This is a genomic window from Flavisolibacter ginsengisoli DSM 18119 (genome assembly GCF_900129295.1).
Taxonomy (GTDB): Bacteria; Bacteroidota; Bacteroidia; order Chitinophagales; family Chitinophagaceae; genus Flavisolibacter; species Flavisolibacter ginsengisoli.
Map to the genome: position 1 here is coordinate 115,344 of NZ_FQUU01000003.1, position 230,686 is coordinate 346,029.

Annotated in this window: 185 protein-coding genes, 1 tRNA gene and 1 pseudogene (2 of these 187 only partly in view); 101 read left to right on the forward strand and 86 right to left on the reverse strand. The window is 41.0% G+C overall.

What is annotated here, in order from left to right; translation table 11 throughout:
* Positions 1–81: the 5' end (the start) of a KPN_02809 family neutral zinc metallopeptidase gene (gene ypfJ / locus BUA53_RS04405; protein WP_072834044.1), read on the reverse strand. It extends 759 nt beyond the left edge of the window; only the first 81 of its 840 coding nucleotides appear in the window; it begins with the start codon at positions 79–81; its stop codon lies off the left edge, out of view.
* Positions 82–228: 147 nt separating this feature from the next.
* Here ypfJ and BUA53_RS04410 point away from each other — a divergent pair, with 147 nt between their 5' ends.
* Both BUA53_RS04410 and BUA53_RS04415 read left to right on the forward strand, forming a co-directional pair.
* On the forward strand, positions 229–1,764 hold the full coding sequence (locus BUA53_RS04410) for a bifunctional metallophosphatase/5'-nucleotidase (protein ID WP_072834045.1): 1,536 nt from the start codon (positions 229–231) through the stop codon (positions 1,762–1,764).
* A 52-nt stretch (positions 1,765–1,816) separates the two neighbouring features.
* The gene (locus BUA53_RS04415; RefSeq protein WP_072834046.1) at positions 1,817–2,431 is read left to right on the forward strand and encodes a c-type cytochrome; all 615 of its coding nucleotides are present in this window, start codon (positions 1,817–1,819) and stop codon (positions 2,429–2,431) included.
* Between the two features lie 240 nt (positions 2,432–2,671).
* Here the strand turns inward: BUA53_RS04415 and BUA53_RS04420 are convergent, their stop codons facing one another.
* Entirely contained in the window at positions 2,672–3,217 is a 546-nt protein-coding gene (locus tag BUA53_RS04420; protein ID WP_072834047.1) for a hypothetical protein, read from the reverse strand.
* A 178-nt stretch (positions 3,218–3,395) separates the two neighbouring features.
* Between BUA53_RS04420 and BUA53_RS04425 the strand changes: the two genes are divergently transcribed.
* Positions 3,396–4,757: an alpha-amylase family glycosyl hydrolase gene (locus BUA53_RS04425; RefSeq protein ID WP_072834048.1), complete on the forward strand. Its 1,362-nt coding sequence runs from the start codon at positions 3,396–3,398 to the stop codon at positions 4,755–4,757.
* A 29-nt stretch (positions 4,758–4,786) separates the two neighbouring features.
* Positions 4,787–5,914: a formimidoylglutamase gene (locus BUA53_RS04430; RefSeq protein WP_072834049.1), complete on the forward strand. Its 1,128-nt coding sequence runs from the start codon at positions 4,787–4,789 to the stop codon at positions 5,912–5,914.
* A gap of 340 nt (positions 5,915–6,254) precedes the next feature.
* Here BUA53_RS04430 and BUA53_RS04435 read toward each other — a convergent pair whose 3' ends face one another.
* The 6 genes from BUA53_RS04435 to BUA53_RS04460 form a co-directional block, all read right to left on the reverse strand.
* Positions 6,255–7,667 carry a tetratricopeptide repeat protein gene (locus BUA53_RS04435; RefSeq protein ID WP_072834050.1) on the reverse strand — a complete coding sequence of 471 codons (1,413 nt, stop codon included), beginning with the start codon at positions 7,665–7,667 and terminating at the stop codon, positions 6,255–6,257.
* 639 nt (positions 7,668–8,306) lie between these two features.
* A complete protein-coding gene (locus tag BUA53_RS04440; RefSeq protein WP_072834051.1) occupies positions 8,307–9,527 on the reverse strand; it encodes a ScyD/ScyE family protein in 1,221 nt (406 codons plus the stop codon).
* A gap of 656 nt (positions 9,528–10,183) precedes the next feature.
* Complete coding sequence (locus BUA53_RS04445) at positions 10,184–11,536, reverse strand: vanadium-dependent haloperoxidase (protein WP_072834052.1); 1,353 nt, start codon at positions 11,534–11,536, stop codon at positions 10,184–10,186.
* 874 nt (positions 11,537–12,410) lie between these two features.
* The gene (locus tag BUA53_RS04450) at positions 12,411–13,025 is read right to left on the reverse strand and encodes an HD domain-containing protein (RefSeq protein ID WP_072834053.1); all 615 of its coding nucleotides are present in this window, start codon (positions 13,023–13,025) and stop codon (positions 12,411–12,413) included.
* A gap of 142 nt (positions 13,026–13,167) precedes the next feature.
* The gene (locus tag BUA53_RS04455; RefSeq protein ID WP_072834054.1) at positions 13,168–14,025 is read right to left on the reverse strand and encodes a lytic transglycosylase domain-containing protein; all 858 of its coding nucleotides are present in this window, start codon (positions 14,023–14,025) and stop codon (positions 13,168–13,170) included.
* A gap of 485 nt (positions 14,026–14,510) precedes the next feature.
* Positions 14,511–14,981: a dihydrofolate reductase family protein gene (locus BUA53_RS04460; RefSeq protein ID WP_217652926.1), complete on the reverse strand. Its 471-nt coding sequence runs from the start codon at positions 14,979–14,981 to the stop codon at positions 14,511–14,513.
* Positions 14,982–14,995: 14 nt separating this feature from the next.
* Here BUA53_RS04460 and BUA53_RS04465 point away from each other — a divergent pair, with 14 nt between their 5' ends.
* The 3 genes from BUA53_RS04465 (at position 14,996) to BUA53_RS04475 (ending at position 17,083) form a co-directional block, all read left to right on the forward strand.
* Positions 14,996–15,190, forward strand: a complete 195-nt coding sequence (locus tag BUA53_RS04465) for a glycoside hydrolase family 30 beta sandwich domain-containing protein (RefSeq protein WP_072834055.1) — start codon at positions 14,996–14,998, stop codon at positions 15,188–15,190.
* Positions 15,191–15,399: 209 nt separating this feature from the next.
* Positions 15,400–15,774, forward strand: coding sequence for a hypothetical protein (locus BUA53_RS04470; RefSeq protein WP_217652927.1), 375 nt, complete (start codon positions 15,400–15,402; stop codon positions 15,772–15,774).
* Between the two features lie 97 nt (positions 15,775–15,871).
* Positions 15,872–17,083 (forward strand): CehA/McbA family metallohydrolase domain-containing protein, encoded by a 1,212-nt coding sequence (locus BUA53_RS04475; RefSeq protein ID WP_217652928.1) that lies wholly within the window; start codon positions 15,872–15,874, stop codon positions 17,081–17,083.
* A gap of 57 nt (positions 17,084–17,140) precedes the next feature.
* Here BUA53_RS04475 and BUA53_RS04480 read toward each other — a convergent pair whose 3' ends face one another.
* The 4 genes from BUA53_RS04480 to BUA53_RS04495 form a co-directional block, all read right to left on the reverse strand.
* Positions 17,141–17,443, reverse strand: a complete 303-nt coding sequence (locus tag BUA53_RS04480) for a hypothetical protein (protein ID WP_072834058.1) — start codon at positions 17,441–17,443, stop codon at positions 17,141–17,143.
* 78 nt (positions 17,444–17,521) lie between these two features.
* Positions 17,522–18,850: a DEAD/DEAH box helicase gene (locus BUA53_RS04485; RefSeq protein WP_072834059.1), complete on the reverse strand. Its 1,329-nt coding sequence runs from the start codon at positions 18,848–18,850 to the stop codon at positions 17,522–17,524.
* Positions 18,851–18,957: 107 nt separating this feature from the next.
* Positions 18,958–19,359 carry a hypothetical protein gene (locus tag BUA53_RS04490; protein ID WP_072834060.1) on the reverse strand — a complete coding sequence of 134 codons (402 nt, stop codon included), beginning with the start codon at positions 19,357–19,359 and terminating at the stop codon, positions 18,958–18,960.
* A 139-nt stretch (positions 19,360–19,498) separates the two neighbouring features.
* Entirely contained in the window at positions 19,499–21,538 is a 2,040-nt protein-coding gene (locus BUA53_RS04495) for a M13 family metallopeptidase (protein ID WP_072834061.1), read from the reverse strand.
* A gap of 192 nt (positions 21,539–21,730) precedes the next feature.
* On the opposite strand from BUA53_RS04495, the gene BUA53_RS04500 reads away from it, so the two are divergent.
* Complete coding sequence (locus tag BUA53_RS04500) at positions 21,731–23,020, forward strand: D-alanyl-D-alanine carboxypeptidase/D-alanyl-D-alanine-endopeptidase (protein ID WP_072834062.1); 1,290 nt, start codon at positions 21,731–21,733, stop codon at positions 23,018–23,020.
* Positions 23,021–23,115: 95 nt separating this feature from the next.
* Here BUA53_RS04500 and mutL read toward each other — a convergent pair whose 3' ends face one another.
* On the reverse strand, positions 23,116–24,984 hold the full coding sequence (gene mutL, locus BUA53_RS04505; protein ID WP_072834063.1) for a DNA mismatch repair endonuclease MutL: 1,869 nt from the start codon (positions 24,982–24,984) through the stop codon (positions 23,116–23,118).
* Positions 24,985–25,214: 230 nt separating this feature from the next.
* On the opposite strand from mutL, the gene BUA53_RS04510 reads away from it, so the two are divergent.
* Both BUA53_RS04510 and BUA53_RS04515 read left to right on the forward strand, forming a co-directional pair.
* Positions 25,215–25,814, forward strand: a complete 600-nt coding sequence (locus BUA53_RS04510; RefSeq protein WP_072834064.1) for a hypothetical protein — start codon at positions 25,215–25,217, stop codon at positions 25,812–25,814.
* 152 nt (positions 25,815–25,966) lie between these two features.
* Complete coding sequence (locus BUA53_RS04515; protein ID WP_072834065.1) at positions 25,967–28,882, forward strand: serine hydrolase domain-containing protein; 2,916 nt, start codon at positions 25,967–25,969, stop codon at positions 28,880–28,882.
* Here the strand turns inward: BUA53_RS04515 and BUA53_RS04520 are convergent.
* The 6 genes from BUA53_RS04520 to radA form a co-directional block, all read right to left on the reverse strand.
* Positions 28,879–30,273 (reverse strand): PSP1 domain-containing protein, encoded by a 1,395-nt coding sequence (locus BUA53_RS04520; protein ID WP_175546014.1) that lies wholly within the window; start codon positions 30,271–30,273, stop codon positions 28,879–28,881. The genes BUA53_RS04515 and BUA53_RS04520 overlap by 4 nt on opposite strands.
* Positions 30,274–30,592: 319 nt before the next feature.
* Positions 30,593–31,819: a DNA polymerase III subunit gene (locus BUA53_RS04530; RefSeq protein WP_072834067.1), complete on the reverse strand. Its 1,227-nt coding sequence runs from the start codon at positions 31,817–31,819 to the stop codon at positions 30,593–30,595.
* Between the two features lie 98 nt (positions 31,820–31,917).
* Positions 31,918–32,436 carry a glutathione peroxidase gene (locus BUA53_RS04535; RefSeq protein ID WP_072834068.1) on the reverse strand — a complete coding sequence of 173 codons (519 nt, stop codon included), beginning with the start codon at positions 32,434–32,436 and terminating at the stop codon, positions 31,918–31,920.
* 120 nt (positions 32,437–32,556) lie between these two features.
* On the reverse strand, positions 32,557–33,951 hold the full coding sequence (locus tag BUA53_RS04540; protein WP_072834069.1) for a choice-of-anchor Q domain-containing protein: 1,395 nt from the start codon (positions 33,949–33,951) through the stop codon (positions 32,557–32,559).
* Positions 33,952–33,967: 16 nt separating this feature from the next.
* Entirely contained in the window at positions 33,968–34,690 is a 723-nt protein-coding gene (locus BUA53_RS04545; protein WP_084079824.1) for a ComF family protein, read from the reverse strand.
* A gap of 53 nt (positions 34,691–34,743) precedes the next feature.
* The gene (gene radA, locus BUA53_RS04550) at positions 34,744–36,120 is read right to left on the reverse strand and encodes a DNA repair protein RadA (RefSeq protein WP_072834070.1); all 1,377 of its coding nucleotides are present in this window, start codon (positions 36,118–36,120) and stop codon (positions 34,744–34,746) included.
* A gap of 430 nt (positions 36,121–36,550) precedes the next feature.
* On the opposite strand from radA, the gene BUA53_RS04555 reads away from it, so the two are divergent.
* Complete coding sequence (locus BUA53_RS04555) at positions 36,551–37,243, forward strand: zinc metallopeptidase (protein WP_175546015.1); 693 nt, start codon at positions 36,551–36,553, stop codon at positions 37,241–37,243.
* A gap of 48 nt (positions 37,244–37,291) precedes the next feature.
* Here BUA53_RS04555 and BUA53_RS04560 read toward each other — a convergent pair whose 3' ends face one another.
* From BUA53_RS04560 to BUA53_RS04570, 3 genes are all read right to left on the reverse strand, one after another.
* Positions 37,292–38,842, reverse strand: a complete 1,551-nt coding sequence (locus BUA53_RS04560) for an Rne/Rng family ribonuclease (protein WP_072834071.1) — start codon at positions 38,840–38,842, stop codon at positions 37,292–37,294.
* A 313-nt stretch (positions 38,843–39,155) separates the two neighbouring features.
* A complete protein-coding gene (locus BUA53_RS04565) occupies positions 39,156–40,004 on the reverse strand; it encodes a tetratricopeptide repeat protein (RefSeq protein ID WP_072834072.1) in 849 nt (282 codons plus the stop codon).
* A gap of 35 nt (positions 40,005–40,039) precedes the next feature.
* Positions 40,040–40,330: an HU family DNA-binding protein gene (locus BUA53_RS04570; RefSeq protein ID WP_072834073.1), complete on the reverse strand. Its 291-nt coding sequence runs from the start codon at positions 40,328–40,330 to the stop codon at positions 40,040–40,042.
* Between the two features lie 117 nt (positions 40,331–40,447).
* Here BUA53_RS04570 and mutY point away from each other — a divergent pair, with 117 nt between their 5' ends.
* The 7 genes from mutY (at position 40,448) to BUA53_RS04605 (ending at position 47,526) form a co-directional block, all read left to right on the forward strand.
* Positions 40,448–41,536 carry an A/G-specific adenine glycosylase gene (gene mutY / locus BUA53_RS04575; protein WP_245793010.1) on the forward strand — a complete coding sequence of 363 codons (1,089 nt, stop codon included), beginning with the start codon at positions 40,448–40,450 and terminating at the stop codon, positions 41,534–41,536.
* A 90-nt stretch (positions 41,537–41,626) separates the two neighbouring features.
* Positions 41,627–42,061 carry a single-stranded DNA-binding protein gene (locus tag BUA53_RS04580; protein ID WP_072834074.1) on the forward strand — a complete coding sequence of 145 codons (435 nt, stop codon included), beginning with the start codon at positions 41,627–41,629 and terminating at the stop codon, positions 42,059–42,061.
* Positions 42,062–42,143: 82 nt separating this feature from the next.
* Complete coding sequence (gene gldE, locus BUA53_RS04585; RefSeq protein ID WP_072834299.1) at positions 42,144–43,487, forward strand: gliding motility-associated protein GldE; 1,344 nt, start codon at positions 42,144–42,146, stop codon at positions 43,485–43,487.
* On the forward strand, positions 43,477–44,061 hold the full coding sequence (gene gldD, locus BUA53_RS04590; RefSeq protein ID WP_072834075.1) for a gliding motility lipoprotein GldD: 585 nt from the start codon (positions 43,477–43,479) through the stop codon (positions 44,059–44,061). The genes gldE and gldD overlap by 11 nt, the downstream gene beginning before the upstream one ends.
* Positions 44,062–44,213: 152 nt before the next feature.
* A complete protein-coding gene (locus BUA53_RS04595; RefSeq protein WP_072834076.1) occupies positions 44,214–44,798 on the forward strand; it encodes a DUF3109 family protein in 585 nt (194 codons plus the stop codon).
* Between the two features lie 2 nt (positions 44,799–44,800).
* Positions 44,801–46,177, forward strand: coding sequence for a LutB/LldF family L-lactate oxidation iron-sulfur protein (locus tag BUA53_RS04600; protein ID WP_072834077.1), 1,377 nt, complete (start codon positions 44,801–44,803; stop codon positions 46,175–46,177).
* A complete protein-coding gene (locus tag BUA53_RS04605; RefSeq protein ID WP_072834078.1) occupies positions 46,177–47,526 on the forward strand; it encodes a polysaccharide deacetylase family protein in 1,350 nt (449 codons plus the stop codon). Before BUA53_RS04600 ends, BUA53_RS04605 begins: the two co-directional genes overlap by 1 nt.
* Here BUA53_RS04605 and BUA53_RS04610 read toward each other — a convergent pair.
* The 4 genes from BUA53_RS04610 to BUA53_RS04625 form a co-directional block, all read right to left on the reverse strand.
* Positions 47,510–48,499, reverse strand: coding sequence for a DMT family transporter (locus tag BUA53_RS04610; protein ID WP_084079827.1), 990 nt, complete (start codon positions 48,497–48,499; stop codon positions 47,510–47,512). The two genes, BUA53_RS04605 and BUA53_RS04610, sit on opposite strands and share 17 nt — an antisense overlap.
* Before the next feature lie 95 nt (positions 48,500–48,594).
* Positions 48,595–50,103: a bifunctional phosphoribosylaminoimidazolecarboxamide formyltransferase/IMP cyclohydrolase gene (gene purH / locus BUA53_RS04615; protein WP_175546016.1), complete on the reverse strand. Its 1,509-nt coding sequence runs from the start codon at positions 50,101–50,103 to the stop codon at positions 48,595–48,597.
* Between the two features lie 159 nt (positions 50,104–50,262).
* Positions 50,263–52,326 carry a ComEC/Rec2 family competence protein gene (locus BUA53_RS04620; protein ID WP_072834080.1) on the reverse strand — a complete coding sequence of 688 codons (2,064 nt, stop codon included), beginning with the start codon at positions 52,324–52,326 and terminating at the stop codon, positions 50,263–50,265.
* Between the two features lie 23 nt (positions 52,327–52,349).
* On the reverse strand, positions 52,350–53,522 hold the full coding sequence (locus tag BUA53_RS04625; protein ID WP_072834081.1) for an MFS transporter: 1,173 nt from the start codon (positions 53,520–53,522) through the stop codon (positions 52,350–52,352).
* A gap of 536 nt (positions 53,523–54,058) precedes the next feature.
* Between BUA53_RS04625 and BUA53_RS04630 the strand changes: the two genes are divergently transcribed.
* The 6 genes from BUA53_RS04630 to BUA53_RS04655 all read left to right on the forward strand — a co-directional run bounded on the left by BUA53_RS04630 (position 54,059) and on the right by BUA53_RS04655 (position 61,147).
* Positions 54,059–55,084 carry a rod shape-determining protein gene (locus tag BUA53_RS04630; RefSeq protein WP_072834082.1) on the forward strand — a complete coding sequence of 342 codons (1,026 nt, stop codon included), beginning with the start codon at positions 54,059–54,061 and terminating at the stop codon, positions 55,082–55,084.
* A gap of 201 nt (positions 55,085–55,285) precedes the next feature.
* On the forward strand, positions 55,286–56,041 hold the full coding sequence (mreC, locus tag BUA53_RS04635; protein WP_217652929.1) for a rod shape-determining protein MreC: 756 nt from the start codon (positions 55,286–55,288) through the stop codon (positions 56,039–56,041).
* Positions 56,038–56,571: a rod shape-determining protein MreD gene (mreD, locus tag BUA53_RS04640; RefSeq protein WP_072834084.1), complete on the forward strand. Its 534-nt coding sequence runs from the start codon at positions 56,038–56,040 to the stop codon at positions 56,569–56,571. The genes mreC and mreD overlap by 4 nt, the downstream gene beginning before the upstream one ends.
* A 361-nt stretch (positions 56,572–56,932) precedes the next feature.
* Positions 56,933–59,032 carry a penicillin-binding protein 2 gene (gene mrdA, locus BUA53_RS04645; RefSeq protein ID WP_072834085.1) on the forward strand — a complete coding sequence of 700 codons (2,100 nt, stop codon included), beginning with the start codon at positions 56,933–56,935 and terminating at the stop codon, positions 59,030–59,032.
* A complete protein-coding gene (rodA, locus tag BUA53_RS04650; protein WP_072834086.1) occupies positions 59,032–60,369 on the forward strand; it encodes a rod shape-determining protein RodA in 1,338 nt (445 codons plus the stop codon). The genes mrdA and rodA overlap by 1 nt, the downstream gene beginning before the upstream one ends.
* Before the next feature lie 25 nt (positions 60,370–60,394).
* Positions 60,395–61,147 carry an MBL fold metallo-hydrolase gene (locus BUA53_RS04655; RefSeq protein WP_072834301.1) on the forward strand — a complete coding sequence of 251 codons (753 nt, stop codon included), beginning with the start codon at positions 60,395–60,397 and terminating at the stop codon, positions 61,145–61,147.
* Between the two features lie 39 nt (positions 61,148–61,186).
* Here the strand turns inward: BUA53_RS04655 and BUA53_RS04660 are convergent, their stop codons facing one another.
* Together BUA53_RS04660 and purD are read right to left on the reverse strand one after the other, a co-directional pair.
* Positions 61,187–62,218: a tryptophan 2,3-dioxygenase gene (locus tag BUA53_RS04660; RefSeq protein WP_072834087.1), complete on the reverse strand. Its 1,032-nt coding sequence runs from the start codon at positions 62,216–62,218 to the stop codon at positions 61,187–61,189.
* Positions 62,219–62,276: 58 nt separating this feature from the next.
* Positions 62,277–63,581, reverse strand: a complete 1,305-nt coding sequence (gene purD / locus BUA53_RS04665; protein WP_072834088.1) for a phosphoribosylamine--glycine ligase — start codon at positions 63,579–63,581, stop codon at positions 62,277–62,279.
* Between the two features lie 120 nt (positions 63,582–63,701).
* Between purD and BUA53_RS04670 the strand changes: the two genes are divergently transcribed.
* Positions 63,702–65,246 carry a peptide MFS transporter gene (locus tag BUA53_RS04670; protein ID WP_072834089.1) on the forward strand — a complete coding sequence of 515 codons (1,545 nt, stop codon included), beginning with the start codon at positions 63,702–63,704 and terminating at the stop codon, positions 65,244–65,246.
* Positions 65,247–65,336: 90 nt separating this feature from the next.
* Entirely contained in the window at positions 65,337–67,409 is a 2,073-nt protein-coding gene (locus tag BUA53_RS04675; RefSeq protein ID WP_072834090.1) for an OPT family oligopeptide transporter, read from the forward strand.
* A 70-nt stretch (positions 67,410–67,479) separates the two neighbouring features.
* On the opposite strand, the gene BUA53_RS04680 is transcribed toward BUA53_RS04675, so the two are convergent.
* Both BUA53_RS04680 and BUA53_RS04685 read right to left on the reverse strand, forming a co-directional pair.
* Entirely contained in the window at positions 67,480–68,679 is a 1,200-nt protein-coding gene (locus tag BUA53_RS04680) for a DUF1501 domain-containing protein (protein ID WP_072834091.1), read from the reverse strand.
* A gap of 45 nt (positions 68,680–68,724) precedes the next feature.
* Positions 68,725–70,188, reverse strand: coding sequence for a DUF1800 domain-containing protein (locus BUA53_RS04685; protein ID WP_072834092.1), 1,464 nt, complete (start codon positions 70,186–70,188; stop codon positions 68,725–68,727).
* A gap of 92 nt (positions 70,189–70,280) precedes the next feature.
* On the opposite strand from BUA53_RS04685, the gene BUA53_RS04690 reads away from it, so the two are divergent.
* Positions 70,281–71,369: an alkane 1-monooxygenase gene (locus BUA53_RS04690; protein ID WP_072834093.1), complete on the forward strand. Its 1,089-nt coding sequence runs from the start codon at positions 70,281–70,283 to the stop codon at positions 71,367–71,369.
* Between the two features lie 197 nt (positions 71,370–71,566).
* Here the strand turns inward: BUA53_RS04690 and BUA53_RS04695 are convergent, their stop codons facing one another.
* Together BUA53_RS04695 and serS are read right to left on the reverse strand one after the other, a co-directional pair.
* Complete coding sequence (locus BUA53_RS04695; RefSeq protein ID WP_072834094.1) at positions 71,567–71,905, reverse strand: hypothetical protein; 339 nt, start codon at positions 71,903–71,905, stop codon at positions 71,567–71,569.
* Between the two features lie 68 nt (positions 71,906–71,973).
* Positions 71,974–73,242 carry a serine--tRNA ligase gene (gene serS, locus BUA53_RS04700; protein WP_072834095.1) on the reverse strand — a complete coding sequence of 423 codons (1,269 nt, stop codon included), beginning with the start codon at positions 73,240–73,242 and terminating at the stop codon, positions 71,974–71,976.
* Between the two features lie 163 nt (positions 73,243–73,405).
* On the opposite strand from serS, the gene BUA53_RS04705 reads away from it, so the two are divergent.
* From BUA53_RS04705 to BUA53_RS04730, 6 genes are all read left to right on the forward strand, one after another.
* Positions 73,406–73,753, forward strand: a complete 348-nt coding sequence (locus tag BUA53_RS04705) for a hypothetical protein (protein WP_072834096.1) — start codon at positions 73,406–73,408, stop codon at positions 73,751–73,753.
* The gene (locus tag BUA53_RS04710) at positions 73,750–74,460 is read left to right on the forward strand and encodes a peptidylprolyl isomerase (RefSeq protein WP_084079833.1); all 711 of its coding nucleotides are present in this window, start codon (positions 73,750–73,752) and stop codon (positions 74,458–74,460) included. The genes BUA53_RS04705 and BUA53_RS04710 overlap by 4 nt, the downstream gene beginning before the upstream one ends.
* 72 nt (positions 74,461–74,532) lie before the next feature.
* The gene (gene gcvH, locus BUA53_RS04715; RefSeq protein WP_072834097.1) at positions 74,533–74,910 is read left to right on the forward strand and encodes a glycine cleavage system protein GcvH; all 378 of its coding nucleotides are present in this window, start codon (positions 74,533–74,535) and stop codon (positions 74,908–74,910) included.
* 76 nt (positions 74,911–74,986) lie between these two features.
* Positions 74,987–75,511 carry an RNA polymerase sigma factor gene (locus BUA53_RS04720; RefSeq protein WP_072834098.1) on the forward strand — a complete coding sequence of 175 codons (525 nt, stop codon included), beginning with the start codon at positions 74,987–74,989 and terminating at the stop codon, positions 75,509–75,511.
* 1 nt (position 75,512) lies between these two features.
* Positions 75,513–76,292: an anti-sigma factor gene (locus tag BUA53_RS04725; RefSeq protein WP_072834099.1), complete on the forward strand. Its 780-nt coding sequence runs from the start codon at positions 75,513–75,515 to the stop codon at positions 76,290–76,292.
* 149 nt (positions 76,293–76,441) lie between these two features.
* Positions 76,442–76,756: a VanZ family protein gene (locus tag BUA53_RS04730; RefSeq protein WP_217652931.1), complete on the forward strand. Its 315-nt coding sequence runs from the start codon at positions 76,442–76,444 to the stop codon at positions 76,754–76,756.
* A gap of 333 nt (positions 76,757–77,089) precedes the next feature.
* Here BUA53_RS04730 and prfA read toward each other — a convergent pair whose 3' ends face one another.
* Positions 77,090–78,154 (reverse strand): peptide chain release factor 1, encoded by a 1,065-nt coding sequence (gene prfA, locus BUA53_RS04735; protein ID WP_072834101.1) that lies wholly within the window; start codon positions 78,152–78,154, stop codon positions 77,090–77,092.
* A 75-nt stretch (positions 78,155–78,229) separates the two neighbouring features.
* On the opposite strand from prfA, the gene BUA53_RS04740 reads away from it, so the two are divergent.
* On the forward strand, positions 78,230–79,420 hold the full coding sequence (locus BUA53_RS04740) for an amidohydrolase family protein (protein ID WP_072834102.1): 1,191 nt from the start codon (positions 78,230–78,232) through the stop codon (positions 79,418–79,420).
* Between the two features lie 19 nt (positions 79,421–79,439).
* Here the strand turns inward: BUA53_RS04740 and recO are convergent, their stop codons facing one another.
* Both recO and porZ read right to left on the reverse strand, forming a co-directional pair.
* Positions 79,440–80,177 carry a DNA repair protein RecO gene (gene recO, locus BUA53_RS04745; RefSeq protein WP_072834103.1) on the reverse strand — a complete coding sequence of 246 codons (738 nt, stop codon included), beginning with the start codon at positions 80,175–80,177 and terminating at the stop codon, positions 79,440–79,442.
* 39 nt (positions 80,178–80,216) lie between these two features.
* The gene (gene porZ / locus BUA53_RS04750; RefSeq protein WP_139256341.1) at positions 80,217–82,517 is read right to left on the reverse strand and encodes a type IX secretion system anionic LPS delivery protein PorZ; all 2,301 of its coding nucleotides are present in this window, start codon (positions 82,515–82,517) and stop codon (positions 80,217–80,219) included.
* A 150-nt stretch (positions 82,518–82,667) separates the two neighbouring features.
* On the opposite strand from porZ, the gene BUA53_RS04755 reads away from it, so the two are divergent.
* The 4 genes from BUA53_RS04755 to BUA53_RS04770 all read left to right on the forward strand — a co-directional run bounded on the left by BUA53_RS04755 (position 82,668) and on the right by BUA53_RS04770 (position 91,195).
* On the forward strand, positions 82,668–85,001 hold the full coding sequence (locus BUA53_RS04755; protein WP_072834105.1) for an efflux RND transporter permease subunit: 2,334 nt from the start codon (positions 82,668–82,670) through the stop codon (positions 84,999–85,001).
* A gap of 620 nt (positions 85,002–85,621) precedes the next feature.
* Positions 85,622–88,765 carry a SusC/RagA family TonB-linked outer membrane protein gene (locus BUA53_RS04760; protein ID WP_072834106.1) on the forward strand — a complete coding sequence of 1,048 codons (3,144 nt, stop codon included), beginning with the start codon at positions 85,622–85,624 and terminating at the stop codon, positions 88,763–88,765.
* Positions 88,766–88,781: 16 nt separating this feature from the next.
* Positions 88,782–90,290, forward strand: coding sequence for a RagB/SusD family nutrient uptake outer membrane protein (locus tag BUA53_RS04765; RefSeq protein WP_072834107.1), 1,509 nt, complete (start codon positions 88,782–88,784; stop codon positions 90,288–90,290).
* A gap of 32 nt (positions 90,291–90,322) precedes the next feature.
* Entirely contained in the window at positions 90,323–91,195 is an 873-nt protein-coding gene (locus tag BUA53_RS04770; RefSeq protein ID WP_072834108.1) for a hypothetical protein, read from the forward strand.
* A 98-nt stretch (positions 91,196–91,293) separates the two neighbouring features.
* On the opposite strand, the gene BUA53_RS04775 is transcribed toward BUA53_RS04770, so the two are convergent.
* From BUA53_RS04775 to alaS, 4 genes are all read right to left on the reverse strand, one after another.
* Positions 91,294–92,409: a TlpA disulfide reductase family protein gene (locus BUA53_RS04775; protein WP_072834109.1), complete on the reverse strand. Its 1,116-nt coding sequence runs from the start codon at positions 92,407–92,409 to the stop codon at positions 91,294–91,296.
* A 3-nt stretch (positions 92,410–92,412) separates the two neighbouring features.
* Positions 92,413–93,861, reverse strand: coding sequence for an Asp-tRNA(Asn)/Glu-tRNA(Gln) amidotransferase subunit GatB (gene gatB / locus BUA53_RS04780; RefSeq protein WP_072834110.1), 1,449 nt, complete (start codon positions 93,859–93,861; stop codon positions 92,413–92,415).
* Between the two features lie 132 nt (positions 93,862–93,993).
* Positions 93,994–94,989, reverse strand: a complete 996-nt coding sequence (locus tag BUA53_RS04785; RefSeq protein WP_072834111.1) for a PDZ domain-containing protein — start codon at positions 94,987–94,989, stop codon at positions 93,994–93,996.
* Positions 94,990–95,086: 97 nt separating this feature from the next.
* The gene (alaS, locus tag BUA53_RS04790; RefSeq protein ID WP_072834112.1) at positions 95,087–97,699 is read right to left on the reverse strand and encodes an alanine--tRNA ligase; all 2,613 of its coding nucleotides are present in this window, start codon (positions 97,697–97,699) and stop codon (positions 95,087–95,089) included.
* 214 nt (positions 97,700–97,913) lie between these two features.
* Between alaS and BUA53_RS04795 the strand changes: the two genes are divergently transcribed.
* From BUA53_RS04795 to BUA53_RS04820, 6 genes are all read left to right on the forward strand, one after another.
* Positions 97,914–98,885, forward strand: coding sequence for a M23 family metallopeptidase (locus tag BUA53_RS04795; protein ID WP_072834113.1), 972 nt, complete (start codon positions 97,914–97,916; stop codon positions 98,883–98,885).
* 116 nt (positions 98,886–99,001) lie between these two features.
* Positions 99,002–100,336, forward strand: coding sequence for an APC family permease (locus BUA53_RS04800; RefSeq protein WP_072834114.1), 1,335 nt, complete (start codon positions 99,002–99,004; stop codon positions 100,334–100,336).
* Positions 100,323–101,495: a trans-sulfuration enzyme family protein gene (locus tag BUA53_RS04805; protein ID WP_072834115.1), complete on the forward strand. Its 1,173-nt coding sequence runs from the start codon at positions 100,323–100,325 to the stop codon at positions 101,493–101,495. Before BUA53_RS04800 ends, BUA53_RS04805 begins: the two co-directional genes overlap by 14 nt.
* A gap of 30 nt (positions 101,496–101,525) precedes the next feature.
* Entirely contained in the window at positions 101,526–102,968 is a 1,443-nt protein-coding gene (locus BUA53_RS04810; protein ID WP_072834116.1) for a TolC family protein, read from the forward strand.
* A gap of 102 nt (positions 102,969–103,070) precedes the next feature.
* Positions 103,071–104,438, forward strand: coding sequence for an efflux RND transporter periplasmic adaptor subunit (locus BUA53_RS04815; RefSeq protein WP_072834117.1), 1,368 nt, complete (start codon positions 103,071–103,073; stop codon positions 104,436–104,438).
* 133 nt (positions 104,439–104,571) lie between these two features.
* Positions 104,572–105,621 carry an NAD(P)H-dependent glycerol-3-phosphate dehydrogenase gene (locus BUA53_RS04820; protein WP_072834118.1) on the forward strand — a complete coding sequence of 350 codons (1,050 nt, stop codon included), beginning with the start codon at positions 104,572–104,574 and terminating at the stop codon, positions 105,619–105,621.
* Between the two features lie 56 nt (positions 105,622–105,677).
* On the opposite strand, the gene hemW is transcribed toward BUA53_RS04820, so the two are convergent.
* Positions 105,678–106,799 (reverse strand): radical SAM family heme chaperone HemW, encoded by a 1,122-nt coding sequence (gene hemW, locus BUA53_RS04825; RefSeq protein ID WP_072834119.1) that lies wholly within the window; start codon positions 106,797–106,799, stop codon positions 105,678–105,680.
* A 103-nt stretch (positions 106,800–106,902) separates the two neighbouring features.
* On the opposite strand from hemW, the gene BUA53_RS04830 reads away from it, so the two are divergent.
* The 8 genes from BUA53_RS04830 (at position 106,903) to porN (ending at position 118,111) form a co-directional block, all read left to right on the forward strand.
* Positions 106,903–108,693, forward strand: a complete 1,791-nt coding sequence (locus BUA53_RS04830; protein WP_072834120.1) for a BamA/TamA family outer membrane protein — start codon at positions 106,903–106,905, stop codon at positions 108,691–108,693.
* A 127-nt stretch (positions 108,694–108,820) separates the two neighbouring features.
* Complete coding sequence (locus BUA53_RS04835) at positions 108,821–109,786, forward strand: DUF4271 domain-containing protein (protein WP_072834121.1); 966 nt, start codon at positions 108,821–108,823, stop codon at positions 109,784–109,786.
* Positions 109,787–109,823: 37 nt separating this feature from the next.
* On the forward strand, positions 109,824–110,621 hold the full coding sequence (locus BUA53_RS04840) for a uroporphyrinogen-III synthase (protein WP_072834122.1): 798 nt from the start codon (positions 109,824–109,826) through the stop codon (positions 110,619–110,621).
* A 463-nt stretch (positions 110,622–111,084) separates the two neighbouring features.
* Positions 111,085–113,151: a thioredoxin domain-containing protein gene (locus BUA53_RS04845; protein WP_072834123.1), complete on the forward strand. Its 2,067-nt coding sequence runs from the start codon at positions 111,085–111,087 to the stop codon at positions 113,149–113,151.
* A 165-nt stretch (positions 113,152–113,316) separates the two neighbouring features.
* Positions 113,317–114,612 carry a T9SS ring complex lipoprotein PorK/GldK gene (gene porK, locus BUA53_RS04850; protein ID WP_072834305.1) on the forward strand — a complete coding sequence of 432 codons (1,296 nt, stop codon included), beginning with the start codon at positions 113,317–113,319 and terminating at the stop codon, positions 114,610–114,612.
* 105 nt (positions 114,613–114,717) lie between these two features.
* Complete coding sequence (gene porL, locus BUA53_RS04855) at positions 114,718–115,476, forward strand: type IX secretion system motor protein PorL/GldL (RefSeq protein ID WP_072834124.1); 759 nt, start codon at positions 114,718–114,720, stop codon at positions 115,474–115,476.
* A gap of 73 nt (positions 115,477–115,549) precedes the next feature.
* Positions 115,550–117,088: a type IX secretion system motor protein PorM/GldM gene (gene porM, locus BUA53_RS04860; protein ID WP_072834125.1), complete on the forward strand. Its 1,539-nt coding sequence runs from the start codon at positions 115,550–115,552 to the stop codon at positions 117,086–117,088.
* 12 nt (positions 117,089–117,100) lie between these two features.
* Positions 117,101–118,111: a type IX secretion system ring subunit PorN/GldN gene (gene porN / locus BUA53_RS04865; RefSeq protein WP_072834126.1), complete on the forward strand. Its 1,011-nt coding sequence runs from the start codon at positions 117,101–117,103 to the stop codon at positions 118,109–118,111.
* Between the two features lie 208 nt (positions 118,112–118,319).
* Here porN and uvrC read toward each other — a convergent pair whose 3' ends face one another.
* The 5 genes from uvrC to gpmI form a co-directional block, all read right to left on the reverse strand.
* On the reverse strand, positions 118,320–120,140 hold the full coding sequence (gene uvrC / locus BUA53_RS04870; RefSeq protein WP_072834127.1) for an excinuclease ABC subunit UvrC: 1,821 nt from the start codon (positions 120,138–120,140) through the stop codon (positions 118,320–118,322).
* A gap of 12 nt (positions 120,141–120,152) precedes the next feature.
* Entirely contained in the window at positions 120,153–120,743 is a 591-nt protein-coding gene (locus tag BUA53_RS04875) for a hypothetical protein (RefSeq protein ID WP_139256342.1), read from the reverse strand.
* Between the two features lie 78 nt (positions 120,744–120,821).
* On the reverse strand, positions 120,822–122,138 hold the full coding sequence (locus tag BUA53_RS04880; protein WP_072834129.1) for a hypothetical protein: 1,317 nt from the start codon (positions 122,136–122,138) through the stop codon (positions 120,822–120,824).
* A gap of 24 nt (positions 122,139–122,162) precedes the next feature.
* Positions 122,163–122,738, reverse strand: a complete 576-nt coding sequence (locus tag BUA53_RS04885; protein WP_072834130.1) for an RNA polymerase sigma factor — start codon at positions 122,736–122,738, stop codon at positions 122,163–122,165.
* Between the two features lie 176 nt (positions 122,739–122,914).
* Positions 122,915–124,444, reverse strand: coding sequence for a 2,3-bisphosphoglycerate-independent phosphoglycerate mutase (gpmI, locus tag BUA53_RS04890; protein ID WP_072834131.1), 1,530 nt, complete (start codon positions 124,442–124,444; stop codon positions 122,915–122,917).
* A 128-nt stretch (positions 124,445–124,572) separates the two neighbouring features.
* Between gpmI and BUA53_RS04895 the strand changes: the two genes are divergently transcribed.
* From BUA53_RS04895 to BUA53_RS04905, 3 genes are all read left to right on the forward strand, one after another.
* Complete coding sequence (locus BUA53_RS04895) at positions 124,573–124,959, forward strand: DUF4783 domain-containing protein (protein ID WP_072834132.1); 387 nt, start codon at positions 124,573–124,575, stop codon at positions 124,957–124,959.
* A 132-nt stretch (positions 124,960–125,091) separates the two neighbouring features.
* On the forward strand, positions 125,092–125,952 hold the full coding sequence (nadC, locus tag BUA53_RS04900; protein WP_072834133.1) for a carboxylating nicotinate-nucleotide diphosphorylase: 861 nt from the start codon (positions 125,092–125,094) through the stop codon (positions 125,950–125,952).
* 23 nt (positions 125,953–125,975) lie between these two features.
* A complete protein-coding gene (locus BUA53_RS04905) occupies positions 125,976–126,320 on the forward strand; it encodes a translation initiation factor (protein ID WP_072834134.1) in 345 nt (114 codons plus the stop codon).
* A 23-nt stretch (positions 126,321–126,343) separates the two neighbouring features.
* Here the strand turns inward: BUA53_RS04905 and BUA53_RS04910 are convergent, their stop codons facing one another.
* The gene (locus tag BUA53_RS04910; protein WP_072834135.1) at positions 126,344–127,339 is read right to left on the reverse strand and encodes a T9SS type A sorting domain-containing protein; all 996 of its coding nucleotides are present in this window, start codon (positions 127,337–127,339) and stop codon (positions 126,344–126,346) included.
* A 222-nt stretch (positions 127,340–127,561) separates the two neighbouring features.
* Positions 127,562–129,013 carry an NADP-dependent isocitrate dehydrogenase gene (locus tag BUA53_RS04915; RefSeq protein WP_072834136.1) on the reverse strand — a complete coding sequence of 484 codons (1,452 nt, stop codon included), beginning with the start codon at positions 129,011–129,013 and terminating at the stop codon, positions 127,562–127,564.
* 212 nt (positions 129,014–129,225) lie between these two features.
* Between BUA53_RS04915 and apaG the strand changes: the two genes are divergently transcribed.
* A complete protein-coding gene (gene apaG / locus BUA53_RS04920; protein WP_072834137.1) occupies positions 129,226–129,612 on the forward strand; it encodes a Co2+/Mg2+ efflux protein ApaG in 387 nt (128 codons plus the stop codon).
* Positions 129,613–129,735: 123 nt separating this feature from the next.
* Here apaG and gldB read toward each other — a convergent pair whose 3' ends face one another.
* Entirely contained in the window at positions 129,736–130,743 is a 1,008-nt protein-coding gene (gldB, locus tag BUA53_RS04925) for a gliding motility lipoprotein GldB (RefSeq protein ID WP_084079840.1), read from the reverse strand.
* A 76-nt stretch (positions 130,744–130,819) separates the two neighbouring features.
* Between gldB and BUA53_RS04930 the strand changes: the two genes are divergently transcribed.
* Positions 130,820–132,622, forward strand: coding sequence for an NAD+ synthase (locus BUA53_RS04930; RefSeq protein WP_072834138.1), 1,803 nt, complete (start codon positions 130,820–130,822; stop codon positions 132,620–132,622).
* On the opposite strand, the gene BUA53_RS04935 is transcribed toward BUA53_RS04930, so the two are convergent.
* Complete coding sequence (locus BUA53_RS04935; RefSeq protein WP_072834139.1) at positions 132,623–133,078, reverse strand: lipocalin family protein; 456 nt, start codon at positions 133,076–133,078, stop codon at positions 132,623–132,625.
* Positions 133,079–133,261: 183 nt separating this feature from the next.
* Here BUA53_RS04935 and BUA53_RS04940 point away from each other — a divergent pair, with 183 nt between their 5' ends.
* From BUA53_RS04940 to rsgA, 5 genes are read left to right on the forward strand one after another with little or no spacing between them, the layout of a single operon-like run.
* The gene (locus BUA53_RS04940) at positions 133,262–134,263 is read left to right on the forward strand and encodes an AAA family ATPase (RefSeq protein WP_072834140.1); all 1,002 of its coding nucleotides are present in this window, start codon (positions 133,262–133,264) and stop codon (positions 134,261–134,263) included.
* A gap of 23 nt (positions 134,264–134,286) precedes the next feature.
* Complete coding sequence (locus tag BUA53_RS04945) at positions 134,287–135,159, forward strand: DUF58 domain-containing protein (RefSeq protein WP_072834141.1); 873 nt, start codon at positions 134,287–134,289, stop codon at positions 135,157–135,159.
* Positions 135,159–136,019: a hypothetical protein gene (locus BUA53_RS04950; RefSeq protein ID WP_072834142.1), complete on the forward strand. Its 861-nt coding sequence runs from the start codon at positions 135,159–135,161 to the stop codon at positions 136,017–136,019. Before BUA53_RS04945 ends, BUA53_RS04950 begins: the two co-directional genes overlap by 1 nt.
* Positions 136,009–137,010 carry a vWA domain-containing protein gene (locus BUA53_RS04955; protein ID WP_072834143.1) on the forward strand — a complete coding sequence of 334 codons (1,002 nt, stop codon included), beginning with the start codon at positions 136,009–136,011 and terminating at the stop codon, positions 137,008–137,010. Before BUA53_RS04950 ends, BUA53_RS04955 begins: the two co-directional genes overlap by 11 nt.
* A gap of 2 nt (positions 137,011–137,012) precedes the next feature.
* Positions 137,013–137,939 carry a ribosome small subunit-dependent GTPase A gene (rsgA, locus tag BUA53_RS04960; protein WP_072834144.1) on the forward strand — a complete coding sequence of 309 codons (927 nt, stop codon included), beginning with the start codon at positions 137,013–137,015 and terminating at the stop codon, positions 137,937–137,939.
* A gap of 132 nt (positions 137,940–138,071) precedes the next feature.
* Here rsgA and BUA53_RS04965 read toward each other — a convergent pair whose 3' ends face one another.
* The 3 genes from BUA53_RS04965 to BUA53_RS04970 all read right to left on the reverse strand — a co-directional run bounded on the left by BUA53_RS04965 (position 138,072) and on the right by BUA53_RS04970 (position 139,246).
* A complete protein-coding gene (locus BUA53_RS04965) occupies positions 138,072–138,404 on the reverse strand; it encodes a hypothetical protein (RefSeq protein ID WP_072834145.1) in 333 nt (110 codons plus the stop codon).
* Between the two features lie 98 nt (positions 138,405–138,502).
* Complete coding sequence (locus BUA53_RS21160; RefSeq protein WP_175546017.1) at positions 138,503–138,667, reverse strand: hypothetical protein; 165 nt, start codon at positions 138,665–138,667, stop codon at positions 138,503–138,505.
* A gap of 39 nt (positions 138,668–138,706) precedes the next feature.
* Complete coding sequence (locus tag BUA53_RS04970) at positions 138,707–139,246, reverse strand: gamma carbonic anhydrase family protein (protein WP_072834146.1); 540 nt, start codon at positions 139,244–139,246, stop codon at positions 138,707–138,709.
* Between the two features lie 38 nt (positions 139,247–139,284).
* On the opposite strand from BUA53_RS04970, the gene BUA53_RS04975 reads away from it, so the two are divergent.
* The 5 genes from BUA53_RS04975 (at position 139,285) to BUA53_RS04995 (ending at position 143,976) form a co-directional block, all read left to right on the forward strand.
* A complete protein-coding gene (locus tag BUA53_RS04975) occupies positions 139,285–140,493 on the forward strand; it encodes an aspartate aminotransferase family protein (protein WP_245793012.1) in 1,209 nt (402 codons plus the stop codon).
* Between the two features lie 87 nt (positions 140,494–140,580).
* Positions 140,581–141,225 (forward strand): hypothetical protein, encoded by a 645-nt coding sequence (locus BUA53_RS04980; RefSeq protein ID WP_072834147.1) that lies wholly within the window; start codon positions 140,581–140,583, stop codon positions 141,223–141,225.
* Between the two features lie 10 nt (positions 141,226–141,235).
* The gene (locus BUA53_RS04985; protein ID WP_072834148.1) at positions 141,236–141,541 is read left to right on the forward strand and encodes a winged helix-turn-helix domain-containing protein; all 306 of its coding nucleotides are present in this window, start codon (positions 141,236–141,238) and stop codon (positions 141,539–141,541) included.
* A gap of 78 nt (positions 141,542–141,619) precedes the next feature.
* Entirely contained in the window at positions 141,620–143,008 is a 1,389-nt protein-coding gene (creD, locus tag BUA53_RS04990) for a cell envelope integrity protein CreD (RefSeq protein ID WP_072834149.1), read from the forward strand.
* Positions 143,009–143,604: 596 nt separating this feature from the next.
* Positions 143,605–143,976, forward strand: a complete 372-nt coding sequence (locus tag BUA53_RS04995; RefSeq protein ID WP_072834150.1) for a diacylglycerol kinase family protein — start codon at positions 143,605–143,607, stop codon at positions 143,974–143,976.
* Positions 143,977–144,196: 220 nt separating this feature from the next.
* On the opposite strand, the gene BUA53_RS05000 is transcribed toward BUA53_RS04995, so the two are convergent.
* Positions 144,197–147,634 carry a hypothetical protein gene (locus tag BUA53_RS05000; RefSeq protein ID WP_072834151.1) on the reverse strand — a complete coding sequence of 1,146 codons (3,438 nt, stop codon included), beginning with the start codon at positions 147,632–147,634 and terminating at the stop codon, positions 144,197–144,199.
* Between the two features lie 79 nt (positions 147,635–147,713).
* Between BUA53_RS05000 and BUA53_RS05005 the strand changes: the two genes are divergently transcribed.
* Positions 147,714–148,358, forward strand: a complete 645-nt coding sequence (locus BUA53_RS05005) for an MBL fold metallo-hydrolase (RefSeq protein WP_072834152.1) — start codon at positions 147,714–147,716, stop codon at positions 148,356–148,358.
* 57 nt (positions 148,359–148,415) lie between these two features.
* On the opposite strand, the gene BUA53_RS05010 is transcribed toward BUA53_RS05005, so the two are convergent.
* The 3 genes and pseudogenes from BUA53_RS05010 to arfB form a co-directional block, all read right to left on the reverse strand.
* Positions 148,416–149,915, reverse strand: coding sequence for a lipopolysaccharide biosynthesis protein (locus tag BUA53_RS05010; RefSeq protein ID WP_072834153.1), 1,500 nt, complete (start codon positions 149,913–149,915; stop codon positions 148,416–148,418).
* A gap of 110 nt (positions 149,916–150,025) precedes the next feature.
* The gene (locus BUA53_RS05015) at positions 150,026–151,069 is read right to left on the reverse strand and encodes a cytochrome-c peroxidase (RefSeq protein ID WP_072834154.1); all 1,044 of its coding nucleotides are present in this window, start codon (positions 151,067–151,069) and stop codon (positions 150,026–150,028) included.
* Between the two features lie 50 nt (positions 151,070–151,119).
* A pseudogene (gene arfB, locus BUA53_RS05020) lies at positions 151,120–151,512 on the reverse strand (alternative ribosome rescue aminoacyl-tRNA hydrolase ArfB); the annotation flags it as partial.
* A 69-nt stretch (positions 151,513–151,581) separates the two neighbouring features.
* Between arfB and dtd the strand changes: the two are divergent.
* From dtd to BUA53_RS05050, 6 genes are all read left to right on the forward strand, one after another.
* A complete protein-coding gene (gene dtd / locus BUA53_RS05025) occupies positions 151,582–152,034 on the forward strand; it encodes a D-aminoacyl-tRNA deacylase (protein WP_072834156.1) in 453 nt (150 codons plus the stop codon).
* Between the two features lie 7 nt (positions 152,035–152,041).
* Positions 152,042–152,431 carry a group III truncated hemoglobin gene (locus BUA53_RS05030; protein WP_072834157.1) on the forward strand — a complete coding sequence of 130 codons (390 nt, stop codon included), beginning with the start codon at positions 152,042–152,044 and terminating at the stop codon, positions 152,429–152,431.
* Between the two features lie 49 nt (positions 152,432–152,480).
* Entirely contained in the window at positions 152,481–152,822 is a 342-nt protein-coding gene (locus BUA53_RS05035; RefSeq protein WP_072834158.1) for a nucleotide pyrophosphohydrolase, read from the forward strand.
* Positions 152,823–152,917: 95 nt separating this feature from the next.
* Entirely contained in the window at positions 152,918–154,009 is a 1,092-nt protein-coding gene (locus BUA53_RS05040) for a YihY/virulence factor BrkB family protein (protein WP_072834159.1), read from the forward strand.
* A 69-nt stretch (positions 154,010–154,078) separates the two neighbouring features.
* Positions 154,079–155,065, forward strand: a complete 987-nt coding sequence (locus BUA53_RS05045) for a YihY/virulence factor BrkB family protein (RefSeq protein WP_072834160.1) — start codon at positions 154,079–154,081, stop codon at positions 155,063–155,065.
* A 61-nt stretch (positions 155,066–155,126) separates the two neighbouring features.
* Positions 155,127–156,590: a glycine--tRNA ligase gene (locus BUA53_RS05050; RefSeq protein WP_072834310.1), complete on the forward strand. Its 1,464-nt coding sequence runs from the start codon at positions 155,127–155,129 to the stop codon at positions 156,588–156,590.
* A gap of 14 nt (positions 156,591–156,604) precedes the next feature.
* Here the strand turns inward: BUA53_RS05050 and BUA53_RS05055 are convergent, their stop codons facing one another.
* From BUA53_RS05055 to BUA53_RS05075, 5 genes are all read right to left on the reverse strand, one after another.
* The gene (locus BUA53_RS05055) at positions 156,605–157,255 is read right to left on the reverse strand and encodes a YdcF family protein (RefSeq protein WP_175546018.1); all 651 of its coding nucleotides are present in this window, start codon (positions 157,253–157,255) and stop codon (positions 156,605–156,607) included.
* A gap of 203 nt (positions 157,256–157,458) precedes the next feature.
* Entirely contained in the window at positions 157,459–158,196 is a 738-nt protein-coding gene (locus BUA53_RS05060) for a ferredoxin--NADP reductase (protein WP_072834162.1), read from the reverse strand.
* 182 nt (positions 158,197–158,378) lie between these two features.
* Positions 158,379–158,906 (reverse strand): hypothetical protein, encoded by a 528-nt coding sequence (locus tag BUA53_RS05065; RefSeq protein ID WP_072834163.1) that lies wholly within the window; start codon positions 158,904–158,906, stop codon positions 158,379–158,381.
* 82 nt (positions 158,907–158,988) lie between these two features.
* Entirely contained in the window at positions 158,989–161,988 is a 3,000-nt protein-coding gene (locus BUA53_RS05070) for a T9SS type A sorting domain-containing protein (protein ID WP_175546019.1), read from the reverse strand.
* A 707-nt stretch (positions 161,989–162,695) separates the two neighbouring features.
* Positions 162,696–165,632, reverse strand: coding sequence for a T9SS type A sorting domain-containing protein (locus BUA53_RS05075; protein ID WP_072834165.1), 2,937 nt, complete (start codon positions 165,630–165,632; stop codon positions 162,696–162,698).
* A gap of 260 nt (positions 165,633–165,892) precedes the next feature.
* On the opposite strand from BUA53_RS05075, the gene mfd reads away from it, so the two are divergent.
* On the forward strand, positions 165,893–169,318 hold the full coding sequence (gene mfd, locus BUA53_RS05080; protein ID WP_072834166.1) for a transcription-repair coupling factor: 3,426 nt from the start codon (positions 165,893–165,895) through the stop codon (positions 169,316–169,318).
* A gap of 118 nt (positions 169,319–169,436) precedes the next feature.
* Positions 169,437–174,797, forward strand: coding sequence for a S8 family serine peptidase (locus BUA53_RS05085; RefSeq protein ID WP_072834167.1), 5,361 nt, complete (start codon positions 169,437–169,439; stop codon positions 174,795–174,797).
* A 67-nt stretch (positions 174,798–174,864) separates the two neighbouring features.
* Here BUA53_RS05085 and BUA53_RS05090 read toward each other — a convergent pair whose 3' ends face one another.
* The 4 genes from BUA53_RS05090 to gyrB form a co-directional block, all read right to left on the reverse strand.
* The gene (locus BUA53_RS05090) at positions 174,865–175,071 is read right to left on the reverse strand and encodes a hypothetical protein (protein WP_072834168.1); all 207 of its coding nucleotides are present in this window, start codon (positions 175,069–175,071) and stop codon (positions 174,865–174,867) included.
* Between the two features lie 115 nt (positions 175,072–175,186).
* Positions 175,187–175,759 carry an acyloxyacyl hydrolase gene (locus tag BUA53_RS05095; protein ID WP_072834169.1) on the reverse strand — a complete coding sequence of 191 codons (573 nt, stop codon included), beginning with the start codon at positions 175,757–175,759 and terminating at the stop codon, positions 175,187–175,189.
* A 34-nt stretch (positions 175,760–175,793) separates the two neighbouring features.
* On the reverse strand, positions 175,794–176,789 hold the full coding sequence (mgrA, locus tag BUA53_RS05100; protein ID WP_072834170.1) for an L-glyceraldehyde 3-phosphate reductase: 996 nt from the start codon (positions 176,787–176,789) through the stop codon (positions 175,794–175,796).
* A 172-nt stretch (positions 176,790–176,961) separates the two neighbouring features.
* On the reverse strand, positions 176,962–178,956 hold the full coding sequence (gyrB, locus tag BUA53_RS05105) for a DNA topoisomerase (ATP-hydrolyzing) subunit B (protein WP_072834171.1): 1,995 nt from the start codon (positions 178,954–178,956) through the stop codon (positions 176,962–176,964).
* A gap of 341 nt (positions 178,957–179,297) precedes the next feature.
* Here gyrB and BUA53_RS05110 point away from each other — a divergent pair, with 341 nt between their 5' ends.
* Positions 179,298–180,200 carry a carbohydrate kinase family protein gene (locus BUA53_RS05110; RefSeq protein ID WP_072834172.1) on the forward strand — a complete coding sequence of 301 codons (903 nt, stop codon included), beginning with the start codon at positions 179,298–179,300 and terminating at the stop codon, positions 180,198–180,200.
* A gap of 4 nt (positions 180,201–180,204) precedes the next feature.
* Here BUA53_RS05110 and lpxD read toward each other — a convergent pair whose 3' ends face one another.
* Positions 180,205–181,266, reverse strand: a complete 1,062-nt coding sequence (gene lpxD / locus BUA53_RS05115; protein ID WP_072834173.1) for a UDP-3-O-(3-hydroxymyristoyl)glucosamine N-acyltransferase — start codon at positions 181,264–181,266, stop codon at positions 180,205–180,207.
* Positions 181,267–181,385: 119 nt separating this feature from the next.
* The gene (locus tag BUA53_RS05120) at positions 181,386–182,600 is read right to left on the reverse strand and encodes an HD domain-containing protein (protein WP_072834174.1); all 1,215 of its coding nucleotides are present in this window, start codon (positions 182,598–182,600) and stop codon (positions 181,386–181,388) included.
* A gap of 189 nt (positions 182,601–182,789) precedes the next feature.
* Between BUA53_RS05120 and porX the strand changes: the two genes are divergently transcribed.
* Genes porX through BUA53_RS05140 form a run of 4 tightly spaced genes read left to right on the forward strand, consistent with a single transcriptional unit; the run spans position 182,790 to position 186,717 of the window.
* Entirely contained in the window at positions 182,790–184,346 is a 1,557-nt protein-coding gene (gene porX, locus BUA53_RS05125) for a T9SS response regulator signal transducer PorX (protein ID WP_072834175.1), read from the forward strand.
* Positions 184,347–184,399: 53 nt separating this feature from the next.
* Positions 184,400–184,702 (forward strand): hypothetical protein, encoded by a 303-nt coding sequence (locus BUA53_RS05130; RefSeq protein ID WP_072834176.1) that lies wholly within the window; start codon positions 184,400–184,402, stop codon positions 184,700–184,702.
* Between the two features lie 33 nt (positions 184,703–184,735).
* Complete coding sequence (locus BUA53_RS05135; protein WP_245793013.1) at positions 184,736–185,515, forward strand: MBL fold metallo-hydrolase; 780 nt, start codon at positions 184,736–184,738, stop codon at positions 185,513–185,515.
* A 59-nt stretch (positions 185,516–185,574) separates the two neighbouring features.
* Positions 185,575–186,717: an acyl-CoA dehydrogenase family protein gene (locus BUA53_RS05140; protein ID WP_072834177.1), complete on the forward strand. Its 1,143-nt coding sequence runs from the start codon at positions 185,575–185,577 to the stop codon at positions 186,715–186,717.
* Positions 186,718–186,760: 43 nt separating this feature from the next.
* Here the strand turns inward: BUA53_RS05140 and BUA53_RS05145 are convergent, their stop codons facing one another.
* Positions 186,761–188,476, reverse strand: a complete 1,716-nt coding sequence (locus tag BUA53_RS05145; protein ID WP_245793014.1) for an ABC transporter ATP-binding protein — start codon at positions 188,474–188,476, stop codon at positions 186,761–186,763.
* Positions 188,477–188,678: 202 nt separating this feature from the next.
* Here BUA53_RS05145 and BUA53_RS05150 point away from each other — a divergent pair, with 202 nt between their 5' ends.
* Genes BUA53_RS05150 through BUA53_RS05160 form a run of 3 tightly spaced genes read left to right on the forward strand, consistent with a single transcriptional unit; the run spans position 188,679 to position 191,198 of the window.
* The gene (locus tag BUA53_RS05150) at positions 188,679–189,521 is read left to right on the forward strand and encodes a glycosyltransferase family 2 protein (RefSeq protein ID WP_072834179.1); all 843 of its coding nucleotides are present in this window, start codon (positions 188,679–188,681) and stop codon (positions 189,519–189,521) included.
* Positions 189,522–189,524: 3 nt separating this feature from the next.
* Complete coding sequence (gene rbfA, locus BUA53_RS05155) at positions 189,525–189,920, forward strand: 30S ribosome-binding factor RbfA (protein ID WP_072834180.1); 396 nt, start codon at positions 189,525–189,527, stop codon at positions 189,918–189,920.
* 54 nt (positions 189,921–189,974) lie between these two features.
* Positions 189,975–191,198, forward strand: a complete 1,224-nt coding sequence (locus BUA53_RS05160; protein WP_072834181.1) for an FtsX-like permease family protein — start codon at positions 189,975–189,977, stop codon at positions 191,196–191,198.
* A 19-nt stretch (positions 191,199–191,217) separates the two neighbouring features.
* Here the strand turns inward: BUA53_RS05160 and BUA53_RS05165 are convergent, their stop codons facing one another.
* Complete coding sequence (locus BUA53_RS05165; protein WP_072834182.1) at positions 191,218–192,054, reverse strand: transketolase; 837 nt, start codon at positions 192,052–192,054, stop codon at positions 191,218–191,220.
* Between the two features lie 188 nt (positions 192,055–192,242).
* On the opposite strand from BUA53_RS05165, the gene BUA53_RS05170 reads away from it, so the two are divergent.
* Together BUA53_RS05170 and frr are read left to right on the forward strand one after the other, a co-directional pair.
* A complete protein-coding gene (locus BUA53_RS05170; protein WP_072834183.1) occupies positions 192,243–193,373 on the forward strand; it encodes a glycosyltransferase family 4 protein in 1,131 nt (376 codons plus the stop codon).
* 61 nt (positions 193,374–193,434) lie between these two features.
* A complete protein-coding gene (frr, locus tag BUA53_RS05175; protein ID WP_072834184.1) occupies positions 193,435–194,001 on the forward strand; it encodes a ribosome recycling factor in 567 nt (188 codons plus the stop codon).
* Positions 194,002–194,057: 56 nt separating this feature from the next.
* Here the strand turns inward: frr and BUA53_RS05180 are convergent, their stop codons facing one another.
* Positions 194,058–194,924: a DMT family transporter gene (locus BUA53_RS05180; protein ID WP_072834185.1), complete on the reverse strand. Its 867-nt coding sequence runs from the start codon at positions 194,922–194,924 to the stop codon at positions 194,058–194,060.
* A gap of 98 nt (positions 194,925–195,022) precedes the next feature.
* On the opposite strand from BUA53_RS05180, the gene BUA53_RS05185 reads away from it, so the two are divergent.
* From BUA53_RS05185 to BUA53_RS05195, 3 genes are all read left to right on the forward strand, one after another.
* Positions 195,023–195,772 carry a PPK2 family polyphosphate kinase gene (locus tag BUA53_RS05185; protein ID WP_072834186.1) on the forward strand — a complete coding sequence of 250 codons (750 nt, stop codon included), beginning with the start codon at positions 195,023–195,025 and terminating at the stop codon, positions 195,770–195,772.
* A gap of 43 nt (positions 195,773–195,815) precedes the next feature.
* Positions 195,816–196,193 carry a large conductance mechanosensitive channel protein MscL gene (gene mscL, locus BUA53_RS05190; protein WP_072834187.1) on the forward strand — a complete coding sequence of 126 codons (378 nt, stop codon included), beginning with the start codon at positions 195,816–195,818 and terminating at the stop codon, positions 196,191–196,193.
* An 82-nt stretch (positions 196,194–196,275) separates the two neighbouring features.
* A complete protein-coding gene (locus BUA53_RS05195; protein WP_072834188.1) occupies positions 196,276–197,055 on the forward strand; it encodes a segregation and condensation protein A in 780 nt (259 codons plus the stop codon).
* A gap of 237 nt (positions 197,056–197,292) precedes the next feature.
* On the opposite strand, the gene dxs is transcribed toward BUA53_RS05195, so the two are convergent.
* Positions 197,293–199,221, reverse strand: coding sequence for a 1-deoxy-D-xylulose-5-phosphate synthase (gene dxs / locus BUA53_RS05200; RefSeq protein ID WP_072834189.1), 1,929 nt, complete (start codon positions 199,219–199,221; stop codon positions 197,293–197,295).
* A 679-nt stretch (positions 199,222–199,900) separates the two neighbouring features.
* On the opposite strand from dxs, the gene BUA53_RS05205 reads away from it, so the two are divergent.
* From BUA53_RS05205 to BUA53_RS05215, 3 genes are all read left to right on the forward strand, one after another.
* On the forward strand, positions 199,901–200,935 hold the full coding sequence (locus tag BUA53_RS05205) for a sensor histidine kinase (protein WP_072834190.1): 1,035 nt from the start codon (positions 199,901–199,903) through the stop codon (positions 200,933–200,935).
* Between the two features lie 85 nt (positions 200,936–201,020).
* The gene (locus BUA53_RS05210; RefSeq protein WP_072834191.1) at positions 201,021–201,755 is read left to right on the forward strand and encodes a LytR/AlgR family response regulator transcription factor; all 735 of its coding nucleotides are present in this window, start codon (positions 201,021–201,023) and stop codon (positions 201,753–201,755) included.
* Between the two features lie 61 nt (positions 201,756–201,816).
* Positions 201,817–203,106 carry a M20/M25/M40 family metallo-hydrolase gene (locus BUA53_RS05215; protein WP_072834192.1) on the forward strand — a complete coding sequence of 430 codons (1,290 nt, stop codon included), beginning with the start codon at positions 201,817–201,819 and terminating at the stop codon, positions 203,104–203,106.
* 61 nt (positions 203,107–203,167) lie between these two features.
* Here BUA53_RS05215 and BUA53_RS05220 read toward each other — a convergent pair whose 3' ends face one another.
* A complete protein-coding gene (locus BUA53_RS05220; RefSeq protein ID WP_072834193.1) occupies positions 203,168–203,923 on the reverse strand; it encodes a phosphoglycerol geranylgeranyltransferase in 756 nt (251 codons plus the stop codon).
* A gap of 401 nt (positions 203,924–204,324) precedes the next feature.
* On the opposite strand from BUA53_RS05220, the gene BUA53_RS05225 reads away from it, so the two are divergent.
* The gene (locus BUA53_RS05225; RefSeq protein ID WP_072834194.1) at positions 204,325–207,687 is read left to right on the forward strand and encodes a vitamin B12-dependent ribonucleotide reductase; all 3,363 of its coding nucleotides are present in this window, start codon (positions 204,325–204,327) and stop codon (positions 207,685–207,687) included.
* Between the two features lie 120 nt (positions 207,688–207,807).
* Here the strand turns inward: BUA53_RS05225 and BUA53_RS21165 are convergent, their stop codons facing one another.
* The 4 genes from BUA53_RS21165 to BUA53_RS05245 form a co-directional block, all read right to left on the reverse strand.
* Positions 207,808–207,984, reverse strand: coding sequence for a hypothetical protein (locus tag BUA53_RS21165; protein WP_175546020.1), 177 nt, complete (start codon positions 207,982–207,984; stop codon positions 207,808–207,810).
* Between the two features lie 65 nt (positions 207,985–208,049).
* A complete protein-coding gene (gene clpX, locus BUA53_RS05230; protein ID WP_072834195.1) occupies positions 208,050–209,297 on the reverse strand; it encodes an ATP-dependent Clp protease ATP-binding subunit ClpX in 1,248 nt (415 codons plus the stop codon).
* A 304-nt stretch (positions 209,298–209,601) separates the two neighbouring features.
* Entirely contained in the window at positions 209,602–210,276 is a 675-nt protein-coding gene (locus BUA53_RS05240) for a ClpP family protease (protein ID WP_245793015.1), read from the reverse strand.
* A gap of 23 nt (positions 210,277–210,299) precedes the next feature.
* A complete protein-coding gene (locus BUA53_RS05245; RefSeq protein ID WP_072834197.1) occupies positions 210,300–211,001 on the reverse strand; it encodes a ClpP family protease in 702 nt (233 codons plus the stop codon).
* Positions 211,002–211,188: 187 nt separating this feature from the next.
* On the opposite strand from BUA53_RS05245, the gene BUA53_RS05250 reads away from it, so the two are divergent.
* On the forward strand, positions 211,189–211,374 hold the full coding sequence (locus tag BUA53_RS05250) for a hypothetical protein (RefSeq protein ID WP_072834198.1): 186 nt from the start codon (positions 211,189–211,191) through the stop codon (positions 211,372–211,374).
* Between the two features lie 67 nt (positions 211,375–211,441).
* On the opposite strand, the gene tig is transcribed toward BUA53_RS05250, so the two are convergent.
* Both tig and BUA53_RS05260 read right to left on the reverse strand, forming a co-directional pair.
* The gene (tig, locus tag BUA53_RS05255; protein ID WP_072834199.1) at positions 211,442–212,812 is read right to left on the reverse strand and encodes a trigger factor; all 1,371 of its coding nucleotides are present in this window, start codon (positions 212,810–212,812) and stop codon (positions 211,442–211,444) included.
* A 107-nt stretch (positions 212,813–212,919) separates the two neighbouring features.
* Positions 212,920–213,001: transfer RNA gene (locus tag BUA53_RS05260), tRNA-Leu, on the reverse strand.
* A 211-nt stretch (positions 213,002–213,212) separates the two neighbouring features.
* On the opposite strand from BUA53_RS05260, the gene BUA53_RS05265 reads away from it, so the two are divergent.
* From BUA53_RS05265 to BUA53_RS05290, 6 genes are all read left to right on the forward strand, one after another.
* Positions 213,213–215,444 (forward strand): RelA/SpoT family protein, encoded by a 2,232-nt coding sequence (locus tag BUA53_RS05265; protein ID WP_072834200.1) that lies wholly within the window; start codon positions 213,213–213,215, stop codon positions 215,442–215,444.
* A 107-nt stretch (positions 215,445–215,551) separates the two neighbouring features.
* Complete coding sequence (locus tag BUA53_RS05270) at positions 215,552–218,512, forward strand: SusC/RagA family TonB-linked outer membrane protein (RefSeq protein WP_072834201.1); 2,961 nt, start codon at positions 215,552–215,554, stop codon at positions 218,510–218,512.
* Positions 218,513–218,531: 19 nt separating this feature from the next.
* Positions 218,532–219,845, forward strand: coding sequence for a RagB/SusD family nutrient uptake outer membrane protein (locus BUA53_RS05275; RefSeq protein ID WP_072834202.1), 1,314 nt, complete (start codon positions 218,532–218,534; stop codon positions 219,843–219,845).
* Entirely contained in the window at positions 219,838–221,223 is a 1,386-nt protein-coding gene (locus BUA53_RS05280) for an adenylosuccinate synthase (RefSeq protein ID WP_245793016.1), read from the forward strand. The genes BUA53_RS05275 and BUA53_RS05280 overlap by 8 nt, the downstream gene beginning before the upstream one ends.
* Positions 221,224–221,309: 86 nt before the next feature.
* Positions 221,310–221,696 (forward strand): hypothetical protein, encoded by a 387-nt coding sequence (locus BUA53_RS05285; RefSeq protein WP_072834203.1) that lies wholly within the window; start codon positions 221,310–221,312, stop codon positions 221,694–221,696.
* 75 nt (positions 221,697–221,771) lie between these two features.
* Positions 221,772–222,998: an anthranilate synthase component I family protein gene (locus BUA53_RS05290; RefSeq protein ID WP_072834204.1), complete on the forward strand. Its 1,227-nt coding sequence runs from the start codon at positions 221,772–221,774 to the stop codon at positions 222,996–222,998.
* 58 nt (positions 222,999–223,056) lie between these two features.
* Here the strand turns inward: BUA53_RS05290 and BUA53_RS05295 are convergent, their stop codons facing one another.
* The 5 genes from BUA53_RS05295 to rny all read right to left on the reverse strand — a co-directional run bounded on the left by BUA53_RS05295 (position 223,057) and on the right by rny (position 228,002).
* Positions 223,057–224,079, reverse strand: coding sequence for a lytic transglycosylase domain-containing protein (locus BUA53_RS05295; protein WP_072834205.1), 1,023 nt, complete (start codon positions 224,077–224,079; stop codon positions 223,057–223,059).
* A 49-nt stretch (positions 224,080–224,128) separates the two neighbouring features.
* Entirely contained in the window at positions 224,129–225,538 is a 1,410-nt protein-coding gene (gene gatA, locus BUA53_RS05300) for an Asp-tRNA(Asn)/Glu-tRNA(Gln) amidotransferase subunit GatA (RefSeq protein WP_072834206.1), read from the reverse strand.
* Positions 225,539–225,572: 34 nt separating this feature from the next.
* Positions 225,573–225,797: a Sec-independent protein translocase subunit TatA/TatB gene (locus BUA53_RS05305; RefSeq protein WP_072834207.1), complete on the reverse strand. Its 225-nt coding sequence runs from the start codon at positions 225,795–225,797 to the stop codon at positions 225,573–225,575.
* A gap of 133 nt (positions 225,798–225,930) precedes the next feature.
* Entirely contained in the window at positions 225,931–226,296 is a 366-nt protein-coding gene (gene rplS / locus BUA53_RS05310) for a 50S ribosomal protein L19 (protein ID WP_072834208.1), read from the reverse strand.
* Positions 226,297–226,436: 140 nt separating this feature from the next.
* Positions 226,437–228,002: a ribonuclease Y gene (gene rny, locus BUA53_RS05315; RefSeq protein ID WP_072834209.1), complete on the reverse strand. Its 1,566-nt coding sequence runs from the start codon at positions 228,000–228,002 to the stop codon at positions 226,437–226,439.
* A 181-nt stretch (positions 228,003–228,183) separates the two neighbouring features.
* On the opposite strand from rny, the gene BUA53_RS05320 reads away from it, so the two are divergent.
* Positions 228,184–229,308: a TlpA disulfide reductase family protein gene (locus BUA53_RS05320; protein ID WP_072834210.1), complete on the forward strand. Its 1,125-nt coding sequence runs from the start codon at positions 228,184–228,186 to the stop codon at positions 229,306–229,308.
* Between the two features lie 51 nt (positions 229,309–229,359).
* On the opposite strand, the gene BUA53_RS05325 is transcribed toward BUA53_RS05320, so the two are convergent.
* The 3 genes from BUA53_RS05325 to pheT all read right to left on the reverse strand — a co-directional run.
* Complete coding sequence (locus tag BUA53_RS05325) at positions 229,360–229,662, reverse strand: cell division protein ZapA (RefSeq protein WP_072834211.1); 303 nt, start codon at positions 229,660–229,662, stop codon at positions 229,360–229,362.
* Positions 229,663–229,732: 70 nt separating this feature from the next.
* Positions 229,733–230,017 carry a hypothetical protein gene (locus BUA53_RS05330; RefSeq protein ID WP_072834213.1) on the reverse strand — a complete coding sequence of 95 codons (285 nt, stop codon included), beginning with the start codon at positions 230,015–230,017 and terminating at the stop codon, positions 229,733–229,735.
* Between the two features lie 10 nt (positions 230,018–230,027).
* Positions 230,028–230,686, reverse strand: the final stretch of a protein-coding gene (gene pheT / locus BUA53_RS05335) for a phenylalanine--tRNA ligase subunit beta (protein ID WP_072834215.1). 1,762 nt of this gene lie beyond the right edge of the window; the window shows 659 of its 2,421 coding nt (coding positions 1,763–2,421); the start codon falls outside the window, past its right edge; it ends in the stop codon at positions 230,028–230,030.

Consider the following 230,686-nt stretch of genomic DNA (forward strand, 5'->3'; position numbering starts at 1 on the left):
TCCACCAACAGCTACCTGTCCTCCAGATACACCCCTTCTGTCTTCTACATTATCGCTTCCCTTTCTTCCTTGCCAAAGCATAATTGATTCTTTTTGAATTAAGTATAAAAAAACGTGCCCAACAGGCTATTTCATTTCAATTAGCCTAACCTAATTTACCGCTTGTTTATCAATTTCTCTATTCTCCAGGGCTATAGTTTCCTTGAAAAACCATTTATTTGCCTCCCAATGAAATCAATAATAAAGCTGGCGCCACGTATTATTCTTTTTTCTGTATTGCTCATTTCAGCTTCCTGCTCGGTTTTCAAAGGAGGAGGTAATGACAATAAGCTTGAGGTAACGTTCGTCCATATTAATGATGTATATGAAATAGCCCCATTGGCAGGGGGAACACAAGGTGGAATGGCAAGGGTGGCAACGCTTAAAAAAGAGTATAAAGCCAAAAATCCAAATACATTACTGGTCATTGGAGGCGATTTCTTAAGTCCATCTGTTTATAACAGTTTGCAATACCAGGGAAAACCCATCAGGGGACAGCAAATGGTGGAATCCATGAATGCCGCCGGCATGGACCTGGCAGTATTTGGTAACCACGAATTCGATATTAAAGAATCGGAGCTTCAACAACGCATTAATGAATCACATTTCCAGTGGATATCCTCAAATGCTTTTCATAAGGAAGGCGGTATAATAAAACCTTTTACGAAAAATGACTCTGCATTCCCTAAAACCTTTATCATGAATCTACGGGATGCAGATGGAACAACTGCACGTATAGGTTTTATGGGTATCGTACTGCCATTTAATAAGGCAGATTATGTTTCTTATTCAGACCCCCTCAAATCTGCAAAAGAAGCTTATAACTTACTAAAAGATTCTGTAGATGCAGTGATCGCCATAACCCACCAGGCTGTATACGAAGACAGTATTTTGGCTAAGGAGATACCAGGACTGGCATTGATATTAGGTGGCCATGAACACGATATGCGTTTCCTGCACGTAGGGAATATATATATTGCCAAGGCACACGCCAATGCCAAATCAGCTTTCGTAGTGAACCTGACCATTAATAAAAAGAAAAGGTCAACCCTGGTAAAGCCAAAGCTGGTTTACCTGGACCAGAGTATTGCCCTGGATAGTGTCACAAATGCAGTAGTACAAAAGTGGACGTCCATTGCGAATAATAATTATCAATCTCTGGGATTCGACGCTGCAAAAGTGGTCATGGATCATAATGGACCTTTGGATGGAAGGGAAACTGAAATAAGGTCTCATGCTACAAACCTTACCCAACTCATTATGAGTTCCATAAAAGAGGCGGTGCCCACAGCGGAAGTTGTTTTAATGAATTCTGGATCCATACGCGTAGATGATTTCCTGCAAATGCCATTAACTGAATATGATATTATCCGCACCATGCCATTTGGTGGAGGCATCAGGGAAGCAGATTTCAAGGGCAGCCTGTTGATCAAAACACTGGAACAGGGCAGGAAGAACAGGGGGAATGGTGGTTTTCTGCAATATAATAAGGAAGTGACCCGCGAGGACGGCACCTGGAAGATCAACGGTCAACCTATTGTGCCTGAACGAACTTACCATGTGGGTATAACAGACTTTCTATTAACAGGTAAGGAAGCCAACCTTGACTTTTTAAATCCTGCCAATCCGGAGTTAATTAGATTATACAAGGCGGAAACTTCCAGTAAGGATCCCCGTTCAGATGTCAGGTTGGCTGTGGTAAGTTACCTGGAAAAGCACCAATAAAATTTGTTGGGAAATGGTTATCTTTTAGGTTCTAAAATCAAAACCAACTCTCATGCGTACACTCTTTTACCTGCCTGTTATGGCCGTATTGTCTCTTGCATCCTGTAACAGTAGCAATGAACAACCCTCTGATCAAAAAAAAGAAGATATTGTTGAAACAAGGAAACTGGAAGGCGAAGCCCTTATAAAAAAAGGAGATTACATAGTTACAGCTGGTGGATGTAACGACTGCCATACCCCTAAGATCATGACACCGCAAGGGCCGGTGCTTGACACTACCAGGCTTCTTTCGGGACATCCAAATGACTCAAAGCTTCCGCCCATAAACCCTGCATCTTATATTCCCGGGAACTGGGTCAGCATGGCGCCTGATGTCACTGCCTTTGTTGGACCATGGGGAATTTCATACGCAGCTAACCTTACTTCAGACTCTGCCACTGGCATTGGAGCCTGGACGAAAGAAGTGTTTATTCAAACCCTTAGAACAGGTAAACACCTGGGCATGGCTAATGGAAGGCCTATTATGCCGCCAATGCCCTGGAATACTGTGAACAAGTACAACGATGAAGACCTGGGCGCTATCTACGCATACCTGAAATCCTTGCCTGCAGTGCCTAATAGGGTTCCAGAATACACGCCGCCTCCTAAACCCACAGCTTCTAAATGATATATGAAAAAAGCCCCTTTGAACAGGGGCTTTTTAGTTTCTTCTATAGGGCTTAAAATAGAAAAGCCCCGGTCTCTTGCGAGCTAGGGAGCTTCCTACAGTTTGATTTTTATAAGGTAGATAACCTATAAGTTTAAAAAATCATGCCAACTTAATAAGGGATTGCATCTTTCGCGGTTTTACTCCTTGAAAAGTATCTCAGGAAAACAGGGCGAACCTTTCTCCATGCAGCTTCCATCCTTACATCTTCTTATTGGCAAACCTTCTTGTTTTTTCATCTATCAACACCACCTTGCCATTTTGTATACGCAGATCATCCATAACAGAAACTGAATCCCAGGCACCATTTTGACCCTGTAATTTTTGAGTATACCAAAGTGAAACATATTCTTCCTTTCCATCTTTGGATTTTACTGATTCAAAATCATGCATATTGATCTGCATAGCCTTTAATGCACTTCGTTCCTTTTTAAACATGCTGGCAATACTGTCTTTTGAAAACTTGCCTTCCATTTCATTGAACCTTAACTCCACTGAATCAGCAAAGGCCGTTAAGGACTTGTCGATATCACCATTTTCAAAATCCTTCAATGATTGCAACACCATTTTGGTATTTTCTTTAGATCCCGCCACCCAGTTATCCGGATGTTCAATAGTATAGGCATAATCCATTTTGGGTTCTTCAGTAGCCGCAGCCTTTACTTGTGTGTCACTGGTTTTCGATTGGTCGCCGCTGTTGCATGATGCAATGCCGGCAATAATAAAGAGCAATAAAACCTGTTTCATTGTATTTGAAGTTTTGGTAAAAATGACAAGGAGGATTATTGTATTCAAAGGACAAAGATCAACGCATAGCGGGCAGGCATCTTTGAAGTTATGGTTTTCATCTTGTTATTTGATCAAAGCAACCAGCTTTTATGAAGATGCAAAACCAAATGAAGTAATTTTATCATAAATCAAACCTATGCGCAGATATTTTCTACTGCTCTTTCCCGTAAGCTTTTTCTTTCTTTCCTGCTCCGTTTCCCGTCCAACCACTACAGCAATAACTTCTGCCAGTATTGACGGTCACCCGGCCTGGATAGAACAAGGAAATATATATGAAGTCAATACAAGACAATATACCCCCCAGGGTACTTTCAGGGCTTTTGAAGTCAGCCTTCCCAGGTTAAAAGACATGGGTGTTCAAACGCTTTGGTTCATGCCCATTAATCCTATTTCGGTTAAGGACCGCAAAGGACCTCTAGGTAGTTATTATGCTGTTTCCAGCTATACCGCCATCAACCCTGAATATGGAAATATGGATGACTGGAAGCACCTGGTGAGAAAAGCACATGACATGGGTTTTAAGGTCATCATCGATTGGGTACCCAACCACACAGGCGGTGATCATCCATGGCTTATAACCCATCCCGATTTTTTTGTAAGGGATAGTATAACTGGCCAGCCAATCTCTCAATACGACTGGACCGATACCCGAAAGCTTAATTACAAAAACCCTGAATTGGTTGATAGCATGATCGCTTCTATGAAGTTCTGGATCACCCAATCAGACATCGATGGCTTTCGTTGCGATGTGGCCCCTGCAGTGCCAAAAGAATTCTGGACCAGGTGCATTACAGAACTGCACCAGCTGAAGAATGTTTTTATGCTGGCTGAGGGTAACGATGCTTGGCTGCACGAAGCTGGTTTTGATGCTACCTACCCCTGGGATGCCTTTAACATGATGAAGCTGATAGCGAAAGGAGAGCGGCCTGCATTTGGTATAGATAGCATCCTTTCAAAAGTAAACAGCACTTACCCAAAGAATGCCATACGCATGTACTTTACATCCAACCATGACGAGAATAGCTGGAATGGCGCCGACTGGCAAACCATGCCAGGAGCTGTGCATGCCCCATTCGCAGTTCTTACCCAGACCATTGAACGGTCAGTACCCCTGATTTATAGCGGGCAGGAAGAACCTTTCCTAGATAGCATCCGGTTTTTTTATAAGGACACGATCACCTTTGGCCAATTCAGGCGTGCTGGTTTTTACAAAACACTGCTCAACCTGCGCAAGTCTAACCAGGCATTGGCGGCTAACGCTTCATTTAAAAAATTAGCCACCAATAACGATGCGGCTCTTTACGCATTTGAAAGAGAACAAGGTGGAGACAAAGTGCTTGTGATTTTAAACCTTAGTAAAGATCCCCAGCAAATAAGCTGGAAGGACCTACCATCTGAAAAAGAATGGAACAATGTTTTTGCAGGCAATAAGGAACCGGTAGATAAAGGCTTTGGCATCGAACCCTGGGGTTATGCAGTTTATCAACTTCATAAATAAGTTTTCAAGGAACTACCTAAACTTGCAGAATGTTTGAATCAATAGTTGATTTTTTGGAGCCGCTAAACCTTGGAAGGGTTTCTAATGATACAGGATATAAAGAGGGCCAGATAGGAAAGGTGATTAAGGTGTACGAGGATGAATTTCCTGATCTTGACAACGTGGATATTGTGATCGTAGGTTGTGGAGAGCAAAGAGGAGCGGCCCTGCTGCAGCCCGGAACTGCTGCTGATGTCATCAGGAATGAATTTTACAATTTGTATTACTGGCACCAGGACATCAGGCTGGCAGATATAGGCAATGTGAAAATTGGCAAGGCTAACACTGATACCTATGCGGCATTAAAAGTAGTGCTGCACGAGATGATGCTTGAAGGCAAAACAGTCATTGTGCTGGGTGGCTCACACGATCTTACACTTTCCCAGTATTATGCCTTTGCAGATGAGAAAAGACAGGTGGACGCTGTGGGAGTTGATGCAGTTATTGATATCAATATCGATTCTCCTTTCCGGAGCGATAATTATTTAATGGAACTGCTTACTGCCGATCCTAACTACATGCGGCACTACAACCATATAGCCTTCCAAAGTTACTTTGTGCATCCCCGCATGTTGGAGACCATGGATAAATTGCGCTTTGATTGCTTCCGCGTTGGTACCGTAAAGGAGCATATAGATGAAATGGAACCCGTGATACGAAACTGCCAGATCCTTTCTTTTGATATTTCAGCACTGGCACATGCTTTTGCTCCTGCTAATAATATTACACCTAACGGTTTGAATGGTGAGGAAGCCTGCACATTGTTGCAATATGCAGGAATGAGCAGCAATATGCAAAGCGTGGGCATTTATGGCTACCGTCCTGAGAAAGATGTGGAACAGCTTACCGCTAAACAGATCAGCCAGATGCTATGGTATTTTATGGATGGCCGCAGCCGTGGCAGCAGGGAAGCCGTGATTGACGAAAGGGAATCATTCAATGAATTTCATACTGCCTTTGCCGAAGTGGAAACCACCTTCCTGCAAAGCAAAAAAACGGGGCGTTGGTGGATGCAATTGCCGGACAAGCAGTTCATTGCGTGTTCTTACAAAGATTACTTATTAGCAAGTAGCAATGAGATACCAGAGCGATGGTTGCGCTTCCAGGAGAGACCGTGAGAAGGCAAAAGTCGATAGTTATTTAGGTTGATCAATTGTAATCAACCACAATTGTAAAATGCAATTGTTAGAGGCTTCACATAATCCTTAAACGACATTCATAGCTGCAATAAGTTATTCTGATTTACTTCTCCTCGGGACACTTGAAGAGGGTTCGTTGATTCATTGATAATATCTTACAATGAATTGCTTATTATAAATTCATTGTTTGACCATGTCTCTTTTTTTAGGATTGGAAAGACAAGAGGAATAAATATGTGCTGCACGACCTTGGTCAACATCACCAAAACTGCATACGCGAGTCCCTTACAGGAGACTCGCGGGGGAAGAAAATATGTATTTAGCTTACTTTGCCCTCTAGCTTCGCAACGGTTTTCTTAGCTGCAACCAAACGTATCCTATTATTCTTTTCTACCAGTTTGTGTGTTACCCAATATTCTACTTTATGATGTAAAGGAACAAGCAAGGCTGCCACAGAAACCATAACAAGCAACATCCAAACAGGTGAATGGTGGGTCAACTCTCCAAGGTAAGGATGTAGGAGCAAATTTAAAAACTCGAATATTATCAGCAGCGATACAATCCCGAGGAACTTGATCAGCTTCTGGTTGGCAATGACCGAGTGGCTTAACACGAAAAAACCTATGAGCAATGTGACCAACCCTAGAGCAATGGCGGCATATTGCAAGTTGTTTTGTCTTTCTTCCGCCTCTTTTGATTTTTGTTCCTGTATTTCTTTTTGCCTTTCCTGTTCGGCAAATACCATGTTTTGAATCTGCATCGTTTTTTCGCGACTAAACGTACTGTCTCTCGTGTCCATTGCAAGCTTCAGGTAAGTATACGCCTCCTTGTCATTCTTACCGACATACAGTTCAGACACTAGTTTTCCTGCATCAACAATGACGCTTTGTGCTACGCTTTGTTGTCTGTGTGCAAAAACTATTGCTCTTTTCGCGTAGTTGATACAAGAATCTTCCTGCTTCAATTGCTTAAACAATTTAGCGAGGCCTAAGTAACTGGATGCTCTATTAAGTGAGTCGTTGTATTCGACTCCATTTTTAATACCGAGTGAAAAGTAACTCTTGGCCAGTTCGTAATTGCCCAATTTCATTTGAAGGCTGCCAAGCGCATTTAAGGTATTAATGTACTGATATTTAGACATACTCTGGTTGAAGAGTTCGTAGCTCCTTTGCTGGTAATAAAGCGCCGAGTCAAGTTGTTCTCTTTTTTCATAAATAGTACCGACGTTATTTAGTAAACACGCTTTTCCATATACATTACTCGGCTGGGAGAACTGCAAAGATTTAAAATTGTAAGTCAATGCCCGGTCAAGATCGCCCAGTTCAAAATATACGTTGGCAATATTGTTATAACTACCGAAAATGCCATTAATATCATCAGTTTCTTCTCTGATTTTTAAACCTTGAAAGTAAAAATTTAAAGCAGCAGGATAATTACTTGCAGCGAAATACTGATTTCCTATTTGATTAAAACTTGCCCCTTCCCCTTTCCTATAATGAATTTTTTTTGCCAGTGCCAATGCGTCCTCTGCGTAACGAAGTCCACCTTTAAAGCTTTGTTCAAACAGACCTAATTTAACTAATAGATCCACACGGGCGGTGCCTGAGCTGGTACGTGATAGTAGTTGTTTTAAACTGTCCATCTCCCGGTTTTGGGCAAAAGTTGCGCGTGGAAATAGCAAAAATATGATAGCGTAAATTGCGTTTTTATATATTGTCTTGGTCCTGTTCATGTCAGTTTGTATAAATTAAAATAAATGCTTTGGTATCACCGATTAACATGATACACAATCTCCAGTTATTTTTCTTTTTTTATTACAAAGGAATTTAGCGTAACGCACAACGGGGAGGGCTTGCCCAGGTGCCGGGTTACGCTTCCCTGTCGTTTGCCTAAAGATATACAGCCTTATCATAATATAAAAGACTTGCCTATATTCTAAAGCACGCATTTGGGAAGCTGATGTTAGTGGCAGGTGCTTTTTAATCCCGAATCTTAGCATGTTCAACAGAAACTGCTTTTTCTTTGTCAAACCTGATAATAAGGTTTTGAAACAAAAAACCCAGTCCACCACCACCCATTCCCATGTCGTAAGTCCAGCTGCTTAGTGTTTCTGGTTGCCAGGAGCTGTCGCTGCTCCATTAATTGCTCACTAATAATTCATCGTTTGACAATGTGTTTTCATTAGAGTGGAAAGACAAGAAGAATAAATATGCGCTTCGTGCTTCTTGGATATACATCATCACAATGAAATCCGCGAGTCCCTTACAGGAGACTCGCGGAGGAAGAAACCCGCGTGTTACTTTTCAAGGACACGCGGGGGAAGAAAATGAATCAGCTAAAAAATAAACAATCTATTTTGAACGCCTGGTGTTTAGCTATGACGGTGAAGCAAACGTTTTATATTATTACTGCCATATGGTGGAACGGCGATGTTATCAAGAGTCCAGACATCACCACCGAGTGTAACTATGTATGCGGTGTTCCCGATGATCTCCAATGAAGTGGGGCGATCAAATTGGTCAGCGATTACGGTGACAGTTCCGTCTGCGTTCACTCTTACCAATGAGCCGGAATTAGGCACCGCCGGCGAACCTTCAGGATCGCCACTACCGGGTCCTTGCGAAAGTGCAAAGAGCGTTTCTCCACGACCGAACTCCACATCAACAAGAAGCGGGGCACCTGAGGCGACAGTGGTAACCGTTGGCGAATTAAGGCTGAATGCCAACACCTTCCCGTTTTCAGGAAGATGAGGAACCGGGCCAGCCTGTGACATGTATATCTGGTTACCTTTTACAGCCAGGCCAGTTGGTACAATATCACCAAAGCTCTTAACTATTTCAATATTACCATCAAGTGTTACATACAACACCCGGTTCAGGTGACCGTCAGTGACAAGAAAGCCGCCGCGATAGGTTTGAATGGAATATAGAACGCCAGTTGAAACATCAAATTCAAAGCCGCTTGGAGGATGGTTTACGTTGAAAGCGCCAATATCCGCTATTACTGTAAAACTATTCGGGCCATCGATCCTGTAGATGCCGTTGACCTGCCCGGTCGGAAAGAGAGTAGGATCATCTACCAGTGTTACAAGTGCATAAGCTTTCCCGCCAAAGAATGCTACATCTGATATCCCGCCAATGCCAACATCCGGTATCAATTGGGGTAATCCACTGGCAAATGTTGTATACAGGCCTGTTTTGGGGTCAACGCGTAAGATGGCACCCGCCTGGCCGTCAGGAATAAAAAGGTCACCAGCTGGTCCGACCGTGCTGCCCCAACCACCTCCAAGGCCGGTTACCAGTTGCGCTTTCATGCTGGCCTGAACCGATTTTGCTCTTGCCTTAGCCATAGCATTACTATTATCATTAGCTACAGATTTATTTACAACCTGTTCCCGTTTGCATCCAGGCATTACTGTAGCAAAAAATAATAAATAGAAGCAGAAATGAATAAGTTTTTTAAAGGAGAGTGGGGGATTTTCAGCCGCAGGTTTGATACGGTTCAGGCTATCCTTCTTTATAAAAGAAAGGGAGCCCTTTGATACAACAGCATTGAAAACCGTGTCGGTAGTTACCTTTTGGAATGTACGCATGGTGTATTATTTAAGGTTAAAAAATACTTGCTGATAAAGAAGCGGATTTACGTACAAGAAAAGTATAGTCAAAAAGTACTGGAGGATCAGTTTGGAGGGAGCGGAGTATTAAGGTACTAATTTTTGCATACTTATACAAAATTATTTGAATGCATCGTAGTTAAAATAGAAAATCCATTAGGGTCTTAATGGAAAATCATGATTACCAGGGTTATAGTAAACATGGAATTCCGGGCAGCCGACAAACCTTCTTTGGTAATATTTGTTTGCTGGGCAAATGAGCTGTTTAAAATAGTAAAAGTGGTAGGATAAAAAAGGGACTATAAACTTGCTTTTTCATGATACCATAGTGGTGAATATAAAGCATATGTTTACTTATCATAAAATCAGCAAAGGATTATAAATGGATCTATTAGGAGTTTTATATTAAGGGTGTTGCTTACAAACAGACGGGTCTGAGTGCTGATTTTTTTATAAAAAGCGCCACAACATAATAGCGTCCCGCAGTTAAATAGGAAATCCGTGTTCCAGAGCGAGTAAGTAATGCATGTGAGAGACGCACCTTATCGCTTACAAGCAATAAGGCCGTCTACTCGATTGTGTGGTTAACTATAATAAATGTCGTAATTGTTTTGGGCAAAAGTCTTTACAAATTATTATTTCATAAACTTCACCTTACTCAATATATTCTCTGCCACTTTTTTGCCCTGTTCGGTACTTTTAACTAAGGTGGCCCTGTAATGCAAGCCACTATAAAAACGGCTGTCGGATATATCGTTACTCATTTGAGTAAAGCTGGTATAACTGCGGGAGGGGTAGTTAAGATAATCGTACGTATGCAGCGTGATATGGAAATCCTCACCAAAGATTTTGCTCATCATGGTGAGAATAGCGCCCCCTGACGTCGAATGGCCGGAAGGAAATTCCGGATGATTTGGTGTAGGAATATAGCTCGACCAACTAGGATCAATATACGCACGGATATAAGTGACCGGACGAATCAGGTTGAAGCGGTATTTATTGGTAAAGAGCACAATACTGGCATCACGTGTTGCTAATCCAATTTTCACATAATCAAGAGCTGCCATATCCAGTGTGGGTTTTGTGATGTCCAGTAACTGCGTCATTAGGGCAAGATAAGTACCTCCTGGCGTATAGCCTGGTACATCTTTAAAGTAATCGGCCAGCGCTTTTTGTTCGGGTGTTATATTAACACGTGCGTCATACACTTCTTTTACCATATTATAAAAAGGCGAACCTGGAACTGTTGAAAAAGCAGGAGGCGGTTCCAGTGTAGTGTTGTCTGCAGAGCCCGGAACTAATAACCGGAGTTGATATGCATAAGGGTTAACAATTGGGGAAGTCGATGTTGGTATCCAAAGACCCGGACCTACAGGAGGCACATATGGGGGATTGATATTGGTTGTACCATCAGTAGCGGCCCAATTATAAACTCTTGTCGCTACTTCTTTTCCAAATGCAATTGAACGTTGTAATGTTGCGTCATCAGTTTCTGTACTATAAGTTGCCTGAAATGAATTTTCAAGATTAGTCATGGCTGTTTTATTAGCAATGGCAGTTGCTGGGAAAAGCCTCCGGTTCATTTCTGCAAGTGCAGCATTTGCACTAGCTGCCCAATGGTAGGCTTTACCCGGCTCGGTTGAAGGCATTTCTGGAAAATCGGTTAGCTGACCAGAGAGTGATTGATAAGCGGGCATGCCCGGAACTACTGATTCGTAAAGTGCAATACCGCAGTATGCCTGGCATCTGTCTGTAGCTTGACCAGCAGTACCAGCCGGCATTGGCACTTTTACCATTTGGAGTTGCATATTAAGCCAACTTACTACGACCTCTGATGAAAAAGTTTTTGATTGTTTTAAATGGCCATGATCCTTGTTTTGTTTGGCGGCTAATGTCATCTGTTCCTGTGATGCCGGCTTATCTATATTCTTTTCACAAGAAAACAGAAAGACTACTAATACAACAGTGATAAAAGAAATCCTTTTCATAATCTAGTTGTTTTGGTTAATTAATAAATGCTTTGTGTCTTGATTTCAATGATGAATAATTCTTATTACTGAAAAATGCTTCATTTCATTGTTAGGCATTCAAAACCTTATGCGTATGACTGGATTTGCATGCCTTATAAGATCATGTAGTTCTGAGTTACGGAAAAAAGCTTAAACAGGTGCAGGACTGGCCTAAGAAGATATGTAGGTAACTAGCAAAAAGTAAGAAGCATCTATACAGTTGTAACAGAAAAAAATATACTGTTTTGCATAAAGAACTCCTTTACAGTGAGTAAATCAAATACTCATTCAGAAATTGGAGATAAACAACCTTTCTATAAAATAGTTTGGATTTCTGGATCTATGCATATTGAAGTTAAAGTTTTTATCAACAAACAACTAATTTATTGATAGCTCTTGCATGGGCTCTACCGTAGAAAGCTGAACAGTGAAAAGGAAGCCCAAAGGAAACCAAAATAGACAAAACCAGGGCAGACACCTGGTGGCTAAAATTTGTTGTAGATCAGGAAATTATCGTACCTCAGTCAATGTTTAACCCCCAAAAGGCATACCTGCTAAAATGACAACTTTTACTGGAATAAGATTAAAAGTGACAACCTATTTTTGAATTACACATACACAAAGCAATTTATGCAACGCCTATGTGCCGCCTATGTACCGCCTTTGTGCCGCCTATGTAACGGCCCTTTAAAGAGGCGGTACATAGCCATTACAAACATGCTACTATGACATTTAAAAGGCTTTTGAAATTGTGGTTTACCTAATGCAGGAAAAAGGATTAATCTTTTGGGAAGGCAAATGCCACCATTATGTTCAACAACGAAATTGAATGGGTTTTAAGAATAGAAATAAATCAAAGACTCAATAGCTCCCTTTGAAGATTCTCTTTGGCCATGCTTTCGTACTTCTTAAAGAAATAGTCTGTTTTAAAAATACGGTCCTGGGAAAGGAAGTGTTGCACCACCGCTTTGCGGCCAGGCTTGTACAGCATGTCAGAATAGAGTATGTATTCTTTGCGGATACCCGTGGTATAATCATCATAAACAGCCGCTGGCTGCCCCAGGATGGAGAGGTCCGCATCAGTGAAAATATTGGTATCGCCATTTTCAGACAAATTATGCGACTTTGTGGCCATGATCAGTTCCATGGAGGTTTTGATCAATGCCAGGGGAACATCAAGGGTAGTCATTCGGTGCTCGGCAATGATAGTACTTCTTTCTTCATTATCTCTGCGAAGCGGATTGTAAACCAGGTCGTGGAAAAAAAGGCTGAAAAGGAGCGCATCCCGGTTTTGAATAAGTTCTTTGGCTGCTTCCAGTTCATAATAGAATTGCTGCAAATGAGAGAGCGTATGATAGTATCGTTTGGGGTTGGAGTAGCTTTTTTCTATCTCAGCCCAAACATGTTCGATAAGTCTTTTATTGCTGCAATAGCGGTTTGAAATGTCAGTAAAGACGTCTTTCATCATAGGGAATCATTCTTCTTACTGTCGCTCCGAAATGCCTTACTCACGAAATAAGCTACCAGTATCACAATAATAAAAAAATTAAGCATCAATAAAAATAAGAACAAAGGGTTATGTAAAAACACAACCCTTTGTTAGTTAGCCGTTATCGCACTGCAATTATGGTGTTTTCATCCATCTGCAGGTTTTGTTTCACTTTATAATCTGATATCTCCTTTAAATATTTTTTGGTCTCTGACTTGGTGAGCATGGTCAGGCTGCCTTCCTGCTGAAAATAATAATGCGTGGCAATAAACCTTTTTACATGTCCCCTGGTCTCGGCCGGGAGAAATGCCTGTAAACTCCAGAAATTGTGACTGCCAGAGCGTTTGATGGCTTTTAAAACAGGTCCTGAACCACTGTTATAGGCAGCGATCACCAGCAACCAGTCGCCAAATTCATTGTATAGGTCTCTTAGATGCTTGGCAGCTGCCTCTGTGCTTTTATAGTAATGGGTACGCTCATCACGTTTGCCATTGACCTTCAGACCCAGGTCGCGTGCAGTGGAGGCCATTAACTGCCAGGGACCCCGGGCGCCGACATGAGAAAGGGCAGAAGCCTTTAACTGTGATTCCACAACTGCCAGGTATTTTAATTCCACCGGCAGGTCATACTTTTTAAAGATAGGTTCGATGATGTTGAAATAAACACCGCTTCTTTTTTCTACGATCTCAAGAGCTTCAGTGTTCTTTTTAATGAACTGGCTTGCATATTTAGCTGCCATAGCGTTCATTGTAATTTTCGGAGCTTCTGGTTTCGCTTCAGTAGCAGCCAGCACTACAGTATCTGCAGGCAATTGCACTGAAGTGTCTTTGCATAGGGTTTGATGAACGATTGGATTGCCGGAAAGAGCTGAGTCATTACCGAGGGTTTGAGCTTTAGGACTAACGCTAAATGGGGATACCATAATAAAAAAAGCGCCATGACCAAAGAACCCTGCTTTAACTAATTTTCTTTTCAACATTGTTTTCTTTTAAGGGTTAAACAATGCCGACCCTAAGAACTTGGATTACAGATAGGGTTATATCAGTAGGATGATTGATCGGGTTAGCTCAGAGAATATTGGCGGGGGTTATTCAGGGAAAGTGGATTCATTAGCACTCAGATCTTCCGGGGGACGGACATAATTGGGTTTTTCGCGTCCGGAGAACTGGGTTGATGTTACCTAAAGCATCAAATGTAGTCTCCGGCTTTCGTAAGTCATAGCTTTTGGAGATATGAAAATTTACGATTGATATATAAATGGCTGAAGATGAATGGTATTATCTTATGTAATAGAAAGGGTAAACTTATTCACATAGGAAGAAGGTATGGTAATAAATTATTATTCAAGGCTTAAAAAGGCGAATTTTGATCCCTTATCAAAACTTTAGAAAGTAAATAATTCATTGCTGGGGTTTTTATTTCTTTAGGTCATACTTCAGTGAGACAAGGCCTGTGTTGTATGTTTTAGCTTCTATAAGTTGTAGTTGGGTGCGGTGCTCGCTTTCGGGAAACAATCGCTTTCCAGTGCCCAATAGGATGGGGTGCACTCAGCCAGAGATGATCGATCAATCCATGTTCAAGAAAATAGGCTGTTAGGCTTGCACCTCCGAAAAGCCAGATGTCTTTTCCTGGTTCCTGCCGGATCTTTCTGGCTGCTTCCGCGGCATCACTATTAACCAGTATAGCCCCTGGCTTAACTTCCTTTAGGCTATTGGAGAAAATATATTCTTTCATCTTAGGAAAACCTGGGCTGGCATTTTCACCCATGGCCTGCATCAGTTCATAGGTTTTGCGCCCAATAAAAAGACTGTCTACATGGGTAAAGAATTCTGACATGCCATAATCCTGGTCGGTAAAGCACCAATCAAATTCACCGTTTGGGCCTTCGATAAATCCATCAAGGGTAATGGCCAGTCCAAGGATAATCTTTCTCATGTTGAAGCATTTGAATGTGCAAATTAAAAAAGGGTACTTCCAGCGGTGAATTCAGTAACCTATTTGCTTTTGTAAAACCCGATAAATCATTAGTAGTAGTGGTGCATAATGAAACTGGCACCGACAAATTATTGCAAATAAAATTAAGTAAGCGAAGCATACGCCCCCTGCTAAAGGCTCATACTTTTAATACATTTTTGATCCGGTAATATTTGAATGTAATGTGGATAGTGTATAACAAAATCCCGTCCATGCTTAAGCCAAATGGGAAACGAAATTATCTTTACTACTTAATCAATCATTGATGACAGTTATGAGCCAGGAAAGAATTCCAGTAATGGTGAATATAAACAACAGGGAAGAACTTAACACCTTTTTGAATAAATTGACAGAAGATACTTAAGCCAGGTGGGGATTGATGAAACCGCAACATATGATAGAGCACCTGGTTAAGACACTTCAGCATTCGAATGGCAAAAAAGAGATTGCTCAAAAGTCAACGGATGAAGAAGCCAAACAAGCAAAAGCAGGATTTATATATACAGATGTAGAAATGCCCATTGGGCTTAAAAGTTCTCTTGCCGGTGAAACGCCCGATCCGCTTCAGTATGCAGATCTGGATGCAGCAAAACAGCAATTGAGCCTGGAGCTGGATGATTTTGAAAGTTTTTTTGCCAATAATCCTGAGGCTGAATTTGTGCAACCAAGGTTGGGAAAGCTGAATCACCAGGAATGGATCATTTTGCACAATAAACATTTTACGCATCATTTTAAGCAGTTTGGATTAGTATAATTTATAGCACAGGTTTTACCAGGTTAGGTTACCTCATTGCTGTATTCATTATTATTTATATTTTCTTATAAGAACGATTTAATTTGCCTACCTATTTATGATGACTATTCGCGGTTTCTTATTCATTCTTTTCTTACAGTTTTCATTGCTGGCTGTAAATGCTCAGAAAGTTGCAGCTAAATGGTACAAAGGCAATACCCACACCCATTCATTGTGGAGTGATGGGGATGATTTTCCTGAGATGATCATGGATTACTATAAATCGCATGGTTATGATTTTATCGCCCTTTCCGATCATAATATACTAGCAACAGGCGATAACTGGGTGGAGATACCGACACATCCTTTTCGGCAGCACCGCTACAAGGAATACCTGGAAAAGTACGGAAAGGATTGGGTGGTTTCTAAAACTGATAGTGCAGGGAAGATAAGAGTCAGGCTGAAGACCTTAGAGGAATACAGGCCTTTGTTTGAGGAGAAGGGAAAGTTCCTGGTGATGCAGGCAGAGGAGATTACCGATTCCTATAAAGGCAAACCGCTGCACATGGGTGCTGTGAACGTGAAGGAACTGATAAAACCCCAGGGCGGTAACAGCGTGACTGAAGTGATGCAACACAACCTGGATGCTGTGTATGCACAGCGGTCAAAAACAGGCCAGCCCATGTTTCCTCATATCAATCACCCCAACTTTGGCTGGGCCATTAAGATCGAGGATATGTTTCCTCTGAAAGGAGAGCGTTTTTTTGAAGTATATAACGGGCACCCGCATGTGCATAATTATGGCGATTCAACTGTTATGGGGATGGAAGAATTATGGGACAGGTTGCTGATCCGTTTCATCCATGATGGCAAACCCCTGGTTTTTGGCCTAGCAACAGATGATTCACATAATTATCTTGAGCAAAGGGTTGGCATGAGTAACCCGGGCAGGGGATGGATCAGGGTAAAGGCACATGAATTGACGCCTGCCGCACTGATCGGTGCTATGGAGAAAGGTGATTTTTATGCAAGTACCGGCGTGGAACTTAAAGATGTACAATTTAAAAATGGAACATTAAAGGTATACGTCTCGGCAAGGCCTGGTGAAACTTACACTATCCAGTTTTGGGGTGCAGAAAGATCTGGCACAACCGGCAAAATATTAAAAGAGGTGAAAGGCAGCAATGCCAGTTATACACTGGGAAAAAATATATTGTATGTGCGGGCGAAGATCATTTCCAGCAAACTGCAGGAAAATCCTTTTGAAAACGGTGACCTCGAAAGAGCATGGACACAACCTGTGACTGTAACATCTACATCATACTGGTAAATTATGTAATGCAGACAGTATTCAATTTTCCAGGTTCAAAAAGCCTGCAAATACTTATCAGTGTATCAGGTTAAAAGAAAATAATAAAGTGGTAAGGAATAACAGGATGATACCAGATATAAACAGGTAATCAGCTATATTTTCATATCGGCCTGATTTGCTAATACTGCCGCGAATAGCTAAAAAAGACAGGAAACAACTTGCCATAAATAATATGATAGCCCCGGTGGTCAATTCATCTATTATTGTCTTATGAGATATATTGAACAGTTTTAAAGAAGTAAGCACTACAAAACAAAGGCCTAGTAAGTTAGAAGAAGCGTTAAGAATATGGGTTGATTTATCATTGCGGCTATCCATGCAATGTATTTTTAAACCTTACAATTATTATAAGTTGTATCCCCAGCAAAAGCCTTTCGATCCAGTATTTCATTGGTATCACCTGGCCACATCAATTCTTATCTTTTTGTTCTTCATCCTCTGTTCTTTGATCATTTGAAGGGTATGGCTGGCTTTTACCTTACGCACGGCTGCAAAAGAGAAGAAATCCTTGACTTCTATCAGGCCGAGGTCTTCTTTCTTCAACTCTCCTTTATTCGTTAAGAAACCAACGATATCAACTTTGTTTACTTTATCTTTTTTACCAGCGCCAATAAATAATGTGGTCCATTTTGGCTTTTCCGGAACGGTAAGATCTTCTGGTAATTTGATTTTCTCTATTGGTGCTGTTATGTATGCCGGCAGTTTTTCTTCATCGTTCAATATAAGAATGGCGGTGCCGCTGGCATCCATGCGCGCTGTGCGTCCATTGCGGTGTGTAAAGATCTCGGGCGTGGAAGGCAGGTGGTAATGTATAATGTAACGGATGTTAGGTATGTCCAGTCCCCTTGCAGCCAGGTCAGTAGTTACCAGGAAGTTTACCGTGCCATTACGAAAGCGGGCCAATGCAATCTCCCTGTCGCGTTGCTCCATAGCACCGTGGTAAAAGGTATTCAATATCCCTTTATCAGCCAGCAGTTGAGATGTCCGTTCCACTGCTTCCCTGTGGTTGCAAAAGATAATAGAGGACCGGTTGCCCAGGTAACAGATCAATTTAAAAAGGGTATCTATTTTATCTTTTTCCGGAGAATGAATGGATTGAATGGCAAGTGCCGGGGTGGTAACACCCCCTTCCGGAAGAAAGTTTAATTCATCAGCTTCTGCAGCGCCTATAAACGCAGGTATTTCTACTGCGGCCGTGGCTGAAGTCAGTATCCGTTTATTGATGGAAGGGAGTGACTGCACGATGAAAGATATTTCTTCAAGAAATCCCAGTTCCAGTGATTTGTCAAATTCATCAAGCACCAGTGTATGTATGCTATCGGCGGTGATATTGCCCCTGCGCAGGTGGTCGGCAATGCGTCCTGGTGTGCCTATTAGCACAGCAGGCGGTTGTACCAGGTTGTTTTCTTCAATCTCTCTTTTGTGTCCGCCATAACAGCAGGAAGATTTAAATCCTGTGCCCATAGATTTGAAAACCTGCTCTATCTGCAGGGCCAGTTCCCTGGAGGGCACCACGATCATGGCAGCAGTTTTTTTGTCTTCATGCTTTAAGGATCTTAGTACAGGCAACAGGAAGGCCAGTGTTTTTCCGGAACCTGTGGCAGAAAGGATAATGACATTGTCATGTTTTGCAGTAGCTTCCAGTGAAGCCTGCTGCATTTCATTTAGAGAATCTATATTCAGGTTGGAAAGAATGGTATCAACCGAAAAATGGCTATGGTGCATGCGCAAAGGTACAAATTGAAGGCTGGTGATGTTGTTAAGGTGCTTTAGCTTAACATTTGCCGCCTGGTACTATTACCTCTATAGGGTTGCATTATGATTAAAGTGTATTAGATACTTATCATAAGTTCTTCTCCTGTTAAGGCGTAATAGAGGTTTTGCAACTGGTGAACGTGGAATATATTGTTACTGACTGGCAGCCCATTGACCATGGCCCTGGCAAAGCATTCCTTGTTGTTTTTAATATAGGCCAGGATCTCATTTTTGTTGTTGCCTATAACAGGCAGCTGTAATTTAAATTCCCTGGCCTGGGGGCTAAGCGGGTAATCTTTATTCTCTAGGAAACCTGCGCTTTCCAAGACTGTCGTTTTCAGAACAATGGGAAACAGGTCTTTATCCTGCCCTTTGGCTACCAGTTCGAAATGCTGGAAAGAGCAACGGGTGGTTGTGATGCGGGTATGTACTTTTTGCATGATATAGTTTCCCAGTCTCAATTCATTGGCATCGATCATTTGGTAAAAGTAGAGCCCGGGGTTCAATAATCTGCTTAGATGCTAAATCTTATCTTACAACGGATGTATTATCTATACCTTAAAATAATAACAAAGCCCCGCAACTGCGGGGCTTGAAGTCACTGAATTCTTGAAAATTTTACCAGATATGGATCCTTTTTTCAGGAGCTCTATACATTTTGTCTCCGGGCTGTACATTGAAAGCCTGGTACCAGGCATCCATATTTACCAGGGGACCATTGGCACGGTGCATACCAGGTGAATGGGGATCGGTAAGGATCAATTGTGCCTGTGTTTCAGGTAATGCATTGTTACGCCAAACCTGTGCCCAGTTTAAAAAGAAACGCTGTGTAGGCGTAAATCCATCAATGGTCTTTCCTTTTTTATACTGATCGGTATTCATGAAGGCTGCATAAGCCATATTGAGTCCACCAAGGTCTGCCAGGTTCTCTCCAAGTGTCAATTTACCATTCACATGGATCGTATCCAGGACGGTATAACCATTGTATTGATCAACTACCAATGCAGTTCTTTCCTTGAACTTTTCGGCATCTACTTTAGACCACCAGTTCTTCAAATTGCCATCAGCTGCAAACTGGCTTCCCTGGTCATCAAAACCATGCGTCATTTCATGGCCAATAACAGCACCAATGCCACCATAGTTCACCGCATCATCAGCTCCAAAATCAAAGAAAGGATACTGAAGGATACCGGCAGGAAAAACGATCTCGTTATTGGAAGGATTGTAATATGCATTGATGGTTGGAGGGGTCATGCTCCAGCGTGTTTTATCCACCGGTTTTCCATAGCGGGTGATCATATCATTGTACATCCACTGGCTTACCCTGCGGGCATTGCCCAGGTAATCATTGCGGGCAATGGTGATCTCTTTATAATCTCTCCAGGTATCGGGGTAGGCTATCTTTTTGGTAAATGCATTGAGCTTTTCGAGGGCCTTTGTTTTTGTTTCGTCACTCATCCAGCCAAGCTGGCGAATGCGGCCGGCAAAAGTTTGTTGCAGGTTGTTCACCAGGTCGAGCATCCGTTTTTTTGCTTCCGGCTTAAAGTATTTATTCACATACAACTGTCCCAACAGATCGCCCAGGGAGCCATCTATCAAACCGCTCACTTTTTGCCAACGTGGGGTTTGCTCTTTCTGACCAGTTAGCACTTTAGTAAAAGCAAAATCTTCTTTTACAAATGCGCTGCTTAAGTAATCTGCTGAACTATTCAGCAAATGCCATTTGACATAGGTCTTCCAGTCTTCCAATGGCAATGCAGTCAAGAGTATGTCCATGCTTTTAAAGAAGGCGGGGTTGGTAACGATCATGCTGTCGGCTCCTTGTAAACCAAATTGTCCAAGCATCCAGTTCCAGTCGATAGAGGGAGTGGTGGAATTGAATTCTTTGATGCCGTACTTATTATAGGTCTTGTAAGGATCGCGCATTTCTACCCTGCTCATTTGAGCTTTAGCCAGCGCTGTTTCTATACGCAATACGGTATTGGCATCTTTTTGTGCTTTGTCATTATTCTCACCAATGAGAGAGAACATATTAGTAAGGTGCTGCTGGTAAGCATTACGGATGGTAGTGCTACGGGAGTCATTCTTTATATAATAATCCCGGTCGGGGAGTGAAGTACCTCCCTGGCCAAGGCTTGGGATATATACGTTCACGTTTTTACGGTCGGGTGTAATTCCAAATCCAAAAAGGGCACCACCGATTCCCTGCTTACGGTTTTCAGCCACTAACGACAACAGGTCATTTATAGAGTTAATCGCATCGATACGTTGAAGGTCAGCTTTGATAGGTTGAGCACCCAGGGCTTCAATAGCTGCACTGTCCATACCGCTGGTATAAAACTCGCCTATCTTCTGCATGGATGGATCTGTAGCTGCCTTAGCGGCTGCCTCAGTTAGCATGGAACGCAAACGCTTGCTGCTTTCTTCTCTAAGTTCATCAAAGCTACCCCAGCGGGTTTTAGAAGCAGGAATGGCATGGTTCTTCAGCCAGTTACCATTTGCATATAAATAAAAATTATCACCGGGCTTAACAGACAGGTCCATATTGGCCTTGTCAATGTATTTAAAAGGTTTATCCTTCTTTCCACCGGGCGGGGTAAAAGCAACCACGCCGGCTGCTGAAACGCCCAGCATCACTAGCTTGACAAAATGCTTCATTGTGTGTTTTAATTTGGGAGGGCTAATTTAGGTAAGAAGCTGTGTATGGTATTGCTAAAAAGTATGATTTGATACGGTAAAGAGAAATTTTAGGGTTTACTCTTAGTGTGTATTAAAGTGGTGGTTGTCTTGTATTATAAAATGCATAATTAAAATTCTTTAATAGGTACATTTGAAAAAACCACTGCACTGATGAAAACAAAGTTCCTTGTCCTGCTAATTGCTATATCTACGCTGGTAAGTTGTTCGCCAGCCCGCAAAATTGGACAATGGGCCAGGAGAGATGTGATCAACGATTCGGCATTAAGATCTGCTCATGTAGGAATTAGTGTGTTTGATCCTGCCACTGGCAGTTATTTGTATAATTACCAGGGGGATAAATATTTTGTGCCTGCGAGCAATACCAAGCTTCCAAGCTGTTATGCAGCCATGAAGTACCTGGGTGATAGTTTGCCTGGTCTTCGCTATGAACAGAGGGGTAATGACCTTTATATTGCCCCAACAGGAGATCCTACTTTTTTACATCCTGAATTTGCAATACAGCGGGTTTATGATGTTTTGAAAAATAAAGACCTTACCATCAGTCTTTCACTTCAATCCTGGAAAGATGAACGGTGGGGAAGTGGCTGGTCATGGAATGATTACAGCGAGAGTTATATGCCTGAAAGAAGTGCCTTGCCGATGTATGGAAATGTAGTGCGCTTTAGTGGAGGCAATAGTTTGCAGGTGGTGCCTTCGTTTTTCAAAAAAGGAGTGGTAATAAAGGATCCCGAAAGAAATACTTCATATTCTGTGAACCGCGATATTGCTTCCAACCGTTTCTTGGTAGAAGGGCAGGTGCAGGCAAAGCCTGTTGAAACGCCTTATTTCACTGACAACAGCCAACTGGCAGTTGAATTATTATCAGATACACTACACAAACAGGTATTGCTTGTAAATGAGGCATTGACACAGGGTAAGATCATATTCAGCCAGCCAACGGATTCAATGTTGAAGCCAATGATGCATAGGAGTGATAATTTCTTTGCAGAGCAATCACTAATGATGGTAAGCCAAAGGTTATTAGGAGAAATGAATGATGCCAATATCATCAACAGGTTGCTGCAAACTGATTTGAAAGACCTCCCCCAAAAGCCTCATTGGGTTGATGGATCGGGGTTAAGCAGGTACAATTTATTTACACCCCAGGATATGGTGACCATCCTGAATAAAATGCAAACGGAGTTTGGGATAGAACGAATGAAAGCGATCCTTCCTACAGGAAATGAAGGTACGTTGACCAATTACTATAAAAATGAAACAGGATATGTGTTTGCCAAGACAGGAACCTTATCTGGAGTAGTGGCTTTCAGTGGTTTTTTATTTACCAAAAAGAATAAGCTCCTGATTGTCTCTGTTCTTGTCAATAATCACCAGGCCTCTGCCACCGCCGTAAGAAGAGCTGTTGAGAAATTCGTTGAACAGCTAAGAGAAAAGAATTAAATCTTTCGGGTAATGTATCAAATGAGTAATGAATGAATTTATAAAGATCATTCAACTCCTCATTAATCCTATAAAATCCTTTCAATCCTGGTGCTCTATCTTCCAAACATCTTCTCCAACTGTTCCTTTTTAAATTCGAGGTAGGTAGGTCTGCCGGATGGTGTCACATTTGGGGTTTGGCAGGCAAAAAGGTCCTGTGCAAGGTTTTGCATTTCTTTTTCTGAAAGGGATGTTCCCGGTTTGACAGCCTGTTGCGCGGCGATAGTACGCATCAGCATTTCTCTTTTCGATAATTTGAGGTCACTGTTGAAATGCTTGTATTGTTCCAGTATTTTTTCCAGTGCGCCTTTTTCATTACCCACTTCCATATCGGCAGGTGTGCCCTGGATAACAAAAGTTGATTTACCAAAAGGTTCAATAGCATACCCCATTTGTAAAAGATCAGGCAGCAGATCAGTAAGCAATACAGCATCTGTTGGCGTCAATTCTATGGAAGCAGGAAAGAGGCTTCGCTGGGTAGCAATTTGCTTTCCTTGAAGCGCCTGGGCCAGTCGTTCATATATCACACGTTCATGTGCGGATTGCTGATGCATTAAAATGAATCCGTTGGGTGAAGGAGCCAAAATATACGTCAGTAAAAGATGGGTCAGTTTGGTATCATCAGTAAGCAGTGAGTGTTTCACCGGCAGTGCAATTCCTTGATTAGCAGCAGGGACCTGGTGTTCAAACTCTAGAAATTTTCGCCCAAGGGAAACAAACCCCGGATCCTGTTGTTCTTTTTGTTGACCTCCACTAAGGTCGCTCCAGTGCCTGAAGGAACCTCCTTCTATTTTATGTGCCTGGTTGGACTCGGTGAAGGTTTGAAAAATGGAGGAAGACATTGTAAAGGACTGCTTGTCTTCAGTAAAAGGTTTTTGTACCGATTCTAATTGTTGTATGTCAGCATTCAGGTTGAAATCAAGGGTTGGGGTGATGCTGAATTGGGCGAGGGCATGTTTCACTGCTGCCTGTACAAAAGCGTACACGATCTTTTCATCTTCGAACTTTATTTCCTGTTTTGTAGGGTGCACATTCACGTCTACTTGCGTAGGGTCCAGGTCAATGAATAGCACATACATTGGGAAGCTTTCCGAAGGAATCATTTCCTGGTAGGCATTCTGCAGGGCGTGGTTGAGGTAGGCGCTTTTGATAAAACGGTTGTTCACAAAAAAGTACTGGTCCCCACGGGTTCTTTTAGCTGTTTCCGGCTTACCTACAAAACCCTGTATGTTCAGGTAATCAGTATCTTCCTTGACAGCTACCAGTTTGGCATTGTAGTTATTGCCCAATAGTTGAACAATGCGTTGCTTTAATGTGCCCGCCTCCAGGTGAAAAAGTTGTTGTCCATTGCTGGTAAGCGAAAAGAAGACGCCGGGGAAAGCAAGTGCCACACGAATAAATTCATCGACTATATGCCTCATTTCAGAGGCATTACTTTTCAGGAAATTACGACGTGCAGGCACATTGAAAAACAGGTTTTTCATACTGATGCTTGTGCCCACAGGCGAAGCAACAGGTTGTTGTTTAAGTACCAGGCTATTTTCTATTTCAATGCAGGTCCCCAATTCATTTTCCGCTTTGCGGGTTCTGAGCTCTACCTGGGCCACTGCCGCAATGGATGCAAGCGCTTCGCCCCTGAATCCCATAGTGCGGATATGAAACAGGTCATCAATATTTTTGATTTTGGAGGTAGCGTGGCGTTCAAAGGCCATTCGGGCATCTGTTTCGCTCATGCCCATCCCATTATCTATTACCTGTATCAGGGATTTTCCCGCGTCAGCCACCAGGAGGCGAATCTCGGTAGCCCCGGCATCAACAGCGTTTTCTAATAATTCTTTAACGGCACTGGCAGGCCTTTGGATCACTTCACCTGCTGCTATCTGGTTGGCAATATTGTCGGGAAGCAGTAATATTCTATCAGCCACGGTTTCTTTCCTTAAGGTCTCAAAAATACGGTTTAGGTCTCTATGAGCTAAGAATTAATTAGGTGAATCAGCAAAAAGAGCTTTACCAACAGTATTGGTATGAATAGTAGAAGCACTAAGGGATTTTTCTTATCATTAAAAAAAAGAAATCATAATATGATAGGCATCATTTGGTAGTAAACTTACCAATCATACTTTCGTTGTACCCAATTCCTGTTTAATTAAATACTATGAAAAACCCCATTCTAATTGCACTCCTATGCCTGCTGATGCTGCCAGGTTGCAAAAAAGCTGTAGATGCTATTATAGAAAAAGGCACATCTTCTTCCACTAAAAATTCCGGGTTCATTGAATATTCTATTGCCAAGGGCGGGCAGTATTGCGATCAAAATGGCCTGAAGGCAGTGGAAACCCAGGAGATGAAATTCCTGGTTAAGTTTGACAGCACCGCTATTTACCAGACTGCCAATGCCGAAAACCAATATGATATCAATAAGCTCTATGGTTTTTCGGATAATAATGCAGATCACCACCAGTTCAGCGCCCGGTTTGGATGGAGATGGAGCAATAATGCGCTACATCTTTTTGCCTATGTATATAATAATGCCGCAGTAATTTCCCGCGAATTGGCCATTGTGGATATTGGGAAAGAGATCAGTTGTTCCATACAAGTAACATCAAGCAGCTATTTATTTTCTGTAAATGGCGTTTCTGAAAGAATGCCCCGTATGGCAACTACACCAATGGCAAAAGGCTACCAATTGTATCCTTATTTCGGTGGTGATGAAGTGGCACCGCATGACATTCATATTTGGATAAAGAACCTTTAATATCATGTGTTCAGGTTAGGAATTTATTTTTAGAAAATAGAATAACACTGGGACTTTGCATTGCCTGTAGGTGTTGTATCCTGTTGCTTTCACAAGCTTTTAAGTCTTCCGTATTTGTTTTGTTATAAATTGTGACTCCTTTTTATGTAACTATGAAGAAGATTGCAGCCCTTTCCATTTTCTCTTTTATTGTTTCTGTTTCCTTTGCCCAGTACAACAGTCAACTGCCTGCCAAAGCCTGGGTGGACAGTGTATTTAAATCATTATCAAAAGAAGAAAAGATCGCACAACTGATGGTGGTGCGGGCTCACAGTAACCTTGGACCGGAACATGTGGCCAAGGTGGTGGATGAAGTATCTAAATATAATGTAGGTGCGCTATGTTTTTTCCAGGGAGGTCCTGTACGGCAGGCGAACCTGACCAACTATTACCAGGCTATTGCCAAAACACCATTAATGATAACTATTGATGGCGAATGGGGATTGGGAATGCGGCTTGACAGTGTGATTAAATTTCCATATCAACTTACGCTCGGTGCCATTAATGATGATAAGATCGTTTACCAGATGGGACAGGCAGTTGGGGAACAGATGAAAAGGATTGGTGTCCATGTGAATTTTGCACCTGTTGTGGATGTGAATAATAACCCTGACAATCCTGTAATCGGTTACCGTTCTTTTGGAGAAGACAAGTTTAAGGTTGCCCGATTTGGTGTGGCCTATATGAAGGGAATGCAGGATGCGGGTATAATGGCCTGCGCCAAACACTTTCCAGGCCATGGTGATGTGAATGTAGATTCTCACCTGGATCTTCCGGTCATTAATAAATCAATAGAGCAATTGGATTCCCTGGAGTTATATCCATTCCGTCAATTATTTAATAATGGAGTGGGTAGTGTAATGATCGCACATCTTTCCATTCCAGCCATTGATACTACAGAACATTTGCCTACTTCTTTGTCAAGAAATAATGTTCATGAACTTTTGCAGGATAAACTGGGTTTTAAGGGCCTGTCATTTACGGATGCATTGGAGATGAAAGGAGTAAGCAAGTATTTTCCAGGAGGAGAGGCTGCCGTGCTGGCATTAATTGCCGGAAATGATATGCTTTGCCTGCCTGAAGATGTACCCGCCGCTATCGATGCCATCCAGACAGCAATCAAGCAAAAACGACTGAAGTGGAAGGATATAGATGGAAAGGTAAAGAAAGTGCTCCTGGCTAAGTATAACCTGGGACTTAACAAAGCACAAGTGGTAGATACAACAAATTTATTGGCTGATCTGAATGCAAAAACAGACAATATAAGAAAACAGGTGGCAAGAAGCAGTGTGACAGTAATGAACAATAAAACAGGCTTTTTCCCTCTGTTTCATAGAGGTAAGATCGCTTATGTAGGTATAGGAGCAGACAGCACTGATATGGGTAAACGCATGAAAGAAGAAATGCACTCAGATGTGTATTACTTAAACTATAAAGATTCAACAGACAGAACGGCTGTACTGCTAGATTCGATCCGCTCAGGGAAATACGAAAAACTTATTATAGGCATACACAATATCAATACAAGACCTGCCAAAAACTATGGCATTTCAATTTCTTCTTTAGCCTTATGGGATTCGCTGCAGTCAAATAATACTGCAACTTTTGTTTTTGGTAATGTGTATGCAGCTGCAAATTTCTGCAATGCAGCCAACCTGGTTGCCATGCACCAGGATGATGATATTACCCAGCATACAGCAGTAGATTTTTTGGAGGGAAAGATAGCTGCCAGGGGCACACTCCCGGTAACCGTTTGTGGAATTCCTTACGGATCCGGAGTTGTTATACGCCGGTTTCTGCCGGTAGGTACTTCCCCGGCCTGGCTGGCCATTGACAGTATAGTAAATGATGGCCTGGCCAAAAGAGCATATCCAGGCTGTGAGGTGCTGGCGATACAGAACGGGGAGATCAAATACCACAAGGCTTTCGGCCATATTGAATTTGACCCAAGGTCTTTACCAATAACTCTGGAAAGCATATATGACCTGGCTTCTGTTACCAAGATATCTGCTACTACAGTTTCGCTGATGAAGCTATACGAGCAGGGGAAGATCGGGCTGGATAATACATTGGGCGATTATCTTCCCTTTACCAGGGGTACTGATAAGGCAGGGCTAAAGATCCGGGAAGTATTGCTGCACCAGGCTGGGTTGAACCCATACATTTCATTTTACAATGAAACCATTGATCCCCAGACAAAGATGCCTTCGCCGGAATTCTATAGTGATAAGCGGGATAGCTTTTTTACCATTCCTGTAGCACGTAATGTTTGGTTGCGCAGGGATTGGAATGACACCATGTTGAAACGGATCGTGCAAAGCAAACTGGGACCGACGCCAAAATATGTATACAGTGATAATGATTTCATTTTATTAGGAAAGGTTGTGGAAGCAGTATCGGGAATGCCACTGGACCAGTTTGCCCAAAAGACATTTTACAATCCATTGGGAATGACGACAACTGGCTTCAAGCCATGGCAGCGTTTTGGACTGGAAAGAACTGTACCAACAGAAGAAGATAAATATTTTCGCAGGCAGTTATTGAGAGGTTATGTACATGATGAAGGAGCTGCCATGTTTGGAGGTGTTTCTGGTCATGCCGGCCTGTTTTCAAATGCTTACGATCTTTCCCTTTTATACCAGATGTTACTGAATGGTGGCGAATTGAATGGAGAACGTTATTTAAAGCCTGAAACCATTAAACTGTTCACAGCATACAGCAGTGATATCAGCAGGAGGGGATTGGGTTTTGATAAACCGGAAAAAGATAATGCAGGTCGTGCAGAGCCATATCCTTCGGTACTTGCCTCACCCTCCACTTTTGGTCATACAGGGTTTACAGGCACCTGTGTGTGGGTAGATCCTCAATCAAAGCTGGTATATATCTTTTTATCCAACAGGGTGTATAATACCCGCGATAATAATCTCCTGGGCAAGATGAATATTAGGAGTAAGATCCAGGATGCGATCTATAAAGCCCTTAAAAGCGAAGAGGCTGCAGATGCAGCCCCTTCTCAGAAAATATATTAATCCTTTTGAGGATCATTTGATTTTGGAGGATTTGGAGGTCGTCGCTGTTGCGGCGGCCTTTGTTGATTAGTACCTTTTTGTTGTTGCTGTTGTCCTGGAGGGCGTGGCTGCTGTGTTCTTTTTTGTGGCGGCCGTTGTTGCTGCTGTTGTTGTGGGGGTTTTTGCGGCTGAACAGGTTTTTGAGGTCCCTGTGCCTGTGGGCCCCTTGGCAACTGTTTATTCAATGTAGGCAAGGGGCGGTTGCCTTGTGTTCCTTTTTGTTGTTGACGCTGTTCACGTCCTTTCTGCTGCCTTTTTTTATCCGCTTTTTCAAGGCTTTTTAGGGTAATATGACCTACTACATCAACAAATTCAGGTTCCACTTCTTTAGGTTTTCCAGAAACCACTTCAACAGCTTCCAGTTCATCCGGAATAATATTCTGGTTATTTAGGGAACGTATCTTTTTGACTCTTTCGATGGTTAGGGGATATTGCTTGCTACTATCTGGCAATACGTACCACATCAGGTTTTTGAAAATATCTTTTTTGATCAGTGTTGCAGTTCCTCTTTGCACCTGGATCATGTCTGCATTTTCAGGAAATTCCTGTAAAGCATCAAGATAAGTATCCAGCTCGTAATTAAGGCAACATTTCAACCTGCCGCACTGGCCGCTTAACTTGGTTTGATTGATGGAAAGGTTCTGGTAACGGGCAGCTGTGGTATTAACAGATTTGAAATCGGTAAGCCACGTGGCACAACAAAGTTCACGGCCGCAACTTCCAATGCCACCCACTTTTCCCGCTTCCTGGCGGGAACCTATCTGGCGCATTTCCACCTTTACCCTGAATTCTGAGGCATAGATCTTAATCAGTTCACGAAAGTCAACCCGGTCATCGGCAATATAAAAGAAGGTGGCTTTTTTGCCATCAGCCTGTATTTCTACCTGGCTCATCTTCATGTTAAGGTTTAGCTGTTTGGCTATAGCCCGGCTCCTAATTAAAGCTTCTTTTTCTCTTGCCTTATTTTGCTTCCAGATATCTATATCCCTGTCGGTTGCTCGACGAAGGATCTTTTTCATTTCAGTACTAAATTCGTCTACCCCTTTTTTCTTAAGCTGCAGCCTGACAGCCTCGCCTGTAAGTGAAACTTCACCTACATCAAAGCCGCTTACCCCTTCAATTGATACAAGGTCTCCTTTTTCAAACAATTGTAAAGCGCTATTTCGGTAAAAATCTTTGCGGCTCCCCTGGTTGAAGCTGATCTCGACAACCCTGCAGGCTGTTTCAGCATCGCTGATTGGTAAATTCATTAGCCAATCATAGGTATTCATCCTGTTGCATCCACCAGTACTGCAGCCTCCATTACTTTGACAGCCACTGGGTTTGCCTGTTCCACATGTACCACATCCCATACTATTTCAATTCCTTAATTGTTAATTATAATATTGTTTATGGAGCTGGCTGTAGAATTGCTAAGGAATTTCAACATGTTAACCGATGCCCAATGGCAAACCGGATCTTACTCTTCTGCGTTCATAATATCGCTGTATTCTGAGAGCAAGCAACTACCTGAGGATGCGGAAATGTCAACATCTATCAGTGTATATATAGAAAATTCAGTAGCTAATTAAATCACTCTTCACCAGCCAAAATGCCCCGGATATATATTGAGGTCTCTCGCGAGACGTACGCAAATATAATTTTTTTATACCAGTGGCGCTACGGCGATTTTCAAACAGAAACCACCACATTGTTTTTGACGATATGAAATATCTTGATGGTAAGGGCATGAAAAAGGATCTTGGCATTGGCATTACGCTCAATGTAATAGGTGGCTTTGTCCAACTCTTCAGCCAAAGCTTCTTTTTGCTCCAGGCTCATAGCCTTATTAAGTCGGCCGGTAAAGTCTTGCTCCGCTGGGGAAAGGCCTGTTAAGATCTTTGTTTTCATATTCTCATCCGCTGCCTGTAGTCTAACTGCCTGTTCTATCTGCTGGGTGAAATGCTTTAAAAACTGTTTTTGTTTTTCGCGTCCCAGCCGGGCAATTTCTTCTATCACCTTTACCTGGATGATAGGTTGATTTTTTAAAGTAGCATTGAGCCATTCTTTTAGCAAGCTATGAAAGTCCTCATCAGCATGCTGTAATAGTTGCAGGGCTTCACGGTAATTCCCATCACTCGCACTGGCCACCAGTTTGGCAGTATCGGGGATACAATTGGATCTGCGGATAAGGGATTCTTCTATAGCAGAAGGATCCAGGGCAGGAACCTTTACAAGTTGGCACCTGGATAATATAGTGGAAAGAATACTGCTTTCGCTTTCGGCCACCAGGATAAAAAGAGTGTCCGCAGGTGGCTCCTCTATCAGCTTTAACAGCTTATTGCCTTCTTTCCCCAAATACTCGGGCATCCACATCAGCAGGATCTTATAGCCACTTTCAAAGCTTTTCAGGTTGAGTTTGCGGATAATATCATTACACTCATTTGCCGTTATGTTCCCCTGTTTGTTCTCTGCCCCGATGAATTGCAACCAGTCATAAATATTACCATAAGGATACTGCTTTATAAATTCTCTCCAATCAGCAGCAAAATCTATACTTAACGGGGGGCTGCCTGGCTTTTTGGTAACAACAGGATATGAGAAATGAATATCAGGGTGAACCAGGTTTTGTGCTTTGGAAAAAGAGGGATGCATTTGCATCCAGGCATCTGCTTCCTCCACAGTTGATGGTAACTTCACCTCAGCACCTTCTTCAAATAATGAAGTACCTTCTTGTATATTACGTGCATCATTGGCAGGCAGACTGGAAATATATTGGGCAAAAGATATGGCAAGGGCCAGGGCACCACTACCTTCCCTGCCTAGGAACAGCAAAGCATGACTCAGGCGATTATGCTGAACCATTTCAACCAACTGCTGTTTCACCTGTTGCTGCCCAATCACATCTTTAAATAACATAACACCTTATTGACTAGCCTATTGAATTAAAAAGAAAAGCTGCCTTTCGGCAGCTTCAAATATCAGGATAATATCATTAATGCTAATTCTTTCCCAGGTTAATTTAAATATTGTGTGATGTCGTCGCTCATAGGATTCACTTTATGAAAGAATACTTTTACCAGCTTTCCATTTTCATCAACCAGGAACTTTGTGAAATTCCATTTGATAGGATCTTTTTCACCTAACTTTTCAGCTTCCTTTACCAGGTATTTGAACAGTGGATGAATATCATCGCCTTTAACAGAAACTTTTTCAGCCATTGGGAAGGTGACCCCATAGTTTTTAGTGCAAAATTCTTTGATCTCTGAATTGGAGCCAGGCTCCTGTCCACCAAAATTATTTGCTGGAAATCCTATGATGACCAGTTTGTCTTTATATTTCTCGTATAACTTTTCAAGGTCAGCATATTGAGGAGTATTTCCACATTGAGAAGCAGTATTGACAATAAGGATCTTCTTGCCCTTGTATTGTGAAAAATCAATTGTACCACCGGATAAACCAGGTACTTTAAAATCATATATTGAAGTTGTGCCCATAAATAAAGTGATCAGTAAGGCTATAATCGCTGTTTTCATTGCAAATGAATTAAGATGATTAATGTTTAAAGGTAGCAAATCTCTCCTTGCCTGTTTGGGATGAAAGGTTCTACTGTCCCATTAACATGTTAAAGAATAAAAAGTTCATTTAAGGGAAACTTATTGCTTTTCATAGGCTCCCAGATCAGGGAGTCCTACAGGACGGGGTTTGCCATCAAGGTCGTTGCTGACACCCGCGTCTGACCCTTTATTTATTGCCGGTGAATTTTCTTTTAAGCGGAAGTTGTAAAGGTTGTCGCTTACACTAATGTTTTCGAACAAGGGGTCATCATGAATTACATTACCGGAAACGGTAGCATTCGAAGGAACTGATGGGCATAGAACATTTTCAAAATTTACAGTAGCATTACTACCTTGTTTATCTATTAAAATTTCATTTTTAACCAACCCTCCGCTCTGGGCCCAAAAAATACAGTTAGTAAATTGAGCATTCAGGGATTGGATAGTAAGGCTATTATTTTCTTTTAGATAATCCGTTAGGATCGCTAATGGTTCTTTATGCTGTATGAAATTATTAGAATAGGAAGCCACCGTACAATGGGTAAAATTATAAGTTCCACCGTTTACAAGAAGTATATTCTTACCACAGTTACTGATCAAAAGATTATGAGCCTTGATGCTGGTATGTATACCAAATATTCCTGCATCATAGGCATTGTCAATAATGGTTTCGTTAAGTGTTAGCTTGGTGCTGCCATTAGTTTCCACGGCAACTATTCCCTGGTAGGCATTCTTTATAATGCCATAATTGATAATGTTATTCGTGCTAGTTTCTGTAAATATGAGACCGGGAAAACTTGCCGGAAAATCACGGTAAGGCGCATCCAGACGGTCACCAGTAAATATTACGCGGGTGCTGTCATATTTATCACCATTTACCTTAAGTGTTCCGTTAACTATAAATGGCGCATTTGCATGCATGAATACCTGGCAACCTTCCAGAATGGAAAGGGTAATGCCAGTAGATACTGTTAGTTTTTCAAGAATCACATATGGGAGGTCGTTTGTCCAGGTGGTATTTGCAGTAATGTTAGTGTTCCTCAGAAAATGAGCATTGCGCCCATAGCCATCCAACTGGACCCAGGAGGTGTTTCCATTATAACTCAATTCAACACTATCCTGTACCAAAAAAGGAAGGGGTGTTGCTGAAGGGTCAATCTTTAGGGTAACAAAAACGTAGGCGCTATCTCCGGCGGCAATCTCAATATTGTTTGCTTCCGGGCCTGTAGTTCCATCAACATTGATGTGGAAAGGAGAAGCACCACCACCTGCCAGGCGAACAGAATTAAGCTTTATACCTTTATTATTAGTATTGAAGATCTTGAAAACCTGGGAAGTTGACCCTGTAGTGGTAAACACAGTATCAAAATGAAGCGTGTCTACATCCGTTCTTAAAATAGCATCCCTGTTGTTTGTAAAGCTTTCTTTTTTACATGAAAGAAAGATCAATACTAATATTGAAATAAGGGAGAGGTTTCTCAGGGAAAACTTCATATGGCATAAAAATACACTAGTGAGATGAAAAACAAAGGGTAGCTATACTTAATTGAACATTTTCTGCTTTCAATAATTCACGGGCGCAGGCCTCAAGGGTAGCCCCGGTGGTTACTACATCATCAACAAGTAACACATGCTTGCCAGAAATAACCGAGCTATCTTTTAACTCAAATTTGCCTTCCATATTTTGCCAGCGTTCAACCCGGTTCTTTTTAGTCTGGCTTTCCGTATATGTTGTACGAATAACAACCTTATCAAGGACTGGCTTTTCTAAAACCTTTGAAATGCCTTCACACAATAATTGGGATTGGTTATAACCTCTTTTTCTTTCTTTAGCCGGAAATAAGGGTAGAGGTACAAGTATATCAATATGGTTAAATCGTTCACTCAATGCATGACCTGCTAATTTACCCAAATAGATACCTAAGTCTCTTTGGTTTCTATATTTCAATTGGTGGACAAGTTGCTGCATCAAAGATTCCTTCGTAAAATAATACAGGGCTGCTGCGCCATGGATGGGTAGCCTTCCCCAAAACATTTTCTCCATCGGGTTGTCCGGATGCAGGTGAAAATTTGTTTCGGGCAAAGCAGAAAGGCACCTGAAGCATATTTCATTACCCAGGTCAATAATATCGCTGCCGCACCCTTTACAAAGATGGGGGAATGCCAGATGTAACAGTGATTCTTTGATAAGGCTTAATAAGGAGCCGGCGGTTTTAGCAAGTGATGATAACATGTCGATTCATTACAAAATACCAATATTTCACCTTCGGGCAAAGATTCTTCGCACTAAAATAAATGCCGGTATACTTCTTCAACCCTGCCCAAGGTAACAATTTCAATATTGAACCTTTGCCTGGAGAGTACTTTCTGATTGTATTTAGATACTATGATCTTTTGAAAGCCAAGTTTTTCAGCTTCGGCTATTCGTTGTTCTATCCTGTTTACAGCCCTGATCTCCCCACTTAAACCAACTTCCCCGGCAAAACAAACTTCATGAGGAATGGGAGTGTCCTCGTAAGAAGAAAGAAGGGCGCAAAGAACGGCAAGATCTATAGAGGGATCTTCCACTTTTAACCCACCTGCTATATTCAAGAATACATCCTTTACTCCAAAATGGAAACCCCCTCTTTTTTCCAATACTGCCAGGAGCAATTGTAACCTCCTTAGGTCAAAGCCAGTAACAGTCCGCTGAGGGGTACCGTACACCGATTGAGTGACTAATGCCTGCACTTCTATCAATAAGGGCCTTTGCCCTTCTATAGTAGCTGCAATGGCTATTCCGCTAAGTTGGTCTTCTTTCTGTGTGATCAGAATTTCGCTCGGATTTAAAACAGGGTTCATACCAGTTTCATTCATCTGGTAAATTCCCAACTCGGCGGTGCTTCCAAACCTGTTTTTCAATGTTCTGAGAATGCGATAAGCATAATGCCTGTCACCTTCAAATTGCAGTACAGTGTCAACCATATGTTCCAGCACTTTAGGACCTGCAATACTCCCTTCCTTTGTTATATGACCTATTAAAAAAACCGGTGTATGTGTTTCTTTTGCAAACTGCTGGAATTCTGCTGCACATTCCCGGATCTGAGATACACTGCCTGGAGAAGATTCTATAAAAGGTGATTGAAGTGTTTGTATGGAATCAACAATGATAAGGTTTGGCTTTAATTTTTTGATCTCCTGAAATATTGTCTGTGTAGATGTTTCGGTTAGTAAATAGAAGTTCTCGTTCTGCATATTGAGACGATCAGCTCTCATCTTTATCTGTTGCTCACTTTCTTCACCACTGATATATAAAGTAATGCCTTCCTGCATTTGAAGTCCCATCTGTAAAAACAAGGTGGACTTACCAATTCCTGGTTCACCTGCTACCAATACAATACTGCCGGGAACGATGCCTCCTCCCAGTACCCTGTTTAATTCTGTATCTGCAGTAATAATCCTTGGGGTATCTTTTGTGATGACAGTATTTAATAGCTGTGTTTTTTTACTGGATGTTTCAGCATGATAAGATTGCCAATCATTAGCTGTAGTTTTTTTATTGTCTTTTTGTATCAGTTCTTCAACAAAAGTATTCCATTGATTGCATGAAGGACATTTACCTAACCATTTAGCACTTTCATATCCACAATTCTGGCAGAAATATGCGGTTTTTATTTTCGACATTGAACTAAAATTACTTGATGATAAATAAAATTGAGGACTTCAATTTATCATAGTGGAAGGAAATAAAGCAGGAGAAATAAGAAGTAAAAAGGGCTGATCTTTCGATCAACCCTTTTACTTACTAACCCATTAAATTCTGACACTAAATTACAAATCTGCCCCACATTACAAAATTATTTTTTGCCCTTGTGCATAACTTTTGCATCATTTTATATAAGAGATTTTAACAACTTAGTTGATCTAAGTCATTGAAAATCAAAAGTTAATAATGTTGAGTTTTTTGTCTGTAAAGATTATGTTTGCTGCTAAACTGTCACTGTAATCCCCATTTTTCTTAGTGGTATGACAAAACGTTAGATAAGCCCGCTGAAGGGAGTTAAAAAGGAGTTTTGGTTGTAGATTTGATCATTAAGAAATAAAGATTTTACACATGACACCATCAATTTTTTTAGTTTCCTTGTTGTTTGTCGGTATCAGTATGATCGTTTCTATGATCCTGAAGAGCCGATTCGCTGCCTATAGTAAAATTCCGTTGGCTTCCAGGCTTAGCGGAAAGGAGGTTGCAGAAAAAATGCTTAGGGAAAACGGCATATATGATGTAAAAGTTACATCCGTAGATGGCTTTCTTACAGACCACTACAACCCAATCAATAAAACTATCAATCTAAGCCCTGAAGTGTATAATAATTATAGCGTGGCTTCGGCAGCCATTGCTGCCCACGAAACAGGCCATGCTGTTCAACACGCTACGGCATATGCCTGGTTGAACCTTAGAAGTAAGCTAGTTCCAGCTGTTCAGTTCAGCTCTAGTATTGTGAACTGGATTCTCCTGATAGGTATATTTATGGCTAGTTCAGGAAATCCAACCTTACTGTTGATTGGTATAGCTCTGTTTGCCATGACAGTAATCTTCTCCGTGGTAACCCTTCCTGTTGAGTTTGATGCCAGCCGCAGGGCTTTAGCCTGGCTGGAACATACCAATGTAACCAATTCCCAGGAATTTCCAAAAGCTAAGAATGCATTAACCTGGGCTGCAATGACTTATGTAGTGGCAGCATTGGCGGCCGTAGTTACGCTTGTTCAATATATTATGATCTACATGGGAAGCAGGAACAGGAATTAATTATTTTAAGTATGTAAATATAAAAGGGCCCTCAGGGCCCTTTTTCTTTTACATCTTTATTTCTTCTCCATTATGATCGAAAAACCGGAATTCAGTAAGGTGGTAGTTATTATCAGCAGTAAGGATAATATTCTGCCTGAACTTTCGCTTCCACTTGGCAGCCCTGGACCATAACCAACCCTTGGTAAGGTAAGCATAAACAATCGGGTGGACATTCAGGGTCAGGTTGCGGTGCTTGTGGGTGATGAGATAGTTTAGATTCTTTTCTATCTCATCCTCAAGGATAAGGGTGGAAGCTATTTTACCAGTTCCATTACAGGTAGGGCATACTTCCTGGGTATTGATATTCATTTCCGGCTTCATTCGTTGCCGGGTGATCTGCATAAGCCCAAACTTTGAAATAGGAAGAACAGCATGTTTAGCCCTGTCAGGGCGCATAAATTCTTCCATATACTCCACAAGCTTCTTCTTATTATCGGGAAGCTTCATATCAATGAAGTCTACAACGATAATTCCACCAATATCCCGTAACCTCAACTGCCTGGCTATTTCTTCTGCAGCTTCAAGGTTAGTTTCAAGAGCATTTTGCTCCTGGTTATTACTAACACTCTTATAACCACTATTAACATCTATAACATGAAGTGCTTCTGTGTGTTCAATGATGAGGTAGGCCCCACTGTTGAGGTTAACAGTTTTACCAAAGCTTGCTTTTACCTGCTTTGTAATGCCAAAAGTGTCAAAAATAGGTGCACCATTCTGGTGGAAAGCAACTATTTCAGCCTTTTCCGGGGCAACTCGCTGGATATAACTCTTTGCATCGGCATAGATTCCCTTATCATTGGTAACAATACGATTGAAGTCTTCATTCAGAAGGTCGCGAAGTATGCTCGTAGTCTTTGTTTGTTCACTAAGGATCTTTGTAGGAGCTACAGCACCATGAAGGTTGGTTTGTATAGTCTTCCACATATCAGTAAGCTCAGAAAGATCTTCATGCAGCTCTGCAGTATTTTTTCCTTCTGCAGCGGTACGGACGATTACTCCAAAATTCTTAGGTTTAATAGACTCAACGATTCGCTGAAGACGCTTTCTTTCCTCTGATGAATGGATCTTGCGGGAAACAGCAACAATGTCATTAAAAGGAGTTAGAACCACGAAACGGCCAGGTAGAGATATTTCACAACTCAACCTGGGTCCTTTGGCAGCAATAGGTTCTTTAAGAATCTGAACCAGGATGTTGGGCTTTCCTCCCAGCACCTCATTGATCTTTCCTGTTTTGATAATCTCGGGTTCCACCTGGAACTGGCCAAAGTCTAGGCCTTCCGGAGATTTATCATTGATAGTCTGTTGGGTAAATTTCAGCAAAGACTTTGCATAGGGGCTAAGATCTGTATAATGTAGAAAGGCGTCTTTTTCAAAGCCTACATCCACAAAAGCGGCGTTTAGGCCTGGAATAAGTTTTTTTACCTTTCCTAAATACAAATCCCCGACAGCGAAACGGGCATCCGTTTTTTCACTGTGTAGTTCAACAAGCTTTTTATCTTCTAATAGAGCAATCTCTACGCCATGGGCGGTAGAATTAATTATCAATTCCTTATTCACATTACTACAGCTTTATTTATATGCTTTATGGTAATGCTAATTGCTTGTACCGTACTGCTGCAGTAATTTCAAAACTAAATTATAGCGGGGCAAATTGATGGGAAATGCAAACGGCAATAAGGCAATCAGCTATAAAACAGATAAACCGGGAACAATAGTATTGTTCCCGGCTATGTTTAGAACCAATTATTTTCTTTTCTTATGACGGTTCTTTCTTAATCTTTTTTTACGCTTGTGCGTCGCAATTTTATGACGCTTTCTTTTTTTACCACAAGGCATACTTCGTTAATGTTTTGTATTAATTAAAATGAGTTTATTTATTAAGCTGGCTGATTCTTTTTTCAACCTCTTGTTTTAACCCGACAGCTTTTATGAATAGAAGGCTTTTGCGGTACCACTCAACAGCTGCAGTCTTGTTTCCCATCTGTTCATACGTTTCTGCTATTCTAAAAATAGCTTCGAGATTTCCAGGGTCCTGGCGGGCAACAGTTTGAAAACGCTCATTCGCTTTCTCCAGTTGGCCGGATACAAGGCTTGCTTCACCCAGGGTCATTTGTGCATGTATATTAGTGGAATCTTTATCAGCAACTTCTTTTATAAGCCTGATGCCTTCCATTGGGGTGGACAGACCTCCATATAAGTATACCGCTCCCAAGTTCACCTTAGATGAATCGTTTGCCGGATTAATTTTCAAAGAACGTTCAAACAGATCTTTTGATTGAACTGCTTCCCATTGTTTTAACTGAGGATCCTGTTCGTTTTTCAGACCTTCTAAAAACAAGCGGGCTGCAAATGTGAGGGATTTTTCTGAATTTTCCAACCTTGCTGCTTCGGCAGTGTACCAGGCGAAGGGTGCGAACACTCTTGCAGTATCTTTCCAGAAATTAGCAAGCTGGTGGAAAAGATGTAATTTTTGTGAAGCTACATCTCCCCGGGAAATGCTGTTTTCTAATTGACTTAACCTGCTTACCTGTTCATTGGTAAGGCTTTCCTTACTATGAAAAAGGATAGTATCTATTGAGAGTGTTTGGGAAGGCGCAGCAGAAGCCCGTGACGTAGCAATGCGTTTGTGCTCGCCAAAAAGTTGTTTTTGTGTAGCTGCATATAAGCCAATAACTAATAGGATAGCGATACTAAGCGTGATCCACTGAGATCTGTTCATAGAAACCCCTCATTTTTTCTAAGGGGTGGGCAAAGTTACTCCACCGTAGTGGTTTTCTTTACCTCTGCTACAAATTCTTTAGCGGGCTTAAATGCTGGAATGAAATGTTCAGGAATGTGCACAGCTACATTTTTCTTGATATTACGTCCAATTTTGGCTGCTCTCTTTTTGGTTATAAAACTGCCAAAACCACGGATGTAAATGTTTTCCCCTTTGGAAAGCGAATCCTTGATTTCCTTGAACATAGCTTCAAGTGTTACCAGTACATCCACCTTAGGAATGCCGGTTTTTTCTGAGATCTGGTTGACTAAATCTGCTTTTCTCATAGCAAAGTTTTAGGCGTAATTTGAAGCCAATATAATACAAAAATTAGTGATTGTCAACAAAATAGCAATATTCTTGAATTAATTTACGCAGATATTTTATCCCATTAAAATAAATTAGTGAAACAAGCAGAAACAGGCAGTAAGGTTGAAATGGCCGATAAGATATTTGTAAAAAAGCTGCTTTCCTGGAATAAAAAGGAAAATAGGCGAAAGATGCCATGGAAAGGCGAGAAGAATCCCTACAAAATCTGGCTGAGCGAGATCATTTTGCAGCAAACACGGGTAGAACAAGGGCTGAAATATTATGAAAACTTTATCACAGCCTTCCCGAATATCCAGGCACTGGCAAATGCCCCTGAGGAGAAGGTCTTTAAATTATGGGAAGGATTGGGTTACTATTCCAGGTGCAGGAACATTATTACAACAGCAAGGCATATATGCAAAGATCTCGGTGGCAAATTTCCCACCGATCACAACTCCTTACTTCAATTAAAGGGAATTGGACCCTATACTGCAGCAGCCATTGCTTCATTCGCCTACAATCTACCATTTTCTGTTTTAGACGGAAACGTATTCAGGATACTTTCCCGCATTTTTGATATTGAAACACCTATTGATTCCACGCATGGGAAAAAAGAGTTTTCTAAATTGGCCCAGGAAGTATTGCCTTTGAAACGTGCAGGGGAATATAACCAGGCTATTATGGACTTCGGAGCGTTAATATGCAAGCCAGTACCGGAATGCAGCCTTTGTTTTTTTAAAGAGCACTGTATGGCTTTCGCACTGGGAAAACAACTGCTACTCCCTGTAAAAGAAAAAAAGATTACCATAAAAGAAAGGTGGCTTAATTACGTGGTAGTGAAATATAACTCTGAGATTGCTGTTCACCAGAGAAAAGGACAAGATATCTGGCAACAATTATTTGAATTCTCATTAATCGAAACAAGGGAACGATATACTGCTAATCAGATTTTACAACTATTTGAAAAGGAGTTTGGCATTTCTGAGTATAAAGTACAGGACACGCAAATAGAAACCACTCAAAAATTAACCCACCAACTCATCCATTTCAGGTTCATAACTATTTCACTTCCACGAAAACAGGCGGTTCCGCATTGCAACTGGGTTCCATTGAAAAACATAAAGGAATTAGCCTTTCCCCAAAGCCTTAAGAAATTTGCTGAAACCTATTTGTATACCTTATAGGTTATTGTTGGCAGTAAAATTGATTAAATTTTTTAAATTTATGTAGGATAGCCCTTTAGACGATTTATAAACAAGATAAATAGTTATAGTATGAGAGGAGTAAATAGAGTCATGCTTATTGGCAATTTAGGCAAAGACCCGGATGTACAATTCTTGGAAGGAAATATTGGAGTAGCTAAATTTCCCCTCGCCACAACGGAAACTTTTAAGGATCGCTCTGGAAAACTGATCTCCCAAACAGAATGGCATACCGTGGTTTTATGGAGAGGATTGGCGGAATTGGCTCAAAAGTACCTGCACAAAGGCAGTCTTGTTTACATAGAAGGTCGTTTGAGGACCAGGAGTTGGGAAGATAAGGAAGGTAATCGCAAATTTGCAACAGAAGTAGTTGGCGATAACCTGATCATGCTGGATAAGCGTACTGACTCCGCCGGACACGGTCCCGCAGGGCATTCAGATGCTGGCCTGGAAGGATTTACTGGTCCTGATGCACCAATTGATGAACCAACTGATCTTTCATTCTAACAAAACGATTATTTTTACTTTTAAATACGGGGCAGGCCTTTGACCTGCCTTTGTGATTTATCTGTTCACCAAAACCTTTGCATTGGATCACTCGTCGGTAAAAAACTTTTTATATCATTTCGCCCAGATTGCTCATACAGTAAATCCACAGAGCAGTGTATTCCTGGTAGTTTTATTATTGGTACTTCTCTTATTAAGCTTTATTTCCTCTGGTGCTGAAGTGGCTCTTTTCTCTCTTCAAAACCGCGATCTGAATATGCTGAAAACCAAACAGCATGCTGCTGCAAGGCGTATTACCAACCTGCTGGAAGAGCGTAAAGCTGTTTATACGTCTTTGTTAATAGCAGGTGGTGTTTTCAATATCAGTATCATTATCCTGGCTAATTTCCTGCTTTCATCTGTTTTGCATATTGGCACTGTCAATTTGTTTATTCCTATTAACATTGACATGCTTATTAAAATTATAATTATAGCCTTTGTCATAGTTTTCATTGGCAAGATGCTGCCCAAAGTGTGGGCCACTCAGAATACCTTACGTTTTGCTTATAGCACTTCTGCTGTTGTAGAAGCATTGCATTTACTGTTACGCAGGATCAGTTTACGTATGGTAGCCATTGCAGACCAGATCAGTGAAACCAGCGGGGCAAATGAATCAGAAGCTGCAAGTATGAAAGAATTGGATGATGCTATCGAGATCAATAATGTTCAGACATCCATCGAAGAAAAAAATATTCTGAAGGGAATTGTTAAGTTCAGCAACATCACCGTGAAGCAGATAATGAAATTCAGACTTGATGTAAACGGTGTTGATTATACAACAAGCTTTCCTGAACTGATTAAGAAAGTTGAGGAACTGCATTATTCAAGGTTGCCCGTATATAAGAATAGCCTTGATGAAACCATAGGTATATTAAACACTAAAGACCTTTTACCCTTTTTGAATCAGCCGGATTTTGACTGGCATGTTGTAATAAGGCCAACCTTATTTGTTCCGGAATCCAAACTGATCAAAGACCTCTTAAAGGAATTTCAAACAAAGCGTATACATTTTGCCATAGTTGTAGATGAATTTGGTGGATCAAACGGAATTGTTACCATGGAAGATATATTGGAAGAAATCATTGGTGACATCAGGGATGAATTTGATGAAGAAGAAAATGCAATACGCAAACTTGATGATGTTACCTATATAGCAGATGCTAAGATCATGTTATATGACCTTTGCCGCTCCATGAGCCTTCCAATAGATACCTTCGACCAGGTGAAAGGAGAAAGTGATTCATTGGCAGGATTGGTTTTGGAAATAGCTGGCGAGTTTCCTGCCATAAATGAGGTTGTATCTAGTGGGGATTTTGATTTTACTGTTTTGGAAACAGAAAAGAACCGTATTAAAACAGTAAAGATTTTCATTAATCATGAAGCTTAGTTTTCTCATAGCCCTTTTAGGTTTCTTTGTACTTAGCTGTAATAGTGATTACACGCAAAAGCCCAGGGGATACTATAAGATAGACCTTCCTAAAAAGCAATACCGCTTGTTTGACCAGCCGGGTTATCCTTATTCCTTTGAGTACCCGGTATATGGAAAAATAGTAAAAGATTCCACTTTCTTTGAGGAGAAAACCGAAAACCCGTATTGGATCAATATTGACTTTCCTTCCCTGAACGGCAGGTTTTATATCTCTTATAAGGAAATAGGTAAGAATAAATTTGATTCACTTGTAAATGATGCTTATACCTTATCTTATAAACAGCACACTTACAGGGCATCAGCCATTCAGCCCGAACCATTTACCACTGCTTCAGGAATTGAGGGTGTGTTTTTTACATTAAAGGGCAATGCGGCAACCTCAAGCCAATTCTTTGCCACCGATACAGTCAGGCATTTTTTGCGCGGTGCTTTATATTTTAATGTCACCCCAAATGAAGATTCATTGGCGCCAGTCACTAATTTTTTACGTGAGGATCTTCGTCATCTCATCAACACACTCCACTGGAAATAATATCAATTATCAGTTCTAAACTAGAGCCTTTTTGTTTCATAATGGTCTTGAACCCAATTGTATACTGGGTTTCATCATGAGGAAATTTAAATATCCCGTTAATACCCTTTATCACTGCCGTACGGAAGATTACCTTTGCCAAAACGTTTTTTGTGATTGCAATTGATAAAGTTTTGATCAGTGATGAAGTGATAGAGGCTCAATTTGTATGTGACCTTCATAAATGTAAGGGAGGTTGTTGTGAAGATGGAGATGCCGGTGCCCCACTTATGCCTGAGGAAAAGAAGATGCTGGATGAGAACTTTAATGTTATTAAACCTTATATGACCAGGGAAGGCCTCTATGAGATCGAGAGGCAGGGAAAATATTTATATGACCGCGAGTTTGGATGGGTGACCCCTACAGTCAATGGAAAGATCTGTGCCTATGGCTACCGTGATAAGCAGGGTATTATAAAATGCGCTATAGAACAGGCATGTAATGATGGGAAATTAGAGTGGAAAAAGCCTATTAGTTGCCACCTTTATCCAATTAAACTTACCAAAAGCAAAGAATACACAATGCTCAATTATGAGCCCAGGGAAACCATGTGTAAGCCTGCCTGCGCACTTGGTAAAAAATTAAAATTACCTGTATATAAATTCTTAAAGGATGCCATCGTTCGTAAGTTTGGAGATGATTTTTATGATGCCCTGCACCAGGTGGCCATAGAACATTTTGATGAACAAAAGAAGTAACCATGTCTGAGCAATCTTTGGATTTTAATGCAAAAAGCACCATTAAGGCCGCTGACAGGGATCATCGTAGGAAGATCAATTTTAACATGTCTCGCTATAATGCTGTTGTGCCTATAGGAAAGCAGCAATTTACAGATGTGCACCTGGCACGTGAAAAAGCAAAAAACATTAAATGGAAAGCAATTGAATCGCTGGATAAGCAACTTGAAAACTTCGAGATGCAGATCAGCAGGAGAGGCGCTAAAGTGATCTGGGCAGAAACCGCAGAAGAAGCCCTTTCTGAAATTTTGAAAATCTGCCAGGCCAAAAAATGCTCTACAATCGTTAAGAGCAAGAGTATGGTGACGGAGGAAATTCATTTAAATCGCTTTCTTGAACAAAATGGCATTGAAAGCGTTGAAACTGACCTTGGCGAATATATTCAGCAATTGGATGGTGAACCACCTTATCACATTGTTACACCCGCCATGCATAAAAGTAAGGAAGATGTGGCGCGTGTCTTTGCGCATAAATTAGGTACTAACCCAAACCTGACACCCACACAGTTAACCCTTGTGGCCCGTGAAAAACTCCGGGAGAAATATACTGAGGCACAAATTGGCATTACTGGTGCCAATTTTATTATAGCTGATATCGGTGGCATTGCTGTTACAGAAAATGAAGGTAATGCCCGCCTCAGTACAGCCTTTCCAAAAACCCATATCGTAATAGTAGGAATAGAAAAGGTATTGCCTTCTGTTACTGACCTGGCGTTATTCTGGCCCTTGTTAGCTACCTATGGAACAGGGCAAAAAGTTACTGTTTACAATTCTATTATCTCGGGACCGAGGCAGGTAAACGAAAATGATGGTCCTACCGAAATGTATGTGATCCTCCTGGATAATGGCCGCACCAACCTTTTAGCTAATGAAAAGTCCAGGGAAGCTTTGTATTGTATACGGTGTGGGGCCTGCCTGAATGCATGTCCTGTTTATAAAAATATTGGCGGGCACACCTATGGTACCACCTATAGCGGACCTATAGGTTCAGTTATTACTCCTCACCTTAGAAATATGGACGAATGGAAGCATTTAAGTTACGCTTCTTCTTTGTGTGGGAATTGTACTGAAGTTTGTGCCGTAAAAATTAACCTTCATGAATTGTTGCTTGAAAACCGGCATGAAGCGGTAGATCAAGGCAATGCTTCCTTTGGTGAAAAAATGGCCTGGCGTTTCTGGAAAAAGGCAATGCTTAACAGGCGGATCATGAATATGGGTTCTGCGCCTGTTAAAACCTGGGTAGTCAATAGTTTTGTAAAAGACTGGAAGAAAAATCGAAGTGAGCTCCAATTTCCTAAGAAATCATTTAATCAATTGTGGAAAGAACGAAATAATCAGTAATGATCTTTTCAGCTCTGATCTTTAGTCATAGCATCACTCCAAGACTGGAATATATTGCTGCTTTTCTATCCAGGTACTATGGCTCTTTATTTAAGTTAACCAGCGACGAGGATGCATATCTAAAATCATCGTGTTCATGCAAGATCAATTACAGCTACCACCCATTAGACAAAGGAGAGATATGGATGCATTCTCATGCTTTGTTAACAGAATCCGCCATTCATCCTGTAAAAATTGAACTATTTGATCATGTGCCATTTTCGGGTGCGCCAGGCAGCTATAAAGCTTTTTTTAAGACAGAAGGTAATACAGGTTTTGACCTTTTTGCTGCTGTCTTTTACTTGATCACCCGCTACGAAGAATATTTGCCGCACAAAAAAGACATGTATGGCAGGTATGCCCATGAAAATTCTCTTGCTTTTAGAGAACATTTTCTTTCTGTGCCATTAGTAAATACATGGCTTGAGGATTTCAGAACCTTGCTGGCAGGCAGAGAACCTCTATTTAATAATATTCCTTCTTTTAGATTCATTCCCACTTATGATATAGATATGGCCTGGAGCTACCTCCACAAGGGAATGAAAAGAAAACTGGGTGCCTTTGTGAACTCGTTTGTAAAAGGCAAATGGCATGCTGTATCGGAAAGATCAAAAGTTTTACGCGGAAAGCTTCCGGATCCTTATGATGCCTACGAATGGATGGATGATTTGCATAATCAATACAAATTAGATCCGATTTACTTTTTCCTTGTAGCGCATCAAACAGGTAAATACGATAAAAATACATCCATTCATAGCCCTGCTTTTAAAAGCCTGGTAAAAACAAATGCTTCCAGGTACCATATTGGTTTACATCCTTCCTGGCATAGCGGCGATGTTCCTCATTGGTTAATCAATGAAAAGGAATGGCTGGAACAAATGACGGGTAAGACAATTGATACATCAAGGCAACATTATATACGCTTCGCATTGCCTCAATCTTACCAGCGACTGATCACTGCAGGTATAAGGAATGAACACTCCATGGGTTATGGCAGCATCAATGGGTTCCGGGCTTCTATTGCTTCTTCTTATTATTGGTATGACCTTAAGAATGACGAAGCTACTTCCCTGCTTATTCATCCCTTCTGCTTTATGGATGCCAATTCTTATTATGAACAAAAGCAAACACCCGAAGAAACTGCGGCCGAATTGATGAAGTACTATGAGGCTGTTCGTTCGGTTCATGGCACAATGATCACCATCTGGCACAACAGTTTTTTGGGAGCTGCCAGTGAATTCAATGGCTGGCGCCAGGTATACCAACAGTTTATAGAGAACCTCGGCAAGGAAGTTATTTCATCTTCATGATCGACCTGTTCACAAGGTATACACCGTAAAGAGTTACCAATACACCTGCAATAATAAATGGTGTCAGCATCTCTCCAAAAAGTATCCATCCTAATAATACAGCTACTATCGGGTTGATATAAGCGTAAATAGAAACCTGCTCCGTTGGCAAGTTCTGCAAAGCATACAGGTAGGCAATAAATGAGATCACTGAGCCAAAAATTACCAGGTAAGCAATACCCGCCCATGATTGCCAGGGAATTTCTTTGTAGGGTAAGGCATCATTAGAGATATGAGCAGTGCTTATCAGGGCAATGCCTGAAATAAACATTTGTAGTCCCAGGCTAAAATAGGGATTAAAACTTGCTGCATGTTTCTTGGTGTAAAGGGTTCCAAATGCCCATGACCAGGTAGCTGCAAGGGAAAGAAAAATTCCAAACCTGAAATCCCCATTAAAAAAATCATTGAGGTGCTCGTAGAAAATTATGCAAATACCAGCAAATCCAATTAACAGGCCGAGGATGGTTTTGTTTTGTAGTTTAGTTTGAGATCCAAATAAACCTATCACTACTAACCATAAAGGGAAAATGGCACCAATAATAGACCCTAAACCGGCAGAGATATATTTTACCCCCCAAGTAGACAAACCATTGCTCAGGGTAAAATTCAGAAACCCCAGTACAAGAATGGTACGCCATTCTTTGCCTTTAGGAAACCTTGATCCCTTCAATAAAAAGAACAGGATATAGCACGTGCCTCCAAAGAATTGCCTCATGCCTGCCATTTGTAAGGCCGGCATATGGCTTACAGCTTCCTTAGATGCCACCCATGTGGTTCCCCAAAAGAAACACACCAACAACAAAGCAATAAAAGCTTTTGCCTTTGTGCCATGTTTCCTGAAATTAAAAGGATTCAGGTAGGTGAAATAACGGCCAGGAACATTGCTCTTCCCATGGGTTGGAAGAGAAGAGAAGTTAGGTTCCTTTGTATTCATTATAAATTGGTGATCTTAATGGTATGGCCATCGGGAAGCAAATATTGAAACTTCAATTTGGCTGTTTTTTTATTATTGTAATTAAAGGAGACAGATCAATGCCTGAAATGCCTCATACCCGTCATTACCATTGCCAGGTTATTGGCTTTACAATATTCTATACTATCCTTATCTCTAATGGATCCCCCGGGTTGAATAAAAGCCGTGATGCCAGCTTCATGTCCTAATTGCACACAATCATTAAAAGGGAAAAAAGCATCACTTGCCATTACCGCACCATTCAGATCAAAATGAAACTGTTTTGCTTTTTCTATAGCATGGCGTAGTGCGTCTATTCTGCTTGTCTGACCGCAACCTTTTCCTACTAATTGCTGATTTTTAACCAGGGCAATGGCATTCGATTTCAAATGTTTACATACCAGGTTAGCAAATTCCAGGTCTTTCCTTTCTACATCAGAAGAGGTTCTGCTGCCCACTTCATCCCATTTTTCAAAATTGCCTTTATCCTTCTGTTGTTGAAGTGTGCCATTTACAGCATTCTTATAGATATTACTTGTTGTATTGGTGTTCTTCAATTGCAACAGTATCCTGTTCTTTTTAGATCTCAGTTTTTCCAAAGCTGCTTCGCTAAAAGATGGAGCTATCAATACTTCAAAAAATATTTCACTGATGGCATCAGCTGTAGTCGCGTCAATTTCTTTATTACAAACTAAAACTCCACCAAAAGCACTTTCTGGATCACCTGCCAGGGCAGCTTTCCAGCTATCGAATACGCTATCTCTTGAGGCGATGCCGCAAACATTAGTATGTTTGATGATAGCAAATGTAGTATCTGCAAATTCCTTTATCAGTTCAATAGCCGCATCAATATCTACCAGGTTATTATAGGATATCTCTTTTCCATGTAATTGATCAAAGCATGCGGAGAGGTCACCGAAGAACACAGCATGTTGATGGGGATTTTCTCCATATCTTAATGGGCTTTGCTTACCACTCCCAATTACATGTAATGGTGCATCCTGGTGAAAATAATTATTGATGGCAATATCATAGTCTGCAACAATGCTGAAAGCTTTAGCTGCAAAATTCCGGCGTTGATCAAGCCTTGTTTCACCATTTTGTTGCTGCAGAATATCAATCAATTCCTGGTAGTCGTCTTTTGATGCCAATACGGTTACATCGCTAAAGTTCTTTGCAGCGGCACGTATCATGCTGGGTCCGCCAATGTCAATCTTTTCTATGATCAGTTTTTCTTCAGTGGTCTGAGCTACTGTTTCCTGGAATGGATACAGGTCTACAATAACCAAATCAATGACCGGAATATTAAATTCTTTCATTTCTTCCAGGTCTTTTTCATTATCGCGGCGTCCCAGTATGCCACCAAATACAGATGGATGCAAGGTCTTTACCCGTCCTCCTAATATAGATGGATAAGTTGTCAGCTCTTCAACAGGAACTACGCCAATGCCAAGGTTCTGTATATAATTTTGGGTGCCACCCGTAGAATAAATGGTTACTCCGTTATTATGAAGTTCCTTCACCAGGGACTCGAGGCCATCTTTATAAAAAACAGAGATCAGTGCAGAAGAAATTTTCTTGTTCATGGAAATTGATTGAGCAATTCAGGTTTCTTGAAATATAAGAAGTCGCAAAGGTACTTCACTGCATTTTTACCACAAAAGCATGAAATGTACAATAGTGGATAACTATATGTGTATTTTGATTGCAGATGTCATACAACCCGGCAATTTCAATGTATTTTTTCAGAGTTCCAGGATATATGCTCCTTTGTTCTGCACGTTATAGCATGGTATGTGAAGTGAATCACAATCATGCTGCCATAACCTTGCCTTCCAGCCAGGCACGGAACCATCTATTACCACCTGTTTTGGAAGGTCACGGTTTATTAATTGTGAAAAATAAAAGCGTGGGTTTCTGGAAAGGATGAGCAGGTCAATGGTTTTCTGTTGTGGAACCATTGCAGCTTCTCCATCAATTATCAGAATATGTTTACCCTGAACTTCAATATTCCTGGCCTGTAATGATATTTGTTGATCTGGTGCTACCCGTTGCTGTATCCGGGCTGGTTGCAGGTGAAAATTCCTGTTGAAGTCATTATGTAGCAAAGCTGAATCACCTATAAAATTATAGTGTAATCCTTCTACTATATCAATAGCCTGAAATTTCGGCACATTGTAAACTATTATTCTTTTTTGATGACTTGCCTGGTAAAATGAAAAGGATCTCAATGCGGAGAATGCCAATAAACTATAGATTGCTACATACAATATCTGCCTTTTTTTAAATTGAAGCCAGTAACAAAAACCGGCTATAAATATCATTAAGAATGTGGCCTGCAAAGGCGTGATGGACAAGCCATTCCATAAAGCAAAGGGTATATTATTCCATTGTTCAATATAACTGTTCATCCAATAAATGAGCAGGTGTAATACCTTTCCTGTTGCCGTTGCAACAGGTTCAAGAAAAAAGAAAGCACATAAAAATATCTCTCCTAATAATATTACACTCGATAGTGGCACTGCAACAATATTTGTAAATAGGAACAGTAGGGGAAGCTGGTGAAAGTGGTATATACTTACTGGTAAAGTGAGCAACTGGGCTGCAAGGGTCACTGCCACCAGTTTCCAGAAAAAATCAATGCCTTTATTGGTAAAGAAAAACCAGTTATAAATGGGTTTATAGAAAGCAATAATACTAAGTACTGCGGCATAAGAAAGCTGGAAGCCGGCATCCCACAACCAGAATGGATTGTAACAAAGCAATACAAACGCCGACAATGCAAGGTTATTATATACATTGCTGCGACGCGAATTGACTTCTCCAATTGCCAGGAATGAAAACATCACCACTGATCGCATTACAGAGGGTTGTGCCCCGGATAGTATACTAAATAACCATAAGAAAGAAAGAATTATAATAAGTCGCAGCCATTTAGAAGCTTTAGTTTTTGCCAGGGGTTTGGTAAGCAATAATAATAGCCAGTAGATCAGTCCCAGGTGAAGTCCCGAAATGGCAATGATATGAACAACACCTGTATTGGTATAGGATTGTACCAGGCCTTTATCAAGGTCATTCTTATACCCAATTAAGAGCGCAGAGGCGAGACCTTGCTCTTTTTCGCCGGTAATAAATTTCTTAAGGATACCAACGATCCATTCCCGGCTGTTATAAATAAATGTTTTAAAAGCTGACGGGCTTTCATCTATCAATACAAAATCAGTTGCTGCCAGGTAAGCCTGGTGGGTTATGCCCTGGAATAAACAATACTGTTTATAATCAAAGCTCCCAGGGTTACCTGTATTTTTTATTTCCTGCAACCTGTTTTTAACCAGGATCTGCGATCCAAATCTTAGGGAACCTATACCCGGCGCTTTTTGGAAATAGAGTATTACTTTACCCTTGCTTGTCTCCCATTTATTGTACTTAATTCCCTGTATAGTACCTATAGCTTTATAAGAATTGGGTTTTTCCTGCAAGGGTTCCTCCAGGGTTATTAACAAACAAGCGGGATGCCTGGCATGACCAATCCAGTTGCTTTCATTCCTGATATCATTTATAAATACCAGAAAGGTCCCCAGAAAGGCGAGCAGCAGGTTGATGGAGATGCCATTGAGGTAATGAAGCCGGAATTTATCCTTTAAGGCTAAAACTGAAAAAATACACACCAGCAAAACACAAGCTGACAAGCCTGTAACCAGCCAAAGAAGTCTTACCTGTAAATACCATTGTATAATAATACCTGCAGCTAATGGAATAAGTAAGCGCACAAAAGGCGCTTCTTTCCAGGCAGGTATTTTTGGCGGCATGCTGAAAGATAAAATGCCGCTTGTTATTTTTCAACCCTTTTTTGCGTATTTATCAATAAATATATCATGGATACTATAGCTGCTCCGGCTGTTACCATAAAGGTTGATTTGCTTCCAAAACCCGTCCAGAGCCCGCCGGCTATTACACTTGCCAATAGTGTGCAGATACTTTCGCAGGAAGTATAAAATCCTACCGCGGTTGCTGTGTTGGCATTATGGGCTGTATTGGTGATCCAGGCCTTGGCTATGCCCTCTGTGGCTGCGGCATAAACACCATATAATACAAAGGCTGCACCAATCACCCAGGCCGAATGAGTGGTTCCAAACAGGTAATAGACCAACGAAAAAATTGCAAGCCCGGAAACAAGTACCTGCCTTGTACCAATTCTGTCGGCCAATATACCCATAGGAAAGGAGGCCAGTGCATATACCAGGTTATACAGAATATAGGCCCCGATGGTAAGTTGATCACTACCAGTCACTTCCCTGGTTTTTAATAGCAAAAAGATATCAGAGCTATTGAATAGCGCCAGGAATAATAAACCAATGACCAGTCTTTTAAATTCAGGGGTAGCAATGGTCCAATACCTGAAAAAGGAAAAGAAATTTCCCTTGGCCATCGTGGATGAGGGTTCCGGTCTTTCCTTTACCAGGAATACCAGCAAAACAGATATCAGGCCGGGTAAGAATGCCACCAGGAAAATAAATGTATAATTATGCGGGTAAAAGAAAAGCAGCACCAGGGCTATGACGGGCCCAATAGCAGCACCCAAAGTATCCATACCCCTATGGAATCCAAATACACGGGCCTTGGTTTCCGGGGTGGCGTTTTGTGATAATAAAGCATCCCTGGCTGCGGTTCTTAAGCCTTTGCCCAACCTGTCCACTGTTCTTGCCAGGAACACCCAAAATGGAAATGTAAAGGCAGCCATCATGGGTTTTGAAATGGCACTTAGAAAATATCCCCCCTTTATAAACGGTACACGCAATCCTTTCTGGTCGCTTAATTTTCCAAAATAGCCTTTACTGATGCCTGCGGTAAAGTTGGCTACGCCTTCCAGGATGCCTATCAATAATACTGAAAAGCCTATTTCTTTAAGATAAACAGGTATTACCGGGTACAGCATTTCGCTGGCTATATCTGCAAAGAGGCTCACCAGCGATAGGATCAAAACGGTCCTGTTTATCACTTTCATTCTTCAAAAATAGTGGGTGACATCAGAATATAGGTCCCGGGCATTAGCAGCATACACAGTTTTGCAGGCTGACTTATAAGTTAAATATCGTATACCTATCAACGTTCCTTCGGTTTTGTACCTGTTTCCCTGCCATTTACTCCCTACCTTCTTGCGGGCTCCGCCCTATCTGCGGTATAGATACTCCGTGATTGCACGGAGTATCTATACCGCAGGTATACCGAAACTATACCGGAGATAGCAAGGAAATGGGGAGATTTTAAGTACCAGGTTTGCAAATTGTAGCTCTTTAAAGGAATGGATGATGGAAGCCACCTCAAAATCGGCCGGAGGTTTTAGACTTGTATAAGGATATTTTAAAAAATTCAACTTATTGGGCAATTAATCCCATATAGAAACGTTGCCGTCATATTTGTTCATAATTAATTGATATTCTTCAAAAATGTGCTGTTAGCGTTGCTTTTTACTTTGACATTTCAATTTATTTCTTACAACTTTGCACACAACCTTCAAAACATTAAATCCAATACAGAAGCATGGGACTTTTTAATTGGTTCACGCAAGAAATAGCAATAGACCTAGGAACAGCCAATACCCTGATTATTCATAATGATGAAGTGGTGGTAAATGAGCCTTCCATTGTTGCGTTGAACCGAAATAACCCGAAAGAAGTTTTGGCCGTTGGAAAACGTGCCTTAATGATGCATGAAAAAACCCACGAGAGCATCAAAACCATCCGCCCGTTAAAAGATGGTGTAATAGCTGATTTTAACGCTGCCGAGCTGATGCTTCGTGAAATGATCAAACTGGTTTATCCAAAGAAGCCTTTATTCCCCCCCAGCTGGCGCATGATGATCTGCATACCTTCTTCCATTACAGAAGTGGAAAAGCGTGCTGTTAGAGACAGTGCCGAGCAGGCAGGTGCCAAAGAGGTTTACCTGATACACGAACCCATGGCAGCAGCACTGGGTATAGGCATTGATGTGGAAGAACCTGTAGGTAATATGATCATTGACATTGGCGGTGGAACAACCGGTATTACCGTTATCGCGCTTGCAGGTATTGTTTGTGATCAATCAATTCGTATTGCCGGTGATGAATTTACTGCCGATATCATGGAAGCCCTCCGCAGGTATCATAGCTTATTGATTGGGGAAAGAACGGCAGAACAGATCAAGATACAGATAGGTGCTGCCATGAAGGACCTGGATAATCCACCGGATGATATCCCGGTAAACGGTCGTGACCTGGTAACAGGTATCCCCAAACAGATCATGGTAAGCTATCAGGAGATAGCTGAGGCCCTGGATAAGAGCATCTTTAAAATAGAAGAAGCGGTATTAAAAGCCCTTGAGCAAACTCCTCCCGAATTGGCTGCTGATATTTATCGCCGTGGCTTATATATCACTGGTGGTGGCGCCCTGCTAAAAGGGTTGGATAAACGCCTGAGCCAGAAGATAAAACTGCCTGTGCATGTAGCAGATGATCCACTGAAAAGCGTGGTTAGGGGAACAGGGTTAGCTTTAAAGAACTACGATAGGTATCCCTTTGTCATGAGATAATTTAAGAAGCACCAAGACGTTAATCTAACCGGGCCCTGTGGGCCGGCTAATGTCTTAAAATCCTGAATTCTATAGCCAGTGCGCAATATTTTTCTATTTATCCGGAGGTATTTTACATTTCTTGCCTTCCTGGTGTTGCAAATTTTTTCGCTTTGGATGTTATTTAATTATAACCGGTTCCATCGAACAGTAGGATTAGGCATGGCAAACCAGTTCACAGGTGTAATAAACACCCAGGTAGACAGGCTGGATGATTATTTTCACCAGGGTGAAGAAAACAAGCGGGTGCACCGGATGAATGATTCTCTTCTCAATCTATTAAAAAGTAACTTTTCCATCCCTGACACTGGTCAAAAAGCCGTTGCTGATACTATCCTTGTCGACTCTGTTAAAAAAGTTAGAAGGTATTATTGGCTGGATGCAAAAGTGGTATACAATACCATCAATTTCGAACGCAATTACCTCCAGTTAGACCGTGGATCGAAGTATGGGATCAAGGATAATATGGCTGTTTTGAGTTCAGATGGGGCTGTGGTAGGTGTGATAGTGAATGAGAGCCCTAATTTCAGCCAGGTTATGAGCCTTTTGCATGTACAAAGTTCTGTAAGTGCATCACTAAAAAATGCAGGCGAGTCGGGCAGGATAAAGTGGGATGGAAAAGATCCTAAGGCAGTTTACCTGGAGGGCATCCCGAAAAATGTGCCTGTGAAAATAGGTGATACAGTGGTTACCAGTAAATACTCCTATAATTTCCCTCCTGATAAATTAATAGGCACTATTAGCGGAATAGGCAATGACCCCGCTACCGGTTTTTACCTTTTAAAGGTGCGGCCGGCTGTGAATTTTAATAATGTTCAGCAGGTTTTTGTAGTAGATAATTTACAGAGAGAAGAACAGGTGCAACTGGAAAAGGACACGGAAAAAAAGATAGAACAGCAAAAAAGAACTACTAAGTGAGTGATCTGGTAAAAAATATTTTCAGGCTGATCGTTTTTGTACTGGTGCAGGTATATGTTTTAAACAAAATACCGCACCTGCACAGGTTTATTGTGCCCTACCTATATTTTCTTTTCATTATATGGCTCCCCTTTAGTATTTCAAGACCCGGATTGTTGCTTACCGGGTTTGTTGCAGGCCTGGTATTGGATTATTTTACCAATACTCCTGGTTTGCATGCCGCCGCCTGTGTACTGATAGCTTATATCAGGCCCTTTATCATTAATTTATTGATACCAAAGGACACAGCCGAATTTAATTACCGGGAACCCACACCCAGGGCCATGGGCTGGGCACCTTATGGCGTATATATATTGGTAATGGCCTTATGCCATAATTCATACCTGCTTTTACTGGAGTTTCTTCATTTTGGTAACTTTCTTGATTTCTTATTAAAGATCCTTACTACAACTGCCATTAGTTTGCTATTGATCTTTACTACAGAATTATTATTTCCCCGACGTATTAAATACAGGACCAATACTGCCTGAGCTTTTGGGAAAAGATGCTTGTTTCAATGCAGTGGATCAACCTGCCAATTGCAAACAGCTGGTATTTCATGATGGTTCCGCTTATTTTATACCCAAAACTGGATTGTTTGCTATATCCGTCTTTTTGGACATAATACGGTAAAAACGGCCAGGATCAATATTGGATATAAGGCATACTGGGGTACTTCCTAATGTTCATTAAGCCCTCTTCGGTTGTTAAGCGCTATTTTGCAGCACTACTATTTTTGTTTTTGCAAAAAAATAAGAGAAGTTCTTGTACACTTGTTTTTGGATATCGGCAAACCTTTACCAAATTTGCATAGCAGTCTTACGAAACTATTTTTTGACTTCGGTATAATCAATGCCTGTGTTTAACCAATCTAGGAGTTATATCATCCGCCTAATATTTATTATTGCCTTCCTGGTGATGCTGGGCCAGTTATTGAATCTGCAAATAATTTCTGGCAAGTATCAAAAGCTTGCTGCGGATAATGCCATTTTTAAAAAGACCGTTTATCCCTCCCGCGGAATTGTATTTGACCGAAAGAAAAAGGCCATAGTGAACAACGTGTTGATGTATGACCTGATGGTAACACCTTCGGAGGTGAAAAATGTTGATACTGCTTACTTATGCCAATTGCTGGAAATCGATACCGCAGAATTCAAGAGCAGGATCATTGAAGCTATTGTAAAGAATGGACGTTATCGTCCCTCTTCATTTGAAGGCCTGTTAACACAGGAAAAATATGCCCGGCTACAGGAAAACATGTGGCGTTTTGAAGATAAAGGATTCTTCCTGCAGGACAGGCTCGTACGAACCTTCCCGTTCAATGCCGGGGCACACTTTATGGGCTATACAGGTGAGGTAGATTCTGGTATCATTGCCCGGTCGGAGGGTTTTTACCTGCCAGGCGATTATGTAGGACGAACAGGGCTGGAAGCATATTATGAAAAGGTGCTGATGGGGCAGAGGGGTCTGCAATATTTGATCAAAGACCATCGTAACCGGTTGGTTGGTTCGTATGACAATGGATCGCTTGACCAAAAGGCCATTTCAGGAAGAGGGTTAAATACCTATGTTGATATTGAAATACAGCAACTGGCTGAGAAATTACTGACCAATAAAATAGGCGCCATCATTGCCATTGAGCCAAAAACAGGTGGCATTATTGCAATGGCTTCCGGACCTACATTCAATCCAAATGATCTTACCGGGGCCGATTTTAAAAAGACCTACGGTAAGTTTGTACTGGATGTTTCCCGTCCCTTATTGAACAGGGCCATTAAAGGACAATACCCTCCAGGGTCAACATATAAGCCAATTGGTGCGCTCATTGGTTTGGATGAAGGTGTTATTAACCAGAACTCCGGGATAGGCTGCACGGGGGCTTATTATGGTTGTGCACGACCTGTCAGGTGCACAGAGAAATGGGCCGGCCATTCGGGCAACCTGCGACAGTCCATTGCCCATTCCTGCAACTCATTCTTTTCTATGACCTACCGGTTGACGGTAGATAACCCAAAGATTGGCAATGTCAAAAAGGGATATGCCAAATGGAAGGAATACATGAATGCATTTGGATATGGCAACCCACTGGGTGTGGATCTGCCCAGCGAGGACAGGGGAAATATCCCCGATACTACCAGGTATAACAAGGTTTACAGGGGCGCCTGGAATTCATGTACCAATGTCACTTTGGGCATAGGACAGGATATGATGCTGGCTACGCCTGTTCAGATTGCAAATGCCATGTGCATCATCGCCAATAAAGGTTATTTCTATACCCCCCATTTTGTAAAGGAAATTGAAAATGAAACAAAGGAAGACAGTGTACTAAACCGGTTCAGGACAAGGCACCAGATACCTGTACACATTTCCAACAGCGATTATGAAGATGTTATTGATGGCATGGAGGATGTAACAATAGTGGGTACTGCAGCTGGCATACCAAAGATACCCGGGATCAATATTTGTGCTAAAACTGGTACTGCAGAAAATAAGATCGTATTGGACGGAAGGGCATTACAGCTAAAAGACCACTCTTTATTTGCTTGCTTCGCACCTCGTGAAGATCCAAAGATCGCCATTGCTGTAATTGTTGAAAACGGGGGTTTTGGATCTACCTGGGCTGGCCCGATGGCTTATTTGATGATTGAAAAATATTTGACGGATTCTCTTCGTGCCGACAGGGCCAAAGAAGTTGACCGAATTGCAAGTACCAACCTTATGCCTGGTTACCTTCCCCGGTTACAGTATAAAGAAGATTCTGCAAGGGCTTATTTTTATTTCAACCTCACCAAGGATAGCAATTATATAAAAAAGTATTTGCACAAAGGATATACCCCTCCACCAGTAAAAAAAGAACAGGATACGCCAAAGACCCGTGTCGTATATCGTAAACCTGAACTTTTTGAACCTGAAAAAGGCTTTTTAATCAGAAAGAAAAATGCAACTGTATAATGAATCGTAATGATACGGGTATATCGAAGGGTATAGATGTAAGCCTTATTTGGTTGTATCTATTGCTGGTCATGGTGGGCATCATGGCCATTTTTGCCGTTACTTACAAGGAAGGAGATGCGGTGCTTGCGAGCTTCTTTTCTTTTAAAACAGATTACAGCAAGCAGATGTATTATTTCTTCATTGCGTTTGTGCTTGGCATTTTTATATTACTCACAGATAGTAAATTCTTTACTGCGACAGCCAATATATGGTATGCGCTGGGGATAGTAATGCTGTTGCTTGTATTTCCTTTTCACTCACGTGTTAAAGGAACTGAATCAATAATCCGTTTTGGTGGCTTCCAGTTTCAGCCGGCTGAATTCTGTAAAGTATGTGTATGCCTGGCACTGGCAAAATACCTTTCCCTGCCTAATCTTGACTTTAGTAAAACAAGGTCTCAGCTTATTGCTGCAGGTATTGTTTTGCTGCCATCCATGCTTACCATTTTACAAAGTGAAACGGGATTGGCCCTTGTATATTTTTCTTTCTTTATAGTCATGTATCGTGAAGGGCTTCCTGCAACTGTACTTGTGGTTGGGTTTTCTTTGGCTGCCCTGGTAGTAGCAACCCTCCTGGTTGATAAGAACGTACTGGCAGTAGCCTTGACGGTGGTAGCTGCGTTGGTGGGTTATATTATTTACCGGCAATCGCGTAGAAAAAGAGGCATACTGACCAAGGTTGTCTTCATATGGATTATCTGCGTGGGCATACAGAGGTTTGGAGTACCCTTTGTTTTTAAACATGTCATGCAGCCCTACCAGGTAGAACGTATATTCAGCACTATCGGCCGCGATATTCCTGAGGAGTACCAGAAGACAGGAAGTAAGCAGGAATTACAAAAACCAGGCAAGAAAGATGTTGACTATAATGTGAAGCAATCAAAGATTGCTATAGGTTCAGGTGGGTTTACGGGGAAAGGTTTGCTGAAAGGCACTCAGACGCGTTATGATTTTGTGCCTGAACAGCGAACTGACTTTATATTTTGTACCATTGGTGAAGGCTTTGGCTTCATTGGAACTACTGTATTGTTAGGCATATATATGTTGCTTCTTTTCAGGATTGTAGCAGTGGCAGAAAGACAACGAAGTGTGTTTAGCCGTTGCTATGCTTATGGTGTTGCCGCTGTTCTTTTCTTTCATGTAACCATCAATATTTGCATGACCATTGGACTAGCCCCGGTAATTGGAATCCCACTTCCATTTATCAGCTATGGGGGTACTGCTTTGTTGACCTTTACTATTCTTTTATTTATCCTTATCAGGCTTGATGCCGACAGGCAAATGGTGTTGAGATGATTATTGTTTTAAAGAAATTATGCTGATGAAAATTATTCCATTATCTGAAGGCTCATTTACTATAGATAAAACAAAGCTTTTTGTTCCTTTCGAAGAAGGTGAGCATGTTTTAAATGAACGGCCTATAGGTAGTTTGCTGGTAGAGATACAACCATTCCTGGTGGTCACACCAAAAGATATCTTGTTACTGGACACCGGGCTTGGCTTCAATGACACTACTCATGGAAAAATGCAGCTTCATGCCAATCTGGAAAAGGAAGGGATCAGGCCTGAGCAGGTGACTAAAGTATTAATGTCACATTTGCATAAGGATCACGCGGGGGGAATCAGTATGGAAAACGATCATGCGAGACTCAGCCTGCCTAATGCTACTTACTACGTTCAAAGAAGAGAATGGGAATTTGCAATGGAGAAAGGTGCTCCCTCATTTATTCCAGGAGAAATTGAAGTGTTGGGTAATTCAAAACAAGTAAAGTTCCTGGATAATGATGAAGGCATGATAGATAATTATATCAGTTACCGGCACACGGGAGCCCACTCGCCATTTCACCAGGTATTCTGGATCCGCAATGATAAAGAAACCATTTTCTTTGGAGGAGATGATGCACCCCAGTTGCAACAAATGAAAGTGCGATACAAAACAAAATATGATTATCATCCCGAGGAAGCCATGAATCTCAGGAGGGAATGGTGGGATCAGGGTAATAAGGAAGGATGGACCTTTCTATTTTACCATGATATTAAAGCACCTGTGTACACACGCCCCGGGACCATCTAAAATAATTGCTGAGAACAAAAGGCTGATTGCTTCATTTCCTCATTCGCCGACTGCAAAGCCAAGCTTTCTTTCTATTGCTTTTGGCAGTTGGGGCAACCTTCTTCTTTCAATAAGGAAAGAGTTCAATTGTGCGATCTCTTTAAAGATGTAATGCTTATCTGCTGCTGCCTTCAGGTAATCTTTACCAGAACTTCCTCCTGTGCCAATGCGGGTTCCTATCATACGGTGCACCATATTCATATGCCGGTGGCGCCAGGTGCTAAGCTGTTCGTCTATTTCAAGCAGGTTGTTGAGCAATTGGAAGGGTAATTGTAATAAGGGGTAGCCACGATAGAGCATGATAAATAAAGCAGCCCTGTTGGCCTTGGCAGATAATGTATAATGAGATTCTCTTTGCTGAAAGAAGACCTCATCGAATACCTGGAGGTTATTCTTCTCGGCTTCAGCCAGGCTATCCTTGTAACTTTCTTTGTATTTTTCCCAGAAAGGATGTTCGTTGCCCACAGTTCCATATTCATTCCATAACGTACTGTTATCAAAGAAAGGCATACGCTCTAACCAATCATTCACTAATTGAAGAAAGGATTGTTGCGTTTCAGCATTTTTTATCAGGTCTACATGTTCTTGCCGCAACTGCGCAGTATAATACTCCTTGCCATGCCTGTATTCAAATTTCAACCCCAGTTTGGCTTCAAAGAGTTTGAACTGCCAGCTTTGAAAGCCCGAGGCAGGTCGCAGCATATCCCGGAAATCAAGAAAGTCCATGGGTGTCATGGTTTCAAGGATATCTATTTGGTGAATCAGTACCCGAAGTATCACGACCATTCTATTGAGGCGGTGTACAACGGTTTGCAGTTCTGGTGAGTTGTCATTCAATGAAGGCTTACGCATTATACCGACAATAGAATCAGCTTCATGGTGCAATTGTTTGAACCAAAGTTCATAAGCCTGGTGAATGATGATGAAAAGCATTTCATCATGTGCAGATACATTATGGCGCGCACTTTCCGGTTCCTGTGCATTCAGAATTTTATCCAGTTGCAGGTAATCGTGGTAATGTACTTCTGTCATATAGCGGGTTTGTGCACGTTAGGTATTAAGTATGAACAAGATGCAGCGAATGAAAGCCCTATTCGTCCTGGTAAGATTCAGTTGTTGTATCAAGAAATTCAAAGCCTATATCTCTCCTGTAATATTTATCTGTATATTCTATAGCTTCTATCAATTCCCTTGATTTATTGATGGCTTCTTCTAATTCTGATGCAAGGGCAGTTGCACACAGAACCCTGCCACCATTGGTAACAATTGTTCCATCCACTTCTTTGGTGCCGGAATGAAATAAAATAGTATCGCTTATAATTGTATTCAATCCTTCTATAATAAATCCTTTCTGGTAATCTTCAGGGTAGCCACCGCTTACTGCAACAATAGTGGTGGCAAATCTTTCGTCTTGCCCCAGGATAATATTCTGCAATTGACCATGTGCAGTTGCAGTAAATAATTCTACAAGATCATTTTTGATCCTTGGAATGACCACTTCAGTTTCAGGATCGCCCATGCGGCAATTATATTCTATAACAAAAGGGTCGTCGCCAACCTTCATTAAACCTATAAAAACAAAACCCTTGTAGTCTAAGTCATCTTTATTAAGGCCCATTATTGTTGGTTGAACCACTCTTTCGATCACTTTTCGCATAAATGGTTCATCTGCAAAAGGGACGGGGCTTATAGCTCCCATTCCCCCGGTGTTCAAACCGGTATCCCCTTCGCCTATACGTTTATAGTCCTTAGCCTCCGGCAATAAAATATATTCCTTCCCATCTGTTAATACAAAAACAGACAATTCTATCCCTTTTAGAAATTCCTCAACCACCACACGCTTCCCTGCTTCTCCGAATTTGGAACGTTGTATCATCAATTCAAACTCGGAAACTGCTTCCACATGGTTTTGGCATATGATCACTCCTTTTCCTGCAGCCAGGCCATCAGCCTTAAGCACTATAGGAAGCGGATGTTCTTTTAAATATTCAATACCTTCTTCGAAGTTCTCTGAAGTAAATTCTTTATAAGCAGCTGTTGGAATGTTATGGCGCTCCATAAATGCCTTGGCGTAAGCCTTGCTCCCTTCCAGTTGGGCTGCCTCTTTGGAAGGTCCTATAATCAGGAGGTTCAGTCCTGATTCCTTTACCAGGTAATCAACAATACCTTTAACGAGGGGTTCTTCAGGGCCTACGATCACCATATCGATATAATGATCGACGCAGCAGCTTTTAACAGCTTCAAAGTCAGTAGCTGCAAAGGGTAAATTAATCCCGCATTGTGCAGTTCCAGCATTGCCTGGTGCAATGAATAAATCGGAGCATAAACTGCTTTGCCTTAATTTCCAGGCCAGCGCATGTTCTCTTCCACCGGAGCCAAGTAGTAGGATATTCATGATAGTTGCGAATATCGGTACAATTGTTAAACGAGAAACCAATTATGTTTGCGTTCAAGATTTTGTTTATTTTGAGCCTTTTAATAGCTAACAGCTTGTTTTATAATTAATAATTAATCTATGCCAGAGATCAAAGCATCTGATGAAATAAGGGTTGATCCATCGACTTCTGCAAAGGGGCATCCCAAGGGATTATATGTGTTATTTGCCACCGAGATGTGGGAACGTTTCAACTACTATGGCATGCGTGCCATACTGGTCCTGTTCATGACCAAGGCGTTGTTATTCAGCGATGCATTTGCTTCCAACCTTTACGGCAGTTATACCGGGCTGGTATATCTTACTCCTTTGATAGGTGGATACATTGCAGACCGGTATTGGGGGAATAAAAGGTCCATTATCGTTGGAGGTCTTTTGATGGCTATTGGTGAATTCCTGCTCTTCTTTTGCGGTTCCGTCTATGCCAGTTCTTCTTCTTTGTCGACCATATTATTCTTTTCCGGTCTTGGCTTTATGATAGCAGGTAACGGATTTTTTAAACCAAACATTTCATCACTTGTTGGCCAACTGTATCCTAAAGGTGACAGAAGAATAGATGCTGCCTATACTATATTCTATATGGGTATTAATGTAGGTGGTGCACTGGGACCATTCATTTGCGGAATATTTGGTGACACAGGGAATCCGGCCGATTTCAAATGGGCCTTCCTGATAGCTGGTATTGGTATGTTGATCAGCGTATTGGTTCAAAAGCTGTATCAGGATAAATATGTGCGTTCTCCAAATGGTGAACCCCTGGGTGATACACCTGCATCTACTCCAAAGCAATGGTTAAATCCACTCTTCATGATCATTGGACTTATGGTATTTGCCGGTGTGGCCATTGGTGTGTTGTATGTGGATTCAAACATTTTCAGTTTCCTTTCTTACCTATTGTTGGGGGCAGTGCTTTTTATTGCTTTTGTACTTTTTTCAGACAAAAGTTTAAACAAGCAGGAAAAGCAGCGGATAGGGGTCATCTTTATCGTGGCTTTCTTCGTAATATTTTTCTGGTCAGCCTTTGAACAGGCAGGGGCTTCGCTTACTTTCTTTGCTGACAGGCAAACACAAAGAGACCTGGGATGGGCAGTTGTTCCTGCCAGCTTATTCCAATCACTCAATTCCATCTTCGTGATCATATTTGCTCCAGTATTTGCATGGCTATGGTTAAAGATGGGCAAAAGGGAACCATCTGCGCCTACTAAAATGGCACTGGGCCTGTTTTTATTGGCACTTGGATACCTATGGATAGCTTTTGGTGTAAAAGATGTAGCTCCAGGAGTTAAGGTAAGCATGATATGGCTAACGGGTATGTATGCTTTACATACCTGGGGTGAATTAAGCTTATCGCCAATCGGACTTTCACTGGTAAACAAACTGGCACCTTTAAAATTTGCTTCATTATTGATGGCTGTCTGGTTCCTGGCCAATGCTGCCGCTAATAAACTTGCTGGTGTTTTAAGCGCATTGTATCCTTCCGGAGGGAAGACTACTTCATTTCTTGGTTATCACATGAACAACATGTACGATTTCTTTATGCTATTTGTGTTCATGGCGGGTATTGCTTCAATTATATTGTTTGTAATTTCAAAGCAGTTGAAAAAAATGATGCATACTGAAATATAATTTTCTAAACTATTTGTATAAAGGTGATGCCTCACGGTATCACCTTTTTTGTTTTATGCCTACATTTATCAATAAACCAAAACAATTGCTATGGCTGAATCGCAAAAGAAGTTTAGACCATTTGTTCCACCAGAGGCAAGAATGGCTGAATTTACTGTCAAATCAATACTAACGGGCGCTGCATTTGGTATCATCTTCGGGGCAGCCACTGTTTACCTTGCATTGAAAGCAGGTCTTACTGTTTCAGCATCCATACCAATAGCGGTTATTGCGATCACGCTGGGGCGGAAGTTTTTAAAGACCACTATACTTGAGAACAACATTATCCAGACCACTGGTTCTGCAGGGGAAAGCATTGCCGCCGGTGTGGTGTTTACCCTGCCCGGATTTTTATTCCTCAGTGAATCTTCAAGTGCCAACTATTTCAATTATTTCACTATTCTTATCCTGGCCATTTTTGGTGGTATGCTTGGTACACTAATGATGATTCCATTAAGGAGGTCATTGATCGTTGAGGAACATGGCGTGCTTCCTTATCCGGAAGGTACCGCCTGCGCTTCTGTTTTGAAGGCAGGAGAAAAGGGTGGAGATTTTGCTAAAACCGCCTTCATGGGGTTAGGGTTCGCTGCCGCTTATGCTGCTCTCCAGAAAATATTTCATGTGATTGCTGAAGTTCCAAGGTTTGCAACCACGCAGGCTCAAAAGTTCTTTCCTTCTGCAAGGTTGAGTGGAGAGATTACGCCCGAGTACCTTGGTGTGGGATATATTATTGGTCCCCGAATCGCCGGGGTATTGGTGGCAGGAGGCGTATTAAGCTGGTTTGCTTTTATACCCTTGCTATCTTCATTGGTTCCTGCCGATGTAGTGGCCGCTCAATTAAATAAACTTGGTTACCTCGCCGATCTTTCAAAGGCAGGTGGAGTAGGAGGTTGGGATCCAGTTACGCATAATTTTGCTGACTGGTCGGATGCTATTTACAGGGCTTATGTAAGACAGATAGGTGCAGGTGCCGTGGCGGCAGGAGGATTTATCACTTTGATAAAAACAATTCCAACCATCATTTCTTCATTTAAGGGAAGTATTGGCTCACTGAAGAAAACAGGGATAGAAGGTGCAGAAAAGCAAGATGTGCCCCGCACTGAAAGAGACCTTTCTATTAAGGTAGTAGGTATCGGAAGCATCATACTTATTCTTTGTGTTGCCTTAATGCCCTCTACATTGATACCTGGACAAAATATTGGCAGTAAACTTTTATTAGGAATTCTTGTGATCATATTCGGGGCTTTTTTTGTTACAGTTTCTTCCCGGATTGTTGGATTGATCGGGTCATCTAACAATCCTATTTCTGGGATGACAATTGCAACATTGATGGGTACGTGCCTGATATTTATTGCAGTGAAATGGACCGGTTACTTTTACGAGCCCATGGCCCTGATAGTTGGCGGAATGATCTGTATAGCGGCCGCTAATGCAGGCGCTACTTCGCAGGATCTGAAAACAGGCTATATAGTAGGAGCCACCCCCAGAAACCAGCAGATAGCTCTGTTTATAGGTGCCATAGTATCATCATTAGCTATAGGAGCCACAGTGAAAATTCTTGATACTCCCACAGTGGAAATGGCTGCCCAGGGTATTAAGCACGCCATTGGCACCGACCGATATCCTGCCCCGCAGGGAACTCTTATGGCCACATTGATCAAAGGCATTCTTTCATTTAACCTTGACTGGCAGTTTGTATTGGTTGGGGTGTTCATTGCCGTTACACTTGAATTGTGCGGTATAAAATCACTTTCTTTTGCTGTGGGTACTTACCTTCCTTTGTCTACCACGCTTCCTATATTCATTGGTGGTGCAATCAGGGGAATTGTGGAAATGAGAGAAAAGAGAAAGGGCATCATGGTTGCTCCTGAAGAAGAAGACCTTGGCAGGGGAAATCTATTTGCGACGGGACTGGTGGCAGGAGGCGCTCTTGCCGGTGTAATTGTTGCCTTCCTTTCGGCCTTTGAAAGCTCCAATGCAGGGTTGCAAAAAGTTAATGCAGAACACGGGTTGACAGGTTTAATAGGTGAACAGGGCTATAAATGGCTTGGTGTTGCTTTCTTTGGCTTTATGGCGTTTACATTGTATCGCGTTGCCATCGGGAGAAGAAAAACTGATGTTTGATCAAAGTGATCTTTGCAATTCATAAAAGAAGGCCTCACTGTACAGTGAGGCCTTCTTTTTATGAATACAATTAAATGAATGAAAGATGTTCAAATCGCTTACCAAGAATTTTCTGGTCATCAGCCCCAAGCCATTTGTTTAACACAGTTGCATATACATTTTTGAAGTCTACCTGGTATTTAAGATCTCCCTGGTCAAGATCATTAAGATCGGGAATTGCATTAAGTATACCTGCCTGTTTTAAGCCTCCGCTTAATAAAAACATATTGTTGGCAGTACCGTGATCCGTTCCACCACTTGCGTTTTGAGAAACCCTTCTTCCAAATTCAGAAAAAGTAAAAAATAATACATCATTGAACCGGTTGGCAGCTTTAAGATCCGTGATAAATGATTCTACTGCATCGTTCATTTCTTTAAATAATCTTTGTTGCTGCGCTTGTTGATTCACATGTGTATCAAAGCTTCCCAGGGATACATAATATATGCTGGTATTGATATCAGAGAATATCAAAGATGCAATTGTTTTAAGGTTCTTACCTAATTCTGTATTGGGGTAACTGGCAGCGGAGGGATGAAGCTTTGATTGATTATATATATAATCAGCTGAGGATACCGTTTCAGCCATAGTCTTATATAAATAATCCACCGGTTTTTCATCATGGTGATCATTATTTGTTTTAGCCACTTCTTTGAAGAACTTTTCATTTGCCGTCCCAAACAAACGTTTGGGGTCCTTAAAAGCCAGGCCATTCATTTTAGCTCCCTTGAGTGCAAGACTAAGCACATCATCCACTTCCAAAGCTTGAGTAGGGCGGTCGCAACCACTGCATTGTGCATCAAGGTACCTGCCTATCCATCCTGAATTAAGGTATTCGTTGCTATTGCTCCCTGTTTGCCATATATCCATACTACGGAAATGGGAACGGTCAGGGTTAGGGTAGCCTACACTATTCAATATGCCTAATGAACCATCATGAAATGCATTTGCGAAACAACTTAATGCAGGATGCAAACCAATTTCATCTGTTAAAGGCAGGGCATTGTTTCTATCAATGCCCAATCGCGGACGGCTTCTATAATAAATATCATTTCGTACAGGTATTACAGTGTTTAACCCATCATTGCCACCATTTAATTGAAGCACTACCACCACTTTATTGCCTGGAGGTACCATGCCGGGTCCTTCAAATGCTTTTAAGAATTTGGGCAGGAAAAAAGATGCAGTGGCGAGTGAGCCTGTTTGTAAGAATTCTCTGCGTTTGATAATCATTTTATTGAGCTTTTTGCACAGTGCTTTTATAAATATTTTTAACAGCTAACACATCTGGTATTCAGGAATACTCATTAACTGGAGTGTGGCAGTCTTAATAAAATGCTCCCTGCTGGTTGTGTCGGTATACATTTTAATTAAATCAGCAGGTACCTGCATTTTGGATTGCAATAGAGTCGCTGCAATATTCTGCATTAAATTTTCACGTGGTATGGATTCAAAGTTTTTTAGGTAGGCTTCCCATTCTATAGCTGCATAGATTGGTTTATTGCCTTTGCTCATTTTCATTTGCACGTTCTTCCCTGGAACAGGGTCTTCCTTTCCCATCATCTGGTCATCATCCATCTTAGGAGTTACATTCAGATCATCCCTGTCATTAATTAATTGAGGTATCCGTAATCTTAGCATTAAAGTTGAACTATCTATCCAGGTCTTACCCCCTGGCCACCCTGCCACATTGGGCGGATAAAAAAGCAATTGACCTAAAAGTCTTTGAAGGACCAGCAGGGAGTCTTCATTTTCCAATTGCATTGGCAGTATCCGTTGAATGCCTGCCAGCAGTTCAATTGGAGATTTGATCCTGGCTCCAATATTTTTCTCATCATAAAACCATTCACTGGTAAATATGTCTTGCAACAGTTTGCCTATTTCATAATCATTTGTATAGAACCTGTTGGCCAGCCATTCGGTTTTTTCTTTGTCAATTATGTCATTCACAAAGAACCGGTAGATTTTTTCAGTAATAAAAATGGCAGTTTGTTTTTGATCTAATAACAGGTCCAGCACGTCTTCTCCTTCAAAGTTGCCAGTCTTTCCAAATATGCTTTTTGATCCACTGTCATGTTGAAACTTTCTGAATACAAATTCACCCTTTGCTGTAGCGCCCCAGCCAGTAAATGCTCTTGCTGCTTCTTTTACATCCTGTTCGGTATAGTGCCCCCTGCCCATGGTAAAAAGCTCCATTACTTCCCTTGCAAAATTTTCATTAGGGTGGTCTTTTTTGTTTTGCTGGGCATTTAAAAAGTTGAGCATAGCACCAGACTTAGAAACCTCGAGCAATAGTGTGCGGAAATTGCCCAGGGCATTTTGCCTGATAATATCAAGAAGTTGTTGTTGGAAAAAGATATTGATATTGCGGGAAGCAAAATGGCCATGCCAGAAGAAGGCCATCTTTTCTCTTAACTGCGCCTCTGATTGTACCATTTCGTTCAACCAGTATAGGTTTAGGCTTTTCAGGTCATCACGATTTTGCTCCCTGATCTTTTTTCGATCAGTGGTATCAAGGTCCTTTTTTCTTTCCTGCCGGCCTATTTCTCCGGCGCCCATAAATAATCCTTTGAGGTAATCATTGGCAACATCTATATAGGCAGGTTTTTTGGAAGAAGCCAGTTGCAATGCTTTATAAAGCTGGGTGGGTGTGACAGATTTTAATTGTTCTACCTGGTTGGCTGCGGGTCCGAAACCTGCACGCCACATCAGGTGTTGATTCTTTAGCTGGGTGGAAGCCATAATCTTATTTGAAATGTGACTAATAAATTACATGTAAGTTTAAAACTGAAAATATAAAAATAAGCCATGCATATTTTTTAAATTTGGTTGCCATGAGTTTTAGAAGTTATAAATATGCTTCTCCATTGCTGATCTATGCAGGTGCATTGGTTTCTTTCTTTTCGCATGGTTGGATCATCTGGCTTCCTTTATTGTATACATGGGCTTTCATTCCCCTACTTGAATTATTCCTTAATCCTGATAATACAAACCTTACCCAGGCTGAGGAAGACCTGGTAAAGAAGGATAAGGTATACGATCTCTTATTATATGCAATAGTGCCACTGCAATACATAGCGTTGGCCTGTTTCCTGTTTTCGGTTCAAAGTTTCCAGCAACCTACGATAGATATAGTTGGTAAGGTATTAGTGATGGGTCTTTTATGCGGAACATTTGGTATTAATGTAGGACATGAATTAGGTCACCGCGTCAATCCATTTGAGCAAACCCTTGCAAGGTTGTTGTTACTATCTTCCTTGTATATGCATTTTTTTATTGAGCACAACAAGGGGCATCATAAAAGAGTGGCAACGCCTGCAGATCCAAGTTCGGCAAGGTTTGGTGAAATGGTCTATGCCTTTTTTTTCAGAACAATATTTTATAGTTATGCCAGTGCCTGGGAAATAGCAAACAGGGATACCAGGAAAAAAGGGTATTCGATATTTTCCCTGCACAATGAAATGTTGTTGTACCAATTGATCCAATTGGGCTTTGTTGGCCTTATACTTATTTTGTTTGGATGGTTGTCGGCCATCTTATTCATTGTGGCAGCTCTTAATGGAATACTTTTATTGGAAACCGTAAATTATATAGAGCACTATGGCCTTGAGAGAAAATCAATAGGGGATGGCATGTATGAAAGGGCCATGCCAGAACATAGCTGGAATAGCAACCATGTTATAGGCCGGGTTATGTTATTTGAGTTAAGCAGGCATAGCGATCATCATTACCTGGCTTCAAGAAAATACCAGGTACTTCGCCACCACCAGGGTTCACCGCAAATGCCAACAGGCTACCCAGGCATGATGATACTTGCATTATTTCCGCCAGCATGGTTTTATATAATGAACCGTCGCATTAAAACTCTCCAGGGTAAATTATCCAGCGAAATAATGACGGAGCATGCACCATTGACATCCTGATCAATTATTAGCAGTAATCTGTGCAGGTTTCCTAAGGCGTACTTTCTAACTTCCGCCTTGCTACTATATAGATGCTGCAAGATTCCCCGGGAGGTCTCCCATTGAATTCCTGTAGTAAATCCAGTTGTCAATATATAAAGAAGCCCTAATTATTAAAAATTGAGGGCTCACTTTATAAAAAATTAAATTGATAAGTATTACTTGCTGGCGTATTCCATCACATAGGCAGTCACCTGTTTTGCTTCTACTTCATTCAACTTTGCTTTAGGGATCATCTTTTGTAAAATACCATCCCACCTGGTTGTTGTATAGGCGGTTACATCCTTTGTTGCATGACATTTAGAACATTTGGTAGTAAAAATGCCTTTACCTTGTTCTACCAATAAGGCATGAGCATTCAGGCCGGCAGATTCTGGTGAAGCTTCAGTAGTTGAAGAAGTTGCAGTTGCCGGTACGGTACTGGAAGTAGACACAGTCTTCCTGCTACAGGCAAATACAAGTAAGGAAAAGGTGACAATGGTAATAGCTTTCTTCATGATTTTCGTTTGTAACTTAAAACTAAGGGCTGTGGATGAAAATACAAAAACGGTAACGTTAACAGATGTTAAATCATTTCACCTCCAAAATAGCCTTGTAGTGCAACTGGTAATTTAATTCCATTTTCATCCTGGTTATTTTCCAGCAGGGCAGCTAATATCCTTGGAAGAGCAAGAGAACTGCCATTTAAAGAATGCACTAACTGGCTTTTGCCATTTGCATCTTTATATCTTATTTTCATCCTGTTTGTCTGGTAGGCTTCAAAATTAGACACTGAACTTACTTCCAGCCATTTTTCCTGGGCTGCACTGTACACTTCAAAATCATAAGTGAGAGCAGAAGTAAAGCTCATATCGCCACCGCATAACCGTAAAATGCGATAATGCAATCCCAGGGTTTGAATAAGCTTTTCCACGTGGGCCACCATTTCTTCCAGTGTTTCATAGCTTTTATCGGGGTGTACCAGTTGTACCACTTCCACTTTATCAAACTGGTGCAGGCGGTTTAAACCACGCACATCTTTGCCATAGCTGCCTGCCTCTCTTCTAAAGCAAGGTGTATAAGCTGTTAACTTTACCGGGAGGTCTGCTTCTTTAAGTATTACATCCCTATAGATGTTGGTAACCGGAACTTCCGCAGTGGGTATGAGGTACAGGTTGTCTACCGTAACATGATACATCTGGCCTTCCTTGTCAGGAAGCTGGCCAGTGCCATATGCCGAAGCTTCATTTACCATTAATGGCGGCATATATTCCGTATAGCCCGCTTGTGTATTGAATTCAAGGAAATATTGAATCAATGCCCTCTGCAACTTTGCTCCCTTTCCTTTATAAAATGGAAAACCGCTTCCTGTAACCTTATTGCCTAATTCGAAATCTATGAGATCATATTTTTTTGCCAGGTCCCAATGTGGTACCGCACCCTTATATAGCTCAGGTTTTGTGCCGCCAGTCCTGACAATTTCATTATCCTCGGGAGTTTTTCCTTTTGGTACCAAATCTGAAGGAAGGTTGGGAAGCCGGATCAACAGGTCATTCAACTGTTTTTCCACAGCCTCCAGGTTTTCCTGTATTGGATTCAGTGCATTTTTATAGGACTCCACATCTTTCTTCCTGGAAGCTGCTTCTTCTTTTTGGCCCATGCTCATAAATTGGCCAATTTCCTTCGAAGCAGCATTGATCTTTGCTTTTGTTTCATCATATCCAAAGGTTAACTTCCTGCGCTCATCATCCAAAGCAATGATGTCATCTACCAGGTTGATTTCTTTGAAATTCTTTACAGCTAATCGCTCCTTTACCAGTTCCGTATTGTTTCTTAATGTTGCCAGTTGCAGCATACCAGGTGTTATTTGCGGCAAAAATAAGTAACACCGGCGGTGAATTGCTATTTGTATGTTTACTACAATGTAATTGCGCTTTTATTAGGTATTCAAAGCCACTTAATAAGGTTATATAAGTTCCCTGTACTTCACATTCCACCACTTTACGATATTTGCAGCTATGAATATAAATGATGATCTGCAGGCCAGGTGGTGGAAGCTGGAAGAAAAGCTTATGGAACGGTTTGAGAAAAAGCCTGATGTAGAAAGCATATTATTTTTAATAGGGATACAGGAATTGGGAGATATCAAAAAGAAATTTTCGAAGGAACAAAAGCAGGACCTGATGCATATTGCTATATGTACGGTACTTAGCCCAAGCGGTTTTTATGAACTTTCTAAAGTAGACGAGGAGGGTTGGCCACATTTTAATCAATTGAAACCAATGCCGGAGATGCTGCCCCATGAGCAGGAGAATTTTTTAAAGGATCATATCTTATTGTATTTTCAAAATAATGGGGGTTTATGATCAAAAAAACGGGACTTGTTTTTGCTTTCCTTTCTTTGTTTGTAGTTATCGTTGCTGCCCAACCTGATGTAAAGCTTAAACGAAAAGATCGTAAAAGAGATGTGGAATTGTATACCACCGCAGGAAATATTGTACTTCGTCTTTATGATTCAACGCCATTACACAGGGATAATTTTTTAAAACTGGTAAAAGCTCATTATTATGACAGTGTATTGTTTCACAGGGTTATAAAAAATTTCATGATCCAGTCTGGTGATCCAAATAGTAAAACTACCATGGCCGGACAGCCGTTAGGTAATGGCGGACCTGGATACATGGTGCCTGCGGAATTCCGACCCTCCCTTTTTCATAAAAAAGGTGTACTGGCAGCTGCAAGAAACGGGGATGATGTAAACCCTGAAAAACAAAGTAGTGCCAGCCAGTTTTATATTGTGCAGGGACGAAAGTTTACAGACAGGGAATTAGACTCCGTAGAAGTTGTACGGCTAAAAGGATATAAACTTCCTGTTGAACATAGAGAGGTTTATAAAACTATTGGTGGTACGCCTCAGCTGGACCAGAATTATACAGTATTTGGAGAAGTGATCAAAGGTTTGGATGTGGTAGATAACATAGCAAATACTGTTACAAGTAAGGGAGTCGATAAAGACCGGCCTTTGCAGGATATCAGGATCCTTAAGGCAAGGTTAGTGAAACGTAAGAAATAAGGCATTGTTTATAATTATTTTAATTCTTTTGATCTTAGGTTTAATATTGCAGGATTAATTTAAATCATAGGTATGAATTTCCCAGAAAGCTTACGCTATACAAAGGAACATGAATGGATTCGCCTTGAGGGTGATGTGGCAACTATCGGCATTACAGATTTTGCACAACATGAATTAGGTGATATTGTTTATGTGGAAATAGAAACTCTAGGCCAGGAACTGAAAAGTGGTGATGTTTTCGGTACGGTTGAAGCTGTGAAAACTGTTTCTGACCTGTATTTACCTGTTGATGGCAGCATTACGGAGATCAACCCTAAGCTAAATTCTAATCCGGATTTAGTAAATACCGATCCATATGGTGAAGGCTGGATGGTAAAGATGAAAGTGAATAACACTGCAGATGTAAATAATCTTATGGATGCTGCTGCATACCAGGGAGTTGTTGGATAAGTAAATCCAACCACAAAACATTTTCGTATATAATCCAGATTTAATTATTCCATATAACTAGTTTTTGGGCACCAAAATGACATATGGGGAGCAGGAGCTTATTGCTTCTTTGCGTCATAAGGATGAACAAGCCTTTAGTTATTTGTATGACCATTATTCAGGGACTTTATATGGCGTTATTTGCCAGATTGTGGAAAACACAGAGCTTGGTAATGATGTGTTGCAGGAGGCATTTATTAATATATGGCGCCATATTGACTCTTATGATGAAACTAAGGGCAGGCTGTTTACCTGGATGTTGAATATTGCACGTAATGCAGCTATTGATAAAATTCGATCGAAGGGCAACAAGCAAACACAAAGACAGGTAGCTATACCTAATAATGATTCACTACCCCTCAGTGTTTCTCCCAGGCTTGATGATTTTGGCTTAAAGAAAATAATTTTGAAACTAAAAGATGAGCAGAGACAATTAATAGACCTGTCTTATTTCCAGGGTTTTACGCATGAACAAATTGCTAAAGCACTGGATATACCATTAGGGACAGTTAAAACAAGAATCAGATCAGCATTAACACAATTAAGATCATTACTATCTTAAAGTGAATATAAAGGAATACATATCAAGTGGCATTATTGAAAGCTATGTTCTAGGACTTGCTACCCAGCAGGAGAGCCAGGAATTTGAAAAGCTTAGTGCACAGTATCCTGAAATAGCTGCTGCAAGAAATGAATTTGAATTGGCCCTGGAGCAGGAACTTACCAGTTCCACTGTAACCGTTTCCGGACATATCAAACAAAACATTGTCCAAAAGATATTTTCTCCTGTAGAAGATACAGAAATGGCCAGGGAAGTCAGCATGGAAACCAAGCCCGGTAGCAATTTTATATGGAAATGGTTGGTTGCCGCTTCTTTCATTCTTTTAGTTGGTACAGCCTTCTGGGCGGTAAATACTTCGCGTAATGCCAAACGGTTAGAAAAGGAGCGTGTGGCCCTGCTTCAGCAGCTAAGTAGAACTGAAAGTGAGCTTAATGCTATGAAACAGGAAGCTGCCATCATGCAAAAGCCTGATGTGAAAATGGCTTCTATGAATAATGCTTCGAATCCAATGGTATATGCTACCATTTATTGGGATACTACCAGTAAAGATGTATACCTGATGGTCAATAATCTTCCCAAGCCAGCCTCGGATAAACAATACCAGTTATGGGCTTTATTAGATAATAAGCCTATTGACCTTGGCATGATAGAGGCCAGGCAAGATAAACTCCTTTACAGAATGAAGAATGTTCAGCAGGCAGAAGCATTTGCCATTACGCTGGAACCTAAAGGTGGAAGTTCAACGCCTACCACCACTCCTGTAGTACTTAGTAAACTATAGGCAGCTGCTATATTATAATTCAGAACTGCCTGATATGTCACTACCGGTTCTATATATTTTTAAACTTCTATTCCATAGATTACATGAAAAAAATGCTGCAAGCAAATTGGTTGAAATCAAAGGGGTTAGCAATAGGCTGGTTATTTTTGATGTGTATACTCTTTGTAATACCAGGCTCGGCGCTTCCTGAGCAAAGCTGGTTTGCTGATGTTCAATTGGATAAGTGGGTACATATTGGCTTATTTTCAGTTCTTATCTTCCTATGGTGTTCTTCGTTTCAACTGGGGTTGCCTGGCAATGCATGGATGATGATCATCATAGCTATAGCTTATGGACTATTGGTGGAATTTGTACAAAAAACATGGATACCAAACCGGTCGTTTGATCTGTTTGATGTTTTAGCAGATGCAATAGGAAGTATTGTTGGTTTGATAGTATGGTTAAGGGTGAATACAAAAAAATAAACCCCTGTAGAAACAGGGGTCGCAACCAAAACTAACTGCTTATGAGAAAATTGACTGCTTTATGTGAGAAGAACTAAATAGTTAAACGCAAATATGTTGCCAATTGTTTCTTAGTAATTGTTAAGGGTATTTAAAACAATTAAAGAACTATTGGTACTAAGTAAAATGAAAAAATGGTGCCAATCTATTAATCAGACACCTATATCTGAATTACTTCCTGAAATAATTTAAAATACCTACTTATTACTGAGAAATACCTAAGAGTAAACCCCTTATTAAAGAGGTGACATGAACCTTTTCAAAGGGAAAAAAAATCTACAAGGAGGGTTGGAATTAGGCCTGTTTGACCATTTTTTCTGCATTCTCAGCAAACTGCAGGGCATCAATTAATTCCTGGATGCCGCCATCAAGAACTTCCTGTAAATTATATAATGTGAGTCCTATGCGGTGATCTGTAACCCTGCCCTGAGGAAAATTATAGGTCCTGATTTTTGCAGACCGGTCACCAGAACTTACCAGGCTTTTGCGGTGCCTGGATATTTCTTCTTCCTGCTTGCGAACCTGTTCCTCGTATAACTTTGTACGCATCATTTGCGTGGCTTTTTCCCTATTGCCAAGCTGGGTTCTTTCAGTTTGACAAACCACCACTGTTCCGGTTGGTATATGGGTCAATAAAACCTTGGTTTCTACCTTATTTACATTCTGACCTCCGGCACCACCGCTTCGGGCGGTTTCCATTTTCAGATCGCTTTCCTTTAATTCAAAATCAACTTCTTCTGCCTCGGGCATTACAGCCACAGTAGCTGCACTGGTATGTACCCGGCCGCTTGCCTCAGTGTCTGGTACACGCTGCACACGGTGAACACCACTTTCAAACTTTAGCGTACCATAAACTTCTTCACCTACAACCTCAATCTGAACTTCCTTGTATCCACCTACAGTACCTTCATTTTCAGACAACAGGGCTGTTTTCCATCCTCTGCGCTCACAATAGCGCATATACATTCTTACAAGGTCACCTGCAAAGAGACTTGCTTCGTCACCCCCTGTACCAGCCCTGATCTCCAAAATACAATTCTTATCATCCTGGGGATCTTTTGGTATGAGCATCTGGCGGATGCTGTTTTCCATGCTTTCTTTTTGCTCTTCTGAAGACGGCAGTTCCATCTTGGCTAATTCCCTCATTTCTTCATCGGAACCATTCAGGGCTTCCCTGTAAAACTCTATATCATCCAATACCTTCCTGTAATTGTTGTAAGCTGTTACTATTTTTTCAAGACTGCGGTATTCTTTGGATAACTGTCCAAACTTTTTATTGTCTCCAATAATCTCAGGATTGGTCAGGGCAACGCCTAAATCATCAAATCTTGCTTTTATAGCTTCCAGTTTATCAAGCATGGTAAAAATTGGGTGGCAAAATTACGTCTCAGGGTTTGAATAAGAACGTTAAGAACAGTGTATTTTAGAACCCTGATGAACTATAGGAAAATAAAAGCTGATAAACTCTTTGATGGATATGGTTTCCAAAATGATAAAATATTAGTGATTGATGAGAAGGGAAAGGTTAAAGATATAGTACCCCTGGAGCAGGCAGGAGATGATATCGAAACAAGGGAGGGTATATTATCTCCCGGACTTATTAATTGCCATTGTCATCTTGAGCTCAGCCACATGCGGGGATTGATCCCTGAAAAGACAGGTTTGGTTGACTTTGTTTTTAAAGTGGTTACCGAACGGTTTCATAGTGAGGAAGAGATAATAAATTCTATTAATGCCGCAGAAGAGGAAATGTTTAAAAACGGTATTGTAGCTGTTGGTGACATCTGTAACAATACACATACTCTTGCTCAGAAACAAAAGGGTCGCCTGAGATATTATAATTTTATTGAAGCCAGCGGATGGACACCGTCTGTATCCGGGATGCGTTTTGACAGGGCCAGGTCTGTTTACAGCCAGTTTCAATCTTCAGGAATAAAAAATAAGAGCTCCATAGTGCCGCATGCGCCATATTCGGTATCTGAAAATCTTTGGCAAGCTATACAGCCGTTTTTTAAGGACAAGGTGATTAGCATTCATAACCAGGAAACAGATTTCGAAGACGAATTCTTCCTTTCGGGAGGAGGTGATTTTACCAGGATGTACCGGTTAATGAATATTGATAATGCTCATCATAGACCGACTAATAAAACCAGTTTAAAGAGCTATTATAATAAGCTAGAGGAAGCTCAGAATATTTTACTTGTACACAATACTTTTACCGGAGAAGAGGATGTGAAGTTTATTAAAAATACAAATAGGCATGGAAGTGAAAACGTTGACAATAGCCAGCAGGTTTCCTGCACTTATTTTTGCATATGTGTCAATGCCAACCTGTACATAGAAAATGCATTACCGCCTGTAGAATTGTTCCGGAAGCATAATTGTAACCTGGTGCTGGGCACTGATAGCCTGGCAAGCAATTGGTCTCTTGATATAATGAGTGAGATACGTAGCATCAGAAAACATTTTCCAGCTATTCCTTTAGAAGAGTTGTTAAGATGGGCAACCCTTAATGGGGCCAGGGCATTAACAATGGATGAGGAGTTGGGAAGCTTTGAGCAGGGCAAAAGTCCTGGGATTATATTAATCAATGAGAATGACCTTACAATAGAACGATTGATATGAATGAAAAGTGAATTGCAGTTTACCTGGCTAATTCTCTTAATACAGGAAGCGTTTTCATGGTGCCAAAATCCTGTATGTTAATAGCATAAAATAATTCTATCCATTGTAGTAATTTCCTGCGGAATTCATGGTTTAATTGCAATTGCGCCAGGTCTTCAGGTTGCATGGTCTTTAAAAGCTGTGATATTACTTCTGCTTCTTTTCCTTCCAGGTAGTTGGCATGTTGGGGCTGTGTTTCAACAAACCTTCCTTCTTCCAGGTCAAGGAATTGGTGCGTGGGAGAGTATTCATCACTGATGCGGAAACCAAAAAATACAGCCAGGTGCAGGCCAAAAAATAAAGGCATATTGGCGGCTACAGTTGGTGTTGCCCTGTCGAGTGCAAGTAAGGCATCTTCTGTAAAATAAAAAAGGTCAGGATTCGGTTCGGTCTCTTTCAGCGCTTTAGTGAGTAGTTCGATCATAAAAACAGCTACTGCATTCTTCCATACATCAGAAAATATATGCTTATATAGCTGGTCCCATTTGTATTCCTTTAAACGTTGCAGATTTTTAAACTCATTATGATAAGCTACCAGTTCCAGGATGGCTGAAGGTTGAAACATGGCAGACCTGGAAGAACCTTTTTTTGAAGCTGTACGTACACCATTTACCAGGTAGGATTGCAGTCCAAACAATTCTGTGAAAATAGTAACCACCAGGCTTGTTTCACCATATTTAACACTACGAAGAATGATGCCCTTTGTTGTTTGAATCATGATCTATTAAAGAAATTCAATTCCAATTGTATTACCAGGCTATTCATTGCTGATAAATACAATTTTTGTTACTGCCTTTTGCTGTTGCTGGTCATCTGATGCTATTACAATATAAATGCCACTGGCAACTTTCCTTCCTTTATAATCCCTGCCGTTCCAGATTGCCTGCCCTCCTAAACTTCGTACCTGGTATACCAGCCTGCCATTTAATTCTGTGATCTTGACTATGCTGTTTTCGGGTAAACCTTTTATGGCAATTGGTCCGTTATAGCCTGGAGGTACCGGGTTTGGGAAAACTAATAAGTTTCCCTGGTCAGCCAGTGCGTCTGTAGCGTCACTCCTGTAACTGCAAATGCCATTATCAGTTGCAAAATATACTTCGCCGGTTTTTCCGTCAACAGCAATTTCAAGGACATTATTGCTAAGCAAGGGACTGTTTTCTTCAGTAAAGTGTAGCAAAACTTTATCGCCTTCGCTGTTTACCATCCAGGCTCCGGAACTGGTAGCTATCCATTTCCTGTCTGCACCATCAACTGCAATACTTTTGACTTCCTCACCTTTGAACAGGTAATTAGCAAAGCCACCTTCCTTTATCACAGGCCAAATGGCCTCGCAGCCGGAGGTGAGTGCTTCAAATGGGCATTGGATCACTCCAATGCCATTAGTGGTGCCAACCCAGATGAAACCATTTTTATCTTTTGCCAGGGAAGTGACATTATTAGAGGGCAAATTCCCCGATCCTGTTCCAACAGTATATAATTTCCATTTGTCATCTGAGGTATTGTCTATGGTGCCATTATCATTAAAAAGTAATAAACCATTTCCTAAAGGTGCTTGTATCCATTTTTGGGATGCATCATCAATTATGATCCTGCCAACTGCATTTAGATTAAGGTTTATTGGTATGGTATAAGATTGCCAGGAGCCATCATTTTTAAGAACATGCAATGGATGGTTTGCGCCAAAATTGCTTATCCATAAATTATGATCCTTATCAAATGCAAGTCCGGAAACCCTGTAGCTTCCAGGGTCACCTGGTATGGTTTCAAGAGGACTATCCTGTTTAAAGATCTTAATTTCATTTTTAGCTCCCAGGTGAACCAAACCCCCACCAAAAGATCCGGCCCATAATGTACCGTCTCGCACATCAGGGGCAATGGAAATGATGTCTAGAACCGTGTCAAGAGCTGGGTTATGATATTTGTTGAAGGAGTCCCAGTAGCCATTATTCAATTGGTAAACACCATTGGGATTGTATTGATAGTTCCAGGAATCATTTATCGCACCCGCTGCTGCATAAAAAGTGTTGTTGCCAAAAGCCAGTTGGCCTAAGGCTATATTATCCGGAGAATTTAATTTATAGACCTCGGTTGCACTACCATTTGTCCATCGTGACAGGCCTCCATACAAATCGGCTACCCAATATTCATTGTTTATAGCCAAAACCTTTCCAGGCATAGCTATTACGTTTTCCTGTTTCAATTCTGTTATAATATTACCATTCGCATCTAAAACTATTACCTGCGCCTCCCCAGTTGAATTCTTTTGGGATATAAGCAGTTTATCTCCTGAAACATTAGCAGACAAAACATGCCAGCCATTAGAAAAAAAAGGCTGGAAGTCCTGTGAATTTTTTATAAATAATGTATCATTTTGAATAACAACGATGGTGTTGTTATAATTGAATACAGCTTTGGCTGCAGAAGCTGAAAGGCCATTACTGCCTGATAGATTGAGCCAGGAGGAAGAGTTGGCAGGGTTGCTTGTAGATGCAGGTGTCGTTTTTAACCCTTCTTCAGTAGCTGCGTAATAATTCCCACCCGCCTTTGTAAACATATTGGTTTTAACCGGGCCACCATTCTCCCCGATTAGCCAGAAATCCCTGATCTCATACTTTTCAGCATCCACTACTATTACACCCAGGCCCGTAGAGAGATAACTAAACTGGTTATCTGTATAGATATCATAAATGTTTTTATCTCCCGTAACTACCTTTCTTTTTAATTCAGGTAAATTATGTATTCCTGAATTGTCAATGATATCCAGGTTACTGTTTGAATAGGCTATAAATAACTTGTTTGACAGAACATCAAATTTAATCGCTGCCACTCCTGTTTCACTGAGGCCAGTAACCTTGCTTAACCTTGAAACTTCATTAGTTTGAAGATCAACACTAACCAAACTGTATTCTGTAGCAGCATATACTTTATTTGAAGATACAGTCACATCAATCGTACCCTGGAAAGGCAAATGTTCTCTCCACATTCCGATAGGAGGCAGAGATTGCTGCGCAATACTGTTAACAGAAATGAATAATAAAATAAGGAGTAACCTGTACACATTTCAAAGCTAAGTGTAATATGAGAAAAATATACAAAGGCATATGTATAGCATTGACCCTGCTAGGCATGGATTGAATTCGGTTGTTCTTATATGAAGCTTTCAAACTCTTCGTATATTTCCTTTCTTTGCCCTACAAACAGTTGGTACATGTGGAATATTATTGGTAAAGGTATCCTGCGATTTGGAATAGTTCTTTTGATACTATTACTGACCCTCACTTCTTACTTTGGATGGAAGGCCAGTAAGGTCAGCCTGAGCTATGAATTTGCAAAGGCGATACCCGTCAATAATCCTAAGTACAAGGAGTACCAGGAATTCCGTAAAAAGTTTGGCGATGATGGAAACCTTATGGTGATAGGTATCAGCTCGCCCGAAATTTTCCGTTCCCATCTTTTTAATCAATATCATACTCTGCAAAAGCAATTGAAACTGGTAAGGGGTGTGGATGATGTAGTATCCGTTCCCTCATCCATTAATCTTGTAAGAAAGGAGGGTGAAGAGAAACTCCAGGCATTGCCTGTTTTCAGGGATACAATTTTAAGCCAGGCCGAAATTGACAGCAGTGCTTCGGTTTTTCTAAGCCTGCCGTTTTATAAGGGGCTTCTTTACAATGCGGATACAAAAACCTGGTTAATGGGCGTGAGGCTGAATACGACTTTAATCAATTCAGCCCAAAGAACAGCCATTGTAAATAATATCATTCGCAAGGGCGATGCATTTGCTAGTCAAACACAAACTAAAGTTCATTACAGTGGCCTTCCGTATATAAGAACCATCATCAGTGACAGGATACAAAAAGAAATGCGGTTCTTCCTGATCGCTTCCATTTTATTATCGGCCTTGATACTATTGCTGTTTTTCCGCTCTTTAAGTGCGATGATGATATCTCTGGCTGTTGTTATCATCGGGGTAATTTGGAGTATTGGTATACTGGATATCTCAGGTTATAAGATCACGATATTGACTGCTCTCATTCCTCCATTGGTAGTTGTCATCGGTATTCCCAATTGTGTTTACTTTCTCAATAAATACCATACCTCGTATAAGGAATTGAAAAATAAGAAGGAGGCTATCATTTCAATGATAAGCAAAATGGGGATCGTGACCTTGTTTTGCAATATAGCAGCCGCCATTGGCTTTGCAGTTTTTGCATTGACTGAAAGTGCCATATTAAAAGAGTTTGGAGTGGTGGCAGGCATCAGCATCATGAGCCTGTTCTTTATTTCACTGGTGCTAATTCCGGTGACCCTGAATTTTCTTCCCCCTCCTAAAGAAAGACATACACGTTACCTGGAAAATAAATGGTTGCAGCAATCACTTGATCACCTTGAAAGGTGGTCTTTAAACCATCGGAAAACAATTTATGCTGTTACCTTACTTATTCTTGTTTTTGCAATTGGCGGCATACTGCGACTGAAAAGTGTAGGCTACATTGTAGATGATCTTCCGAAAAATGATAAGGTGTATACTGATCTTAAATTTTTCGAGGAAAATTTTAAAGGTGTAATGCCTTTGGAAGTTTTGGTTGATACAAGGAAAAAATACGGGGTAACACGAAACTTAAACAATCTTCGTAAGATCGATTCTTTTGTGCAATTCCTGGCTTCAAAGCCTTATATAGGAAAGCCTTTGACCATTACAGAAGGGTTGAAGTTTGCAAGACAGGCTTTTTTTGAAGGGGATAGCTCAAGTTATGCTATGCCAGGTGACAATGATCTTATTGCCTTGAAGCCTTATCTTTCTCCCAACGTCAGTGATACTTCCCGAAATTCTTTATCACGACTTGTAACCAGTTTTATGGATAGCAACCGGCAGCAGGTTAGGATAAGTGTAAGCATGAAAGATATTGGAAGTGCAAGACTACCTATTGTACTTGATAGCATTAAAAAACGTTCGGATCAATTGTTTGACTCTTCAAAATATGATGTTCAGTTTACTGGGACCTCCATAACCTTTCTTGAGGGAACAAGGTTTATTATAAATGGTTTGACAGATAGTGTGATTTGGGCATTTCTTTTAATTGCCCTATGTATGTTATACCTTTTCCGGTCATGGCGCATACTTATATGCTCTCTTATTCCAAATGTGATCCCTTTGATCATAACAGCCGGAATTATGGGATGGGCCGGAATAGCTTTAAAGCCTTCAACAGTATTGATCTTCAGTGTGGCGCTTGGTATTGCGATTGATATTACAATACGATTCCTGGTTAACTATAAGCAGCAGTTGAAACCAAATAATTTTAATGCAGCACAAACAGTCATAGATACCATCCATTCCACAGGTCTAAGTATTATATATACCTCTATAGTTTTAATTGCAGGCTTTGTAGTTTTTTGTTTTAGTGGATTTGGAGGCACCAAGGCATTGGGCTGGCTAACCTCACTAACTCTTGTTACAGCCACTTTGGCCAACCTTGTATTATTACCTGCATTATTGCTTACGTTTTACAGGAAACGCATAACTAAGATGAATAATTAAGGACAATCATATCCGGTTATTTATACGGCTTTGACGGCAAAATTTATCGTTTGGGCGATTATATGAGTAATGCAGCAAATGATTTTATTCTTCACTTTAATTTCGTGCAACTTTTAAAGGACGTTATTTGTCTTGAAGGAGCTGTTTTTATCTGGCCTTTTGAAATTGAGTAAGAACATTTTTTAAAACCAACTGCTATGCCTATGAGAATTTATGTCAGTCCCATTTTGGCCGTCCAGTATATCATTCACCCTTACGACGGTAAAATTCTCCATTATTTAAACATGTTATAAATCGCAAGAGCATTTAAGATAATTGAAAATAATATGTAAATATTAGGTTCAAATTAATACTAATGCCATGTGTTTAAGTGGAAAAGTTGGATAGAACAGGGATGATTCTATTAAGATCCACAATTTATAGGGGTTTGCACTTAAATATTAATTTTTATTCATAAAACATAATTTATAATCTCTTAACAATTAAATTCGTGCGTCAAAATAGGATGGGTTCCAGGTCTAAACTTTCTCAGATACACTCATATTTACCGGAGGTTGTTGTTTTGAGGTCACCAAAAGGCTGCGCCACATCTATCATTATTTTTTAATTTAAAATCAAACATGAGAAGACTATTGTTCATCATGCTGGGAGTACTTATGGCTAGTACCCAACTCCTGGCACAAAACCGGACTGTTTCCGGGAAGGTTACTGATCCCCAGGGAGCAGGTATACCGAATGCTTCTGTAAGTGTAAAAGGAACATCTTTCGGTACTATAACAAGTACTGATGGAAGTTTTAGTTTAGCTGTTCCTGCCAACAACAACACCCTTGTTGTTAGTTCAGTTGGATACCAGGACCAGCAAATTTCTATCGATGGTAAGAGCACTGTTACAATTTCTTTATCCTCAGTTGAGCAGGCAATGAGCGAAGTGGTGGTAACTGTTCCTTATGGAACTGTTAGGAAAAAATCCTTTACAGGTTCTGAAAACACTATTACCGCCAAATCAATTGAGAAGCAACAGGTTACTTCTGTTACACGTGCTTTAGAAGGTTTAGTTCCAGGAATAGTAGTAACTAATGGTGGAGGTGCTCCAGGTACCGGGGCCAGCATAATGATCCGCGGTGTGGGCTCTGTGAATGCTACAAGCGCTCCGCTGTATGTATTAAACGGTGTTCCTTATGATGGTTCTATCAGTGCCATTGCTACAGATGATATCGAATCGGTTACTATATTGAAAGATGCCGCTGCCGCAGCTTTATATGGTTCAAGGGCTGCAAATGGTGTTGTAATGATCACTACCAAGAAGGGTAAAAAAGGCAGATCAAATGTGACTGCTACATTCCGGAAGGGATATATGAGCCGGGGAATTCCTGAGTACGACAGGGTGAACGCTCAACAATACTATGAGTTGTTCTGGGAAGCATACAAAAATTCCTACATAGCACAGGGACAAACACCTGCGGCTGCCGGGATTTCTGCCTCAAATGTTTTGACAGGATCAAGCGGGCTTGTTTATAATGCCTATAATGTACCCGGCAACCAGTTGGTTGACCCGGTTACAGGTAAGCTGAATCAAAATGCGCAACTTTTATATAATGAGTCCTGGGAGGATGCACTTTTCCGTACAGCTGCAAGAACAAATGCTAATGTTAGTGTTTCAGGCGCCGGAGATAAAACAGATTACTATTTGTCAGCCGGGTATTTAAATGAAGAGGGTATTGTTAAGTTTTCTGGTTACAAGCGTTACAATCTTCGTCTTAATGTAAATGCTGCAGCTACCAATTGGTTGACTACAGGAATGAACATTGACGGATCTGTTGCACAAAGAAAAGATGTGCCTAGTGGTGGAACATCCACTACCAACCCGTTTTACTTTACAAGACAAATGGGACCTATATATCCTGTTTATCAGCATAACCTGACAACAGGTGCCTTCGTGTTTGATTCAACTAACGGTCAGAATGCATTAGATTGGGGTACTCCGGCCCAAATGGGTACACGGCCTTACGCAGGTAACTCAAACCTGTTAGGTTCTCTAAACCTGGATGACCGTTCCACTAATATATTCAATGGTAACGCCAATACATATGCAGAGATCAAGTTCCTGCAAGACTTTTCTTTTAAAACAACATTGGGTATAAACTATTTTGCTAACGATATTACTTCTTATCAAAATAACCAGTTTGGTGATGCTGCTCCATCTCCGGGTTTAACAAATGGTGGCCGATCAACAAAGACTGATGACCGCCAGATATCATTAACTGGAAATGAGGTGCTGACATGGAACAAGCTATTAAGCGGACGTCATAATGTTAGGGCATTAGTAGGACACGAAAATTATAAATACCAGTACAGTTATGTACAGGGTTCTAAATCAGGATTCCAATTCCCTGGTCAAACAGAATTAGATAATGGAGCTACTACTTTATATCCTGCAAGTTCGCAAACAGATAACCATAGGATAGAGAGTTATTTTGCCAACGTAAACTACGATCTTGATCAGAAATACCAATTGTCAGGAAGTTTCCGTACAGATGGTTCTTCCAGGTTCCGTGATTCAGTAAGATGGGGTAAATTTTATTCTGTGGGTGCCAGTTGGAGAGTTTCACAGGAAGCATTCCTAAAAGATATTACCTGGGTAAACGAACTGAAGTTAAGAGCCAGTTATGGTGAGCAGGGAAATGAAAACATTGGATTGTTCTACCCTTACCGCGATTATTACTATGCCAATGGTACAGGAAGTTATACTGCTCCAACAAGAGGCTTAAATTCAGACATTCTTTGGGAAACTAATAAGACTTTTAACGTTGGACTCGACTTTGCTATTTTAAAGAACAAACTACAGGGAACGTTTGAATATTTCAACAGGCAGTCTGATAATCTTTTATTTGATGTACCTCTTCCAATCTCTTTAGGATCTAGTGTTTACAAGAACATTGGAACAATGAAGAATTTTGGGGTTGAACTTCAGTTGGGTTATAACGCAGTTAGAGCCAAAAACTTTGATTGGAGAATAGATCTGAACTTGACGCATTTTAAAAATAAGATCACTAAATTACCTCCTGCACAGCAGGAAAAGGGCATCGTAAATGGTACTAAGAAAATGTCAATTGGACATGGTATCTATGATTTCTGGTTGCCAGAATTTGCAGGTGTTGATGCTGCTAACGGAGATGCATTATACTATAAAGATGTAATGGGATCTGATAATAAGCCTACTGGTGAAAGAGTATTGACCAATACCTACAGCCAGGCAAGTTATTATTATTTTGGTTCAGCACTACCTGATATTTCCGGTGGTCTAACTAACGCTTTCAGGTATAAGAATTTCGATCTTTCCTTCTTATTAACCTTTGCCTATGGTGGCCAGTTCTATGATGGTAACTATGCCAGCATCATGCACCGTGGTTCTCCGGGTACTGCATGGCAAACAGACATCCTGAACAGGTGGCAAAAGCCAGGTGATGTTACTAATGTACCAAGATTGCAAAATGGTATTGCAGGACAGGATGGTGCATCTTCAAGATGGTTAGTGGATGGATCTTATTTGAACATCAAAAATGTTACACTTAGCTATACCATTTCAAGTGAAGTTGCAAAACGTATGCACATAGCCGGTATCCAGGTATTCACCAATGTAGATAATGCTTATTTATTTACAGCAAAAAAGGGAATGGATCCTCAACGTGCATTTACAGGAACAGCTGATGCAACCTATACGCCATTCAGAACCATGACAGTGGGTCTGAACGTTAATTTATAATTAGAAAAACATAATAATGAAACGTACAATTAAATATATTTCACCACTATTGTTGATGTTGATGGCAGTGGTTGGGTGTAAAAAAAGTTATCTCGAAACCGTTCCCAGTAATGGTGTTACAAAAGAGGCATTGTTTACAACATTTAGTGGTATATCATCTGCGCTTCAAGGTATTTATAAGGAGCAGTTTGCATATGGAACTGGTGGTAGCACAGGACATGATAACTTTGGTCAAAAGGCTTTAGATATCACTGCTGATCTCATGGGCAATGATATGGTTGTCCATTCTGCAGGATATAGCTGGTTCAATAGGGATTATAATTATTCTGAGCAAGGAGTAGCGACTTCAGGTCGCCGTTCAGATATTGCATGGTTCTTTTACTATGATATGATCAAGCAGGCAAATAACATTATTAAGAATGTTGATGCTGTAGCTAATGCGACTAAAGAGCAAAAAGAAGATGTAAAAGGCCAGGCTTTAGGCTTAAGAGCTTATGCTTATTATAACCTGGTGAACTGGTTTCAACAGACTTACAAAGGAAATGAGTCTAAGCCAGGTGTTCCAATCTATAATGAATTATCCACTGAAACAGAGCTTCAATCAGGTAAGCCGCGAGCTAAGGTTCAGGAAGTATATAATCAGATAATATCTGACCTTACACTTGCAGAGACATTGCTTACAGGAAAAGCTCAGGCTTTAAAATCAAATGTTGATATTCATGTGGTTCAGGGTCTAAGAGCACGCACAGCCTTGATCATGGAAGATTGGGCTACAGCTGCTACCTATGCAAACAAAGCCCGGCAGGGATACACACTTATGGATGCTACAGAATATGCAGCCTTATCAGCTTTTTCTTCAGTAAAAAGTAAAGAATGGATGTGGGGATCTATCATTCCTGCAGACCAGGCTACCATTTACGCTTCTTTCTTTTCGCATATGGATATCCGTACGGGTGGTTATGCTGCTTTAGGTGGCCAGAAGAAAATCACTAAAGCTTTATATGATCAAATCCCCGTTGGTGATGTAAGGAAAACTGTATTTAGAACTCCAGCTTCTACATCTACATCCAATCCTCCATATAACCAGTTAAAGTTCCAGGTACCTTCTACTACCAACAAGTGGGAAGCAGATTACCTGTATATGAGAGCATCTGAGTTGTATTTGATCGAAGCAGAGGCACTAGCTCGCCAGGGTCAGGATGCACAGGCGCAAATGGTATTGGAAACTTTGGTTAAAGCAAGAAATCCAGCATATAGTGCTGCAGGTCTTGTTGGCACAGATCTATTAAATGAGATCCTGTTGCAACGAAGAATTGAATTATGGGGAGAAGGATTTTCATTATTTGATATCAAGCGTTTGAAAACAGGCTTAAACAGGCCTACAGGTACTGGTAACCACGGTGCTCCAAGTTACGACCCAGGCGTTTATACCATGCCGGATGCTGATCCAAGATTCTTATTAAGAATACCTCAGCGCGAATTGGATAACAACCTTTCCATGACACCTGCGGACCAAAATCCATAGGATTATAAAACAGCTATAAAGTATTTCATTATATGAATAATAATATTTTTAAATTCTTCTTTGCTGCCATTGTTCTTTTTACAATGGGAGCATGCAAAAAGAATAACCTTGTAATTGACAAAGAGGTTATACCGCCAAGCTTTGCAAAATTTAATTCAACCAAGCTGACTTCTACCTATTACGTCAGCAGTGCCAATACACCATTCAAAATACCGGTGGGCATTACAGCGGTTGCAGATAAAGACAGGACTGTAACATTTACTTATGAATCACCTACCGGAGCTGCCCAGGGAACTCAATATACAGCCCCAACTTCATTGGTGATTCCAGCGGGAAAAGCTCTTGATTCTCTTGCTATCCAGGGAATCTATGCTGGTTATCCTTCATCATCGAAGATAGACACAGTTAAAGTAACTATTTCCAATGGAGATGTTGCTGCCAGTGCCTACAATAATGTGTATACAGTTGTTATGCGTAAATATTGTGATGTAGATGGCGCTAATCTCATCGGAAATTATGCTAATTCAACAGACACGTATAATGGCGGTGCTAGCTCAAAGCCTAACTATACGGCTACCATTTCCAACTGGACAACGCTTACTCCAACTTCAGCTACAGTTGTCATCAAAAACCTTGGTGCAACTTCAGACAATGGATGGGGCCCTTTTGATGTAACAGATGGGGCAATTACCCCAGGCTTAACGGCTACATTGGACTGGAGCAACCCGGCTAATTTTTCTGTTACGATCCCGCAACAGAATTATTTTGGAAGTGGTTCAGCAGTATCAACAATTACAGCTACCGGTACTTTTTCTTCTTGCGATAATACATTTAATATCGTTGCAAAAGTGAAATATGCTGGTAATGGAAGTACTTATACACACACTTCCATTTTAAGGAGATAATAATAGAATGTCATTTAAATAAAGATCCCGCCTGTACCATCAGGCGGGATCTTTATTTATTATATACTTTATCTTCTAAAGAACCTTTATACCTAAGTTTATTTTAGTACAGATCTTAATGTATTTTCAAGATCATTACCCCTCAGATCCTCACCAATGATCTTCCCTGTAGGATCTATAAGCACATTGTAAGGAATACTCCTGACCTCATACAAAGCTGCTGCTTCACTTTCCCAATATTTCAGATCGCTGACATGATTCCATGTGAGACTATCGTTTTTTATTGCCTGTAACCAGGCCGCTTTGTTTTTATCCAGGGAAACGCCAAGTATTGTAAAGTTTTTGTCTTTAAACTGGTTATAGGCTTTTACCACATTCGGATTTTCCTGCCTGCAGGGAGCACACCAGCTGGCCCAAAAATCTACCAGCACATATTTCCCTTTAAAAGAGGAAAGAGATACAGGCGTACCAGTGGTGTCAGGTAGCGTAAAATCAGGAGCTTGTTGTGAACGCTGGTTTTTTTTCAATTCATTAAGTGCTGAGCTATTTGGGAACTTAGCGGAAGATTTAGTTACTACATCACTGACTTCCATATTATTTAATGGCTTTAATCCCAGTTGTTGAGTAAGCCTCTGGTAATTGCCAAGTGCATATAAAGCCAGTACCGGGCTGCTGGCCTTATCAATGAACTGAAGGGTAAAATTTTTCAGATCACCAGTGGCAGTTTCATATTTTCCGAAAGGGATATTCACAACAGTATCTGGTGCCTTCATCTTTAAAAGTGAATCCACCTCCCTGCTTAAGTCATAAATATTCTTTGCCTGGTGCATGGTAGATCTATCAAAATCAATGATTCCCTGGCTTGCATTTGAGCCTTTGACAGTATAGGGCTCCTCCTGGTTCATCAGGTCTGCATTTACAGTAATCTTTTTAGAATCATTGATCAAAACAGCAAAAGGATAGGGGTTTTCATTCACTCTTAAGCTATAAATTGATTCTTCTTTACCAGACCCTGATAGGTTAAAGGACCCGTCTTTTTGCAATTGGGAAGAATCAATAATAACAGGAGCAGAACCTGCAGGACTTTCCTGTAAATAAATCATTTTTGCTGTACTGTTCTTAACCGTTCCATCCACTGTAAAAGAATTGCCATCTTTTTTATTACTGCATGAAACCAAACCTATAAAAACTATCGAAATGAGCACCTTATTCATTAATTAAGCATTTAATTTTTCTATGATCTTTTCTGTAACAATCTTCGGATCTACCTTTCCACCTGACAACTTCATTACTTCACCTACAAATAAACTAAGCAATCCCTTCTTACCCTTTTTATATTCTGTTATTTTTTGGGCATGTTTGTTCAATGCTGTTTGAATTAACAAATCAATCTGAGAACCAGATGTTTCTAATTCCAGTGAATTTTCCTTGATATAGGAAACAATATCTAAGGACGGATGTTGTATCAATTCGGGAAATATCTTTTGCGAGGCAATACCAAAGTTGATGCTGCCAGCATCTATTAACCGGATAAGTGTAGCCACTGCAGCAGGTGGCACCTTAAATTCATCGATGGACAATTCTTCTGTAGTTAAGTAATTCTTAACAGGGCCTATTGTCCAGTTGGCAGCGGCTTTATAATTTTTGATTTCCTTGATTATATTTTCAAAGTAGGAGAGTAATTCATTATCATTTGCCAGTTGTGATGCATCATATTCCTGCAGGCCATAAGCTGTTTTTAATTCTTCTTTTATAGCTGTAACAGGCTTTGGCATCTCTTTACGGAGGGCTTCTATCATTTCATCCGTGATAAAAAATGGTGGCAGGTCGGGTTCGGGAAAGTACCTGTAATCGTCTTCATCTTCTTTAGTACGGATAGCATAAGTCGTAAAATCTGATTCATTCAAACCCCTTGTTTGTTGCAGGATGGCTTCACCTCTTTGATGCATGCCTATAAGGCGCATGCTTTCACTTTCAATGGCTTTTTTAATAAAGCGAATGGAATTAAGGTTTTTAACTTCCACTTTGGTTCCAAGCTTTGGATCACCTTTTTTGCGAACAGAAACATTCACATCACATCGAAGGCTTCCCTGTTCCATATTGCCATCACATATTCCTAAATGCCGGACCAGTTTTCTTAGCGCTGTTACATATGCAAAAGCTTCTTCTGCACTCCTCAGATCAGGTTCTGTAACAATTTCCAATAAGGGCATGCCAGCCCTGTTGTAATCAATATTGGTATAATTGCTTTCCTTATCATGCAGGCTCTTGCCGGCATCTTCTTCCATATGGATCCTGTTCAGGCGTATTTTTTTCGATTCCTTACCAACCTGTACCTCCAGGTAGCCCTTTTTACAAATGGGGGTAGTATGCTGAGAAATCTGGTAACCTTTTGGAAGGTCCGGGTAGAAATAATTTTTCCGGGCGAAATAATTATGTTGCACGATCTCACAATTACAGGCAAGTCCCAGCTTAATGGCCATTGAAATAACTTCCTTGTTCATTTTTGGTAATGTGCCCGGATGAGCAAGTGATACTACACTCACCTGGGAATTGGCATCCTTTCCAAAAAAAGTACTATCCCCGCAAAATAACTTACTCCTGGTAAGCAGTTGCGCATGCACTTCCAGGCCAATAACTATTTCATAATCCTGAGTTTCAGACATTCATACAAAAATACTTCATTTGCCCAAGCCCATCCTATAGCAAAAAAACCGGCCCCACCAGGGACCGGCCTATGCACATGAGAATAAAAGATTTTTACATCAAAGACATTCCTCACTGATGTAGTGCTATGATTATAGTTCTGCAGTTTTAAGTTTCTTGGGAATCTTTACAGTAACTGTCTGGGTCTTTCCACCCCGTTCAATTTTAAAATCAAAAGAAGTTTTTTCCCTATTATCCCTGATGGTCCTGGTAACATCCTCCGTGCCTTTCACTTCTTTATCATCTATTCCCAGGATAATATCACCTTCTTTTATGCCTGCTTTGGCTGCATTGCTTTCTTCATCAACATCCAACACTTTTACGCCCTTTCCTTCATCGGTATCCTGTATTGATAATCCGAGTTTAGGTCGTCCGCCAAAAACAAAACCATTGTCACCAAATCCTTCCATAGGAGGCATTGGGGTCTCAGGCATTGCAATTCGTGGCATTGTAAAAGTGTTCATGCGTATGCCTTTCCATTTTCCTAGTTCCGCAGTGGCTTTGTGTTCTTTACCATCACGCAGGTAGGTTATGTCAACCTTTTCCCCAGGCTTGCGGTCATGTATGGCCTCTGTAACATCTTCAGCATCTTCAATTTTCTTATCACCGATTTTGGTAATAATATCTCCTTTTTTTAAGCCTGCTTTTTCAGCAGCACTTTCACCTGTCACTCCTTCAATAGCCGCACCTTTATCATCAGTGGAGGTATTGACCCCAAGCATAGCACGGTTTTCATCTTCGCTAAAAAGGGATATACCATCATTATCCATGTTCATATTCCAGGTACCAGCACCCGGTGCCCGGTTCATCATTCTGAACCTCTTGTTTCCCATTCCTTTTATCGTATTTACATTCACATGCACTTCCTTATCATCATCAGCATCCTTCCCATTTACTTTCACCTTGTCACCGTCTATTTCAATGACAGTTTTTTTATCAAGGTTACCATTCCTGGTAATGACAATAGTTTGCATTTCTTTTTCATCCTTTGTGTCTTTGGTCTTTTCTTTTTGAGCCAGTACAACAGAGGGAACGGTAATAATAGCAAGTCCCGCAATCAACAATCGTTTTACAAAAATCTGTTTCATAACTGTATTGTTTTGTCTACGTTAAATTTCGTAGATCAAATATAGAGAAGAGTTCTGAATTACGAAAGACTTCGCAATTGTTAAAATGTTAAAAGGCTTAAAGCAAGCCTTTAACGGTCTTAATTACCTCATGAAGGGATGAAACATCCTGGCCTCCGGCAGTTGCCAAAGTTTTCTGACCTCCGCCGCCACCTTTAATAAGAGGTGCTATCTTTTGTTTGATCAAGGCACCGGCATCCAGGCTTTTTTCCTTTGTTTGTTCCTCATCAAATAGTAGTACTACCCCGGCCTTGCCATCAATAGCGGAAGCCAATACTATAATGGGATTGGACATTATTGATTTTAATTCAAAGGCAAGCTTTTTCAAAGAATCTATGTTTACATTATCCACGATCTCTCCAATGAAGCTGGTTCCATTAATGGACTGCATCTTATCTATTAAGCTATCGCGTAGCCCGGATATCCTGGCTTGTTCCAACTTTTCAGCCTCTTTTCTTAAACTGTTATTTTCCTCATTCAACGCAACGATAGCCTTTACTATATCTTTTGGATTTTTCAATTGTTCCCGGATGTTTTGAACCAGTTCAAATTGTTCATAGGCATATTGCTCGGCCGCAGCACCACTTATAGCTTCAATTCGACGCACACCAGCGGCAACTGCGCTTTCTGAAATGATCTTGAAGAATCCCAGTTCACCTGTATCACCAACATGTGTCCCACCGCATAATTCAACAGAATAATCTGAATCCATGGTTACTACGCGGACCTCATCGCCATATTTTTCTCCAAATAATGCCATGGCCCCGGTTTTCATGGCTTCTTCCTTGGGCATGTACCTGGTAAGAACAGGAATGTTTTCTCTTATTTTCTGGTTAACTATCTTTTCCACCTGGGCAATTTCTTCATTCGATAGCTTGCTAAAATGAGAAAAATCGAATCTCAGGTAGTCGGCATTCACCAGGGAGCCTTTTTGAGCTACGTGCGTGCCCACTACTTTGCGCAAGGCAGCATGAAGCAGGTGTGTGGCACTATGATGTACAGCGGTACTTTTTCTTTTATTGATATCCACCCGGGCCACTACTTTACCACTAAGGTCGGCAGGTACCTTTTCAGCAAAATGTATAATCAGGTCATTATCTTTTTTGGTATCAATAACTTTTAATCTTTCTCCATTGATCAGCAATTCGCCACTATCACCAACCTGCCCGCCACTTTCTGCATAGAAAGGTGTTTGATTCAGTACAATCTGGAAGGCTTCCCGTCCCTTTGATTTTACTTTTCGATATTTAAGCACAAAGGCTTCAGTTTCAAGTGCATCGTATCCCACAAAGATGGAGTTGTTCCCTTCATTCACCTCTATCCAGTCTTCTGTATCTATGGCTGTGGCAGCACGCGATCGTTCTTTTTGTTTTTGCATTTCTGCATTGAATGCCGATTCATCTACCGACAAGTTCCTTTCTGCAACGATCAGGCGTGTCAGGTCTAATGGAAAACCATAGGTATCATACAATTCAAAAGCATCTTTTCCTGTAATTTGATTGCCTGATGCACTGATAATATCTTCTATTCTTCTTAATCCTTTTTCAAGAGTTCTTAGGAATGCTTCTTCTTCTTCCTTAATAACCTTTGTTACAAATGCTTCCTGTTGTTTCAATTCCGGAAACACTTCAGCAAATTGTTCTGAAATAACAGGTACCAGTTGAAATAAAAGCGGTTGTTTATAATCCAGGTATGAGTAATAGTAGCGTACTGCCCTTCTTAAAATCCTTCTGATAACATAACCCGCTCCTGTATTAGAAGGCAATTGCCCGTCTGCAATGGTAAAAGATATAGCACGTATATGATCTGACAATACGCGTACTGTTATATCAGCCTTAGTATCTGTGCCTTTGTATTCTGTATGGGTGATGTTACAGATCCTTGATATGGTGCCAGAGAATACATCAGTGTCATAGTTCGAGTTTTTTCCTTGTATCACTCTTACAAGGCGTTCAAATCCCATCCCTGTGTCCACATGTTTGGCTGGAAGTTGTTGAAGGGTGCCGTCCTTTAAACGGTTGTACTGAATAAACACATTGTTCCATATTTCAATGACCTGTGGATGGTCTGCATTAACAAGTGTCTTTCCATCAACCTGCTTTCTTTCTTCATCAGACCTTGAATCCACATGTATTTCAGTGCAGGGGCCACAAGGTCCTGTGTCTCCCATTTCCCAGAAATTATCTTTCTTGTTACCTAGCAGTATCCGGTCGGTACTGATCCATTTTTTCCATTCTGTTGCTGCTTCTTCATCTACAGGCAAACCTTCTTTTGTATCACCTTCAAACACTGTAACATATAAACGGTCAATAGGGATATTTAAAACTTTTGTCAACAATTCCCAGCTCCATTCAATTGCCTCTTTTTTGAAATAATCTCCAAAACTCCAGTTACCCAGCATTTCAAACATGGTATGGTGGTAGGTATCCACACCTACTTCTTCAAGGTCATTATGTTTACCACTTACCCTCAAACACTTTTGAGTATCAGCAATTCGTGGGTAAGGAGCTTTTTTATTTCCAAGGAAAAAATCCTTGAACTGGTTCATGCCTGCATTAGTAAACATGAGGGTTGGATCATTCTTCACTACAATAGGAGCGGAGGGAACGATATGATGATCTTTAGTTTTAAAAAAATCTAAAAAAGCTTTGCGTATAGCTGCGCTAGTCATTATGCTCACAATAAAAGATTGATTTTTGCTTTATATGCCAGTATATTTGTTTCCCTCGTTGGATTTGCGGGGATTGCAAAGGTAATGATACGTCAATCGTGAATCGTCAATTGGCCATTTGAATTTTCACTATGCCTGGCATTATATCGATAGCAAAAATCAATGGTTGCAGTTCAGGTTTTGACGATTGCCGTTTCAACATCCAATCGCCACCATGAAAAAAATCAAATATTTCTATAATACTCATACGCTTCGGTATGAAAAACTGGTGACCCCGCTGAGGGTAAAATTCCTCCGTTTCATTGCCTTTATAGCTACAGCATTTGTTACAGCCGCATTGATTTCCTATTTCGCATTCCAGTTCGTAGGTTCTCCCAACGAAAAATACCTTCGTATTCAAAATGCACAACTGAAGCAGGATTTCGAAGATCTTAATGATTCAGTAGCACAGATACAGATGAAAATGGCTGAATTGGAAAAGAGAGATAACAGTGTGTACCGCAGTATTTTTGAGGCAAGCCCCTTACCTGATAGTGCCAGGGCCACCTTTTTAGAGAAGCAGAATGAAATTGCCCGGGTGGAAAGAATGAGTGGTAATGAACTGGTACGTTCTATTAGTCTTACTCTTAATAATCTGAAAAGCAGGATAGCTGCCCAGAAGTCATCTTATAATGAAATTGCCGGCCTTATCAACAATAAGGAAAAACTACTTGCTGCAACACCGGCAATTCAGCCTGTAAGTAATAAAGACCTTAACCGTATCGCTTCTGGATTTGGATATCGTATTGATCCTATTTACAAAACTGTAAAAATGCATGCCGGTCTTGATTTTACGGCAGCCCAGGGCACACCCATCTATGCGACCGCCAATGGAGTTATTAAAACTGCTGGTAATACAGGCAATGGCTATGGCAATCATGTGGTGATCAATCACGGCTATGGTTATGAAACCTTATATGGGCATATGGTAAGGGTAAAAGCAAGGGTAGGCCAAAGAGTTGAAAGGGGTGATTTGATCGGCTATGTTGGGTCTACAGGAAAGTCTACCGGCCCACATTGTCATTATGAGGTGCATAAGAATGGACAAAAACTGGACCCTGTTTATTTCTTTTATAACGACCTGAGCCCGCAACAATTCGATGAATTATTAAAGCGTGCTTCCGCTTCCAACCAAAGTTTCGATTAAACATTTATCGTGGTGTGTTCAACTTTTCCCACAGAACTTTCTTGTACCAGGCTAATATTTAAGAAGTTTATCGTTCAACAAATTCCTGTAACACAAACTCTTATTATCTTCAGCGCATGACAGAAAGACCAAAGCTGAAACTGTTTGACCTGACCATGATCGTTGTTGGGTTAGTGATAGGAATGGGGATCTTCCGAACGTCTGCCGATGCTGCCAATGCATCCATTACTCCTGGTGTATTTTTTATAGCCTGGATAGCAGGTGGTTTAATTGCCTTATGCGGTGCGCTTACGTATGCTGAAATAGGTTCGCGATTTCCTGTTACCGGTGGGTATTACAAAGTATTTGCAGAATGCTACCATCCTTCCATCGCATTTGCCATCAATTGTATCATCCTTATCTCCAACGCAGCTTCTATGGCTGGCGTATCGCTTATTGGCAGCGAATATATCTCCCAGGTATTATTCAGCGCCGAACCTGCATTGCTGGTAAAATCCATTATTGCTATGATCCCTATTTTGATCTTCTACGGGGTTAACCTCCTGGGATTGCGTATGAGCGCCCTGGCACAAAACATCCTCATGATCATTAAAATAGGAATGCTGGTATTACTGATCTCTTCCCTTTTTTTTGTTACAAGTAATCACCAGGCATCAGTTGCAGTAAAGGAATTTTCCTGGATGGATTATGTAAAGTCTTTTGGCATAGCCCTCATAGCGGTATCCTTTACTTATGGCGGTTACCAGCAGACCATCAATTTTGGCGAAGAAATTGAACATCCAAGGAAAACCATACCTAAGGGGATCTTTATTGGCCTGCTCATTATTATTACCCTGTACCTGGCGGTAAGTTTTGCTTATTATAATGCTATTGGCTTTGAAGACCTGAAAACTTCAAGGGGAATTGCCTCCATAGTGGCTGAAAAAATGTTCGGCCCAACAGGAAGAATGGTTTCGTCGGTGTTATTATTTGTAGCTGTATTAGCCTATGTTAATGTACTGCTATTAAGCAATCCCAGGGTTATGTATGCCATGAGTGAAGATGGCATCCTGCCTGCTTCTTTCAGGAAAAAAGATGAAAAAAAGGATGTGCTGACAGTAAGCCTGACCGCTTTCGCTGCTATAGGTATTATTGTACTATGCTTTGCCAAGACCTTTGACAAGATACTTGGTTTTACCATTTTTCTTGACTCAATCGGGATGGCTACGTCAGCGGCCACTATTTTTATCATAAGGAAAAGAACAAGGCACCTGGATGGTACAGGTATTTATAAGATGAAGCTTTATCCATTAATGCCTTTGATATTTATAGCTGCTTACATTTTTGTTGGTATCAGTATATGGATAAATACGCCTGGATTGGCATGGACAGGTTTAGCCGTATTTGCTGCCTTCCTTTTGATCTATTTTATCGTAACTCTAATTAAAAGAAGAAAATATGTCTCCTCTTAAGGATATCTCCTATATTATAAATGAATTGGCCGAGGACCGTGAAAGTTATTTCAATGCTATAGCACCGCCTATCATGCAGTCGAGCAATTTTGCCTTTAAATCCATTGCGGCATTGCGTACTGCTTTTGAAGATGAAATGGGTGGATATTTATATAGTAGGGGATTGAATCCAACTGGTGATATTCTCAGGAAGAAACTGGCTGCATTGGACCAGGCGGAAGATTGCCTGGTATTTGGAAGCGGGGCTGCTGCCATATTCGCAGGAGTGCTCGCTAATGTAAAAGCCGGGGACCATATTGTTTCAGTAAAAAGTCCATATACATGGGCGCAAAAAATGTTCGATGTAATCCTTCCCCGGTTTGGAATTACCACAACTTATGTTGATGGTACGGATACGAAAAATTTTGAAGCAGCTCTGAAGCCATACACCACCTTAATTTACCTGGAATCTCCAAACTCCTGGACATTTGCTATCCAGGATCTTAAAGAGGTGGTGGCGCTGGCAAAAGCGCACAACATCGTCACCATGATTGACAATAGTTATTGCACACCTATATATCAGAGGCCTATTGCCCTTGGTATTGACCTGAGCATGCAAACAGCTACGAAGTATATTAGCGGTCATAGTGATACACTGGGCGGAGTGTTATCAGGCTCCCACATAATGATTAAAAAGATATTTGATTCTGAATACCTGAATGTAGGCAGTGGTATTTCTCCCTTTAATGCCTGGTTATTATTGCGGGGATTAAGAACATTACCCGCCAGGCTGGAAAGGATCACCGTAACAACCAAAAAGGTATTGGAATTTTTGAAGACACATCCAAAGATTGACAAGGTCTTATTTCCCTTGGATGCTTCTTTCCCACAATACCAGCTCGCCAGAACCCAGATGGACGGAGCCTGCGGTTTAATGACCATTACACTCAAAAATGGTACGATGGAATCTATCACCCGCTTTTGTGAGTCACTCAGGCATTTTTTTATCGCTGTAAGTTGGGGAGGTCACGAGTCTCTTGTGATACCAAAGTGTGCTGGTCTTTTACCGGGGGACTTTGATAAAGATAATATTGAACACCAGTACATAAGGATATATACAGGGCTTGAAGAGCCAACTTACCTGATAGATGACTTAAATCAGGCATTGAATGGTATTTAGACTCTCATCAATTGCATTATTTTTACAGTTATGAAGCGACCATTACTAGGCTTTTTCTTTTTGTTGATAGCAGCATATACGGTGAAGGCTCAGGATAAATGGGATCTGCAACGTTGTGTGACCTATGCTATGCAGAATAACATTTCTGTAAAGCAGGCTGATATCCAGGCACGTGTTTCTGCATTGCAATTGAAGCTTAGCCAGGCTGGAAGCCTTCCTAACATTGGTTTTTCATCAAACGGTGGATATAACTTTGGACGGTCCATAAACCCGGCTACCAACTCTTTCGAGAATAAGAGTATTTTCTTTAGCAACTTCCAACTCCAGTCAAGCGTTAATTTATTCAATTGGTTCTCCCAGAAGTATACCATTGAAGCAGATAAGTTAAGCAAACAGGCTGCCGATGCTGCTACAGACAAGGCAAGAAATGATATTGCCTTAAATGTAGCGGTTGCTTATTTACAGGCTTTGCTTGCCAGTGAACAAATTGATGTAAGCAGCCTTCAGATAGGCCAGACACAATCGCAATTGGAAAATATCCGTAAGCAAGTAAGGGCCGGGGCGTTGCCCGAATTGAACGCAGTGGAACTTGAAGCGCAATTAGCCACTGATAGCGCTACTTATATCGGAAACGTTTCTACTTACCATCAAAACCTTATCCAGTTAAAAGCGTTATTGAACCTGGATATGGCTGTTGATTTTGATATTGAGAAACCAAATGTTACATCCATCCCGTTAGAGCCTTTGGCAGATCTTCAACCTGCCCGGGTTTACCAGTTAGCATTAAAGAATCTGCCGCAGCAGCGTGTAAACCAATTCAGGTACCAGGCTGCCCTAAAAAATATCCAGGTGGCGCGGGCTTCCATGTTTCCTACCATTTCAGCCTTTGCCAATATTGGTTCCCGTTATTCAAGTCTTTTTCCTGACCAGGAAAACTTTATTGTTACTCCTTCAGGTAAACTTGATACGTTAGGTTATGTGGAAACTGCACCAGGAACCAGGTTCTACGCTGTCAGGCCGGGAGTATCAGTAGTATCAAAGAATACGACTTTTGGTAAACAGGTTTTCAATGTTAACCTGAGCCAGGCTGTCGGGCTTAACTTATCAATCCCCATATTTAATAACAGGCGTTTACGTACTGTTTGGGACAGGGCGCGATTGGATGCCGAAGGCATACAATTACAGGTGGACCAGGACAACCTTACCCTTCAGCAGGATATTTATGGTGCGTATAATAATGCCATAAGTGCACAACAGCGCTACCTGTCGGCCCGTAAAGGGGTTGAAGCTGCTGAAAAAGCTTATGATTTTTCTCAGAAAAGATATGGGGCCGGCTTGCTGCAAACAATAGAACTGATCACCAACCAAAATAGCTTATTCAGATCCAGGCTGGATGCTTTAGCAGCGCAGTTTGAGTACGTGTTTAGAATGAAGTTGCTTGAGTTTTACAAGGGAGAGGGAATGAAGTTGTAGCTGCCAGGTTGGAAAAGATTTGAAGAATCTGGTTGAATAAAAATAAAAGGATCACGGTGCAAACCCTGGTCGCAAAATTTTCCTTTAAGGAATGGGGGTAATATGAATAAAACAGTTAAATGGATTTTGATAGCGTTAGGGATATTGATCCTTCTATTAGTTGTTGGGAAACTGGTAAAAGGAAACTCTAACGAGGGTATAAAAGTTACGGCTGAAAAAGCGCAAAAGCGGACGATAATTGAAACGGTCACGGCAAGTGGTAAAATTTATCCCGAAGTAGAAGTTAAGATCAGTCCTGATATCTCCGGAGAAATTACAGAGCTGAATGTGGAAGAAGGAGATAGCGTTAAAAAAGGACAGGTACTTGCACGAATCTATGCGGATATCTATTCCTCGCAGCGCGATGAAGCAGCAGCACGGGTGGCCCAATCTCAAGCCACCGTTGCCAACAGCCAGGCTTCTTTGCAGGCATTAAAAGCACAACTCAACCAGGATAAGATAACATATGACAGGAATAAAGACCTATATGATCAGAAGGTGATCTCAAAGGCTGAATTTGAGCAATACGAAACAAAGTACCGTTCTTCCCAGGCGCAATACAATGCTGCACTCCAAAACATCAGGAGCCTGCAGGCAGGCACCCAAAGCTCAAGGACAAGCCTGGAAGCTGCTAATAAAAACCTGAGCAGGACCACGCTTACCGCTCCTATGAATGGTGTGATCTCTTCCCTTAGTGTAAAAAAAGGAGAACGGGTTGCTGGTAACAGCTTTAACGTGGGTACAGAAATGATGCGCGTTGCCAATATGAGTTCAATGGAAGTAAGGGTAGATGTGGGCGAAAACGACATTGTCAAAGTAAGTATTGGAGATTCTGCAGATGTGGAAGTGGAAGCCTACAATAAGCGGAAGTTCAGTGGTGTGGTCACACAGATCGCGGCAAGCACCAAGACTGCCAGCCTCACCAGTTCAAATGATGTTACCAATTACGAGGTTCATATTCGTTTGGACCCTGCCGGATACCAGGATCTTTTAGATCCTTCCAAACCAAAGAAATTTCCTTTCCGCCCTGGTATGAATGCCAGTGCAGATATTAAAACCAAAAGAAAAGACGGAGTGATCAGTGTACCAATTGCATCAGTAGCTGCAAGGGTAAAAGGCACTGATACCAATATAGAGGATAAGAAAAAGCAGCAACAAAAAAACGCTGACAAGAGTAATAATGATGACGATGCTCAAAACACTGTGTCAGGCAATGACCTGGAAGAGGTGGTATTTGTTATAACTGCTGATAATAAGATCCAGAAAAAAGTGGTAACTACCGGCATACAGGATATCAATTACATAGAAGTAACCAGTGGTTTGAAAGAGGGTGAGCAAATAGTGACCGGTCCTTATAATGCAATAAGTAAAACTTTAAAGACAGGTGATAAGGTCAAAATTGTAACCCAGGAAAAATTATTTGAGAAGTAATAAGTCATCAATGCTGATGAACAGTTCATTTGTTATATATCTTACTGGTTTCATAGTGGTATAATTGTAGCCGCTATTTTTGCCTGCTAACAATCATTAGGTTCATTACATGCCTAATTAATTATTCTTTTTCATGATTACATCCTTCAATATTGGTGTTATAGGTAATGGAAGCTGGGCCACCGCCCTGGTGAAAGTATTAACTGATAATGGACAGAAAATTAACTGGTGGATCAGGAACAAGGCATCTATAGAATATATCAAACGCCGGAGGCACAATCCTAACTATTTAAGTTCTGCCTCTTTTGATACTGCATTGCTGAATATGTCTGAAGATGTTAGTGAAGTGGTGAATAGTTCCGATCTCATTGTGATGGCCGTTCCTTCTGCTTTCATACTTGAGGTGCTGCAAAAGATCGATAAAACATCCTTTAAGAATAAAAAAATATTGTCTGCTATAAAAGGATTGGTTCCGGGTGAAGATGTTTTACTAAACGAGCATTTGTTAAAGCAATTTGATGTGCCCCTGGAAAACTATTTTGCTGTGCTGGGCCCTTGCCATGCAGAAGAAGTGGCTGCAGAAAAGCTGTCTTATCTTACATTTTCAGGTATAGATGAAGCTACCACCACATCCATTGCTTCTTTATTTCACACCAGCTATATAAATACAATTATCAATTCAGATATTTTGGGTGTGCAATATGCAGCGGTATTAAAAAACATTTATGCATTGGGGGCAGGTATTGCACATGGACTTGAATATGGAGATAATTTCCTGAGTGTGTACATTGCCAACAGTGCTGATGAAATGGCTTGCTTTCTTCGCAAAATGGGTGCCCTGCATATGGTGGTAGGCGAACACCAGAAGGTCAAAGCACCCAATCAAAGGAAAGACATAAATTATGCGGCTTCGGTATACCTTGGCGACTTGCTGGTAACCTGTTACTCACTTTACAGCCGTAACAGGACATTTGGCAATATGATAGGCAAAGGATATACTGTGCAGTCTGCACAACTGGAAATGAATATGGTGGCAGAAGGTTATTATGCCGCAAGATGTATTTACAATATCAATCAAAAGATAGGTGCTGAGATCCCAATAGCTGAAACCATTTATAAGATATTATGGGCAAGAATGCATCCTGAAGAAGGATTTAAAATGATCGAAGAAGTGCTTGTTTGACAATTGCTTTCTCCTTCTGAAATAACCAGTGTTACAATAAACCCATAAAGTTCTGGTTAATTAAAAAGGTCTGCGGCTATACCATCTGCACGAAGCATGCCCTCATTGGTAAGTTTGACAAGGGAATGCTCCTTTATGGCAAACCCTGCCTGAATATACCTTTCTAATTGTGCTTCCAGCCTTTTCATTTGCAGGTTGCCCCAAATTCTATTCACTGTTTCCAGGTCCAGGCCTTCCATTGTTCTAAGGGAGATCATTATATGCTCATTGATCTTATTTTCTTCTGTTAATACTTCTGTTTCCCTTTTCGGTTGTCCTTCGTTGATAGATTTGATATAGATATTATTGTTAGCAATATTCCATTTTCTTTCTTTGCCATTGTAGGAATGAGCGGAAGGCCCTACTCCTAAATAGCTTGCGCCTTTCCAGTAGGAGGAGTTGTGACGGCTACGGTATCCAGGTTTAGCAAAGTTGGATACCTCGTAATGTTCATAACCTTTTTCTTTAAGCCATTGCATCAGCAATAAGAACTGCCTTGCCTGTTTGTCATTGTCAACATCTTTTCGTTGTTGCAATTGTATCATTTTTTGCAATGGGGTCCTTTCTTCCACTGTTAGTGCATAACACGATAGATGTGATATACCAAGATCAATTGCAGTATCAACATTATGTTTCCACATTTCATCTGTCAGCAATGGAGATCCATAGATTAGGTCCATGGTTATATTATTAAACAGTGTAGTAGCCAATTCCAGCCCTTCGCGTGCCTGCCTGGCGTTATGTGCCCGGTTCATCCATTTTAGTTCTTCTTCAAAAAAAGATTGTACACCTATGCTCAGCCGGTTGATGCCTGCACTTTTCCAGCCTTGCAATTTCTCCTTGGTAATATCATCCGGGTTAGATTCCAGCGTGATCTCAGCACCCGGGTCAATAGAAAAGTTTCTATATACAGCCTCCAGCAGGGATCCGATTTCTATACTGGAAAGTAAACTAGGGGTGCCTCCTCCAAAATAAATGGTTTCTACCGGCTCTTTTCCCAGGTATTCTTTTTCAAGCTCTGTTTCTTTAACCAGGGCTTTTAGCAGGTCATTCTTATAATGCAAAGAAGTTGTAAAATGGAAATTGCAGTACGAGCAAGCCTGTTTACAGAAGGGTATATGCAAATAAATTCCTGACAAATTCGTTATCTTTTCAATCTTTGCTGGTAATGAATAAGTGATAGTGGGTAGATGACCTAAATGTACTGCTATCAGCTATCACCAGCCTGCTACCCGCTTTTATATGATGGCAAAACTAAAGCACCTGCTTACAGTATTTTTCTTTTTAACACAATTATGCGCCTATGCACAGGTGTATAAAATGCAATATATTGGTGTTGATGTAGACGCTTCAAGGTTACAGCACGATGAGGGTCTTCAATCTTCATTCCCTTCCAGGCTCGAGGCTTCTTTATATATCAATAATCTACCTTCTTTACTGCAGTCAAAGGGCTATATAACTGCCTCCGTGGATAGCCTTCAATTAGATTCAGTTTCTGGTAAAGCCATAGTTTTCCTGGGAGATCACTATAAATGGGCAAGGCTTTCAACTGCGCCTGCCAATCTTCCCTTACTGGAAGCTGTGCACTGGAATGATAAGGCTTTTATGGGGCCTGTCAACTTCAGTTCTTTACAGGAGGGTCAGAAAAAGATACTTGATTACCTGGAAGAAAATGGGCATCCATTCGGAAAAGTATTCCTTGATAGTATAGCCATCAGGGGAGAAGAGGTGGAAGCTGTATTAATGATCAATAAAGGTCCACAGTACAAGGTTGATAGCATCAGGGTGTTTGGAAATGTAAAGATCAACAATAGCTACCTGCAGCATTACCTGGGCATTACAAACGGAAGCCTTTATAATAAAAAGTTGCTGCATGGCATAGCTGCAAAACTCAGAGAACTGACTTACCTGCAGGAGGAAAAACCTTCTGACCTGAGTTTACTTGGTACAGGCTCTGTGCTCAATCTTTACCTGAAGGAGAAGAATAGTAACCAGGTAAATGCGCTCATTGGATTTTTGCCAAATTCCAACCAAAGTTCAGGAAGTAAAAAATTATTGCTTACGGTTGACGCCAACATCTTATTACGTAATGCCCTGGGCTCAGGAGAGACTATTGGCCTGGTTTGGCAGCAACTTCAGAAAAGTTCTCCCAGGTTAAACTTTATATATGAGCAGCCCTATTTATTTCAATCGCCCTTTGGAATAGCGTTTTCCCTTGATATGTATAAAAAGGACAGTACTTTTCTTAACCTTAATATGAACCTGGGCACCACCTACAAGATCAGCAACAACCAGACTGGTTCCGTATTCCTGCAAAGAAGGCAAACTATATTGAATGGTGTAAATACTGCCCGGGTTATGCAAACGCGCCTTTTGCCCCCTGAGGCCGATGTAAGTTCGCTGAACCTTGGTGTTTCCTACACACTTAATAATACCAACTATAAGTTTAATCCTAAAAAAGGGAACGAATTCAGTTTCACTGCTACTGCAGGCACCAAGAAGATCAAAAAGAATGCTGCCATTCTTGAATTGAAAGATCCTTCAGACCCCGGTTTCAAATTTGATCAATTGTACGATACCGTAAAACTTAAAGTGTATCAATTCAGGATAACCACGTCTGCAGCCCATTATATCCCCCTGGGGCAACAGAGCACTTTTAAACTTGGAGTAAATGCCGGACTGTATCAAAGCCCCAGTTATTACCGCAATGAACTGTTTCGCATAGGAGGCTACCATTTATTAAGAGGATTTGACGAAGAAAGCCAATTTGTTTCCCAATATGCTATTGGTACTGCAGAATACCGTTACCTGATAGGATTAAATTCAGCTTTTTTTGGATTTGTAGATGGTGGTTACGGCAAGCATTTGCAGGAAGCTAATAGTTCTCATACTTATTTAAGCACCGGGATAGGACTTTCTTTTGAAACCAAGGCAGGAATCATTAATCTTGCGTGGGCAATTGGCCGGCGTAATGATGTTGAATGGAATTTAAGGCAATCAAAACTACACCTTGGATTTGCCAGTTTCTTTTAAAAGCTAAACTGGAAAAAGCCTTTCAATCATTGCAGCAGGAATACCAATATTCAATTGTCTATAACGCAACTCAATGGGGCTTTAAATTAAAAAGACCAGCCCTGTAAGGAGATTATTTTTGCAGCTTATGTTGAAATACCTGTTTTTGTTTGGGATGATCCTGGCGGGGCTGAATGTATTGTCACAGGAAGTGAATGATAGTATCCCGTTAACAGATACAGTTGCTACGCCCCTGAAAACGATCCGCAAGCCTAGACAGGTAGTTGCAGCAATACCCGTGCAACCGGACACCGCTACCATTCCAGATGTTTTTTTACCCAATACACGGAGAGATACAATATGGGCAGTTCAGCCAGGTTATGATACAGACTCCGCAAAATTTATTGGTAATCCTTACTTCAAGTTTACTAATCCCACGCGCCATGCCATAAGCATTAAACAATGGCAGGGAAAAGAAGCCATATTCTATACATTAATAGGACTGCTGATATTTTTTGCCCTTATTAAAAACAGCTTTTACCGCTATATCCAGGATCTTTTTAAGATCTTTTTCAGGACAAGTGTAAGGCAAAGGCAAATAAAAGAACAACTGGTTTCCAGTCCATTACCTTCTTTATTGCTTAATATATTTTTTCTTTTTAGTGTAGGTATGTTTGTAGCGCTGGTGCTGCAGGATGTAGGCCTGGGCATGCAATATAATTTCTGGATCCTGTTCCTGTATTGCATTGCAGCCCTAGCTGCCATTTATGGTGGCAAATTCATTATTATGAAATTCATAGGATGGATTTTACAGGCTTCAGAAGCCTCTGATGGTTACATTTTTATAGTTTTTACTACAAATAAGATCCTGGGTATAGCCTTATTACCGTTTATTATAGTGCTTGCTTTTACCAACGGACCCATCACCAGGGCGGCGTTGACCCTAGGTGTAGGCACACTCATTGGCCTGTTGGTATATCGCTATTTTTTGTCTTATGTTACTATTCACCGCCAGATCAGGATCAACTTTTTACACTTTATTATTTACCTGGCGGCATTTGAAATTGCTCCTCTTTTACTGATTAACAAACTGTTGTTGACAATATTGGGTTAAACATGTTAAATTTGCATAACGTTAGCCGAACCGCACCATGGTAAAACAAGGGGGAAAGACCGATACCTCGGTCAAAAGCAAAAAAAAAGTACTCATAACTCAACCGAGGCCCGAAAGCGAGAAATCACCGTATTTCGAACTGGGCCGAAAGTATGATGTAGACCTGGATTTTTATCCCTTCATCAGGCTGGAGGCAATTCCTGCTAAAGATTTCCGTAAACAAAAGATTGATATCCAAACATATACGGCTGTTATATTCACCAGTCGCAATGCCATTGATCACTTTTTCAGGGTATGCGAGGAAATGAAGATCAGCGTATCGCAGGATACAAAATACTTTTGTATCACGGAGGCTGTAGCACTCTACCTTCAAAAATTCATATTATACCGCAAGCGTAAAGTGTTTTATGGAGCTGACGGTACCAATAAGAGCCTTTTTGATGTGATCAACAAACATAAAAGCAACGAAAAGTTCTTGTATGTATGTTCTGAAAATCAACAGGATAGCGAAATAACAGGCTGGCTGAAAGCAAATAACTGCGATTTCTCCCTGGCTTTTATGTACCGCACTACCAGCACCGACGTAAAAGAGATCCTAAGTAATATTGAGTATGATGTGATCTGTTTTTTCACCCCCAGCGGCGTGAAAAGCTTATTTGACAATGTGCCCAAGTTCAAGCAAAATGGAACTGTGATTGGCGCATTTGGAAATAATACCTCAAAAGCCATTGAGGAAGCGGGCCTGACATTGGGCATCAAGGCTCCGGAACCCCAGTCACCTTCCATGGTAGCTGCCCTTGAAAAGTTCCTGTTGAGCGAACTGAAGAAAAAATAATTAGATTCATTGCTATATACCAAATTATTTAAAAGCACCCTTTGGGTGCTTTTTTATTTCATGCTGTTTATTTTTTCTGTGCACCAGGTAATGAGATAAAAATTGAGAAATTATTCTTTGAACCTGTTTAAGGCTCAGGATTGTATTTCTGCCAATTTTACTTTTACCCGATTTTACTAAACAATCCCATCGTTAAGCATTGGTTACACCCATGAAATAGGTTTGTGCCGCCTCTTTAAAGAGCCGTTACAAAGCCGTTACAAAGGCGGCACATAGGCGGCTCATAGACGTTGCATAATAACCTAAGCCCGACATTAAGAAGTTTACAGGAAAAGCTTGAAATTCTATTAGATCAATAATAGAATGGTACCAGTTTATTTAGAATCCGGCATGTGGTTCTATGCAATAAGAAATTATTTGATAGATAGGGTGCTACCCGGTGCCTCAGAACTAACTTTGCTACATGCACGCTCATTCTAACCGGCTCATTCATGAATCAAGTCCATACCTGCAACAGCATGCCCATAATCCAGTGGACTGGTATCCTTATGGTGAAGAGGCTTTTCGAAAGGCAAAGGAAGAAGGCAAGCCTGTATTGGTAAGCATTGGATACGCTGCCTGCCATTGGTGCCACGTAATGGAAAGAGAAAGCTTTGAAAATGAACAGGTGGCCGCTATCATGAATGAAAATTTTATCAACATTAAAGTTGACAGGGAGGAAAGACCTGATGTAGACCATATTTACATGGATGCTGTTCAGGCTATAAGCGGCAGTGGCGGCTGGCCACTGAACGTCTTCCTGACTCCAGAAAAAAAGCCTTTTTATGGAGGCACCTATTTCCCGCCACAAAGAGCTTTTAACCGGGCATCCTGGACCGAGGTTTTATTATCCGTGGCAGAAGCCTTTAAAGAAAAAAAGGAAGAATTGGAAACCCAGGCCAATAACCTTACAGAACATTTGAAGAGCTCCAATTTATTTGGAACGGAAAAAGGCAAACTAAAAACTGATTTTAATAAGCATAGTATTGAAGATGCTTTGCAAAACGTGCTAAGGACGGCTGACAGGGAATGGGGTGGTTTTGGTAAGGCACCTAAATTCCCACAAACTTTTACTATCTCCTTTCTTTTACAATATCACCAGTTAATAGAAAAGAAAAAGGATAATGATGACGGGCCAACCGATTACCCTGCCTTACAGCAGGCATTATTAAGTTTAGACAAAATGGCCATGGGCGGGATCTATGACCAGGTTGGGGGTGGATTTGCCAGGTATTCAACTGATACTGAGTGGCTTGTTCCTCACTTTGAAAAAATGTTGTATGACAATGCCTTGCTGGTAACCACTTATGCAGATGCCTACAAACTGACCGGTAATCCTTTTTATAAACAAATTATAGAGGAATCCCTGGGTTTTGTTGAAAGGGAGTTGATGCATGGACTGGGTGGGTTTTACAGTGCTCTGGATGCGGACAGCGAAGGAGAGGAGGGTAAATTTTATACCTGGACATATGAAGAAGTGAAGGAGGTATTAAAGGAAGACAGTGCGCTGTTTTGTGGGTTTTATGATATCAAACCGGGTGGAAACTGGGAGGGAAAATCGATTCCCTGGATAAAGGTACCAATAGCTGAATATGCCAGCCTGCAAGGGATCGAAAGCAATGACCTTCAAAGTGTTATAGCGCGTAGCAAATCCAAACTTTTAAGGGAACGGGCTAAAAGACCGCGTCCATTACTGGATGACAAAGTTTTGCTTGGATGGAATGCCCTGATGAATATTGCCTATACCAGGGCTTTTGCAGCCACAGGGATCCTGCATTATTGTTCCGTTGCAGAAAAGAATATGGAGTTCTTATTGCGGGCATTCAGGGCTGATACCGGCGGCTTTTACCATACCTGGAAAGATAATACTGCCAGGATACCGGCTTTCCTGGATGATTATGCCAATCTCGTTGCCGCCCTGCTGGAGTTAGGGCAGGTAACTTCCAATTTTCATTGGTTTGACATTGCCCGGGATATAACTGAATGGGTGATAAGGTATTTCTCAGATGAAAACTCTAAATTTTTTTATTTCACCAGCCAGCTACAGCAGGATGTGCTGGTGCGCAAAAATGAGGTATACGATGGTGCTACCCCTTCGGGTAATTCTGTAATGGCTCAAAATCTTTATAAACTTTCTATTATATATGACAGGGGTGACTGGAGGTCAAGATCGGAGGAGATGACCTTAGCCCTTGGAGAGGTAGTTTTGAAGTATCCGACCTCTTTTGGAGTATGGCTTTCACATTTATTTGAAATTATTTTTGGCACCAACGAGATAGCTGTTTTGGGAAAAGGCACGCAAATGTACCTGGGAAAAATACTATCGCTTTTCATCCCTTTTAAATTGGTCATGGGGGCAGAAAAACCTGACCCAAAGTATCCTTTATTGGCTGAAAAGCCGGATTCCGAGGGTATTTGCATCTATTTATGCAGGAATTACGCATGCCGCCAACCTGTAGATTCCGTAGCCGGTTTGCTTGATTTACTATAGTGTAATAATATTTAAATTGTTACCACAATAATCATATTAAAGCACCGTTTTTATTGGTACGCCTAAAAATTTTTAGGCCTCTTGGAAATGAGAAAAATAAATTTTAACCTTGTGTTATCGTTGATCTCAAAACGTTATATTTGCCCAATACCCTTGAGTATGAAAATGAAAAACCACTACTACACTCTAACTGCGCTTGCAGCTACAATCCTATTTGCAAGTTGTGGAATCATCGGAAAAAAAGACAAAGGCGGAATGTTACCGAACGACGGTCAGTTGCATGGAATTGCACCTGGCAATAAGTACGTTTTGCCTAAGCCTCCCGGAATGGTTTACATTCCGCAGGGAACCTTTCATATGGGACCCAGCGATGAAGATCCTGCTTATGCGTTCAGTGCCCGTAACCGCTCTGTGTCAATCAGTGGTTTTTGGATGGATGCCACCGAAATCACCAACAATGAGTACCGCCAGTTTGTATGGTGGGTAAGAGACTCCATTGCTGCCAAAAAGCTTGGCTATGTAAAAGCTGATGGCGATGGCAATGAATACGTTGATTGGAACAAAATGAAAACGGTAAAATGGAATGATCCAAAGGTGATGGAGCAAATGGCTGACCTGATCCTGGCTCCTGAAGACCGAATTTTTGGCAAAAAGGAAATTGATGCCTCCAAGCTGATCTATCATTCAGAGACTTTTGACCTGAAAGAAGCAGCTAAAAGAGAAAATGCCAACAAACCCCGCTCTGCATTCCTGATCAAAAGAGATGAGAAGATCTACCCAGATACGCTGGTTTGGATCCGTGACTTCTCTTATTCTTATAATGAGCCAATGACCAAGCGTTATTTCGCTCACCCTGCATTTGGAAATTATCCTGTGGTAGGTGTAAACTGGAAACAAGCTAGTGCATTCTGTGAGTGGAGAACTCAATACCTGAACTCCTGGCTGGAATCAAAGAAAAGAGCACAGGAATCAGATTTCAGGCTTCCTACAGAAGCGCAGTGGGAATACGCTGCCCGTGGTGGCCGTTCTCAATCTATGTTCCCATGGGGTAACTATTATTTAAGAAATAAAAAGGGTTGCCTGCTGGCTAACTTCAAGCCTGGCCGTGGTAACTATCCTGAAGATGGCGGATTCTATACAGTGCGTGCCGATGCTTACTGGCCAAACGATTTTGGTTTGTATTGCATGAGCGGTAATGTCGCTGAGTGGACATCATCCATATATTACGAAGGATCTTACACTTTCCAGCATGATATGAACCCTGACGTTCGCTGGAATGCAAAGGATTCTGATCCTCCCAAAATGAAACGTAAGGTAATTCGTGGTGGTAGCTGGAAAGATGTAGGTTACTACCTGCAGACCGGTACCCGTACCTACGAATACCAGGACTCAACAAAATCTTATATAGGCTTCCGTACGGTAATCGATTTACCTGCGCAGTCTGGTGGTCGTCGCAAATAATTAATATTATATAGTAATGTGTGAGAGGTTTTTGCGACCTCCTTTACCCTGTTTCTATTTGTACCGAAAAAATATAACCAACCATTCTTTAAAAAACAATGTCTTATGGCAGCAGCTATTCCTCCTAAAGTAAGTAAAATCGTAGACGTATTCGTATCTATCGCAGCCGCAGTAGTAATCTGGGGTGCATTAAGAAAGATCCTTCACTCTCCAGATGCTGATATCTGGTTGAAAATAGGTTTAACCACGGAAGCCCTGGTATTCCTTGTTTATGGTATCCTGTATTTACGTTATCCTGCAGTTGATGAACATGCCGGTCATGCAGTGGCAGCCGCAGCTCCTGGTGATGTATTAGGATCTTTAGATAAGGCCATGCTGGCAGCAGATATTACACCAACAAACCTTAACCGTCTTGGTGAAGGATTTAAAAAACTGAACACTACCATCAGCAATATGAATGATATCACTGATGTAGTAGCAGCAACTGGTGATTATACACAAAAAACAAGAGAAGTGACACAGGCATTAGGCAGCGTTAAAGACGCTTATGTAAATGCCGCTAATTCGGTAGGCGCTTTCAATGCTGCTTCTGATGGTGCAAGGATCTTCCACGACCAGATCCAGGTGTTAACAAAGAACCTGTCTTCTTTGAATACAATCTATGAACTGGAATTACAGGAGAGCAACAATCACCTGAAAGCCCTGAACCAGTTCTATGGTAAATTGGCTGAAGCTTCCAACGTAATGATTGGAACAGCCGATGATGCTAAAAAAGTTCAGGAACAGGTTTCTACATTAGGTAACAATTTAGGTAGGCTGAACAATATCTATGGCAATATGCTGAGTGCTATGCAGGGAAGATAATATCCGACCAGTATACACGTTATATAAACCAACCGAAAAACCATTCTTTAAGCGACTAAATAATTGAACCTATATGTCTCTACCTAAAGAGCCACGGCAAAAGATGATCAACCTGATGTATTTGGTGCTAACAGCCCTGTTAGCCCTGAACGTGTCAGCGGAGATCCTGAATGCCTTTAAAACCGTAAATCGTAGTTTAACCAATACTAATAATACGATCAATCACTCTACTGAAACGATCATAGGGTCGCTCCAGGATAAAATGTCTCAACCTGAATCAAGGCCTAAAGCCGAGATCTGGTTGCCAAAAGCTCAAGCTGCTGTTGCCCTGACAAAGGACATGAACACGTATATTGAGAGCCTGAAGGGTGAGATCATGAAAGCTGCTGAATTTGATCCCGTAAAGAACGGAGATTCTTCTTTCAAACAGGACAACCTTGATATTGCTACCCGCATCATGGTAGAAGAAAAGAAAGGTAAGGACCTGCATGATCGTTTAGCTAAGTATAAAAAAGACCTTTTGGCCATCGATCCGTTGATCGCCAAAGAGTTTGACAACTCATTGCAAATTGACCTGAATGTGCCTCCTACACAGGATAAAGGAAACAAAACCTGGGAGCAGGCTTACTTTCACATGGTACCTACAGTTGCTGCAGTTACTATGCTGATCAAGTTTCAAAACGACGTTAAAACATCTGAGAACAGGGTAGTGGCTTTTTGCCACGAGCAGGTGGGTAAAGTAACAGTCCGGTACGACAGCTTCGGAGCTATCGTGGGACAAAGCACTAACTACCTGATGCCTGGCCAGGAAATAGAGATCACTGCAGGTGTGGGAGCTTTCAGTAAGGCTGCCTTACCGCAAATTTCCATAGCCGGACAAGGTGCCCCTCTTGACCAGGATGGAGCAGCACGTTTGAAATTAGCCGGTGGTGGTATTGGTAAACATACCATACCAGTTCATATTGTATACAAAGACCAGGAAGGTAAAGAGCAGGTCATTGATAAAACTATTGAATACACTGTTGGTCAGGCTAATGCTTCTATCGCTCTTGATAAAATGAACGTACTGTATATCGGTGTTGACAACCCTGTAACGATCGCTGCCAGCGGTGGTGGTGATGACAAAGTGCAGGTAGGCATCAGCGGTGGTGGTGGTTCTATCAACCGCGTTGGAGCTGGTAAGTATGTTGTTCGTGTGAACAGTGTTACTGATGATGCCAAGATCACGGTTTCCGTTGATGGAAAAGTGGCTGGTGTTTCACAATTCCGTGTTCGTACCATTCCTGATCCGGTAGCTACCATTGGTGGTTATGCTTCAGGTGATAACATCAATGCCGGTGCCTTTAAAGCCCAGGCGGGTGTAGGTGCTTACATTAAAGACTTTCCTTTTGACTTAAAATATGGCGTTACCAGTTTCTCCATCACTATTGATAATGATGAAGGAGATGTGGAAACAGCAGATTGCACCGGAAATACCTGGAATGGTAAAGCCCAAAGCATGATCAGCAGGCTGGTAAAACCAGGAAGGTTGGTTACTGTAGATGGTATCCGCGCTACTGGTCCTGATGGCAGGTCAAGGAAGTTGCCTTCGTTAGTATATTATATTAAATAAAACAGGTTGAAGATGAAAAACCATATGATAAAGGTTTGCTTCTCGCTAGTACTGGGATTGATGTTTATGAATGCTGATGCACAGCGCGCCAGCCGGAAGAGAGCGGCCAATGCGCCAGCAACCCAGGGCGTACAGCAAACAGAACAAACCCAGGATGTAAAGCCCCCTTCAGGATATAATCCTTATGGAAATATTCCCATTGAACGCGATTCTACCAGTAATACCAACGGAGTGGTTAAGAAATCTCTTCGTCCGGATGGAGCTGTAGATAAAAGCTTTATCAATGAGCGGACACCATTGCCATATGAGAACCTGCGTTGGGATGATGCCTTATATTCCGAAAAGGTTTGGCGCGAGCTTGACCTGAGGGAAAAAATGAACCAGCCATTCCGTTTTGAAGCGGAAGATGATAATGGAAGCCAGATGTTCTTTGACATACTGATGAATGCCATCAAAAAGGATAGCGTGGTTGCATTCTCAGATGATCGCTTTACCACACCGTTGGCAGAGGCTGAAATGGGCAATTTAACTTCAGGTGGACCACTTGATACCAATGCTGTAAGAGACCCTAATGATCCCAACAAGATCGTTAAATGGGTAGTATCGCAGGAAAGCTTTGATCCTAAGGCTATTACAAAGCTGCGTATCAAAGAAGAGTGGGTATTTGACCGTGAAGCCAGCCGATTGTTTGTACGTATACTGGGTATAGCTCCTGTTAAGACCATCCAAAGGGGTAACAGCACACAAAACGAAGTTATGTTCTGGGTTTACTATCCAGACCTTCGTAAGACATTAGCTAAATACGAAGTATACAATCCAAAGAACCTTGGTTATGGCCGTATGACATGGGAAGAGCTTTTTGAAAGCCGCATGTTCAGCAGCTATATTACCAAGTCAACTTTAGATAATCCTGGAAACAAGGTTATACGTCAAATGATAAAAGATCCAATCCTGGCTTTATTGGAAGGCGATAATATTAAAGAACGCATATTCAACTATGAGCAAGACCTCTGGTCTTATTAATCAAAGTTGCAACATAAAAAACAATCCCACTTCGGTGGGATTTTTTTATGCCTGTACAAGAGTAAAAATATTTTTAAAAAATGTGGGAACTACCTGTAGGAAATGTGGTAAATAGTAGTATTTTTATCTCGGTTTTTCATAGGATATTGGATTTTAAAAACGGGGCTGAATTTCCATTCCGGCCCCTTTATTTTTTTAGCCCTTTGATCTAATATGGCTTAATTGAGTCTTCCTGGTTGAAAAATTCTTTAACGATCTTCGCTTTAGAAATCCCCACTATTTTAGCTAATTCATCTTCTGGTTGCTGCCTGATATTATTCACTGACCGAAAGGTTTTTAAAAGAAGGTTAGCTGTGCTACTACCAATACCTTTAATTTCCTGTAGAGAGTTTTTGAAAGTTCCCTTACTTCTTTTCTGCCTGTGAAAATTGACACCAAACCGGTGTACTTCATCCCTGATACGGCGGATTAATTTATGACTGGCACTATCATATGGAAGTTTCAATGATTCCTTATCACCCACGAAAAACAATTCTTCTTCATTTTTTGCCAGGCCCACAAGGGTCATTTTGCCTTCGAGTTCCAATTCTTCAATGGCCTCGTAAGCTGAGGCCAGTTGGCCTTTTCCGCCATCAATGATTACGAGCTGGGGAAAGGGATCACCTTCTGTTTTAAGCCTTTTATATCGCCTGTAAACGGCTTCCTTCATGGTGGCAAAGTCGTTAATGCCTTCTACAGTCTTAACATTGAAAAGACGGTAATCTTTTTTACTGGGTTCTCCATTTCTAAAGCATACCATTGCAGAAACGGGGTAGCTACCCTGGAAGTTGGAGTTATCAAAGCATTCTATATGTACAGGTACGCCTGGTAGCTGGAGATCATCTTTAATTTGAAGCAGTACATTATACCGGTCAGCATCTTTTACACCTAGCAGCATGCGTTCCTTGGCCCTGAGACTATCAATAAAATACTGGACGTTCTTTTCTGATAACTCCACCAGCTTTTTTTTGTCGCCTCCTTTTGGAATAGTGACAAGGACGCCAGGTTCAGGATATTCTATGGCAAATGGCACAACGATCTCTTTGGCTTCACTGTTAAAAATGGATCTTAATTGTGCTATGGCAAACTCTAATACTTCCTCAAGTGTTTCATCAAGATGGCTTTCCACCTTAATGGTGTTAGTCTGTATAATGCTACCTCCCTGGACCATCAGGTAATTGACATAGGCTATCTCAGCTTCTTTTTGAATAGAGAAGACGTCTACATCACCCAACGAGGTATTCATAACTATGGAGCGTGACTGGTAATTTTCAAGATACTGGATCTTTTTACGGGCATTTTCTGCTTTTTCAAACTCCATTGAGTCAACATGGCTTTTCATTTCATTTTTGAAGTGCTGTACCACCAGGCTTAATTTCCCTCTTAATATATTCTTGATCTGCCCAATATTCTCCATGTAATCCTGTTCTGACTGGCGGGCTTCGCAAGGCCCTTTACAATTGCCAAGGTGAAACTCCAGGCAAACCTTGAACTTGCCCTTCTCAATATTTTTTTGGGTAAGGTTAAGTGGGCAGGTGCGCAAGGGAATGGTCTGTTTAATAAAATTCAGGAGCTCCCTGACCTTGTTAACAGAGGTATATGGACCAAAATATTGGGATCCGTCTTCAATTTTCTGCCTGGTAAGGTAAACCCTTGGAAAGGGTTCGTTCTTAATGACGATATAAGGATAAGTCTTATCGTCCTTCAGGTTGATATTGAAAAGTGGCTGAAATTGCTTGATAAGAGAGTTTTCGAGAAGAAAGGCATCCTGCTCAGAATTGACAATGGTAAATTCAATCTTCCTGATGCGTTTTACCAGTTCATGTGTCTTATAACTACCTAAAGTCTTATTGAAATAAGAACTAACTCTTTTGCGGATGTTCTTTGCTTTCCCTACATACAGGAGTTCATTTGAACTGTCGTAATATTTATAAATGCCCGGGTAGGAAGGGAGCGTGGGTGCTATATTTTGAAATTCTGTCTGCGTCATTATCTATATCTGCTACATATTAGTCTGATCTGAAAAATCATTCCAGATGACCTCGAGTTTCTTTATTTTTTCTAGTTTATTGGCTTTCTGGATCTTTGTAATGATGGTAAACCTTTTGCCGGCATACCAGACCATATTTTTTTCTACTGACGAATCTTTTGACTGTTCTAAAGTATTGATAATTATATTTTGTACCTCGCTATTGCCTGATTCATTGGTAGGATTTAACATTACATCTTCTCTCCTCACCGGGTTGTCTTCAACCGTGGTTGTATAGCTCAGTATGACCTTATTCAGGGCATCATCAAATACTTTTGTTTCCTGGTAATCATCTTTCCATTTTGAGGAGGAAATGTCTGGTAATTCTAAAAAGTCTTTTGCATATTTCCCGAAGTCTTCTCTTTTAATGTAGGTGGTGCTCCTGGTGGTATCTATAGTTTCTACCTTAACAATCCGGTACAGGGAAGTGTCTATATTTTTCACCTGTCCTTTGATAAATGAAACTACTGGAAAAAAGCTGGCATCTTTTTCTTCCTGTGAAGGTTTGTTCTTGCATCCTGTAAAGAATATGATGGAACCAAGGATAAACAGCATTCTATTCATGGGGTAAAAATACAATGCTATAAAACGAAAACCCTGCAAACTTGTTGCAGGGTTATTGAAAGCAATTAGTGTAGTGATCTATTGGTTATTCAAAGAAACCCCTACTTTTAGTCCAAAGTCAAACAGATTCTCCTTTACAGGATATTTGTTAATGAAACTGGAGAGGAGTTGATAGCGCACCTGGGGACCCACCTGCCAGTTAAGCTTGCCGGTGGAGTATCCAACAAAAGTTTCCAGCGAAGTATTGACATTCCAGCGACGTACCAATTGGGGTACCTCAACATAGCTTTTATAGTCTGTAGAGATCATAAATGCCCTGTCACCCAAAACATAGGTGGGTTGTACAGTAGTGGCCACGCCAAACTGCACCTTGTCATTGCCGCTTAATTTCATCTCAACTCCAAAGGGGGCGGCGATCTGTATATAATAATTTTGAAGCCAGTCAGACTTATACCCTGTAGTGCTATTGCTATACCTGGAATAGGTATTTAAAGAATCAGGCCTGTTATTGGTTCTTCCATTAAACATTATAGTAGCTACAGAGGAAGTAAAGGAAGTATATGCTTTAATATCATAGCGGTTCACATTGAACTGCAGGCCTCCTAATAACTTCAGGTTTCTTGTTAAAGGATATTTGGCTGCCATACCCAACTCAAAGCCAATATTGGGCTTGTGAGTGACCACTGTATTTACATCATAGATAAGCGCAGGTGTATAATTTGGATTGGTAACGGGCTGGGAACGAAGGAATGATTTGTTCTCTCCCAATTTACGGTAGCTGACAGTAGGTGTAAAGTAAAACTGGAAACCGACCTTTTTCTTCAGCTTAAACGGTTTGAAGGAGTTGGTAACACTTTCAATGGTCAGTGGGTATTTAACTCCTGGCTTGTTATCCTGAGCTGTTTCAGGAGCCTGGGTATCAGAATTATTTTCAAAGTAACTATCTATTATAGTTGGCGAGAATTCTGTGGGGTTGATGGCACCCAATTGTTGGGCTTCCATTTCATTATTTGTAACCGGCGAAGTGCTTACAACAGTATTTGTATGAGAAGTACTAACGTTCTTATTATTTGATGCCGCAATTGTATTTTGACTGTAAGTGGCTGTTGTATGGATGCCTTTGTTAACTATGGCGAAATTTTCCTGGCTGGCAGAAGATTTTATAGTTCCGGATGGGGATGGCGTAGTAACAGAACCAGGTTGTTCAATTATAAAATACCCGAAAGTAGAAACAGCAATGATGAAAGCCCCAATAATAAATTCAAACCTTCTTCGTCTTTTATTCAGATGGCTGGAGACTCCTTTCCATACTTGTACCGAGGGTCGCATACGCAATCCATCGGCACTTTGACGAAGGAAATCTTCAAAGTTTTCAGGTGTAAAATTTTTCTTCATAATCAGTCCAGGTTTACGGATGGGTTATCGGGCGGTAGCAGCAATTAGGGGCTCCTCCTTTGGTTTATATAATATATTCTTCCTGATCAATACGTCTTCTAACATGGCTTTTGCCCTGGTGTACTGGCTACGACTGGTACTTTCTTCTATATCCAGCATTCCGGAAATTTCTTTATGGGAAAATCCTTCAATGGCATACAGGTTCAAGACTGTTCGGTAACCAATAGGCAACATCCTGATACATTCAACTACTTCTTTTGCCTGGATAATGGATGGGATACTTTCTTCCCTTACTTGTAAGCTGCTGGCGTGAATGAGATCAACACTGTCATTAAATCGTTTGTTCTTCTTAAGTGTATTGATACAGGTATGGACAATGATCCTCCTGATCCATCCTTCCAGTGCTCCTCTGCTTTCAAACGTATGGATCTGTGAGAATACTTTTATCATCCCTTCCTGTAACATGTCTTCTGCATCTTCGCGATTATGAGCATAACGATAACAAACCACCAGCATCTTAGCACTAAACTTTTCATAGAGTGCTTTTTGAGCTGCAGCATTGTTTTTTAAACAACCTTGCAATATGGCTTCCTCGGTCATACTTTTACTTTGGTTGCCTGTAATTTAGACAATTTTTTTGTTGAAATGCTGCACCCAATGTCCGTTTCTTGTAAAAATAAAGGTGGCATTGAGCCACCTTGAATTGGTTATTGAAACTATTTTTTTAATTATTGACCTTTAAGAAATACGCTGGACGAGCCATTCTCCCCAGCGGGTTAGCTTTCAATAAGTACATTACCTGTCATTTCTTTTGGAATGGGTAATCCCATCATTGTCAAAATTGTAGGTGCCAGGTCTCCAAGTTTTCCTGGTTGAATGTGTCCTTTCCATTCCTTGTCAATGATAAAGAAGGGTACCAGGTTAAGCGTATGCGCTGTATTTGGTGTTCCATCCTCATTGATCATATAATCTGCATTACCATGGTCCGCTGTCAGGAACACGGTATAACCATGTTGCAGAGCAGCTGTAACTACTTTTTCTACGCATTTATCCACTGTTTCAACAGCCTTGATAGCTGCGTTCCAGATACCTGTATGACCAACCATATCTGCATTGGCAAAATTCAGGCATATAAATGACGCTTCTTCTTTCTCGATTTCAGGAACAATTGCATTAGTTACTTCAAAGGCACTCATTTCAGGCTGCAGGTCATAAGTGGCCACTTTGGGAGATTGACACATTATCCTGCTTTCGCCTTCAAAGGGTTTTTCCCTTCCACCACTGAAGAAGAAGGTTACATGTGGATATTTCTCTGTTTCAGCGATACGAATTTGTTTCAGGCCATTTTCTTCTATTACTTCTCCAATGGTATGATTGAGATTATCGGTCTCAAATATCACATGTACGTTTTTGAATGTCGCATCGTATTCCGTCATGGTCGTATAGTGCAATGGCAAAGTATGCATATTGAATTGTGGGAAGTCCACCTGAGTGAGGGCCTTTGTGATCTCCCTGCACCTGTCTGTTCTGAAATTAAAACAGATGACAGCATCGTTTCCTTTAATAGTAGCCAGGGGTTCGCCATTAGTGTTGGTTATAACAGTTGGCTTTATGAACTCATCCGTAATGTTTTCACTATAGGAATTTGTTATGGCTGTAACAGGATCATTTGATTTTTCTCCAATGCCGTTTACCATAGCATCATAGGCCAGTTTTATCCTTTCCCATCGGTTGTCCCTGTCCATTGCATAGTAGCGACCATTTACGGTAGCTATTTTACCAACAGTTTTATCTGCATGGGCTATCAATTCAGTGATAAACTCCAAACCGCTTTTAGGATCGCAATCACGTCCATCGGTAAAGGCATGAATGAAAACCTGCTCTAAAGCATGCTCTTTGCATAATGAAAGAATTGCCTTCAAATGGTTTATGTGGGAATGAACGCCACCATTACTGACAAGGCCCAGCAGGTGAAGTGGTTTGTTATTGTTTTTGGCATACAGGATAGAATCCAGCATCACTTTGTTTTCTGCAAGCTCACCATCACGAATGGCAACATTGATACGTTGTAACTCCTGGTAAACGATGCGGCCGGCTCCAAGATTTAAATGACCTACTTCAGAATTACCCATTTGTCCTTCCGGTAAGCCTACTGCTTCCCCGCAGGTTGTTAAAGTACTGTTAGGGTAACGGGCATATAAAGAGCTGACAAAAGGAACTTTGGCGTGTTGGATGGCATCTGCAGCAGGAGCTTTTCCTAACCCCCATCCATCCATAATTACTAGTATAACTTTTCTGTTGGGCATAATCGAATGTATATGAAATGGTGCAAAGCTATTAAAACGTAAAGGTTTTGTTTATTTTAGTATGTTAACAGTGCCACCAAAACTATGGCACATTTTTCGTTCATGCACGCGCGAATAAACCGATGTATATGAAATATATTTTTACTCTTAGTTGCGCAGCCTTACTTTTTACACTTTCAGCCTTTAAAAATTTATCGGGACTGGATGATGTAATAGGTGCCCTGAAAACAGGTAATGCTACTGAGCTTTCTAAATATGTTGATGATAATATAGAGATTTCTCTTCCTGATAAGAGCGATAGTTATAGTAGGGCACAAGCTATAATTATTCTTCAGGACTTCTTTAACAATAATGGTGTAAGGGGCTTTACTGTAACCCATAAGGGTGATAATGGGGGCAGCCAGTTCTGTATTGGATTATTATTAACACGTTCCGGAAGTTACCGGACAACAGTATTTATGAAAACCAAGAACGGTAAACAACTGGTAAAAGAAATAAGATTTCAATCCATATAAATATTTAAAACTTAATATCCCGCTTCTTCCCTGGAGCGGGATTTTTATGTCCGTACTTCTGGATCAGTCGAAGGTTAATAATTATTCAAATCCAAAAAACCCTGATGGTGCTGTTAGGGTTATTTTTGCCGTATGATAGATTTTGATAGCCAGTTACACAAACTTATTGATCATGCTTTAGCAGAAGATGTAGGAGATGGCGATCATTCCACTCTTTGTTGCATACCAGCGGACGTAAAAGGGAAAGCTGTACTAAAGATCAAACAGGATGGTATATTGGCTGGGGTAGATATAGCAGAGAAAATATTCCAATATAAAAAACCTACAGCACGTTTCATCCGCAATAAAAAGGATGGGGATGTAATGAAAGAAGGAGAAGTGGCTTTTGAGGTTGAAACACAGGTGCATACAATCCTGCAATTAGAAAGATTGGTATTGAATTGTATGCAGCGGATGAGTGGCATTGCTACCCTTACCAGGTTATATACTGACAAGCTGAAGGGGTATAAAGCACGTTTGCTCGATACCAGGAAGACAACTCCTAACTTTCGCTTGCTGGAGAAAGAGGCTGTAAGGATTGGGGGAGGGGTTAACCACCGGTTTGGGCTATTTGATATGATCATGTTAAAGGATAATCATATTGACTACTGTGGCGGCATAGTGGAAGCTATTACAAGGGCCTATGATTATGTGCAGCGATACAGGCCAGACCTGAAGATAGAAGTGGAAACACGAACCCTGGAGGATGTAGCTATTGCTGTAGAAGTTGGGAGAGGAAAGATCCACCGGATAATGGTAGATAATTTTACACCCGGAGATATAAAGAAAGCATTACTACTCGTCAAAGGAGCTTTTGAAACAGAAGCCAGTGGAGGTATTAACCTTGAAACCATAGAAGAATATGCAGCTACCGGCGTTGATTATGTTAGCGTAGGAGGATTGATTCACCAGGCCAGGAGTCTTGATCTCAGCCTTAAGGCGGTGATTGTTTGACCTGCATTATAAAAGTGAAAGCGATGTCGAAAAAGAATAAAACTGATAAGAACGGATTTGTATTCAGCACAGATCCAAACTTCCGTTTTGAAGACGAAGAGCAGGAAGTAAAGGAAACATTAATTCCTGCTCAGCAAAAACTGAGGGTTAGGCTTGAAACAAAGCACAGGGGTGGAAAGACCGTAACTATTTTGCAGTCATTCATAGGAAAAGCGGAAGATCTTGAAGACCTTGGCAAGAAGCTAAAGAACTATTGCGGGACTGGAGGTTCAGTGAAAGATGGCGAAGTCATTATTCAGGGAGATCAACGAGATAAGATATTACAGTGGTTGCAAAAAAATGGCTATACCCAGTCTAAAAAAGTATAGCCATGTATGTTAATCAAGGAATGTTAGTTCTTAATAAAAGACCTGATGGTCTTACTATTGCCAAACTGGATCTTGATAAAATATATACCCGGGGGTAAATTATTTACAAATACTGTTTTTTGTAAGGTTGTGCTTTGTTTGTTTAAGTTCAATTGTTGTAAAAGCGCTCCGCTGCTATTGTACATTTCTGCGGTTACCTGGCCATTTTCAGGGCCAACCAGTTTTACTTCCATCACGTCTCTTGCAGGCACCGGTGATAATGTAAGACCGATAGCATTAACCGGAGGGGAAGGAATAGGTGTAACAACAGGCAAACGCTGGTATTGCAACATCCATTCATAAATATTCATTCCATTCTCCCGCCATTCCTGCCAGTAAGTTTGTGTCCAGGCATCATGTCCGCTACCAGGGAAAATAGTTTTTTTGGCAGGCGGGTTAGGAGCAGGTGCTTCATTGATCATATTGATATAATCAATAGTATAATTGACAGAGATATCCTGGTCTCCCTGGTTGTGGGTAGCCCAAACCGGAAGATTAGCTGCAGCAATGGTCCTTGCCTTAGTGTGATCTGGGTAAGATGCTTCGGCAGAGGTTACAATGGCAGCTATTTTTTTAGCATTCGCCATATTTGATCCAACATAATCAAATACATTTCCTCCTCCTTTACTCAAGCCAGTCAAATATATACGAGTAGGATCTACCTTGTAATGTTGCTGAATATAATTCAATATTGTTTCTATTGAAGCCACTGCCTGGTCTGTGGGAGGCATTTGTGTAAACTGGGGAGAGATGATAATAAAACTAAAATTCTTCCCATTTACAGTGAAGGATGTTGGGTAATCACCATTATTGATTTGTTTAGTCAAACCTACTTTCAATAAACGCGGCAGTTGTTCCGGGCTACCATCCCCTATATCTCCTCCTCCATGAAGAAAAAGGATCAAAGGATATAATTGAGAGGCGTTTGGATCATACCCTTTAGGCAGGTATTCATAATAACCGTTGGTAAAATTAGCCATTGACACATATTTCGGAGTGTGGGTTTGTGCAAGGCCATTTAATGAATAGAAAATAAAAAGGGTAACGAAAAGTTTTCGTAATGGTGTTGCCATAAATGTCAGCGTTAAGAATTTTACAGCAGCAATTTTGTGCTGTCTTTCAGAGGAAGGATTTCAGTTAAGGGTAAACGCAGCCTGGCGGCTATGCCACAAAAGTAAAATTAATTCTGCCAATGCTGTAATTTATTGTCCCTGTGCCAGGCTATAAGCTTTTTTGCCTCCCCACATATTCAGTAGTTCAAGGGAACATATTTTAAAATCAGCACTAAGGCTCACATATAAACCAATGATATCCTGCTGGGTAAGTGCCTGTTCGTTTATAGCTTCAAAACGTAGGTTGTATTGATTCACCAGGTTTGTAAACTTGGAACCTGTTGGCCATACCTGCGTACCCCTGTTACTGATACTGATCAGTTTAAATTTAAGCCCCCCATGATGCACGCATTTATCAGCAATGGTATTGGGTTGTTCTACGCTTTCTATAAAGAAATCAACACCTACTATTTTTTCATTCTCTATCTCTTTAGAAACCATCATTGCATTACGCTCCAGGTGGCATACCGCTGGTGTTTCTGGTTCATTAATATGTAATGTTTTGGCACCGATCTTTGGTGTCTTTCCGAAATTGGAAATTATGGCCTCTGCAAACTGGGTGGTATTACTTGCCGGGATGGACTTATCTCCAAAGTCGCCAGTGTGAATACCCTGCTCCAATGTATATAAAAGAGCATTTTCGATAATGGCAGCATCTTCCGTTAATCCCAGGTGACGTAACATAGCCAAACCACTTAAAAGGAGGGCAGTAGGGTTTGCAATATTTTTCCCTGCAATATCTGGTGCAGTTCCGTGTACAGCTTCAAATATCGAAATATGGTCCCCAATATTTGCAGAAGGTGCGAAGCCTAGTCCCCCTATTAAACCCGCACAAAGGTCTGAAATGATATCACCCTGCAGGTTGGTCATAACAATAACATCATATTGGTCAGGTTTTATAACAAGTTGCATGGCCAGGTCATCTACGATTTTATCATCTGCTTTCAGATCTGGAAACTCTTTGGCAACTTCATAAAAGCATTCCAGGAATAAGCCATCTGTCAGCTTCATAATGTTGGCTTTATGGCCGCAGGTAATACGTCTGGCTTTTTTTTGCCTGGCCATTTCAAATGCATACCTGATAACCTGCATGCTGCCTGGCCTTGTAATAAACCGCCTGCTGAGTGCTACATCATGCGTAAGCATATGTTCAATACCTCCGTAGGTATCTTCTATATTCTCTCTTACTATAGTAACATCAATAGGTATCCCGGCTTTGCTAAAAACTGTATCTACTCCATGAAGAGTTTGGAAAACCCTTTTATTTGCATAGGTATTCCATGTTTTACGAGCAGTAACATTTACGCTTTTCACGCCTTTTCCCTTGGGTGTTTCCATGGGACCTTTAAAGAGTATGCCCAGGCTTTCAATGGTCTGTTGAGCTTCCGGTGTCATCCCATTAGAATACCCTTTATCGAATACCCATTTACCCATTTCCACATATTCATATTTTAACCCGACATTGGCTGCCTCAAAAATCTTTAAAACTGCATCCATTATTTCCGGACCTATCCCATCGCCTTTTGCTACTGCTATTTTCATATATAATCAATTTATTTTCAGGTGACTATAGAATCCTTGCCCATATCTCCTGTCATAATTCTCTTTAAAAGATGATTGTAAACAAGTGATTGAAGGACAATATTCTGAGGTTTTAGTGCCGCAAAAATAGTTCTTGTAGAAAGTTTTACTCCAATTAATTCCTTTATAATTTGTGGCAACAACTTTGTTTTACATTTACCAAAATCTATTGTATGATAAGCATGATTTCGGAAGGTGTTAAGGTTAGCGTGGAAACATTCTATCAGCAGGATTATTCCAATCCCATGCAATCAGAGTTTATGTTTGCTTACCGGATAACCATAGAAAACCACAATTCATTTCCAGTGAAGCTGCACAGTCGTCACTGGCATATCTTCGACAGCGATGGAAGTTACAGGGAAGTAGAAGGAGAAGGCGTAGTGGGAATGCAGCCCGTCATTAGTAGCGGTGAAGAATACCAATATGTAAGCGGCTGTAATTTACATACGGAAATAGGCCGTATGCACGGAACTTACCAGATGGAAAACATTCATAATAAAGAGATTTTCGATGTAAGTATTCCTGCTTTTGATATGATCACCCCGTTTAAATACAATTAAATCATTTACGGCTTCTTACAATTTAAAATATTTTAAATGGATTTCTACCTATAGAGCTAGAGTCTTCCGAAAGGAAGGCTCTTTTTTTATGCTTGATTAGTGGTGAAGCTTAGTTTGATTATTTTATTTTGGTTTATACTTTGCCTCCTGAAAAATGTTGGTAGCAGAGGTTGCCATAACCTGTGGAATAGACAGGTTAGGGTTTTTGTCAGCAAATTTCTTTACGATCTGCCATCCTACCCATTGACCTATATTTCCGGGCGAAGCACCTTCGGGCATACCTCGTGTAAATGGCCCTTCGCCAATATAATCCTGTATTACTGATGGATCTATAGTGTAGATATCCGTATTTGTAGTGATATAGCCCCATATATTTCCTTCGTTCCTATTGACCCAATCCAATTGTTTGGCTGTAAAACCGGTTTTCAAACTGTCTGCTGTACCTGGTAAAAAATGGTCAAGTAAATACCACTGTTTGCCTTTAATGATCATTTGATCGATCAGTGTTCTACCAACGCTGCTGTCAGGATATATGTCATCAACTATGGCTTTCATACAATTAGGAGCTATGTATTCTTTGTCGAAACGCCGGGAAATATAATCAGGATATATTTCCACCAGTTGCGGGTCTTTATAAACAGAGAAGTTTTTTCCTGCAAACTGGTGTAATCCAATCCCAAGGTATTGAGGCGTAAGCACCACTCCTGGTGCATCAAAACTGCCAATGAATGTAATAATGTTAGGTACTTTATAATCCGGGTAGTAGTATTTGGTGTACTTGAAGCTGGTGGTGAGTTCATCCTTTAACCAATCAAGATCCTTGTACTTATTTTGTATTGAATCATTAATGCCATGATAACCGGATAATACAGACCTTATAACAGGATAGGATGATGGGCCAAAATCTCGGACCTTTAATATTTCCTGGATATAAAAAGGGAAAAATTGAGGGTATTGCTTATTTACATCTGCAAGTCCTTGAGCTAGATTGTTTGTATCTATTTTAAAAAAGTCGCGTTCAAACCTTGTGATTGTAAATTTTACAGGTATACCGGAAACGTCTGGTTTATCATTTGGATGGTGGCAGGCAAAGAGTATAAAGGAAAGGAATACTAGTGTTAATGTTCGCATGGCGGTTAAACGGCTGGTTTAATAATTTATTACAGAACTTTGATTTACTATTGATACAATTGAATAATTAACGAAGATGAAGATTTTCTTAGCCCAGCAAAACTATCATATTGGAAATTTTGAAGCAAATGCTATAAAAATTATAAAGGCAATAGAGCAAGCAAAAAAGGAAGAGGCAGACCTGGTGTTGTTTTCTGAACTATGTATCTGCGGCTATCCTCCCCGGGATTTCTTAGAGTTTGAAGATTTTATCAATGAATGTTATAAAACAATTGATATTATAAAAGAGCATGCAGACACAATTGGTGTTTTGATTGGCAGCCCTGCACGCAATTCCTTAAAAGCAGGCAAGGACCTGTTTAATGCAGCCTACCTATTGTATGAAAAAGAGATCAAGGCCGAGATCCATAAAACGCTTTTGCCTACATATGATGTTTTTGATGAGAACCGGTATTTTGAGCCTGCTTTTGAATGGAAATGCATTGAATTTAAAGGAAAGAAGCTGGCAGTGACCATTTGCGAGGATATTTGGAACCTTGGAGATAACCCACTTTACCGGGTAACGCCAATGGAGATACTTATAAAGGAGCAACCTGATGTAATGTTGAATCTTTCAGCTTCCCCTTACAATTATGCAGCAGATGTGGTGCGCAGAAGTATTATGAAAGCTCATACCCTGAAGTATGGTTTGCCTATGCTATACTGTAATACTGTAGGATCACAAACAGAAGTAGTCTTTGATGGTGGCAGTTTAATCTATGATATTAATGGCAACCTGGTAAAAGAGATGAAATACTTCCAGGAAGATTATGCCATTTTCGACCTGGAGATACTTTCAGAGCAAAAGAAGCAAACCTCACAAATAACCAATTCTGCTGATTTGGCGGAGGCGGTAACGATAAATAAGGACACCGGGATTAACAAGGATGATGTTTTTTTATCCAGTGAAAAAGAGAGTACCTGGGAAGGAAAATATTATTATTCTGCCAGCGAAGTGGGAAGGGATATGGATACCTTGAAATATCTTACGGATGATAAAAACATCCAGGAGATACATGATGCCCTTGTCCTGGGTATTCGTGATTATTTTACTAAAATGGGTTTCACAATGGCCACACTGGGAGCCAGCGGTGGCATCGATAGTGCGGTAGTGCAGGCATTGGCTGTAGAGGCGCTGGGAAAAGAAAATGTACATGTATTACTCATGCCTTCGGAATATTCTTCTAGCCATTCGGTTAGTGATGCTGAGAAGTTATGTCTGAACCTGGGCAACCGTTATAATATCATTCCGATAAAAGATGTATACCAGGGTTTCCTTTCTACTCTGAAACCTATCTTCAAAGACCTGCCCTTTAGTGTAGCAGAGGAAAATATTCAAAGCCGTGTAAGAGGTAACCTCCTGATGGCTGTTGCCAACAAGTTTGGATATATCCTGCTCAATACATCCAACAAAAGTGAACTGGCTACCGGTTATGGCACTCTCTACGGTGATATGGCAGGAGGATTGAGTGTATTGGGAGATCTTTATAAAATGCAGGTATATGCGCTTGCCAGGTACATTAATATAAAACAGGAGATTATTCCCCGGAACATCCTGGAAAAAGCGCCTTCAGCCGAACTTAGGCCTAATCAAAAGGATAGTGACAGTCTCCCTGATTATGAGATCCTTGACAGGCTTTTATTTCAATATATAGAACTAAGACAAGGTCCTAAAGAGATCATTGCGCAAGGATTTGACCCTACACTTGTGAAAAGGGTATTGCGGCTGGTCAATATGAATGAATACAAGCGGAATCAGTTCTGTCCTATAATAAGGGTAAGCTCCAAGGCCTTTGGAGTAGGCCGAAGGTTACCTATTGTAGCTAAATATCTTTCCTGATCAATGCTGTAGTTTAATTAGCAAAGAAATTGCGGTTCCATTCAACGTGGTATCTTTTGAAAAAGATAAGGTCGTTTCGTTAAGGGAAACAATCTTAAACTGGCCACTTATACCTAATATGCCGGCTCCTGTAAAATTCAAAAAGGATTCATTATTGGAGAAGTTCCAATTAACATTTGAGCTTTGCGGATCTGAGGGATCACATTTGGTAGATCCTTCATCAAGGGTACCGGTTCCATCAGCACGCAATGTTAGCGTATTGTCTTTTTCACAATCCTGTAATTGCGATGAAATACTTAGGTCAATGGTTCCATTTTTATCCATATCAGCGCCGGCATCCTGGTATTTCCAGGCAGATTTAGTAATAAGATCTGTTTTTGTGGCAGTTGTTGTATTATCTTTTTTGCAGGAAAATAAAAAAATTGAAAAGCTAATGGTAAGGATGCAAAATTTCATAAAGTGAATTTTATAGGTAAAGATAAATGCAGTAAAACTTTAAAAGGCATTAGTAAACTTACCTGTGATAACTTCGATAAACGATCTTTTGATACTATTATTGGTTAAAAAGTAGGATTTTTAGCTTTGCGGCAAATTATTTGCTAAAGCTCAGTTCGTAAATAAATGATCTAAACCTTGACTATGATAAAAACCGCGGATGATATCCGGCAACTAAATGAACGGATTAGCTATTCTGGAAGATTTATAGACACTCTTAGAAATGAGGTTGGTAAAGTGATCATAGGTCAATCGTACATGCTTGACCGTTTGTTGATCGGTTTGCTAAGTAATGGTCACGTGCTTTTGGAGGGTGTGCCCGGATTGGCAAAGACACTTACCATAAAATCATTATCCCAGGCTATTCATGCTCATTTCAGCAGGATACAGTTCACCCCGGATTTGTTGCCTGCCGATGTTATTGGTACTATGATCTATAACCAGCAGCGTAATGAATTTATAGTAAGGAAAGGTCCCATTTTTGCCAATTTTATATTGGCGGATGAGATCAACAGGGCTCCTGCCAAAGTGCAAAGTGCCTTGCTGGAAGCCATGCAGGAACGCCAGGTGACTATTGGTGATACAACCTATAAGCTGGATGAGCCTTTCCTGGTGTTGGCCACTCAAAACCCCCTGGAGCAGGAAGGTACTTACCCTTTGCCTGAGGCCCAGGTAGACCGTTTTTTAATGAAAGTAGTGGTTGGATATCCTACCCGCCAGGAAGAACAATTGATCATAAGGCAGAATGTGCAGGGATTGGGCTATCCTACAGTAAACCAGGTTGTTTCTGTGAGTGAGATATTAACGGCACGCCAAATGGTGAGGGATGTGTATATGGATGAGAAAGTGGAACAATATATTCTTGATATTGTATTTGCCACAAGAAATCCTGGAGAATATAAACTGGATAACCTGAAGCCGCTCATTTCATATGGTTCTTCTCCAAGGGGAAGTATCAACCTTGCGGTGGCAGCCAAGGCGCAGGCATTCCTGAATAAACGCGGTTATGTGATACCGGAAGATGTGAGAAGCATTTGTAATGATGTATTGCGTCATAGGATAGGTCTTACTTACGAAGCTGAAGCAGAAAATGTTTCCATACTTGAGATACTGGACCAGATCATTCAAAAAATAAATCTTCCATAATAAGGAAGCAGTAAACCTAGTTCATGTTAACAACGGCGGAAATATTAAGAAAGGTGCGGGCTCTTGAAATTAAAAGTAAGAAGCTCACCACTGACCTGTTCACAGGCGAATACCATAGTGCCTTTAAAGGCAGGGGTATGTCATTCAAAGAGGTCAGGGAATATTCAGCAGGGGATGATATAAGGTTTATTGACTGGAATGTATCTGCCAGGTTTGGTCATCCTTTCAGTAAAGTATTTGAAGAAGAAAGAGAACTTACGGTTATGCTCCTGGTGGATGTAAGTGCAAGTTCTTTATTTGGAACTATCATAGCGTCAAAAAAGGATATTGCAACAGAAATAGCTGCGGTTATAGCATTCTCCGCTGTAAATAACCATGATAAAATTGGGGTAATATTTTACAGCGATAAGATTGAAAAGTACATACCACCTAAAAAAGGTAAGCAACACGCACTATTTATTGTAAGAGAACTGCTGTCGGTTCAGTCTGGCCAAAAGAAAACACAACTGAACACTGCCCTTCGTTTCTTCAATAATACCACGCGTCAAAAGAGCATTGCTTTTATTTTAAGCGATTTCATTGATACTGGTTACCAGGATGCTTTAAGAGTTGCGGGAAATAAGCATGATATCATTGGCATTAAGATCTACGATAAAATGGATCGTACCCTGCCAAAATTGGGATTGTTGCGCGTTGAAGATGCCGAAACAGGTGAACAAAAATGGGTAGACTCGGAAAGCAAACTGGTTCGCTATGAATACGAGAAGGATTTTTTCAGGATCACCGATTATTCCAATGAAGTATTCAGGAAAGCAGGCTGCGACCTACTGCATGTAAGAACAGATGAGGACTATGTGAAAATATTGCAGCGATTTTTTATTAGCAGAAACAAGTAATGAAGAAATTAATCCTCCTGATAATCCATCTGACCATTTTTGTTGCAGTTGCAGTTTCTCAAACTACGCCTGTTTCTGCCACGGTAGATAAACAGAAGATTTTAATTGGTGAGCAGGTACAGGTTTATTTAAAAGCGGTACTTCCAGGAAATATTAAATTTCCATGGCCTGTGGTAGATACCTTGCCTCATTTCGAGGTTTTAACCAGGTCAAAAATAGATACACAGCAAACAAGCATGGGTTTATTGCTTCAACAAACAATAACACTCACCAGCTGGGATAGCGGTCGATGGATGATTCCTCCTGTGGTCTTTGGGCATTCAAAAACAAAGGCTATACCGATGTCGGTGGAATATAGTCCAATGGAGGCTAACCAACCCTATCATGATATAAAGGATATAATAGACGTTCCCTCTCCCATAGAATCTAATTGGTACTGGTACCTTCTTGGTGTTGCCGTACTTATTGCTTTGTTTATGTTATTCTTCCCTCCATCCAATGAAAAGAAGGAAAAAGTAGTAAAGCCAGCAGAAGATCCCTTCAAGGTTTCAATGGAGCTAATCGGAAAACTTCGCTCATCGGATGAGCCTAAAATATTGTATACATCGCTGATAGATATATTCAGGAATTACCTGCTTCAAAAAAAGGATATTCATTCATTTTCAAAAACTACTGATGACCTGGCAAGACAGTTAGGTGAGTTAAGATTAAATGGCAGTGATCAGTTGATACAGGTGTTGCAAAGAAGCGATATGGTCAAATTTGCCAGGTATCAGCCTATGCTCACTGAGAATGAACAAGCCATAGAAGTCATTAAAAAAAATATCATTTCCATAGAGAATTCTAGCAATGCTGTATAATTGGTTCCAATATCTTGTTTTTGCCAATATCTGGGTGCTTCCTTTCCTGGGTATCTTACCTGTATTGGCTTTTCTTCATTTTCGTACGCAGGCCGCTGCCAAGTCAACATTTATTGTTTCCAATGCCAGGGCTTTTACTTCCCGTACTTTAAGAAACAGCACCCTGCATTTGCCATTCTGGTTAAGGTTGCTGGCACTTGGTTGTATTATTACAGCGTTGGCAAGACCGCAGATCCGCAATGTGCAAAGCCGTACAAAAGGCGAGGGAATTGACATTATTCTTTGTATGGATGTCAGTGGAAGTATGTTATCAAAAGATTTTTTGCCTAATAGATTGGCTGTATCAAGGCAAATGGCTGCGGAGTTTGTAAAAGGTCGCCCTGTTGACCAGATAGGCCTTGTCATATTTGCAGGAGAAAGCTTCACACAGTTTCCTCTTTCAACGGATCATGAAAGCCTGTTGCAACAGATACAGGGCATTCAGTCTGGTATGCTGGAAGATGGAACCGTAATAGGTGAAGGATTGGCTAAGTCAGTTGAAAGGCTTTCCTCCAGTAAGGCAAAGAGTAAGATCATTATTTTGTTGACTGATGGAAATGAACAACCTCCTGAAACACGTATTATTGATCCTATAACTGCATTGGAAATTGCCAAAGCTAAAGGTGTAAAGGTTTACACTATTGGAATGGGTGCATTAGGTGGTACCAGTGTGCAGGAGAAAGGGGTAAGGAAATCTGAAGGCAGTGCCTTTCTTGATGAAGCCTTATTAAAACGTATCGCCACGCAAACAGGTGGTTTGTATTTTAGGGCAACTGATGAAGAAAGCCTTCATGCTATATATAACCAGATCGATAAAATGGAAAAAACTGATGTGGAAGTGGTAACCAAAGAGAAGTTCCAGGAAGAGTTCACTGTATTCTTATTGGCCGCACTGTTTTTCCTTGCGCTGGAATTAATTTTGAGATATACATTATTGCGTACTTTTCCTTAATCATGACAGGTGTTGTTTATAAATCTACAGGAAGTTGGTACCAGGTAAAAGATGCATCTGAGAAGTTTTGGAATGCCCGCATCAAAGGGGTAATGAAACTGGATGGCATCACATCAACTAATCCTATTGCTGTCGGTGACATAGTGGATTTTGAACTGGAGAATGAAAAGGAAGGGTCTGTCATTATCAACAAGATACACGACCGTACGAACTACATCAACCGGCAATCGCCTAAAATAAAAAGCCAGCAACACATCGTGGCTGCCAATTTGGATCAATCTTTATTAATTGCTACTATTAAAGAACCACGTACTTCCCAGGGTTTTATTGACCGCTTCCTGGTAGCCTGCGAAATGTATCATGTGAAAGCAATCATCCTTTTCAATAAGCTTGACCTCTATAAAGAAAAGGAGATGGCAATTTATCATCGCATGAAGCGCGTATATGAAAATATTGGCTACACTGTTCTTGGTGCAAGTATAAAAGAGGGTACTGGATTTGAAGAAATAAAGTCTATTCTTCAGGGTAAGATCACGCTTGTTAGCGGGCATAGTGGTGTAGGTAAATCAACATTTATAAATACTGTGCATCCTGGCAGTAAGATCAAGACCCAGGATGTAAGCGGCTGGAGCGGTAAGGGACAACATACAACCACTTTTGCAGAGATGTATGACCTCGCCTATGGAGGCCGGATCATTGATACCCCTGGTATGAAGGAGTTTGGAATCATAGGAGTGGAGAAGGGTGAACTTTCAGGATATTTTCCGGAAATGCGGCAACGGCTCAATGAATGCCAGTTCAATAATTGCCTTCATGTAAATGAGCCCGGATGCGCTATTAAAGAAGCGGTGATAAATGGTGAAATAGATGAAGACCGCTATGTCAGTTATTACAATATTCTGGAGTCTCTCGATGAGAAAAACTGGTAAGCTGTTTTGAATTATTTTAATACCAGGACTTCCCTAAACGTGAACTATAGCAAAAAAAAGAGGCTATCTATTTTGGAGATAGCCCATGAATAATCTTAATAGATAGCAATCGGTTATTATACTCTTCAAACTTTAGGCAGCACCACGCCTCATGTCAAGGTTCATTAGTTTACCTTCTAAAACATTCGCTAATTCAACAACAGCTTTATTGTCTCTTTTGCGTGCATCCTTGGTTTTAGTTGGGAAAACAGAAATGCCATTGTAAATGCTGTACTGAAGCGTCAATTCATGTTGCCCAAGATGGAAATCCCAGCTGATGGCATCAAAATCGTCTTCTTTGTTTGTAAAGTTTAGCTGAAGATCATCACTCAGGATGTTAGCTATCTGGTAAAAGCGTTTCAGGCCGCCATCATCATCAATTACGGCTTCTGTGCAACCAAGTGTGGTTCGTAGGGTAAGGCTCATAATACCTGTTTTAAATTAGTAAAAATACGAAGTCATCATTTTCAGTAAAACTACTTTAAAGACAACCGTATTTACCGATAAGCTGCATTATGCTATTGTTATGCCTTGAATTTTTTTGCTTTAGGGGCAGTTCCATCCAAAACCTTCTCAGCTCCTACATTCTTTCCATTTGTTCCGCAACCATATTTTGGTTTGTTGAAGACCGAACAGGAAGTGACCAGGGCAATTGAACAAAGAATAATTATATAGCGAATCGTTTTCATCGATACTGTTTTACTAAAGATAAAACGAAAAAAGCAGGATTAAAAGTGTTTGCCGGCTTCATTAACATTTTCAAACCATTTGGAATAGCCCAGGTAATTCTTTGCTATTCTATTGATCTCACCTTCAACCTTTTCTGGTGAAATGTCTTTAACTTTTTTGGCCGGAACCCCTGCATACACTGCCCCCGCTTCGCATACAGTACCTTCCAGCACCACTGCTCCTGCGGCTATAATGGTGTTACTATGGACCAGGGCATTATCCATAACAATAGACCCCATGCCTATTAATACATTATCATGGATGGTGCAACCATGAACAATGGCATTATGTCCAACAGAAACATTATTACCTAAGATGGCTTTAGTCTTTTTATAGGTGCAGTGTATAACCGCACCATCCTGGATGTTTACCCTGTTACCAATCCGAATACTATTCACATCGCCCCGCAACACGGCATTGAACCATATACTGCATTCGTCACCCATGGCAACATCTCCTACAATAGTGGCATTGGGAGCAATGAAACAATTATCGCCCCATGTGGGAAACTTGTCTTCAACTGGTAATACAAGAGCCATATAAATGAATTTTTATTTCTGTTTATTCCAGGCGGATTATGAATGCAGATTTACGATTTTTGCTTCATATGAACCTGAGGCAGTTATTTCTTCAACATGTGGCTCAAACTTCAACCGCTCCCCTGGCCCTTGAGATAGTTAAAGCAGAGGGTTGTGAATTATTTGATGCCTCAGGAAAAACTTACCTTGATCTTATAGGAGGGATCAGTGTTGCCAATACCGGGCATAGGCATCCTGCAGTAGTAAAAGCTATAAAAGACCAGGTTGATGCCTACATGCATGTTATGGTATATGGTGAATTTGTGCAAAGTCCACAGGTTCGGTATGCACAATTACTTACGCAACACCTGCCACCATCTTTAAACTCTGTTTATTTTACCAATTCAGGTGCTGAAGCCGTGGAAGGGGCAATGAAACTTGCAAAAAGAATAACAGGCAGGACTGAAATTGTGGGTTTTGTCAATTCCTACCATGGCTCTACCCAGGGTGCCCTTAGTCTGATAGGAAGTGAATATTGGCGCAATGCCTACCGGCCATTGTTGCCAGGAATAAATCATCTGAATTACAACTCATTTAAGGATCTGCAATTCATTACAGAAAGAACTGCCTGTGTTATAGCAGAAACTGTGCAAGGGGAAGCTGGTGTGATTGTCCCCGAAAATAACTGGTTAAGGGCCGTGCATGATCGCTGTAAGGAAGTAGGCGCTCTCTTTATCCTGGATGAGATCCAGGCAGGTTTTGGCCGTACTGGTAAACTCTGGGGATTTGAAAATTTTGATGTAATTCCGGATATTTTACTTTTAGGAAAGGCATTAGGAGGGGGTATGCCCCTGGGTGCTTTCATTGCTGATAAATCTTTAATGGATCATTTTACTGATAACCCGGTGTTGGGCCATATAACCACCTTTGGTGGCCACCCTGTATGCTGTGCTGCAGGCAAAGCAGCCTTTGAGGTTTTGCTACGGCAGCAATGGGATGTAAAACAAAAGGTAGCGCTGTTTACATCGTTGCTAATACACCCCCAAATAAAAGCGGTAAGGTCTTTTGGCCTGTGGATGGCTATTGAGTTTAATGATTTTGATGCCTGCAAAAAAGTTATTGATCATTGTATCCAAAGAGGTGTCATTTCAGACTGGTTTTTGTTTGCTTCCAATTGTTTGCGCATTTCTCCGCCCCTTGTTATTACAGAGCAGGAGTTAAGGCAGTCCGCTGCCATTATTTTGGAAGCCATTGAAAATAATCCATGATTATTGATCACATAACTATAGAAAGTTTTCAGGAGGACTTGTTAATATGAAAACTTTACTACAACTTTGAATTACAAAGTGCTTTTTATGAGTGTTAAAGACCAACACCTGGATACCCTGGAGGATATACGGCGAATGATGAAACGCTCCAGCCGGTTCATTTCTTTGAGTGGCCTTAGCGGGATAGCTGCTGGCGTATGGGCTTTGATAGGTTCTTATTTGGCTTTTACATGGATAGGTAAATACCGCAATAACCTAGATAATGTAAGAAACAATGATCTCGATCTTCACCAGCTACAGGTAGATCTGCTTCTGCTCGCCATTGCCATTCTTATAGTAGCTGTTATTTCAGCCCTGTATTTCACCTGGCGTAAAGCTGGCAAGGACAGGCTGCCACTTTGGGATCACACAGCTAAAATGCTCATACTCAACATAGCAATTCCCCTGGTAGCCGGTGGTTTATTTATCCTGGCCATGCTGCAATATGATGAATGGCGTTTTATTGCACCTGCTTCCCTGATCTTTTATGGTTTAGCGCTGGTCAATGGTGGTAAGTACACATTAAGCGAGATCCGATACCTTGGTATCTCTGAAATTGTTCTTGGCCTGGTTTGTACCCAGTTTATTCACTATGGTTTATATTTTTGGGCAATTGGTTTCGGTATACTGCATATTATATATGGCTTTGCCATGTGGAGAAAATATGAAGGAAGTAGAGTAGCGGAAGATTAAACATAAAGCTATGGCTGTTAATAATCCCATATCAGGCTTAAATAAAATATTCGATAACCGAATACGGTTGGGAGTTATGAGTATCCTGACAGTGAATGAAGAGGTCAGCTTTAATGATCTGAAACAGATGCTTGAGGTTACAGATGGCAACCTGGCAACGCATTTACAAACACTGGAGGAAAGTAAGCTGATAAAAGTGCATAAAGGTTTTATAGGGCGCAAAACAAATACAACGTATGCAATTACAAAGACAGGCAGTAAATCGTTTAACGAACATATTGAAGCATTGGAAAAAATGATCAAAGGCTTTAAATAATTTTTTTTGTACTTGTACTTTGAATTGCAAAGTACTTTCTATATATGAAATAACCCGGCAACTTATCAATCAAATTATATGAATACTGAAACAATTGTACAAAACGTATGGACCAGAAGTAAATTACTCATCAAATCAATGATCATTGGTATCCTTGTCCTGGTCCTGCAGATACCGGCAATGTTTGTAAGAGATGTTATTGCCGAAAGAGAACAGCGCCAACAGGATGCCATAGCTGAAGTAAGTAGCAAATGGGCGGGCCACCAGGTGCTAACAGGGCCGGTCCTTGTCATTCCCTATTGGCAGTCCGCACCCGATTCATCTGCCAGGCAGGTGAGAACCAGGGAGTATGCCTACTTTTTACCCGATAAACTGGATATAAGTGCCAACCTAACCCCCCAGGAAAGGCATAGGGGTATATATAAGGTAATGTTGTATTCATCTGAAGTTACCCTATCAGGCAGCTTTTCCCAACCCGCACTTCAGCGTCTTAATATTGCTCCTGCGGATGTGATCTGGAATGAAGTAACTATCAAACTTCCTGTTTCTGATAATAAAGGTTTGAATGAAGAGATCTATATGAAATTAAATGATTCTTCAATTGCCATGACACCTCAGACTTCTGCAGATCCTGCCATAGACAATGCACTACAGGGGGATATTCCAATTACTGGCCCGGATGATCTTAAAGAACTTCGCTTTTCTTCTTCATTTGTTATCAATGGTTCTCAACAAATTTCCTTCACTCCCATTGGAAGGAATACTACGGTGAACCTTGCCTCAACCTGGCCTCATCCAAGTTTCATTGGAGATGTATTACCACAGAGCAGCCAGGTGAACACTAAAGGGTTTAAGGCTTCATGGAAAAGTGCTTTCCACAAACACAATTTCCCCCAACAGTGGAAAGGTAATGCCTATAGCTTGTCCGATTATAAATATACTTCCGGAGGTAATATACAGGCTATGCCAATAGATGTCGCAAAACCAACAACTATTAATAATATTAATACAGCCTCTTTTGGTGCCGATCTTTTTGTGCCCGTTAATGGGTATCAAAAAACCATGCGGTCAATTAAATACGCAGCATTGGTTATCCTCCTCACTTTTGCTTCCTTCTTCCTTATTGAAACAACCAACAAGCGGTCCATACACCCATTTCAATATGGGCTTATCGGTCTTGCGCTGATCCTGTTTTATACCCTTTTGTTATCATTTTCTGAATATATCAGCTTTAATATCTCATATGTCATTGCCTCCTTATTTACCATAGGACTAATAAGTTGGTTTGTAAGAGGTTTATTGGCTTCCTCCCGATTGACTGTCTTTCTATCAACTATCCTGGTGCTGCTTTATGTATATGTATTCACCCTATTGCAACTACAGGATTACTCATTGCTCCTGGGAAGTATTGGGCTGTTTATAACTCTTGCACTTATCATGCATTTTTCACGAAAAATTCAATGGTAACCCTATTTTATAAAGTTGAATTAAAAACCAATCATTTATCTGGGCTGGAAGAAGGCCAGATGCCTTATGGACGGGCTTTGAAAAATTTTCTTATTTGGCAAAATAGCATAAATCGCTACCATGGTTAGAATCAACTATTGCTCGGACTATAATTCCGGTATAGAAATCCTTAAGTCTTATTTCTGCCATAAACATATAAATGTATATGAATGGGTAGGCTTTTGGGGACCTGAAAAGCTTTGAAACCTCCGTTCCGGGGTAGGATACCCATTGTTTTCCCTATAGCTAAGAGCTACCTCCGTCCTATCTAAAGTATAGATACTGCGTGATCATCACGCAGTATCTATACCGCAGGTATAGCTTTAATAGGGAGGAGCTATACCGCAGACTGCCTGGAACTTGCTTTTTCTATAAATTGTAGTGATCATCGAATCAGAACAAAAACAGGTAATAGGAACGCTATTAGTATTAAATCATTTTATTGAATAATAATAATGGCCAGCCATTAAGGTTATCATTATCAATAGTATAAGTTTGTAATTATCATGAATGCCGGTATTTCAACAACCTGGAATAACTGGTAAATTCAGTAAATAATGGAAAGAAGAAGATTTTCATGGAAGGAGCGGGGAAATAGTTTCAGCTATGCCTGGCAAGGCATAAAAGGTCTTTTGCTTACTGAACATAATAGCTGGATTCACCTGGGTTTGACCTTATTGGTAATTCCTCTTGCTATTTACTATCGTATTACCCGTTTAGAATGGATGTTCCTTATTATAGTAATGGCAATGGTTTGGGCAGCTGAATTGTTCAATACTGCACTGGAGAAATCTATGGACTTTATATCAAAGGAAAACCATCCCCAGATCAAGCTTGTTAAGGACCTGGCAGCTGCCGCTGTTCTTATTTCTGCACTGGCCGCCTTGGCTGTAGGTGCCATTATTTTCATTCCAAGGATTCTTGGATAACCGGCTGGTTAATTACCATGATTTCTGCTATAATTAGCATTTCTTAGGCCATAGCTATTACATTATTTAAACAGTAGGCGGTCAATAAGTACATTGGGAGTGTGACTGGAAACTCCTGTTCAACTAATAATCAAGGTCATTTTCCACAGGCATCAAATAAAAAGAGGCTTTCTTACATTGATAAGAAAACCTCTTTTATATAATTGATTACAAAAAGGATCTAAAAGTCCAAACCTAAAGCAAGGTAAGTCTGAGGCTTTCCTCTAAAGACCCCATTCATCTGCCAGGCTACGTCAAACCTTACAAAATAACCAAGTAATGTACTCCGGGCTCCAAATCCATAACCACCGGCAAATGGACCTATACCCCCTGCTTTTAATTTAACGAGCACAGTAGGATTGGTTTGATCCACATACCTGGAAGTGGGCCTTTCAAAATTATCATAACGGCCATTCCATGCAGTGCCGAGGTCAATGAACTGTACTACCTGGAAATTGCGCAGGAAAGCATTATTAATTGGCTTGTTCAATAAAGAAGTAAACACAGGAACTCTAACCTCACTGTTGATTACAACGTTATTGTTTCCATTGGCAATGTTTTGCTTAAAGCCCCTGAGGTTCACCGCCAGTGCCTGGTATGCATAATTATTATCAGGGTCAGGGGTATTATTAGGGTCAAAATAACGATAGGAAAGTTCCCCTGTATTTGGATCTTGTTTGAAATTATCCCTGAACTTCAGCCAGCCATCCACTCCACCTAAATAATAAACCACTTTTTGGTTGCCCCATGAGAAATCACCTGCAGCTCTGAGTGCCCAGATAATATTCCTGTAAATAGGCAGGTAGTGCCTGGCATCAAAACCGGCATTGAAAAGGAAGCGTCCTTCTGTATTACCTGGGTTAAGGTGTGTGAACCAATCAACATAGGTCTTCCACCTTAATCCATGCCAGATATTCATAGTAGGGTTAAGGGTGTTATCATAAACATATTCCAGGGTAAACTGCCCATAGGTCTTTTTCCTGTTTGGTTCTTTTAAATTGGCCACTGTTGCATCAAGGCCAACTGCAGGAAATATAATATTATCGATACGTGGGCCAATAGTAAGCCTGACACTTCTCACCTTATCAAACGGATAACGCAGGCGGGCCAGGTAATAACTTGAATGCTGCTTGACCAGGGCAATGCCGTTTGGATTGGTACCATTGGAGGTATCAATAATATTCTGGGCGCTGCTTCTATAATAGGTGAAGCCCCAATCAAAACGTTTCCTTAAGTTGGTGAACTCAAATAAAACGTCATTGTCACGAAGGTTTGGCGCCAATCTAATGCCACCTGAAAGCTTATAGTCTTCAAAAAGGTCAACGGTACCCATCCTGATCAAACCATTGAGGTCATTACCATTGGCAGGTTCTATTGGACCCTGGCCACCCTGGTAAGGCTGGTACTTGCTCACACCAAACATGGTATTGTTCAGGCCTGCAACTACATAATCATTAAAGAACTTGGGAGGTCGGTATTCATATAATTTAGCCTTTTTAAGTATTGTTTCTGAGGGCAATTCTTCTGCTTCAAACACCTGCCCCAGTTGAGAGGTAGTTGTATCTTTTTTCTCATTCTGGAACTCATTTTGGAAGAAGTCAGTTTCCTTTTTGGTGGTATCACCTATCGGTTGCTGCAATATAGAATTACGGGCAGCAGCAATGCGGGCTTTGTCTATCTGCTTCTTCATATATTCCGTAGGCTTGGCCGTAACGTTCCTGCGGCGCAGCGTATTTTCATCTACACGTAACCGATAAAGGAATTTATAGTTGCCCTGCCTTACTACTTCGCTCACCAGGCTGTTATCACCTGCTGTTCTTGTTTCCAGCAAACTACTTTGATAATTGGTAAGTGGGAATACATAGGCAGAATCATTGGTGATGGATACGAATCCTACGGAATCTATATCAGCCTTATCCCATTCTTTTAATACACTGTCCACTTCCTTTGGAGGCGGGTTTCTTAACACCTCGTCGCCAATAAATACCAGGGTGTCCAGGCCTGCTCTTTCTGACCTGAAAAAGCCGGCATACCGATTATTAATACCGTTTTCATCGCTTACAAAAGTAAAGTGAGAGGTGTTGTACTGTGATGGATAACGGGCATCGCCTAGCTTAACATTAGTTAATTGCGAGATCTGTTTGTATTCAGATTTATTCCAATTGTCTATGAGGAAAATATTATAGTGCCTGGGAGCAACTGCTGTATCGCTGGCGGGTGCAGTAGCCGAAGGCCGGTTGCTGGAGAATATGATACCTGTTTTACCCGGGAAGGCGACAAATGAAGGGTCAAGGTCGTCATAAACATCATCCGTGATCTGCTCTACTGATTGCTTATCTATTTTGTAAACAAATATATCTGTATGCCCGCTTTTTACTGCACTTAATATAAGGGTATTGGCGTCAAGCATATATTTCATATCCTGCACCTGCGTGAACATGGGTAGTTCCTGGTTCACTACCTTAACGCGGTTTACAGCATCGTAAACAAACAATTTGTTCTTACCCTCGTGGTTATATATAACGGCCAGCCTTGTGCCTTTGCCATCCCAGGCAAGAATCGGGTAATTAGGATTGATCTCATCTTCCCTGGTTCGAACACCATATTGCAGGATCACTTTCCTGTCTACAAAATTGGGATGAAAGACCACGCTGTATTTACCTTGCTTGAACTCTACTACTGCATAGGCAAAGCTCTTTGGCTGTGGATTGGCATTGAACCTGATAAAATCTTTTTTACCTATTTCTTCAGTTACAGAAAGTTGTCCCTTTGGAACCAGGCGGCGTGCCCGGATATCCTTGTAATACATCTGAGACATTTCTGTCATGAAATCCTGCAAAACTTCCTTGAACTTTTTCTTGGCTAATCTTTGGGTAGCACTATTCAGGTTGCGGTATATACGTGACAGGTATAGCAGGTAAGTGGTCTTTGACCTTCCGTATTTATTACCCACATAATACCAGAAAGCATGGCCTGCCAGCAAGGGTTTATCAAAAGCCAGCTTATAAAAATTGCTGTATTCTCCACTTAATAGTGCACTCTTCAACTGGTTGTCAAGCGTGGGACTCCATTCTTCTGCTGCATATTCTATATAGCCATCAGTAAGCCATTTGGGCAGATCTAATAATGTTTGATTGGCTGCCATTTCGCCCAGGTCATCTCCAAACAATACATTGGCTACAAGCACACCTGCAATTCCCTGCCTGATTTGACGCCTAAGGTTTTCATGATTGGCATCGAAATAGATCATCATTTTGTTGTTCACCAATTTGGTGACACCCCCTGTGTTCTGCCAATCAATACCAAGCCCTATATTGGACTGCTGCATTTCGTCAAAGCTGTTGTATACTACCACATTGGCCCTTCTTTGAAGGCCGTATTCAACAAATTCTTCCAATTGGGGCAATTCTTTTTCTGCCACCTGGGCCACATATTTCCCAAGGTCGAGACCATCCTGGCTGAAATAAGTGTTGAAGTTCTCTGTCTGGTAGTATTTCCAATTGAATTTTTGATATTGTACCCTGTTTTTTCCAAACTCCACGGCATTTACCTGTGCTTCTGAATTGGCAGACACCAGTAAAAAAGCAACACAGGCCAACCGGCCAATCGATTTAATCATAAAGTAGATGAAATTTCAGATTTAATGTATCTCCCGAATTTTGGACAGTAAATTGCAACTAAAAATACAAAAAAGGTACATGTTAACGGTTCAGGCATTTACTTTCAATCCAGTACAGGAGAATACATATATCGTATACAACGAGAAAAGGGACTGTTGTATTATAGACCCGGGGTGTTATTTTGCCAATGAGGAGCAGCAATTGAAAGAGTTCATAGAGAAGAATAACCTCAAACCAGTATACCTCCTGAATACGCATTGCCACCTTGACCATATATTCGGCAATCGTTTTGTGCAGAAAACCTATGGTCTGCCTCTGCATCTTCACCAACTGGAAAAGGCTGTTCTTGAATATGGACCTGTGTCCGGTCAGATGTGGCAGTTGCCTTTTGACAACTTTGATGGAGAACTCATCTTCATTGATGAAGGACAATCCATTACACTGGGAGAGGAGCAACTGGACATTTTATTTACACCTGGCCATTCCCCCGGCAGCATTAGCTTTTATAGTAAGGATGCCAAATTTGTTATCAGTGGGGACGTGCTTTTCCAGGGAAGTGTAGGAAGAACCGACCTTCCTGGCGGTGATTTTACCATACTGGAAGAGAGCATCAAGATGAAGCTATATACCTTACCTGCTGATGTAATTGTTTATCCCGGGCATGGAGAATCTACTACGATTGGAGATGAGATGAAGAGAAACCCGTTTGTCAAGATGATCTGATAGTATTCCAACTTTTAAAGCAGGTTAATATTACTGGTTGTTCAGGGCGTTGACCATTTATACAAAGCGGCCTATATAGGGCATTTTCTGAAATTCTTTTCTTTCGATATTCAAAATGAGAAGTCCAAAACTTGCAATAAGTACAAGGGCAAAACCCCTGTTCACCCATATGCCAATATTGAGAAGAGAGAACAGAAGATAAATACCATAAAGTGATACACTTATCACTAAATAAGCTACCAGCTTTTTCCAGGCATACGGTATCCTGTATTCTTTCTGGCCCCAGGTATAGGAAACAACCATCATGGAGCCATAACAAAAGAAGGTTGCCCAGGCACATGCCATATATCCAAATCTTGGAATGAACAGGAAGTTAATGACCAGCGTAATTGCTGCCCCAATTAGAGTGATCCAGGCTCCTGCCATTGTTTTATTGGAAAGTTTATACCAGATAGAGAGGTTATAATAGACCCCCAGGAAAATATTGGCCAGCAAAAGAATGGGAACCACTTTTAATCCTTGCCAGAATATCTTGTTTTGAATAAAATATTTCCATATGTCCAGGAAAAGAACCACAGCAAGGAACATGAAACAAACCGTTATAACAAAGAACTTCATTACCCTTGCATATATTTTTTGGGGCTGCTGGCCATGGGCTGCGGAAAAGAAAAATGGTTCAGCAGCCATGCGGAAAGCCTGAACTGATAAGGTTATCAATATGGAAAGTTTGTAGCAGGCACTATAAGTTCCTACTTCAATCTTTGCAGCTTCAGCGGTAGATACGGGTGCCCACCAGTTTAGCATGATCCGGTCAAAAGTTTCATTGATCATTCCTGCAAAGCCAGCCAGTATCAATGGTGCTGAATAGATTATAATGTTCTTCCACAATTGCGTATTGAACTTCCACCTGAAAGCCATCAATTCTTTGGATAGGAACAATAAGGTAAAGATGGATTGAGCCAGGTTGGCAATGATCACATAACCAACCCCAATCTTAGGATTATAAAAAGTGCCTATGAAACCATGCGGTGATTGTTGCTGGATCTTTGGACATACAGACAAAAAGAAAAAGGTAAGGGCAATATTGATCAATATACCTGCTATGCGAACTGTTGCAAATTTTACCGGGCGTCCTTCAAACCGTAGCTTGGCAAATGCCAGTGTTGTTAAAGCATCAAAAGCAATGATGAAAGCACTCCAGGTAAAATATTCCGGATGTTCCTTTATGCCAATCAGGGTTGCCAGTGGTTTATTAAAAAAGATCAATATACTGGTCAATATGGCCGTACTTACTATTAATGATACCATGGATGTATTAAATACATCACGCTCCTGTTCTTTATCCTTCGAGAACCTGAAATAGGCGGTTTCAAGCCCGTACGTAAAAACTATATTAAGGAAAGGTAGTGTGGCATATACCAGGCTCATTTCTCCATAAGCAGCGCCTTTCAGGGCATATGTGAGGTAGGGCGTAAGTAAATAATTAATAAAGCGTGCGGCAATAGAACTGGCCCCATACCACAATGTTTGCCCCGCTAATTTTTTGATGCCGCTCAAATGGATATAGATTTAAAGAGCCTCAAATTTAATGGCTCAGGAGTGAACATAGCGCATATTTTATAAGGATGTAACATTAAAATGGTCAGGGGTAGAATAATCTGAAATATTTACGGTTCTCTATACCTGGGGTTATTAATAAAGCTGGAATCGCTTAAGGTTCTTAAAAACGCAATAATATCGTTTTCTTCTGTATCAGTCAGGGTTATGCCATTTGAAAGCAATGGATCAAGGGTAGGGCTACTGGTGATACCATTGCGGTAATGCTCTAACATCATGCGCATGGCGCTTAACCTTCCATCATGCAGGTAATAAGAAGTAAAATCAACATTTCGCAGGCTTGGTACCCTGAACTTCAGGGAATCTTTAGGATCACCCGTCACCCGCATTCGGCCAAAGTCCTTAAGGAAAGGCTCAATTTCAAAGCCAACATTGCGGAAGCTGAAGTCTGTAAATAAAGGTTCTGTATGGCAGGAATTGCATTTGTTTTGAAAAATTGTATAGCCATTTTGCTCCTGCGTGGAAAAACTGGCTTCTCCTCTTTTAACCTTGTCATATTTTGAATTGGAAGAAACCAGGTTAATAACAAATTGGCTAAGCGCTTTCAGGATGCCAACCTGTGTTACCTCTGGAGCACCATATGCTGCCTGGAACATTCGTTGGTAGGCAGTATCATATTTTAATTTAGCGATGATACCATTCATGCTTTCTGCCATTTCATTTGGCGCTGTGATATGGGCCAATGAAATGTCTTCCAAATTGGAAGCACTTCCATCCCATTTATAAACCGGGTACCAGGCAAGGTTAGCTAATCCTGGCGCATTGCGTAAGGTGTGGGAATTATTGTATCCATGGCTCCTGTCGTGTTCGTAGGTAGTGAAGGCAGCAACTTGTTGATGACAGGATGAACAAGGAAAGTGTCCATCGAGAGAAAGTCTTCCATCATAAAATAGTTTTCTACCCAGTAAAAAGGATTCTTCAGTTATAGGGTTGTTTTGAAAATTGTATACAGGAATAGGAAATCCACTGGGAGTAATAAAGTTGATAGGTGTTGGTCTATAGTAAGATAAAGGTGTTTTATGGCAGCTATTAAGTAAAACAGTACCGGAAGCTATTAAAAGGAATATACAGATTATGACAAGCCTGGCCTTCAAAAAGTAGTAATTGTACCCCTAATCTATAGTTTTTTGCTATTGGTAGTCTGTTAAAAGAATTGCCTGGGGTTGAACTTTTTCCTGCCTTCCTTTATTTCCGAAGAACGTTTTTTCGATTCCAGTCTTTTCTCCTTTGCCTTGCGTGAAGGCCTGGTAGCTATCCTAAGCTTTTTCTTTTTCAACGCCCCTGCTATTAACTCGTTGATCTTATTGATCACATCCTGTTTATTATCCAGTTGTGTTCTAAAGGTTTGCGATTTTACCACTAATACCTGTTCTGAGTTGACCCTGTTTGCTAGTTTGTGCAAGAGCAGCTCTTTTTGCCCCTGTGTAAACAAGGACGAAGCACCGATGTCAAAATAACCAATCACCGCGGTTTCTACCTTATTCACGTTTTGGCCGCCTTTGCCTCCACTGCGTGTTGTCTGGAATTTGAGCTCCTGGGAAATATCTATCATAAATTACCTATGACTGCAAAAATCGTGTATCAAGCTTTTAACTTCGTAATTTTTATGCGCGCTGTTATTCAAAGAGTTTCTTACGCAAGGGTCACGGTTGATAACCAGGTAACCGGTAGCATTGGTAATGGACTGCTGGTTTTATTAGGTATTGAAGATGGTGATAATAATGATGATATTATTTGGTTGAGTAATAAGATTGTGAACTTAAGAGTGTTTAATGATGAAAATGGTGTTATGAACAAATCTGTTTTAGAAATGAATGGTGGAATATTACTTATCAGCCAGTTCACGCTTCACGCTTCCACAAAAAAGGGCAACAGGCCAAGTTATATTAAAGCAAGTAAGCCATCTATTGCCATACCCCTGTACGAGCAAATGGGAATGCAGTTGGAAGCAGACTTTGGAAAGCACATTGAAAGGGGCATTTTTGGCGCCGATATGAAAGTGGAACTATTAAATGATGGTCCTGTTACCATAATTATCGATTCAAAAAATAGGGAATAACAAGCAAATGGATGAAAAAAGAGATATAAAGGATCGTGCGGACCTGTTAGAACTTCTTGAATCTTTTTATAGCAATGCATTCAAAGATGAACTAATTGGGAGGTTTTTTACTGAGGTTGTTCCACTTGACCTGGCAACACACATACCCATAATTGCTGATTTCTGGGAGTCGGTTATTTTTGGGGTGCATGCTTACCGTAAAAATGTAATGGAAGTTCACCAGCACATACATTCCTTATCCGCCATAAAAAAAGAGCACCTGGATAGGTGGGTATTATTGTTCAATCAAAATATAGATGAGCATTTCGCAGGCAATAAAGCTACCCTGATGAAGCAAAGAGCAACATCAATTGCTACATTAATGGATATCAAACTCAACCACAAAGGCTTGCATTGATAATAACCAATTATAGACCTTCTTCATTCTGATCATAATATTAACAGATATGGATTCAAACCTCACATTAAAAGAAGCCCAACAAAAAGTTGATGACTGGATCAAAACTACCGGGGTTCGCTATTTCAGCGAATTAACAAACATGGCAATTCTTACAGAGGAAGTAGGCGAGGTGGCTCGTTTGATGAGTCGTATGTATGGAGATCAGTCATTTAAAGATAGTGACCGGCATAAAGAACTTCCTGATGAACTGGCTGATGTGCTCTGGGTATTGATTTGTATTGCCAATCAAACAGGCGTAGACCTGGCAGAAGCCCTTATAAAGAATTTTGATAAGAAGAATAACAGGGATGCGCAAAGGCACAGGGAAAATGATAAACTATCCAGTTAAATAGTGCAAACAGTTACATTGATATAACCTGCGTATAACCCTGGGCAGAAAATACCTTGGCGACAATTTTGTAGAGCATATGCAAAAGGTATTGTATGAAGAAATTCTCTATGGGGTTGGTATGGTCATCTTTAAAGCATTCATTCAAAGGTTTTTCAGAAGATAAGATTACCAAGCTCAGCGCTTCATTGGCTTATTATACCGTTTTTTCATTAGGACCTCTAATGATTGTTATCATTTTTCTATGCAGTATATTTTTGGGACGTGAAGCTGTTGAAGGTTCTATAAATAACCAGTTACAAAGTTTTATTGGCAGTGATGCCGCAAAGCAAATACAGGAGATCATTAAAAATGCTTCAATAAGTGGTAAGGGTGGAATAGCTGCTGTTATTGGTGTGATTACCTTATTAATTGGTGCTACAACAGTTTTTGGGGAAATACAGGATTCCATCAATGGTATATGGGGCCTGAAAGCTTCCCCAAAGGCGGGCATGTTAAAATTGATATTAAGCCGCGTATTATCTTTTGGATTGATCACTACACTGGGTTTTCTACTTTTAGTATCCTTAGCTGTAACAGCCGTGGTAGAAGGCCTCGGTGCCCGTTTAAAAGATGCATTTCCTGATATTGCAGTGATTGTATTTTATGTGATTAACCTGCTGCTAACACTAGGGGTAACAACGTTACTCTTTACTATTATATTTAAAGTATTACCTGACGTAAAGATCAAATGGAAGGCTATCTGGCCGGGTGCTATAGCCACAAGCCTGCTTTTTATGATTGGCAAATTTGCCATATCCTTTTACGTTAGTAAAAGCAATATAGGAAGCACATATGGTGCTGCGGGTTCACTGGTAATTTTATTAGTGTGGATCTATTATTCTTCCATCATATTGTACTTCGGTGCTGAGTTTACAAAGAGTTATGCATTTCAAAAGGGTGTGCCTGTATCGCCAACTGAATATGCAAAATGGGATAAAGAGCCTGTTGTACCGGGATCTAAAGTTAAAGACAAGCCTCCTGTTCCATCAGAACATACAAAGCGAAAGCAATTACCCAATAAGGCACCACACCTTGGCTATGCAACAGCCAAAAACACGTCACAAACAAAAGAGGAAAGCCCTGGTGTTGGAGCCATGTTATTAGGATTGGCTTTGTATGTTTTTAATACATCCAAAAAAAATTAAGACTGATTTGTGTGTAAAGGGAATGGATGAACATAGTGGCGGTCTTTTTGTAGCTTACACTAAAAAAGGATGAGCAAAAAGTTGACCTTAAAAGGAATATGGCAATTAATATCAGAATCTTTTATCGGCTTTAGTAATGATAAAATATTTAAACTGAGTGGGGCATTAGCCTATTTTACGATATTCTCTATTGGACCTATGCTCATTGTCATCATTTTTTTTGCTGATCTCTTTTATGGACGAGAAGCGGTAGAGGGCACTATATATGGCCAGTTAAGAGGATTTGTTGGACCGGGGGCTGCTTTGCAAATACAGGATATTATTAAAAATGCCTCGCTAAGCGGTAAGAGCCATGTAACCGCTATTGTAGGTTTTATTACGCTACTTGTAGGCGCTACCAGTGTTTTTTCTGAGATACAGGACTCTATAAATATGATCTGGAATCTGAAGCCTAAACCCAAAAAGGGTTGGCTTAAAATGCTGATCAACAGGCTTATTTCTTTTTCCGTGGTGGTAAGCCTTGGATTTATATTACTGGTATCACTGATAGTGAATGGTCTTATTGAGGGATTAATGAACAGGCTGCAAGCCCATTTTCCTGAAATGGCAGTTACCCTGGTTTACATTATTAACCTGGTTATTACCTTTTCTGTTACCACCATTCTCTTTGCCATAATTTTCCGTGTTCTCCCTGATGCTATTATCAAATGGAAGGATGTCCTTACCGGTGCCATGACTACTGCAATTTTATTTATGCTGGGCAAATTTGCCATCACCTTTTACATAGGTAAAAGTGATATTGGAAGCACGTATGGAGCCGCAGGTTCCTTAGTGGTATTGCTGCTCTGGATATATTATTCAGCTATCATATTATATTTTGGAGCAGAGTTTACAAAGGCTTATGCCTGTAATTATGGTAGCCGCATTCAGCCAGATCAATATGCTGTATGGATAAAACAGGTGGAAGTAGAGGATGGTAAGGGATCATTGAAGCAGCACGAACAACAAATTAAGGAGGAAAACGAAAAAACAGGCGATAATATTACTGTAAAGTAAACTCCTTATACTTATAGCGAATGTGCAGTTCTCAGCCATTCAACTTATTTTTGCCGCCAATATGGCAACAGATAATAACCGTTTTCAGGCAATCATATCCCATTGTAAAGAATATGGCTTCATTTTTCCTTCCTCTGAAATTTATGATGGATTGGGAGCTGTATATGATTATGGACAATGGGGCAGCGAATTGAAAAAGAATATCAAGGACCATTGGTGGAAGAGCATGGTGCAGATGCACGAGAATATTGTGGGTATAGATGCTGCAATTTTTATGCACCCTACCACCTGGAAGGCAAGCGGCCATGTAGATAATTTCAGCGATCCCATGATCGATAATAAGGACAGCAATAAACGTTATCGTGTAGATCATTTAATAGAGGCAAAAGCTGATGAACTGGAAAAGGAAGGACAACAGGAACAGTCTGAAATATTATTAAAGGAAATGGATACGCTTTTGGCTGCCAATGACTTTGATGGTCTGAAGACATTAATTGAAAATAATAAGATCAATTGTAGTGTCAGTAATACGTGCAATTGGACAGATGTGCGTCAGTTCAACCTTATGTTCTCCACTGAGTTTGGAGCGGTATCTTCAGAAGAGGAAGAAAACAAAATATACCTGCGTCCGGAAACTGCACAAGGCATATTCGTAAATTTCCTGAATGTGCAGAAGACAGGTCGTATGAAGATCCCGTTTGGTATTGCACAAATAGGTAAAGCTTTCCGAAACGAAATAGTGGCCAGGCAGTTCATTTTCCGCATGCGCGAATTTGAGCAAATGGAAATGCAGTTTTTTATCCGGCCTGGCACACAAAAGCAATGGTACGAACACTGGAAAGCCGAGCGTATGAAATGGCATTTAGGACTGGGGATCCCTGCAGAAAAGTACAGGTTTCATGACCATGTAAAGTTGGCTCACTATGCCGATGCTGCCTGTGATATTGAGTATGATTTTCCCATTGGTTTTAAAGAAGTGGAAGGCATTCATTCCCGTACGGATTTTGACCTGAAAAATCACCAGGAGTACAGCAAAAAAAAGCTCCAGTATTTTGATAACGATATTGACCCGGCAACAGGTAAACCTTTTGGTAATTACATTCCTTATGTAGTCGAAACTTCCATTGGTGTTGACAGAACTGTAATGATGATTTTAAGTGAGGCTTATGAAGAACAGGATCTGAGCACAGATGAAAAGAAGGACAGTCGCGTGGTGTTAAAGTTCCCCGCTCGTTTTGCACCAATAAAACTTGCCATTCTTCCCCTAGTCAAGAAAGATGGCCTGCCTGAAATTGCACGTACCATAATGGAGGATTGTATGGGCCATTTCCGTTGTTTCTATGAAGAAAAAGATACCATTGGTAAAAGATACCGCAGGATGGATGCAATAGGCACACCTTTCTGTGTAACGGTTGATCATCAAAGCAAGGAAGATAATACGGTTACTATTCGTTACAGGGATACCATGCTCCAGGAAAGAATACCCATAGATAAGATCAGGGAAATAGTATTGAAGGCAATTTAGTGCCTTCAATATTTTCAACCCTTTCCAGTCATTTTATATACTGTGATACCTGCAATTTCTTTGATAAGATTTTCCCATTTATTTAAGGCAAGGGAAGAAGGCAATACATAATCTTCAATAAAATTGTTGCCTATATTCTTCGAGTCAAAGTCGCAGGGATAAGGTATTACATTAATGTTTTGCTTTTCAAAAACGAGTTTTGCCCTGGGTAAATGCATAGCTGAAGAAATGAGTAAAAAGGGTCCTTTTAATCCTTCAGCATCAATAATAACTTTTGAGTTGACAGCATTTTCAAGGGTATTCCTGGAAGTGCTGTCAGTGAGGATCTTTTCCGCTGGTATGCCCAATGTTACCAGGTTTTCTTTAATAAAATTGGCTTCCTTAAAATTGTGTTTGGTGATGTAACCATTGCCAGCAGCCACGATGATCTGGTCTATATTTCCTTTTTTATACAGCAAGGCAGTTTGAATAAATCGATCGCTTGCTGCATTGAAATACCCCTTGTCATCCTTTTTATTGTAAGATATAAATCCACCCAGTAAAATACCTACACTATAGCGGGTGTTAGGTGCAGGTATAAACGCTTTTTCCTGGTAATAATTCAATACCTCTCTTATAATAAATGGATTGGTAAAAAAGACCATCAAGAGAACCGCTATCCTCAAAAGGTTTTGTTTGCGTTTGACATTGGATTGAAATAATGCAAATACGAACAAGGTTACTATCCATACTATTGGCCGCAGAAAAAATAGAAGAACCTTTAATAAAACAAACATAGCCAGGCTAAGATTATTACAGCAATAAATACAATGAAAAGGAGTAAATTATATTACTAGTATAGTTGTTAGTGATGTTAGCAGTTTATTGTTTATCCATACAGCTCCAGGTGAATGCTTTTTTTATCGTATCCAAGGTTTTGAATGCGTAGTTTGGCCTCGTCTACCATGTTTTTCCAACCACACAAATAAAAGCCTGCCTCCTTTACTGAATGGTCAGTCCTTTTCTCATTAACCAGGTTTTCATAAACAGCATGAACATAACCACAACAACCTTCCCATTGATCCCTTGAAAGTGTGGGGATGTAATGAAAACCCTCTATTTCCATTTCAAGTCTTTTCATTTCATCCATATACAGCAGGTCATCTCTTTTTCTTGTACCGAAAATGAGGTAAATATCTTTGTGCGGAATTTTATGTTCCTGTATATAATGGATCATGCTGCGAAAAGGGGCAATGCCAGTTCCTGTGCAAATAAAATAAAGGTCCTTGTCAATTGGCTTAGGTAGCGTAAATACCCCTTGCGGTCCACGAAGTATTAATTCCAGGCCAACTTTCCCTTCCTGGAATAAATAAGATGTGCCTTTTCCCCCTTCGAGTAAAACAATCAACAATTCTATCACATTTGTCCCATCTGGCCAGGAGGCAATAGAGTAACTTCTCCATCTTTTATTAGGTTTTTCATGTATCGGCAGATCAATAGTTACAAATTGACCAGGTTCAAAATCAAAAGATGCTACCTCCGGGATCTGTATCCAGAAACGCCTTGTATTTGGGGTTTCATTCTCTATACGTGTGATAATACCTTTCCTCCATGGGGGAGCTGCCATATTCGTGTTTTAACAATTCAGAAATACCTGCAGATCAAAAATAGCGTTTATAAGTTATCCACAATTTTTCGCGATTGGCACAGAAGTTGAAAAATAAATCCTTAGAAAAACGATAATTAAAAACTCAAGATATTTAGTCGGACGGTTTAGGTTAAAGGCCGGTATTCTTACCGGCCTTATTTTTATTGTAATACTATAGGATCAATCAGCTTGATCTTGTCCTGAACAGCATAATAGAATTTCCCTCCATACTTATATACCAGCACCACCTCATTGGTTGCAGCCTTTGCTTTAGCCTTTGGAAAGTTTTTCCCATTAACAGCAACAGCAGGGTCAAGCTTTATTACTTTATTTTTTGTTTGAGGTACCAGGGTAATGGTTTTGGTATATTGAGGCAATTCCCCTGTCGAAAATTCTACAGGCGTGGAATTAACATCAGTTGTTTTGATGCCATGTCTTTCGCCTTTTAACCAGAGTTCCACAGGGTATATCCTTAATTTTTTAGGTCCTTCCAGGTAAAAAAGGTAACTGTATTTGGTTTTTGGTTTGATCATGGTCTGGCTGCCATTTTCCTGCGTAGATATCTTCGGCATAACGCCACCTGTTACCGGTCTTGCATATGCATATAGTTTTACATCATACCGGCTCTGCGCAAATAGTTTTGTAGATAATAAAACAGAAAGAGCTATAAGTATCAAAAAGTATTTCATAAACCTATTGTTTGTTCGGGGTTATGGTAAATTATACCATTTGAAGCAATTTACAGGTGAATGTTTGATACCCGTTTCTTCTTTAACGCTTAATTAATTTTTGTACATACCGGTGCCTGCCATCATTGGTATTCAGCATTAGATAATAAACTCCTTTTGAAAACCTGCTCAGATCTATATCTCCGTTGGTATAAGCGCTTTCCCTGGAGATCATCATTTGACCACCGCTGTTATGCACCTGTATGGTCATTTTTTTAATAGTCGCAATATTTCCAACCTGGTAATAAACATGGTCAGTAGTAATAGTAGGGAATACCTTAGTTATGAAACCGGTATCATTGTTCACGGGATCGAAGCCAGTACCCACATCCCCGGTGAAGTTTGCCGTACCAAGGTTAGTATAATACATACCATTTCCATGCGTACCCACCACCATCACATTGTCTAATGAACGGTATGCCAGGGATTGAACTACCGCGAAGTTTAAAATATTATCTCCCTCCCGCTGCCAGGTGGGTGGTGTACCTGACAGTAGCCCTGCTTCTATATTGACTGCACTATACAAACCCACTGAAGTGCCCACATAATATTCTGTAACAGGATTATTGCCTGCATCTTTTTTCACCACTATCATACAACTGCGTATAGAAGGAAGTGTTAGATTTCCTTCCGCGTTCTTCCAGGTAGGGCTAGCTGTTTTAGCATTATTGGTCCACCAAATGCCTACAGCGCCATAGTTTGAAACAACAGCTATGATCTCATTATCATTGTTAGGATTGACAGCAATATTCTGTACATTACCTGCCAGTCCTGCTGGCGTAATATCCACCGGAGTTCCTGTGGCCGGGAAATTCCGGGGATCATCTATCCTGAAGATCTTGCCCTGTCTTACATTGGTGGTGGCATCCAGATCGGGTGTGGTGCCTATGTACATGCAATGATTGGAATTGTAAAGTCCCCTGCTAAAAGCCATTGCCCTGATCCTGATATTTCTGCCTCCCGTAGCATTGGCTGCATTGATAGCCTGGGCTACGCCTGTCAATTCTGTCCATCCCGAATTGGTACTTACTGTGGAAGCCTTTGTGGTCCTGAAAAGCCGGTTGAAGTTGACGTAATACAGATCTTCAGTATTATCCGGATCCAGTTTAAAGTTGGTCACAAATTCTCCAAAATCAGATTCAGTCGGAGGATCTGTACTGGAAGTAAGGTTGGCTGGACGTATCTCTGTGCTGCTGTTCAAAGTAGGAAAGGGTGTTCGCCTTAACCTTCCGTTCTGGATGCCATAATAGATGTACTGGGTAGAACCGGTAATATTGGAAAAGCCTACAGAATTTCCATCACCACCGCCTGAAAGGATCCTGTGGTTGTTGCTGTCTGCAACAGGGGTTCCAAACAAACCTGTTTGATCTCTTACAGTGGTGCCGTTATCCTGTGCGCCTCCCGCAAAATTGTTTTTCCCCCTGGTAGGGTCGATGGCTACATAATAATATTGTAATGTCTGGTAATTATTAACAACACTCCAGGTCACACTTGCTGCAGCAATATTAGTGGTCTTGTGAAGTCCGCCGTCGTCTGCAGACAAGCCTTCATTTACATTAGAGGGATTGAATGCAAAATTGTGCATATCAGGATGACTGTTTGGATAAATTGCCGGATTCTGGGTTGTGATATCATCCTGCCTGTACCCACCTATCCAGGAAGAGTTGGATGTACTGGCAAAACCATCTGTAGAACGATAAAGGTTAGTGCCACCAAGTATAACAAAATTAGGGTCGGTGGGTTTTATGGTGATGCACATATCATATCCTTCCTGCACACTATAGGGGTCTACACCAGCAAAATTGCCTCCGGGGAAATCAGGCATATTGGCTGACCGGTTGGTCCAGGAGAAAGTATTGCCGTTTATGTCCAGCCGGAACAGGTCACCTTCGGATTGGCCATTATCGCTAAGCAATCCGTTCTCATATAATACATAGGCAACATTCTGGTTGGAAGGTGCAAGGCTCAGCAGGATTCTCCGTGAATTATAGGTTGTCCCTGAAAGGAAATCATATGCATTACCTCTCCACCCTGGAATGGAATCCACATTCAACGTCTGACCACCTGCAATGTGTGAATAAGTGGCCAGGTCACCGCTATTAGAAACCCAAACACCTCTTAAGCCAACATCCTGGAACCCACCGTTCACTGCCAGGAAGATCCGGCCTGCATTCGTTATCGCCACATCCATCTGTCCATTTTCAGGCGTAGCACCTGTCGTGCCACCAAACACTGCCTGGAACGATGCACCGCCATCTTTTGACCTTATCAACCTTCGGTGGGCCGCAATATATAGATCCCCGTTGACCGGGTTTACTGATAGCTTATGTACAAAGTCAAAAGGATGATCAAACAATTCAAGTGCGGTACCCGATGCGCCATTTCCCGGTATATCAGTAAAGTTTGTCAGGGAAAGTTTTGTCCAGGAAGCGCCATTATTAACGGATTTCCATATGCCCCAACCAAGGTATTGGGTGAGAGCAATGATACCCGTGGAATTACCAATGGGTTCTCCTCCGCCTGCATACCAGATATCCTGGAACCCAGGCCTTGGATCCTGCACAACAGCAGTAACATTATGAATGTCGTTTTCAGGTGAAACCCTTGTCCAGTTGGCACCACCATCTGTAGACCGCATGATGCCTCCACTTACACTTCCCGAAATGATCACCTTATTGGTACTGCCATCATAGCGCAGATCATAAGCCAGTGCCCTGGTTCTTCCTCCTACATTGTTAGGTCCTGCAGCTATGTAATTATTCAGGGCGTCCATTCGGAATTGAATACCAGTAGCTTCCCGAACAGGCAGCCCTTTGGCAAACAACAGTTCCTTTTCATGAATATTTTGAGGTATCAGTCCTGTAATAGGATCTTTCAACATGTCAAATTCATACCTGGCCCTTTCCCCGGCATAAGAAGCTTCCACTTCTTCTTCTCCCATATCCATGATCCCTGCTATTTTAGATTGTTTTGACCTGGGGTGAGGCAGGCAAAGGATAACCAGCAATAGAATTGTCAGAACAGAAATAAGGAAAGTTTTCATTTTTATCATTTATGCGCCCTGGTATAAAATGTCATTCTGGTTTCAAATGTCCGGATCTACATACGTAGGTTTACACCCGATGGTTTCTATAAGGCTTAGCTAAATAAATCATGATGCAATTTTCATGCTTCCTTATAATTTCCCGCCTTGGATAAAATGGAATTATATACACATTTTAATTTTGTTATATGTTTCCCTGTTTCCCTGTAATTTCATGGCGTCTTCATCAGAAAAATTCAGTCATTGTAACTGTAAAACAGCGGGGAGCTATAAAAACTTTCTATAGAGTACTCAATCATTTTCATGGATTGCGAATTAACTATAATGCCTGATTTTTCGGATGAGCTACTTCATTTATGCAAGGCCTTTGTAACGCCTATGTGCCGCCTTTGTGCCGCCTTTGTAACGGCTCTTTAAAAAGGCGGCAAAAAGACGTTATATAAGCAGGTTATTGGTTTTGGATACCAGGTTTATTAGACAGCCAACTGGCCATTTAGACCTTTAAGGTGTTATTTGCAGGCATAGTTAACTGTTGGAAGTATTCCATTTACAGGCATTGAACTGTGTCCTGGCAAATCGGGGAATTGGTTTATAAAAAGAATTCCTTTATAAACTTAAGCTGTTGTTCCGGGTTTGGGGGATAATTGGATATAACAAGTAAATAATAAGATTAAAAAAGGCTGCTTCATATGAAACAGCCTTTTTTATTAGTTCTTTGAGATCTTTTGAACATGCCGGTATTTGCCGTCACTGCTTGTTATTTGCAGTATATAATTGCCTCTCGACAATCGGCCCAATTTAACAGAGCCGTTTTGATAGGCCTGTTGTGCCTGGCTGATCTTTTGCCCGTTCATGCTAAATAGTTCTACAGATATGGTTTTGACGGTATACATATTCCCTGTGTTGAAAAACACTGCATTACTGGAAGAAGTAGGATATACGAGCCTGATAAAATTCTTATCATTGGTTACAGGATCATTAATGCCGGTAATAACATCGTTTCCGAGAACTACAGCATTACCGATGCTTGCCACAAAAGCTCCATTGCCATGTGTGCCCACCAATAAAGTATTGTCCTTTTGCCGGTTGACCAATGAACGAACTATAGCCCGCTTGATCATCCCTGTGCCCTCATTGAACCATTGAGTGCCTGCACCAGCAATAGTTGTGGTACTATACAGCCCTACTGAAGTACCAACATAATATTCAACACCCGTGGTTTTTACCACGATAGCGCAGCTTTGAGAAGATACTGTGCCTAATGCTCCGTCAATTACCTGCCAGGTTGGATTGGCCGATGTCGCATTCCCTGTCCAGAAAATATTATTTACTGTAACAGGTTGTCCGTTTGCATTCACACCATCATAATTCGACACCACTGCAAGAACAGTATCTGGGTTCCTGGGATTAACACTGATACCTGCTATATAACTACCCTGTAACATGGAGGTGGGTGTGATTGAAACCGGTGTGGTTGTAGTACTTGTATTCGGGTTATTCAGGCGATAGATCTTGCCTGCAACGGTGCCAAAATATAGATACTTTGTTCCATTTCTTGATTTGCTGATAGCCATTGCCGAAAACTCTTCGTTGTCTGGAATGGTGTTATTTACACCTGTCATTTGAGTCCACGTGGATGATGTGACAGTAGATGCTGTTTTAGTCCTGTATAATTTGTTTTTGTTGTTGTAATAAAGGTGTTGGGAGGAATCCGGATCATTCACAAATAAGGTCATCCACTGCCCATTATCTTTTTCCCCTGTAGGGGTAATTTCATTTTGCGAATAATCTGTAAGGTCAATAGTATTTCCAGAAATCTGCCATGTCAGGTTGCTCCTGTACAGTGTTCCCTGCACTACCGACATGTACCAATATTGCTTCCATGTATTCCCGGTTTTAAAGAACTGGGTAATTGCTGCAGAAGCACCATCTCCTCCTGACAACTGAATATGGTCAAGCGCAGTGCCGGGGTTAAGATTAATATAAGTGCCATTATCCTGGGCCCCACCAATAATAAAGTCTGCATCTGTATCCGGCTGTATGTTCACAAACTGGTATTGCATGGTTTGAAGGTTGGCGTTCAGTGGCATCCAGGTTACAGTGTCTGACAGGGTGCTGTTGGTGGTTTTATGGATACCGCCATCATCGGCAGTGAACATTACATCATTGCTTCCGGGAGGGAAATATATTCCATGAATATCAGGATGGTGGTCCGGGTAGATGAAATTTCCTGAAGGGAAAAAACCCTTGCCATAACCGCCAATCCTTCTGAATTTCAGTGCAGGATCAGTCTGGGCCAGGTTGACCCGCTCCAGCACTGAACCACCGATAAATAGAATGTTATCGTTGTCAGGCTTCACATTCATTGACATGTTAAAGCCGCTGAACTGTGTAGTATAAGGATCTATTCCTGCTTCATTGTAGTTAGGTTCGTCCGGAACATAGCTGTTTAAATTGGACCAGGCATAAGTGGCTGGATTTCCGGAGGAAACATCAGCCCTGAAAAGATCAGCCTCAGGCTCAGGTACAGCGCCATCAGCAGATTTACCATTCTTATAAAGGATAAATAATTTTGAATTGGTGCCATTGAGGGCCAGCACTAATCTTTCCCATTTGGGGTAGGGCTGCCAACCCGGAATAGAGTCTGTTTGTCCTGAAGCGCCACCTGCTATTCTTTTCCACGATCCCACATCGCCGGTAGTAGATTCCCAAACGCCAGCCAGGCTTCTGTCCGGATTTGCACCAGTAATAGCTGCATATATTTTAGATCCGTTTGAGGCTATAATTACATCGGTTATGCCCCCGGTTGCTGTAGTGGGAGAAGGTCCTTCCAACACAGCCTGCCAGCTTTGACCACCATCAGTAGAACGCATGATGCGCCTGTGCACTGCGGCATAGACATTTCCATTTAAGGGGTTTACTGCTATCCTGTGAACAAGATCAAAGGCATTGTCAAGCTGGTTCTCATTATTGCTACTTACTGTAAATGACAATTTGCTCCAGCTTACTCCATTATTGGTGCTTTTAAATATTCCGAATCCAAAAGTTCCGTTGGACACATCCTGGGAACTGATAGGGTAAAAGGCTTCTCCTGTTCCGCAGTACCAGGTATCCGGGTTGAAAGGGTCCTGGGCAATGGTGGTGGCGCTGCGTATATCGTTTTCGCCAGACACAAAAGTCCAGTTATTACCTCCATCAGTGCTTCTGAATATACCTCCCGTAACACCACCAGTTATCATGATATTAGGATTTCTTTTATCAAAAGCAAGTGTCCTGCTTCTTCCGCCAACATTATTTGGTCCCACACTTTGATAAGTATTTTGCGCCAGGATGGAGCCTCCACGCCATAAGGAACTATTGGCTTCCCTGGAAGGAATGTTTCTTACGGCTTCCAACTCCTGTTCCCTTATGTGTGCGGGTATTTTACCAGTTACAGGATTGCGTAACATCCTGTACTCATGGGCTATTCTTTCCTCTGTAAATTCTTCATTTTCCTCTTCAGAAGGTTGAACACTGGAAAATTTGAACGAAGAGGGAATGACAAAGTTTAATTTGGATGGTTTCGTTGCCGGGCGATATAATAAAAAAGGAGTACAGACTACCAGGAATAAGATAACCCTGGCGGTGGCTAGTTTACAATTCATTTGGATAATCGGTTAATAGAATAATAGTTTTGGCAGAATACAACAGTAGTAAAGTGATTTCATATAAAATCGGTCAGCCATTCTTCCTGGTGTTTATAATGCCATAGCAATATAATGAATTCACGTAAATCAATGTAGCAGATTAACTATCTATTGAGGGATGATGAAGCTGTTAACATTACATTAATCCTTAATCCCTGAATTTAAGTAAGGGGAGTCTATCTTTGCCAATCTTTGGATGTAAGAGGAGTAAAGAGAACATGAGTTTTAGTGAGGTATTGAATAAATATGGCAATTCTTCCAGCCTTTTTCAATTGGCTGACAGGCTTTCTTTTGCCCCAAATGAAAATGGAGGACAAAAGATCTTCTTAAAAAACCTCAGGGGAAGTTCTTCGCAGTTTGTTGCAGCATCCATCTTTTTGCATCCATCATGCAGCCAGTTAAACCATGTTTTTATTTGTAACGATGAAGAGGATGCGGCTTATTTTCATAATACCATCGAAAATCTTACACAGGCACTAAACATACAATACTTTCCATCTTCCTTTAAAAACCGCAAGAATTACAGTCTATTAAATCCTTCGCATGTGATGCTAAGGACAGAAGCCCTTTCCAAATTTTCATCCGGAATAGGTGCACGGGTGGGGGCTTTGGTAACCTATCCGGAAGCATTATTTGAAAAAGTAGTACTGTCGAAAGCTATTTCATCCAATATCATCCATATTAAAACAGGAGATGAACTAGCCCTTGATAATCTTTATGAGAGGCTGGTAAATTATGGTTTTGAAAGAACCGATTTTGTATATGAACCAGGGCAATTTGCAGTAAGGGGTGGTATTTTGGACATATACTCTTTTGGGAATGAAAAACCATATAGAGTTGAATTGTTTGGTAACGATGTTGATTCCATCCGCATTATAGATCCTGAAACACAGTTAAGTGAAAGGAGGCTGTTGCAGGTAAGTATCATTCCCAATGTAGACCTGCAATTTGATAATGAAGAAAAAGTATCCTTGCTTGAATTCTTACCCGAGAATACAGTGATATGGATACAGGATGAAGAATTTCTAAGAGAAAGATTGCTTACATCAGAGGAAGATATCGGATTGTTCCTGAACTCATATGATAGCAAGGCAAAGTCAAAAGAATCCGAGCAGGAAGATAAGATGTTTAAGAAGGAGATCAACCTGAATGAATTCACCACAACTGCGGATTTCTTTTCTGATCTTACTCATAGGCATACAATATATTTTGGGCATGCAGTGCCTGTTAATAGTCAATATGAGATAGAGTTTCACACTACGGAGCAACCTGCTTTCAACCGGCAGTTCGAGTTGTTGATGAAGGACCTGAAAGCCTGGGAAAGTAAAGGATTTGAGCTGAATCTATTTGCAGAAAATCCTAAACAACTGGAGCGGCTCTATACCATTTTTAAGGACCTGAAAGAAGAAATTCCTTTTAATCCAATAGCCACTTCAATACATGAAGGATTTATAGATGAAGACCTGAAGATCGTATGTTACACGGATCACCAGATATTTCAACGGTATCATAAATACAAGGTCAAACAGGCCTATAACAAGAACAAGGCATTGACATTACGTGCCTTGAGAGAGTTGCAGCCAGGGGACTTTGTTACGCACATCGATCATGGGGTAGGGGTATACAGTGGATTGCAAAAAATGGAAATAAATGGTAAGCTGCAGGAAGCAGTAAGGATCATTTATAAAGACAGCGATATCCTGTATGTTAATATTAACTCCCTGCATAAAATAGCCAAGTACACTGGCAAGGAAGGTACTGTTCCCAAGATCAATAAGTTGGGTAGTGATGTATGGAATCGCCTGAAGGAAAAGACAAAGACGAGGGTAAAAGAAATAGCCTTTGATCTGATCAAGCTCTATGCACAGCGAAAGGCACAGGAAGGATTTCAACATGCACCGGACAATTACATGCAAACAGAGCTGGAAGCCTCCTTCATATATGAAGACACCCCGGACCAAAGCAAAGCAACAGCAGATGTAAAAAAGGATATGGAATCTGCTTCGCCGATGGATCGCCTTGTTTGCGGCGATGTGGGTTTTGGTAAAACAGAAATTGCTGTACGTGCAGCCTTCAAAACGGTTTTGGATGGCAAGCAGGCTGCCATACTTGTGCCTACCACTATCCTTGCTTTTCAGCATTATAAAACTTTCAGCGAACGTTTAAAAGATTTTCCAGTTACAGTAGATTATGTAAACAGGTTTAAATCCTCGAAAGAGAAAAAAGAAACCTATAAAAAGCTGGAAGAAGGTAAAGTAGATATCATTGTAGGCACGCATGCTATACTTGGCAAGGAAGTAAAGTTCAAAGACCTGGGTTTACTGATCATTGATGAAGAGCAAAAGTTTGGAGTAGCGCATAAAGAAAAGATAAAAACCCTGAGAACGAATGTTGATGCATTAACACTTACCGCCACGCCTATACCGAGGACCTTGCAATTCAGCCTGATGGGAGCAAGAGACCTTTCCATCATCAATACACCGCCACCTAACAGGCAACCGATACAAACCGAAGTAAGGGTGTTCCAGGAAGATTTTGTGAGGGATGCTATATACTTTGAAACCGAAAGGGGCGGGCAGGTATTTTTTATTCATAACCGCATACAGGGTTTGGCCGAGATGTCGGCTATGATACAGGGATTATGTCCTGATCTTAGTATCGGTTATGCGCATGGACAAATGGAAGGACATGAGCTGGAAGAGCGCATCATGGATTTTATAGATAAGAAATATGACGTGCTGGTATGTACCAATATTGTGGAAAGTGGAGTGGACATACCTAACGTGAATACCATCATAGTAAACAATGCCCATCAATTTGGTCTGAGCGACCTGCACCAGTTGCGCGGCAGGGTGGGAAGAAGTAATAAAAAAGCCTTTTGCTATTTATTGGCACCTCCCATCAGTACATTGCCAACGGATTCGCGCAAGCGCCTGCAAACCCTGGAACAGCATAGTGAATTGGGGAGCGGTTTCCAGATAGCTATGCGTGACCTTGATATAAGGGGCGCGGGAAATATGCTGGGTGGAGAGCAAAGCGGGTTTATGGCAGAAATAGGTTTTGAAATGTATCAAAAGATACTGGACGAAGCCATCAGGGAGCTAAAACGCACTCAATTCAAAGAGCTTTTCAAGGAAGAAATATCCAGGCAGGATGATTTTGTACAGGATTGTACCATCGATACAGACCTGGAGATACTTATTCCAGATGATTACGTAGAAAGTATTGCAGAAAGGCTTTCCCTATACTCCCGCCTGGATAATTGTGAAACAGAGGAAGAACTTGTGGCTATGGAGCAGGAAATGGCAGATAGATTTGGACCACTTCCCCCGCAGGTGCAGGAATTATTTATAACCGTGAGGAGCAGGGAGCTGGCTGTGGAACTGGGCTTTGAGCGCATGATCCTTAAAAATGATGCTCTTAAATGTTATTTTGTTAACAGGCCTGACTCGCCCTATTTTGAATCAGAAACATTCAATTCTATTCTTCAATACCTGCAGACAAGTACCAATAAGGCGAGGTTAAAGCAAGTAGGTAAGCTTTTCATGATTGTTGTAGAACCTGTGAAGGATATGCAGGATGTATTTGGTTTTTTGCAAAGAATGCATGCAGAAGTGATCTCAAAAGAAGCGGCTCAAGTTTAATTTATACCTCGCTTTAACAGTATCCATCCCCAGGCTTTTTCAGCAGTATATTTTTGATTTTTTGGGTATACTATTATTAATAATTTTCATTATTTTTAGTTCCAGAACTGCGATATCCATGAAACTGAACCGACTGCTGGTCCTAAGTACCCTCTTATTGTCATCATTCATTGCGTTTACCCAAAACAATTCCAACAGAATATATTTAAGGAATAGCACTATTACACCAGCTGAGAACATCAGGCAGGGTTATGTGGATTCTTTGAATGCGAGGCTGCCCCGGTCAAATAATAAAGCACTTGTCCTGATCCAGTTCAATAAGCTTCCAACAGAGAACCAGCGAAAAGAGCTTATGTCAAACGGTGTGGAACTTCTTGAATTTCTATCTGGAAATGCATATACAGCCACTATCAATGGAAACATAAATGCTTCAGTATTAAGCAGGGTCAAAGCAAGGTCTGTAATAGAGATTTCACCAGAAGTCAAAATGAGCACTGCATTGGCCAGAGGTCAGATTGCTTCCTGGGCTGTTAAGGCAGCTGGCACTGTAGATGTGTGGGTTAGTTTTCCCGGCTCATTTTCAATAAATGAGGTTGTGGCTGCCTTGAAAGAAAGGAATATTGAGATATTATCTCTAACAAATCAATCATACCGTATAATTGCCTTACGCATTGCTGTGAGCCGCCTGAAGGAATTGTCAACACTGCCATTTATTGATTATGTACAGGCAGCGCCAGCAGAAGATCAGCCCTTAAACTACAATGATCGTACAGCATCAAGGGCAAATGTGTTGAATGCTTCAATAGCTGATGGAGGAAGAGGATTAAATGGTGAGGGCATCGTTGTTGGAATTGGTGACAATGCAGATATACGTTCACATACAGACTTCTCAGGGCGGTTAATCAACCGTGCAGGTGTAACGGCTGCAGCCCATGGCATACATGTGAGCGGAATACTTAGTGGAGCAGGAATCATTAATGAGTTATACAGAGGTTATGCTCCAAAGGCGACTATAGTTAGCCAGGCTTTTTCAGGCATATTGGCAAATGCTGAAACCTATATCAAAGATTATGGTATGGTGATCACTAACAACTCTTATGGCGATATCATTGAGTGTGATTATAATGGTACCTATGATCTTACTTCCCGTATACTTGACCAGATGGCTTTCACTTATCCCAACCTGGAGAATGTCTTTGCTGCAGGTAACAGTGGCGCCTCTTCCTGCTTTCCATATACTACAGGTTACAGAACAGTTTTGGGAGGTTACCAGTCAGCTAAGAATGTTTTGACTGTAGGCGCAACCAATGATTCTGGGGCTATTGCCTCTTTTTCATCCAGGGGACCGGTAAGGGATGGCCGCACCAAACCAGATATAGTTGCTATGGGCCAAAGAGTAATATCTACATGGGCAGGTAATACTTATTCCAGTACTAATGGTACCAGTATGGCAGCTCCAGGAGCTACCGGGTCTTTGGCATTATTGTACCAGCGGTACAGGCAATTGAATAGTGGAGCAGATCCAAAAAATGGATTGATGAAAGCACTGCTTTGCAATGGCGCCGTGGACCGAGGAAATGCCGGACCAGATTATCAATATGGTTTTGGCTGGATCAATGTGTTGAGAAGTATTGAGATGCTGGAAGCCCATCATTATATTATAGGAAACAGTGTACCAGGCATGAGTGATGCACATACAATAGCTGTACCTCCCAACACGGCTGAATTGAAGGTGATGTTATATTGGAATGACCCTGCAGCTTCAGTGATGAGCCGCCAAACGCTTGTCAATGACCTTGATCTCCAGGTGATAGATGCAGCATCATCCACCCAATTGCCAAAATTATTGGATTCAACAGTAGCTAATGTAGGAAACGCAGCCTCGAATGGCGCAGACCACATTAACAATATGGAGCAGGTAGTAATTCATAATCCTGCGGCGGGTAATTACACTGTTAAAGTGATTCCGACGGCTATAGCAGAGAATCCATCACAGGAGTATTTCCTTGTGTATGATCCTATCCCGGTTCAATTAAAACTAACAGCACCCGCAGGCGGACAAGGGCTGGTTCCGGGAGAAACCACCAAGATCAGTTGGGAAGCTTATGGCTATTCTTCGGGTAATGTGACACTCGAATTCTCGGCAGACAACGGGAGTAGCTGGAGTACCATTGCTTCCGGAATAGACATCAATCGCGTTGTTTATACCTGGTCAGTACCTAATATACCCACCAGTAAAGCAGTTGTAAGAATAACTAAAGATGGATCAGGTGAATCTGATATCACTAATCCTTTTGTAATAATTGGACTACCGGTGGTTTCACTGGCACCCGTTCAATGTGAAGATTATATCAATATAAACTGGACAGCTGTTGGCGGCGCTACAGGATATGAAGTGATGAAATTAGAAGGTGATGAAATGAGATCCATTGCATTCTCATCTTCAACATCCTATAGTTTTAACGGACTTTCTAAGGATAGTATTTATTGGGTAACTGTTCGCCCGGTTATAAACGGAAAACCTGGCAGAAGGGCGATTGCCATTTCACGCAAGCCTGATTCTGGAACATGTGCTGGTAACATATCGGATAATGATCTGAAAATAGATGCTGTTATTGGCCCGGTTTCGGGAAGGAAGTTCACAGCTTCAGAGTTGACAGCCTCTTCACCTGTGACCATCAGGATAAAAAACCTTGATGATGCTCCCCAGACAGGATTTGATGTAAAATATTCAATCAATGGGGGCCCATGGATATCTGAAAATATTGCAGCCACCATCAATGGTAATGCTACCTATACTTATACGTTTACTACGAGGGCCGATCTATCAGCACCAGGCTCTTACTCAATTACAACAGTTGTAAAGAACATGGCTGGTGACCCGGTCAGTAAAAATGATACAGCCTTCGCTATAGTTAAGCAATTAGACAATCAGCCCATTGACCTGGGTAATATGTTTACAGACGACCTGGAAGGTGCTGCTTCTAAAGAATACCTGGATACCAGTATTGGATTTGATGGTGCCGACCGTTATGACTTTTTCCCGGGTACTACCGTAGGCAGGGCAAGGACCTTTTTTAATTCAGGCATTGCCTATTCAGGATCTAAAGCAGTGACTATTGATGCTGACCAGGTGTATACACCAGGTAATAAAAATTATTGGATAGGAACATTTAACCTTGGTACGTATGATACATTAACAAGCGATGTCCGACTGGATTTCCAATACCTCAATCATGACCAGTTTCTAAGTATAGATAACGGTGTATGGATCAGAGGTTCTGAAGCAGATCCATGGGTGGCAGCTTATAGCCTTGATGACCAAAATATTGCCGGGCAATATTCAAAGACCTCAAGTATTGAACTGTCAGATATTTTAGCTGCCAATGGACAAAACTTTAGTAAAAGCTTCCAGGTGCGGTGGGGGCAGTACGGACAGCTGCCGGCTACAGACAGGATGTTTGGCAATGGATTTACTTTTGATGATATACGGCTATATAAAGTAGTCAATGATCTTCAAATGAAGAGCATTGATGCTCCATTCTCTTCAAATTGCGGATTAACTAACGCTACTGCTATAAAAGTTACCATTAGAAACAGCGCTACAAATGCTATTGTAAATATTCCTGTTCGTTATCGTGTCAATGGTGGGCCATGGGTTACTGAGGTCATTCCTTCAATTGGAGCAAAGGAAACCCTGCATTATACTTTTGCTGGAACGGCAGATCTTTCTGCATTTAAGTCTTATACCATCCTTGCCATTGTTGACCTGGATAATGATAGTTTTAAAGACAATGATTCCGCTATCTACGTGGTCAGGAATGCACCCGTAATTTCCACATTCCCTTACCTGGAAAATTTTGAAAGCTCAGATGGAAATTGGTATGCAGGCGGCATTAATAGCTCATGGGAATATGGCACACCATTGTCTACAAAAATAAACAGGGCTGCAAGTGGTGCTAAGGCCTGGAAAACAAGATTGCTGGGAAATTATAATGATAATGAGCTTTCTTACTTGTATTCTCCCTGTATCGATGTTACAGGCATGTCAAAACCTACCTTGAGCTTTAGTGTGGCGATGGACATTGAAGATTGTGGTACCAACATTTGTGATGCAGCATGGGTGGAATTCTCTGTCGATGGTATAACCTGGTACAACCTTGGAACCACAGGAAATGCAACCAACTGGTATAATAAGTCCTCGGTACAAGTGTGGAGTACACAAACAGCTTATAAATGGCACGTTGCAACTGCGCCCTTACCTACGGGAGCCAATCGCCTGCGTTTGCGTTTTGTAATGAATTCAGATCCTGGTGTAACTCGTGAAGGTATAGCCATTGATGATATTCATATTTACGATAATACAAAAGGGATATATGATAGCATAACCCTGGCTACACCAATAGTTACTTCTGTGTCAGGAAGCAATTGGATAGATTTTACAGCTGGAGGAAAACTAATTGCTTCTGTTTTACCCTCGGGACAGGATCTTGGCAATACGGCTGCACAGGTGTTTATTGCTAATGGCAAAGCAAGGAATTACAATAACCAATATTATCATAACAGGAATATTACGATAAAACCCGCGAACAGGATTTTAAATGATTCTGCCACCATTCGCTTTTATTTCCTGGACAGTGAAACAGATTCACTGATCAACGCCAATGGTTGCAGCACATGTATTGCTCCTAATTCAGCCTATGAATTAGGTGTTTCAGCCTATAGCGATAAAGACACCTCCTTTGAAAATGGTTCAGTTTCAGACGACCAGCAGGGGACCTGGAATTATATTCCAGCCAATAAACTGGCTTTGGTTCCATTCGATAAAGGCTATTATGCGGAATACAAGGTGAAGGGGTTTTCGGAGTTTTGGTTGAACAATGGAGGTTTTGATAAAACTTCCCCTCTGCCCGTTAAAATGATGGATTTTACAGTTCAGAAAGGAACAGGTGCTGACGTTTTATTAACATGGAAAGTGGGAAGTGAATCAGACGTTTTAAAGTATGTGATAGAAGTAGCAAGGGGGGAAGCTCAAATGCAGGCAGGACAATTTGAAGCGATTGGTTCGGTAGAAAGCCTGGGCAATACTTATCAGCAACGCAGTTATAATTTTAAAGATCTTGAACAACCAAAATCAGGAGTACAGTATTACCGCATCAAAATAATAAACTCTGATGGCAGTTATTTATACTCCTCGGTGAAGTCTATACTGTTTGACCAGGCTGTTCTGTGGAGGGTATATCCCAACCCTTCTAAAGGTCTATTTCAACTTATTTACCAGGTTAATGCGGGTGAACTTTTCGTTGTTTCAGTATTTGATTCCAGGGGCAGGTTAGTTTATACCAATAATGTAACAGGTACAGGTAATATTCAAAAGTTTTCGGTTGATCTTACATCGCCCGCTTTTGCAAAAGGAATTTATTTACTCAGTGTCAAATGGAATGATAAATACCAAACCTTTAAGCTGAATAAATTTTAAGTAGATACTGCTCATAAAAAAAGCTGCCAGGTTACACCAGGCAGCTTTTTTAATATAAAAAGGTCTATTATTCCCAACCTTGTTTTGCTACACCAGCTTTGATTGCTGCCATGGCCTTAGCCTCATTACATAATGTGGTAAGTTTATTTCCTTTACCATCATGTCCCTGGACCATATAAGCACCTTTTGCAGTTTTTGTGATGACTGCATCCTGGATAGGTACGCCCTTTTCCTTGGTTTTTACGTTATAAGCTGTGAGTTGCACATCAGACATATGATTAAGTTTTTTGGTTAGTAATGTTTAAATCTACGTTTTTTCGGCAAATTGAAGGCCAAAAATGTCCCTCCGGCAGATGAGCTTGCTATAAATGAAGAGCATTTCTTGATATCTAATGAAGATTAGATAATCCCACCAAAACATTAAGGGTATTAACCCCTGAGTTGGGCAATTTTAATCCTGCATTAGATATATGTCTCACCCGGAACTGGAGGTTGAGGAACAGGGGTTTATTTTTATTTAATTGCCTGAAAACGCCAAAGGCGAGGTTATCTGAAAAAATAAAGCCTTTTGCCTGCCTGGGAAGGTCTGCTGTTATATAATGAGGCCCTGATCCAAGCATTTGATATAGGTAAAGGCCGGGAGAAAGTTGCTCGTAATAGCGCAATCCAATGTTTGATCCAAATTCTATATCTAATGGGCGTACTGTAGCAACCAGGTTGAACTGTGGTTCAAGGTAAAAGGCCAAAAAATGCTGCTTTCTTTCTTTTCCAAACTGCCAGGAGAGATCAGCTGCAAAGAATATGGGGTTATATTTTGTTTCTATATTTATTTGATGTCCATACCCAACTATTGCCCCAGCGGATTTAAACTTCTGAGTGCTATCCTGGGCCATTACTGTATCGCATATAATAAGCAATAGGCTAAAGAGCAGAACCTTGCCATTTCCAATTAGTTTCATCATTTCCCTTCTTCCTGTTTGATAAAAAAGCGCAAACTTATTTTAAAATCTCTTCAATTTGTTGTAACTCATCTGTAGAGAAATGAGGGTTTTTGATACATTCGATAGAATCAATCACCTGGCTTGATTTGCTTGCGCCAATTATCACGGAAGTGATCCTTTTATCTTTCAATACCCAGGCGAGAGCCATCTGGGCAAGACTCTGTCCCCTGCCTTTGGCCATACTATTTAGCCGATCTACTTTTTGTAAAGTTGAAGGGGTTATTGCATCTGCTTCAAGGGCTCCATTACCCCGGGCACTCGCGGCCCTGGAGTCTAAAGGTATCCCATTTAAATATTTATTCGTCAGTAGTCCCTGGGCCAGCGAAGAAAAGGTGATGCAGCCTACGCCATTATCATCCAAAACATCTAGTAGTTTCTCCTCCACCCATCTTTCCAGCATTGAATACTTTGGCTGATGAATCAATAGTGGGGTGCCAAGAGAATTTAGAATATCAATGGCTTTTTTAGTCTCTTCTGCGGAATAACTTGATATCCCAATATATAATGCCTTTCCCTGCCTCACCATAAGATCCAGGGTTCTCATGGTTTCTTCCAAAGGGGTAACAGGATCTGGCCGATGATGGTAAAATATATCTACATAATCAAGGCCCATGCGAATAAGGCTTTGATGGAGGCTGGCCATTAAATATTTTTTCGATCCCCAGTCTCCATATGGACCTGGCCACATGGGCCATCCTGCCTTGGAAGAAATGATCAATTCATCTCTATAAGGCCTGAGATCCCTGGAAAGTATTTTACCAAAGGTGACTTCAGCCGCACCCGGTGGGGGGCCATAATTGTTAGCCAGATCAAAATGGGTTATACCATTATCAAAGGCAGTATGAACAATTTCCCTGCATTTTTCAAAATCATCAATTTCACCGAAGTTGTGCCACAGCCCAAGGGATAGGGCAGGGAGCATCAAACCACTGTTACCACATCGCCTGTATTGCATTTCATTATACCTGCCTTGTTCTGGAGAATAGCTCATATTCAATTATTATTCGTTAAAATTAATTGAAACTGGAAAGCAGTTTAGACTTTAATTAAAATGAACTTGAATCATTTGAGCAATAAAGTATGTCAATGAGGGAATTATTGTATTTATGAATAAAGCCCGGGGGTACCCGGGCTTTAGTATTTATAAGAAATGTATTGAATGATTAAACATCTATCCTTGCATACTTGGCATGGCTTTCAATAAATTCACGACGGGGCGCTACTTCATCACCCATCAGCATACTGAAAATTCTGTCTGCTTCTGCAGCGCTTTCAATAGTTACCTGCTTTAATGTGCGGGTACCTGGGTTCATAGTTGTTTCCCATAATTGTTCAGAATTCATCTCTCCAAGGCCTTTATACCGCTGAATATTTACAGCACCTTCATTGCCACCACCTAACTTTTCAACAAGTTGTTTCCTTTGATCTTCGTTATAAGCATATGCCTGTTCTTTGCCTTTTTTCACAAGGTATAAAGGTGGCTGGGCTATAAACACATAACCTTGTTCCACCATCTCTTTCATATAACGGTAGATAAATGTCAGGATCAGGGTGGCAATGTGACTTCCGTCCACATCGGCATCCGTCATAATGATCAATTTGTGATAACGAAGCTTCGCAATGTTCAATGCCTTAGGGTCATCCGGTGTTCCAACGGTTACTCCAAGGGCAGTATACATATTTCGTATCTCTTCATTTTCATAGATCTTATGTTCCATTGCTTTCTCTACGTTCAGAATCTTTCCACGCAAAGGAAGAATAGCCTGGAAACTCCTGTCGCGGCCTTGTTTGGCTGTTCCACCTGCCGAGTCACCCTCAACCAGGTATAGTTCGCAACGTTCAGGATCTCTATCTGAGCAGTCGGCCAGCTTTCCGGGTAATCCACCGCCACTTAATACAGATTTACGCTGTACCATTTCCCTGGCTTTCTTGGCTGCAGCTCTGGCCTGAGCTGCCAATATCACTTTCTGGATAATATTTTTAGCTTCCCTTGGATTTTCTTCCAGGTAGGCTTCAATTACCTTGGAAACTGTTGTATCAACAATACCCATGACCTCGTTGTTGCCAAGCTTTGTTTTGGTTTGTCCTTCAAACTGCGGCTCAGGAACTTTTACAGAAATAACAGCACTCAATCCTTCACGGAAGTCATCACCTTCAATTGTAACCTTGGCCTTTTCAAACATTCCATTCTTATCGCCATAGCTTTTAAACACCCTGGTCAAGGAACGTCTGAAGCCGGCTACGTGGGTTCCACCCTCTATGGTATTAATGTTATTTACATAAGAATAAATATGCTCATTATAGCTGGTATTGTAGGTCATAGCCACTTCAACCGCTACATTATTTTTTTCATCTCTGCCTTCAACAAAAAGGGGCTTAGGTAAAAGGCTTTGCCTTCCGGCATTTGCATCCAGCATCTCCACGAATTCTACTATACCACCTTCACTAAAAAAGGTTTTGGTATAGGTTAAACCAGTTTCATCATCTTTTTCCCGAAGATCATTTAAAGTGATGCTAAGGCCCTTGTTTAAAAAGCTTAATTCCCTCAGGCGACTTTCAAGGATGTCTTTTATATAAAGCGTGGTAATGAAAATAGTATCATCAGGCCAGAAGTGAACTTTAGTTCCCCTTTTTCCTGATTCTCCTATCTCCCTAACGGTGTATTGAGGTACACCAATACGATATTCCTGTTCAAAAATCTTTCCTTCACGAAATACAGTAACATGAAGTTTCTTACTGAGGGCATTCACACAACTCACACCCACACCGTGAAGACCACCGGAAACCTTATAAGAATCTTTATCAAATTTACCACCGGCATGCAATACGGTCATTACCACTTCCAGTGCAGATCTTCCTTCCTTGGTATTGATGCCTGTGGGAATACCACGGCCATCGTCTTCAACAGATACTGAATTATCCTCATGAATGGTGACAAGGATATTTTTACAATGTCCTGCAAGGGCTTCATCAATTGAATTATCTACGACCTCGTAAACAAGGTGGTGCAAACCCTTAACACCGATATCGCCAATATACATGGCAGGACGTTTACGAACCGCTTCCAGGCCTTCTAAAACCTGTATGGAGTCGGCGCCATAAGCTGGCATTACTGTAGGTGTGGAAGTACTTACAACTGAATCTAAAATATCACTCATTTCAAGCTTAAATTTAAGCACCGGGGATGGTGCAGGTCCATTCTTGCAAATGTATCGAAAAAGGCCTTCATAACCAATGGGAAAGACGTTAAAACCCGGCTTTTTTAAATGGTTTCAGGTTTTCATTTTTAGGGTACCGGAAATCAATCTTAGCCTTGCAGCTGCTTTCTTTGTTTTTTCATTAAATTCATTGTTAATAGATTACTTTGAATAAGAAAATAAGTGGCCTTAATTATTTTTTTATTTGATTTGAAAGGCGGGGGTTTTTAATGTATAAAACTCCATTTATTACCTCAGATAAAATGCTTTTTATACCGATAGTTCGACTTAAATAATCAACCATGAAACAAAAACATGAAGTGGTATGTTTCGGAGAAGTGTTGTGGGATGTTTTGCCTACAGGAGCTTTACCTGGAGGTGCCCCAATGAACGTTGCTTATCACCTGCAGAAATTGGGCGTCAATGCCGCCATGATCTCCCGGGTGGGCCAGGATGACCGGGGCGAACAATTGAAAAAGGTTTTACAGCAAAACGGGCTATCCCTGGAATATCTTCAGACCGATGAGCAACATGAAACCGGGGTTGTTAATGCTACCTTTAGGCCTAATAATGAAGTATTGTATGATATTGTTTTCCCAGTAGCGTGGGATTTTATAGAATGGAATGCTTCGTTACAAAACCTTGTCGAAGAATCTACTGTTTTTGTTTATGGTAGCCTGGCGGCCCGAAATGAAATATCAAGAAAAACGCTTTTCAAACTAAGGGAAGCTGCACATAAAAGAGTTTTGGATATTAACCTACGTCCTCCTCATTTCAATACTGAATTGATCGAAGACCTGTTGAGAAATACAGATATAGTCAAGCTGAATGATCATGAACTGGATTTTATTACCCAGTCGCATCATTCAAATTCTGTAATAGAAGACAAGATCAGGTTTTTACAGGATAAGTTCTCTATTCCCGTTATCATAGTTACAAGAGGCAGTAAAGGAGCCATCTTATGCAACGAAGGCCAATTGTTTAACCATGGAGGATTTAAAGTAACAGTTTGTGATACTGTTGGAAGTGGTGATGCCTTTTTGGCTGCCTTTATTTATAAATCCCTCAAAGGTGCCAGGCCAGATGAACAATTACAATATGCTAATGCCGTAGGAGCATTTATCGCTTCCAGGCAAGGAGCTTGCCCCGAATATGGGCAGGAACAAATTGAAGAATGGATCAATGGGATAGTAGTCCCTGACTAAAGATTTACCTAGGTACACCATTCATTTTTTCAGCCATAAGCTGCCTGACTATTTTCTCAAGCTCGTAGATCCGCTTTTCCATTTCTGGCAAATTGCGAAAAACAGCCTGGCTTCTCAAAACGCTGCTATAATCAGCCGCGGGAGATCCTGTTACCGTACCATAAGGTTCTTTCATGGATTTACTAACACCGCTTTGGGCATTTATTCGTGATCCATCGGCTATCTGGATATGGCCAACAATTCCTGCCTGCCCCCCGATCATAACATTTTTGCCTACTTTGGTTGAACCGGAAATGCCCACCTGGGCAGCTATTACCGTACTTTCTCCAACTTCTACGTTATGGGCTATTTGGATAAGGTTATCAAGTTTGGCTCCCGCTTTTATACAGGTTGACCCCATGGTAGCCCTGTCAATGGTGGTATTAGCGCCAATTTCTACATCGTTTTCAACCAGTACATTCCCTATCTGTGGTACTTTTTTAAAGGAACCATCCGCCTGGGGGGCGAATCCAAATCCATCACTTCCAATTATAGTTCCAGCATGAATGATCACCCTGTTTTGCACAACACAATCATGGTAAATCTTTACCCCCGGGTGAATGAGGCAATCATCTCCAATTACAACATTATCACCCAAAAAGGTATTTGGGAAGATCTTTGTATTCTTTCCTACCTGCACATTTTCCCCAATATAGGAGAAGGCTCCAACAAATACATCTTCCTCAAGCTTGGCTGAAGAAGCTATATAGCTTGGCTGCTGAATACCTTTCATTTTTTGAGTGGCCATTTCCTGGTACTTACCCAATAATTGGGCAAATCCAGTATATGCATCCGGTACCCTTATCAGGGTTGGTTTTACCGGGTCTCTTAGCTCATAGTTTTCATTAACAATTGCAATAGAAGCCTGGGTAGAGTAAAGGAAATCCTCGTATTTTGGATTGGCTAAAAAAGTAAGCTGCCCTTCCTGCGCTTCTTCTATTTTTCCAAAAGAAGAAACAGTTACATCGGCATTCCCCTCAATTCTTCCATTTAATAATATAGAGATCTGGGCGGCTGTAAACTGCATAGATTATAAGTAAAAGTTCAAAATGTTAGTATAAAGTTCAAAGTTCCGGTCATCAATAACACAAAAACGCTTTATTAATTGTTTTCTGTAAATATTTTAAACTTTTAACTTTTATACGCTCAGCGGAAATAGCAAAGGTAATATTTTTTGACAGGGGAGGATACTTGTTGGTGGATCAGGGCATTATCCACTTTGGAAATATCAGATATGGTTCCATCCTTATAAAGAATTTTAATGTGTTCATCGTTAGGGTTATACGTAGTATTGCTTGCCTCTCCGGTAAAAATGAAGTAGGACGCTTCTTCCAGCGTTATTTTTAATTTATCGGCTAGATCAGACCTAAGTGCTTCAACAAGTAAGTTGTCAAAAGGCTCTGATTGCAATTTGATCTTTAGTAGTTTCCGGTCTACCAAACCCTTACATAACCGGCCCAGTACAGGATCAAAATGGCCGCACCAGTTTTTAAGGGTGCACATAATATCTGTATCATCCAACTGGGTAAATCTTTCCAGGTGCTTGATAAAGTTACCATCCGGCTGATGTTCCTTTAAAAAGAAGTTCAGGTTTGTGGAAGCAGCATGTAACTCAATGCCGCTGGCAATAAGTTCATTGGCACGATCAATTATCTTGACAAGCATTTTTTCTGCTGCTACCACGGTTTTATGTAAGTAAACCTGCCAGTACATAAGTCTTCTTGAAACCAGGAACTTCTCCACCGTATAGATAGCCTTTTCTTCTATCATCAATTGGCCTTCATGAACAGTAAGCATTTTCAATATCCTGTCATAGCCAATAGCACCTTCAATGACGCCTGTGAAAAAAGAGTCCCGCGTCAAATAATCCATGCGATCCACATCCAGCTGTCCCGACACCAATTGATGTAGAAATTGCTTGGTGTAGGTTCCGCTAAAAATCTCAATGGCAATCGCCAGTTTGCCATTAAACTGCTCGTTTAACAGTTGCAATATCAGTGAGGAAATATCCTCGTGATGCACCCCCTTGATGAGCTTTCTTTCTAAGGCATGTGAGTAAGGACCATGTCCAATATCATGGAGTAGAATGGCTATTTTGGCTCCCTGTTCTTCTTCTTTTGTTATATCTACCCCTTTATTGCGCAATTCTGTTAATGCTAGTCCCATCAAATGATAGGCTCCAAGAGAGTGGTGTAATCGGGAATGCACTGCGCCGGGATATACCAGGGAGGCAAAAGCCATTTGATGTATCCTTCTTAACCGCTGGTAATAGGGATGGGAAATGATCTCAAATATGAGCGGATCATCAATGGTAATAAATCCATAAACAGGGTCATTGATTATTTTCCTTACATATGCCATGAGAAATTGCTTTGTTAATAATTCCCTGCTTAAAAATTACATGCCTGAAGGGATGTGTAAATTTGTTAGCTTGTAATAGTTTTCACCGCAAAGTACGTAATGACGTAAAGGTTGTACAAAGTTTCTTCAAACACTTTTCTACATCTGACTGGGTGGTGGGTATTAAATTTTAATAATAACAGGATTTACATGAGCCAGGCAAAAATTCTTTGGGTAGATGATGAAATAGAAAGTTTACAATCGCAGAAAATATTTCTGGAAAACAAAGGTTATCAGGTGCATACCCTTACCAATGGCTTTGATGCCATTGATTATATAAAGGAGAATGTTGTGGATGTTGTTTTGATTGATGAATCAATGCCTGGCATTACAGGGCTGGAAACACTGGCCAAGATAAAGGAAGTGAACGGCCAGATCCCTGTGGTGCTTATTACAAAAAATGAAACAGAGAACCTGATGAATGAGGCAATAGGAAGCCAGATATCTGATTACCTGATCAAGCCTGTTAATCCAAACCAGGTGTGGCTATCTCTGAAAAAGATCATTGACAACCGGAGGTTGGTGGCCGAAAAAACAACAACAGCCTATCAACAACAATTTAGAAACCTGTTCATGGCACTCAATAGTAGTCCCGACTTTAATGAATGGATGGGGATCTATAAAGAGCTGGTACATTGGGAACTTAGCCTTCAGCGAAGTGATAGCCCGGAAATGCAGGAAGTTTTTCTTACACAGAAAAACGAGGCCAATTCTGAATTTTTCAAATTTATTTCCCGGAATTATCTGTCATGGATAAAAGAAAAGGGTGGCGCTAAACCTGTAATGTCGCATACACTGATACGTGAAAAAGTGTTGCCGGTAGTGGAAAAAGGCGTGTCGACTTTCTTTGTTCTTATAGATAACCTTCGGTTTGACCAGTGGCGTACCATAATGCCTATTTTTCTTGAAAGCTATAGGTTGGTAGAAGAGGATACTTTTTACAGCATCTTGCCTACAGCTACGCATTATGCCCGTAATGCCATATTTGCAGGGATGCTGCCTATAGATATTGAAAAGAAATTTCCGCAACAATGGAAGAATGATGATGAAGAAGGTGGTAAAAATTTAAGTGAAGAGGAATTCTTTAAGGCTCAATTGAAATCAATGGGCGAGGACCAGCTTCGAACATCCTATACCAAAGTGCTGAATAACCAGGCAGGTCTTGATCTGGTCAATAATGTTCATAATTTATTGTCGAATGATCTGAATGTAATCGTCTACAACTTCGTCGATATGCTCTCGCATGCACGAACAGAAATGGAAGTGCTTAAAGAACTGGCAGGCGATGAAGTGAGCTACCGTAGCATCACAGCCTCCTGGTTTGAACATTCGCCATTGCACCAGGCATTAAAAAAGATTGCTGATAAAAATGTAAAGATCATATTAGCTACTGACCATGGCAGTGTGCGGGTGAAAACTCCGGTAAAAGTGATAGGGGATAAACAGACGACTACCAACCTTCGCTACAAACATGGGCGAAACCTGAATTATGACCCCAAAGAAGTGCTTGCTTTTCGTGAGCCTAAAGAAGGCGGACTGCCTTCACCCACTATAAATTCTTCCTACATTTTTGCAGGTGAAGATGTATTCCTTTGTTATCCTAATAATTACAACCACTATGTGAATTATTACCGCAACACTTTTCAGCATGGAGGAATAAGCCTTGAAGAAATGATTGTACCGGTTATTCAATTGGTAAGCAAATAGTTTGTAACTGTAACTGAAATGATTAATTTTTAAGTTTTTACTTTTGCCTTTCCATGAAATATACACAGAATACACTAGATAAGATTGAAAAAGTAATTGAAGAAGTGGGCTATATCATCCGTTATGAAAGAGGTACCTTTCAAAGTGGTTTTTGCATTCTGGAAGATAAAAAAGTAGTAGTACTAAATAAATTTCTTCAACTGGAGGGACGAATCAATACCCTTATTGAGCTTATTCCCCAATTGAAGATCGAGGCAGATGCATTATCTCCTGAAAGCCGCAAAGTATTTGATGATATAATGGGTCGTTACCATGCAGGAAAGAGCGAGGAAGAGAACTTTAGCAATAATCAATAGTAGAATTTAAGATGAACCTGTAAACAATTGTCTGTGCAACATTGCCCCCCGTTAAAAATAACGTTTCTTGGCACTGGTACCAGCAGTGGAGTTCCCATGATTGCCTGCGATTGCGAGGTTTGTACATCACCGGCAAAAGAGGATAAAAGACTTCGGAGCAGTATATTGGTCCAATCCGAGGATACCACTTTAGTGGTGGACACTACTCCCGATTTCAGGATGCAGATGTTAAGAGAAAATGTAAAAACACTTGATGCTGTTTTATTTACCCATCCACATAAGGATCATATTGCTGGCCTGGACGACGTAAGAGCCTATAATTTCTTCCAGGAGCAGGCCATGCAGATCTATGCCAATCAAATGACCATAGATGGATTGATGCGGGAATTTGCATACGCCTTTGCCGATAAAAAGTATCCTGGTGTTCCCAACCTGGAGTTGAACACCATCAATCTGGAACCATTTATTATAGGTGATATACCAGTGACCCCTGTTTTGGTTTGGCACCTGAAAATGCCTGTATATGGTTTTCGCTTCGGGAAGTTCACTTATATAACTGATGCGAACATGATCGAGGAATCTGAAATGGAAAAGATCTGGGGCAGTGAAGTGCTGGTGTTAAATGCCCTTAGAAAAGAAAAGCATATCTCTCACTATAACCTCAATGAGGCAGTTCATATGGTGGATAAATTGCAAATCCAAAAGGGATACTTCACCCATATTTCTCACCAGCTCGGCCGGCATGCTGAAGTAGAAAGCCTCTTGCCCGAAAACAGGCACCTGGCTTACGATGGTTTGGTCATACATGTCTAAAGCACATGTTTCATACAAACTATTCATTTACATTTGTCACCCTTAACACGATTTGCTACATGAATTTTGAACCGAACGAATTAACGCTACAAGTGGCCCATACAGCCCGTGATTTTGCCCGACAACATATCAAGCCCCATGTTATGGATTGGGATGAAAGCCAGGAATTTCCATTACAGATATTTAAACAGTTGGGTCAATTGGGAATGATGGGAGTTTTGGTGCCTGAAGAATATGGTGGTGCTGGACTTTCTTATTTTGAATACAAAACAATCATTGAAGAAATAGCTAAGGTAGATGGTTCTATTGGCTTAAGTGTGGCTGCACATAATTCATTGTGTACCGGCCATATACTTTTATTTGCCAACGAAACACAAAAAAAACATTACCTGCCAAAGCTGGCCACAGCTGAGTGGTTAGGCGCCTGGGGATTAACAGAACCTAATACCGGTAGCGATGCAGGAAATATGAAATGCACGGCTGTGAAAGAAGGCGATAATTGGGTAATTAACGGGACCAAGAACTGGATCACTCATGGACGTACAGGCGATGTTGCTGTGGTTATTTGTCGCACAGGAGAACCAAGAGAAAAGAATAACGCTACAGCTTTTGTGGTGGAAAGAGGAACACCTGGATTCAGTGGAGGTAAAAAAGAGAATAAACTTGGCATGCGGGCATCTGAAACTGCAGAAATGATCTTTGAAAATTGCATCATTCCAGATGCAAACCGCCTTGGCGAAGTCGGTGAAGGATTTAAGCAAGCTATGAAAGTTCTGGATGGCGGTAGGATCTCAATAGCCTCCCTTTCGTTAGGTATAGCTAAAGGAGCCTATGAAGCGGCTGTTCAGTATGCACAGGAACGCCACCAGTTTGATAAACCTATTTCGTCCTTCCAGGGCATTTCCTTTAAGCTGGCAGATATGGCTACCGAGATTCAGGCAGCAGATCTTTTAACATTAAAAGCCTGCGATCTGAAAAACCGCCATGAGCCTGTAACTAAGGTAGCGGCTATGGCTAAATATTATGCAAGTGAAGTGGCAGTAAAAGTTTCCAATGATGCCGTTCAGGTATTCGGGGGTTATGGCTATACCAAAGATTTCCCTGTGGAGAAATTTTACAGGGATTCTAAATTATGCACCATCGGGGAAGGTACCAGTGAAATTCAAAAGCTAGTTATTTCAAGAGAAGTATTAAAAGCCTGATAATAGATCAAAGTCCAAGCCCTGGCATAATGCCAGGGCTTTATTATTTAACTTCCTGCATCTGCACCAGCTTATAGTAATATCCTTTCTTGTCTAATAGTTGTTCATGCGTTCCCCTTTCAACAATGACTCCTTTTTGCAATACAATGATCTCATCGGCATGCCTGATGGTAGATAGCCTGTGAGCAATAACAATAGAAGTACGGTTCTCCATCATTTTATTAATGGCATCCTGTACCAATCTTTCACTTTCTGTATCCAATGCAGATGTGGCTTCATCCATTATCAGTATTGGGGCATTTTTGTAAATAGCCCGCGCAATGGTTAGACGCTGTCGCTGTCCACCGCTCAGGCGCATGCCCCTGTCACCGATCATAGTATCATAACCTTCTTCGAGTTCGGCAATAAAATTATGGGCATTAGCTGCTTTTGCTGCTGCAATGGCTTTCTCCCTGTCAATTATGGTATTACCAAAAGTGATGTTGTTAAGCACCGAATCATTGAAAAGAATGGCTTCCTGCGAAACAATAGCCATCAATGAGCGCAGATCATGAACTTTAAGATCCCTAATGTCTGTATCATCCAACAAAATGGTTCCTTCAGTAACATCATAAAATCTAGGAACCAGGTCTGCCAATGTTGATTTACCGGCTCCACTTTCTCCAACAAGAGCTATCATCTTTCCTTTTGCAATAGTTAGGTCTATGTTGTGCAACACGTTCTCGTGCATGTAGGAAAAACCAATGTTTTTTAGATGAATGGAATGGTTGAATGCATGTACAGGCAAAGCATTTTCCTTTTCCTTTATCCTTTGCGGTTCGTCTAAAATGTTTAATACCCGCTCTCCGGCTACAAGGCCTCTTTGAAGATTAGTTATTGCAACAGAAATATTTTTGACAGGATTAATGATCTGGTAATAAAACCCGATATAGGCTATAAAGGATGATGCAGTCATATTACTTCTTCCTTCCAGGATCAGGTAGCCTCCATAAATAATGATCACTACTATCACTGTAACACCCAGGAATTCAGACAATGGTGATGCAAGTTCTCTTTGGTTAGTAATGGATTTGGTAGTACGTGCTAGTTTATCGCTTTCTGTTAAAAACTTCCTGTTGATAAAATCTTCTGCATTAAAGCCCTTGATAATGCGGATTCCACTGATGGTTTCTTCAGATAAATTTAGAATAGTTCCAAAGAGGCTCTGTCCCAGGTGCGATTTCTTCCGAAGTCTTTTGGAGATGGACGATATGATCAAACCAGAAACGGGGAAAAAAACAAGCGTGAAGAAGGTAAGCTGGGGCGACAGGTAAAATAAAAACGCAAATGTTGCTATCACGACAAGTGGATCCCGGAAAAGTGTTTGTATTGCACTCACTACCGTGGTTTCAATTTCACCAACATCATTACTGATAATCGACAAAAGGTTGCCTTTCTTTTGTGTATGAAAAAACTGCAGTGATTGTGTGCTGTACCTGTAAAAAAGGTCTTCCCTGATGCGCTTTACCAGGTTTACCCGCATCCTTGTCAGCACCTTTTGGCTTAGAAATCCAAACAGGTTTTTAAGGAAAACAAATAGAAGCATAACAGCGCATACATAGGCCAGTACGCTGATCTTGCTCGTAGTTTGTATGTAATAGTTCAGGTTGTAATAAAAGGCAGCTTTGAAATACTCAGCTGATAAATGAAACGGTGGTAAGGAAGTTACCAGGGCCTGTTTTTTGGTTTCAAATAATACATCAAGCAACGGAATAATCAAGGCAAAATTTAGCAGGCCAAATATGATGTAGAAGAAAATATAAATACAATATTCAGGAATATAGTGTCTATAGGGTTTGGAAAATTGTAAGAGCCGGAAGAAAATTTTCATGAAAGCTGTGCTGTTATTAATTATATACTTTTGCAAAATACGTGAAAAACCTGCTGTGCTGGCTCAAAGCGTGTTAATATAAATAATAGGAATGCCACTTATCAGTATCATTACAGCCATACACAATGGTTTAGCATTTAACCAGCTCTTTTTCGAATCTCTCTCAAAATATACTGTTCATCCCTTTGAATTGATCATAATAGATAATGCATCCACCGATGGCAGCCGTGAATATTTCCAGGGCGTTGGCGCCACGGTTATTTGCAATGAAGTAAATTATTCTTATCCCTATTGCCAGAACCAGGGAATAGCTGCATCCAAAGGCGAATACCTCTTTTTCCTAAATAATGACCTTGTCTTATCACCCAAATGGGACGAGATATTAGTTGAGGTTTCAAACCGGCACCAGGTGGACGTTCTGTCTGCCTCAGGTATTGAGAACCTTGGAAATAAAAAGGATACACAAGCTATAGACCGCAAATGGAAGCGTACAAAAAATCCATTAATGGCTTTTGGCTTTGGAAAAAGGAACCTTTCTTTTATGCACAGGCTGATGTATGGTAACTGGGAAAAATTTTGTGCTTCAAGGTTTCAGAGGTATCATTGGGATATTGTGGAAGGCATTGTTGGTAATAATGTCATGATCACCAGGCATGGCCTGAACCTTGTAGGTCTTTGGGATGAGCGTATGCAGGAAGCCGATTTTGACTTGTTTATGCGCACAAAAACAAGGGCCTTGAAATATAAGGATATTAAACCTTGCCAGATTGCCCTGGGTGCCTTTATTCACCATTATGGCAAGATGACCTTAAAATATGCTGTTAAGCGGAAGCCATTTGCAGATCAGCAGAATCTTATCAGTTTATATGATAAGTGGACAAATCAACAGATCGATGAATTACATCCCGATAACAGTACCATTAGAAAAAGATAAGTTATGCAGGAAAATAAACGACAAAAACAAATAGGTGGGTTGATCAATGAAGAATTGGCCACAATCTTTCAGCTTCTTGGATTGAACATTATTGATGGGGGCATGGTTTCAATATCATCTGTCAAGGTTACTCCCGACCTCTTAGAGGCAAGGGTTTACCTTAGTATTTTTAATGCAAAGGACAACAAGGCGGCTCTTAAAAAGATCGAGGAGAGGGCCTGGGAAATAAAAAAAGAACTGGCTGCCCGTGTCAAACACCAGCTTCGCCGTATCCCTGAAATGAAATACTTCCTGGATGATACCCTGGATCATGTATTTAAAATGGAGGAATTGTTCAAGCAGATCAAGAAAGAAGAAGGCGAAAATCCTCAAGGGGAGGGTCAAGCTCAAAATGATTAAATAGCGGTACCCTTACACTACCATGTCAACTTAACCTTAAAACCTTCCAAAGCAGTGAATTTTCTTTTTGCCTGGAGATATTTTAAAGCAAAGAAATCTACCAATTCCATTAATGTCATTTCCTGGATTAGCATCCTGGCCATTGTAATTGGAACTGCTTCATTGATCCTTGTATTGAGCGTATTTAATGGGTTTGAGGGACTGGTAAAATCATTGTATTCATCATTTTATCCTGACCTGAAAGTTTCTCCTCTTTCCGGAAAAGAAATGGTATTGACCCAGGAGCAACTTCAAAAATTAAGATCTGTCAAAGGTGTCAGGAATGTTTCACTTGTCGTGGAAGAAAAGGCCTTATTGAAAAACGGTGATTACCAGACTATTGTCAGTCTGAAGGGGGTGGATGATAATTATACGGCGGTTACCAATATCAGGGACCAGATCGTAAAAGGAGATTTTAATACCGGTACAGCCGATGATGCCTTATTAGTCCTGGGAGCAGGTATTGAGAGTGCAGTAGGTGTGCAGACAGACAGGAACCTGGTACCCCTGGCAATTTACCTGCCCAGGAAAGGAGAAGTAAGCTTGTCCGATCCGTTCAAATCATTAAGTGTGGATACTATCAATACTTCCGGCACATTTTTGATCCAGCAGGACTTTGATAATAAATACGCATTGACTAACCTGGCTTTTGTGAAGAATATGCTGGGTATGAATGCTGATACCTATGGTGGAGCTGAGATAGCTATTGATAACCGTATGGATGCTGATGCTGTACAGCAAATGGTTAAAGATGCACTTGGTAAACAATACATTGTTCTCAATCGTTATGAGCAAAATGCTAGTTTGTTCTCCGTAATGCAGGTAGAAAAATGGATGATCTATGCCATCCTGTCGCTGATATTGGTGGTAGCTGCTTTCAATATGATTGGTGCACTGACGATGCTGGTGCTGGAAAAAAAGCAGGATATCAGTGTGCTCCATGCTTTGGGGGCTGACCGATCCTTCATACAGCGCATATTCCTTACCAGTGGGTTATTGCTTGCTTTTTTAGGAGGCGGGGCCGGGATGCTACTGGCCTTTATTATAGGCACAGCCCAGACTAAGTTTCACCTGGTACCCCTGGAAGGGAACACTTTCATGGTCAACTATTTCCCCGTTAAAATGGTATATACAGACTTTATATTAGTTAGCGTAACCGTTATCGTGATCGCATTGATCGCGTCCTGGATCCCCGCCAGGAAGGCGGCTGCCCAGCAGTTTATTTTAAGAAGTGAATAAGATCGCCCAATACTTCCTATCAATAATCGCCGAGGGTTTCCGGTAGTTGAGCAAGAGCATTTTTTAATTGCTCATCATTTGGAGCCACTCCATGCCAGTTGTGGTCGTTTTCCATAAAATCAACCCCTTTTCCCATAATGGATGTCATAATAATGGCAATAGGCTTACCCTTGCCGGTTAATGCCCTTGCATTCTCTAAAGTTTTTACAACTTCATCCATGTTGTTACCATCCATTTCAAGGGTATGCCAGCCAAATGCATCGAATTTCTGCTTAATATCCCCCAGGTCATTTACTTTCTTAGTAGTGCCGTCTATTTGTTGTCCGTTCCAGTCAATGGTGGAGATGAGGTTATCAACCTTATGGTTAGGCGCAAACATGATAGCTTCCCAGTTCTGGCCTTCCTGTAGCTCGCCATCACCATGCAAGGAGTAAACTATGGTATTATCATTATTTAATTTCTTCGCTAATGCGGCCCCGATAGCAACACTCATTCCCTGGCCTAAGGATCCGGAAGCAATGCGAACCCCCGGCAAACCCTCATGAGTGGTGGGATGCCCTTGCAGCCTTGAATTAAGCTTACGGAAAGTAGCCAGCTCGGCCACATCAAAATAGCCAGACCTTGCCAACACAGAATAAAAAACTGGGGATATATGCCCGTTAGACAATATAAAGACATCCTGGTCCTTTGCATCCATATCAAAAACCTCAGGATTGTGCTTCATTTCTTGGAAATACAGGGCCGTTAAAAAATCAGCGCACCCTAATGAACCACCAGGGTGGCCGCTATTGGCCCCATGCACCATTCTTAATATATCTCTTCTTACTTGTGAAGCTGTTTCAACTAGACTTGGCATAAAAATTTGTAGATTAATATTCCTGGTTAACACTTTAAGGATAATTCAGGAGTTGCAAATGTGCAACCTTTTTTTATAAAAACTATTTTGCTTAAGTCATTACCTTTGATATCCCTATACCAGGATTCACATAAAAATTGTGAGGCTTAACTGATGGAACCTATATTTACACACCTAAACCCTGCTGAATGCTAAATGTGTTATTGACAGGAGTTGTTTCTTTCATGATCACTTTAGTAGCATTGCCTGCTATCATCAGAGTTGCGGATGAAAAAAAGCTTTTCGATCTGCCAGATGAAAGAAAACTCCATACCAAAACCATAGCATCTCTTGGAGGTGTTGGTATTTTCCTTGGCTTTTTTATTTCCACGCTATTACTGATCTCCAATAAGGATAATATCCCCTTTCAGTATTTCTTTGCTTCAGCGCTGGTGATCTTTTTTCTTGGCCTTAAGGATGACATCCTTATCATTTCAGCTACTAAAAAGTTCCTCGGCCAGTTGTTGGCTGCCTCCATATTGGTTCACCTGGCTCATGTTCGTATCGATAGCATGCATGGTTTCCTTGGTGTATACCACCTGCCGGAATTGGCCAGTATTTTTCTTTCCTATGCTACAATCATAGTCATTATCAATGCATTTAACCTGATAGACGGTGTAGATGGGTTGGCTGCATCCCTCGGGGTGGTGGCTACAACAGTATTTGGTTTTTATTTCTTTATGGCGGGGCTTATAGCCTATTCCATGCTTTCATTTGCCATGACGGCCAGTCTTTTGGCTTTTCTGTATTTTAATTACCACCCTGCCCGGATTTTTATGGGCGATTCAGGTTCACTGCTCCTGGGAATGGTTAATGCCATCCTGGTAATCAAATTTATTGGGGCGGCAGATGCAAAGGGTGTTATCCTGCCACTGACATCTTCAGTCGCTATTGGATTTTCTATACTAATAGTTCCCCTTCTGGATACTCTGAGGGTTTTCAGCATCCGGATCTTTAAAGGCAGATCACCTTTCTCGCCTGACCGCAACCATATTCACCATTTGCTTTTAGATAGGGGGCTTGATCATAGTAATGTTACCCTTACCTGCGTAGGTTTAAATATCAGCTTTATTGTAGTGGCTTTCCTTGCCCGCCCTATTGGCTCCACTTTATTACTTGGAACCATGATCCTTGGCTGGTTTGCCATTATTGGGGCTTTGATATATTTATGGAAACCAAAACCACAATTAGTGGTAGTACAACCTGGTGCTGAGCAAAAGCACCTCTCTTCTACCAAGGTAGTTTCTATTTCAAATGAAGTGGCTGTTGCACGGCAATAGTTCAAAGAGTTGATCAGAAATCTCTATCCTTTATTAGATTTGCGCTACAAAATTGTAAGGAATGTCAGCAGAAGATGTGTCATTAACACTTGAGTTAGCGGAAGACTCTATGAAAAAGGCTATAAGTCACCTGGAAGCCGAATTAGGAAAGATTCGTGCAGGTAAGGCCAACCCTCAAATGCTTGATGGGATAGTAGTTGATTATTATGGTTCTCCTACACCTATCGGCCAGGTGGGCAATATTAGTGTGCTGGATGCCCGCACCTTAACTATTCAGCCATGGGAAAAAAATATGCTGCAGCCAATTGAGCGGGCTATCATTAACTCCAACATAGGTATCAATCCTCAAAATGACGGGGTGATCATTCGTTTGTTCCTTCCGCCTCTCACTGAAGAACGCCGCAGGGAACTGGTGAAAAGGAGCATGGGTGAAGGTGAACATTCAAGGATTGCTATCCGTAACATTAGGCGTGACGCTATTGAAAGCATAAAAAAAGCGCAAAAGAATGGACTCAGTGAAGATGCTGCTAAGGATGCAGAAGCTGATATCCAGGTTGTTACAGATAAATATATTGCATTGGTAGATAAGCACCTGGCAACAAAGGAAAAAGAGATCATGGTCGTCTAAAAGTTATAGGAGCCTGCGGTTTGTCTGTTCGTTAATCGAATGAATGAAACGCAGGCTTATTTATTTGCCAGGTATACTCCGCCAAGGATGATGCCCAGGCAACCTACCTGGTTCAACGTCACATTTTCATGGTCCAGCAAGCCCCAGAGAATAGATACTATAGGAATAGCATAAGTAACCAGGGATGCAAATAAACCTCCTGCATTCCTGATCAATCCATAAAATAATACGGTTGCAATAGCGCTTCCCACAACCCCTAATAAAACTGAGGCTGCTATTGACCAGATTGCTCCTTCATCAAATTGGGCAATAGCAAAAACGTTTTGCTGCCATGCAATTATTCCTGCAGGTATAGAAAGGATGGCCAATGAAACTGTGGCCATTTTTAAAGGATCAACTTCCTTAAGATAATGACTTACTATGTTCACATTCAGCCCATAAAAGAAAGTGGCAAGCAAAATCAGCAATGTATATCCCAGGTTAACCGAATTCACAGAACCTTTGGCAAAGCTCAATATTAAAAGTCCAATAAAACCTATCAGTACCCCCGCAATCTTCCTGTTCGGCATTTTAGCTTTAAAAAAGAGCACTCCAATGATGATCACAAAAAGTGGAGTCAGGGAGTTCAGTATGCCTTCCATTGAACTTTCAATATGTTCTATGGCAATTGCAAAAAGAAACGCAGGAAAGAAATTGCCTAATAAACCGGAACATACTACCAGCGCTAACTTTTGCCTGGGAATTTTTGAAATATGAAATAAGGCAAAAGGAATAAATACAAGCCCGGCCGAAAAGATCCGTAAGGCTCCTATTTGAATACCCGTAAGATTTTCAGAGCCTTTTTTCATCAAAATGAAGGAACTGCCCCAGATCAGCGATAACAAAATGAAAATACTCCAGTTTCTTAGTTTATGATTGTTCATAAAATACGATCAGTTCCTCCTTTGAAATATTAATGATCCCACGTAATGAGTTTGCAAAAGTGCAGAAGGATTACATTTGAATACAATAAATCTTTTTCATGAGCCGGTTATCAGACATTAGTACAAAAGCTCCTAAAGAGCTGGATAAAGAAAAGATAAAAGGTGAAACAGCCAAACTTGTAAAACGCTTTGATGAATTGCAATACCTGTTGTATGCAGAAAGCAAGCATGCAGTGCTGGTTATTCTACAGGGATTGGATGCCAGTGGTAAAGATGGCGTTATCAATAAGGTCTTTGGGCAGCTAAACCCACAAGGAGTGCAGGTTACATCCTTTAAAGCACCAACCGAGGAAGAATTGAAACATGATTTTCTTTGGCGTATTCACAGGCATGCACCTGAAAAAGGAATGATCCAGATCTTCAACCGGAGCCAATATGAAGATGTGTTAGTAACGCGTGTACATGGTTGGTGCGATGATGAAACAGCCAATAAAAGGTTTGAGGCTATCAACCATTTTGAACAACTGCTCACTGTTCATAACAACACCATGGTTTTTAAGTTTTACCTCCACATATCTCCTGAAGAGCAACAGGCAAGATTTAAAGAAAGGCTGGAAGATCCACGTAAAATGTGGAAATACAATAAGAGAGATTTTGAAGAAGCTGCCATGTGGGAAAAGTATATGAAGGTTTATGAAGATGTTTTCCAGAATTGCAATGTTTTACCATGGACCATTGTGCCTGCAGACCAAAACTGGTATAAGGAATATGTAATTGCCAAAGAAGTGGTAGAAGCGTTAACTAAGTTGGATATGAAATATCCACAAATAAAGGAAGAGGCTCGATAAACTATTCATTTGGCTTATATTAGTAAAACTAAAACTATACATTATGGGATTTGTAAAAGAATTCAGGGAATTCGCGCTTAAAGGCAATGTTATAGACCTTGCCATAGCAGTTATCATAGGTGCTGCTTTTGGTGCCATAATTTCTTCATTGGTTGACGATGTGATCACACCGCTTCTTTTAACCCCTGCTTTGAAGGCTGCACATGCCGAAGACCTGGATAAGCTTACGTGGGGAGCTGTTAAATACGGCAAATTCCTGGCTGCAGTTATCAAGTTCCTACTTGTAGCCCTGGTTTTATTCCTGATTATACAGGGCATCAATAAGATGAAGCGTAAGAAAGAAGAAGTAGCTCCTGCTCCGCCTGAATATTCACTGCAGGAAAAACTCCTGATAGAGATCAGGGATTCTCTTAGGAAATAACTATTAACCAGCTTTTTGTCCTATAAATCGTATTTTTGACCAGTCCCGTTTATTAACGGGACTTTTCTTTTAAATATTGACCGTGAGTACTTACCAGATAAAGCTTGACCAGTTTGAAGGCCCCTTTGACCTCCTTCTTTTCTTCATTGAAAGGGATGAACTGGATATATACAATATTCCCATCACCAGGATCATTAATGATTTCCTGGATTTTATCCATTCACAGGAATCATTGAATATTGAGCTCTCCAGCGAGTTTATCCTGTTCATATCGACCCTTATGCGTATCAAGGCAAAAATGCTGCTGCCACGCAAGGAAATAGATGCACAGGGTAATGAGATAGATCCCAGGCAGGAATTGGTAGATAAGATACTGGAGTACAAAAAGTATAAGGAAGTATCAGCACGCATGGCGGAAATGGAAGCCGACAGGATGCTGATGATCAAAAGAGGAAATATTCAAAAAGAACTTTCCTCTATTGGTGAGGAAGCCAGTGAAGGAACGGAAGTGCAAACCATTACCATGTTCAAGCTGATGAAGGCATTTGAACGCGTGATGCAGCGCTACCACGACAGGTTTAATAAGCCTATGCACACCGTGGTCCGCTACAATTACTCCATCGAACAAAGCAAGACTGACCTGATATCCAAGGCCCAAAGCGAAAGGACGTTATCTTTTGAAAGAGTTTTTGACAACATTGAGAACAGGGTTCAAGCGATCTTTATATTTCTATCCATGCTGGAACTGGTCCAGGGAAAGTTTCTGCGTATTATGATAGGCGAAGGCAAGAACAATTTCATTGTGGAATACAACGAAGCTGAAGAAGGCCTAACGGATGAAGAGCATATGAGACTGTTGTAGGCAAAAGGAAAGCGTTGGTTGACAGGTTAACAAGTTGAAAAGTTGATAAGGAGAGAAAGAAATGTAAAATGCAAATAAAAAATTTGCCTTAGATCAATAAGACCCCCTTATAAATAAACATCGCCGAAAGGTTGATAACACTCAATAGTAACATTCTACCTAAGTAAATGATGCCTGGCATTACAACAAGTTTGCATCCCACCGGTAGGTATGACCTAAATAACCAGAAACAAAAAACTATAAACTATAAACAGTTGAAGTTTCTTTAACCATTTCCCTCACTGCGTTGGCTATTCCCTGTTCGTCATAGCCACACTCGCGGTGAAGATCTTTCAGGGTGCCATGTTCAACAACCCGATCAGGTATACCCAGCATTCTAAGCTCGTTCTTATAGCCATGTTCAGCCATGAACTCTGTTACTGCACTTCCAAAGCCACCTACAATGGTTCCATCTTCCACAGTGATGATTTTAGAATATTCTTTGAGTGCCTCATGAAGTAATTCTTCATCCAATGGCTTGGCAAAACGCATATCAAAATGTGCCGGAGTAATACCGTCTTTGCGCAGTTCGCGAATGGCAGCCGCTGCAAAATTGCCCGGGTGTCCTATAGTAAGGATGGCAATGTCTTTACCGTCACGTAGTTTTCGGCCCTTACCGATCTGTATCTCTTCAAATGGCTTTCTCCATTCCGGCATCACGCCTTCACCCCGTGGATAGCGGATCACAAAGGGTAGTGTAGTACTGTCTAATTGCGCTGTGTACATCAGGTTGCGCAGTTCCTGCTCATTCATTGGAGCAGAAATGATCATATTAGGAATGCACCTGAAATAGGCAATATCATAGGCACCATGGTGCGTTGGACCATCTTCACCTACCAGTCCGCCACGGTCAAGGCAAAAAACAACCGGCAGCTTTTGAATAGCTACATCATGCACCACCTGGTCGTAGGCACGCTGCATAAAGGAAGAATAGATATTGCAAAAGACCTTCATGCCCTGTGTAGCCATGCCGGCACTTAAGGTAACAGCATGTTGTTCACAGATGCCTACATCAAAGGCACGGTCAGGCATTTTCTCCATCATAAATTTGAGTGAAGAACCTGAAGGCATTGCGGGGGTAATGCCAAATATCTTTTTATTCTGTTCTGCCAGCTCAATTATAGAATGGCCAAAAACGTCCTGGTATTTCGGTGGTTGGGGAATATCGTATTTCTTTTTAAAGATCTCACCTGTGATCTTATCAAAAAGACCGGGTGCATGCCACTTGGTCTGGTCTTTTTCTGCAAGGGCATAACCTTTACCTTTTACAGTAATGATATGCAGCAACTTGGGACCCGGTATGCTGCGCAGATCTTTAAGCGTATCAACCAGCTTGGTAATATTGTGACCGTCAATAGGTCCAAAATACCTGAAGTTGAGGGCTTCAAAAAGATTACTGCTGCGTGTTACCATTCCCTTGATGCCTGCTTCCAGTTTGCTGGCCATATCCCTGGTGAAGCGTTTACCAACCGGCAGCTTGCCCAATAGGTTCCAGACATCATCCCTAAGTTTATTATAAGTGGGAGAGATGGTAATATCGGTCAGGTATTCCTTTAAAGCACCAACATTAGGGTCAATGCTCATGCAGTTGTCATTGAGTATCACCAGCATGTCGGCATCTGTCACACCTGCATGATTCAAAGCTTCGAAGGCCATCCCCGCTGTCATAGAACCATCACCAATGATGGCAACGGACTTTCGGTCTGTTTCACCTTTGTATTTTGCCGCCATGGCCATGCCAAGGGCAGCAGAAATAGAAGTAGAGGAGTGACCTACTCCAAAAGTATCATACTCGCTTTCTGATCTTTTAGGGAAGCCGCTTAGTCCTTTGTATTTCCTGTTGCTGATAAAATTGTCCCTTCTGCCTGTTAGTATTTTATGTCCGTAAGCCTGGTGGCCCACGTCCCATACCAATTGGTCATATGGTGTGTTATAGATATAGTGGAGGGCCACACTGAGTTCCACCACGCCAAGGCTGGCTGCAAAATGCCCACCATGAACACTGACCACGTCAACAATGAATTGACGCAATTCATCACACACCTGGTGTAATTGCTCCTTTGGAACCTTTTTCAGGTCCTCAGGCGAATTGATCGTTTGTAAAAGCGGCCCGGCAGGTATTTGCATTAAGGATGTTTAAAGCTGTAAAAATATTTACTTTTTTGCCAAAAGTTGGCATCCTTCAAAAGGTTAACAAAACCGGAGTCATATGGTTGGATATGTGAAACAAATCTATTTCCGTTGTTTTGGATATGACTAGAAGCAGGTAGATGTATGAAAAAAGTCAAAACTCAAAAGCTAAAATGTAAATAATGGACATCAATGGGCTATTCAGCCTTAAACAAGCCAATATTTACATTAACGATCGATCAGAAGGGGCTCAAATACTAACATTTTCCAACTATATCCTATACATAAGCCATAGATGTACTGAGGATATCCCGACTCTATAAGAGTCGGCTTATCGTCGGCTTATCCTCGGCTTATCCTCGGGATATCCTCGGGATATCTCCTACTCTGATTGACTATTGTATTCAACCTTGAGGGTAGGAAAAACTACCGGTTTAGCGGTTAGAAACCAATTATTACTTGGAATCGAACAGGTATGGGTGCTGATTCTTATTTATAAGCGCTTATTAAGAATCTGCAATCACTTTTGAGGGATTGGGTAGCAGCCAGGTAAATAAGCCAGGATAGGTAGCGCTTAGCTACCTTTATTTGCAACATATTATTCCATTTGTAAAACTTATCTTCCACTGGTATATTTACGCAACCTTGTTACAAAGCCTCCTCTTTAAATTTGTATATGCAGTTTAAGCTGAACAGATATTGGACCTTCCAGATAGTGGGTTGGGGACTTTTTGGCATTATCAATATATTCTTTGCCTTCATTTTCGGGCAATTTAAAGCCACCATGCTGTGCCGCCTGTTGTTTTTCCTTGAAATAGGTATCATCAGTTCTCATTTCATGCGCCAGATCATCCGTAAAAATTCACTTTTATTGCGGCCTATTAACCAGCAGATCATTTTTTTGCTGATACTAACTTTGTTATTCGCCTCTTTTTTCAGCCTGGTGCAAACACCTTTTGAAGCTTTTTATAATTTTTACCCTACAGGCAAACCTGCACCGTTTCATGTGCATTTCTTTTATAATCTCTCTTCCTCCTTTGTACTATTGTTCATCTGGAACAGTATATACTTTATGTATCACTATGTAGCCAAGAGCCGGAAGCAGCAACTGGATACGCTGCAACTGGAAGCATTGGTGAAATCATTGGAACTAAAAACCATCAAAGCCCATATCAATCCACATTTCATATTCAATGCATTGAACAGCATACGTGCATTAATAGACGAAAACCCGGCAAGAGCCCGCAGGGCCATCACCGAGTTGAGTAATATTTTACGAAGCAGCCTGCAGGCTGAAAAAGGTGAGACAGTGTCGCTTGAAGAGGAATTGAAAATTGTTAAGGATTACCTGGCGCTTGAGCACATGCGGTTTGAAGACCGGCTTCAGGTGGAATATGCAATTGATGATGATACTCTGGGACAACAAGTGCCCCCGATGATGTTGCAAACCCTGGTGGAAAACGCCATCAAGCATGGTATAAGCAGGCAGTTGAAGGGTGGTGTGGTGAAGATCATTAGTGATTTTAAAGAGAATTATCATGAACTGGCCGTACAGAATACAGGGCACCTGAATGGAGGGGCTTCGCATGGAGGATTTGGATTGTCGAGCACCCAGGATAGGCTGGAACTGCTATATGGTAACAAGGCAAGATTCCAGATACAGCAATTGAATAAAGAGCTGGTAGAAGCAAAGGTGCTGATACCCGCCTGAAAATGGATAAAAGTTTAAATTAGCAACACTTAATAATCAACCATCATTCCGGGATCGAAACCCGGACAAAATATAAACAGATTTCATGAGAGCCATTTTAATAGACGATGAACGCCTGGCCCGTGCCGAATTACGCAAGCTGTTACAGGAATTTCCTGAAATTGAGATCATAGATGAAGCCTCCAATGCAGAAGAAGGTTTGCATAAGATAGAAACACAAAATCCTGATCTTATTTTCCTGGATATACAAATGCCGGGTAAGACAGGTTTTGATCTTTTGTCTGAACTGGACCATGCTCCGCATGTGATCTTTACCACTGCTTATGATGAATATGCGCTGAAGGCTTTTGAGGTGAACGCGTTGGATTATTTATTAAAACCTGTAGAACCCAGGAGGCTGGCGGATGCAGTGGAAAAATTGAAAAGGTCTAACTCTAATTTTGTTTCTGATCGTCCGCAACAGCTATCAGAGAACAACAGCATTTTAAATGAGAACGACCAGGTGTTTGTAAAGGATGGAGAAAGATGTTGGTTTGTTAAGCTGGGAGAGGTACGTTTATTTGAAAGTGTAGGCAATTATGCAAAAGTATTTTTCGGTCCCAATAAACCCCTGATATTAAAATCGCTGAATGCACTGGAAGAGAGACTGGATGAAAAGGTATTCTTTCGTGCCAATCGCAAACATATTGTCAACCTTCGAATGATTGATAAAATAGAGCCCTACTTCAATGGCGGCTTATTGCTTGAGCTAAAAGGAGGAGAGAAAATAGAAGTGAGTCGCAGGCAAACCGTGAAGTTCAAAGAGATGATGAGTCTTTGATTTTTTGCCAATAAAAATTATTGTTCCCCGATTCAAATCTGAAGCTGGTTAAAATCTTATTATGAAGAAAGTGTTTTTGCTTTTCAGCATTGGTGTAAGTTTTATTGCCTGTGCCCAGAAAACTGGTAGCGTAATTAATGTTAAAGAAGTGCAGCGTGTGGAGACTGCCCTTGCCTCTGATGATATGCGCGGTCGTAAAGCTGGTACCCCGGATATTGACAGAGCGGCACAGTTTATAGCTGGCGAGTTTAAAAAAACAGGTTTACAACCGGTGAACGGAGACAGTTACCTGCAGGAATTTATCATGGTGCGGTCAAACATGAGATCGGTGAAAGGTGAAATTGATGATTACGAGCTGGATCCTAAAAATATAATTGTAGTATCACAGGAAGAAGAGTTGAAAATGGATGAAAAGTCAGGCTATGAAGTGCAATACGTAAAGGAGGGGGAGGACATACGGAAACGGGTAAGCGAAATAATGGCCATGAAAAAGAACACACTTGTATTCATAGATACAGGTTTTAATAAGATGTTTGCCCGGCTTGGTGGATTTAAAAGACCTTATTTTAAATCTGAGAAAAAAGAATCTCCGAATGTTATTTATGTATTAGGGATGTTTCAGCCAAAGGAATTCAAAATAAAGGCGGAGCAAAGTTTTGAAGAATCAAAATATGCTAATGTGGTGGGCGTTTTGCCTGGCCGCAGCCGCAAGAATGAATACGTAATCTTCTCAGGGCATTATGATCATTTAGGAGTAGGGAAGCCACAGGAGGGAGATAGTATATACAACGGTGCGAATGATGATGCAGCCGGAACTACGGCGGTGATATTATTGGCGAAGCATTTTAAAAAATTAAATAATAATCAACGCACCCTTGTGTTTGTGGCCTTTACCGCAGAGGAAATCGGTGGTTTTGGTTCACAGTATTTTTCAAAGCAGTACGATCCAAAACAGGTAATGGCCATGTTCAATATTGAGATGATTGGAACTGATAGTAAATGGGGAAAGAATTCTGCTTATATCACGGGTTATGAAAAAACAAATATGGGTAAGATCCTTCAAAAGAATTTGAAGGGCACTTCATTTAGTTTTTATCCTGATCCTTATACAGATCAGAACTTATTTTACCGGTCAGACAATGCTACATTGGCCAGGTTGGGCGTGCCTGCGCATACTATCTCTACGAGCAAGATGGATAATGAACCCAATTACCACCAGTTGAGCGATGAGGTGAAGACTTTAGATATGAAAAACATGGCTGCAATTATTGAGGCCATTGCAGCAAGCAGCCGGTCAATTATCAGCGGGGTTGATACACCAACAAGAGTAAAAACAGAAGACCTGAAATAAATAAAAGATCACCTATTATGAAAAGAGACACATTGGTGTCTCTTTTTTTATGAGAATTCTTTTAGGAAATTTTTACCGGAACGGAATGAATCGCATTGGCCATTTCCATGATCAAAGAAGGATCTTTTTCTATGGCATTGCCCACTACAATAACATCTGCACCAGCTTTGCAATTGAGGTAGGCTTTTTCTGCATCACGAATGCCACCACCAACTATTAGTGGCACCTCTATATGAGAAGCTACAGTATTGATCATGGTTTCAGTTATGGCCTTTTTGGCGCCACTTCCTGCATCCATATAGATCAACTTCATGCCGAGCATTTCACCTGCCATGGCAGTGCACATGGCAATTTCAGGTTTATCAGCAGGCATGGCGCTGGCATTGCTGATGTAGGAAACGGTAGTAGCTGCACCTCCATCAATGACCATATAACCCGTGGGTATGATCTCCAGGCCACTGTTTTTAACAAAGGGTGCAGAAATCACATGCTGTCCTATGAGATAATCTGCATTTCGGCCAGAGATGAGCGAAAGATATAGCAGTGCATCTGCCTTTTTACTGATCTGTGAAGGGCTGCCAGGGAATAATAGAACCGGAATGGAGCAAGCCTCCCTGATCTGGCTGATACATTCATCCAGGTGATCTGAAATGACCAGGCTTCCACCTGCAAATATATAATCGACCTTTGCGTCTACAGCCAGTTGCACTGTTTCCAGTAAAGAATCCTTTGTAACCTTATCAGGATCGATCAACACTGCGAAAGATTTATATCCGCTCTTTTTTTTATCCAGCAACGATTGGTAAACAGGCATCATTATTCGTAAGGCTATGTTGTGCAAAAATGCAAAACTTTTCCCATTGAGGCTAATCCACTGTAATTATTCATAACTATAGCAATCGAAGGGTGTGGTTTTACGTTATAATGATAGTTGAAAATGGAATAAAAAGAGCTTACAGGTGATTCATCCCTTCTTAAGTAACTGTTCGTAGGTTAATTAGTGTTTTTTCTTCTGCCGGCCAAAAAAAATCGGTAAAAAAAGATTTTTTTATATCGTAAAAGCACGCATTGCCCTACAGGCCTGATGTGGCATTTTTCCCACTCGGTTTATCCACAGTTGTGCATATCTCTGGCTTCATTTTTCCGACTTGTAAAGATATTTTCGTCGTCCACCACAATTATAAAAAAACCACCAAAACCTTTTAAAACAAAGCAGCTATGGCAAGTGAAAACAGCGCAACTAAGAAGGGACTTACGTTCACCCGTAAGTTTACCAGGGAAGATATTAATGTATTCGACCAGTTCGAGTATGATTACCGTACATCGGTTATCCGCAACCCGAGCGGAGAAATTGTTTTCGAGATGACCAATGTAGAGGTGCCGAAACAATGGAGCCAGATCGCAACCGATATACTTGCCCAAAAGTATTTCAGAAAAGCAGGAGTGCCCCAACCAGATGGGTCATTGGGAAGAGAAACTTCGGTGAAGCAGGTTGCACACCGCATGGCCAACTGCTGGAGAGTGTGGGGTGAGCGCTATGGATATTTTGCTTCTTTTGATGATGCACAGATATTTTATGAGGAACTGGTATATAGCATCCTTAACCAGATGTGTGTGCCTAATTCACCCCAATGGTTCAATACAGGATTGTATGAAAGCTATGGTATCAAAGGAAAGCCCCAGGGCCACTATTATGTTGATGCTGTTGATGGCCAGTTGAAAAAATCAACATCGGCTTATGAACGTCCCCAACCGCATGCCTGCTTTATCCTAAGTGTAGATGACGACCTTGTTGGTGATGGTGGTATCATGGATCTATGGGTGAGGGAAGCCCGCATCTTTAAATATGGTTCTGGTGTAGGAACCAATTTTTCCAACCTTCGTGGTGAGGGTGAGAAGCTGAGTGGTGGTGGAACCTCCAGTGGCCTTATGTCATTTTTGAAAATAGGTGATCGTGCTGCTGGTGCTATCAAAAGCGGGGGAACTACGAGGAGGGCTGCCAAAATGGTTTGCCTGGACCTGGATCACCCTGAGATCGTTCAGTTCATTAACTGGAAGATGGAAGAAGAAAAGAAAGTGAGTGCATTGATTGATGCAGGTTATGCCAGTGATTATGAGGGCGAGGCTTACAGAACAGTGAGTGGCCAGAATTCTAATAACTCTGTACGCATACCTAATGCTTTCTTTGAAAAATTAGAAAAAGGTGAAGATTGGGAATTAACAGCCCGCACGGATGGCCGCGTGATGAAGAGAGTGCCATCTGGTGAGTTATGGAACCAGATAGCCTACGCAGCATGGCGTTGCGCTGACCCGGGTACACAATACAATACTACCATCAATGAATGGCATACCTGCCCTGAAGGTGGAGAGATCAGAGCTTCTAATCCTTGCTCAGAATATATGTTCCTGGACAACACAGCATGCAACCTTGCCAGTGCCAACCTGATGAAATTCTATGATTTCGAAAAAGGAATACTGGATGTAGAAGGCTTTGAATATGTATGTCGCCTGTGGACTACAGTACTGGAAGTATCTGTGCTGATGGCGCAGTTCCCTTCCAAAGAAGTAGCACAGTTAAGTTATGAATACAGAACGCTAGGATTAGGATATGCCAACCTTGGTACCTTATTGATGGTGAGCGGCATTCCTTATGACAGTGAAAAAGCAAGAGCTATTGCAGGCTCTATCACAGCTATCATGACCGGTGTGGCTTATAAAACATCGGCTGAAATGGCAGGAGTATTAGGCGCTTTCCCACGTTATGAAGAGAACAAAGAACATATGTTGCGGGTAATGCGCAATCACAGGCTGGCAGCTTATGATGCAGATGTATATGAAGGATTAAGCGTGAAGCCACAGGGCCTGAAGGCGCAGTATTGCCCCGATTATTTATTAAAAGCAGCCTGTAAAGCCTGGGATGATGCAGTGGAACTTGGTGAGAAATATGGATACCGCAATGCGCAATCTACTGTGATAGCGCCAACAGGTACCATCGGTTTGGTAATGGATTGTGATACTACTGGTGTTGAACCTGACTTTGCCCTGGTGAAGTTTAAAAAGCTTTCCGGTGGTGGTTATTTTAAGATCATTAACCAATCAGTTCCTGTTGCTTTAAAGAATTTGGGATACAGTGAAAAAGAAGTTGATGGTATCATTAAATATGCTGTGGGTTCCGGAACCTTTGCCGGTGCACCTCATATTAATCATCAAAGCCTGAGCGAAAAAGGATTTATTGCTGAAGAAATTGCAAAGCTTGATAAGGCTGTTGCTTCTGCATTCGAGATCGGGTTTGTATTTAATGTATATGCATTGGGTGAAGAGTGCCTGCAACGGTTAGGCTTTAAACCGGAACAGTATTTCAATTTTGAATGGAGCCTGCTGGAAGCATTGGGGTATACTGATGAACAAATTGAGGCTGCTAATGATTATGTATGCGGTACTATGACAGTAGAGGGTGCACCTTTATTAAAAGAAGAACACCTGGCAGTATTTGATTGCGCCAACAAATGTGGTAAGAAAGGAGAAAGATATATTCATGCGCATGGCCACATCCGTATGATGGCAGCGGCACAGCCGTTCATCTCCGGGGCTATCTCCAAAACTATCAACCTGCCGCATGAAGCGAAGGTGGAAGAAATTGCTGACTCTTATTTATTAAGCTGGAAGCTGGGATTAAAAGCCTGTGCCTTGTACCGTGATGGTTCAAAACTGTCACAGCCATTGAGCAATAAAAGTGATAAGAAAAAGAAAGTTGAAGATACTGTCATAGCAGAAGAGGAAAAAGCTGAGACTGTGAACAGCAGCTTTGTGGATATGGGCAAACTAACCATAGATGAATTGCTGGAAGAAGTGCACAAGAGAGTACAGGCTTCACCTGACACGCAATTGAAGCGCAAGCTGGCAAGCATTGTTGAACGTCGTGCCTTACCTGCAAAACGCAGGGGCTTCACCCAGAAGGCCAAGATCAACGGGCAAACCATTTTCCTGCGTACCGGTGAGTATGCTGACGGAGCGTTGGGAGAGATCTTTATTGATATGGCCAAGGAAGGTGCTACCATGCGTAGTATGCTGAACTGTTTTGCCATCTCTATTTCCATAGGTCTCCAGTATGGTGTGCCACTGGAAGAATTCGTAGAGAAGTTTGTATTCACCAGATTTGACCCAGCAGGATTTGTAGAGCATCCAAATATTAAATCAACTACTTCTATTGTTGATTTCATCTTCCGTGCATTGGGTTATGAGTACCTTGACCGCACAGACCTGGTGCATGTGTTGGACAAGCCGGAGGTGATGAATACAGGAACTGATGATTGGGATGAACCTGCCACCACTGAAGTTTCAACAGGCAAGCCTGCTAAACAGCCGGAGTTATCCAGCCTGAGAGTAGTTGCTTCAACTCCACAGAGTGTTAAAGCACAAAAACAGGCGGTGAAAGCTGAGAATGGCCTTGGTGCGGTGAATGCAGCGGCGAAAAGTATGCAAAGCGATGCGCCGGCCTGTAATACCTGTGGTCATATCACCGTAAGAAGCGGCACCTGTTATAAATGTTTAAACTGCGGCAACAGCATGGGTTGCAGTTAATGATACTTTGGACGGAAAACCAAACCTATGTACCCGAACAAGAAATCCCGCCGAGAGGCGGGATTTTTATTTGATATAGATATTTTAAAAAGAAAAGGCTTCCGAAGAAGCCTTATACTATTATTTAAAAACGTTGTTGACAGCTCCCGAAAGCATCGGGTATTTCTCAATAACAAAATCTTTTATTGTTTCAATTACTTTTTGCGCTTGTTCATCACTGAGGCCAACTTCTGATTTTAATTTGTCTACCAGTTCAGTTACCTGTCCTTGTGCATTGTCTTTATTTAATCCAAACATGATCTCTTATTAAAGGGTTTATACTTTATTAATGGTCTTGCTATAGCAAATGGGAAAAGGAATCTTTACGCCACCTTTAGCAAGCTAAGTTTGCTCTTATCGAACTTGCGCATGGCATATTCCATATCCAGGTTGAAGAACTTCTCCTTGGAGGATGGTAGTTCAAACATGGCATCTGTGAGGATACCTTCGCAAATACTGCGCAGGCCCCTGGCGCCTAATTTATACTCCACTGCTTTTTCTACCATGAAGTTCAATACATCATTCTCAATGGTAAGTTTGATTCCTTCCAACTCAAATAAGCGAATGTATTGCTTGATCAAGGCATTCTTCGGCTCTGTAAGAATGGCTCTTAATGTTTCTGCGTCTAATGGATCGAGGTGTGTAACGACAGGAAGACGTCCCAGTAATTCAGGGATCAATCCAAAAGCTTTAAGATCCTGGGCATTTACGTAGCGAAGGAGATTCTTTTTCATATTCTCCTGGAGCACTTTGTCCACGTTGAAACCAATGGTGTTGGTTTGTACACGGCGGGCAATGATCTTATCTATACCATCGAAGGCACCACCACAGATGAACAATATGTTTTGCGTGTTGATCTTGATAAGCTTTTGCTCAGGATGTTTCCTGCCACCTTGAGGGGGAACCAGTACATCAGTTCCTTCCAGTAGCTTCAGCATTCCCTGCTGAACACCTTCGCCACTTACATCGCGGGTGATGGAAGGATTGTCGCTTTTCCTTGCGATCTTATCTATTTCATCAATGTAAACGATGCCTCTTTCGGCTGCAGCCACATCATAATTACATACCTGTAACAAACGGGTAAGGATACTTTCAACGTCTTCACCCACATAACCTGCCTCTGTAAAAACAGTAGCATCAACAATGGTGAAGGGTACATTCAGCAATTTCGCGATGGTCTTAGCTAACAGGGTTTTACCGGTACCTGTTTCACCCACCATTACAATATTGCTCTTTTCAATCTCAATCTCATCCTTAATAGTATCCGAGGTTTTGTATTGAAGACGTTTGTAGTGATTGTAAACGGCAACTGCCAGCACTTTTTTAGCCTCGTCCTGGCCGATCACATATTCATCCAGGAATTTCTTAACCTCTATAGGTTTTTTGACGGTGAGCTTAAAGGCAGAACCACCCGCAGATTTGTCATCACGGACCATTAATTCCTGGTCAATGATCTCCCGGGCATGTTCTACGCAGTTTTCGCATATGTGTCCTTCCTGGCCTGCAATTAAAATCTTCACTTCATCACGGCTCCGACCACAAAACGAACAATGTAAAATATTCTTTGCCATTTAGTTATTTCTCGTATTAATAGAACGCTTTAAATAGAATAAAGCTGCATTTGAATCAACAAAAATAGAAAAAACCTTTAGGAGGGAGGCTTTCTTTCCTAAATTATAAGAAACAATTAGGGGAAGCCGGGGATCAGGTGGTTGAATTTGACCTCCGCAAAGGTGAAATTGGATGAAGGCCAGTAAGGTTATGGATACAATATGATTGTAATAACCGGGAAGGACCTTCATTTTAAATACTTCTTTTAAATAGGAACCCTGCCAATGGGGCAGGGTTCCATGGAAATATTGTCAAATTATTAGATCAATACATTTTGTCGAGTATCTTATCAACGATACCATATTCAATGGATTTTTCTGCATCCATCCAGTAATCTCTTTCAAAATCTTTACGTATGCGCTCAATAGTTTGCCCGGTATTGTCGGCAAGGATCCTGGCGCCCATTTCCTTTGTTCGGAGGATCTGTTCAGCATGTATCTCCATATCTGCACTTACACCTTGTATATGGCCACCAAGTGAAGGCTGGTGGATCATCACTTCCCCATGAGGATAAATAAAACGCTTCCCTTTTTCACCTGCACTAAGCAATATGCTTCCCATAGAAGCTGCCAGGCCCATACAAATGGTACTTACAGGCGACTTTATAAGCTTCATGGTATCATAAATGACCATACCGCTTGTAACAGATCCGCCCGGACTACTGATAAAGAATTTGATCTCTTTACCGGGAGCATCAGCTTCAAGGAGCAATAATTTGGTTACTACATCCTTTGCAGACTTATCATCAACAACGCCCCACAGATATATGGCCCGGGTTTCGAAGAAGTATTTTTCAAGGCGTTTGTAGAGCATTCTGGTATCTACTTCCGCTCTTTCTTCTTTTTCTTCCTCGTCTGGTTCACCTGGTGTGCCAGGCGTATTGGGATCGGGTTGTGGTTGCATCCTGTTCCAATAATTATATTGATTCTTAAAACTCATCTTTTATTCTTTTTATCAGTTAATTATTTAGTTTCTGATTTCTTTTCCTTCCTGGGGTTCACCAGCAATACTTCATCCACAAGTCCATATTCCTTGGCTTCAGGGGCAGTCATCCAGTAGTCCCTGTCGAAATCTGTTTCTACACGCTCCATACTTTGGCTGGAATGGTTGCAAACTATCTCATACAATTCTCTTTTCAGTTTGCGTATTTCTTTCACAGTTACTTCGATATCCGTAGCCTGGCCACCTATTGCACCACTGGGTTGGTGCATCATGATGCGGGCATGTTTAAGGGCTGCTCTTTTGCCATGAGTGCCTGCCGCCAAGAGTACGCTACCCATAGATGCGGCCATTCCTATGCAAATGGTGGCTACATCAGGAGAAACATACTGCATGGTGTCGTAAACACCAAGGCCGGCGTAAACGCTACCTCCGGGGGAGTTGATGTACATATTGATATCCCTTGTTCTGTCAGAAGAATCCAGGAATAAAAGCTGGGCGGTTATAATGTTGGCCACTTCGTCGTTGATAGGATAGCCGAGGAAAATGATGCGGTCCATCATTAAGCGGCTGTACACATCCATAACAGCAACGTTCATGGGCCTTTCTTCAATGATATTTGGAGTAAGAGCTGTTACCAAATATTTGCCGTAGCTGTCCAATGTATTGCTCGACATTCCTCTGTGCTTCACGGCATATTTCTCAAATTCTGAATTAAAACTCATATCGTCTTTGATTAGATTTTAGGCAATTTAATGGATTGTGTGGTATCAAATACCGTGCTTAGCCAAAAACACGACATTTTGCCACCTGCCTGTTTGTATAGTAACAATTGCAGATGCCCGGCTCAATTTTAACTTTGGTACAAACTCGGGCAATAAAACTGTGAATGAATTATCTTGAACTTTCTATATGCCGTTATTAACCTACTTATTGATAATCATTCCTATTGTACTGGCCTTTATTGCATTATGGCACCTGGATGAAAGATTATTTAATAAGATACAAAAGGAGTTTTTCGTAGGGCTGATTGAGATATTGATAGCTTTTCTGATTTTATGTGCCGGATTGATTGTGGCTGCGCTGGTCCTGACCTGAGGTTTTAAATAAAAATGGAGAACTGATTAAACAATTCTCCATTTTATATATAAACATGACGTAGATACTAATGATGGTGATGCTGGTGCTCTTCATTCAAATGAATGAATTCTTCCTTGCTCACTGGTGTTTCCACTGCGTTGATCTTTGTTTCGGCAAAGTCGAATATTTTTTGCGTTTGCAGGCGGTTATAGCTATCTTCTACATATTTCCTGTCTTTCATCATCCTGTCGATGTAATCTCTTACCCACTGCTGTTCCTCATCCAAGGTGGAAGTGCCCATATAACCAAGCAATTGATCCTTGGCAAACTGGCGAAGGTCATCCTGGCTAACCTGGATGCCATTTTCCTGAACCATTTTATCTGTGATAAGGCTCCATTTCAATTGATTTAGAAATGCAGGAAATTCTTTTTCTACTTCTTCATCAGTTTTTTCTTCGCCCTTTTCCGCCTGGCTTTTAATCCAGCGTTTCAGGAAATCGGCCGGGAAATCAATATTCGTATGTTCCAGCAATACATGGTAAAGGGAATGATGTAACTGGTTGCGGCTTTCAGCATCCCATTGTTTTTGCAATTCCTGTTTGATGCGCTCCCTGAACTCTTCTTCAGTTTTTACTTCATCATTAGGGAATAACTGGGTAAAGAATTCTTCATTCAGCTCGCGGGGTTCAACATGGCCAACCTTAGTGATCAATAATTTAAAATGTTTGCCAGAAGCACTATCAATACCCAGGTCATTCAGGATCCATTCTTTTTCTTTGGCATCAAAAGCTTCATCCAATGTTAATTGAATAGTATCATCTTTCTTTTTGCCTATTAAACCAGGACGGTAAGCCTCGTTAAAATATTTAACCAGGAGAGAATTGTCTTTCCTGAGACCACCTTCTATTTCATTACCTGAAGCGTCAGTTTCAATAAATGTTACATTCAAAACATTTTCATCCCCACTGACAGATTCCGGCTCCGTCATATTGCCATAACGGGTGCGCAGCCTCTCTATTTCTTCATTCAGCATTTCATCCGTTACATTTACTTTGTAGCGTTTTACCTGCTCTTTGGCAAGATCAGGAAGCTGGAAGCCAGGCTTCATCCCTATTTCAAATGTGAAAGTATAATTGTTGGGGTTGTTAACATCCAATTGTCCAAGATTCATGTCCACCGGAAGGGGCTGGGCAAAGATGTCAAGTTTCTCGTCTTCTATAAATTTAAAAACTTCCTTATCTACTGTCTTTAAAACTTCATCAGTAAATAAAGAAGAGCCATACATTTTTTTGATTAGGCCAGCTGGCACCATGCCTTTTCTAAAGCCCGGGATGTTGGCTTTTTTACTGTATTCTTTTAAAGACTTCTCGAATTGAGGGAGATAATCTTCTTTATTGATGGTTATGCTAAACTGTTTGTGTAAGGGGGCAACTTCTTGCTGTGTTACTGTAGCCATGATTCAATTTTATTATCAAATGTGCAATGCTCAATGTTCAACGTACAATGTTCAAACTGGAACATTGAATAGTGGTTGTTGAACATTGAGCATTGGTTGTTCTTTCGTGCGGGTGGAGGGACTCGAACCCCCATGCCTCGCGGCGTCAGATCCTAAGTCTGATACGTCTACCAATTTCGCCACACCCGCTTCAGTGTTAAAAGAATGATCCGGAGATCTTTCTTCTTAAACAGGGGTGCAAAAGTAAGGGTTTCAAATTATTCAAACCTAATTAAACAAAGTAATCCTTTAGATGTCATGAAAAGAAATAGTTAAAAACCTTGCAATGGTTACATGCCCGGGAGGGTAGTTGCCGGCTTCTAAATTAGAAGTGCGGCTAATATGCGTAAATTCGTACTTCATGGAAACTGTAGCGCAGATACCGAAGTATAACTTGAATGATGAGCAGGAAAAAAAGCTGATCCTGAGAGAATACCGTGCTCTTTTGAGGTCTTTAAAGGCCAGGATAAAGCCTGGAGATCGTAAGTTGATCCGTCATGCCTTTGAAATGGCGGCAGAGGCGCACAAGACCATGCGCCGTAAAAGTGGGGAGCCATATATTCTTCATCCTTTGGCTGTAGCCAGGATCGTAGTGGAAGAAGTTGGCCTTGGGGTGCGTTCTACAATATGTTCTCTATTACATGACACTGTTGAGGATACAGATATAAGCCTGGAAGATGTTCAAAAAGAATTTGGTGGAGAGATCGCCAAGATTGTTGATGGATTGACGAAAATTTCTAATGTCATTGATGTTAATGCCTCCCAGCAAGCCGAGAACTTCAGGAAGATATTATTAACGCTTACGGATGATCCCAGGGTTATTTTGATCAAGCTAGCCGACAGGTTGCATAATATGCGGACCATGGACAGCATGAAGCCTGAGAAACAATTAAAAATATCTTCTGAAACGGTATATGTATATGCACCTCTTGCCCACCGGATGGGTTTGTATAATATAAAAACTGAAATGGAAGACCTGGCTATGAAATACCTGGAGCCGGGCACTTATAAGGAAATAGCTCGCAAACTGGCAGAGACAAGGCGGGAACGTACCAGGTATATCAATGAATTTATCAAGCCCTTGCAGGAAAAGTTAGCCAAAGCAGGAGTGGACTTCGAGATTTACGGCAGGCCCAAAAGCATACATTCCATATGGAATAAGATGAAAAAGAAGGGTGTTTCATTTGAAGAGGTGTATGATCTTTTTGCCATACGTATAATTGTTAATTCACCCCCTGAAAAAGAAAAGGAAGATTGCTGGAAAGTGTATTCTATGATCACTGATGAATACACGCCTTCACCAGAACGTTTGAGAGATTGGTTAAGTAATCCAAAAAGTAATGGGTATGAGGCTCTTCATACTACAGTAATGGGTCCCCAGGGGAAATGGGTGGAAGTGCAGATTCGAACCAAGCGGATGAATGAAATAGCCGAAAAGGGTTTGGCAGCGCATTGGAAATATAAAGAGGGGGCAAATGAAGAAAACCGCTTTGATCAGTGGCTGGGACAGATACGGGAAGTGATAGCCAACCAGGAAGTGGATTCTGTGGATTTCCTTCATGATTTTAAACGAAGCTTTCTTGCTGAAGAAATATATATCTATACTCCAAAAGGGGATGTAAAGATGTTGCCTGTTGGGGCGACAGCCCTTGATTTTGCTTTTGCTGTGCACAGTGAGGTAGGGGTGAAATGTATTGGAGCCAAGGTGAATCATAAACTTGTGCCCATCAGTCATAAATTACGCAGTGGAGACCAGGTGGAGATCATCACATCCAACAAGCAAAAACCTTCAGATGACTGGCTCAACTTTGTAGTAACAGCAAAAGCCCGTACTAAGATCAAGGACTCTTTAAAGGAAGAGAAAAAAGCAGTGGCTGACGAAGGCAAGTATACTGTTCAGCGTAAACTCGAAGGACTGGGCGCATCAATGAACTCGCATAATATTGATGAACTGGTAAGCTTTTATAAACTGGCTGCCCCTCTTGACCTTTACTACCAGGTGGCTGTCAAGTCTATTGATCTGAAAGAGCTAAAAGAGTTCAAAATAATTGGTGATAGGCTGGAAGCTCCCAGGCCTGTCAGAGTGCTGGAGCCCAAGCCGGAATACCATCCTCATATAGCAAAAAAGGAATCAGAACTTATCATTTTTGGTGAAAGTGGTGACCGCATCATGTATAACCTTGCTAATTGCTGCAAGCCTATACCAGGTGACGATGTATTTGGATTTGTTACTACAGGTAAAGGTTTGACTATTCACCGCACCAATTGTCCCAATGCTGCCAAGTTAATGTCAAATTATGGCCACAGGATAGTGAAAACAAAATGGGCCAAGAATAAGGAGATATCCTTCCTTACTGGTCTGAAGATCATTGGTCTGGATGACGTAGGTGTTGTTAATAAAATTACCAACCTTATATCGGGAGAACTACGGCTAAATATTAATGCCTTGACAATTGAGGCGAAGGAGGGGTTATTTGAAGGCAATATCAGGATTTATGTACATGATAAGGAAGAGCTGGATGAATTGGCACAACGCCTGTTGAAATTGCCGGGAATACAGAAAGTAGATAGATACGAAATGGAAAACATATAGATGAGTTACGCAGCATTTAATTTATAAATCTTGCCATACAAAAGATAGCCGGGTATTTGGCCTGGTTGGCGGCCGTTTTTACTGTCGTTTCAATCAAAACTTTTGTTATGAGCAAGAAAATTAACCTTCTGTTTTTGCTCTGTAATGTTCTATTACCTTTTTTTTCTTTAGCACAGTTCACCATTTCCGGAACAGTTACAGATGCAACAAATAATCCCTTGCCAGGGGTTAGTGTTATACACCTTAATTCTTTCGTTGCTACGAGCACAGATGCTAATGGAAAGTTTAGCCTGGTTATACCTAAAAAAACCGGTACACTAGAATTTACCTATGTAGGATTGGCCAGGCAAACAGTTCCTGTCGTAGAAGTAGGCGAGAGTTTTGTGATTAAGATGAAAGAGGATGTTGGTAAACTGGATGAAATTGTAGTGACAGGTTTAGCAAGCTCTGTTCGAAGGAGCAACCTGGGTAATGCTGTTTCAACTATTACATCGAAACAACTTGTAGGTACAACCGTACAACCCACAATGGATGCAGCTCTGTACGGCAAGTTCACTGGTTCTAATATTTCTGCTAATTCCGGAGCGCCCGGAGGTGGTATTTCCATCAAGTTAAGAGGTATCACTTCATTAGTTGCCAATTCTCAACCCCTGTTTATTGTTGATGGAGTGTATTATGATAATTCAAGTATCAACCCCGGTTTAAATTCCATCTCCAAAGCGGCGGGACAGGGAAATACAAATTTCCAGGATAACCCTTCTAACCGAATCGCTGACCTGGATCCTGAAGACATCGACCGTATTGAAATTTTAAAAGGAGCTTCTGCTGCTGCAATTTATGGTTCCCGTGCTGCAGCAGGTGTTGTGTTGATCACTACTAAAAGAGGTAGGTCGGGCAAGCCACGCATAGAACTTTCTCATTCCATAGGGGTGCAGATGCAGCTCAAGAAACTGGGACAACGACAGTGGACCGAGGATAAAGTGCTGGCATCGTATGGTGCAAGTGCCGTACCGTTATTCCGGGGAGCTAATGGGCAAATATTTGATTATGAAAAGGAATTGTTTGGAAATAAAGGGTTGATGAATAATACCAGGGTAAGCATCAGCGGTGGTAATGAAAACACAACTTATTATGCGGGTTTTACACGTAAAGATGATGAAGGCATTGTGAAACGTACAGGATATAAAAAAACTTCCGTACGATTGAATCTCGATCAGAAAGTTACCAGTTTCATAGACGCGAATTTCAGTGCAAACTATGTTACATCCAATGCAGACAGAGGCTTTTTTAACAATGATAATACCAGCACTACTCTTGGTGTTTCATTTGTGTCAACGCCTTCCTGGGTGAATCTTTACCCTGATGCAAATGGAAATTATCCTAATAATCCTTTTGCTCCTTCCAATTTCATACAGACACGTGACCTGATGACCAACAGGGAACATGTAGACCGCATACTGTTGGGCGGTACTGCTACCTGGAAAATTTTTAATTTTTCAAAGAATAGTCTTCGGCTCATTGCACGGGCCGGAATGGACAATTATACTTTAAATACTATTGCAATTTTCCCAAGAGAATTGCAATTTGAAAAGGATGGGAATGGTACCAACGGCGCTTCCATCTACGGCACAACCCTTGATAAGAGTACCAACTTCGGAGGTATACTGGTTCATAATTTTAAATTGTCCGGAAATCTTGAGTTCACTACACAGGCCGGTTTAACTTCTGAAAATCTTGACCAGGACAATGTAGTAAATACTGCCACGCAGCTAATAGGAACACAAACAAATTTAAACCAGGCAAGTGCTATTGAAGTGCAACAAACAAAAACGATTCAGAAAGACAGGGGCTTTTTTGTACAAGAGGAAATGAACTACAGGGATCTGGTTTTATTAACCTTGGGTATGAGGGGGGATAAGTCATCCCGTAATGGTGATGCTAATAAATTGTACTATTATCCTAAGGGTGCCCTGGCTATCAACCTGCATAAACTTTCCACCTGGAATGCTTCCACTTTAAGCCAATTAAAGTTGAGAGCAGCATATGGAGAATCTGGAAACTTTGCACCATTTGGTGCCATTTATTCTCCCTTGGTTTCAGCAGTATTTGGAGGGTCTACAGGTTCTTTGATCACTACTACCAGAGGTAATGAAGCACTTGTGCCCGAAAGACAAAAAGAACTGGAAGGTGGATTTGATATTGGAGCTTTTAATAACCGTGTATCGCTTGAAGCAACTTATTACAGGAAGACAGTTCAGGATCTGATATTCAACGTTGCTGTGGCTACTTCTTCAGGATTTTCTTTCGCCTGGAAAAATGTAGCAGCTATACGCAACCAGGGTGTTGAGCTTGCTTTAAATGCTACACCTGTGCTTAATAAAGACTTGCAATGGAATTTTACAGTTGCATTCTGGAAAAATAAAGCCAAGGTGACACGTTTGGATGTGCCTGCATTTAACACTGGTGCTTTTGGTGCAACATTGGGAACTTACCGCATTGAAAAAGACAAAAGTCCCACACAGATAGTAGGCATTGGCGGGCCTTCAGATAAAGTGGATCCGCAATCAGGAGTAGCAGTGTATGGGGATGGGGAACCTGATTTTAATTTATCCTCTTACCAGGACCTTGTTTACAAAAACTTTGAACTGAGTGTGTTGATGCACTGGAAGAAAGGTGGCGATAATATCAACCTAAGTACTTTGTTGTCCGATATTTTTGGTACTTCTCCTGATTATGATGCCATGACCCTGGACCCGGCAAAACAACTGACAAATGGGAAATTCCGCTTAGCAGCTCTTGGCACCACTGCAAGGCCGTGGGTAGAAGATGCTAGTTATTTCCGGGTACGGGAACTGGGTCTTACTTATAGAATCCCCAAACATGTCTTTAAGAACATTGCCGATGTAAAGGTGGGTGTTTCAGCAAGGAACCTGATCAATATATTTAATTACAGTAGCTACGATCCCGAAGTTTCCAATTTTGGCTCCAATGCTATATCAAGCAATGTGGAAGTGACACCTTATCCATCCTCAAAAAGCTTTCACTTCACGCTAACCGTAAATTTTTAAACCTTAAACTAACTCAATCATGAAAATCTTTTTAATTAAAAACAGGATGATCATTAGGTTAGTTTTTTTGGTTATCCTTATTTATTCCTGTAAAGTTGAACCTATACAGGATCCTAACAATCCCAGTCCTTCTGCAATAGCAGCTAAGGGAACACTCAGTGAAATTCAAAACCTGGTAGATGGTACAGAATCGGGTATCAGGATCAACATGAATTTTTATTATGATGATGTGAGTGTTATTGGAAGGGAATATTATCGTTTTTCAACTTCAGATCCAAGGTTTACTTCAGACCTGTTAGGAAAAGGAACTGCCCAATTAGATAGTAACACTTTTTATATTACAAACCCATTTGCTGCACGGTATAGGGCCATTAAAAATGCCAATATTCTGATTGATGCCCTAACGAATACAAAGGCTCCTATAACCAGTGAACAGCGTAAGGCTGGTATAGCCTACGCAAAGACAGTCCAGGCATACCAATATCTTTTGATCTCAAATTTATTATACAATAACGGGCTACGGGTGGATGTAAAGGACCCTGACCATTTAGGACCTTTCCTAAGCCGGGAGCAGGGTATAGATGCTATCATTAACTTGCTGAATGAAGCAAATACGGATTTAAAGAACAATTTGGTTGAATTTCCTTTTCATACAACATTGTATTCACAAAAAGCCGCTGAATTTTCCAAATTCAACAGGGCCCTGGCAGCCAGGGTTTATATATATAAGCAGGATTGGATGGCTGCCAACACGGCTCTACAGGAATCTTTTTTGGATCTCAATGGTGATTTAAATGCTGGTGTTTATCATATGTATTCCATTGCAGGTGGTGATCTGTTAAATGCTATGTATTTTCCGCCAAACTCAAGCGGCGAAACCAGGGTAGTGCAGCCACGTTTTATTACTGATGCGGAAGCAGGAGATAAGAGAGTTATCAACAAAACCTTATTGCGCACATCAGAAGCTTTCCAGGATGATCTGAAAAGTAATTATGATTTTTTTCTCTATAAATCAAACATTGACCCGATTCCTATTATACGTAACGAGGAATTAATATTGATCTATGCAGAAGTAAAAGCACAAACCAACGATCCTGCTGAAGCTAATAAAGCTATCAACAAAATAAGGTCTGCTGCCGGATTAGGCCCTTATGCCGGGGGTAATGATACCAATAGCCTGATCACAGAAATATTAAAACAACGCAGGTATTCCCTGTTTGGGGAAGGGCATAGATGGATCGATCTGAGGAGATATAATCTATTGAATCAATTACCCATCGATAGGCCAGGTGATGATGTATGGATACAATTTCCTATACCTGCCAATGAATAAAGCCTTTATTATTAAAAAGACCCCCGGAAGGGGGGCTTTTTTTATTTTCCCTATTAGCCCTGTTCAATTACTTTTGCCACGCTTTTCTATTTATACAAAATATTTTATGGTTGACGTAATTCTAGGTCTTCAATGGGGTGATGAGGGAAAAGGTAAAATAGTAGATTATTTTGCTTCAAAGTATGATATTATTGCCCGTTTCCAGGGTGGTCCTAATGCAGGGCATACGCTATATGTGGGTGAAGAAAATAAAAAGGTTGTTTTACACCAAATACCGTCAGGAGTTTTTCACCAGGGCACTATCAATTTAATTGGAAATGGAGTAGTCCTTGATCCTGTCACATTAAGAAGAGAATGTGAAACAGTAGCATCTTTTGGAGTAGATGTAAAACAAAATCTTTTTATTTCTGAACGTACGCATGTAATCCTACCTACACACCGAGCCCTTGATAAGGCTGCAGAAATGTCAAAAGGCAATGATAAGATCGGTTCCACATTAAAAGGAATTGGTCCTGCCTATATGGACAAAACGGGTAGAAATGGTCTAAGAGTAGGAGACCTGTTGCATAAGAGCTTCACAACGTCCTATATCAAACTGAGGTTAAAACATCAGAAGCTGTTGGATAATTACAATTTTAATGAGGATATCTCTGCATGGGAAGAAGAATTCTTTGATGCGGTGGAATTCTTAAAGACTTTAAATATTGTAAATGGTGAATATTTTATCAATGATCATATTTCACAAGGCAAAAAAGTATTAGCTGAAGGTGCCCAGGGAAGTATGTTGGATATTGACTTTGGAACATTTCCTTTTGTTACTTCTTCCAATACAATTTCTTCAGGCGTTTGCAACGGCCTTGGAGTAGCACCACAAACAATAGGTGAAGTGATTGGTGTCAGTAAAGCTTATTGCACCCGTGTAGGAAGTGGTCCCTTTCCTACAGAACTTGAAGATGAAACAGGAGAAAAGTTGCGTAAAATAGGGCATGAGTTTGGAGCTACTACCGGCCGTCCCCGCCGTTGCGGATGGATGGACCTTGTTGCCTTGAATTATGCCTGTATGTTAAATGGTGTTACCCAGATTGTAATGACAAAGGCGGATGTGCTCGATGCTTTTGAAGAGCTGGAAATTTGTACATCTTATAATGTAAATGGTAAAGAAAGCAAACAAGTACCTTTTCAAATGACTCAATGCAAGATAGAACCTAACTATCAAACCTTCAAAGGCTGGAAGATGGATACTACCCAGATCAAGCTGGTGAAAGACTTGCCTGGAGAAATGAATACTTATATTGATTTTATAAATAGTAACCTGCAGGCAAAAGTTCATTATATTTCCAATGGCCCAGGAAGGGACCAGATAGTGAAAGTTTATTGAGTAATATCAACAGGTAAAAAAACTTTTTTCAAAATTTGGCGGTTTAAAATCTTAACCCAAATTTTACAGCGCAATCAAATAATGTTATGGCAGTTATTTTAACCGAGGACATTACCTCAGAAACCTTGATAGAAACGATAGTAGCACAGGCAAAAGGCCGACCATCTAAAACCAAAAAGGTTGAAGATGATGAGGATCTTGACGATGAGGACATTGCACCTAAAAAATCTTCAAAGAAGGCTAGCGATGATGACGACGATGATGAGGATGATGATGTAGATGGTGCAGAGGAAGATGATGATGAGTGGGATCCTGATTTTGAAGAGTTTGATCTTCCCAAATCAAGAAAAGGAAAAGGTGGATCTAAGGCAGAAGAAGAGGAAGATTTTAAGGTGGAGGACACAGAAGATTTCAAAGACCTGGATCTGTTTAATGATTCAGAAAGCTTTGATGATGAAGATGATGACTTTTAATTTCAATTTTTTAAATACAACACACTGAACAGCTCCACCTTTCCTATTGGTGATGTAGTTCAGGTAAAAAAGAAAATGTTGAGCTGGGCCAGCCAGTTCAACATTTTTAGTTTCCTGGACAACCAGCAATATGCTGATGAATCACACCAATATGAATGCCTGCTCGCTACAGGGCAACAAGACTATGCTGCAGCTATTGATCTTAAGAAGTTAGACCATTTTCTGGCAGATAATCCAGAGTGGATATTTGGGCATTTATCTTATGATCTGAAAAATGTATGGCATCATTTTCCTCCTAAAACAAACAGGGTAGGGTTTCCACCTCTTTATTTCTTCATACCAGCGCAAGTAGTGCTTCTGACTGGAAACTGCCTACACATTTATGCAGAACATCCGGAGGAGGTATATAATGCCATTTTAAATACACCTAACCATATTCCTCGACAATTAACCGCATATGAGTTTTCGCAATCATTGAGCAGGGAGGAATATATTGCTAAAGTCAGGCAACTACAGGAACATATTGTAAAAGGAGATTGCTATGAGATCAATTTTTGCCAGGAGTTCTATGCTAATAATTGTTCACTTGATCCTGTTAATGTGTATCAGCAACTGGTTGATCTTTCTCCCAATCCTTTTTCTGCATTATACAGGTTGAACGATAAATACCTTTTATGTGCAAGTCCTGAACGCTTCTTACAAAAAACGGGTAATAAACTCATTTCACAGCCAATAAAAGGCACCATCAAACGCGACTTACTAAATGCATCAGCGGATGAAACATTAAAAGAAGCATTAAAAGATAGCCAGAAAGAGCAATCGGAAAATGTAATGGTAGTGGACCTGGTGCGCAATGATCTTTCTAAGATCTGTAAAGAAGATTCTGTAAAGGTGGAAGAACTTTTTGGTGTCTACACTTTTCCACATGTGCATCACCTTGTTTCAACTGTTAGCGGTGAGCTGCCAGGTAATACTTCTTTTTCCAGCATACTTGAAGCTTGTTTTCCTATGGGATCTATGACCGGTGCTCCAAAGCACAGGGTAATGCAACTCATTGACCATTATGAATCGCAAAGCCGTGGTATCTTTTCTGGTTGTGTTGGGTACTTTAAACCCAATGGAGATTTTGATTTTAATGTTGTGATTAGAAGCATCATGTATAATGCAACTGAAAAGTACCTGTCTTACCAGGTAGGATCGGGGATTACCTTTTATAGTGACCCGGAAAAAGAGTGGGAGGAATGTTTATTAAAGGCTGAAGCCATTAAGGCAGTATTGTCCTCGTCAGCAGGTCCTTATTAATACAAATGCAGGAGGTCATCTCCTGCATTTAGTACTACGTAAACTAATTATTATATTTTTACCTTGACGATTCTGCAAGCATCATTTGTATTGATTGCTCCAGTATCTGTGATTTATTTTGCTGAAATAACGTTGTCTTTTCAGCAGGCAAACGCATATCATATGAGCTATTGCCTGCAATGGCTTTATCAAAGTTTGGATTTAGCCTGTTGAAATCGGTAATATTCATTCCAATTGAGTTGGCTATAGCAAAAGATGTGTACTTACCACTTATCTTCAAAACCGAGGCTGTAGGATCAGTAACCGTTTGTTCAGGAATTAAGTTCTCCCTTTCTTTTTTTGTTATAGTAGTTAACCCTCCATCACCTTCCATAATATAGTGAGTGGCAATGAACTTTTTTACATGATTCCTTGATTCAGCAGGTAGATAATACTGTAGATCCCAAAAATTATGACTACCGCTTCTGCGAATGGCTGAATTAACATTACCTGCTCCGCAATTATAGGCTGCAACTACAAGTAGCCAATCATTATAAATATCATATAGGTCAGATAGATATTTGGCAGCAGCATTAGTGCTCTTATAATAGTCCCTGCGTTCATCTTTGTTTCGGTTAACCTTTAATCCATAATCCCTTGCTGTTTGCGGCATAAACTGCCACGGTCCTACAGCACCAGCCCATGAAGTAGCTGAAGATTTTAGATCTGATTCAATAACCGATAGGTATTTTAACTCAATAGGCAGACCTTGTTCGGTAAATACAGAACCTATCAAATCAAAATAAGGCTTGCCCCAGGATTTCATCCTGTTTAAACGTGCGCCATTTTCCTCAATATAATCCTGCACAAAGCTGATGGCTTTAGGATTTAACCGGGTAATATTAATACCGGTAGCAGACTCTGTTTCAAAGAGATTTTTAAATGCATTCTTGGGATCATTAACAGACAGGTCCTTAATAGTGGAATCCTTGTAGTCAGCAATTGATCTTTTAATTTCGGTTGAAAGAGAATGTATGGCACCACGGCTCTGTATAGTCAGGCTCATGAGAAGAATGGTAGCCAACAATAAAAGTTTGTTCATCACAAAATTTTACGGGATGAGTCAAATCACACAGGTTCCTTACTCGCCTTTATTGTTGCATCAGTTGATGCGTAAAGCGTAGCAAAGATACCTCATTCTGACCACCTGCAGCTACTTGTAAACCAAAAGGAAGGTTAGAGGAATGTTTAAATACTGGTAAACTAATAGCAGGGATTCCAGTTAAATTGGCAAAAACAGTGAAAATATCGCCCATATACATTGCAAGCGGATCCTTATTCTTTTCTCCTAAAAGGGGTGCAATGGTAGGAGCATTGGGAGCGATTATAAAGTCGAAGTCATTGAAAATCAACCTAGTTTGCTGATACAGTTGTTGCCTTACCTGTTGCGCCTTGGTATAGTAGGCATCATAATATCCAGAACTTAGCACAAATGTTCCAAGCATAATACGGCGCTTAACCTCTTTTCCAAACCCATGGGCCCGGTTAGATCTGTAAAAACTGGCAAGGTCTTCAGTTTCGCCAGCGCTTTTTCCATACCTGATACCATCATACCTGGATAAATTGGAAGAAGCTTCCGCTGTGGTTAATATATAATATGTGGGAACTATGTACTCTGTAAGATCAAAACTTACGGGTTTCACTTCCTGTCCCATTGCTTCAAGCTTCTCAATATATTTTCTTATCTGGACAGAGATCTCTGGATCAATAGAAGGGTGATTGATCCATTCCGGAAAATAGGCAATCCTGAATTTTTCTTCCTTATCACTTTGTTGTGTATTTGTGGGCTTAGCCGGTAGAGCAGTACTGTCAAAATCATCAGGTCCTGAGATCACATCTAATACTATTGCGACATCAGCAACATTATTAGCTAATATCCCAATCTGGTCGAATGAAGAGCCATAGGCGATCAAACCATGCCTGGAAACAGTTCCATAGCCCGGCTTAAGACCTACAATTCCACAATAATCTGCCGGAAGACGCACAGAACCGCCGGTATCACTACCTAATGATACCATGCACATCCCTTTCTTTACAGCTACTGCACTACCGCCGGAGGATCCTCCTGGCACCCTTGAATGATCATCAGGATGCAGGGTGGGGCCGTAGGCAGAATTTTCGTTGGTAGAACCCATACCAAACTCATCACAGTTTTGCCTTCCAATAATGATGGCACCTTCTGCTAAAAGTCTTTCCACCGCAGTGGCAGAATATAAAGAAGTGAACCCTTCCAGTATGCGGGAAGCAGCCGAAACCTTATGGTCTTTATAGCAAATATTATCTTTAATACCTATTACTACACCATGTAGTTTGCCTTTGACTTCCTGGCTATCCAGGAATAAGGCCCGTTCAATTGCTTCTTCTGCAAAAACCTCAATAAAAGCATTAAGCTCCTTGAATTGCTCAATTAAAAAAAGGCAGCTTTGAACTGCCTGTTTACAAGAAGTCTGGCCGCTTTTTATACGGTCATGATACTCTTCAATAGATTGGTAATTGATCACCTAAACCTGGTCAGAAATGGTTAAGGGTGAAAAATTAAGGTTGAGTAGTAGAAGATGGAGTGCTGGCTGTAGTATTGGCCGTGCGTTCCTTTTCTGTCATTCCTTCTTCAATCTCACGACGTACATTATTCTTAGCATCGTTGAATTCGCGCATTCCGCGTCCAAGACCACGCATCAGTTCAGGAATCTTTTTACCACCAAACAATAATAACACGATCAATAGGATGATCAGGATTTCATTAAAACCTAGAGGGCCCATAAAATGGATTTATTAAATGAAGAATTAAGAATACAAAGGTATTAGAAATAAAGCTGACAGCAAGGTAGCTAAGATTTTAATGCAATAAAAAAGCGGAAGGTTCGACTTCCGCTTTTTTAAAAAGATTAACGATTTATGCTGTTTCAATTGCTCTTTTCTTTTCCTGGATCCTTGCGCTCTTACCACTTCTTCCACGCTGGTAGAACAACTTGGCACGACGAACACGGCCTGATTTATTCACAATGATTGATTCAACGTTTGGAGAGAAGAAGGGAAATAACCTTTCTACACCAACGCCATCAGAGATCTTACGTACAGTGAAAGTAGCTGTTGCGCCTTCACCCTGAAGTTTGATCACATCACCACGGAAAGACTGGATTCTTTCTTTATTACCTTCTATGATCTTATAGTTAACAGTAACGTTGTCACCGGCTTTAAACTTAGGAAATTCCTTTTTGCCTGTTAATTGTTCGTGTACGTAGGCAATTGCAGCGTTCATAACTCAAAATTTTAAATCCCGAAAAATTCGGGAGGCAAAGGTAAGGGAGAAATGTCAAAACAGGAAAGCAAAAATTAAAAAACTGAGCCCAATTGCTGAATTGAAGGCTCAGTTTTAACTTTTTTCTCCTTAAGTATTTTTTACCTGGCTACGTTCACTGCTCTTTTTTCCCTGATCACTGTTACCTTGATCTGGCCAGGGTAGGTCATTTCAGTTTGTATCTTCTGGGCTATCTCAAACGATAGCTTCTCACTGTCCTGGTCTGAAACCTTATCAGCTTCCACAATCACCCTCAATTCGCGGCCAGCCTGTATAGCGTATGCCTTTTCAACTCCATTATAAGCCTGTGCCAGGTTCTCTAATTCTTTTATCCTTTGCAGGTATTGCTGCATGATCTCCCTGCGGGCACCCGGGCGTGCACCACTTATAGAGTCGCAGGCCTGTACTATTGGTGAGATCACATATTGCATTTCCATTTCATCGTGGTGCGCACCAATGGCGTTCACAATGGCAGGATTCTCGCCATACTTTTCAGCCAACTTGGCTCCAAGCAATGCGTGGCTTAATTCTGTTTCTTCATCGGGCACCTTACCTATATCGTGTAACAATCCTGCTCTTTTAGCCAGTTTGGGATTCAGGCCCAATTCCGAAGCCATGACGGCACACAAATTAGCTACTTCCCGGCTGTGCATCAGCAGGTTTTGGCCATAAGAGGAGCGGAAACGCATTTTACCTACGATACGTATCAATTCTTTATGCAAACCATGTATCCCCAATTCAATTACTGTTCTTTCTCCTATTTCCATTACCTGCTCTTCCAGTTGGCGGCGGGTTTTTTCTACCACTTCTTCAATACGTGCAGGGTGAATACGACCATCAGACACCAGTCTTTGCAAACTTAAACGGGCAATCTCCCTGCGTAATGGGTCAAAGCAGGAGAGGACTATTGCTTCAGGAGTATCATCAACAATAAGGTCAACACCTGTGGCAGCCTCAATAGCCCTGATATTCCTTCCTTCTCTACCAATGATCTGGCCCTTGATCTCATCACTTTCAAGATTGAAAACTGTGATGGCATTTTCAATGGCCTGTTCAGAAGCTGTTCTTTGAATGCTTTGTATAATGATCTTACGTGCTTCCTTATTAGCCTTTTGTTTGGCTTCATCAATGATCTCCTGTTGCAGTCCTAAAGCCTGTGAATGAGCTTCCTGCTTCAGGCTTTCCACCAACTGCGACTTTGCTTCTTCAGCGGTAAGCCCGGAGATCTTTTCAAGCCTGCGCGTATGCTCTTCCTGGTGCTTCTCCAGTTCGGCCTGTCGTGTATTAACAACCTCTATTTGCCGGTTGAGATTTTGTTTGATAGCGTCATTCTCTTTGATCTGGCGCTCCAGGTGTTCAGTCTTTTGGTTAAGCGTAAGTTCCTTTTGTTTGATTCTGTTTTCACCCTCCAGCACCTTGCGATTGCGTTCCATCACCTCTTTTTCATGCTCCGACTTCAGGTGAACAAACCTTTCCTTAGCCTCCAGTTCTCTTTCTTTTTTATAGGTATCAGCCTTTAGTTGTGCTTCCTTGATCAGTGATTGAGCCTGTAAATCTGCTTCGTCTATTCTCTTGCGCGTGTCCTGGGCAAATATGAATTTACCCGCTATAATACCAGCCACTAGGGCTACTACAGCTATGATGATTGTAATTATATTGAGGTCCATTTCTCAGAATTTTAAAAATTTGGTGGTTGATATATGTATAATAAGTTGTCATACCGCCTTTTATTGGCAGATGGCGAAGATACAAAACCAGCTCTATTTAAAGTGCTAACAAACCTTTATGTATAAACGGTGATCAATTGTCTGAACATTTTTTTAAAATTGCATATATAAATATTATAAAATGAAGAAACTCTTCTTATTTCTTTTAATACCAGCAACTTCTTTTGCCCAGGCACCCGTCGGAGGATTTAAAGTGAAAGGTAAACTGGAGTCTTTTCAACCTGTTGACAAGGTTTATTTTGGCTACCGTGATGGAGATAGTTATAAAAGAGATAGCGCCAGTTTAAAAGATGGAGAATTCACATTCAAGGGTACAGTAGCTGAGCCTACAGTGGCTATGCTTACTGTAAAATATGTAAAACAACCCGGTGAAGAAAGAGCAAAGCAACAGGGTATGAACTTTTACCTTGAGCCAGCCAAAATTGAGATCAAGGCAAAGGATTCAATCAAAAACAATAAGGTTTCAGGTTCATCCGGCCAGGCAGACCTGGAAAAACTTCAGAAAGCACAGGAAGAGTTCAGGCCGGCACTGGATAAATTATACGAGGAATATGGCAATGCAAAAAAAGCTTCCGATAAAGAAGCGATGGCCAAACTGGAAGAAAAGATGAATGAGGTGGATGATCAGATGAAGGAAAAAGTATATGGTTCGTTTTTACACCAACATGCATCCTCTCCATTGGCCTTATATGCTCTGCAGCAATATGCTGGTTGGGATATAGATCCTGCCAAAGTTGAACCATTATACAATGCATTGCCTGCTGCCCAGAAAGAAAGAACGTCCGCTAAAGCTCTGAAAGACCTTATAGACATAGCTAAGAAAACAGCTGTTGGAAGTTATGCCATGGACTTTACCCAGAATGACACACTGGATAAGCCAGTATCTCTTTCTTCATTTAAAGGAAAATATGTGTTGGTAGATTTCTGGGCAAGCTGGTGTGGACCATGCCGTGCAGAAAACCCCAATGTGGTTAGAACATTCAATAAATTCAAGGATAAAAACTTCACGGTGCTGGGTGTATCCCTGGACCGGCCTAATGCCAAGGAAAAGTGGATGAAGGCTATTCATGATGATGGACTTACATGGAACCATGTTAGTGACCTGAAGTTTTGGGACAATGAAGTTGCTAAAGCATATGGCATCAGGGCTATACCACAGAATGTATTGATAGATCCGCAGGGAAAGATCATTGCCAAAAATCTGAATGGTGATAAACTGGAAAAGAAATTAAGTGAAGTGTTATAATAACAGTACTATCAAATGACAATAAGAAAGCCGCTCCCGGGAGCGGCTTTCTTATTTTACTGACGGATCTATTACCCCGTCTATCATCTTTTCAAGCGTTTGTAGCCTGCTGCTCACATTATCCATATTCACTACATTGGAAATAGATGCATTTTGTTCCGTAGCAAACCATACCAACACCATGGCGATATAATCCTGCATGTCTTTACCCGCAAAATGCGTTTTAAACTCCAGCATTTTGTCATTGATTGTTTTCACGGTTTTTCTAACTACCTCTTCGTCTTTGGGCTGCACCCTAACCCTGTAGGTTCTGTCTCCAATCAATAGGTTTAATGGGATCAATTCTTCAGTCATGGTTGTTTATTTGTGGTGCATTTTGAAAAAAATATTCTAACTGGATAGCCGGTATGCAAAATGATTTGTTCTACTGGCTGAGAAAAGTGATACACTTATCCACCTCTCTTATATATTGGTTTATCTTCCTTTCGAAATCCTTTTTATCCTTTTCACTTAATTCTCCGGAAGCCACCTTAAGAATAGTTATTTGTTCCTGCATTTCCTCCATCTTTTGTGCTACAAGAGATTCTTTCTTTTTCAGATCAGACACTTCATACCTCAGCCGTTCATTCTCTTTTTGCAAGCGGCTGTATTGCTTCAGCAATTGCTGCAACTTTTCATTGATGATGGTGAATTGCTGATCTATGGTCATAAGTAAAGGTTTATTTTCTTACTTCAGCATTAAGCTCTTTTTCCAGGGTATTCATTATCTTGTTCATCCATGTATCAATTTCCTTATCGGTCAATGTTTTTTCTTCATCCATAAATGTGAGATTGATGGCCATTGACTTTTTATCCTTTCCTAGTTTCTCACTTTCAAATACATCGAATAAGCGAACCTGTTGCAATTTGTTCAACCGCAGTTTGGATAATTGCTCACTGATATCTTTATATTTCATAGTTTTCGGAACTACTATAGCAAGGTCCCTTTCCACAGAAGGATACCTGGAGATCTCATTGAACTGAACTTTTTTATTGCCCACCTCTATAATAGTATCCCAGTAAAGATCCGCAAAGAATACCGGCTGCTTTATATCAAATTTGGCCATAAGGTCATTTCGCACCTTTCCAAGCTCAGCTACTCTTTCCCCATTATAAATAACAGAGAGTGCTGCTTCCAGTTCACTACTTTCTGACATGTCAAAAGCATCTGTCTTTACTCCCAGGGTAGCAAGAATTGATTTTGCCAATCCCTTCAAATAATAAATGTCTGAAGCCTTTGCAGTTTCCTTCCATTGTGTTTCTCCTAACTGCCCTGTTAAATATAAACACAGGTGTGACTTTTCATTGTATTTACCTACACTGTTGGAAGCATAAGTTT

What these genes read in the sequence shown, in the direction of transcription:
- BUA53_RS05210 (WP_072834191.1), top strand. Translation starts at nt 201,021, where the DNA reads ATGAGAGCCATTTTAATAGACGATGAACGCCTGGCCCGTGCCGAATTA.
- BUA53_RS21160 (WP_175546017.1), bottom strand. Translation starts at nt 138,667, where the DNA reads ATGAAAACGATTCGCTATATAATTATTCTTTGTTCAATTGCCCTGGTC.
- BUA53_RS04740 (WP_072834102.1), top strand. Translation starts at nt 78,230, where the DNA reads ATGAACTATAGGAAAATAAAAGCTGATAAACTCTTTGATGGATATGGT.
- BUA53_RS04785 (WP_072834111.1), bottom strand. Translation starts at nt 94,989, where the DNA reads ATGAAACAGATTTTTGTAAAACGATTGTTGATTGCGGGACTTGCTATT.
- BUA53_RS04605 (WP_072834078.1), top strand. Translation starts at nt 46,177, where the DNA reads ATGATCTTTTCAGCTCTGATCTTTAGTCATAGCATCACTCCAAGACTG.
- BUA53_RS04720 (WP_072834098.1), top strand. Translation starts at nt 74,987, where the DNA reads ATGACATATGGGGAGCAGGAGCTTATTGCTTCTTTGCGTCATAAGGAT.
- porX (WP_072834175.1), top strand. Translation starts at nt 182,790, where the DNA reads ATGAGCCAGGCAAAAATTCTTTGGGTAGATGATGAAATAGAAAGTTTA.
- porL (WP_072834124.1), top strand. Translation starts at nt 114,718, where the DNA reads ATGGCAGCAGCTATTCCTCCTAAAGTAAGTAAAATCGTAGACGTATTC.
- BUA53_RS05085 (WP_072834167.1), top strand. Translation starts at nt 169,437, where the DNA reads ATGAAACTGAACCGACTGCTGGTCCTAAGTACCCTCTTATTGTCATCA.
- alaS (WP_072834112.1), bottom strand. Translation starts at nt 97,699, where the DNA reads ATGACTAGCGCAGCTATACGCAAAGCTTTTTTAGATTTTTTTAAAACT.
- BUA53_RS04480 (WP_072834058.1), bottom strand. Translation starts at nt 17,443, where the DNA reads ATGGATAGCCGCAATGATAAATCAACCCATATTCTTAACGCTTCTTCT.
- BUA53_RS05295 (WP_072834205.1), bottom strand. Translation starts at nt 224,079, where the DNA reads ATGAACAAACTTTTATTGTTGGCTACCATTCTTCTCATGAGCCTGACT.
- serS (WP_072834095.1), bottom strand. Translation starts at nt 73,242, where the DNA reads ATGCTGCAACTGGCAACATTAAGAAACAATACGGAACTGGTAAAGGAG.
- BUA53_RS05245 (WP_072834197.1), bottom strand. Translation starts at nt 211,001, where the DNA reads ATGAGTTTTAATTCAGAATTTGAGAAATATGCCGTGAAGCACAGAGGA.
- BUA53_RS04455 (WP_072834054.1), bottom strand. Translation starts at nt 14,025, where the DNA reads ATGTTGAAAAGAAAATTAGTTAAAGCAGGGTTCTTTGGTCATGGCGCT.
- BUA53_RS04510 (WP_072834064.1), top strand. Translation starts at nt 25,215, where the DNA reads ATGAAAAACCCCATTCTAATTGCACTCCTATGCCTGCTGATGCTGCCA.
- BUA53_RS05120 (WP_072834174.1), bottom strand. Translation starts at nt 182,600, where the DNA reads ATGGCATATGTAAGGAAAATAATCAATGACCCTGTTTATGGATTTATT.
- BUA53_RS04805 (WP_072834115.1), top strand. Translation starts at nt 100,323, where the DNA reads ATGTCTCCTCTTAAGGATATCTCCTATATTATAAATGAATTGGCCGAG.
- BUA53_RS05330 (WP_072834213.1), bottom strand. Translation starts at nt 230,017, where the DNA reads ATGACCATAGATCAGCAATTCACCATCATCAATGAAAAGTTGCAGCAA.
- clpX (WP_072834195.1), bottom strand. Translation starts at nt 209,297, where the DNA reads ATGGCAAAGAATATTTTACATTGTTCGTTTTGTGGTCGGAGCCGTGAT.
- BUA53_RS04500 (WP_072834062.1), top strand. Translation starts at nt 21,731, where the DNA reads ATGAAAACAAAGTTCCTTGTCCTGCTAATTGCTATATCTACGCTGGTA.
- BUA53_RS05030 (WP_072834157.1), top strand. Translation starts at nt 152,042, where the DNA reads ATGGATGAAAAAAGAGATATAAAGGATCGTGCGGACCTGTTAGAACTT.
- BUA53_RS05305 (WP_072834207.1), bottom strand. Translation starts at nt 225,797, where the DNA reads ATGGGCCCTCTAGGTTTTAATGAAATCCTGATCATCCTATTGATCGTG.
- BUA53_RS04895 (WP_072834132.1), top strand. Translation starts at nt 124,573, where the DNA reads ATGAAATATATTTTTACTCTTAGTTGCGCAGCCTTACTTTTTACACTT.
- gyrB (WP_072834171.1), bottom strand. Translation starts at nt 178,956, where the DNA reads ATGAGTGATATTTTAGATTCAGTTGTAAGTACTTCCACACCTACAGTA.
- BUA53_RS05220 (WP_072834193.1), bottom strand. Translation starts at nt 203,923, where the DNA reads ATGATGCCTGTTTACCAATCGTTGCTGGATAAAAAAAAGAGCGGATAT.
- BUA53_RS04485 (WP_072834059.1), bottom strand. Translation starts at nt 18,850, where the DNA reads ATGCACCATAGCCATTTTTCGGTTGATACCATTCTTTCCAACCTGAAT.
- BUA53_RS04490 (WP_072834060.1), bottom strand. Translation starts at nt 19,359, where the DNA reads ATGATCGATGCCAATGAATTGAGACTGGGAAACTATATCATGCAAAAA.
- mscL (WP_072834187.1), top strand. Translation starts at nt 195,816, where the DNA reads ATGGGATTTGTAAAAGAATTCAGGGAATTCGCGCTTAAAGGCAATGTT.
- gatB (WP_072834110.1), bottom strand. Translation starts at nt 93,861, where the DNA reads ATGTCTGAAACTCAGGATTATGAAATAGTTATTGGCCTGGAAGTGCAT.
- BUA53_RS04760 (WP_072834106.1), top strand. Translation starts at nt 85,622, where the DNA reads ATGAGAAGACTATTGTTCATCATGCTGGGAGTACTTATGGCTAGTACC.
- BUA53_RS05005 (WP_072834152.1), top strand. Translation starts at nt 147,714, where the DNA reads ATGTTAACGGTTCAGGCATTTACTTTCAATCCAGTACAGGAGAATACA.
- BUA53_RS04965 (WP_072834145.1), bottom strand. Translation starts at nt 138,404, where the DNA reads ATGAGCCTTACCCTACGAACCACACTTGGTTGCACAGAAGCCGTAATT.
- rodA (WP_072834086.1), top strand. Translation starts at nt 59,032, where the DNA reads ATGAATCGTAATGATACGGGTATATCGAAGGGTATAGATGTAAGCCTT.
- BUA53_RS05150 (WP_072834179.1), top strand. Translation starts at nt 188,679, where the DNA reads ATGCCACTTATCAGTATCATTACAGCCATACACAATGGTTTAGCATTT.
- BUA53_RS04435 (WP_072834050.1), bottom strand. Translation starts at nt 7,667, where the DNA reads ATGAACAGGACCAAGACAATATATAAAAACGCAATTTACGCTATCATA.
- BUA53_RS04660 (WP_072834087.1), bottom strand. Translation starts at nt 62,218, where the DNA reads ATGACAGAAGTACATTACCACGATTACCTGCAACTGGATAAAATTCTG.
- BUA53_RS05225 (WP_072834194.1), top strand. Translation starts at nt 204,325, where the DNA reads ATGGCAAGTGAAAACAGCGCAACTAAGAAGGGACTTACGTTCACCCGT.
- BUA53_RS04625 (WP_072834081.1), bottom strand. Translation starts at nt 53,522, where the DNA reads ATGAAAGTGATAAACAGGACCGTTTTGATCCTATCGCTGGTGAGCCTC.
- BUA53_RS04600 (WP_072834077.1), top strand. Translation starts at nt 44,801, where the DNA reads ATGTCTGAGCAATCTTTGGATTTTAATGCAAAAAGCACCATTAAGGCC.
- BUA53_RS05290 (WP_072834204.1), top strand. Translation starts at nt 221,772, where the DNA reads ATGTTGAGCTGGGCCAGCCAGTTCAACATTTTTAGTTTCCTGGACAAC.
- gpmI (WP_072834131.1), bottom strand. Translation starts at nt 124,444, where the DNA reads ATGCCCAACAGAAAAGTTATACTAGTAATTATGGATGGATGGGGGTTA.
- BUA53_RS05185 (WP_072834186.1), top strand. Translation starts at nt 195,023, where the DNA reads ATGAGCCGGTTATCAGACATTAGTACAAAAGCTCCTAAAGAGCTGGAT.
- BUA53_RS04840 (WP_072834122.1), top strand. Translation starts at nt 109,824, where the DNA reads ATGGTAAAACAAGGGGGAAAGACCGATACCTCGGTCAAAAGCAAAAAA.
- BUA53_RS05110 (WP_072834172.1), top strand. Translation starts at nt 179,298, where the DNA reads ATGAAACAAAAACATGAAGTGGTATGTTTCGGAGAAGTGTTGTGGGAT.
- BUA53_RS04905 (WP_072834134.1), top strand. Translation starts at nt 125,976, where the DNA reads ATGTCGAAAAAGAATAAAACTGATAAGAACGGATTTGTATTCAGCACA.
- BUA53_RS04955 (WP_072834143.1), top strand. Translation starts at nt 136,009, where the DNA reads ATGCTGTATAATTGGTTCCAATATCTTGTTTTTGCCAATATCTGGGTG.
- BUA53_RS04755 (WP_072834105.1), top strand. Translation starts at nt 82,668, where the DNA reads ATGTGGAATATTATTGGTAAAGGTATCCTGCGATTTGGAATAGTTCTT.
- lpxD (WP_072834173.1), bottom strand. Translation starts at nt 181,266, where the DNA reads ATGCAGTTTACAGCCGCCCAGATCTCTATATTATTAAATGGAAGAATT.
- mreC (WP_217652929.1), top strand. Translation starts at nt 55,286, where the DNA reads ATGGCAAACCAGTTCACAGGTGTAATAAACACCCAGGTAGACAGGCTG.
- BUA53_RS05170 (WP_072834183.1), top strand. Translation starts at nt 192,243, where the DNA reads ATGCTAAATGTGTTATTGACAGGAGTTGTTTCTTTCATGATCACTTTA.
- BUA53_RS04580 (WP_072834074.1), top strand. Translation starts at nt 41,627, where the DNA reads ATGAGAGGAGTAAATAGAGTCATGCTTATTGGCAATTTAGGCAAAGAC.
- BUA53_RS04515 (WP_072834065.1), top strand. Translation starts at nt 25,967, where the DNA reads ATGAAGAAGATTGCAGCCCTTTCCATTTTCTCTTTTATTGTTTCTGTT.
- BUA53_RS04670 (WP_072834089.1), top strand. Translation starts at nt 63,702, where the DNA reads ATGCCAGAGATCAAAGCATCTGATGAAATAAGGGTTGATCCATCGACT.
- recO (WP_072834103.1), bottom strand. Translation starts at nt 80,177, where the DNA reads ATGATTCAAACAACAAAGGGCATCATTCTTCGTAGTGTTAAATATGGT.
- dxs (WP_072834189.1), bottom strand. Translation starts at nt 199,221, where the DNA reads ATGCAAATACCTGCCGGGCCGCTTTTACAAACGATCAATTCGCCTGAG.
- porK (WP_072834305.1), top strand. Translation starts at nt 113,317, where the DNA reads ATGAAAAACCACTACTACACTCTAACTGCGCTTGCAGCTACAATCCTA.
- prfA (WP_072834101.1), bottom strand. Translation starts at nt 78,154, where the DNA reads ATGCTTGATAAACTGGAAGCTATAAAAGCAAGATTTGATGATTTAGGC.
- BUA53_RS21165 (WP_175546020.1), bottom strand. Translation starts at nt 207,984, where the DNA reads ATGTTTGGATTAAATAAAGACAATGCACAAGGACAGGTAACTGAACTG.
- frr (WP_072834184.1), top strand. Translation starts at nt 193,435, where the DNA reads ATGTCAGCAGAAGATGTGTCATTAACACTTGAGTTAGCGGAAGACTCT.
- BUA53_RS04440 (WP_072834051.1), bottom strand. Translation starts at nt 9,527, where the DNA reads ATGCGTACATTCCAAAAGGTAACTACCGACACGGTTTTCAATGCTGTT.
- BUA53_RS04775 (WP_072834109.1), bottom strand. Translation starts at nt 92,409, where the DNA reads ATGAATAAGGTGCTCATTTCGATAGTTTTTATAGGTTTGGTTTCATGC.
- BUA53_RS04800 (WP_072834114.1), top strand. Translation starts at nt 99,002, where the DNA reads ATGACAGAAAGACCAAAGCTGAAACTGTTTGACCTGACCATGATCGTT.
- BUA53_RS05140 (WP_072834177.1), top strand. Translation starts at nt 185,575, where the DNA reads ATGAATTTTGAACCGAACGAATTAACGCTACAAGTGGCCCATACAGCC.
- BUA53_RS04910 (WP_072834135.1), bottom strand. Translation starts at nt 127,339, where the DNA reads ATGGCTAATTTTACCAACGGTTATTATGAATACCTGCCTAAAGGGTAT.
- BUA53_RS04680 (WP_072834091.1), bottom strand. Translation starts at nt 68,679, where the DNA reads ATGATTATCAAACGCAGAGAATTCTTACAAACAGGCTCACTCGCCACT.
- BUA53_RS05205 (WP_072834190.1), top strand. Translation starts at nt 199,901, where the DNA reads ATGCAGTTTAAGCTGAACAGATATTGGACCTTCCAGATAGTGGGTTGG.
- BUA53_RS04535 (WP_072834068.1), bottom strand. Translation starts at nt 32,436, where the DNA reads ATGAAAACAGCGATTATAGCCTTACTGATCACTTTATTTATGGGCACA.
- BUA53_RS04810 (WP_072834116.1), top strand. Translation starts at nt 101,526, where the DNA reads ATGAAGCGACCATTACTAGGCTTTTTCTTTTTGTTGATAGCAGCATAT.
- BUA53_RS04470 (WP_217652927.1), top strand. Translation starts at nt 15,400, where the DNA reads ATGAAACCGCAACATATGATAGAGCACCTGGTTAAGACACTTCAGCAT.
- rny (WP_072834209.1), bottom strand. Translation starts at nt 228,002, where the DNA reads ATGGACCTCAATATAATTACAATCATCATAGCTGTAGTAGCCCTAGTG.
- rsgA (WP_072834144.1), top strand. Translation starts at nt 137,013, where the DNA reads ATGACAGGTGTTGTTTATAAATCTACAGGAAGTTGGTACCAGGTAAAA.
- BUA53_RS04875 (WP_139256342.1), bottom strand. Translation starts at nt 120,743, where the DNA reads ATGAATAGAATGCTGTTTATCCTTGGTTCCATCATATTCTTTACAGGA.
- uvrC (WP_072834127.1), bottom strand. Translation starts at nt 120,140, where the DNA reads ATGACGCAGACAGAATTTCAAAATATAGCACCCACGCTCCCTTCCTAC.
- BUA53_RS04565 (WP_072834072.1), bottom strand. Translation starts at nt 40,004, where the DNA reads ATGAACAGATCTCAGTGGATCACGCTTAGTATCGCTATCCTATTAGTT.
- BUA53_RS04555 (WP_175546015.1), top strand. Translation starts at nt 36,551, where the DNA reads ATGACACCATCAATTTTTTTAGTTTCCTTGTTGTTTGTCGGTATCAGT.
- BUA53_RS04820 (WP_072834118.1), top strand. Translation starts at nt 104,572, where the DNA reads ATGATTACATCCTTCAATATTGGTGTTATAGGTAATGGAAGCTGGGCC.
- BUA53_RS04950 (WP_072834142.1), top strand. Translation starts at nt 135,159, where the DNA reads ATGAAGAAATTAATCCTCCTGATAATCCATCTGACCATTTTTGTTGCA.
- BUA53_RS04675 (WP_072834090.1), top strand. Translation starts at nt 65,337, where the DNA reads ATGGCTGAATCGCAAAAGAAGTTTAGACCATTTGTTCCACCAGAGGCA.
- BUA53_RS05265 (WP_072834200.1), top strand. Translation starts at nt 213,213, where the DNA reads ATGGAAACTGTAGCGCAGATACCGAAGTATAACTTGAATGATGAGCAG.
- BUA53_RS04425 (WP_072834048.1), top strand. Translation starts at nt 3,396, where the DNA reads ATGCGCAGATATTTTCTACTGCTCTTTCCCGTAAGCTTTTTCTTTCTT.
- BUA53_RS04880 (WP_072834129.1), bottom strand. Translation starts at nt 122,138, where the DNA reads ATGAAGAAAAATTTTACACCTGAAAACTTTGAAGATTTCCTTCGTCAA.
- porN (WP_072834126.1), top strand. Translation starts at nt 117,101, where the DNA reads ATGAAAAACCATATGATAAAGGTTTGCTTCTCGCTAGTACTGGGATTG.
- BUA53_RS04830 (WP_072834120.1), top strand. Translation starts at nt 106,903, where the DNA reads ATGATGGCAAAACTAAAGCACCTGCTTACAGTATTTTTCTTTTTAACA.
- BUA53_RS04930 (WP_072834138.1), top strand. Translation starts at nt 130,820, where the DNA reads ATGAAGATTTTCTTAGCCCAGCAAAACTATCATATTGGAAATTTTGAA.
- BUA53_RS04690 (WP_072834093.1), top strand. Translation starts at nt 70,281, where the DNA reads ATGAGTTTTAGAAGTTATAAATATGCTTCTCCATTGCTGATCTATGCA.
- gldB (WP_084079840.1), bottom strand. Translation starts at nt 130,743, where the DNA reads ATGCGAACATTAACACTAGTATTCCTTTCCTTTATACTCTTTGCCTGC.
- BUA53_RS05180 (WP_072834185.1), bottom strand. Translation starts at nt 194,924, where the DNA reads ATGAACAATCATAAACTAAGAAACTGGAGTATTTTCATTTTGTTATCG.
- BUA53_RS04475 (WP_217652928.1), top strand. Translation starts at nt 15,872, where the DNA reads ATGATGACTATTCGCGGTTTCTTATTCATTCTTTTCTTACAGTTTTCA.
- BUA53_RS04570 (WP_072834073.1), bottom strand. Translation starts at nt 40,330, where the DNA reads ATGAGAAAAGCAGATTTAGTCAACCAGATCTCAGAAAAAACCGGCATT.
- BUA53_RS05095 (WP_072834169.1), bottom strand. Translation starts at nt 175,759, where the DNA reads ATGATGAAACTAATTGGAAATGGCAAGGTTCTGCTCTTTAGCCTATTG.
- BUA53_RS04765 (WP_072834107.1), top strand. Translation starts at nt 88,782, where the DNA reads ATGAAACGTACAATTAAATATATTTCACCACTATTGTTGATGTTGATG.
- BUA53_RS05065 (WP_072834163.1), bottom strand. Translation starts at nt 158,906, where the DNA reads ATGAAATACTTTTTGATACTTATAGCTCTTTCTGTTTTATTATCTACA.
- BUA53_RS05165 (WP_072834182.1), bottom strand. Translation starts at nt 192,054, where the DNA reads ATGCCAAGTCTAGTTGAAACAGCTTCACAAGTAAGAAGAGATATATTA.
- BUA53_RS04705 (WP_072834096.1), top strand. Translation starts at nt 73,406, where the DNA reads ATGAATATAAATGATGATCTGCAGGCCAGGTGGTGGAAGCTGGAAGAA.
- BUA53_RS04940 (WP_072834140.1), top strand. Translation starts at nt 133,262, where the DNA reads ATGATAAAAACCGCGGATGATATCCGGCAACTAAATGAACGGATTAGC.
- BUA53_RS04415 (WP_072834046.1), top strand. Translation starts at nt 1,817, where the DNA reads ATGCGTACACTCTTTTACCTGCCTGTTATGGCCGTATTGTCTCTTGCA.
- nadC (WP_072834133.1), top strand. Translation starts at nt 125,092, where the DNA reads ATGATAGATTTTGATAGCCAGTTACACAAACTTATTGATCATGCTTTA.
- BUA53_RS04655 (WP_072834301.1), top strand. Translation starts at nt 60,395, where the DNA reads ATGAAAATTATTCCATTATCTGAAGGCTCATTTACTATAGATAAAACA.
- apaG (WP_072834137.1), top strand. Translation starts at nt 129,226, where the DNA reads ATGATAAGCATGATTTCGGAAGGTGTTAAGGTTAGCGTGGAAACATTC.
- BUA53_RS05045 (WP_072834160.1), top strand. Translation starts at nt 154,079, where the DNA reads ATGAGCAAAAAGTTGACCTTAAAAGGAATATGGCAATTAATATCAGAA.
- purD (WP_072834088.1), bottom strand. Translation starts at nt 63,581, where the DNA reads ATGAATATCCTACTACTTGGCTCCGGTGGAAGAGAACATGCGCTGGCC.
- BUA53_RS05050 (WP_072834310.1), top strand. Translation starts at nt 155,127, where the DNA reads ATGGCAACAGATAATAACCGTTTTCAGGCAATCATATCCCATTGTAAA.
- BUA53_RS04730 (WP_217652931.1), top strand. Translation starts at nt 76,442, where the DNA reads ATGTGTATACTCTTTGTAATACCAGGCTCGGCGCTTCCTGAGCAAAGC.
- BUA53_RS05320 (WP_072834210.1), top strand. Translation starts at nt 228,184, where the DNA reads ATGAAGAAACTCTTCTTATTTCTTTTAATACCAGCAACTTCTTTTGCC.
- BUA53_RS04630 (WP_072834082.1), top strand. Translation starts at nt 54,059, where the DNA reads ATGGGACTTTTTAATTGGTTCACGCAAGAAATAGCAATAGACCTAGGA.
- BUA53_RS04420 (WP_072834047.1), bottom strand. Translation starts at nt 3,217, where the DNA reads ATGAAACAGGTTTTATTGCTCTTTATTATTGCCGGCATTGCATCATGC.
- BUA53_RS04520 (WP_175546014.1), bottom strand. Translation starts at nt 30,273, where the DNA reads ATGGGATGTGGTACATGTGGAACAGGCAAACCCAGTGGCTGTCAAAGT.
- BUA53_RS04975 (WP_245793012.1), top strand. Translation starts at nt 139,285, where the DNA reads ATGAATGCAGATTTACGATTTTTGCTTCATATGAACCTGAGGCAGTTA.
- BUA53_RS05275 (WP_072834202.1), top strand. Translation starts at nt 218,532, where the DNA reads ATGAAAATCTTTTTAATTAAAAACAGGATGATCATTAGGTTAGTTTTT.
- mrdA (WP_072834085.1), top strand. Translation starts at nt 56,933, where the DNA reads ATGCCTGTGTTTAACCAATCTAGGAGTTATATCATCCGCCTAATATTT.
- porM (WP_072834125.1), top strand. Translation starts at nt 115,550, where the DNA reads ATGTCTCTACCTAAAGAGCCACGGCAAAAGATGATCAACCTGATGTAT.
- BUA53_RS04495 (WP_072834061.1), bottom strand. Translation starts at nt 21,538, where the DNA reads ATGAAGCATTTTGTCAAGCTAGTGATGCTGGGCGTTTCAGCAGCCGGC.
- BUA53_RS04815 (WP_072834117.1), top strand. Translation starts at nt 103,071, where the DNA reads ATGAATAAAACAGTTAAATGGATTTTGATAGCGTTAGGGATATTGATC.
- rplS (WP_072834208.1), bottom strand. Translation starts at nt 226,296, where the DNA reads ATGAACGCTGCAATTGCCTACGTACACGAACAATTAACAGGCAAAAAG.
- BUA53_RS05285 (WP_072834203.1), top strand. Translation starts at nt 221,310, where the DNA reads ATGGCAGTTATTTTAACCGAGGACATTACCTCAGAAACCTTGATAGAA.
- creD (WP_072834149.1), top strand. Translation starts at nt 141,620, where the DNA reads ATGAATACTGAAACAATTGTACAAAACGTATGGACCAGAAGTAAATTA.
- gcvH (WP_072834097.1), top strand. Translation starts at nt 74,533, where the DNA reads ATGAATTTCCCAGAAAGCTTACGCTATACAAAGGAACATGAATGGATT.
- BUA53_RS05250 (WP_072834198.1), top strand. Translation starts at nt 211,189, where the DNA reads ATGCCGTTATTAACCTACTTATTGATAATCATTCCTATTGTACTGGCC.
- BUA53_RS04445 (WP_072834052.1), bottom strand. Translation starts at nt 11,536, where the DNA reads ATGAAAAGGATTTCTTTTATCACTGTTGTATTAGTAGTCTTTCTGTTT.
- BUA53_RS05035 (WP_072834158.1), top strand. Translation starts at nt 152,481, where the DNA reads ATGGATTCAAACCTCACATTAAAAGAAGCCCAACAAAAAGTTGATGAC.
- BUA53_RS04620 (WP_072834080.1), bottom strand. Translation starts at nt 52,326, where the DNA reads ATGCCGCCAAAAATACCTGCCTGGAAAGAAGCGCCTTTTGTGCGCTTA.
- BUA53_RS04995 (WP_072834150.1), top strand. Translation starts at nt 143,605, where the DNA reads ATGGAAAGAAGAAGATTTTCATGGAAGGAGCGGGGAAATAGTTTCAGC.
- dtd (WP_072834156.1), top strand. Translation starts at nt 151,582, where the DNA reads ATGCGCGCTGTTATTCAAAGAGTTTCTTACGCAAGGGTCACGGTTGAT.
- BUA53_RS04835 (WP_072834121.1), top strand. Translation starts at nt 108,821, where the DNA reads ATGTTGAAATACCTGTTTTTGTTTGGGATGATCCTGGCGGGGCTGAAT.
- BUA53_RS04410 (WP_072834045.1), top strand. Translation starts at nt 229, where the DNA reads ATGAAATCAATAATAAAGCTGGCGCCACGTATTATTCTTTTTTCTGTA.
- BUA53_RS05240 (WP_245793015.1), bottom strand. Translation starts at nt 210,276, where the DNA reads ATGAGTTTTAAGAATCAATATAATTATTGGAACAGGATGCAACCACAA.
- BUA53_RS04460 (WP_217652926.1), bottom strand. Translation starts at nt 14,981, where the DNA reads ATGAGAAAGATTATCCTTGGACTGGCCATTACCCTTGATGGATTTATC.
- BUA53_RS04710 (WP_084079833.1), top strand. Translation starts at nt 73,750, where the DNA reads ATGATCAAAAAAACGGGACTTGTTTTTGCTTTCCTTTCTTTGTTTGTA.
- BUA53_RS04530 (WP_072834067.1), bottom strand. Translation starts at nt 31,819, where the DNA reads ATGTTATTTAAAGATGTGATTGGGCAGCAACAGGTGAAACAGCAGTTG.
- BUA53_RS04465 (WP_072834055.1), top strand. Translation starts at nt 14,996, where the DNA reads ATGTGCAAATTAAAAAAGGGTACTTCCAGCGGTGAATTCAGTAACCTA.
- BUA53_RS04545 (WP_084079824.1), bottom strand. Translation starts at nt 34,690, where the DNA reads ATGTTATCATCACTTGCTAAAACCGCCGGCTCCTTATTAAGCCTTATC.
- mgrA (WP_072834170.1), bottom strand. Translation starts at nt 176,789, where the DNA reads ATGAGCTATTCTCCAGAACAAGGCAGGTATAATGAAATGCAATACAGG.
- BUA53_RS04845 (WP_072834123.1), top strand. Translation starts at nt 111,085, where the DNA reads ATGCACGCTCATTCTAACCGGCTCATTCATGAATCAAGTCCATACCTG.
- BUA53_RS04695 (WP_072834094.1), bottom strand. Translation starts at nt 71,905, where the DNA reads ATGAAGAAAGCTATTACCATTGTCACCTTTTCCTTACTTGTATTTGCC.
- BUA53_RS04685 (WP_072834092.1), bottom strand. Translation starts at nt 70,188, where the DNA reads ATGGCTTCCACCCAGCTAAAGAATCAACACCTGATGTGGCGTGCAGGT.
- BUA53_RS04770 (WP_072834108.1), top strand. Translation starts at nt 90,323, where the DNA reads ATGAATAATAATATTTTTAAATTCTTCTTTGCTGCCATTGTTCTTTTT.
- BUA53_RS04795 (WP_072834113.1), top strand. Translation starts at nt 97,914, where the DNA reads ATGAAAAAAATCAAATATTTCTATAATACTCATACGCTTCGGTATGAA.
- BUA53_RS04945 (WP_072834141.1), top strand. Translation starts at nt 134,287, where the DNA reads ATGTTAACAACGGCGGAAATATTAAGAAAGGTGCGGGCTCTTGAAATT.
- purH (WP_175546016.1), bottom strand. Translation starts at nt 50,103, where the DNA reads ATGAACAAGAAAATTTCTTCTGCACTGATCTCTGTTTTTTATAAAGAT.
- tig (WP_072834199.1), bottom strand. Translation starts at nt 212,812, where the DNA reads ATGGCTACAGTAACACAGCAAGAAGTTGCCCCCTTACACAAACAGTTT.
- BUA53_RS05090 (WP_072834168.1), bottom strand. Translation starts at nt 175,071, where the DNA reads ATGTCTGATGTGCAACTCACAGCTTATAACGTAAAAACCAAGGAAAAG.
- BUA53_RS04430 (WP_072834049.1), top strand. Translation starts at nt 4,787, where the DNA reads ATGTTTGAATCAATAGTTGATTTTTTGGAGCCGCTAAACCTTGGAAGG.
- BUA53_RS04935 (WP_072834139.1), bottom strand. Translation starts at nt 133,078, where the DNA reads ATGAAATTTTGCATCCTTACCATTAGCTTTTCAATTTTTTTATTTTCC.
- BUA53_RS05280 (WP_245793016.1), top strand. Translation starts at nt 219,838, where the DNA reads ATGAATAAAGCCTTTATTATTAAAAAGACCCCCGGAAGGGGGGCTTTT.
- BUA53_RS05270 (WP_072834201.1), top strand. Translation starts at nt 215,552, where the DNA reads ATGAGCAAGAAAATTAACCTTCTGTTTTTGCTCTGTAATGTTCTATTA.
- BUA53_RS04980 (WP_072834147.1), top strand. Translation starts at nt 140,581, where the DNA reads ATGAGTGTTAAAGACCAACACCTGGATACCCTGGAGGATATACGGCGA.
- radA (WP_072834070.1), bottom strand. Translation starts at nt 36,120, where the DNA reads ATGTCGAAAATAAAAACCGCATATTTCTGCCAGAATTGTGGATATGAA.
- BUA53_RS04610 (WP_084079827.1), bottom strand. Translation starts at nt 48,499, where the DNA reads ATGAATACAAAGGAACCTAACTTCTCTTCTCTTCCAACCCATGGGAAG.
- BUA53_RS04450 (WP_072834053.1), bottom strand. Translation starts at nt 13,025, where the DNA reads ATGATGAAAGACGTCTTTACTGACATTTCAAACCGCTATTGCAGCAAT.
- BUA53_RS04985 (WP_072834148.1), top strand. Translation starts at nt 141,236, where the DNA reads ATGGCTGTTAATAATCCCATATCAGGCTTAAATAAAATATTCGATAAC.
- BUA53_RS04915 (WP_072834136.1), bottom strand. Translation starts at nt 129,013, where the DNA reads ATGAAAATAGCAGTAGCAAAAGGCGATGGGATAGGTCCGGAAATAATG.
- BUA53_RS05070 (WP_175546019.1), bottom strand. Translation starts at nt 161,988, where the DNA reads ATGAAAACTTTCCTTATTTCTGTTCTGACAATTCTATTGCTGGTTATC.
- BUA53_RS05000 (WP_072834151.1), bottom strand. Translation starts at nt 147,634, where the DNA reads ATGATTAAATCGATTGGCCGGTTGGCCTGTGTTGCTTTTTTACTGGTG.
- mfd (WP_072834166.1), top strand. Translation starts at nt 165,893, where the DNA reads ATGAGTTTTAGTGAGGTATTGAATAAATATGGCAATTCTTCCAGCCTT.
- BUA53_RS05215 (WP_072834192.1), top strand. Translation starts at nt 201,817, where the DNA reads ATGAAGAAAGTGTTTTTGCTTTTCAGCATTGGTGTAAGTTTTATTGCC.
- BUA53_RS05075 (WP_072834165.1), bottom strand. Translation starts at nt 165,632, where the DNA reads ATGAATTGTAAACTAGCCACCGCCAGGGTTATCTTATTCCTGGTAGTC.
- BUA53_RS05130 (WP_072834176.1), top strand. Translation starts at nt 184,400, where the DNA reads ATGAAATATACACAGAATACACTAGATAAGATTGAAAAAGTAATTGAA.
- BUA53_RS04885 (WP_072834130.1), bottom strand. Translation starts at nt 122,738, where the DNA reads ATGACCGAGGAAGCCATATTGCAAGGTTGTTTAAAAAACAATGCTGCA.
- gldD (WP_072834075.1), top strand. Translation starts at nt 43,477, where the DNA reads ATGAAGCTTAGTTTTCTCATAGCCCTTTTAGGTTTCTTTGTACTTAGC.
- BUA53_RS04970 (WP_072834146.1), bottom strand. Translation starts at nt 139,246, where the DNA reads ATGGCTCTTGTATTACCAGTTGAAGACAAGTTTCCCACATGGGGCGAT.
- BUA53_RS05060 (WP_072834162.1), bottom strand. Translation starts at nt 158,196, where the DNA reads ATGGCAGCTCCCCCATGGAGGAAAGGTATTATCACACGTATAGAGAAT.
- BUA53_RS05325 (WP_072834211.1), bottom strand. Translation starts at nt 229,662, where the DNA reads ATGACTGAAGAATTGATCCCATTAAACCTATTGATTGGAGACAGAACC.
- BUA53_RS04540 (WP_072834069.1), bottom strand. Translation starts at nt 33,951, where the DNA reads ATGAAGTTTTCCCTGAGAAACCTCTCCCTTATTTCAATATTAGTATTG.
- BUA53_RS05040 (WP_072834159.1), top strand. Translation starts at nt 152,918, where the DNA reads ATGAAGAAATTCTCTATGGGGTTGGTATGGTCATCTTTAAAGCATTCA.
- rbfA (WP_072834180.1), top strand. Translation starts at nt 189,525, where the DNA reads ATGCAGGAAAATAAACGACAAAAACAAATAGGTGGGTTGATCAATGAA.